Source organism: Pantoea sp. K16, assembly GCF_048452805.1.
Lineage (GTDB): Bacteria > Pseudomonadota > Gammaproteobacteria > Enterobacterales > Enterobacteriaceae > Pantoea > Pantoea agglomerans.
This window is the reverse complement of the sequence record NZ_JBLWNV010000002.1, coordinates 54700-285385: the sequence shown is the minus strand read 5'-3', so window position 1 is coordinate 285385 and position 230686 is coordinate 54700. Positions and strand designations below refer to the sequence as shown.

At 55.0% G+C, this 230686-nt stretch carries 199 protein-coding genes, 3 tRNA genes, 1 other RNA gene, 3 pseudogenes and 1 other annotated feature (2 of these 207 running past the window's edge); of the genes and pseudogenes, 130 read left to right on the top strand and 76 right to left on the bottom strand.

Annotated elements, in window-relative coordinates; genetic code table 11:
- Window positions 1–998: the start of a TonB-dependent siderophore receptor gene (locus ACK13D_RS03995; RefSeq protein ID WP_418795758.1), read on the bottom strand. 1102 nt of this gene lie to the left of the window's left edge; 998 of the gene's 2100 nt are visible here — the first part of the coding sequence; it begins with the start codon at window positions 996–998; its stop codon lies beyond the left edge, outside the window.
- Window positions 999–1189: 191 nt separating this feature from the next.
- Window positions 1190–2875, bottom strand: coding sequence for an alpha,alpha-trehalase TreA (gene treA / locus ACK13D_RS03990; RefSeq protein ID WP_010669886.1), 1686 nt, complete (start codon window positions 2873–2875; stop codon window positions 1190–1192).
- Between the two features lie 210 nt (window positions 2876–3085).
- Here treA and ghrA point away from each other — a divergent pair, with 210 nt between their 5' ends.
- From ghrA to ACK13D_RS03965, 5 genes and pseudogenes are all read left to right on the top strand, one after another.
- Window positions 3086–4027 carry a glyoxylate/hydroxypyruvate reductase GhrA gene (gene ghrA / locus ACK13D_RS03985; RefSeq protein WP_010669887.1) on the top strand — a complete coding sequence of 314 codons (942 nt, stop codon included), beginning with the start codon at window positions 3086–3088 and terminating at the stop codon, window positions 4025–4027.
- 39 nt (window positions 4028–4066) lie between these two features.
- Window positions 4067–4804 carry a phosphatase gene (locus ACK13D_RS03980; RefSeq protein WP_418795756.1) on the top strand — a complete coding sequence of 246 codons (738 nt, stop codon included), beginning with the start codon at window positions 4067–4069 and terminating at the stop codon, window positions 4802–4804.
- Between the two features lie 604 nt (window positions 4805–5408).
- Window positions 5409–6104 carry a hypothetical protein gene (locus ACK13D_RS03975; RefSeq protein ID WP_418795755.1) on the top strand — a complete coding sequence of 232 codons (696 nt, stop codon included), beginning with the start codon at window positions 5409–5411 and terminating at the stop codon, window positions 6102–6104.
- A 465-nt stretch (window positions 6105–6569) separates the two neighbouring features.
- A pseudogene (locus tag ACK13D_RS03970) lies at window positions 6570–6764 on the top strand (phosphatase); the annotation flags it as partial.
- Window positions 6765–6791: 27 nt separating this feature from the next.
- Entirely contained in the window at window positions 6792–7358 is a 567-nt protein-coding gene (locus ACK13D_RS03965; protein ID WP_010246159.1) for a TorD/DmsD family molecular chaperone, read from the top strand.
- Between the two features lie 123 nt (window positions 7359–7481).
- Here the strand turns inward: ACK13D_RS03965 and ACK13D_RS03960 are convergent, their stop codons facing one another.
- The 4 genes from ACK13D_RS03960 to ACK13D_RS03945 form a co-directional block, all read right to left on the bottom strand.
- On the bottom strand, window positions 7482–7847 hold the full coding sequence (locus ACK13D_RS03960) for a helix-turn-helix domain-containing protein (RefSeq protein ID WP_010246157.1): 366 nt from the start codon (window positions 7845–7847) through the stop codon (window positions 7482–7484).
- Window positions 7848–7919: 72 nt separating this feature from the next.
- Window positions 7920–8180 carry a type II toxin-antitoxin system RelE family toxin gene (locus ACK13D_RS03955; protein WP_010246155.1) on the bottom strand — a complete coding sequence of 87 codons (261 nt, stop codon included), beginning with the start codon at window positions 8178–8180 and terminating at the stop codon, window positions 7920–7922.
- Between the two features lie 104 nt (window positions 8181–8284).
- Window positions 8285–9661 carry a CoA transferase gene (locus ACK13D_RS03950; RefSeq protein WP_418795752.1) on the bottom strand — a complete coding sequence of 459 codons (1377 nt, stop codon included), beginning with the start codon at window positions 9659–9661 and terminating at the stop codon, window positions 8285–8287.
- A 46-nt stretch (window positions 9662–9707) separates the two neighbouring features.
- Window positions 9708–10592, bottom strand: coding sequence for a DMT family transporter (locus ACK13D_RS03945; RefSeq protein ID WP_010669895.1), 885 nt, complete (start codon window positions 10590–10592; stop codon window positions 9708–9710).
- Between the two features lie 172 nt (window positions 10593–10764).
- Between ACK13D_RS03945 and ACK13D_RS03940 the strand changes: the two genes are divergently transcribed.
- Complete coding sequence (locus ACK13D_RS03940) at window positions 10765–11490, top strand: glutamine amidotransferase (RefSeq protein ID WP_346454439.1); 726 nt, start codon at window positions 10765–10767, stop codon at window positions 11488–11490.
- Here ACK13D_RS03940 and ACK13D_RS03935 read toward each other — a convergent pair.
- Window positions 11478–12041, bottom strand: a complete 564-nt coding sequence (locus tag ACK13D_RS03935) for a class I SAM-dependent methyltransferase (RefSeq protein WP_033766984.1) — start codon at window positions 12039–12041, stop codon at window positions 11478–11480. The two genes, ACK13D_RS03940 and ACK13D_RS03935, sit on opposite strands and share 13 nt — an antisense overlap.
- 232 nt (window positions 12042–12273) lie before the next feature.
- Between ACK13D_RS03935 and exaC the strand changes: the two genes are divergently transcribed.
- The 43 genes from exaC (at window position 12274) to ACK13D_RS03720 (ending at window position 67018) form a co-directional block, all read left to right on the top strand.
- The gene (gene exaC / locus ACK13D_RS03930; protein ID WP_346454437.1) at window positions 12274–13794 is read left to right on the top strand and encodes an acetaldehyde dehydrogenase ExaC; all 1521 of its coding nucleotides are present in this window, start codon (window positions 12274–12276) and stop codon (window positions 13792–13794) included.
- Between the two features lie 1068 nt (window positions 13795–14862).
- Window positions 14863–15459 carry a hypothetical protein gene (locus tag ACK13D_RS03925; RefSeq protein WP_010246138.1) on the top strand — a complete coding sequence of 199 codons (597 nt, stop codon included), beginning with the start codon at window positions 14863–14865 and terminating at the stop codon, window positions 15457–15459.
- 23 nt (window positions 15460–15482) lie between these two features.
- The gene (gene tssJ / locus ACK13D_RS03920) at window positions 15483–15977 is read left to right on the top strand and encodes a type VI secretion system lipoprotein TssJ (protein ID WP_033779377.1); all 495 of its coding nucleotides are present in this window, start codon (window positions 15483–15485) and stop codon (window positions 15975–15977) included.
- A gap of 5 nt (window positions 15978–15982) precedes the next feature.
- A complete protein-coding gene (gene tssK / locus ACK13D_RS03915; protein WP_010246132.1) occupies window positions 15983–17326 on the top strand; it encodes a type VI secretion system baseplate subunit TssK in 1344 nt (447 codons plus the stop codon).
- A gap of 14 nt (window positions 17327–17340) precedes the next feature.
- Window positions 17341–18579, top strand: coding sequence for a DotU family type VI secretion system protein (locus tag ACK13D_RS03910; RefSeq protein WP_010246128.1), 1239 nt, complete (start codon window positions 17341–17343; stop codon window positions 18577–18579).
- A gap of 3 nt (window positions 18580–18582) precedes the next feature.
- Entirely contained in the window at window positions 18583–22212 is a 3630-nt protein-coding gene (tssM, locus tag ACK13D_RS03905) for a type VI secretion system membrane subunit TssM (protein ID WP_418795750.1), read from the top strand.
- 14 nt (window positions 22213–22226) lie between these two features.
- A complete protein-coding gene (gene tagF / locus ACK13D_RS03900; protein WP_010246121.1) occupies window positions 22227–22943 on the top strand; it encodes a type VI secretion system-associated protein TagF in 717 nt (238 codons plus the stop codon).
- A gap of 16 nt (window positions 22944–22959) precedes the next feature.
- Window positions 22960–23973 carry a type VI secretion system protein TssA gene (gene tssA, locus ACK13D_RS03895; RefSeq protein ID WP_010246117.1) on the top strand — a complete coding sequence of 338 codons (1014 nt, stop codon included), beginning with the start codon at window positions 22960–22962 and terminating at the stop codon, window positions 23971–23973.
- 81 nt (window positions 23974–24054) lie between these two features.
- Window positions 24055–24588: a type VI secretion system contractile sheath small subunit gene (gene tssB / locus ACK13D_RS03890; RefSeq protein WP_010246114.1), complete on the top strand. Its 534-nt coding sequence runs from the start codon at window positions 24055–24057 to the stop codon at window positions 24586–24588.
- Complete coding sequence (gene tssC / locus ACK13D_RS03885; protein ID WP_010246111.1) at window positions 24585–26084, top strand: type VI secretion system contractile sheath large subunit; 1500 nt, start codon at window positions 24585–24587, stop codon at window positions 26082–26084. The genes tssB and tssC overlap by 4 nt, the downstream gene beginning before the upstream one ends.
- A 137-nt stretch (window positions 26085–26221) precedes the next feature.
- Window positions 26222–26434: a hypothetical protein gene (locus tag ACK13D_RS03880; RefSeq protein ID WP_418795747.1), complete on the top strand. Its 213-nt coding sequence runs from the start codon at window positions 26222–26224 to the stop codon at window positions 26432–26434.
- A 240-nt stretch (window positions 26435–26674) separates the two neighbouring features.
- Window positions 26675–27157, top strand: a complete 483-nt coding sequence (locus tag ACK13D_RS03875; RefSeq protein ID WP_033779371.1) for an Hcp family type VI secretion system effector — start codon at window positions 26675–26677, stop codon at window positions 27155–27157.
- Between the two features lie 124 nt (window positions 27158–27281).
- Window positions 27282–28157, top strand: a complete 876-nt coding sequence (locus ACK13D_RS03870) for a peptidoglycan-binding protein (RefSeq protein ID WP_158131778.1) — start codon at window positions 27282–27284, stop codon at window positions 28155–28157.
- A 12-nt stretch (window positions 28158–28169) separates the two neighbouring features.
- On the top strand, window positions 28170–28571 hold the full coding sequence (locus ACK13D_RS03865; protein ID WP_158131777.1) for a lysozyme inhibitor LprI family protein: 402 nt from the start codon (window positions 28170–28172) through the stop codon (window positions 28569–28571).
- A gap of 164 nt (window positions 28572–28735) precedes the next feature.
- The gene (locus ACK13D_RS03860; RefSeq protein WP_228379707.1) at window positions 28736–29116 is read left to right on the top strand and encodes a lysozyme inhibitor LprI family protein; all 381 of its coding nucleotides are present in this window, start codon (window positions 28736–28738) and stop codon (window positions 29114–29116) included.
- A 391-nt stretch (window positions 29117–29507) separates the two neighbouring features.
- The gene (gene tagH, locus ACK13D_RS03855) at window positions 29508–31379 is read left to right on the top strand and encodes a type VI secretion system-associated FHA domain protein TagH (protein ID WP_341575605.1); all 1872 of its coding nucleotides are present in this window, start codon (window positions 29508–29510) and stop codon (window positions 31377–31379) included.
- On the top strand, window positions 31376–32167 hold the full coding sequence (locus ACK13D_RS03850) for a PP2C family protein-serine/threonine phosphatase (RefSeq protein WP_033779365.1): 792 nt from the start codon (window positions 31376–31378) through the stop codon (window positions 32165–32167). The genes tagH (ACK13D_RS03855) and ACK13D_RS03850 overlap by 4 nt, the downstream gene beginning before the upstream one ends.
- Window positions 32168–32177: 10 nt before the next feature.
- Window positions 32178–33152 (top strand): hypothetical protein, encoded by a 975-nt coding sequence (locus ACK13D_RS03845; RefSeq protein ID WP_033779364.1) that lies wholly within the window; start codon window positions 32178–32180, stop codon window positions 33150–33152.
- A 16-nt stretch (window positions 33153–33168) separates the two neighbouring features.
- On the top strand, window positions 33169–33996 hold the full coding sequence (locus ACK13D_RS03840; protein WP_122888990.1) for a type VI secretion system accessory protein TagJ: 828 nt from the start codon (window positions 33169–33171) through the stop codon (window positions 33994–33996).
- Window positions 33986–34561 (top strand): type VI secretion system baseplate subunit TssE, encoded by a 576-nt coding sequence (gene tssE, locus ACK13D_RS03835; protein ID WP_010246069.1) that lies wholly within the window; start codon window positions 33986–33988, stop codon window positions 34559–34561. The genes ACK13D_RS03840 and tssE overlap by 11 nt, the downstream gene beginning before the upstream one ends.
- A 2-nt stretch (window positions 34562–34563) precedes the next feature.
- The gene (gene tssF / locus ACK13D_RS03830) at window positions 34564–36435 is read left to right on the top strand and encodes a type VI secretion system baseplate subunit TssF (RefSeq protein ID WP_033771517.1); all 1872 of its coding nucleotides are present in this window, start codon (window positions 34564–34566) and stop codon (window positions 36433–36435) included.
- Window positions 36432–37478, top strand: a complete 1047-nt coding sequence (gene tssG, locus ACK13D_RS03825; protein ID WP_064691207.1) for a type VI secretion system baseplate subunit TssG — start codon at window positions 36432–36434, stop codon at window positions 37476–37478. The genes tssF and tssG overlap by 4 nt, the downstream gene beginning before the upstream one ends.
- Before the next feature lie 54 nt (window positions 37479–37532).
- Entirely contained in the window at window positions 37533–40142 is a 2610-nt protein-coding gene (gene tssH, locus ACK13D_RS03820) for a type VI secretion system ATPase TssH (protein WP_182499951.1), read from the top strand.
- Between the two features lie 27 nt (window positions 40143–40169).
- A complete protein-coding gene (locus tag ACK13D_RS03815; protein ID WP_341575609.1) occupies window positions 40170–41675 on the top strand; it encodes a serine/threonine protein kinase in 1506 nt (501 codons plus the stop codon).
- Window positions 41676–41691: 16 nt separating this feature from the next.
- The gene (locus ACK13D_RS03810) at window positions 41692–44256 is read left to right on the top strand and encodes a type VI secretion system Vgr family protein (protein ID WP_418795741.1); all 2565 of its coding nucleotides are present in this window, start codon (window positions 41692–41694) and stop codon (window positions 44254–44256) included.
- Entirely contained in the window at window positions 44231–44749 is a 519-nt protein-coding gene (locus tag ACK13D_RS03805; protein ID WP_233273060.1) for a hypothetical protein, read from the top strand. The genes ACK13D_RS03810 and ACK13D_RS03805 overlap by 26 nt, the downstream gene beginning before the upstream one ends.
- A gap of 68 nt (window positions 44750–44817) precedes the next feature.
- A complete protein-coding gene (locus ACK13D_RS03800) occupies window positions 44818–45663 on the top strand; it encodes a hypothetical protein (protein WP_132498476.1) in 846 nt (281 codons plus the stop codon).
- 17 nt (window positions 45664–45680) lie between these two features.
- On the top strand, window positions 45681–46121 hold the full coding sequence (locus tag ACK13D_RS03795) for a DcrB-related protein (RefSeq protein WP_010246011.1): 441 nt from the start codon (window positions 45681–45683) through the stop codon (window positions 46119–46121).
- A gap of 3 nt (window positions 46122–46124) precedes the next feature.
- On the top strand, window positions 46125–50513 hold the full coding sequence (locus ACK13D_RS03790; RefSeq protein ID WP_418795739.1) for an RHS repeat-associated core domain-containing protein: 4389 nt from the start codon (window positions 46125–46127) through the stop codon (window positions 50511–50513).
- Window positions 50510–50980 carry a hypothetical protein gene (locus tag ACK13D_RS03785; protein WP_010245984.1) on the top strand — a complete coding sequence of 157 codons (471 nt, stop codon included), beginning with the start codon at window positions 50510–50512 and terminating at the stop codon, window positions 50978–50980. Before ACK13D_RS03790 ends, ACK13D_RS03785 begins: the two co-directional genes overlap by 4 nt.
- A gap of 453 nt (window positions 50981–51433) precedes the next feature.
- The gene (locus ACK13D_RS03780) at window positions 51434–52396 is read left to right on the top strand and encodes a hypothetical protein (RefSeq protein ID WP_418795737.1); all 963 of its coding nucleotides are present in this window, start codon (window positions 51434–51436) and stop codon (window positions 52394–52396) included.
- Window positions 52396–52977 (top strand): hypothetical protein, encoded by a 582-nt coding sequence (locus tag ACK13D_RS03775; RefSeq protein WP_418795736.1) that lies wholly within the window; start codon window positions 52396–52398, stop codon window positions 52975–52977. Before ACK13D_RS03780 ends, ACK13D_RS03775 begins: the two co-directional genes overlap by 1 nt.
- Window positions 52978–53246: 269 nt before the next feature.
- Window positions 53247–54254 carry an N-acetyltransferase DgcN gene (gene dgcN, locus ACK13D_RS03770; RefSeq protein ID WP_158149382.1) on the top strand — a complete coding sequence of 336 codons (1008 nt, stop codon included), beginning with the start codon at window positions 53247–53249 and terminating at the stop codon, window positions 54252–54254.
- A gap of 1 nt (window position 54255) precedes the next feature.
- Entirely contained in the window at window positions 54256–55221 is a 966-nt protein-coding gene (gene dgcA / locus ACK13D_RS03765) for an N-acetyl-D-Glu racemase DgcA (RefSeq protein WP_418795734.1), read from the top strand.
- A gap of 15 nt (window positions 55222–55236) precedes the next feature.
- Window positions 55237–57102 (top strand): ABC transporter ATP-binding protein, encoded by a 1866-nt coding sequence (locus ACK13D_RS03760; RefSeq protein ID WP_331843132.1) that lies wholly within the window; start codon window positions 55237–55239, stop codon window positions 57100–57102.
- 22 nt (window positions 57103–57124) lie between these two features.
- Complete coding sequence (locus ACK13D_RS03755) at window positions 57125–58666, top strand: glutathione ABC transporter substrate-binding protein (protein ID WP_256844193.1); 1542 nt, start codon at window positions 57125–57127, stop codon at window positions 58664–58666.
- A gap of 82 nt (window positions 58667–58748) precedes the next feature.
- Entirely contained in the window at window positions 58749–59681 is a 933-nt protein-coding gene (locus tag ACK13D_RS03750; protein ID WP_010245963.1) for an ABC transporter permease, read from the top strand.
- Window positions 59678–60562, top strand: a complete 885-nt coding sequence (locus ACK13D_RS03745) for an ABC transporter permease subunit (RefSeq protein WP_010669958.1) — start codon at window positions 59678–59680, stop codon at window positions 60560–60562. Before ACK13D_RS03750 ends, ACK13D_RS03745 begins: the two co-directional genes overlap by 4 nt.
- Window positions 60563–60564: 2 nt before the next feature.
- Window positions 60565–61608 (top strand): DmpA family aminopeptidase, encoded by a 1044-nt coding sequence (locus tag ACK13D_RS03740; protein WP_418795731.1) that lies wholly within the window; start codon window positions 60565–60567, stop codon window positions 61606–61608.
- A complete protein-coding gene (locus ACK13D_RS03735) occupies window positions 61605–62426 on the top strand; it encodes a M55 family metallopeptidase (protein WP_010669960.1) in 822 nt (273 codons plus the stop codon). The genes ACK13D_RS03740 and ACK13D_RS03735 overlap by 4 nt, the downstream gene beginning before the upstream one ends.
- Before the next feature lie 400 nt (window positions 62427–62826).
- Window positions 62827–63735 carry a LysR family transcriptional regulator gene (locus tag ACK13D_RS03730; protein WP_010669961.1) on the top strand — a complete coding sequence of 303 codons (909 nt, stop codon included), beginning with the start codon at window positions 62827–62829 and terminating at the stop codon, window positions 63733–63735.
- A gap of 374 nt (window positions 63736–64109) precedes the next feature.
- On the top strand, window positions 64110–65798 hold the full coding sequence (locus ACK13D_RS03725; protein WP_418795728.1) for a hypothetical protein: 1689 nt from the start codon (window positions 64110–64112) through the stop codon (window positions 65796–65798).
- A gap of 179 nt (window positions 65799–65977) precedes the next feature.
- Complete coding sequence (locus ACK13D_RS03720) at window positions 65978–67018, top strand: transglycosylase SLT domain-containing protein (protein ID WP_418795726.1); 1041 nt, start codon at window positions 65978–65980, stop codon at window positions 67016–67018.
- 55 nt (window positions 67019–67073) lie between these two features.
- Here the strand turns inward: ACK13D_RS03720 and ACK13D_RS03715 are convergent, their stop codons facing one another.
- Both ACK13D_RS03715 and ACK13D_RS03710 read right to left on the bottom strand, forming a co-directional pair.
- A complete protein-coding gene (locus ACK13D_RS03715; RefSeq protein WP_418795725.1) occupies window positions 67074–68144 on the bottom strand; it encodes a hypothetical protein in 1071 nt (356 codons plus the stop codon).
- Between the two features lie 14 nt (window positions 68145–68158).
- Entirely contained in the window at window positions 68159–68830 is a 672-nt protein-coding gene (locus ACK13D_RS03710) for a hypothetical protein (protein ID WP_010669965.1), read from the bottom strand.
- Window positions 68831–69291: 461 nt separating this feature from the next.
- Here ACK13D_RS03710 and ACK13D_RS03705 point away from each other — a divergent pair, with 461 nt between their 5' ends.
- The 9 genes from ACK13D_RS03705 to hrpT all read left to right on the top strand — a co-directional run bounded on the left by ACK13D_RS03705 (window position 69292) and on the right by hrpT (window position 75617).
- A complete protein-coding gene (locus ACK13D_RS03705; RefSeq protein WP_124889899.1) occupies window positions 69292–70284 on the top strand; it encodes a sigma 54-interacting transcriptional regulator in 993 nt (330 codons plus the stop codon).
- A gap of 141 nt (window positions 70285–70425) precedes the next feature.
- Window positions 70426–70665 (top strand): hypothetical protein, encoded by a 240-nt coding sequence (locus ACK13D_RS03700; RefSeq protein ID WP_010245940.1) that lies wholly within the window; start codon window positions 70426–70428, stop codon window positions 70663–70665.
- Between the two features lie 63 nt (window positions 70666–70728).
- Window positions 70729–71097 carry an EscI/YscI/HrpB family type III secretion system inner rod protein gene (locus ACK13D_RS03695; RefSeq protein WP_010669966.1) on the top strand — a complete coding sequence of 123 codons (369 nt, stop codon included), beginning with the start codon at window positions 70729–70731 and terminating at the stop codon, window positions 71095–71097.
- A 5-nt stretch (window positions 71098–71102) separates the two neighbouring features.
- A complete protein-coding gene (sctJ, locus tag ACK13D_RS03690; RefSeq protein WP_010245936.1) occupies window positions 71103–71867 on the top strand; it encodes a type III secretion system inner membrane ring lipoprotein SctJ in 765 nt (254 codons plus the stop codon).
- 6 nt (window positions 71868–71873) lie between these two features.
- Complete coding sequence (locus tag ACK13D_RS03685; protein ID WP_418795798.1) at window positions 71874–72455, top strand: serine kinase; 582 nt, start codon at window positions 71874–71876, stop codon at window positions 72453–72455.
- A complete protein-coding gene (sctL, locus tag ACK13D_RS03680; RefSeq protein WP_418795724.1) occupies window positions 72442–73038 on the top strand; it encodes a type III secretion system stator protein SctL in 597 nt (198 codons plus the stop codon). The genes ACK13D_RS03685 and sctL overlap by 14 nt, the downstream gene beginning before the upstream one ends.
- Window positions 73039–73113: 75 nt before the next feature.
- Window positions 73114–73341, top strand: a complete 228-nt coding sequence (locus ACK13D_RS03675) for a hypothetical protein (RefSeq protein ID WP_010245930.1) — start codon at window positions 73114–73116, stop codon at window positions 73339–73341.
- Window positions 73342–73365: 24 nt separating this feature from the next.
- Window positions 73366–75414, top strand: coding sequence for a type III secretion system outer membrane ring subunit SctC (sctC, locus tag ACK13D_RS03670; protein WP_167432920.1), 2049 nt, complete (start codon window positions 73366–73368; stop codon window positions 75412–75414).
- 17 nt (window positions 75415–75431) lie between these two features.
- Entirely contained in the window at window positions 75432–75617 is a 186-nt protein-coding gene (hrpT, locus tag ACK13D_RS03665) for an HrpT family type III secretion system protein (protein ID WP_010669971.1), read from the top strand.
- A 310-nt stretch (window positions 75618–75927) separates the two neighbouring features.
- On the opposite strand, the gene sctU is transcribed toward hrpT, so the two are convergent.
- Genes sctU through sctW form a run of 11 tightly spaced genes read right to left on the bottom strand, consistent with a single transcriptional unit; the run spans window position 75928 to window position 86273 of the window.
- Complete coding sequence (sctU, locus tag ACK13D_RS03660; RefSeq protein ID WP_010245922.1) at window positions 75928–77013, bottom strand: type III secretion system export apparatus subunit SctU; 1086 nt, start codon at window positions 77011–77013, stop codon at window positions 75928–75930.
- The gene (sctT, locus tag ACK13D_RS03655) at window positions 77010–77825 is read right to left on the bottom strand and encodes a type III secretion system export apparatus subunit SctT (protein WP_010245919.1); all 816 of its coding nucleotides are present in this window, start codon (window positions 77823–77825) and stop codon (window positions 77010–77012) included. The genes sctU and sctT overlap by 4 nt, the downstream gene beginning before the upstream one ends.
- Window positions 77825–78085, bottom strand: coding sequence for a type III secretion system export apparatus subunit SctS (gene sctS, locus ACK13D_RS03650; protein WP_010245915.1), 261 nt, complete (start codon window positions 78083–78085; stop codon window positions 77825–77827). The genes sctT and sctS overlap by 1 nt, the downstream gene beginning before the upstream one ends.
- A gap of 7 nt (window positions 78086–78092) precedes the next feature.
- On the bottom strand, window positions 78093–78746 hold the full coding sequence (sctR, locus tag ACK13D_RS03645; protein WP_010669972.1) for a type III secretion system export apparatus subunit SctR: 654 nt from the start codon (window positions 78744–78746) through the stop codon (window positions 78093–78095).
- A gap of 5 nt (window positions 78747–78751) precedes the next feature.
- Window positions 78752–79795, bottom strand: coding sequence for a FliM/FliN family flagellar motor switch protein (locus ACK13D_RS03640; RefSeq protein ID WP_249654523.1), 1044 nt, complete (start codon window positions 79793–79795; stop codon window positions 78752–78754).
- Window positions 79792–80331, bottom strand: a complete 540-nt coding sequence (locus tag ACK13D_RS03635; RefSeq protein ID WP_061901511.1) for a type III secretion system HrpP C-terminal domain-containing protein — start codon at window positions 80329–80331, stop codon at window positions 79792–79794. The genes ACK13D_RS03640 and ACK13D_RS03635 overlap by 4 nt, the downstream gene beginning before the upstream one ends.
- On the bottom strand, window positions 80328–80792 hold the full coding sequence (locus tag ACK13D_RS03630) for a hypothetical protein (protein ID WP_010245906.1): 465 nt from the start codon (window positions 80790–80792) through the stop codon (window positions 80328–80330). Before ACK13D_RS03630 ends, ACK13D_RS03635 begins: the two co-directional genes overlap by 4 nt.
- Window positions 80770–82128 (bottom strand): type III secretion system ATPase SctN, encoded by a 1359-nt coding sequence (gene sctN, locus ACK13D_RS03625; RefSeq protein WP_010245904.1) that lies wholly within the window; start codon window positions 82126–82128, stop codon window positions 80770–80772. The genes ACK13D_RS03630 and sctN overlap by 23 nt, the downstream gene beginning before the upstream one ends.
- Window positions 82128–82994 carry an FHA domain-containing protein gene (locus tag ACK13D_RS03620; RefSeq protein WP_010245901.1) on the bottom strand — a complete coding sequence of 289 codons (867 nt, stop codon included), beginning with the start codon at window positions 82992–82994 and terminating at the stop codon, window positions 82128–82130. Before ACK13D_RS03620 ends, sctN begins: the two co-directional genes overlap by 1 nt.
- A gap of 2 nt (window positions 82995–82996) precedes the next feature.
- Window positions 82997–85120, bottom strand: coding sequence for a type III secretion system export apparatus subunit SctV (gene sctV / locus ACK13D_RS03615; RefSeq protein ID WP_191924231.1), 2124 nt, complete (start codon window positions 85118–85120; stop codon window positions 82997–82999).
- Window positions 85121–85130: 10 nt separating this feature from the next.
- Window positions 85131–86273 carry a type III secretion system gatekeeper subunit SctW gene (gene sctW, locus ACK13D_RS03610; protein WP_010245896.1) on the bottom strand — a complete coding sequence of 381 codons (1143 nt, stop codon included), beginning with the start codon at window positions 86271–86273 and terminating at the stop codon, window positions 85131–85133.
- 275 nt (window positions 86274–86548) lie between these two features.
- On the opposite strand from sctW, the gene ACK13D_RS03605 reads away from it, so the two are divergent.
- The 10 genes from ACK13D_RS03605 (at window position 86549) to ACK13D_RS03560 (ending at window position 101934) form a co-directional block, all read left to right on the top strand.
- Complete coding sequence (locus tag ACK13D_RS03605; RefSeq protein WP_010245893.1) at window positions 86549–87094, top strand: RNA polymerase sigma factor; 546 nt, start codon at window positions 86549–86551, stop codon at window positions 87092–87094.
- A 66-nt stretch (window positions 87095–87160) separates the two neighbouring features.
- A complete protein-coding gene (locus tag ACK13D_RS03600) occupies window positions 87161–88696 on the top strand; it encodes a PAS domain-containing sensor histidine kinase (RefSeq protein WP_418795720.1) in 1536 nt (511 codons plus the stop codon).
- On the top strand, window positions 88693–89334 hold the full coding sequence (locus tag ACK13D_RS03595) for a response regulator (RefSeq protein WP_010245888.1): 642 nt from the start codon (window positions 88693–88695) through the stop codon (window positions 89332–89334). The genes ACK13D_RS03600 and ACK13D_RS03595 overlap by 4 nt, the downstream gene beginning before the upstream one ends.
- A gap of 516 nt (window positions 89335–89850) precedes the next feature.
- Window positions 89851–91482, top strand: a complete 1632-nt coding sequence (locus tag ACK13D_RS03590) for a type I restriction-modification system subunit M (RefSeq protein ID WP_418795718.1) — start codon at window positions 89851–89853, stop codon at window positions 91480–91482.
- Between the two features lie 8 nt (window positions 91483–91490).
- On the top strand, window positions 91491–92633 hold the full coding sequence (locus ACK13D_RS03585) for a restriction endonuclease subunit S (RefSeq protein WP_418795717.1): 1143 nt from the start codon (window positions 91491–91493) through the stop codon (window positions 92631–92633).
- 16 nt (window positions 92634–92649) lie between these two features.
- Window positions 92650–96111 carry a DEAD/DEAH box helicase family protein gene (locus tag ACK13D_RS03580; protein ID WP_418795715.1) on the top strand — a complete coding sequence of 1154 codons (3462 nt, stop codon included), beginning with the start codon at window positions 92650–92652 and terminating at the stop codon, window positions 96109–96111.
- A 184-nt stretch (window positions 96112–96295) separates the two neighbouring features.
- Complete coding sequence (locus tag ACK13D_RS03575; protein WP_418795714.1) at window positions 96296–97462, top strand: hypothetical protein; 1167 nt, start codon at window positions 96296–96298, stop codon at window positions 97460–97462.
- Window positions 97463–97476: 14 nt separating this feature from the next.
- The gene (locus ACK13D_RS03570) at window positions 97477–98019 is read left to right on the top strand and encodes a hypothetical protein (RefSeq protein WP_418795713.1); all 543 of its coding nucleotides are present in this window, start codon (window positions 97477–97479) and stop codon (window positions 98017–98019) included.
- An 11-nt stretch (window positions 98020–98030) separates the two neighbouring features.
- The gene (locus tag ACK13D_RS03565; RefSeq protein WP_418795712.1) at window positions 98031–98468 is read left to right on the top strand and encodes a hypothetical protein; all 438 of its coding nucleotides are present in this window, start codon (window positions 98031–98033) and stop codon (window positions 98466–98468) included.
- Between the two features lie 16 nt (window positions 98469–98484).
- Entirely contained in the window at window positions 98485–101934 is a 3450-nt protein-coding gene (locus ACK13D_RS03560; protein WP_418795711.1) for a DEAD/DEAH box helicase, read from the top strand.
- Window positions 101935–102128: 194 nt separating this feature from the next.
- Here ACK13D_RS03560 and ACK13D_RS03555 read toward each other — a convergent pair.
- Window positions 102129–103276 (bottom strand): annotated as a pseudogene (locus tag ACK13D_RS03555) (IS3 family transposase).
- 66 nt (window positions 103277–103342) lie between these two features.
- On the opposite strand from ACK13D_RS03555, the gene ACK13D_RS03550 reads away from it, so the two are divergent.
- Window positions 103343–103672 carry a DUF4400 domain-containing protein gene (locus ACK13D_RS03550; protein ID WP_418795709.1) on the top strand — a complete coding sequence of 110 codons (330 nt, stop codon included), beginning with the start codon at window positions 103343–103345 and terminating at the stop codon, window positions 103670–103672.
- 246 nt (window positions 103673–103918) lie between these two features.
- On the opposite strand, the gene ACK13D_RS03545 is transcribed toward ACK13D_RS03550, so the two are convergent.
- Window positions 103919–106447, bottom strand: a complete 2529-nt coding sequence (locus ACK13D_RS03545) for a hypothetical protein (RefSeq protein ID WP_418795707.1) — start codon at window positions 106445–106447, stop codon at window positions 103919–103921.
- Window positions 106444–109089 carry a hypothetical protein gene (locus ACK13D_RS03540; RefSeq protein WP_418795705.1) on the bottom strand — a complete coding sequence of 882 codons (2646 nt, stop codon included), beginning with the start codon at window positions 109087–109089 and terminating at the stop codon, window positions 106444–106446. The genes ACK13D_RS03545 and ACK13D_RS03540 overlap by 4 nt, the downstream gene beginning before the upstream one ends.
- Before the next feature lie 544 nt (window positions 109090–109633).
- Here ACK13D_RS03540 and ACK13D_RS03535 point away from each other — a divergent pair.
- Window positions 109634–110754 (top strand): IS3 family transposase gene (locus ACK13D_RS03535; RefSeq protein WP_418795704.1). Its coding sequence is split into 2 segments (ribosomal slippage): window positions 109634–109892 and window positions 109892–110754, totalling 1122 coding nucleotides; the frame shifts between segments, so codons are not numbered across the junction.
- A gap of 351 nt (window positions 110755–111105) precedes the next feature.
- On the opposite strand, the pseudogene ACK13D_RS03530 reads toward ACK13D_RS03535, so the two are convergent.
- The 3 genes and pseudogenes from ACK13D_RS03530 to pth all read right to left on the bottom strand — a co-directional run bounded on the left by ACK13D_RS03530 (window position 111106) and on the right by pth (window position 114283).
- Window positions 111106–112281, bottom strand: a pseudogene (locus ACK13D_RS03530) (tyrosine-type recombinase/integrase).
- Between the two features lie 214 nt (window positions 112282–112495).
- On the bottom strand, window positions 112496–113587 hold the full coding sequence (gene ychF / locus ACK13D_RS03525; RefSeq protein WP_010245885.1) for a redox-regulated ATPase YchF: 1092 nt from the start codon (window positions 113585–113587) through the stop codon (window positions 112496–112498).
- 108 nt (window positions 113588–113695) lie between these two features.
- Window positions 113696–114283 (bottom strand): aminoacyl-tRNA hydrolase, encoded by a 588-nt coding sequence (gene pth / locus ACK13D_RS03520; protein WP_010245882.1) that lies wholly within the window; start codon window positions 114281–114283, stop codon window positions 113696–113698.
- 255 nt (window positions 114284–114538) lie between these two features.
- Here pth and ychH point away from each other — a divergent pair, with 255 nt between their 5' ends.
- The gene (gene ychH / locus ACK13D_RS03515) at window positions 114539–114814 is read left to right on the top strand and encodes a stress-induced protein YchH (protein ID WP_159226360.1); all 276 of its coding nucleotides are present in this window, start codon (window positions 114539–114541) and stop codon (window positions 114812–114814) included.
- Here ychH and ACK13D_RS03510 read toward each other — a convergent pair.
- The 4 genes from ACK13D_RS03510 to lolB form a co-directional block, all read right to left on the bottom strand.
- Window positions 114811–115962: a GGDEF domain-containing protein gene (locus ACK13D_RS03510; protein ID WP_418795701.1), complete on the bottom strand. Its 1152-nt coding sequence runs from the start codon at window positions 115960–115962 to the stop codon at window positions 114811–114813. The two genes, ychH and ACK13D_RS03510, sit on opposite strands and share 4 nt — an antisense overlap.
- Window positions 115963–116176: 214 nt before the next feature.
- A complete protein-coding gene (gene prs, locus ACK13D_RS03505) occupies window positions 116177–117124 on the bottom strand; it encodes a ribose-phosphate diphosphokinase (RefSeq protein ID WP_010245874.1) in 948 nt (315 codons plus the stop codon).
- A gap of 136 nt (window positions 117125–117260) precedes the next feature.
- Window positions 117261–118118, bottom strand: coding sequence for a 4-(cytidine 5'-diphospho)-2-C-methyl-D-erythritol kinase (ispE, locus tag ACK13D_RS03500; protein WP_033767051.1), 858 nt, complete (start codon window positions 118116–118118; stop codon window positions 117261–117263).
- The gene (gene lolB, locus ACK13D_RS03495; protein ID WP_010669984.1) at window positions 118115–118738 is read right to left on the bottom strand and encodes a lipoprotein insertase outer membrane protein LolB; all 624 of its coding nucleotides are present in this window, start codon (window positions 118736–118738) and stop codon (window positions 118115–118117) included. Before lolB ends, ispE begins: the two co-directional genes overlap by 4 nt.
- A 216-nt stretch (window positions 118739–118954) precedes the next feature.
- Between lolB and hemA the strand changes: the two genes are divergently transcribed.
- Genes hemA through kdsA form a run of 6 tightly spaced genes read left to right on the top strand, consistent with a single transcriptional unit; the run spans window position 118955 to window position 124276 of the window.
- Window positions 118955–120211: a glutamyl-tRNA reductase gene (gene hemA, locus ACK13D_RS03490; protein WP_010669985.1), complete on the top strand. Its 1257-nt coding sequence runs from the start codon at window positions 118955–118957 to the stop codon at window positions 120209–120211.
- A 42-nt stretch (window positions 120212–120253) separates the two neighbouring features.
- Window positions 120254–121336, top strand: a complete 1083-nt coding sequence (gene prfA / locus ACK13D_RS03485; protein ID WP_010245863.1) for a peptide chain release factor 1 — start codon at window positions 120254–120256, stop codon at window positions 121334–121336.
- Window positions 121336–122169 (top strand): peptide chain release factor N(5)-glutamine methyltransferase, encoded by an 834-nt coding sequence (prmC, locus tag ACK13D_RS03480; RefSeq protein WP_010669986.1) that lies wholly within the window; start codon window positions 121336–121338, stop codon window positions 122167–122169. Before prfA ends, prmC begins: the two co-directional genes overlap by 1 nt.
- 23 nt (window positions 122170–122192) lie before the next feature.
- Window positions 122193–122585 (top strand): SirB2 family protein, encoded by a 393-nt coding sequence (locus tag ACK13D_RS03475; RefSeq protein ID WP_022625782.1) that lies wholly within the window; start codon window positions 122193–122195, stop codon window positions 122583–122585.
- 1 nt (window position 122586) lies between these two features.
- Window positions 122587–123396: an invasion regulator SirB1 gene (gene sirB1 / locus ACK13D_RS03470; RefSeq protein WP_010245855.1), complete on the top strand. Its 810-nt coding sequence runs from the start codon at window positions 122587–122589 to the stop codon at window positions 123394–123396.
- 25 nt (window positions 123397–123421) lie between these two features.
- Window positions 123422–124276, top strand: a complete 855-nt coding sequence (kdsA, locus tag ACK13D_RS03465) for a 3-deoxy-8-phosphooctulonate synthase (RefSeq protein WP_010669989.1) — start codon at window positions 123422–123424, stop codon at window positions 124274–124276.
- 289 nt (window positions 124277–124565) lie between these two features.
- On the opposite strand, the gene chaA is transcribed toward kdsA, so the two are convergent.
- Window positions 124566–125657 carry a sodium-potassium/proton antiporter ChaA gene (gene chaA, locus ACK13D_RS03460; protein ID WP_010669990.1) on the bottom strand — a complete coding sequence of 364 codons (1092 nt, stop codon included), beginning with the start codon at window positions 125655–125657 and terminating at the stop codon, window positions 124566–124568.
- Window positions 125658–126030: 373 nt separating this feature from the next.
- On the opposite strand from chaA, the gene chaB reads away from it, so the two are divergent.
- Window positions 126031–126261: a putative cation transport regulator ChaB gene (gene chaB, locus ACK13D_RS03455; protein ID WP_010245846.1), complete on the top strand. Its 231-nt coding sequence runs from the start codon at window positions 126031–126033 to the stop codon at window positions 126259–126261.
- Between the two features lie 226 nt (window positions 126262–126487).
- Window positions 126488–127162 (top strand): gamma-glutamylcyclotransferase, encoded by a 675-nt coding sequence (locus tag ACK13D_RS03450; protein ID WP_164480396.1) that lies wholly within the window; start codon window positions 126488–126490, stop codon window positions 127160–127162.
- A gap of 73 nt (window positions 127163–127235) precedes the next feature.
- Here ACK13D_RS03450 and ACK13D_RS03445 read toward each other — a convergent pair whose 3' ends face one another.
- The 8 genes from ACK13D_RS03445 to ACK13D_RS03410 all read right to left on the bottom strand — a co-directional run bounded on the left by ACK13D_RS03445 (window position 127236) and on the right by ACK13D_RS03410 (window position 136242).
- Window positions 127236–128663: a serine/threonine protein kinase gene (locus ACK13D_RS03445; RefSeq protein ID WP_010245841.1), complete on the bottom strand. Its 1428-nt coding sequence runs from the start codon at window positions 128661–128663 to the stop codon at window positions 127236–127238.
- 44 nt (window positions 128664–128707) lie between these two features.
- Entirely contained in the window at window positions 128708–129661 is a 954-nt protein-coding gene (locus ACK13D_RS03440) for a hypothetical protein (RefSeq protein ID WP_010245838.1), read from the bottom strand.
- A gap of 14 nt (window positions 129662–129675) precedes the next feature.
- Window positions 129676–130452 (bottom strand): PP2C family protein-serine/threonine phosphatase, encoded by a 777-nt coding sequence (locus ACK13D_RS03435; RefSeq protein ID WP_010669994.1) that lies wholly within the window; start codon window positions 130450–130452, stop codon window positions 129676–129678.
- Entirely contained in the window at window positions 130449–131585 is a 1137-nt protein-coding gene (tagH, locus tag ACK13D_RS03430) for a type VI secretion system-associated FHA domain protein TagH (RefSeq protein ID WP_010669995.1), read from the bottom strand. The genes ACK13D_RS03435 and tagH (ACK13D_RS03430) overlap by 4 nt, the downstream gene beginning before the upstream one ends.
- A 36-nt stretch (window positions 131586–131621) precedes the next feature.
- Window positions 131622–132320, bottom strand: coding sequence for a type VI secretion system-associated protein TagF (tagF, locus tag ACK13D_RS03425; protein ID WP_010245828.1), 699 nt, complete (start codon window positions 132318–132320; stop codon window positions 131622–131624).
- 13 nt (window positions 132321–132333) lie between these two features.
- Window positions 132334–134448 carry a type VI secretion system membrane subunit TssM gene (gene tssM / locus ACK13D_RS03420; RefSeq protein WP_033771588.1) on the bottom strand — a complete coding sequence of 705 codons (2115 nt, stop codon included), beginning with the start codon at window positions 134446–134448 and terminating at the stop codon, window positions 132334–132336.
- Window positions 134448–135665, bottom strand: coding sequence for a type IVB secretion system protein IcmH/DotU (icmH, locus tag ACK13D_RS03415; RefSeq protein ID WP_191921214.1), 1218 nt, complete (start codon window positions 135663–135665; stop codon window positions 134448–134450). Before icmH ends, tssM (ACK13D_RS03420) begins: the two co-directional genes overlap by 1 nt.
- A gap of 85 nt (window positions 135666–135750) precedes the next feature.
- Window positions 135751–136242, bottom strand: coding sequence for a hypothetical protein (locus tag ACK13D_RS03410; RefSeq protein WP_010245819.1), 492 nt, complete (start codon window positions 136240–136242; stop codon window positions 135751–135753).
- 488 nt (window positions 136243–136730) lie between these two features.
- Here ACK13D_RS03410 and ACK13D_RS03405 point away from each other — a divergent pair, with 488 nt between their 5' ends.
- From ACK13D_RS03405 to cobA, 7 genes are all read left to right on the top strand, one after another.
- Window positions 136731–137945: a nitrate regulatory protein gene (locus ACK13D_RS03405; RefSeq protein WP_010245817.1), complete on the top strand. Its 1215-nt coding sequence runs from the start codon at window positions 136731–136733 to the stop codon at window positions 137943–137945.
- Window positions 137946–138207: 262 nt separating this feature from the next.
- Window positions 138208–139458, top strand: coding sequence for a CmpA/NrtA family ABC transporter substrate-binding protein (locus ACK13D_RS03400; protein ID WP_010245814.1), 1251 nt, complete (start codon window positions 138208–138210; stop codon window positions 139456–139458).
- 11 nt (window positions 139459–139469) lie between these two features.
- Complete coding sequence (gene ntrB, locus ACK13D_RS03395; protein ID WP_010245811.1) at window positions 139470–140342, top strand: nitrate ABC transporter permease; 873 nt, start codon at window positions 139470–139472, stop codon at window positions 140340–140342.
- Between the two features lie 10 nt (window positions 140343–140352).
- Window positions 140353–141141 carry an ABC transporter ATP-binding protein gene (locus ACK13D_RS03390; RefSeq protein WP_010245808.1) on the top strand — a complete coding sequence of 263 codons (789 nt, stop codon included), beginning with the start codon at window positions 140353–140355 and terminating at the stop codon, window positions 141139–141141.
- A gap of 10 nt (window positions 141142–141151) precedes the next feature.
- Complete coding sequence (gene nirB, locus ACK13D_RS03385; protein ID WP_418795692.1) at window positions 141152–145216, top strand: nitrite reductase large subunit NirB; 4065 nt, start codon at window positions 141152–141154, stop codon at window positions 145214–145216.
- Complete coding sequence (locus tag ACK13D_RS03380; RefSeq protein ID WP_010245802.1) at window positions 145213–147831, top strand: nitrate reductase; 2619 nt, start codon at window positions 145213–145215, stop codon at window positions 147829–147831. The genes nirB and ACK13D_RS03380 overlap by 4 nt, the downstream gene beginning before the upstream one ends.
- Complete coding sequence (gene cobA, locus ACK13D_RS03375) at window positions 147831–148670, top strand: uroporphyrinogen-III C-methyltransferase (RefSeq protein WP_010670001.1); 840 nt, start codon at window positions 147831–147833, stop codon at window positions 148668–148670. The genes ACK13D_RS03380 and cobA overlap by 1 nt, the downstream gene beginning before the upstream one ends.
- A 609-nt stretch (window positions 148671–149279) precedes the next feature.
- On the opposite strand, the gene ACK13D_RS03370 is transcribed toward cobA, so the two are convergent.
- Both ACK13D_RS03370 and ACK13D_RS03365 read right to left on the bottom strand, forming a co-directional pair.
- A complete protein-coding gene (locus ACK13D_RS03370) occupies window positions 149280–149633 on the bottom strand; it encodes a DUF6404 family protein (RefSeq protein WP_072171257.1) in 354 nt (117 codons plus the stop codon).
- A gap of 109 nt (window positions 149634–149742) precedes the next feature.
- Window positions 149743–150555 carry a DeoR/GlpR family DNA-binding transcription regulator gene (locus ACK13D_RS03365; RefSeq protein WP_010245789.1) on the bottom strand — a complete coding sequence of 271 codons (813 nt, stop codon included), beginning with the start codon at window positions 150553–150555 and terminating at the stop codon, window positions 149743–149745.
- 352 nt (window positions 150556–150907) lie between these two features.
- On the opposite strand from ACK13D_RS03365, the gene ACK13D_RS03360 reads away from it, so the two are divergent.
- The 7 genes from ACK13D_RS03360 (at window position 150908) to ACK13D_RS03330 (ending at window position 158607) form a co-directional block, all read left to right on the top strand.
- Window positions 150908–151705, top strand: a complete 798-nt coding sequence (locus ACK13D_RS03360; protein ID WP_010245786.1) for a GolD/DthD family dehydrogenase — start codon at window positions 150908–150910, stop codon at window positions 151703–151705.
- Window positions 151706–151760: 55 nt separating this feature from the next.
- Complete coding sequence (locus ACK13D_RS03355) at window positions 151761–152696, top strand: D-ribose ABC transporter substrate-binding protein (protein WP_010670004.1); 936 nt, start codon at window positions 151761–151763, stop codon at window positions 152694–152696.
- Between the two features lie 45 nt (window positions 152697–152741).
- Window positions 152742–153353, top strand: coding sequence for a DUF2291 family protein (locus tag ACK13D_RS03350; protein WP_010245779.1), 612 nt, complete (start codon window positions 152742–152744; stop codon window positions 153351–153353).
- Window positions 153354–153363: 10 nt separating this feature from the next.
- On the top strand, window positions 153364–154896 hold the full coding sequence (locus ACK13D_RS03345; RefSeq protein ID WP_033757441.1) for a sugar ABC transporter ATP-binding protein: 1533 nt from the start codon (window positions 153364–153366) through the stop codon (window positions 154894–154896).
- Window positions 154897–155123: 227 nt separating this feature from the next.
- The gene (locus ACK13D_RS03340) at window positions 155124–156191 is read left to right on the top strand and encodes an ABC transporter permease (protein ID WP_010245772.1); all 1068 of its coding nucleotides are present in this window, start codon (window positions 155124–155126) and stop codon (window positions 156189–156191) included.
- Window positions 156192–156202: 11 nt separating this feature from the next.
- Entirely contained in the window at window positions 156203–157000 is a 798-nt protein-coding gene (locus tag ACK13D_RS03335; RefSeq protein ID WP_010245769.1) for an SDR family oxidoreductase, read from the top strand.
- Window positions 157001–157173: 173 nt separating this feature from the next.
- Window positions 157174–158607 carry a YchO/YchP family invasin gene (locus ACK13D_RS03330; protein WP_171820329.1) on the top strand — a complete coding sequence of 478 codons (1434 nt, stop codon included), beginning with the start codon at window positions 157174–157176 and terminating at the stop codon, window positions 158605–158607.
- Between the two features lie 271 nt (window positions 158608–158878).
- Here the strand turns inward: ACK13D_RS03330 and ACK13D_RS03325 are convergent, their stop codons facing one another.
- The 3 genes from ACK13D_RS03325 to ACK13D_RS03315 form a co-directional block, all read right to left on the bottom strand.
- Window positions 158879–159079: a hypothetical protein gene (locus tag ACK13D_RS03325; RefSeq protein ID WP_194709459.1), complete on the bottom strand. Its 201-nt coding sequence runs from the start codon at window positions 159077–159079 to the stop codon at window positions 158879–158881.
- 102 nt (window positions 159080–159181) lie between these two features.
- Window positions 159182–159676 carry a MarR family winged helix-turn-helix transcriptional regulator gene (locus tag ACK13D_RS03320; protein ID WP_010245760.1) on the bottom strand — a complete coding sequence of 165 codons (495 nt, stop codon included), beginning with the start codon at window positions 159674–159676 and terminating at the stop codon, window positions 159182–159184.
- A 321-nt stretch (window positions 159677–159997) separates the two neighbouring features.
- Window positions 159998–161542 (bottom strand): methyl-accepting chemotaxis protein, encoded by a 1545-nt coding sequence (locus tag ACK13D_RS03315; protein WP_418795688.1) that lies wholly within the window; start codon window positions 161540–161542, stop codon window positions 159998–160000.
- 552 nt (window positions 161543–162094) lie between these two features.
- On the opposite strand from ACK13D_RS03315, the gene ACK13D_RS03310 reads away from it, so the two are divergent.
- The gene (locus ACK13D_RS03310; RefSeq protein WP_418795687.1) at window positions 162095–163651 is read left to right on the top strand and encodes a putative bifunctional diguanylate cyclase/phosphodiesterase; all 1557 of its coding nucleotides are present in this window, start codon (window positions 162095–162097) and stop codon (window positions 163649–163651) included.
- A gap of 76 nt (window positions 163652–163727) precedes the next feature.
- Here the strand turns inward: ACK13D_RS03310 and ACK13D_RS03305 are convergent, their stop codons facing one another.
- A complete protein-coding gene (locus ACK13D_RS03305) occupies window positions 163728–164801 on the bottom strand; it encodes a porin (RefSeq protein ID WP_022625766.1) in 1074 nt (357 codons plus the stop codon).
- A 929-nt stretch (window positions 164802–165730) separates the two neighbouring features.
- On the opposite strand from ACK13D_RS03305, the gene ACK13D_RS03300 reads away from it, so the two are divergent.
- The 6 genes from ACK13D_RS03300 to spy all read left to right on the top strand — a co-directional run bounded on the left by ACK13D_RS03300 (window position 165731) and on the right by spy (window position 172619).
- Window positions 165731–166951, top strand: a complete 1221-nt coding sequence (locus ACK13D_RS03300) for an aspartate aminotransferase family protein (RefSeq protein WP_418795685.1) — start codon at window positions 165731–165733, stop codon at window positions 166949–166951.
- Window positions 166948–167979 carry an arginine N-succinyltransferase gene (gene astA, locus ACK13D_RS03295; RefSeq protein WP_033757454.1) on the top strand — a complete coding sequence of 344 codons (1032 nt, stop codon included), beginning with the start codon at window positions 166948–166950 and terminating at the stop codon, window positions 167977–167979. The genes ACK13D_RS03300 and astA overlap by 4 nt, the downstream gene beginning before the upstream one ends.
- Window positions 167976–169445, top strand: coding sequence for a succinylglutamate-semialdehyde dehydrogenase (gene astD, locus ACK13D_RS03290; RefSeq protein ID WP_418795683.1), 1470 nt, complete (start codon window positions 167976–167978; stop codon window positions 169443–169445). The genes astA and astD overlap by 4 nt, the downstream gene beginning before the upstream one ends.
- The gene (astB, locus tag ACK13D_RS03285; protein WP_187507636.1) at window positions 169442–170770 is read left to right on the top strand and encodes an N-succinylarginine dihydrolase; all 1329 of its coding nucleotides are present in this window, start codon (window positions 169442–169444) and stop codon (window positions 170768–170770) included. Before astD ends, astB begins: the two co-directional genes overlap by 4 nt.
- Before the next feature lie 50 nt (window positions 170771–170820).
- A complete protein-coding gene (astE, locus tag ACK13D_RS03280; RefSeq protein WP_187493205.1) occupies window positions 170821–171816 on the top strand; it encodes a succinylglutamate desuccinylase in 996 nt (331 codons plus the stop codon).
- Window positions 171817–172124: 308 nt separating this feature from the next.
- Window positions 172125–172619, top strand: coding sequence for an ATP-independent periplasmic protein-refolding chaperone Spy (gene spy / locus ACK13D_RS03275; RefSeq protein ID WP_010245731.1), 495 nt, complete (start codon window positions 172125–172127; stop codon window positions 172617–172619).
- A gap of 73 nt (window positions 172620–172692) precedes the next feature.
- Here the strand turns inward: spy and cho are convergent, their stop codons facing one another.
- The 4 genes from cho to ACK13D_RS03255 all read right to left on the bottom strand — a co-directional run bounded on the left by cho (window position 172693) and on the right by ACK13D_RS03255 (window position 176717).
- On the bottom strand, window positions 172693–173553 hold the full coding sequence (gene cho / locus ACK13D_RS03270) for an excinuclease Cho (RefSeq protein ID WP_010245728.1): 861 nt from the start codon (window positions 173551–173553) through the stop codon (window positions 172693–172695).
- 67 nt (window positions 173554–173620) lie between these two features.
- Window positions 173621–174511 (bottom strand): aromatic amino acid DMT transporter YddG, encoded by an 891-nt coding sequence (gene yddG, locus ACK13D_RS03265; protein ID WP_418795680.1) that lies wholly within the window; start codon window positions 174509–174511, stop codon window positions 173621–173623.
- Between the two features lie 60 nt (window positions 174512–174571).
- Complete coding sequence (gene nadE, locus ACK13D_RS03260) at window positions 174572–175396, bottom strand: ammonia-dependent NAD(+) synthetase (RefSeq protein ID WP_010670018.1); 825 nt, start codon at window positions 175394–175396, stop codon at window positions 174572–174574.
- A 118-nt stretch (window positions 175397–175514) separates the two neighbouring features.
- A complete protein-coding gene (locus ACK13D_RS03255) occupies window positions 175515–176717 on the bottom strand; it encodes a multidrug effflux MFS transporter (protein ID WP_022625759.1) in 1203 nt (400 codons plus the stop codon).
- Window positions 176718–177019: 302 nt separating this feature from the next.
- On the opposite strand from ACK13D_RS03255, the gene osmE reads away from it, so the two are divergent.
- The gene (gene osmE / locus ACK13D_RS03250; RefSeq protein WP_010245718.1) at window positions 177020–177355 is read left to right on the top strand and encodes an osmotically-inducible lipoprotein OsmE; all 336 of its coding nucleotides are present in this window, start codon (window positions 177020–177022) and stop codon (window positions 177353–177355) included.
- A 66-nt stretch (window positions 177356–177421) separates the two neighbouring features.
- Here the strand turns inward: osmE and ACK13D_RS03245 are convergent, their stop codons facing one another.
- From ACK13D_RS03245 to hxpB, 6 genes are all read right to left on the bottom strand, one after another.
- Entirely contained in the window at window positions 177422–177814 is a 393-nt protein-coding gene (locus ACK13D_RS03245; protein ID WP_033757987.1) for a DUF6515 family protein, read from the bottom strand.
- 188 nt (window positions 177815–178002) lie between these two features.
- Window positions 178003–179394, bottom strand: coding sequence for an L-cystine transporter (locus tag ACK13D_RS03240; RefSeq protein WP_010245712.1), 1392 nt, complete (start codon window positions 179392–179394; stop codon window positions 178003–178005).
- A gap of 151 nt (window positions 179395–179545) precedes the next feature.
- On the bottom strand, window positions 179546–180136 hold the full coding sequence (locus tag ACK13D_RS03235; RefSeq protein WP_050679947.1) for a metal-dependent hydrolase: 591 nt from the start codon (window positions 180134–180136) through the stop codon (window positions 179546–179548).
- Window positions 180137–180276: 140 nt separating this feature from the next.
- Window positions 180277–181038, bottom strand: coding sequence for a 2-dehydro-3-deoxy-D-gluconate 5-dehydrogenase KduD (gene kduD, locus ACK13D_RS03230; RefSeq protein WP_010245706.1), 762 nt, complete (start codon window positions 181036–181038; stop codon window positions 180277–180279).
- Between the two features lie 16 nt (window positions 181039–181054).
- The gene (gene kduI, locus ACK13D_RS03225; RefSeq protein ID WP_010245701.1) at window positions 181055–181891 is read right to left on the bottom strand and encodes a 5-dehydro-4-deoxy-D-glucuronate isomerase; all 837 of its coding nucleotides are present in this window, start codon (window positions 181889–181891) and stop codon (window positions 181055–181057) included.
- Between the two features lie 173 nt (window positions 181892–182064).
- Complete coding sequence (gene hxpB, locus ACK13D_RS03220; RefSeq protein WP_010245698.1) at window positions 182065–182733, bottom strand: hexitol phosphatase HxpB; 669 nt, start codon at window positions 182731–182733, stop codon at window positions 182065–182067.
- Between the two features lie 146 nt (window positions 182734–182879).
- On the opposite strand from hxpB, the gene ACK13D_RS03215 reads away from it, so the two are divergent.
- Window positions 182880–183416 (top strand): YniB family protein, encoded by a 537-nt coding sequence (locus ACK13D_RS03215; protein WP_010245694.1) that lies wholly within the window; start codon window positions 182880–182882, stop codon window positions 183414–183416.
- 12 nt (window positions 183417–183428) lie between these two features.
- Here the strand turns inward: ACK13D_RS03215 and ACK13D_RS03210 are convergent, their stop codons facing one another.
- Both ACK13D_RS03210 and ghoS read right to left on the bottom strand, forming a co-directional pair.
- Window positions 183429–184322: a fructosamine kinase family protein gene (locus ACK13D_RS03210; protein ID WP_061704019.1), complete on the bottom strand. Its 894-nt coding sequence runs from the start codon at window positions 184320–184322 to the stop codon at window positions 183429–183431.
- Window positions 184323–184400: 78 nt separating this feature from the next.
- Window positions 184401–184718, bottom strand: coding sequence for a type V toxin-antitoxin system endoribonuclease antitoxin GhoS (gene ghoS / locus ACK13D_RS03205; protein ID WP_010670025.1), 318 nt, complete (start codon window positions 184716–184718; stop codon window positions 184401–184403).
- A gap of 350 nt (window positions 184719–185068) precedes the next feature.
- Between ghoS and ACK13D_RS03200 the strand changes: the two genes are divergently transcribed.
- The 15 genes from ACK13D_RS03200 (at window position 185069) to ACK13D_RS03130 (ending at window position 198873) form a co-directional block, all read left to right on the top strand.
- Window positions 185069–185830: a DUF481 domain-containing protein gene (locus ACK13D_RS03200; RefSeq protein ID WP_010245689.1), complete on the top strand. Its 762-nt coding sequence runs from the start codon at window positions 185069–185071 to the stop codon at window positions 185828–185830.
- A gap of 246 nt (window positions 185831–186076) precedes the next feature.
- On the top strand, window positions 186077–188005 hold the full coding sequence (gene thrS, locus ACK13D_RS03195; protein WP_010245687.1) for a threonine--tRNA ligase: 1929 nt from the start codon (window positions 186077–186079) through the stop codon (window positions 188003–188005).
- Between the two features lie 3 nt (window positions 188006–188008).
- Window positions 188009–188560 carry a translation initiation factor IF-3 gene (gene infC / locus ACK13D_RS03190; RefSeq protein WP_029519030.1) on the top strand — a complete coding sequence of 184 codons (552 nt, stop codon included), beginning with the start codon at window positions 188009–188011 and terminating at the stop codon, window positions 188558–188560.
- A gap of 99 nt (window positions 188561–188659) precedes the next feature.
- Entirely contained in the window at window positions 188660–188857 is a 198-nt protein-coding gene (gene rpmI / locus ACK13D_RS03185) for a 50S ribosomal protein L35 (RefSeq protein WP_010245683.1), read from the top strand.
- A gap of 42 nt (window positions 188858–188899) precedes the next feature.
- Window positions 188900–189256: a 50S ribosomal protein L20 gene (rplT, locus tag ACK13D_RS03180; RefSeq protein ID WP_003853267.1), complete on the top strand. Its 357-nt coding sequence runs from the start codon at window positions 188900–188902 to the stop codon at window positions 189254–189256.
- 117 nt (window positions 189257–189373) lie between these two features.
- Window positions 189374–189499: a sequence feature (Phe leader region), on the top strand.
- Complete coding sequence (gene pheM, locus ACK13D_RS03175) at window positions 189379–189423, top strand: pheST operon leader peptide PheM (RefSeq protein WP_106120997.1); 45 nt, start codon at window positions 189379–189381, stop codon at window positions 189421–189423. Its footprint overlaps the feature before it by 45 nt.
- A gap of 71 nt (window positions 189500–189570) precedes the next feature.
- The gene (pheS, locus tag ACK13D_RS03170; RefSeq protein ID WP_010245680.1) at window positions 189571–190554 is read left to right on the top strand and encodes a phenylalanine--tRNA ligase subunit alpha; all 984 of its coding nucleotides are present in this window, start codon (window positions 189571–189573) and stop codon (window positions 190552–190554) included.
- A 14-nt stretch (window positions 190555–190568) separates the two neighbouring features.
- A complete protein-coding gene (pheT, locus tag ACK13D_RS03165; protein ID WP_191919313.1) occupies window positions 190569–192956 on the top strand; it encodes a phenylalanine--tRNA ligase subunit beta in 2388 nt (795 codons plus the stop codon).
- A 4-nt stretch (window positions 192957–192960) separates the two neighbouring features.
- Window positions 192961–193263, top strand: coding sequence for an integration host factor subunit alpha (ihfA, locus tag ACK13D_RS03160; RefSeq protein ID WP_003853259.1), 303 nt, complete (start codon window positions 192961–192963; stop codon window positions 193261–193263).
- A 179-nt stretch (window positions 193264–193442) separates the two neighbouring features.
- Entirely contained in the window at window positions 193443–194426 is a 984-nt protein-coding gene (gene btuC / locus ACK13D_RS03155) for a vitamin B12 ABC transporter permease BtuC (protein ID WP_010670028.1), read from the top strand.
- A gap of 50 nt (window positions 194427–194476) precedes the next feature.
- Window positions 194477–195022, top strand: coding sequence for a glutathione peroxidase (locus tag ACK13D_RS03150; RefSeq protein WP_010670029.1), 546 nt, complete (start codon window positions 194477–194479; stop codon window positions 195020–195022).
- Complete coding sequence (btuD, locus tag ACK13D_RS03145) at window positions 195023–195772, top strand: vitamin B12 ABC transporter ATP-binding protein BtuD (protein ID WP_418795672.1); 750 nt, start codon at window positions 195023–195025, stop codon at window positions 195770–195772. It begins immediately after the preceding gene.
- 68 nt (window positions 195773–195840) lie between these two features.
- Window positions 195841–196299 carry a C40 family peptidase gene (locus ACK13D_RS03140; protein ID WP_010245666.1) on the top strand — a complete coding sequence of 153 codons (459 nt, stop codon included), beginning with the start codon at window positions 195841–195843 and terminating at the stop codon, window positions 196297–196299.
- 295 nt (window positions 196300–196594) lie between these two features.
- Window positions 196595–197341: an EAL domain-containing protein gene (locus ACK13D_RS03135; protein ID WP_033757480.1), complete on the top strand. Its 747-nt coding sequence runs from the start codon at window positions 196595–196597 to the stop codon at window positions 197339–197341.
- An 80-nt stretch (window positions 197342–197421) separates the two neighbouring features.
- Complete coding sequence (locus ACK13D_RS03130; protein WP_418795669.1) at window positions 197422–198873, top strand: protein adenylyltransferase SelO; 1452 nt, start codon at window positions 197422–197424, stop codon at window positions 198871–198873.
- A 7-nt stretch (window positions 198874–198880) separates the two neighbouring features.
- Here the strand turns inward: ACK13D_RS03130 and ACK13D_RS03125 are convergent, their stop codons facing one another.
- Together ACK13D_RS03125 and ppsR are read right to left on the bottom strand one after the other, a co-directional pair.
- The gene (locus ACK13D_RS03125) at window positions 198881–199927 is read right to left on the bottom strand and encodes a 3-deoxy-7-phosphoheptulonate synthase (protein ID WP_010670032.1); all 1047 of its coding nucleotides are present in this window, start codon (window positions 199925–199927) and stop codon (window positions 198881–198883) included.
- A 151-nt stretch (window positions 199928–200078) separates the two neighbouring features.
- On the bottom strand, window positions 200079–200906 hold the full coding sequence (gene ppsR, locus ACK13D_RS03120) for a posphoenolpyruvate synthetase regulatory kinase/phosphorylase PpsR (protein ID WP_010245652.1): 828 nt from the start codon (window positions 200904–200906) through the stop codon (window positions 200079–200081).
- A 437-nt stretch (window positions 200907–201343) separates the two neighbouring features.
- Between ppsR and ppsA the strand changes: the two genes are divergently transcribed.
- The gene (gene ppsA / locus ACK13D_RS03115; protein WP_418795668.1) at window positions 201344–203728 is read left to right on the top strand and encodes a phosphoenolpyruvate synthase; all 2385 of its coding nucleotides are present in this window, start codon (window positions 201344–201346) and stop codon (window positions 203726–203728) included.
- A gap of 69 nt (window positions 203729–203797) precedes the next feature.
- On the opposite strand, the gene rprA is transcribed toward ppsA, so the two are convergent.
- Both rprA and ydiK read right to left on the bottom strand, forming a co-directional pair.
- An RNA gene (gene rprA, locus ACK13D_RS03110) (antisense sRNA RprA) lies at window positions 203798–203905 on the bottom strand.
- A 292-nt stretch (window positions 203906–204197) separates the two neighbouring features.
- Window positions 204198–205316, bottom strand: a complete 1119-nt coding sequence (ydiK, locus tag ACK13D_RS03105; protein ID WP_010670033.1) for an AI-2E family transporter YdiK — start codon at window positions 205314–205316, stop codon at window positions 204198–204200.
- Between the two features lie 205 nt (window positions 205317–205521).
- Between ydiK and ydiJ the strand changes: the two genes are divergently transcribed.
- Window positions 205522–208575, top strand: a complete 3054-nt coding sequence (gene ydiJ, locus ACK13D_RS03100; protein WP_418795665.1) for a D-2-hydroxyglutarate dehydrogenase YdiJ — start codon at window positions 205522–205524, stop codon at window positions 208573–208575.
- Between the two features lie 33 nt (window positions 208576–208608).
- Here ydiJ and ACK13D_RS03095 read toward each other — a convergent pair whose 3' ends face one another.
- Window positions 208609–209013: a hypothetical protein gene (locus ACK13D_RS03095; protein WP_010670035.1), complete on the bottom strand. Its 405-nt coding sequence runs from the start codon at window positions 209011–209013 to the stop codon at window positions 208609–208611.
- 388 nt (window positions 209014–209401) lie between these two features.
- On the opposite strand from ACK13D_RS03095, the gene sufA reads away from it, so the two are divergent.
- Genes sufA through ACK13D_RS03060 form a run of 7 tightly spaced genes read left to right on the top strand, consistent with a single transcriptional unit; the run spans window position 209402 to window position 216064 of the window.
- Window positions 209402–209776: a Fe-S cluster assembly scaffold SufA gene (gene sufA / locus ACK13D_RS03090; protein WP_010245637.1), complete on the top strand. Its 375-nt coding sequence runs from the start codon at window positions 209402–209404 to the stop codon at window positions 209774–209776.
- 7 nt (window positions 209777–209783) lie between these two features.
- Window positions 209784–211277, top strand: coding sequence for a Fe-S cluster assembly protein SufB (sufB, locus tag ACK13D_RS03085; protein ID WP_010245634.1), 1494 nt, complete (start codon window positions 209784–209786; stop codon window positions 211275–211277).
- 42 nt (window positions 211278–211319) lie between these two features.
- Window positions 211320–212066, top strand: a complete 747-nt coding sequence (gene sufC, locus ACK13D_RS03080) for a Fe-S cluster assembly ATPase SufC (protein ID WP_010245631.1) — start codon at window positions 211320–211322, stop codon at window positions 212064–212066.
- Window positions 212041–213321, top strand: coding sequence for a Fe-S cluster assembly protein SufD (gene sufD, locus ACK13D_RS03075; protein ID WP_052271702.1), 1281 nt, complete (start codon window positions 212041–212043; stop codon window positions 213319–213321). The genes sufC and sufD overlap by 26 nt, the downstream gene beginning before the upstream one ends.
- On the top strand, window positions 213321–214544 hold the full coding sequence (sufS, locus tag ACK13D_RS03070; protein ID WP_158149750.1) for a cysteine desulfurase SufS: 1224 nt from the start codon (window positions 213321–213323) through the stop codon (window positions 214542–214544). Before sufD ends, sufS begins: the two co-directional genes overlap by 1 nt.
- A 21-nt stretch (window positions 214545–214565) precedes the next feature.
- Complete coding sequence (gene sufE, locus ACK13D_RS03065) at window positions 214566–214982, top strand: cysteine desulfuration protein SufE (RefSeq protein WP_010245623.1); 417 nt, start codon at window positions 214566–214568, stop codon at window positions 214980–214982.
- 56 nt (window positions 214983–215038) lie between these two features.
- Complete coding sequence (locus ACK13D_RS03060; RefSeq protein ID WP_010670037.1) at window positions 215039–216064, top strand: L,D-transpeptidase family protein; 1026 nt, start codon at window positions 215039–215041, stop codon at window positions 216062–216064.
- An 81-nt stretch (window positions 216065–216145) separates the two neighbouring features.
- On the opposite strand, the gene ACK13D_RS03055 is transcribed toward ACK13D_RS03060, so the two are convergent.
- The 6 genes from ACK13D_RS03055 to ACK13D_RS03030 form a co-directional block, all read right to left on the bottom strand.
- The gene (locus ACK13D_RS03055) at window positions 216146–216382 is read right to left on the bottom strand and encodes a major outer membrane lipoprotein (protein ID WP_003853216.1); all 237 of its coding nucleotides are present in this window, start codon (window positions 216380–216382) and stop codon (window positions 216146–216148) included.
- Between the two features lie 304 nt (window positions 216383–216686).
- Window positions 216687–218099, bottom strand: coding sequence for a pyruvate kinase PykF (gene pykF / locus ACK13D_RS03050; protein ID WP_010245613.1), 1413 nt, complete (start codon window positions 218097–218099; stop codon window positions 216687–216689).
- 344 nt (window positions 218100–218443) lie between these two features.
- Window positions 218444–218520 (bottom strand) — tRNA-Val (locus ACK13D_RS03045).
- 11 nt (window positions 218521–218531) lie between these two features.
- Window positions 218532–218608 (bottom strand) — tRNA-Val (locus tag ACK13D_RS03040).
- Window positions 218609–218611: 3 nt separating this feature from the next.
- Window positions 218612–218688, bottom strand: a tRNA-Val gene (locus ACK13D_RS03035).
- A 152-nt stretch (window positions 218689–218840) separates the two neighbouring features.
- On the bottom strand, window positions 218841–220214 hold the full coding sequence (locus ACK13D_RS03030) for an MATE family efflux transporter (RefSeq protein WP_022625743.1): 1374 nt from the start codon (window positions 220212–220214) through the stop codon (window positions 218841–218843).
- 202 nt (window positions 220215–220416) lie between these two features.
- Here ACK13D_RS03030 and ACK13D_RS03025 point away from each other — a divergent pair, with 202 nt between their 5' ends.
- Window positions 220417–221076: a riboflavin synthase gene (locus tag ACK13D_RS03025; protein WP_010245607.1), complete on the top strand. Its 660-nt coding sequence runs from the start codon at window positions 220417–220419 to the stop codon at window positions 221074–221076.
- Between the two features lie 336 nt (window positions 221077–221412).
- On the opposite strand, the gene cfa is transcribed toward ACK13D_RS03025, so the two are convergent.
- Together cfa and punC are read right to left on the bottom strand one after the other, a co-directional pair.
- Entirely contained in the window at window positions 221413–222561 is a 1149-nt protein-coding gene (gene cfa, locus ACK13D_RS03020) for a cyclopropane fatty acyl phospholipid synthase (protein ID WP_418795663.1), read from the bottom strand.
- Window positions 222562–222871: 310 nt separating this feature from the next.
- Window positions 222872–224074: a purine nucleoside transporter PunC gene (punC, locus tag ACK13D_RS03015; RefSeq protein ID WP_050680542.1), complete on the bottom strand. Its 1203-nt coding sequence runs from the start codon at window positions 224072–224074 to the stop codon at window positions 222872–222874.
- Window positions 224075–224181: 107 nt separating this feature from the next.
- Between punC and punR the strand changes: the two genes are divergently transcribed.
- Complete coding sequence (punR, locus tag ACK13D_RS03010) at window positions 224182–225087, top strand: DNA-binding transcriptional activator PunR (protein ID WP_010245598.1); 906 nt, start codon at window positions 224182–224184, stop codon at window positions 225085–225087.
- Here the strand turns inward: punR and purR are convergent.
- Entirely contained in the window at window positions 225084–226109 is a 1026-nt protein-coding gene (gene purR, locus ACK13D_RS03005) for an HTH-type transcriptional repressor PurR (protein ID WP_010245595.1), read from the bottom strand. The genes punR and purR overlap by 4 nt on opposite strands.
- Before the next feature lie 281 nt (window positions 226110–226390).
- Here purR and cydH point away from each other — a divergent pair, with 281 nt between their 5' ends.
- A complete protein-coding gene (gene cydH, locus ACK13D_RS03000) occupies window positions 226391–226480 on the top strand; it encodes a cytochrome bd-I oxidase subunit CydH (protein ID WP_010245592.1) in 90 nt (29 codons plus the stop codon).
- Window positions 226481–226525: 45 nt separating this feature from the next.
- Here cydH and ACK13D_RS02995 read toward each other — a convergent pair whose 3' ends face one another.
- Entirely contained in the window at window positions 226526–227323 is a 798-nt protein-coding gene (locus tag ACK13D_RS02995; RefSeq protein ID WP_010245589.1) for a C40 family peptidase, read from the bottom strand.
- 365 nt (window positions 227324–227688) lie between these two features.
- On the opposite strand from ACK13D_RS02995, the gene ACK13D_RS02990 reads away from it, so the two are divergent.
- Window positions 227689–228024 carry a Grx4 family monothiol glutaredoxin gene (locus ACK13D_RS02990; RefSeq protein WP_170933470.1) on the top strand — a complete coding sequence of 112 codons (336 nt, stop codon included), beginning with the start codon at window positions 227689–227691 and terminating at the stop codon, window positions 228022–228024.
- Between the two features lie 43 nt (window positions 228025–228067).
- On the opposite strand, the gene rnt is transcribed toward ACK13D_RS02990, so the two are convergent.
- The 4 genes from rnt to ACK13D_RS02970 all read right to left on the bottom strand — a co-directional run.
- Entirely contained in the window at window positions 228068–228736 is a 669-nt protein-coding gene (gene rnt / locus ACK13D_RS02985; RefSeq protein ID WP_010245582.1) for a ribonuclease T, read from the bottom strand.
- Between the two features lie 120 nt (window positions 228737–228856).
- On the bottom strand, window positions 228857–229264 hold the full coding sequence (gene gloA, locus ACK13D_RS02980) for a lactoylglutathione lyase (protein WP_010245580.1): 408 nt from the start codon (window positions 229262–229264) through the stop codon (window positions 228857–228859).
- Between the two features lie 116 nt (window positions 229265–229380).
- Complete coding sequence (locus tag ACK13D_RS02975) at window positions 229381–230478, bottom strand: alkene reductase (protein ID WP_010245578.1); 1098 nt, start codon at window positions 230476–230478, stop codon at window positions 229381–229383.
- Between the two features lie 50 nt (window positions 230479–230528).
- On the bottom strand, window positions 230529–230686 hold the end of the coding sequence (locus tag ACK13D_RS02970; RefSeq protein ID WP_010245576.1) for a TetR/AcrR family transcriptional regulator. Its footprint extends 439 nt past the window's final position; the window shows 158 of its 597 coding nt (coding positions 440–597); its start codon lies beyond the right edge, outside the window — the gene reads right to left on this strand; its stop codon occupies window positions 230529–230531.

Below are 230686 nucleotides of genomic sequence, written 5' to 3'. Positions count from 1 at the left end.
CCAATCTGATAGACCTGATCGAGATCGACATTCGAGTGGCTGTAGCTGCCGGCCGAGGAGAATGACCAGACGTCGTTAAAGCGATGGGCGAAATCGAAGCTGTAGATCTGCTCGCGACGCTTGAACTGATCGAGATCGCTGTTGCCCTCATAAAAGCCGTTGCTCAGCTTGTAGCCGTTGTGTTCGGTAAGGCTGCCGTCACCCGGTACCGAACCGTGATAGCCGCCCGACGGATCCTTCTGCAGATAGGCTTTCAGGATCAGATGCGTATCTTCATCCGGCTGCCACATCAGCTGCGGCATCAGCGCATATTTCTCTTCGCGGGTGTGATCGTACTGGGTATCGCTGTTGCGGGTTACGCCGGTCAGGCGAAACGCCCACTGATCGTTGATGGCATTGGTGTAGTCAAACATCGTGCCGGTAGTGGCGTTGCTGCCCGCCTGCAACTGGATGTGACCCTCTTCGCTGAACTGAGGACGCTTGGTGACCATGTTCACCAGTCCGCCCGGCACCGTCTGACCATAGAGCGCAGAAGAGGGGCCTTTGATCACGTCGATGCGTTCAAGGAAGGCGTTATCCACCTGCAGGCCGTTGAAACTGCCGCCGTCGCTCATCAGCCGCATGCCGTCGAGGAAGGTGTTATCGACATCGCCGCCATGGAAGCCACGCAGTGCAATAGTGTCGTAACGGGTTGCGGCACCGCCGAAGTTGGTGAAGACGCCGGAACTATAGCCCAGCGCCTGATTCAGGGTCAGCGCGCCCTGATCCTGCATCTGCTGACGGGTAACCACGGAAATCGATTGCGGCGTGGTGATGAGCGGACGATCGCTTTTGGTTGCGCCCTGGCTGGTCGTCGCCAGATAGCCCTGGGTCGGCGAGGTCGAATCTTCCTGCGGTTGCGCGGTTACCACCATATCGGCAGCATAACTCAGAGCAGGCGCGGTCAGCGCCAGGGTGCATAGAGGAACATAACCTTTCAGCGACAATGACAGTTTCATCAAAATTCCTTTCTTGGCAAAGGTTCAGGCAGGTGAATAAAAGCTTTGATAGGCAATCTCATTATCATAATGAGAATTATTACCTTTTGTAAATTGGCTGCAATTTTGCCTGTTGATGAAAGAAGGTCAAGTAAAATTCGCGGAAATGAAGTGGGGATACCCCCGGCAAGGCCAGAGGTATCCAGAGAGGATTAAGGTTGTGAGGCAGACGCCTGCGGAATATCGTGGGCGCTGTTACAGGTTTTATCTTTCGGGCAGTACTTATCCAGCAGTTTCAGCGTGACGCCGTTGGTCCAGCCGAAGCCATCCTGCAGCGGATATTCACCGCCACCGCCGCCGCCGAGATTTTTGCCATCAACGACATATTTCTCCACCAGCTTATGCTCACGGTCATAGGTGTTCTGGACGTTTTGCAGGAAGCGTAATCCCACCTCTTTCGCCAGTTTCGGCTGGTTGTAGTGCTCCAGACCTTCCACGGCAACCCATTGCAGCGGTGCCCAGCCATTGGGTGCATCCCATTGCTGACCGTTGTTCACGGTGGTGGTCACCAGACCGCCAGGTTTCAGCAGCTGTTTTTCTACCGCGCTGGCGGTGCTTTCAGCCTGCTTATCGCTGGCGACCTGCAGATAGAGCGGGAACAGCGCGGCAGCAGTCAGCTGAGGATGGACCTGCTTTTTCTGCCAGTCATAATCGGCGTACCAGTTCTGTTTGCTGTCCCACAGATAGCGGTTGATCGCCGCCTGGCGCTTCTCCGCGCGATCGGCAAACTGCTTCGCCAGATCGCTCTGCTTGTTCATCTGATAGCCTTTCGACAGGGTCTGCTCCAGATGGAACAGCAGGCTGTTGAGGTCAACCGGGGCCAGCTGCGTGGTACGAATTGTCGACAGGTTATGCGCATCGGTAAACCAGCGCGAACTGAAATCCCAGCCCGACGCCGCACCGGAACGCAGCTCACGGTAGAGTTCGGCTTTATTCCTCTGCGGCGCTTTCTGGGCGGTGGCAATGTCATCCATCCAGGATTCTGTACGTGGCACGTCGCGCGCATCCCAGTAGCGGTTGAGCAGGCTGCCGTCCGCCAGCTTAATCACGCGCTTGCTGGCTGCGCCCGCCGCGACTTTATCGCTGTCTGCCATCCAGTAGTCATACTCTTTCTGCAGCTGCGGCAGATAACGGGTATAGGCTTTGCCGTTATCGTGCGTCGCCAGCAGATCGACCATCAGGCTGAAGAACGGCGGCTGTGACCGGCTCAGATAGTAGCTGCGGTTGCCGTTGGGAATGTGGCCATAGCGGTCGAGCAGCGAGGCGAAGTTATCCACCATATCCTGCACTTTATCCCAGTGTCCGCTCTCGGCCAGCCCCAGCATGGTGAAGTAGCTGTCCCAGTAATAGACTTCACGGAAGCGCCCGCCTGGCACCACATAGGGTTTGGGCAACGGCAGCAGCGAGTCATACTGACCGGCGCTGCTGGTGGTACGCGTCAGCACCGGCCACAGGCCATCAATGTGGTCACGCAGGTTTTGTCCGGCTGGTGGCACATATTTGTCACCAGCCGCGGGCAGGGTAAAGTTGGCATCCACAAAGCGCTTAAGATCGAAATTGCGCTGTTTCTTCTGCATCTGCCAGTCGGCAAGAATTGAGGCGGGATCGAATTTCGGCACCGCATCCGCAAAGGTCTTTTGATCGGGATAGAACTTCGCCTGTTGCACGGCATTAAACAGCGGTCCTAAACGAACGTCAGGCGGCTGCGGCTGATTATTCAGCATGCGACTGTTGTCGTCGGCCTGGGCAGTGAAGGCGGGTACGCTCAGCAGCAACGTGAGCAGAAAGGGCGCATAACGCTGACGCCGTGGAGCGGCGTTTACCTCAATTTTTGTCATCGGTTTTTCTCCTTGTCCGAAACGCGGCCGCGCGTAACGCATTGACCACAGGACCAACTTTAGACCTTATCTGACCACTTCACCCTGAAGCGAGCCGGAAATGTGAAGCCACGGGAATTATTTTTATGGAAAAAACCGCTTTATTACGCTGGTTTTTTCTTGCTCTCACCCTACTTTTCCCTGACGCTGAAAGAAAAAAAGGAGAGCAGGATGGAGATCATCTGGTATCACCCGTCGCAGTCTGCAGCGGCCTGGATTAACGGTTTACAACAGCGGCTGCCCCAGGCGCGGGTGCGTGCCTGGCAGCCAGGCGATAATGGTCCGGCTGATTACGCGCTGGTCCGTTCGCCCCCCACAGAAATGCTACAGGGACGCGCCACCCTGCGCGGCGTCTTTGCGCTGGGGGCAGGCGTGGACGAGATTCTGAAACAGCTGCAGCAGAACCCTGAGATGCTGCCCGACAGCGTGCCACTGTACCGGCTGGAAGATACCGGCATGGCGCGGCAGATGCAGGAGTATGCGGTTCACAGCGTACTGAGCTGGTTCCGTCGTTTTGACGACTACCGTCTCCAGCAGCAGCAACAGTGCTGGCAGCCGCTCCCCGCTTACACGCGTGAAAACTTTACTATCGGCATCCTGGGGGCGGGCGTGCTGGGGCAGAGTGTGGCGGAAAGCCTTAAACCCTGGGGATTCCCGTTACGCGTCTGGAGCCGCTCACCCAAAGAAATTGATGGCGTGACCAGCTTTGCCGGTCGCGATGCATTGCCTGCCTTTCTGCAGGAGACGCGGGTGGTGATCAACCTGCTGCCGAGCACGCACGAGACCATTAATCTTATCGACCACCACTTTTTACAGCAGCTGCCGCACGGCGCTTTCTTCCTCAACATCGCGCGTGGCGCGCAGGTGGTGGAAGAAGATCTGCTGGCCGCGCTCAATAGCGGGCAGCTGAAAGCGGCGGCGCTGGATGTCTTTCAGGTTGAACCGCTGCCGGAAGCGCATCCGCTCTGGTCACATCCGCGCGTCACGATCACGCCCCATAATGCGGCGGTAACCTTGATCGACGAAGCTATCGACTACATCGCCCGCGCCATCACCCAGGACCAGGCAGGCGAGCCGCCGCAGGGCAGGGTGGATCGTCAGCGCGGCTATTAATGAACCGGCCCCGTCAGGGGCAATCAGCAGGAGAAGAGGATGTATCCGGTAGATCTGCATATGCACACCATCGCCAGCACCCATGCTTACAGCACGCTGCACGACTACGTGACTCAGGCGAAGCAAACCGGCATGAAACTGTTTGCCATTACCGATCACGGCCCCGACATGGCCGACGCGCCGCACTACTGGCACTTCATTAATATGCGCGTCTGGCCGCGCGTGATCGACGGCATGGGTATTCTGCGCGGTATCGAAGCCAATATTAAAAATCAGCAGGGTGAAATCGACTGTTCCGGCCCGATGCTCGATGCGCTGGATTTGATCGTCGCCGGTTTTCACGAGCCGGTTTATGCGCCGCGCGACCGGAAACATCACACGGATGCGATGATCGCTGCGATGGCGGGCGGGCTGGTCCATATCATCAGTCATCCAGGCAACCCGAAATTCCCGGTCGATATCACGGCTATCGCCGAGGCAGCCGCGCACTACGATGTGGCGCTGGAGCTGAACAACTCCTCCTTTACCCATTCGCGTCCGGGCAGTGAACCGAACTGTCGGGCTATCGCCGCCGCCGTGCGCGATGCCGGTGGACGTCTGGCATTTGGCTCCGATTCCCACACCGCGTTTACGCTCGGAAATTTTGAACATTGCCTGCGCATCGCCCGCGAGGTGGATTTTCCTGAGGATCGGGTGTTAAATGTCACGCCGCGTCGCCTGCTCGACTTTCTGGAGCTGCGCAGCGGCAAACATATTGCTGAACTGGCTGACTTTTAGCGCCATGCCAGGTAAGCAACACGCTCACCATGATGAAAATCCCCGCTTTTATCTGCGGGGATATAATGACTGAGGCGAGTATTTTACCGTAACGTGTTCTCTTATCAGCCCGGAAAGGGCGTGTGGCAAGACCTGAAGCTTAAAGCTGAGAGAGCACTTAATAACTGAAAAATGGTCTCAATCGTTCGGGTTAGCAATGTCAACGGGGCGGTTCGTCCGGGCGGGTAATGGCGTAAACTTTAAGTTCTACTCTGCTCTTTATTGATCGCGTTAGATCAAAGCGTAGAATTACCACGCCTGGTAACGCGCTTTACTAATTTAATAGTTAACCATGCTAATAGCAAAGCTGAAATTATTATTGCTATGAATAATGCATTCGCTGTTGAAGGGAAAATTTGAAATGGATTTACGATTTCACCGAGCTTCATGTAAGCATCTTCCGAAAGGGTTCTGAAGATGATTTCCGGGATCACTATAAGATAAAATAGAGTAAATACGGTGTATAAAGCCAGCCACTTGATCCTTTTCATAAGCCATTCTCTTTGCATACCTTTCACTTCAGTATACAATCGTTGCATAAGGAATTCTACACAAAGGGATGAGTATGAGCATGTCTTATCTTAAGATTAAACTTCAGGCAGAGCGAACCATTGCGCTTAACTTTGAGAAGGCACTTGCTGAGTTACATCAAACAATGCTTGATACAGGAAGGGGGATTGTGTCTGGCGCTCAACGTGCAAGCGGCTATGGTTCATGCTTTTTTGATGACTACAAGGATGTTTGTAATCAACTTAAGCAGGAAGATTTGCGATACCTGAAGCAACTCAGAATGCTGTTTACCCGGCAGGACGTGGTTTTAGAGATGGTAGAAATATACTTCAGACAAAAACTGAGCCGTATTGGTGATACAGGCATTCAGAACATACAGAGACTGTTAGCTGAAAAAGCGTCTGATTATGCTTCTGGTAAATTCTCTAAACTTGCTATAGCACAGTTAATCGCGCTCGTTATTACACAATCCCGGGATTTCAAACAGTCACATATTAATGTAATTAATGCTACAAGTTCGTATGCCGTAACCGCTTTTAAATTTTATGGTAAGTTTGAGATTGCCACAAAAGCAGCAAGAAAATTACGCTTCGATGATGCGGAGTATTACTTCGACTTATATAATGCTAATTTAGAAATGTTCTATTATTTGATTGAGCCGGAAATGTCTAAAATAATCTATTTGAAAAATTCAGGTTCCACTAGCGAAGAGCAGATTTTAAATCTACTAAACAAGATTTTAATAAAATGAAGGCGATCCTTCGCTGGCTATATGCCTGGGTAAGTCAATCCTTCTTTGGACTTATACCACCAGCGGCCGGTCTGGTCGGGGCCATTTTTTTTGTAAGCGTTTTTCCTACATATGGTCTGCTGTTCGCTTTTCTATGGATCCTTTTAATTATTTATTTTTGTGGAAAATATTTTCGCTATTACTAGTGGAGGTAAGCCCCCGTATGAAAAGTGCTTTTTATTTTATTCTATTTTTTTATGAAAATTTACGAGTTTGATTAGCCTGTTATTGCATATCTTCATTCCGCCTGGCTAATAGTTCATCAGAATCAGAAGTTGCTGGATGATGTATTCTGAAGTTTTCTATGCAAAATTAACCAGTTGCTTTAAGATTTTTTCTGAAGTATGAACTCACTTTCTGGCTGAGATAGCCAGGTGTAAGGGTGGATTACTCAGAGTCCCGGTCATCGCCGTTGTTAAGACCGCCGATGCCGGTGGACGGCTGGCATTTGGCTCCGATTCCCATACGGCGTTTACGCTCGGAAATTTTGAACATTGCCTGCGCATCGCCCGCGAGGTGGATTTTCCTGAGGATCGGGTGTTAAATGTCACGCCGCGTCGCCTGCTCGACTTTCTGGAGCTGCGCAGCGGCAAACATATTGCTGAACTGGCTGACTTTTAATTTACTTGCCTCAAGGAAATCTGACTCATGAATGAGTTTTCCATTCTGTGCCGCGTGATCGGCTCACTGTTTAATCGTCAGCCGCAGGACCCGCTGCTGGTGCCGCTGTTTACGCTGCTGCGTGAAGGCAAACTGCAGTCGCAGTGGCCGCTGGAGCAGGATGAGCTGCTGACCCGTCTGCAACAGAACAGCGATCCCCAGGCGCTGGCCGCCGATTACAACGCGCTGTTTGTTGGCAGCGATTGCAACGTGCCGCCGTACGCCTCACAGTGGCCGGAAGGCAAAACGGAGCCAGAAGTGCGTGCATTCCTGACCTCACGCGGAATGCCGCTGAGCGATGCGCCTGCTGATCATTTTGGTGTGCTGATGCTGGCTGCGTCATGGCTGGAAGATCAGTCAGCGGAAGATGAGAGCGCGGCGCAGATGGCGCTGTTTGAAGAGTATCTGCTGCCGTGGTGCGGTGCTTTCCTGGGTAAAGTGGAAGCGCACGCGACCACGGCCTTTTATCGTACTCTTGCCATGCTGAGCCGCGAAGCGATCCAGGCGATGTACAACGAACTGCTGGATAGCAGCGAAGAGACGCCTGACGCCTGATTCACCACGTCGCCGGGTGCGTACCCGGCGCACAGTGCTGAATCATCTTTCTCAATGGGTTCTGGGGGGGATTCTCTGGATACGGCGTGCTTTTTTTCGGGCACCTGAACCCTCTTAATCGGCTTACAGGATTAACTGCCCGGGTCGGCAGCCATACAGTTTTGCGAGACGTTCACGCGTCTTTTTCTGCGGCTTACTTTCAATACGCTCCAGTTGAGAGATCGCACTTTGCGTGGTCCCCAACTGCTGAGCCACATCATGCTGGCTAAGCCCCCGCCAGATGCGCCAGGCTGCCTGAAGACTCACTTCCTGCTCAATCATAATCCCTGCAACGTCGTGCGGGATCGTCTCATCGTCGTGCTCGTCAGCCTCCACAGGAATAGTTTCCCATTCGCCATCGCTGGCCGAGAGCAGCCTTTCATATTCCGCCACCGGCAAGACCACAAACTGGGGTTTGCCTGCTTCATCATAGATGTACTGTTTTGACATAGTTTATCCGGGTAATTGTGTGTCGCAGCAGAGGTCGTGAGTGCGTAAGGCTATGCCGGTATCCAAAAAGCTTTAGTAAGTGACGGATGTTCTTCTTGCTACCTCTGTAATTTCCAGAATCACCGGTTCGCCCCCGGTTAACGTAAAAAGGACCCGGTAGTTGCCAACCCGCAGCCGGTAGTGATTATCGCTGCCCTGCAATTTTTTAATGTCCAGTGTGACGACCGGGAAACAGACTAACTCACCCACCTTCTGGTAAATGATTTTCTGGTAACGTTTGTCGATCTTCATAAGGTGCTTCAATGCCCGCCTGGACCAGTCTACCCTGACCATTCTGCACCCCGTTTCAATGAACTTCGTCCCTGAGCCATGTGTAAATAATAAGATAGCAATCTAATGCCATCAACATTATTTTTCTAATTATCTAATGTTTCGCTTCACCACGTCGCCGGGTGCGTACCCGGCGCGCAGCCTGGCGTCGCACAGAGCTGTGGGGTGCCGGGCAGCCAGGCGGCCGCTCGCAGCCTCACTCCAAACCCCCACGGCGTTAATTCGTAACAGGGCAGGTTATCCTTAACCTGCGGCGCAATGCCGGAGCCTGTGCGCTGATCGGTGGGATGCTGTTGCAACAGCCACGCGGTGCGCGCCAGCGACAGCCGGACCTGGCTGCCGTGGCCCTCAGTAATGCGTCGCCGTAATCCCTCCAGCACCGCCGCCGCCAGCAGATAGCCGCTGGCATGATCCAGCGCCTGCACCGGCAGCGGAACCGGTTTGTCGCTCTGCTGCCACTGCATGCCTCTTTCAGCAATGCCGCACCCCATCTGCACCAGACTGTCAAAACCCCGGCGATTGCGCCACGGACCCTGCCAGCCCCAGGCATTCAGGCCGGCATCAACCAGACCGGGTGAGAGTGACTGAAGGGTCTCCGCGTCAAACCCGAGCCGTTCCAGCGCATCCGCCCGATAGCCATGCACCAGCACGTCCACTTCACGCAGCAGGTGGATAAACTGCTCGCGATCGGCGGTCTGAGTCAGATCCAGCACCGCTCGTCGCTTGCCGCAACTCATCTCTTCATCCAGCGTCGGCTCCTGCCAGCCGGGCGGATCGATGCGCAGCACGCTGGCTCCCAGGCTGGCAAGAAAACGGGTAGCGACCGGCCCGGCAATAATCCGCGTCAGATCCAGTACTTTGATGCCCAGTAAAGGACGAGCTTCGGCCAGCGGCCACGCCGGCGCCGCTGCCTGTTGTGTGGTCTGCCAGCTAAAGAGCGGTTCGCGCTGCACGGCCAGGCCCTGCGGATGCTGCTGCCAGGCGGCGGCGCTGCGCATCTCTGCGGCACAGCCACCCGCATCAATAACGGCCTGCTCCAGTTCGCTGGCCTGCCACTGTTGCACCTGCTGCGCCAGTGCTGCGCGATCGGCGTGCGCGCCCAGCACCCGCTCCATCGCCAGTCGGTGATGCACGGCGTTGGTGTGCAGACGGATCCAGCCATCCCGGCTGCGATAGTCACCGGCAAACGCATCCCACATCGCGGGTGCCGCGCGATTCAGCGGATGAAAGCTCTGCTGAAACCAGCGTGACGCCAGCCGGACGTTAACGGTGACGGGCGGAGAGAGTTCAGGGCGGGATGTGGCGATAAGCGCAGCAGCAGCCTGCGTTGCCAGACCGATGCTGGTGGCCGCCAGTTCACTGACGGCAAAGGCAGAAGAGAAGGTGGCGCGATCAACGAAGGCGGGGAGAAGCCAGGCGGCGTCGCGACCTCGCAATCCCTGCTGCATCTGCTGCCAGAGAGAGGCGGCAAGCGGTGAGTCCATGTTGTGCTTCCTGAGAGAAGTGATTTCTCAAGCATAGCACGCGGGATTAACGCCGCCGCAGGCGCGGGAAGCGGGCATGCATCCGCAGGCTACGCAGGTTGATTACGGCAATAGCGGTACCAAGGATTACCAGCGACGCACCGATAATCTTGAAGCTGTTAAGGCTGTCGCCCAGCACCACAATGCCCATCAGCACGGATAATACCGGCGTCAGCAGCGAGTAGGGCATGATCAGGTTGACGTTATATTTCTTCAGCAGCATATACCACAGTGTATAGGCGACAATTGACGAGGCGATAGCGCTGTAAAGAATGGCAAACCAGCCGTGCCAGCCCGCATTTTGCAGGGCGTAGAGCTGATGTGATTCCATCAACAGACTGGATGCGCCGACGACAGGAATGGCCAGAAACGCAATCCAGCCGGTCATGGTCAGCGGTTTAATCGGCGGTGACTTTTTCACAATCAGGTTGCTGACAGCCCAGCCGGTGGCGCTGCACAACAACAGACAAAGCACCCACCACGACGGAATCGTCGGGCTGCCGGAGAGCACGACGACGCCGCTCAGCGAGATCATAATGCCCATCAGCTGCACCAGCTTCAGCTTCTCTTTCAGCACCACCATCGCCAGCAGCATGGCAATGGGTGTACCGAGCTGAACCACAATCGCGCCGGTGCCGGCATCGGTATAGCGCAGGCCGACAAACAGCAGCGAGAAGTGCATAAAACCGAACGTGAAAGCCAGCAGCAACAGCCAGGGTAGCTGCTGACGGTTAATCCGGCAAAACGGTACCAGTACGATGGCGACGACCACAAAGCGCATAAACGTCAGGAAAAGTGGTGGAAGCTCCAGCAGGCCCCATTTCACCGCAACGTTGTTGAAGGCCCAGATTGAAACCACCATCAGAATCAGAAAAAAATGCCGCACAGCCACGATAATATCCTTTCGATGTTTTTTGCTTAGCCCGCTAATGATGGCACGAACTGCGGCATTGCAGCCAATCGCAGGGAGAAATTTTCTGCGATTGCGGCGCAGCCTGATGAGACTTTCGGGCGCGTTGCTGGCAGACTGATTTGAAACGACTTCTTAAAGGAACTGATTCGGTATGACCTACACGTCCGCCTTACCCCTTGCGTTAATTCAGCTTGAAGTCCCACCTGCAAACGTTGTCTCAGAGATTGGTGAACAGCCGCGCTGGTTCATCGACGCGTTAAACCTGCAACCCGATGAATACCTGATTGTACGGCCCCATCTGGGCGAGGCGCTACCCGCTTTCGACCAGATTTCCGGGGCGATCCTCAGCGGTTCCTGGGCGATGGTCACCGATCACGCTGACTGGAGCGAACGCAGCGCCGTATGGATTCGCGCAGCGATGGATCACAGCTTGCCGCTGCTGGGGGTCTGCTACGGTCACCAGCTGATGGCCTATGCGCTGGGTGGCGAGGTGGCGGACAATCCCAATGGATGGGAACGCGGGCTGTTACCAATCAACTGCATGCCGGAGGCGCAGCGCGATCCGCTACTAAAGAAATTGCCACAGGACTTCAGCGTCTGGCTGTCACATCGCCAGTCGGTGATCAGCGCGCCACAACAGGCGCAGGTGCTGGCCGCCTCTGCGCGCGATGGCTGTCAGATTGTCCGTTATTCGCCGCAGGCGCTATCGGTGCAGTTTCATCCTGAATTTTCACGGCACATCATGAACGTTTGTATGCCCAGGGGCTGTACAGAAGATGGGGCAAACGAGATGGAGGGGAAAGACTGGGCGCGTGAGTTGCTGGTGGCGTTCTGGCAACAAACGCGCCCTGCAATGGCGCAAGCTCAGGGCGCGTAGTGACGCGTGCAGCGATAGACCCAGGCGGGTGGCACGTTTTTCATCACCCGCTGGCGCTCCCAGGTGAAGTAGCGCGACAGGTCTGGCTGAGTCAGCGAGGTATACTGGAACTGTACAAAGACGCCGTTGGGCCCGAGCGCGTTATACACCGCACGCAGAATCGCCTCCCGCAATTCAGTGGGTAATGAGAGCAGCGGCAGGCCAGAGAAGATCACGTCATATTCTCCGCTCAGGTACTCCGCTGAACAGGTGCGCACCGTCATGCGCGGATCGTTCAGCGCATTAAGCTTATCGGCCAGCGTGCTGCTGATCTCAAAGGCATCCAGCGTGGCATCGGGTGACATCTGCGCCAGTATCTGCCGCGTCAGTACACCGTCGCCCGCGCCGAGTTCGGCAATACGTAACTTTTCAGGCCATTCCACCGACGTAATCATGGTGCGGCACAGCGCCTCTGACGAGGGCGTAATGCTGCCCATCTTGCGCGGGTTGCGGATAAACTGATGCACGAAATTGGCTTTAGCGCGCATCAGGGTAAAAGCTGAAGCCAGCATGCTCATCTCCAGAATGAATTCATCCTCACGTTGACCCCTTTGTGCCGCACAAGTTTCTCTCTGACCAGCCTTTTGGGTAAAAGTCGGAATTATCTAAAGACGAAGCGTAAACACCCATTCCTTCGGGGCGGTCACAGTTTCCGGTTAACAGAACTGACAGGCTCTTGATGATGCTTCATGTTAATAACAAGTTTCATCATTGTTACATCAGTCACCTGTCAGGAGAATGATCATGCGTTATGCCGCCCCCGGAGAACAGGGTTCTCTGATTACCCTACAAAAGAATTATGGCAACTTCATTAATGGTGAATTCGTCGCGCCGGTGAACGGCAACTACTTCACCAATACCTCCCCGGTGAACGGCTCTGCGGCCGGTGAGTTTCCGCGCTCAGACGTTGCCGATGTTGATAACGCTGTGGCTGCTGCGGCAGCGGCGGCGGAAGCCTGGGGCAAGACCTCGCCGCAACAACGCTCGCTGCTGTTACTGAAAATCGCCGATCGGCTGGAACAGAATCTGGAGACGATGGCGGTCTATGAAACCTGGGATAACGGTAAACCGGTTCGCGAAACCCTGGCGGCCGATATGCCGCTGGCCGTCGATCACTTCCGCTATTTTGCCGGTTGTGTCCGGGCGCAGGAGGGCAGTGCCGCCGAGATTGATGAGTTTACCGCCGCCTATCATTTCCATGAGCCGCTGGGCGTGGTAGCGCAGATCATTCCATGGAACTTTCCGCTATTAATGGCGGCGTGGAAACTGGCTCCGGCACTGGGCGCGGGTAACTGTGTGGTGCTGAAACCGGCTGAGCAGACCCCGCTGTCGATCACCGTTTTTGTCGATCTGATTAAAGATCTGCTGCCGCCGGGTGTGCTGAATGTGGTGCATGGGTTCGGCAAAGAGGCGGGTGAAGCGCTCGCCTCCCATTCCGGCATCGCCAAGGTAGCCTTCACCGGCTCTACCGCAACCGGCGGTCATATTCTGGAGCTGGCAGCAAAAAGCCTGATCCCCTCGACCGTCGAGCTGGGCGGTAAATCACCTAACATCTTCTTTGAAGACATCATGCAGGCGGAGGAGAGCTTTATAGAGAAAGCCGCCGAAGGCGTCGTGCTGGGCTTCCTGAATCAGGGCGAGGTCTGTACCTGTCCGTCGCGGGCGCTGGTACAGGAGTCGATCTACGAGCCCTTTATGGCGGCCGTGATGAAGCGAGTAAAAACCATCAAACGTGGCGATCCGCTGGATACCGATACCATGGTAGGCGCGCAGGCGTCGCAGCAGCAGTTTGATAAAATTCTCTCTTATCTTGAGGTTGCCCGACAGGAGGGCGCGGAAGTGCTGGTGGGCGGTGGTGTAGAGAAGCTGGATGACTCACTTAACAGCGGCTACTACATTCAGCCGACACTGCTGAAAGGCAACAACAGCATGCGCGTTTTCCAGGAGGAGATCTTTGGCCCGGTCATTGGCATCACCACCTTTAAAGATGAGGCAGAAGCAATCAGTATCGCCAACGACTCCATCTATGGGTTAGGTGCTGGCGTCTGGACCCGCGATATCAACCGTGCTTATCGGGTGGGCAGGGCGATTAAAGCCGGGCGCGTCTGGACCAACTGTTATCACCTCTATCCGGCGCACGCTGCCTTTGGTGGCTATAAGAAGTCGGGTATCGGGCGTGAGACTCACAAAATGATGCTGGATCACTATCAGCAGACTAAAAACCTGCTGGTCAGCTACAGTATCGAGCCGCTGGGCTTCTTCTAGTTCTGGCCCGCAACCTGCCAGGATAACCCTGCACTCTTCCCTAAGAACCACGCTACGGCGTGGTTTTTTTTGCTCAACATAGCCGGGCATGCTGAGAAGCATCAGAAGCGTGGCGATGGCTGCAATGCCGATAAAGAACAATTAATCAGTCCTTTCTTAAAGCGACGCCGGGCCGTTTTGCGCTTCGCTTATCTCGCTTCACGACCACCTTATCTCAGCCCTTTCTGAATCGTCCCGTAATGAAACAAATTATTGATTTGTAAGCATTATCTCACTGTTTTTTACGCTAAAAACTGCCACGTATTACGGTCACCTCGCCGTTAACCTTCATTCCGGCCTGTTGAATCAGAGCCATTTTTTACATGAGATTTTTTAATGCTGACTACAGGGGTGTCTGTTTTCTGTGTAAGAATACTTCATAGTTGCTCATATTGTTAGGAATAATCCTAAGCGAGTGATTAAAAGTAACACATATTTGCACTAAGTAAATTACTTAAACTTTACTTAAGTAAAATCTTATGAAAGTGGCCCGTTGAAATTTTGTCAATCTTCTGTAAACTCGCAGCTTATGTTTACAAAGGAATTGTGATTTCATACCTACGGGCAGGATATACCTGGCTCGTGCGGTAGCTATGAGCTTATACACATCTTGTAACTTACTGAATGTGATCGTAAAAACAGGAAAATCAGTCTATGCGCTGCGCTTTTTTCTTTTGTCAGCGAATAGCGTCACAAGTGTAAATCTGAGTCAATATGTCCGTTTTTCGGCCAGGGATGGCATAAGTAAAGCTTGGGTTTTGCCTGCCTCATCCAATCTGACGGAAAAAAATAGATCATGTTTATGATCATTTATCGCCAGCTCAGATTTCTCCCTGCGCCCGTCCCGGTCGCCAGAGTTGCTTTTTAATAGTTAACGTTAGTTGATCTGTTAACGTGCCACGCCATGGCACTTTAACGCTATTTGCTTAAGGTTTTTCTTTTAGGCTGGCACTAAGTGGCGCTCTCTCAGCACCACATCCCCGATTTTCATTACTGACAACCGGCCTCTGGCCACTCTCCAGGATATGAATGGAACACAACATGAAAAAAATGGTGAAGCTCCGTATTGCGTTAGGCCTGATGTTTGTTTTTTCTGTCGCGGGTTGTAAAACGCCGCCAAAAATGACGGATGACACGCTGGTCACCAGCACCGTGGATGGCGTGGTGATCAGTCACCGTTATGCGGTTAAACCGCCTGCGCAGTTCAGCCCGGTCAATGAAACCTACCGTGCGCTCTATCCCGCTTCAGTGATGAGCCATCCGAGTTTTGGCGGCAAGGTGGTGGAGACGCTGAAAACCGGCGAAAGCTACACCGTGATTGGTCAGGTAGAGAACAACTGGCTGGCGCTGGGTGAACCCGCTCAGGCGTCAGCAGAACCTGAACCGGGTAAAGCCAGCAGTGCCGTTAAAGAGTCAACGCCCTCCGCAGCACCGCAGGCAACTGTTCAGCTGACCGGCTATGTGCCGTTTCGCGCCGTGGTGAAAAGCGAGCTTTACGATCAGACGATTAAGGCTGACCAGCCGAAGCGCCGGGTGCGCAGCAGCAAGAAGAAAACCTGTGTTGCGGTAAACGGTGACAGCACCGCCTGCCAGAACAGCACTAACGGAACCTGGATTATTAACTAATCGCACTAAGCAGGGAGGGCGGGATGATGACAACAACGCAATGGCGAGGGGCGCTGATAGTGCTGCTGACGTGGCTGATGACCGCGTGCAGCAGTACTCCACAGCCCGTTGCCTGGTACAACCTGGACGTTCAGGCGCAAAACCAGGTTAACGGCGGTGCGCCGCTGAAAGTCCGGGTGGTATTACTGACCTCCGATGCGGAATTTATGTCGGCTGACTTCTACTCCCTGCAAAACCAGTCCGCTACCGCGCTGGGTAATGCGCAACTCAATACGCAACAGTTCTTCCTGACTTCCACTCAGCCCCATAAAACGCTGCGGATTAAGAGTCTGCCCGAGGCGCGCTTCATCGGCATCATGGCGGAATATCAGGCGCTGGATGGCAAGGTCTGGCGACTGTCGCTGCCGGTTCCCGAAGGCGAATCACCCTCATTCTGGGCGTTCTGGAAGCGTGACGATGGTGAGCTGAATGCGCGCATCGTGGCGGGGATTAACGGCCTTCGCGTGGAAAAACAGTGATGTCTATGAACAGAGCCGAAAAGGTGGTCTGGACCGAGGGGATGTTTCTGCGTCCTCACCATTTCCAGCAGTCAGAAAATTATCTTCTCAGCACCCTGCGTGAGTGGGGCCAGTCGCAGCGCGCCTATACCTGGGGTTTTTACGATCTGGAGTTCGATGAAGCGCTGCTGCGCCAGGGGAAACTGGCGCTGAGCGCCGCCAGCGGCTGTCTGCCTGACGGCACGTTTTTTGCCTTCAGCCAGCCACAGCACGGTCCGGCCCCGCTTGATCTGCCTGCCTCCGTTGACCGCAGCAAAGTGGTGCTGGCCATTCCGGCACGCCGCAATGGCCGCGAAGCGGTGGCCTTTCAGGAGTCGCAGGATTCTCTGGCGCGCTATCTCGCCTGGGAAGCGGAAGTGGAAGATGACAATGCCCAGGCCGTGGGCAGCGCCACGGTGCAGTTCGGCAAACTGCGTCTGCGGCTGATGCTGGAACAGGATCTGACCGCCGAGTGGACCGCCATGGGCGTGGCTCAGGTGATTGAAAAACGCAGCGACAACCACATCCGGCTCGACAGTGACTACATCCCGCCGATGCTGACGCTTAACAGCAGCCGTCCGCTGCAAAACATGTTCAACGATCTGCACGGGCTGATCCAGCAACGCAGCCAGCAGTTGAGTCAGCGCGCGCCGGGCACCGGTCGTTTTAACAGCGCGGATATGGTCGATTTTATGCTGCTGGCGCTGCTGAATCGTCAGCTTGGCCTGCACACTCATCTGCAACATCTGCCGCTGCTGCATCCTGAAACGCTCTACAGCCACTGGCTGCAACTGGCGGCGGAGCTCAGTACCTGGACGCCAGCCCGCGCGCCCGATGGCCTGCCGCTCTACGATCATGACGATCTGCACAGCTGTTTTAGCCGCCTGTCACTGCTGCTGCGTCAGGGGCTGTCCCAGGTGATGGAAGAGAGCGCGATTCAGCTGCCGCTGATTCAGCGCTCGCACGGTCTTAACGTCGCGACCGTGCCGGAGAGCAGTATGGTGCATGAGTTTGGCTTTGTGCTGGCGGTGAAAGCCAGCGTGCCAGCCGACACCCTCAAAACCCACTTCCCGGCGCAGATGAAAGTCGCCCCGGTCAGCAAAATTCGCGATCTGGTGCAGTTGCAGTTGCCCGGTCTGGCACTTCGGGCGATGCCCGGCGCGCCGCCGCAGATCCCGTGGCATGCCGGATACAGCTATTTCGAACTGGATAAGAACAGCGAGCTATGGAAAGAGATGGAGCGCTCGGGCGCTTTTGCGCTGCATCTTGCCGGTGAGTTTCCAGGTCTGAACATGGAGTTCTGGGCCATTCGTAGTCAGTCAGAATCATAAACTGAGCACGCAGCATGATGCAGGAACAACAAAAATCACACAGCGATCTTGCGCCGGAGGCCAGCCATCAGAATGTGCTGGTCGCGGCGGCCAATCCCCTGATTAACGCCATTCCTCAGATCCGTCACTCGGTATCACATGAAGACCCGGCGCAGCTGCGTCAGCAGCTGATCGATCAGATTCGGCGCTTCGAGCTGAGCTGCCAGCAGTCAGGCCTGGGCTATGAAGTGATCATCGGCGCGCGATACTGTCTCTGTACCGCGCTGGATGAGGCGGCGGCGCTGACGCCGTGGGGCAGCCGCGGCGTCTGGACCAGCAATGGTCTGCTGGTCACCTTTCACAATGAAACCTGGGGCGGCGAAAAGTTTTTCCAGCTGCTGGCTAAGCTGTCGCAGAACCCCAGGCGCCACATTCTGATGCTGGAGTTGATCTACTTCTGCCTGCTGCTGGGGTTCGAAGGACGCTACCGGGTGCTGGACAACGGTCGCTCGCAGCTTGAGACCATCAAACAGCGCCTGCTGCAGATGATCAAAAGCGTGCGTGGCAATTATGCAGCGGCGCTGTCTCCGCATCCCACCGATCAGCCGGTCCTGCGCAAATTGTGGCGGCCAATGATCCCGCTGTGGGCCTGTGCGGCGGTGGCGGGGCTGGCGGCCTGTCTGTTCTACATCGTGCTCAACTGGCGTCTCGGCGATTACACCTCGCCGGTACTGGCCCGTATCTATCAGACGGCGCTGCCGGAAGTGAAGATCGGCAACCCTGCGCCACCACCACCCGCCACGCTGAATCTGCGCGCTTTCCTGAAACCGGAAATTGATGCCGGGCTGGTAGCGGTGCGTGACGAAGCGGACCGCAGCGTGGTGACGCTGAAAGGGGACGGACTGTTTGCCTCGGCGGCCACCGAAGTACGTGGACGTTACACCGACGTAATCCAGCGCATCGCTGCTGCCATGAACAATGTCAGCGGCCAGATTCAGGTGATTGGCTACAGCGATAACGTGCCGATCCGCAGTGCCCGCTTCGCCTCCAACTTTGAGCTTTCGCTGGCGCGTGCCCGGTCAGTACAGACCCTGTTGCAACAGCAGCTGGCGCAGCCGTCACGGGTGAAAGCGGAAGGGCGCGGTGAAAGCAATCCGCTGGTGCCTAATAACAGCGCAGAAAATCGCGCACGTAATCGTCGTGTTGAAATTACCCTGCTGGTGGCACCGGATGCGACGCATGCCGAACTCAACGGCCTGGCGAGAGGGAACTGATCCATGCTGAATATTCTGTTTGCGGTGCTGACCAGCCGCCTCGCGTGGGGCTTTGTCGGCATTACCGCGCTCTCTTTTATCATCTGGGTGATTGGCCCGGTGTTCTCAATCGTCGATTCGCGCCCGCTTGAGCCGGAGCAGAACCGCATTATCAGTATCGCGCTGCTCTATCTGGTGTGGGGCCTGGGCCAGGCGATTCCGCGGCTCTATAACATCTGGCTCAATCGCAAGCTGATGTCGAGCCTTGAAACGGGCAAAAGCGATGCACCGGAAGCCGATCGTCAGCGCCTGACCAGTGAAGAGCAGGTGCTGGCAGGGCGTTTCTCCGAAGCCACTGACATGCTGAAAAAGGCGCACTTCCAGCGCCACAGCAACAAGGGCACGCCGTTCTGGGCACAGCGCTTTGGCCGTCAGTATCTCTATCAGCTGCCGTGGTACATGATCATTGGCGCGCCCGGTGCCGGTAAAACTACCGCGCTGGTCAACTCGGGCCTGCAGTTTCCGCTGGCAGATAAGTTCGGCAAATCGGCGCTGCGCGGCATTGGCGGCACCCGCAACTGCGACTGGTGGTTCACCAATGACGCGGTGCTGCTCGATACCGCCGGGCGCTACAGCACCCAGGAGAGTCAGCAGGAGCGTGATGCCAGCGAATGGCATCATTTTCTCGACCTGCTGCGTAAATATCGCGGACGTCAGCCGATCAACGGCGTCATCGTCACGCTGAGCGTTTCCGATCTGCTGTCGCAGTCGCCCGAGGCGCTGCGTAATCAGGCGCTGGCCCTGCGTCAGCGCCTGATGGAGTTGCACGATCGCCTCGGCATCCGTTTCCCGGTCTATGTGCTGGTCACCAAAGCGGACTTGCTCAAAGGGTTCCGCAGCTACTTTGCCTCGCTGGATAAAGCGCAGCGTGAACAAATCTGGGGATTTACCTTTCCCTGGGCGAAAGCGTCCGCCGCCGATTTCGAACTTAACAACCAGTTCCAGCAGGAGTACTCCCTGCTGCAACAGCGTCTGGATGCCGGACTGGCCGATCGGCTGCTGACGGAAAGCGACGCGCAGGCGCGGGCAGAGAGCTATCTCTTCCCGCAGGAGTTTGCGGCGCTGCGACCGTTGCTGGCAGACGCGCTGGATACGCTGTTTGCCCGATCCGATTTTGAAACCCAGTTCGCACCGCGCGGTATCTACTTTGCCAGCGGCACCCAGGAGGGACTGCCGTTTGACCGGGTGATGGGCGAGCTGAACCGCGCACTGAATCTGCCGGGGCAGCAGGCTGGCGAGTCAGGAAGCTGGGATAAGGTCGATAAAGAGTCGCCTATCCCGCAGAACAAAGGGCAGAGCTTCTTCCTGAAAGGGGTACTGGAAAATGTGATTTTCCAGGAGTCCGGTCTGGCGGGCAGCAACCGCTGGTGGGAGCTGCGCAACCGCGCCGGGCTCTGGTCGGGCTATCTGGCGCTGCTGCTGATATTGCTGGTGGCCGGAGCGCTGTGGCTCACCAGCTACAGTAAAAACAAAGCCTATCTGCAGGAGATGGCCGCCAAAGCGCCGCAGGTTGAACAACTGGGCGATCAGCTTCAGCAGCAGGTCAATGGCGATCTCTTTGCGCTGGTGCCTTATCTCAACACCCTGTTGCACCTGCCGGAGAGCGCCGACTTCTCACTGGAAGCACCGCCGCTGACGCGCCGCATGGGGCTTTATCGCGGCACCGAGGTCAGCGATGCCACCCGCGCACTCTACGACAAGGCACTGAAACAGCTGCTGTTGCCGCAGGTGGCGCAGAACATCACCCGCTGGCTGCGTAATGACAACGGCAGTGATGCTGACTACAGCTATGAAGCGCTGAAGGCGTATCAGATGCTCTATCAGCCAAAGCACTATGATGGCAAATTCCTGCAGGCGTGGCTGATGCTCAACCTGTCACGCGAACTGCCGCAGAACGTCACTCAGCAGCAGGTGAAACAGCTGGCGTGGCACCTGCAACAGTTGCTGGAGACGCAGATTCACTCGTCGCCGTATGCGAAGGATGAAGCGCTGGTAAAGCGCGAGCAGGCGCTGATTAATCAGATGCCGCTGTCACAGCGCGTCTATGGACGGCTGAAGCGCCTGCTGCAACGCGATGACAGCCTGCAGCCGGTGACGCTGGCGGCGCTGGGTGGTCCCCAGAGCGAGCTGGTGTTTTCCCGCAAAAGCGGTAAATCGGTCAATGACGGTGTGGCGGGTCTCTATACGCCGGATGGCTACTGGCAGCACGTGGATAAGCAGATTGCCCCGGTGACCCAGGCGTTGTATCAGGACGATCTCTGGGTGCTGGGCGGCGCGGCGCCGCAGCAGAAAAGTGAGCAGACGGATCTTGCGGTGCGCCAGCTCTACGTGCAGGACTATATCCGGCAGTGGGAGCAGTTTCTCAGTGACATTCAGCTCAACAGCAGCGCCGATCTCTCTCAACGCATCAACACCGCCCGTTTGCTGTCGGGCAACCATTCGCCGCTGCGCCAGCTGGTGATCAACCTCGGTGGTCTGCTGACGCTGAACCGGGCGCAGCCGGATGAGAAAACCGCGCAGGCAGCAAAGCCGTCGGATAACAGCGCCACCCGCACCCTTGAAGCGCTGTTTACCTCGCCCGAGGCCAGTGCCGCGCGCGGACAGGCCGCCACCCAGGCATCACCGGAGCAGGCCGTCGCGCTTCACTTTGCGCCGGTTCTGGAGCTGGCCCAGCCGCTGCAGCAGGGCAGCAAGGTGCTGGCGGTGGATGACTTCCTGCATCAGATTGACGATCTCTATCGCTACCTCACCGCCGTGCAGGATGCGGCGAACAGCGGGATGCCGCCACCGGCCAGCGATGCCATCAGTCGTCTGCAGGCCAGTGCCGGCCGTCTGCCGGGTTCATTGCAGAACATGGTTTCCAGCATGGCGGTGGGTGCCAGCAGCGACGCACAGCGCCGCGATATGGATAACGTCCGCAAACGCATCACCATGGAAGTGGGCAGTTTCTGCCGCCAGGCGATCGCGGGTCGCTATCCGCTGGTTCGCTCTGCGCGCAGTGAGGTCACACCAGACGATCTGGCGCGGATGTTTGCACCCGGCAGCGGCATGATGGACAGCTTCTTCCGCGACAACCTGGCCAGCAAAGTCGACACCACCAACGCGGCGTGGCGCTTTACGCCGGGCATTGACGGTAAAACCCTGCCGGGAGGCGAAGCCCTGCTGCGGCCCTTCCAGCAGGCGCAGTCAATCCGCGATGCCTTCTTTGCCAATGGTGCGACCACGCCCGGCTTCCGCGTCACGCTGCGCACGGTAAAAATGGATAACGACATCCTTAACCTGACGCTGGATGTGGATGGGCAGATTTTACGCTACAGCCACGGACCGCAGGCGGTACAGATGGTCAGCTGGCCCGGCCCCGGCGGCACCAGCCAGGTGCGGATGCAGCTGGGTCTGACCAACGGCACCACCTCCACGCTGGTCACCAGCGGTCCCTGGGCGCTCAATCGCTTCTTTGACCGCGCCCGGCTGACAGCGGCAGGCGGCCTGACCCGCGAAGCGAGTTTCAGCGTGGACGGTCATATGGTCACGCTGTCGTTCACCCCTGGCAGCATTCGTAACCCGTTCCAGCTTCCCGGCTTTAGCTGCCCCTGAAACAGGACCCGACAATGACTCATTACGCTGCACCCTGCTGGTACGGCAAAGTGCCCAGCGCGGGTGACTTTGTGAAGCGCCGCTTCCCGGACGTGCTCTATCGCCAATGGTCCAGCTGGTTTCAGGTGGGCCTGCATCACTGGCAGAGCAGTCAGGAGAGTGATAACGCCCCGTCGCGCCCGTTCCTTAACGCGCCGGTCTGGAATTTTGTGGTGCCGCCGATGCTGGGCAGCCAGCTGATTCAGATGGGCTGCCTGATTGCCGCGCGTGACAGCGTGGGCCGTAACTACCCACTCTGCGCACTGCGCCACTTCACGCCCGCCGAGTGGTCGCCAGCCCTGCTGGCGCGCTCCGGCGAGTGGTATCAGCAGGTGGGCAATACGCTGCTGCGGGTGGTGCAGGGCGGCGGGTCACCGGAACAGCTGGATCAGGCGCTGATCAGCATTCCTCAGCCGCAGCCGCCGCAGGAGTCGGACGAGACGTCAGACATTCTCAACGTCATCGGGCATGGCGATACCCCTTCGACACTGAACTGGACACTGCCGGGCGAGAACTTCGACCCGCAGTTCTACACCAGTTTCTGGTGGACCAATCAAAGCGACGGTTTCCCGCTTTATACCCAGGTTCACAGCGGTAATTTTACCGCCCAGCTCTTTTCATTGCTGTTTGATCCGGCCGGTGGGGCAAAGCCGGGACGAAACGGACTTTATCCCCCGATGTTTGAATCCTGAGGCGACACGCATGACGATGAATACAGAGGCTCTGCTGGCTCCGGTCAGCGAGGACAATCCCGGCGGCGATAACCTGGAGTACCACGCTGATTTTCAGGCGATGGAGCAGGCCAGCGCCGGTAAAGCGGAGCAGCAGTTTGGCAATACTATCATTCCGGCAGAACCGGCCGACTGGAACAGAGTCGAGAAGCTGGCGATAGCGCTGCTGGCGCGCAGCAAAGATTTGCGGGTAATGCTGGCGCTGACCCACGCCTGGACCGAACTGAAAGGGCTGCCGGGCTATGCCCAGGGCCTGAAGCTGATTGAACAGGCGTTGTTGCTCTACTGGGAGCCGCTGTGGCCCCGGCTGGAGGAGTTCGGCGAGCAGGATCCCTTCTACCGCATTAATGCGCTGGCGTTGCTGGGTGACAAAACTGATCTGAGCGGCGCGGTGCGTCAGTGCTGGCTGCTGCGCTATCCCTCTGACGGCATCACGCTGCGCGATGCGGCCGCCCTGTGCGACGGCAGTAAAACCGAAGTCGCGGACTATCCTGGCGGCCTGCCGCGTCTGATCGACGAACTGGCGCGCGGCGACCAGCCTGGTATTGAGGCGGTGCTGCAGATTCATGAGCGGCTGCAGACCATCTGCGAAACCGTGACCGAACGGCTGGGCGAAGCCGCGGTGCCGGAACTCACACAGCTGCGCAGACAGATTGCGTTGATCGCTGAACGTTGCCAGGCCACCGATCTGAATGCGCTGATCCCCACAGCCGCCGTGGAACAGCCCGCAGAAACCACGGCATCGCCTGCACCGGCCAGCCCGCGCGCTGCCGCTGACTGGCGCACGGTGCAGATCAGTTCCCGCGCCGACGCGCAGCTGATGCTGGAGAAAGTGAAGCTCTACTTCACCCAGCATGAGCCGAGTCATCCGGCCCCACTGATGATCGACCGTGTACAGCGCTTAATCGAGCGCGACTTTCTGGAGATCATCCGCGAACTGGCACCCGACGGCGTACATCAGCTGGAAACCATTTTCGGACGTCGCGATTAAGCAGGCGTGACGCACACACACTCAGCGGGACCTGCGCGCCTGCTGTGACACTTTATCCGCGCATCATGTATGGAGAAAACCATGGCAACAAGCAAATCCAGTGGGCAGAAGTTCATTGCCCGCAATCGCGCGCCTCGCGTTCAGATTGAATATGACGTGGAAATTTATGGCGCGGAACGCAAAATCCAGCTCCCGTTTGTAATGGGCGTGCTGGCGGATCTGGTGGGTAAACCGCTGGAGCCGCAGCCAGGCATTGATGACCGTAAATTCATGGAAATCGACATCGACAACTTCGATGAGCGCATGAAAGCACTGAAGCCGCGCGCCGCGTTCCAGGTAGACAATACCCTGAATGGCGAAGGCAAGCTGAACATCGATCTGACCTTTGACAGCATGGATGACTTTTCGCCGGACGCAGTGGCCCGCAACGTGGAGCCGCTGAGCAAGCTGCTGGAAGCGCGTACCCAACTGGCGAACCTGCTGACCTATATGGATGGCAAAAACGGTGCGGAAGAGCTGATTGGTAAGGTGCTGCAGGATCCTACGCTGTTGCAGGCCCTGACCCATCTGCCAAAGCAGGATGAGGCCACTGAAGGTAAGGAGCCGCAGGCATGACGCAGACTTCACAACAACCGCAGTCGCAGGGCGCAGCCAGTTTCAGTCAGGATGAGTTCAGCGCGCTGCTGAATAAAGAGTTCCGGCCAAAAAGCGATCAGGCGCGTGCCGCGGTCGAAAGCGCGGTGAAAACCCTGGCGCAGCAGGCGCTGGAGAACACCGTTACCGTCTCCAGCGATGCCTATCGCACCATTCAGGCGCTGATCGCGGAGATCGACGAAAAACTGTCGCAGCAGGTGAACCAGATTATTCACCATCCGGAGTTTCAGTCGCTGGAAAGCGCCTGGCGCGGCCTGAGCTATCTGGTGAACAACACTGAAACTGACGAGATGCTCAAAATCCGCTTTATGAGCATCTCCAAGCAGGAGCTGGGTCGCACTCTGAAGCGTTACAAGGGTGCCGGCTGGGATCAGAGTCCGTTGTTCAAGAAGATTTATGAGCAGGAGTATGGTCAGTTCGGCGGCGAGCCGTTTGGCTGCCTGGTGGGCGACTACTACTTCGACCACAGCCCGCAGGATGTTGAGCTGCTGGGTGAGATGGCGCGTATCGGCTCAGCCGCGCACTGTCCGTTTATCACCGGCACCGCGCCCGAAGTGATGCAGATGGAGTCCTGGCAGGAGCTGGCGAATCCACGCGATCTCACCAAAATCTTCCAGAACACTGAGTATGCTGCCTGGCGCAGCCTGCGTGAATCGGAAGATGCACGCTATCTGGGCCTGGTGATGCCGCGCTTCCTGGCGCGTCTGCCTTACGGCATCCGTACCAACCCGGTCGACAGCTTTGACTTTGAAGAGCAGACCGATGGTTCCGATCATGGCAACTATACGTGGAGCAATGCGGCTTACGCGATGGCCGCCAACATCAACCGCTCCTTCAAAGAGTATGGCTGGTGCACCGCAATCCGCGGCGTGGAGTCGGGTGGGGCAGTGGAAAATCTGCCGTGCCACACCTTCCCGAGCGATGACGGCGGCGTGGATATGAAGTGCCCGACCGAAATCGCCATCAGCGATCGTCGTGAAGCCGAACTGGCGAAAAATGGCTTTATGCCGCTGGTACATCGCAAAAACTCTGACTTCGCTGCCTTTATTGGTGCGCAGTCACTGCAGAAGCCGATGGAATATCACGACGCTGATGCCACCGCCAATGCCCGTCTGGCCGCGCGTCTTCCTTACCTGTTCGCCTGCTGCCGTTTCGCGCACTACCTGAAGTGCATCGTGCGCGACAAGATCGGCTCTTTCCGGGAGCGTGATGAAATGGAACGCTGGCTGAACGACTGGGTGATGAACTATGTCGATGGCGATCCTGCTAACTCCTCGCAGGAGACCAAGTCACGCAAGCCGCTGGCGGCTGCCGAGGTGAATGTGGAAGAGCAGGAGGATAATCCTGGCTATTACTCCGCGAAATTCTTCCTGCGTCCGCACTACCAGCTGGAAGGGCTGACGGTTTCTCTACGTCTGGTCTCTAAGCTGCCGTCGCTGAAAAATGATAATGCGTAAGGGCTGAAAGGGAGGCGTGATGCCGGGGATGACCTGGCATCATTCATCCTCTGAATTACAGGTTTATCAGGCGCGAAAGGGTTTTGCGCCTGATGGCTGACAGAAGGTTGCTGAGATAAATGTCAGGGAGGAAAAGGATGCTTAAAAAATCAGCTTTGCGCTTGCTGGATTATCTGCTGGTTTTTATTTCTTCTCTTATTTTAATTACCTGTGCAGGTTATTACCTTTTCTTCTGTGACTGGAATGTCACGATGATGGGGAAAATAATTAACGGCATTGTGATTACTATTTCAGTTACTGCATCGTTCGGTTTTTACTGGGCGGCGGATAAGCTAAGAGAAATTTATTAAGTGCTTATCTGCTTCCTGAATGCCTGTCAGAACCTCGATTTCTCATCATGAGAAATGAATAAATAAATTGCCCGGCCCGGTGCCCGGCAACGCAATATCTGAAATATGGTTTATGACGATATTTCAGAAGCAAGGCAAAGGTAAAATATGGACTGTTTTATTCAGCCCCATGCTTTTCTTTTTGCCATATCCTTGCTTTTTTTGAAAGCAATAATCTCAACCAATAAAGAGTGAAAGATAATGGCTATTGATATGTATCTGAAGGTAGACGGCATTACCGGTGAGTCTAAAGATTCAAACCACACGGGATGGATCGATATTGACTCCTTTTCCTGGGGTGCCAGCCAGCCAGGCAACATGAGTGTGGGTGGCGGTGGCGGTGCGGGTAAAGTTAATTTTAACGACCTGCACATCAACGCCAAAATCGATAAGGCTGTCACCGCGCTGCTCAAGAACTGTGCCAGCGGTAAGCACGTCGCTAAAGTTGAAGTGTCCGTTTGCAAAGCGGGCGGCACACAAATTGAATATACCCGCATCACCCTGGAAGATGTGCTGGTCACTAACGTTCAGTTTGTGGGTTCTGAGCACGACGATACCCTGGGCGTAACCTATGCCTTCCAGGCTTCTAAAGTGAAACAGCAGTACTGGGAGCAGAGCTCTTCCGGTGGTAAAGGCGCAGAAACCAGCGCTGGCTGGGATATCAAAGGCAACAAAGAAGCGTAAGAAGCGATACGCCTCCGGACAGGGGGCGTATCTCTCCTGGCCAGAGAAGTCAGCGTCGTCATGCGCATTCTCCAGCCGGTTTACAAGGACTCTCTGAATCAACAATATTGTGCGGAGATAGTAGATGAGTATTACTGGCTCGGTTGGTGTAGGTGGCCGTAATCAATACGGTGACGTGAAGACAGTACAGCAGTTGTTACAGCGCAATGGATATCCTCAGCTTCGTGCCGATGGCCGAATGGGACCAAAAACCATTGAAGCGATCAAACAGTTTCAATCCCGTTTTATGTCTCGCCCGGATGGCGTTGTCGATATCCATGGCAAGACGTGGAATACGCTTTCTAAACTGTCAGATAGTAATAAAATAAACCCTGCGTCTAATCCACCAGAAAATATAAATAACAATTCTGGTCGCCTTACTGTGAGTGCCGGACAGGTCACGTTCGATGCCGAAGGTAATGACAATCCTCACAGTCCTTATTTTAGCAGGCACATACACTGGCCTGGGGGTAAGTCAGGCGTAACCATTGGTCGAGGTTATGATATGGGGGGAAGAAGTTCAGATGAAGTCTACCTTGATCTTATCCGAGTCGGGGTTGAAGAGCAGCAGGCGAGAACGCTATCTTTAGGTGCCAATAAAAAAGAAACTGCAGCGCAAGTATGGGTAAGAAAAAATAAAATAGAGTGTGGTGTAATTACGCGTGAATCGCAGGCCAGGCTTTTTGAAACTATCTATCCTATATATGTAAGCCGGGCAAGGTCAGTTTATTTATCAAAAACTGCAGAGAATGCTGAAAGAACAAACTGGGATCAGTTAAAGCCGCCGATAAAAGATATCGTTGTAGATTTGGTTTATCAGGGCGCTGGTTTTAAGCTTAACATGCAAGCCGCTATGTATAATGATATTGACAAGCTTGCTGATTTTATTGATAGTTCAAGCATTCTTCAAAAGTATGAGAAAGGCCGTAATCGTGCTCGTTATCTTCGAAGCCGGAAATGAAATGGGAGACTTATGAAAAATTTGTTATTTATCTCGATGTTCGCAACAGGTTTTTTTGCGTTACAGCCTGCGTATGCAACAACGGACTGCGCACAAGGTAATAACGATCAGGAAGTTTATACCTGTGCCCAGAAAAACAGAAACGAAACTGAGCTTGACTTAAATAAAGAATATAAACTCGCTAAAACCAGAGTTGAAACGCTTTTTAAAGGTGACGATAAAGAGTTAAGTCAGTATATGGATACGTTGACTGAAGCTCAACGAGCCTGGCTGAAATATCGAGATAATGACTGTAAGCTGGCTTCTTATGCTGCAGATAAGGGAAGTGATTTAAGTAACGCTAATATTAATATGTGTACTTCTGAACTTAACGAGCAAAGAATTAAAAAGCTGAAGTTAATACCCTATCACTGATAGTAAAAGTACTGTTAACAGTGTTGAGGATTTCACTCTGTGAAGCAGAAAGAAAGCGTTATATGATTTCTTAAAGTTATTTATCAGCCCAGATAAATTCGGGGCTGATAAAAATTTTATTTGCATTAAAAGTTGCTGAGAAAAATATGAAGAGACTGCATAAATTGGCTTTAATCACTGTGTCTCTTTGCATCAGCGCTTCAGCGCTCGCTGAAGATACCTGTGCAAAACAGCCTTCAGACGGTGCGCTATTTCAGTGTACTGTTCAGCAAAAGAAGCTGGCGGAAGATGACCTCAACAAAGAATACCAGACGGCTAAAAAACGCATTGTACAGATGTACGGCACGCAGAAAAAACTGGCTGATGACTATGTCGCCACGCTGGTGGATACCCAGCGTAACTGGCTGAAGTATCGTGATGGTCAGTGCAAGCTGGAAGCCTTTGCCGCTGAAGAAGGCAGCAATGCGAATGCGGTTGCCACCAACCTCTGTGTTATCCGCATCGACAAAGAACGCACTGCTATTCTGAAGCAACTGCCTTACTGATTATGTCGTCGTGCTCAGGGTTTACAGGCTGGGCACGATATTCTCTATGAATATCACTCTCTGCATTACGCTTTAATCCCGTTTTTACAATGCCGGTAAATAATTCTGCATAAATGATATTTCAGCAGAGTGGTTTCTGGTGATTGTAATGCAATCATCTTTGCAGCTATTTTAATGTTTACCCTGTATGTTAATTAAAGATAAGCCGTTAACGCAGCTTCATCTTCTTAAATAAATATAATTTTTATCTGTTTAAATAATTGAATTAATCCAGTGGCAGAGTATTTAAAAAACAACTCCCAAAATTAAATCCCCCCGCTCTCTATACCGCGCGCCTTTCCCCGAGAGGTGCGCGGTATAGATGCCGAACCGCTAACCGCAGGAATCCGTTATGCGCTTTACGATAATAACGACTAAACCCGGCCAACAGCCGCCGCAAACTCATTGTGATTTCTTTCCGCCTGGCGGCACCATTGGTCGTGGTGTGGATAATAATCTGGTGCTGCCGGATGACGATCGCACACTCTCCCGCCTGCAGGCGATTGTACACATCACGGCAAATGGCGAATGTCGCCTGACCAACCGTGGCAATGTGACGCGCGTGTTACTCAACGATATTCCGCTGGAACGCGGACGTCAGGTTGAGCTGCAGGATGGAGACATACTGGGCATCGATGATTACCAATTGCTGGTCAGCGATCTCAACAGTACACAGCAGCCGCAGAGTGAAAGGGCTGTTCCGCGTCCTGAGCCGGTGCAGTCCGTAGCACCCGCTCGCGAACCGGCAGCGGAAAAAGCCAGCACCACCGCCGCCATTCCCAGCGAAATCTGGGACAGCCTGGCGAAAGAGTTTTCGATTTCGGACGATCTCTCTAAACGCAAAGCTGCGCCAGAGATGCCTGAGGCCCATCCGCTGACTGCGCCCGCTCGTCCTGATCGTAATCCGGAAGATCCGCTGGCTCAGCTGATTAACGATGCGCCGCTGGATTATGGGCAGCAGCCAAAAAATAGCAGCCTGTTTGATGAAGGCGATGCGCTGTTCGGGCAGCAGAGTATTTTTGACGACCGGACGCCAAGCACGCTGTCTGCTCAGCAAAACACGGCGCCACCGCAGGCTGAAACGCCTGCCGCTGAACTTGATCCGCTGAGCCTGTTTGACGGCGAGAGCAGCACGGATGTGCGCAACCATGATGATCCGCTGGGTCTGATGATGGGCAACGCGGTGCCGCTGGCGCAGCCGGAGCTGACGACGCCGAAACCGGCCACGTTGCATGTGCCACCTCAACCGGTGGCAAAAAATGAGCCGATGGCCGCACATCCATCGGAGCAGGCTCCCGCGAGCCTGACCGACATGGATCATTCACCGCTGTTCAGCTTCGACGAATCACAGCATGAGACTCACAGCCAGCCTCACCCTGAGGCACAGCAGCAGACACCGCTGATTGACGAGGAACTGCCCGGCCAGTCTGACGCGGTAAATCCACAGATCGATTACGGCGGAATTACGCTGCCCACGCCGCAGGCGGTACAGCGTACGCCATCCCCGACGCCGAAAGGGCGGTTGCGCATCGATCCCGTAGCTTCCGGTCGCCACCATGCCGCCGCTGCGCACCCGACGACACCCAGCGAAAGCAGCGGTGATGCTCTCAAGGGCGAACTACTGGATGCGTTGCTGGAGGGAATGGGTCTGCGCGACCTGCAACCGACGCCGCAATTTGACCGTGAGCAGATGCTGCAATTCGGGCAGATGCTGAGCATGTTTTCTCAGGGCACGGTGGCGCTGCTCTCATCGCGTTCGATCCTCAAGCGCGGGGTAAAGGCTGACATGACGGTGATCCTCGACGACGCCAACAACCCGTTCAAGCTACTGCCTTCGGGCAAAACCGTCTTAATGCAGATGTTTGGCAGCCGGATGCCGGGCTTTATGCCGCCGCGTCAGGCTGTGCGTGATGCGCTGATCGATCTGCAGGCGCACCAGCTGGGCATGATCGCCGGTATCCGCGCCATCATCGCCTCAATGCTGCAATCCTTTAACCCGGAGCAACTGGAGGAGGAGGCGCGTCAGGCGGGATCGGTGTCACGTATCGGCCTGCCGGGCAGCCGTAAAGCGGCGCTCTGGGAGCATTTTGTTGAGCGCTACGGCGAGACGGCGGGCGAGATCGAAGACGATTTCCACACCCTGTTCGGCGAAGCGTTCCTGCACGCCTATGACCTGGAAGTTAATCAGTACAAAGACTCACAAACCCACACGGATGACGCATGAATATCACTATTGCCTCGACGTCGAATCAGGGCGATCGCGCCAGTAACCAGGATCAGATCGGTGATGTCATCGGTAAGCGCTCGGCCTGCTTTGTGGTCTGCGACGGTGTGGCCGGATTTCCCGGCGGGGACATCGCGGCATCGATTGCCCGCAGCAGCCTGCTGCAGGCGTTTGATGGCGATGCGCATCTCAATGCGCAGTCGATTCGTAACTACGTCAATCAGGCGAATCACGCCATCCGTCAGCAGCAGAAAGCCAGCAGCGAACACAGCCGGATGGGCACTACGCTGGTCAGCCTGTTCATTGACCGCGACTACCATCTGGCCTGCTGGGCCCATGCAGGCGACAGCCGCCTCTATCTGTTCCGTCGCGGCTATCTCTATCTCGTGACCACCGACCACAGCCTGGTGCAGCAGATGAAAGATGCCGGACATCGCACCGAAGGCATCAACAGCAATCTGCTCTATTTTGCGCTGGGGATGGGCGATGAGCAGCGCGACGCCAGCTACAGCGAGGTGGTCGGGATTGAAGATGGCGACGCCTTTTTACTCTGCACCGATGGTTTCTGGCACGGCGTGACGCTGGAACAGATGCAGCAGTCGCTGCACATGGTGAATACGCCGGAAGAGTGGCTGACGCTGATGCAGCAAATCATCAGGAACGATCAGCCGGATCAGGGGCAGCAGGATAATTTCAGCGCGCTGGCCGTCTGGATTGGATCACCTCAGGACACCACCTTGCTGCACTCGCTCTCTGAAGCGGCGCAGTTCTTCCCTCTGCGAGATTGAGAACGCCAACATGAAATATGGATTACTGGGTCTGGCTGCGCTGCTGCTCAGCACGCATGCTTATGCTGAAAACTATCGCATCGTACAGTCCCCGGCACAGAAACTGGATGTCTGGATTGATGACGTAAAAAACAATCAGCTGTCGAGCTGGTGTAACAGCACCATTAACCTGCGCATCGTAACCCTGGGCGAAAAAAACGCCGCGGTTCTGAAAGATTTTCTGCCGCGCGTTGCCGGACTGATGGCGTCGCAGTGTAAACCGCTGCAACAGTTGCACTGGCAACTGACCGATGCGCAGGGGAGTGAAATCGCTACTGGCAGCGCCGCCCGTGCGCAGCAGTGGAAAACCGTGGTGACGCCGCCCGCGACTCAACCGGTCCAGCCGACGGCTACGGCGGTCCCCGCAGACGTACTGCGCAACGCTGCTCAGGCCGACACGTCGCCGTGGCTGCAATTCAGTCTGCTGGACGGCTGCCATTTCCGCACCTGGTGGCAGCACCCGGCACAGGGCAGCGCGCTGTTTGTTCCGGCAAATCAGGGGCTGATCTGTGGTTCTGATGGCTGGCTAAGTGGACACAGCCGACTGACGCAACAGGGTAACGGCGCACCTGCGGCAGTCGGCGTGACCTTCCTGCAGGGTTTTCCGGTGATGGGGTTGAGCAATCAGTCGCCCACTGCCGAACTGCACATCACCACGGTCAACAGTGAACGCATGGTGCTGAGCAATGAAAAATCCCCGGACAGCTGGCTGATTCTGCCGTTCAGCAACCGCTTTAACGGCTGGCAGGCAACGCGTCAGGTGGTAGTGCAGATGCCCGTCAGCGAAGCGGCCGATCAGAGTGCGCTGCAGGCGCGTCTGCAGGAAGTCCGTAAAGTCTGGTCGCCGTGGATCAGCGGCGATGCCGCGCTGAGCGTGCAGCTGGTGGAAAAACTGCATCCTGAACTGAAAGATCCCGCCGCTGCGGTCTACCGCACCCTTAACTGACGCAAAAGGAGTTTGCATGGAATCCTTACAACACCGCCTGGCCAGCGCCACCCTCGGCGAGACGCTCGCTGACGTGACCCGCCAGATTCAGGCGAATCCGGCGAATGCTGACCTGCGGGCCGCCTTTGTGCAGCTGCTCTGTCTTTCCGGCAACTGGGCGCGTGCGCAGACGCAGCTGCAATCCTGGCTGGCGTTAAGCCCGCAGGCGCAACCGACAGTTAATCTGCTGCAACAGGCGATCGCCGGTGAATTACAGCGTGACGCGGTGCTGCGTGGCGAGGCCGACCCGGTGCTGCCGGGCAGCGCCTGGCACTGGTGCGACACGCTGCTAGCCGCCTTGCAGGCCGAAACGGCGGGTGATGTCGCGCGCGGCAGCACGCTGCGGGCTGAAGCGCTTGAGCTCGCGGCGGCCAATCCCGGCACCGCAACGCAGCAGGCTCAGCCCACCGCATTCAGCTGGCTGATGGATGGCGACAGCCGTTTCGGGCCAGTGTGTGAAGTCATCAGTCAGGGCCGTTATTACTGGATCCCGTTTGCCGCCATTCGTGAGATGCAGTTTCAGGCACCCGCCAGCGTCACCGATCTGGTGTGGCGTCACACGCGTGTGCAGCTGGTTGATGGCAGTGAGCAGGTGTGCCAGATCCCGGCGCGCTATCCGCTGCGGGCTGAATCAGACGAGCGTTTTCTGCGCGCCAGCGTCACTGAATGGCAGCCGCTGGGCAACGATCCGGACCAGTTCATCGGTCAGGGGCAAAAAATGTGGCTCAGCGACAGCGCGGAATTTTCGCTGCTGAGCCTGCAGCAGGTCGCGTTTGACAGCGTTGAGTCCGCCGATGAGCCATGATTCAGGCGCGCAAAACGACGGCTATGCCCAACTGCATGGCGGCTTTCGCGCGCGTAAAAAACGTGATGCGTTAACCGCCCGCGACAAGCTGCAATCCTCGCTGCTGGATCGCCTGACCGACAACGCGCCGGATAAACAGCAGGAAGCGGACAACAGCATGCTGATCACTCACAGCACGCTGCGCCGCCACGTACTGCGCGATCTGCAGTGGCTGTTCAACACCATCAACAACGAAGCCCAGCAGGATCTGAGCGGCTTTGATCAGGTGCAGCGCTCTGTCTGGAACTTCGGTGTGGCACCGCTGGCCGGGCAGAACGTCTCCGATATCGAATGGCAGGATATGCAGCGCAAAATGACCAACGCCATTCTGCACTTCGAGCCGCGCATCCTGCCGCAGGGTTTACAGGTGCGCTGCGTCAGCGATCTCGGCTCGCTCAGCCTGCACAACGTGCTGTCGATTGAGATCAAAGGGCGGCTCTGGTGCGTGCCTTATCCGCTGGCGTTTCTGTTCCGCACTCAGGTTGATCTGGAGAGCGGCCATTTCGAACTACAGGATGCAGGGTAATCATGGACAGCAATCTGCTCGACTATTACAACCGTGAACTGGCCTACCTGCGTGAGATGGGGGCCGAGTTCGCTGCGCGCTACCCTAAAGTGGCAGGACGTCTTGGCATGCGCGGCATTGACGTGGCGGACCCCTATGTCGAGCGGCTGATGGAAGGTTTTGCCTTCCTGACGTCGCGCGTGCAGCTGAAGATGGATGCGGAGTTTCCGCGTTTCTCGCAGCGTCTGCTGGAGATGATTGCGCCATCCTATCTCTCGCCAACGCCGTCAATGGCGATCGCTCAGCTGACGCCGGACAGCCGCAAAGGCGACATCACCCAGGGCTTTCGCGTGCCGCGCGGCACCATGATGGAGAGCCAGAACCTGAAAAAAACCGGCGTGACCTGCAGCTACACCACCGCGCACGATGTGGTACTGCATCCGCTGCGCATCAGTGAAGCCAGTCTCGGCGGCGTGCCCGGCGATCTGCCCTCTGGCGAGCTGAAACTCGGCGGTCTGGGCGCGGTCAGTGCGCTGCGTATCCGCATCAGCTGCGAAGGGATCTCCTCGCTTAGCCAGCTCAGCGTGGACGATCTGATGCTGTTTCTCAGCGGCCCGGATATCCAGGCGCTTAAACTGCTGGAGTTGCTGATGCAGCACCGGGTGGGCATCGTGCTGCAGTCGGTTGAGAAGCGTCCGCAGCGTCAGGTGCTGACGGACGACGCGTTACAGCAGGAGGGCTTTGCGCCGGAGCAGGCGCTGCTGCCGGACGATCTGCGCAACTTTGACGGCTATCGTCTGTTGCAGGAGTATTTCGCCTTTCCGGCGCGCTTCCAGTTTATCAGCCTGAGCCAGCTGGCCCCGTTTCTGCGCCGCTGCGACAACGCCATGGCGTTCGATATCATCATTCTGCTCGACAAAGCGGACAGCGCACTGGAAAGCGTGGTCGATCACAGCCATCTGGCGCTGCACTGCACGCCTGTCATCAATCTGTTTCCGAAAACCGCCGAGCGCCTGAAGGTCAGCGACAGCCAGCATGAATATCACCTGGTGGTAGATAACATCCGGCCGCTGGATTATGAGGTGCACTCGGTACAGCGACTGTTCGCTACGGTAGAGGGCAAGCGGGAAGAGCAGGTTTTCCGTCCGTTCTGGAGCACCTTCAGCGGTGACCAGGGCGATTACGGTGCCTATTTTTCACTGCGCCGCGAACAGCGCACGCTGTCCGAGCAGGCGCAGCGCTACGGCACGCGCACCGGTTACATCGGCTCAGAAGTCTTTCTGTCGCTGGTGGATGAGCATCACGCGCCGTGGCACGACGAGGTGCGCTATCTCTCCGCCGACGTGATGTGCACCAGTCGCGATCTGCCGCTGATGCTGCAGCAGGATCAGGGTAACTTCGTGATGCCGGACTCCATTCCGGTATCGGAGCTGAAGCTGTGCAAAGGGCCGACGCCTCCGCGTCCGGCGCTGGCCGAGGGACTTTCCGCGTGGCGGCTGATCAGCCATCTGCAGATGAACTACCTCAGCCTGATGGACAGCAGCGACGGAGAAGGCGCGGCGGCGCTGCGTCAGCTGCTGAGCCTCTACGCCAACCTGGCGGAAGCGCCGGTCGCCCGTCAGATTGACGGCATCCGCCACTGCACGCTCAGCGCTGTCAACCGCCGCGTGCCGGAGCCGGGCCCGGTGGTATTTGCGCGCGGCGTCAGCATCACGCTGGAAGTGGATGAGCAGGCGTTTTCGGGGGCCAGCCCGTGGCTGTTCGGCAGCGTGCTGGAGCGGGTCTGTGGCCGCCTTGTGGCGCTGAACAGCTTCACGGAGTTCACCCTGAACAGCCAGCAGCGCGGAGAAGTGGGCTACTGGCCGCCGCGCATGGGCCGGAAAGCGCTGATATGAGTGGCGAAAAGGTGATTTCGCTGCCCCGGCTCACCCGTCTGCCGGATGATTTCTGGCAGCGGGTGATGGCCGCGCCGTGGCGCTACGATCTGTTCCAGCTGCTGCGGCGGCTGGATGCGCAGGGCGGTCAGCGCTATCCGCTGGGCCGTGCGCCGCTGCCGAAGTTCGAATCGGTGCGCATCGGTCAGACACCGTCACTGGCGTTTGCGCCCGCCACCGTCGCCAGCGCCACGCCGCGTGACGAGGCGGGACGTCATGAGCTCTCCATCTACAGCTTCGGCCTGTTTGGCCCCAACGGCCCGCTGCCGACCCATCTGACCGAATATGTGCATGAACGTATCGTGCATCATCAGGATCACAGCCTCTCGGCGTTTGCTGACCTGTTTCACCATCGCGCTACGCTGCTTTTTTATCGTGCCTGGGCCGATGCGCAGCCGACCGTGTCGCTGGATCGCCCCGACGACAGTCGCTTCCTGAACTATCTCGCCTGCCTGGCGGGAATCGGTTTACCGGCCCAGCAGCAGGCCAGCTCGCTCAGCCTCCATGCCCGGCTGATGCTGGTGGGCCATCTCAGCCGCCACGGCCACGATGCCGAAGGGCTGGTGCGCATTCTGCGCCACTACTTTGGTGTGCCGGTCAGGCTGACGCAGAACCTGCCGCACTGGCTGACGCTGGACAGCCGCGATCAGGCCCGCCTGGGCGCGGGACGCCATATGCCCCGGCTGGGCGCTTCTGCGTTTCTCGGCGTGGCGGTGCGCGACGTGCAGCACCGTTTTCGCCTGCACCTGGGACCGCTCAGCGCCGCGCAATATGCCCGTTTTCTGCCCGATGCCCCCGGCGCGCGTGAAGTACGCGACTGGGTGCGTCACTACCTCGGCATCGAAATGCAGTGGGATCTCAGCCTGATCCTGGCCGCTGACGAGGTGCAGGGTGTGGCGCTGGGTGGCACTGCCCGACTTGGCTATACCAGCTGGCTGGGGCATGCGCCGCAGCCGCAAGATCGTGAAGATTTTATGTTTGAGGTTGAGGCTGCTTCGCGCTAGCCCAGCCGATTTCCCTGTTACACAGCCTGCGTCTTTCATTGAAGAGAGCCCCCTATGTCAGAAATCAGCCGTGCCGTGCTATTCGGCAAACTGGATACGCTGTTATTTACCTCGCTGGAAAGCGCCACCGCCTTTTGCAAACTGCGCGGCAATCCCTATGTTGAGCTGGTGCACTGGCTGCATCAGCTGATGCAGCAGCAGGATGGCGACTTACAGCAGGTCATCACACATTTTTCACTGGATGAAAAGGCCCTGACTCAGGACATCGTTGCCGCGCTGGATCGCCTGCCACGCGGTGCCAGTGCGGTCTCCGACCTCTCCGAGCATATCGACAGCGCCGTTGAACGGGCGTGGGTTTACGCCTCGCTGAAATATGGCGCGACCCGCATTCGCGGCGGCCATCTGCTGATCGGCATGCTGAAAACCTTCAACCTGGCCAGCGTGCTGAAAGGTATCTCCGGTCAGTTCAGTCGCGTCAACGCCGATGCGCTGCTGGCCGAGTTCGACACGCTGCTCGGCAACAGCAAAGAAGCGCAGCAGGCGCTGAGCGCACCGGCGGATGCTGGCGGCGCACCGCCCGCCGCCAGTGGCAGTACGCTGGCACAATATGCGCAGGACCTGACGGCGCGTGCCCGTGAAGGCCGCATTGATCCGGTAACCGGACGTGACGACGAAATCCGCCAGATGGTCGATATCCTGATGCGTCGCCGCCAGAACAACCCGTTGCTGACCGGCGAAGCGGGCGTCGGCAAAACCGCGGTGGTCGAAGGCCTTGCGCTGCGTATCGCGGCGGGCGATGTGCCTGCGCCGCTGCGCGATGTGCAGCTCTGGCTGCTGGACATCGGCATGCTGCAGGCGGGTGCCGGCATGAAAGGGGAGTTTGAAGCGCGACTGCAGGCGCTGATCAATGAGGTGCAGTCCAGCCCGACGCCGATTGTGCTGTTTGTTGATGAGATCCACACCCTGGTCGGGGCAGGCGGTCAGCAGGGCACCGGTGATGCCGCCAACCTGCTGAAACCGGCGCTGGCACGTGGACAGCTGCGCACCATCGGCGCGACCACCTGGGCGGAATACAAAAAGTACATTGAGAAAGATCCGGCGCTGACCCGTCGCTTCCAGACCGTGCAGGTGCAGGAGCCGGATGAAGCCAAAGCGATTCTGATGCTGCGCAGCACCGTCAGCGCGCTGGAGAAACATCATCGGGTGCTGTTGCTGGATGATGCGGTCAGTGCGGCGGTGAAACTGTCGCATCGCTACATTCCGGCGCGCCAGCTGCCTGACAAAGCGGTGGCGCTGCTGGATACCGCCTGCGCCCGCGTGGCAGTTAGCCAGGGCGCGCAGCCCGCGGCGCTGGAAGATTGTCTTCACCGTCTGGCGGCGCTGGAGATTGAAGCGGAGATCATTGAACGTGAAATCCGGGTGGGCCTGGGCGACGCCACCCGCCAGCAGGCGATTGCAGCGCAGCGCACTGCGCTGGAAGCCGAGCGGGATGCGCTGCAACAGCGCTGGCTGCAGGAGCGCGAACTGGTCGAGACGCTGATTGCGTTGCGCGCCCGCTGTGTGACAGAAGAGGATGCGGCGCTGCGTGAACAGCGTGATGCGACGCAGCAGCAGCTTACTGCGCTGCAGGGCGACACGCCGCTGCTGTTTGCCGCCGTCGATGCAGGCGTGGTGGCTGCCGTGGTCTCTGACTGGACCGGTATTCCGCTGGGCAGAATGGTGAAGAATGAGATCGACGCGGTGCTGAATCTGGCCGACACCCTGAACCAGCGGGTCATCGGCCAGCGTCACGGCCTGGATCTGATCGCCAGACGGGTACGCACCTCGCGCGCGCGCCTTGATAATCCCAACAAGCCGGTCGGTGTGTTTATGCTGTGCGGGCCTTCCGGTGTCGGCAAAACCGAAACCGCGCTGGCGCTGGCCGAGTCGCTGTACGGCGGCGAGCAGAACATCATCACCATCAACATGAGTGAGTTTCAGGAGGCGCACACCGTCTCGACGCTGAAAGGCGCACCGCCGGGCTACGTCGGCTACGGCGAGGGCGGCGTGCTGACCGAAGCCGTTCGCCGTCGTCCCTACAGCGTGGTGCTGCTGGATGAGATTGAGAAAGCCCATCCGGATGTGCATGAGCTCTTCTTCCAGGTGTTTGATAAAGGCTGGATGGAGGATGGCGAAGGCCGGCACATCGATTTCCGCAACACCATCATCATTCTGACCTCCAATGTCGGCACGCAGTTAATCAGCGCGATGTGTGCCGATCCTGAACTGATGCCCGATCCCGACGCCCTGAGCACCGCGCTGCGTAAGCCGCTGCTGGAGGTGTTCCCGCCTGCGCTGCTGGGCCGTCTGCTGGTGGTGCCGTATTACCCGCTCAGCGACGCGATGCTGGCGGAGATTGTGCGGCTGCAGCTGGCGCGCATTGTGCGTCGTCTGGCCGAGAATCACGGCATTGAAGCGCAGATCGACGAGTCGGTGGTGAGCCAGATCGTGCAGCGCTGCACCGAAGTCGAGTCGGGCGGTCGCATGGTGGATGCCATCCTCACCAACACGCTGTTGCCACAGATGAGCCAGATCCTGCTGAGCGCCCACGCCCGTGATGAACGCTATCGCCGCGTCGATGTGCGTTGTGAGCAGGGTGAATTTGTCTGCCAGTTCGCGGTTTAAAGCCTGGCTATCAGAGAGTAATCGAATATGTCGGAACATGATCAACCCCTGAATGTCCCCAACGCCTTGCCGCTGGGTTACCGCTTCAATGAGTTTGAAATCAAAGAGGTCATCGGCGGTGGCGGCTTTGGCATCGTCTATCGCGCCTGGGATCACCAGCTTGAGCGTGATATCGCGATCAAAGAGTTTATGCCCGCCTCACTGGCAGTGCGCAGCGATGATCTGAATCTGGTGCTGCGCAGCGAACGGTTCAGCAAAACCTTCCACGCCGGACTGAACAGCTTTATTCAGGAGGCGCGGCTGCTGGCGCGCTTTAACCATCCCAACCTGCTGCACGTGCTGCGTTTCTGGGTGCAGAACGATACCGCCTATATGGGCACGGTGTTCTACAGCGGCACCACGCTCTCGAACTTCAGCGAACGTAATCCGCAGTCGGTAAATGAGGCCTGGATCCGTCGCATGCTGCCACCGCTGCTGGGCGCGATCAAAACCATCCATGAAGCGGGCTATCTGCACCGCGATATTTCGCTGGATAACGTCCAGATTCAGAGCAGTGGCGAGCCGATCCTGCTGGACTTCGGGTCGGCGCGTAAAACTATCGGCAATCTGTCGGATGAGAGCGAGACCATGCTGCGTCCCGGCTATGCGCCGATTGAGCAGTACAGCGACAACGATGAGAGTGAGCAGGGCGCGTGGACCGATATTTACGCGCTGGGCGCGGTGCTGCATACCCTGATCACCGGTGCGCCACCGCCGGTCAGCGTGGTGCGCAGCATCGAAGATAACTACCAGCCGCTGATGCAGCGTCGTCTGGCAGGCTACTCGTCTGCGCTGCTGAGCGCCGTCGATCGCGCGCTGGCGCTGAAACCGGAAGATCGTCCGCAGAGCATTGATGATTTTGCTGCGCTGATGGCGCTACCGGAACGTGAACCGGAACCGCTGCTTAGCGCAAAAATCAGCGGACCGGGCACCATGCTGGTGCCGATTGAAGAAGAAGAGGAGGTCATCAAACCCGCCTCTAAACTGAAAACGCTGCTGGAATACCGCTTTGCACTGCCAGGCCTGGTTGCCGCTGGCGTGCTGGTCGGCCTGGGTGCCGGTCTGCTGATGTCACGCGGTAACGAACAGACACCGCCGGCTGAGATCACGCAGAACGACGCGCCTGCCGTCACCGTCGCGCCGGTTAACCAGCCGGTTGCCGCGCCTCCGACCCAGGCTGACGCCTCACCGGATACGGTTGCCAGCACTCCGGCTCAGACTGCTGAGCCGGTGCAGACCGCCGCACGTGAACCCGATCCACAACCGGCACCACCGCCCGCTCCGGTCGCCCAGGTCTATATCCGTCTGCAGCAGGGTGAACGCGTTCAGGTGAACGGTCAGCCGCAGGCGCTGGTGCCGGCGGTGAATGGCTTCGCCACGCTGCAGCTGGCGCCGGGCAACTACACCTTCGCCATCAGCGGCCAGAGTGGCACCCGCGAACAAACGCTGAACATCAGTGAAGAAGGTGTCTGGTTGCTCGATCCACACAGTTAATAGTCAGGGATTACTTATGTTCTCACGCATTACTGCACAGCTGCCGGCGGACGGCCTGCTGTTCCATACGCTTAAGGGCACCGAGACGCTGTCCCGTCCGTTTGTGCTCACCGCTGAACTGCTGGCCACCGACGCGCGCATCGACCGCCACGCCCTGCTGGGGAAGCCGGTGACGTTTACGCTGCCGACCGACGGGCTGATGAACGCGCTGAGCCCGCGCTACCTTAACGGCAAAATCACCCGGGTGGCGGTGCGCAGCCAGGAGCTGAGCGGCACCCGCTACGCGGTCTATGAGCTGACGGTCGAGCCGGACCTGTGGCCGATGAAGCGCGACCGCAACCTGCGCATCTTCCAGAGCCAGACGGTGCCGCAGATTGTGCAGACGCTGCTGAAAGAGTACGGGGTCAGTGTGGAGACGCGCCTGGCGGGCAGCTACCGGGTGTGGGAGTACTGCGTGCAGTATCAGGAGAGCAGCCTGGACTTTATCAGCCGCCTGATGGAGCTGGAGGGGATTTACTACTTCTTCCGCCACGAGGCGGACAAACATACGCTGGTGCTGTGCGACGCGCCGGACCAGCATCAGGCGTTTCCGGGCTATGAGACCATTGCCTATCACGTCACCCCGTCGGGCGGCGTGGTCACTGAGGAGGGCATCAGCCAGTGGTCGCTGGCGGAAAGCGTGACGCCGGGCATCTACAGTACCGACGACTACGACTTCCGCAAGCCGAACGCCTGGATGCTGCAGGCCCGGCAGAATCCGGCGTCGCCGGTGCCGGGCTCGGTGGACGTTTACGACTGGCCGGGCCATTTTGTCGACCACAGCCACGGTGAGTCCTATGCGCGCATCCGTCAGGAAGTGTGGCAGGCCGAGCACCACAGCGTCAGCGGGTCGGGCACGGCCACCGGCATCGCGCCGGGCTTTACCTTCTCCATCATCAACGCGCCGCACTTCAGCGACAACGGCGAGTATCTGGTGACCTCGGCGACCTATGACTTTGCCGAAAACAGTTACGCCAGCGGCGACACCGGCGACAGCCGTCACAACATCCACTTCACGGTGCTGCCGTCGTCAGTGACCTACCGCACGCCGCCGGAAACGGCGTGGCCGAAAACGCACGGCCCGCAGACCGCGAAGGTGGTGGGCCCGAAAGGCGAGTCGATCTGGACCGACCGCTACGGCCGGGTAAAGGTGAAGTTTCACTGGGACCGGCTGGCGAAGGGCGACGATACCAGCTCCTGCTGGGTGCGCGTCTCCAGCGCCTGGGCGGGCCAGGGATTTGGCGGGGTGCAGATCCCGCGAGTGAACGACGAAGTGGTGGTGGACTTCATCAACGGCGATCCGGATCGTCCGCTGATCATCGGCCGGGTTTACAACGAGGCAAGCATGCCGCCGTGGGCGCTGCCGGCGGCAGCGACGCAGATGGGCTTTTTGAGCCGGTCGAAGGATGGCACGGCGGACACCGCGAACGCGTTAAGGTTTGAGGATAAATCGGGTGAGGAACATCTGTGGATTCAGGCGCAGAAGAACATGGATACCCATGTTAAAAACGATGAATCACATAGTGTTGGTGGGGAACGAAGCCACTATGTGGCTAAAAATGAGCTCAACAGGGTTGAAGGTAATCAGATTCAGGCCATAAAAGGCGGAACTGAAATCCTCACTGGCCTGAGTAAAGTTGATGCAGTAGTCGAACAGTATGTTCTGGCGTCGGGATCGCAGTTGAGACTTGTTTCTGGTGAAAGTGCCATTGAGCTCAATGCTAATGGCACAATAAATCTTATTGGAAAAGATTTTAACTTCTTTGTTGAGAACGACGGACATATCACCACTGGCGGTAAACTGAATCTGAATACTTCGGGTGCTAAACCTGGTACGTCTGCGCCAGGTGCAGGTCATAAAGGTGATATTGATGCGGCTGTAAAGGAGAAATTTACGCCGGGAAAGGAGAATAAGGCAGGTGCATTAGCAAGCGCGCCTGCCGACGCGTCACAAAATGCCGGCTTAGCTACGAATACTCAGGGTCCTTCTTTTAGTGGCTTTGGCGCAGATGTAGACAATATGGTTGAGAAATCACCGACCATGAAACAGGACATCACGACCCTCAAAAAGCGCGGCTGGGTTTTTAAGGAAGGGGCTGCAGGTAAAGGTACGTTTGCCGATCGTCAGAGCCGGATTATTACTGTTGATAAAAGTCATATGAACGATGCCGCAAAAGTGGTGCAGTCACTGTCACATGAGAGTGGACATGCATTGTATAAGCCTGATATCAATGTAACCACACGTGAAGCCTACCTGAATAGTGCACTTAGTGATGAAGGGGCAGCAACACTTAACAATATTCGCGTACAGCGCGAAATTATTGCAAATCAGGGCAGAGATATTGGTATAGCTGGCAATTCAGCAAATCAGAAAGGGTACAACGGAATCTATGATTCCCTGAGTAAAGGTGACATAAGCGAAAGCGAAGCCAGGACGCAGATTGGTCGTATATTCGGTAAAGGTGAAAAAACCTCAACTACCAATCAACTTTACGAAGATTACTATGGGGGCTGGTATGATAAAAATTATCCGACAAAGTAAGGTATTTATTTTATTAATGGCTGGTTTCATGTTAAGCGGAATAGTGGAAGCGAAGATGCAAAAAGAAGATATATGGGGTTTTGTTACAAAAATGAGTACCTCCATAAAGAATCTATCTGTGGAACGTATTCATCACGTACCACTGGCGTTTACATTAAAAAGTCAAAATGAGTACATTAATTTCTATCAGGCTAATCCTGTAAAACTACAAGATGCTTCGGAGATTACGGATATTGAATTGCGTTTAAGTAAAACATCTGATGGCATGCCCCCTTTCCTTAGCTTTATTCCTCATGGGAAATGCCTCTCGCTCGATGATGTCAAAAAGCACTATCAGAGTGTTAAGTTAACCGATTATCCTCGGGGGCAGTCTGAAAACGAAGTGACCAGCTATACATCATCCCCAGATATTAATGGACAGGTCATCACGTTTTCATTTTCTGCCAAAAACCCTGATTGCCTGAATAAAATTATTATTACTGCCGATGAGTAAAAGAACGTGATGTTGAATCCATTGCCTCATATTTGAGGCCCTTATGCCTTTACTCCGATAAAAACACAATGATTGTAAATCGTTTTTTCACCAGCCTTATATTTGTGTCTGTTCTCATGGTTTTATCCTGCATTGCCAGGGCCGAATCCAGCACGGAATCGTCTGTTCCTGCCCTTAACGAGGGCGATTTTTCCGTTCTGCTAAACGACTATGCTTTCACTCCCGGAGACACATGGAGCAATGAAAGCTTCGTACGGGCTGGTAAGGCTCTGAGTTCAGTTCTGGCCGGAGAAGTGGCTATCAATAACCAGCAGTACAACTACTTCCAGCATAGCTATGACGGCTTTGAGTTGTTCAGCGCGGCGGCGGTGGGAGATGCCAGCCACACGGTTCTGGCTGAGATCCTACTGGAAAATGCCAATGTGCCGACGTCCCGAAATATAAAGGTAGGCGATAGCCTGGAACAGGTTCAGCAAGCCTATGGACCCGGAAAAGAAGATAACAGTGATAATCAGCACTGGCTTGTCTACCCGTCTGGCGGGAAACAGTTGATGTTTCAGATTGACCAGGGAAAGGTCAGTTGCATCATGTTGAAAACAGACATGGGGGCAGAGCAAAGCGAAATCAGCGCTGACCAGGCTATCAGCGCTGCAACCGAAGCAATTCATACCTGGCAACTGACCACCCTTGATGAGAAATGCCTGCGATACGATCTTGACGACAGCAGTGATGAAAGTTTCTTTGTTATTACGGTTCGTGAAGATAATCACGACGCCAGTTGCGGTGGCGATCCTGATATTACGCATCGACTTTTCGACATTAAAGTTGCGCGTGATAATACACAGATACTCACTAATGCCGATAACGTTGATGGCGAATATCATAGCCTTATTCCACCCGCCACAAACAATTAATAAAACGGATACCCAATATGCATTACCAATTCAATGAGGGCGCCTTTGCGCTTTTTCCTGCTGCCTGGCAGGACACCACCATGAATATTCTCCGCGATGAAGCCAGTGGGCTGGCATGGGTTGTGAGCCGTGGTGTTATTTCTGAGGGCAGTGATGCGGAAAAAGAGTTCCAGCGTCAGTGGGACACATTGCGGAGTCAGATGGGCCATATCCAGCAGACTGAATTTGTACGTTTGATGGCAGGTGTGGATAACACATTACACGCGGTTGAAGTTGAAACCGTATTTGACCGTAACGGGCAGGCAGTGTGGCAGAAACAGCTGGCTACACAGGTGCCTGACTCGAACATCTTAATGATTTTTACGCTCTCAGCCATGCGTCCATTCAATGAAGAGGATGGACAGCGCTGGAGTGCATTTAAACAAAGCCTGAGTCTGAACAATCCACGGAAAGCATAACCTATGGATAACCCTGCTGCCCGCGTGGGCGACGAGATCATTCACTCCAGCATTTTCGCTGATATCACGAGCATTGTTGCGGAAGGTGCGGCCTATGCCGTCATTGGTGCCGCAGTGGGTGCTGCTATCGTCTCGGCAGCGCCCCTGCTAGGCACAGGGGCGGCAGCGGCGAGTGTGGCAGCCGTGGGTAACAGTTGCCTGCTCAGCGGTATTCTGGGTGGTGTACTGGCCAATGCCGTTGGTCTGTCACAAGAGATCAGCAAAGCGGCCGATGGGCTGGGAAACATGATATTCCCGCCGTCACCTGCCGGAGTAATCGCCAGTGGATCAGTGAATGTCTACGTTAATGGTCTTTTAGCCGCACGCGCGGCCGGGATGCTCACGCCTGGCGAGACACCGCCACCGGAACCGCAATCGCCGCAGAGCTTCGCGGACTATGGCGGCATGTTGCTCTCTGCGGTCGGCCAGTTTGGCAGTGCAATGTGGCAGCCCACGGTAGCCTCCGCCGATGCGGGCACCTCTCCGCTGGAGCAGGACAAAGTGGCCTGTGAAAAACACAGTGCACCGCAATATCTGGCTCAGGGGTCGAAAAGCGTCTTTATCAATGGCCAGCCTGCGGTGCGCGCAAAGGATAAAACCACCTGTGACGCCACCGTGAGCGACGATGTTTCCCCCAATGTCATCATTGGTGGTCAAACCGTCACGGTCAGAGAGATCAAAAGCGGCAAGGTGCCAGGCCTGGCCGTGATGATGATCGGCCTTTCCCTCATCCGTGGTCGCCCCAGTCAGATCCTGAAAAACATGCCCTGCGCGCTGGCCGGTGCCGTGGGCGGTATGGCGGCGGACATGGCTATCAATGCGGCCTTCTCGTCGCTGTTGCCGGTTCATGCGGCGACCGGCGTCAAAGTCCTTAATGATGATGCCGAGCGTGATTTTTCCCTCCCCGGACGTTTCCCGCTCAGTTTTCAGCGCAGCTATAACAGTCTGACCCAGCGCGCTGGCCTGTTTGGTCAGGGCTGGGCCACGGTGTTTGACAGCTACCTGACGCTGGAAGGGAATCGGGCAACCTGGTTTGATGACAACGGGCGCGAACTGAGTTTTGACGTTCCCGGTGAAAAAGAGGTGCTCTACAGCATCAGCGAAGGGCTGATGGTGCGCCGCAACGAGTCTGGCGATATCGCCATTGCCGATGATGACGGTGCGGTATGGCGTCTTTACAGGCGCACGGCCGCTGATCCGCAGGTGCTGCGCCTGGCTTCACTGAGCGACGAGTACGGTAATGCGCTGGAGATGGGCTGGGATGAACAGGCCCGCCTGGTGCGTATCCATGACGCGCCGCTGGCGATTGACGTCACGCTGCACTACGACGACAAACAGCACGCGCGGCGTCCGACATCAGCCAGCCATTTTGATGGCGATCAGCACTGGCCATTAGCGCGATGGACCTACAATGATCGGGGCCAGCTTACCAGCGTTACTGATGCCGCAGGCGTTGTCTCACGACGCTTCCGTTACAACGACGATGGATTGATGGTTTGGCACCAACTGCCGGGCGGGCTGGAGAGTGAATATCGCTGGCAGAAGCTGGATCACTGGCGCGTTATAGAAAACCGCACCAACAGCGGTGATGGCTGCCACATGCATTACGATCTTGAGGCGGGCATCACGCGTGTGTCGACCTACGACGGTCAGCAGCGCGAACACCACTGGAATGCCGCGGGCCTCATCACCTGTTTTATCGACGAGCGCGGCGAGAAGTGGCGCTACGAGTGGGATGAAAACGAACTCCTGACGCGTCGCATCGATCCGCTGGGCAACGCGGTGAGCTTCACCTATGACGATCTGGGCAACCGTGTTGAAGAGAAGGATGCTGACGGTGGTGTGCAGGCGGTGCAATGGCTGTCACACCGTTCGCTGCCCACGGTTGTTGCCGGAGCAGACGGTTCCACAACGAAATACTATTACGATCCCCATCACGGCCTTGAGCGCGTTGTTGATGCGCTCGGGCAAAACACGCTCTATCAGCGGGATGAGTTCGGACTGGTTGTCGAAGAGACTGACGCAGCAGGTAACAGCTACCGCCGTGAGTTTAACGATGCCGGCCAGGTTATTCGTGAAACCGACTGTTCAGGGCTGACCACGCGCTACCGTTATCATCCCCTGGGCTGGCTCAGCTGTGTCATCGCGCCGGATGGTGAAGAAACCCGTTATCACTATGATGCAGCAGGCCGTCCTCTTCAGCTGGAACGCGCAGAAGGATGGGAAGAGCGGTTGCACTGGAGTGAAAACGGACTGCCGCTGGCCTATGAATCGGCTGATGGCAAGCGCAGTGAATTCCGTTACGACAATGTCGGGCGATTGATCGCCAACCGTAATGCACAGGGTGAGACGGTTCAGCGAAGCTGGGACAGCCGTGGCCGGTTGACGGCGCTGCAAAACGAGAACGGCGAGCAGTATCAGTTCGAGTGGGGCGCAGATTCTCTGTTGCTGGCCCAGGTCGGGCTGGATGGCGTTGCCACACGATATGACTATGATGCGGCGGGCCGCACGGTATCACGCACCTTTGCCGCCGGACATCCTCAGTCCATTACTCATCGCTATCACTGGAGCCGTGCGGGGCAACTGCTGGCGCGAACCACGCCGGAAGGCCAGACGCGCTATCACTACAGTGGCGGCGGCCAACTGGGTAAAGTGTCGCAGCATCTGCCGCTGTCTGACACCGAGTGGAGCCAGCAGGCCGAGCAGGAGATTACCTTTAAGTATGATGTGCTGGGCCGCATCGTTGCTGAGCAGGGGGAGCAGGGCGAACTGGCGTGGGAGTATGACGCGCTGGGCAACTGTACTGCCTTAACCCTGCCGGATGGGCGCAACCTGAAGCAACTTTATTATGGTAGCGGCCATCTGCTGAGCATCGCATTAGACAACCTGCCGGTCACGGAATTTACCCGGGATACACTGCATCGGGAACTCAGCCGGACGCAGGGCGGCCTGACCATGCGCAGTGAATATGACCGGTTAGGCAGACTGCGCCGCCGTGACGTGTTCAGGGGTGACTCACAGCGACCTGCACCGCGCGTCTGGTCCCGCCGGCGCGACTTCGATTACGGCAACAACCTGATCCGTGAAGAGCGTGATGATAATCCGTTCAGCCAGACATTATGGAACTACGATAACGCCGGCCGGCTGTTGTCACAGGACGGTGCGCAGCCGGGTAATGAACAGTGGCGCTGGGATGGCGCAGGCAACCCGCTGGATCGCCATACTGCCGCACATGTCCTGCATAACCGCGTCACCGAACTGAACGGTATCCGCTGGCAGTACGATATCCATGGCCGTACCACTGAGAAAGATGACGGGCATACCCGCTGGCGCTACCGTTACGATGGTGAGCATCGCCTGACGGATGTGATCAGCGAGCCACGTGACCGTAATAGGCCGCGCACTAAGGTGAGTTTCCGCTACGATCCGCTGGGACGCCGCATCAGTAAAACCAGCCAGCAGCTGTTGCAGGGCAGGCCGTCTGGCAATGCCGTCACGACGCGCTTTGTGTGGGAAGGCTACCGCCTGCTGCAGGAAATCCACGACGGCATTCCGCTGACCTACGTTTACAGCGACAGCCAGAGCTATGAGCCGCTGGCGCGTATTGATGGTGTGGAAAGCCCGGAGATTTACTGGTTCCATAATGCGGCCAACGGAATGCCGGAGCTGCTGACTGACGGTGAAGGGCAAAAAGCCTGGGAAGGTATCAACAGCCCGTGGGGCAAGCTGCTGCGCGAGTCGAGCCAGCGTGTTCCTGTGGTGGAGCAGAACCTGCGTATGCAGGGCCAGTACCTGGACCGGGAAACCGGACTGCACTACAATCTGTTTCGTTATTATGACCCGGACAGCGGACGGTTTACCCAGCAGGACCCGATAGGGCTGGCGGGCGGGATCAACCTTTACCAGTATGCGCCGAACGCGCTGGGTTGGGTGGATCCGTGGGGGTTGATGAAGTGTAAAGACCCTGCGAAAGAAGCGACGAAGTGGCAGGGGCCAGGGAATAGAGATTATCCAGGCATCGATGTTTATGAGAATACGGTTATAAAAAAAGGGACGATACTTTATGCTCTTCATCCTAATGGAGATCGGTTACCTGCTTATACTGTAAGCCATCCTACAGTCAGGCAGTATAAAGGTGATCCACTTGGCTATCATAAAGCTTTGCAAGTTATGCTAGACCCAGCATTTACAATGCGTTCAAAGGTGAGAGCTTACTACGTTACCGAAGATATATATGTAGCCAGAGGACGTGCTGAAGCTAATGCTCAGTATGGTCGAGGAGGAGGGCTACAGTTTTATATACCGGAAGAGGCTCGGCTTAAACTGAAACCTGGAAAAGTAATTGATATATGAAAAAAATGATTTTAGAAGAGAATGGCGCTTTGCTTGTAGATGGAAGTAAAATAGAACTTTCTTCTTACGAAAAATTTATTAATTCTTCGTTTTTTAAATCATCTGATGATCTTATAAGTGTAGGGGAATATTATTTTTCTGCAAAAAATGTCATGTGGCACAATGAACCGTTCCATGTGCAATTTAGGCCTGCTATTTTTTCTATTAATAAGAGCGTGTTCCTGATCAGTAAAACTGGTTATTTTTATAAAAACATTAATGATTGGGAAAAAAGAGCAAATTTAAACGTTTTAATTGATGAAGAGAAAAGATTGTATGAGTGGGTGATGGAAAAGTATCCAAATAATTACAAGGGTGAATTAAAAGATCCTCCTTATGGTCATGTTTGGGAATTTTCATGGGGTGAGATAACAGTACAGTCTAATGAAAGATCATTTACGTGTGGGATATATATTGAGTGGAGATGAATTTAAAGTTAATCACGCTGTCAATATATTAATGTGTAGTGCTACTGCAGAAAATTATAATGTAGGGCGTTAAGGTTTAACTATTAATCTTGGTAAGGATTATAAATGCCTGCAGGCACTGCGATATTCAAAGCCAAACGATTGAAAAAGATGAAGGACATACCTGTTAGCGCTATTGCTACTATGGTGACTACCGCTTGAATAATATTATTGTTTATGTCAATTTATTTTAAAAGTTTTTTATGATGGAGTGTGGTTCTGCTATTATATGTCCTTGGTGAAAGGTTAAGTAGAATAACTATTGTTCTTTTGTTTAATTAAGGCATGATGGTTTTTTAGCCTATTGTATGCTTATTGATATGTAATCCTGTTGCGGTAATGACTGGACCTGCATTCCAAATTTCAATTTTTAAGAACTCTCTCTTCATCAGTTTGAGCCTATAAGGAGATAAAATGAACCTGCCAGGAATGAATCCCGAGAATAACTTACCGGGTTATGACATCGCCAGGATGACCGGTTATGGGGCACCTGATTTTGATTTCAAAGCGCTGGGTGCAGCAATGGATTGTACTCGGGAGTTTTATCAGGCTGGCATCATCTATGCAGATGGCGCACAGCGTTATCTTGTTCGGCCTGGTCAGCGTCATCCCAATGGTCAAAGTGGTATCGTTACACATCTGATTGTGACCAAAACGCCTAAGCAAGCCACAGCGTCTAATACGGGCAAGTCACTTAGTGAAGCCGTAAGCGTAACCTCAATGGGAACGGAGATTGCCTCGACCGTGCTTTCCTGTGGTGCAATGATTATCACAGCTGGTGTAGCGGTTATCGGCGCTTCAGCAACGCCTATAACCGCTGGCAGTAGCGGCGTGCTTGTTGCTATTGGTTATGCTGGCGCTGCCGCAACAGGCGTGCAATGTGTCAATGGTATTTACCGGGTTTATGATCTCGTCGAAAACGGTGGTCAAAACGTAGCGTGGCTGGACTCTCAGGATTGGTACGTTGCCACTTCAACGTCCCTTGACCTTATTTCACTAGCCAGTGTGGGCGGTGCGTTAAAAGAAGCCCTGGCAACATGGCGAGCGATGAAATCAGTCTCTTCTTTAAAAGCAACGGAGTGGCTCCGGAACTATCCAAGGCAGGACCGGGCTCGCCTTACTGAATTAATCATTAAGGCACAAAACCCTGGTATAAGTAATAAAGAGCTTAAAGCCGCCATCCGTGCAGGACTTTATCCAAAGCGTTTCCCTGTAGGGTCGGTGCAAAAAGAACTTGTTAAGCAACTCGCGCAGGTCGTTACGAGCGCAGCTGCTGTGGCAGGCAGTGCTGTCAGTGGTATCATTGCTGCTCCAGGTAATGTGCCGCGCTCCGGGCGCTATATTGTGGGAACAATTCAATCACTGGCGGTATTTTAATGCAATTTCTATCATGGCTTGTCGGGCCAAATATCACTGAACTACTGCAACATGGTCGCGAAATAGATCAGGTAATCGCACGGCAGGATGATTCCATACTTGCCCGTTCCACTTCAGAGCTCGAGCGCTATTTTAAACAGCCTTCTGAGGCGCTGCCCCGGCAAAATGGCTTCCCCGTTGCAATCGTGCTGATGCTGTTGCTGGCTGCATTTGCATTTAATTTGCTGACGTTTCTGCACGCTTTACCTCCGCTCAGTCCACAGGTACATGCGTTGAGTTTTTTTGTTCCCTCAATCGTCGTTATTGGCGCGATACTCACGGCCAGTTACCTGCTTGCGCGAGGCCATACAGCCGGTGTGGCGGGGCTGGCTTACGTCTGTGCGATGTTGCTTATATCGACCGTTTTACTCCTGAGCTACAGTGTAGTTATGGGTAGTCACTCGGGCCTGTGGCTGATTCTGGCACTCGCGGCTTTGGTGGGTGCTCGCTGGATACTTAATGGGCAGGCTTTCATCCTGTTTGCCATTTACTGCCGGACACAACGTCTCGCCAGCGTCGCCCGGCAGCGTCGCATGAAATAACCCATACTGGTCTGAAGTGCTGTTATCGCGGAATACCCATTCCGCGACTCTCTTCTATTTTTCTTTCAACACGATCTTTTTCCTATGACCCACTCCTTCTTTTACTCCATCCCCTGTCCCAAACCCCCTGAAAAACCCATCCATCATCACTATTACCTCTGGCTATAACCTGCCGTTATACCCTCCTGCTAAACAAGCATTCGTCACCTTTCAGAGCGCATGAAATAGTGGTTTCAGAACCTGATCTTTTGGCTGAAACGAGAGACAACATGCTAATCCCACAACCCTATTTACTCTTTCTTGGCGATGTTACCGATCCCCTTGCGGCAAAAACGGCGCGCGGTATTCATATCTGGCGGCCGGAGCAGTGCGTTGGCGAAATTAAACTGCCGGGCTGCACGGTCAGTCTGGGTCTGGATGAACTGGATATTCCCGGCGCCAAAGCGCGCGGAGCGAAAACGCTGGTGCTTGGCACTGCCAATGCCGGGGGCTATCTGCCAGCGCACTGGCTTGAAACGATCAAAGGTGCCATTAAAGCAGGCATGAATGTGGCCAGTGGTCTGCACCATCGGCTGGTAGACGAACCGGAACTGGTGACGCTTGCACAGGCTTCTGGCGTTGAGCTTTTTGACCTGCGTCATATGCGTCCAGCGCTCAATGTGGGCAGCGGTAAGAAGCGTTCAGGTAAGCGGATACTGACCGTGGGTACAGACTGCTCAGTGGGCAAGATGTACACCTCACTGGCGCTGGAAGCGGCGATGCGTGCGCGCGGCCTGAAAGCTGATTTTCGTGCCACGGGGCAGACCGGGATTCTGGTCGCAGGGGAGGGCATCGCTGTCGATGCGGTCATCGCTGATTTTATTGCCGGTGCAGCAGAAGCGCTTTCACCGGCGAATGACGAGGACCACTGGGATATCGTTGAAGGCCAGGGCTCACTGTTCCATCCCTCCTATGCGGGCGTGAGTATGGGGCTGATGCACGGTGCGCAACCACACTGGCTGGTTATGTGCCATGAAATGGGACGACCCCACATGCGTCATTTGCCACACCAGCCCATGGTCAGCCTGCAGGCGTGCGTTGAAGCCAATCTGCGTGCCGCGCAGGTGACCAGTGAGTCCGTTCAGCTGGCTGGCTTTGCTATCAATACCTCCAATTACAGCGAAGAAGAGGCGCTCGCTTATTGCGCCGAAATCAGCGCTGAGTTCGGCTTACCGGCAACGGATCCTGTGCGTTTTGGTATTGATGAGATCGCCGCACTGCTTCAGGAGCGTGGCTGAAATGAGAAAGTTGCAGATTGATGTGGTGGAGCTGCCGCTGGCGCGACCCTTTGCTATCGCACGCGGTACCCGTACCGCCGTGACGGTCATCCGTGTCACGCTGGAGCAGGAGGGATTCATCGGGCAGGGCGAATGTACACCAACGGCTCGCTACGATGAGACGCCGGATAGCGTTAAGGCCATGCTCGAAGCGGTACGCACTGACATTGAGTCGGGCCTCAGCCGTCATGATCTGCAACACCGCTTACTCGCCGCTTCAGCGCGCAACGTGCTGGACTGTGCGCTATGGCGACTTGATGCCGCACGGGCTAATCAAACGCTGTGGCAAAAGAGCACCTGCTCTCAGCCAGAGTCGGTCATTACGGCAGAAACCCTTAGCCTCGATACGCAGGAATGTATGGCTCAGGCGGCGGCGGATGCTGTATCACGTGGCGCCCTCCTGCTCAAAATTAAGCTCGACCGTAATGCGATTCTGGAAAAAGTGGCGGCGATTCGCGCGGCGGCACCGCATGCCACGCTCATTATCGATGCCAATGAAGCCTGGTCGAGTCTGGAACTGGAAAGCCTGCTGGTGGCGCTTAAGGCCTTCAACATCGCGATGGTGGAGCAACCCCTTCCCGCCGGACAGGATCATGACCTGAAACGTTTCAAACATCCCATACCGGTCTGTGCCGATGAGAGTTGCCATACGCGGGCGGATATTGCCGGACTACGCGATCGCTACGAGATGATCAATATCAAGCTGGATAAATGCGGTGGCCTGACTGAAGCGCTGGCGATGGTGGATGAAGCCCGGACGCTCAATATGCGCATTATGGTCGGTTGCATGCTGGGCTCGTCACTGGCCATGGAGGCCGCATTACCCGTCGCGGTTAACGCTGAATTCGTCGATCTGGATGGCCCCATCTGGCTTGCCGCCGACAGTTCTCCTTTCCTGAGCTACTCCCAAGGCCGTATCTGGCTATAACTCTGTGAGGCGACGATGACGGACACACAACGTACTTCCCCTGCAACCCGCGCTGCCTCTGCCTCTCCCGTGCTGGCGATTCAGGATCTCAGCGTGTCGTTTCATGGACGCAGCGGTGAAAATCAGGCACTCAAAGGCATCAGTTTTGCCATTCATCCAGGTGAAATCGTCGCCGTCGTGGGTGAAAGCGGCTCAGGCAAATCTGTCACGTCGCTGGCGGTTATGGGCCTGCTGGCAAATAACGGCCGTGTCGATGGCGGCAGCATGCAGTTCCGCGACCGCAGCGGAAAAATGCATGCGTTAGAAAAGCTGGATGACGCTCAGCGCCGCACGTTGCGTGGCCGTGAAATGGCGATGATCTTTCAGGAGCCCATGACCTCGCTGAATCCGGTGCTGCGCATTGATGATCAACTTACCGAGGCATTACGCGATCATCAACAGTGCGACAGAAAGCAGGCCCATGCGCGGGTGCGTGAATTGCTGCGACAGGTGCGTATCGCCGATGTGGATCGCGTCATGAAAAGCTATCCGCACTCGCTGTCAGGCGGCATGCGGCAGCGTGTGATGATTGCCCAGGCCCTTGCCTGTGACCCACAACTCCTGATTGCCGACGAGCCTACCACAGCGCTGGATGTCACCGTACAGGCGCGCATTCTCCATATTCTGCGTGAGCTGCAACGCGAGAAACAAATGGCGGTGCTGTTTATCACTCATGATATGGGTGTGGTAGCGGAAATCGCCGATCGCGTGGTGGTCATGCTGCGTGGCGAAGTGGTAGAGCAGGGAACCGTGTCTGAGATTTTTGCCGCCCCGCAGCATGCTTATACCAAAGCGTTACTGGCGGCAGTACCAAAACTCGGCGATATGCGGGAACACAGGTGGCCACAACGCTTTCCTCTGCCCGGTGCCCGCGAGGCTGTGCAAGGCGAACAGCATACCGCTCGCTATGACGTGGCGCCGCTGCTGGATGTGCGCGGATTAAAAGTCTATTACCCGATTCGCAGCGGCATCTTATCGAGCCTGACGCATCATGTGCATGCGGTTGAGCAGATTGATTTCAGTCTGTGGCCAGGTGAGACCCTGGCCATCGTGGGTGAAAGCGGCTGCGGCAAATCGACAACCGGACGGGCGCTGATGCGCCTTATCAACAGTGAAGCTGAAAGTATTCACTTTGAAGGAAAGGAAATCTCTGACCTGAAAGAGGCAGAATTCCAGCCGCTCCGCCGTGAAATTCAGATGGTGTTTCAGGATCCCTATGCGTCACTGAATCCCCGCCTGACGGTGGGTTTCACCATTGCCGAGCCGTTGCTGTTACATGGCATGGTCTCTTCGCTTGAACAGGCTTCCCCACAGATAGATGCGCTGCTGAAGAGCGTCGGTCTCCTGCCAGAGCACGCGCGTCGTTATCCGCACGAATTTTCTGGCGGTCAGCGTCAGCGTATTGCTATTGCCCGCGCCATGGCGCTGAAACCGAAAGTGATTATTGCTGATGAAGCGGTATCGGCCCTTGATGTCTCGATTCAGGCGCAGGTGGTCAATCTGATGATGGACCTGCAGCAGCAAACGGGCGTGGCATGGATTTTCATCTCTCACGATATGGCGGTCGTCGAGCGTATTGCTAATCGCGTCGCGGTGATGTACCTCGGCCAGATTGTGGAGCTTGGACCGCGCCAGTCGGTATTTAATCAGCCGCAACACCCCTATACCCAACGTCTGCTGGCCTCCGTGCCGGTAGCGGATCCCGAAAATCGTCAGCCCCGTATTTTCGATGACAGCGAAATCCCCTCGCCGTTGCGTAAGGTGGGTGAAACGGTCACTAAAACCCGATATCGGCAGGTTGCCCCCCAGCACTGGGTAGCTGACGGCATTGCATTGCAATAATCCTTAACGACCAGGAGAATTTATGAAAACGCTGTTTCGCCGTACTTCGCTCGCCCTCGCATTGACGACGACGCTGGTCATGACTGCGCAGGCACAGGATCTGCGCATTTCAATGTATGCCGATATCACGGGGCTGGATCCGCACGACACCTCGGATAATGTCAGCTACTCGGTTCAGAGCGGCATCTTTGAGCGCCTGTTCCAGTTTGATTCCCGGATGAAGCTGCAACCCTGGCTGGCGACCGGTTATACCTCTAATGACAGTGCCACCGAATTTACGCTGACGCTGCGCAAAGGCGTTACCTTCCAGGACGGTACCCCTTTTGATGCAGACGCCGTCAAAGCGAACCTTGATCGTCTGGCAGATCAGAAAAAAGGGCTGAAGCGTAACAGCCTCTACAAAATGATTGATAAGGTCACGGTGCTGGCACCCGACCAGGTAAAAATCGATCTGAATCAGTCGTTCGGTGCCTTTATCAACACCCTGGCGCATCCTTCCGCGGTGATGTGGAGCCCGTCAATTCTTAAGCAATATCCGGACGAAGCGCAGTTGCGACTGCATCCGGTGGGAACCGGTCCGTTTACCTTTGTCGACTGGAAACCAGGCAAAGCCGTTACGCTGGCCAGATATGCAGGTTACTGGCAGCAGGGATGGCCTAAAGTCGACCATGTCATCTTCTCTCCAAGTCCCGAAGATGCGACACGGGTGGCAGCGTTGAAGTCGGGTCAGGTGGACGCCATCTGGCCATTGCCTTCAGACCTCATCGCAGCCGTTCAGCAGGACAGCCACCTCTCCATTCAGCGCGATCCGAGCATTTACCTTTATTACATGGCGATCAACACGCAGCACAAGCCGCTGGCCGATGTTCGGGTGCGTCAGGCGATCAACTATGCGATTGACCGTAATCTGTGGCTGAAAGTGGCCTTTGCCGGTCTGGGCAAACCTGCCACATCCGCGATCCCGGAAGGCGTACAGTTCTATCAAAAACAGGGCGATCCTGATTACGGCTATGCGCCGGATAAGGCCAAAGCCTTGCTGAAAGCGGCGGGTTATCCGGAGGGACTGGATCTTAAGCTCTGGGTGACCAACGCCACGGCCAGCGTCCGTGCCGCTCAGGTGCTGAAAGCGCAACTGGCTACGGCAGGCATTCGTGCCACGGTAACACCGATGGATTCCGGCACGCGCAACGCAAAATTGTGGGGCGTACAGGACCCGAAAAAGGCGGAGTTTGACCTCTATTATGGCGGCTGGTCGACCTCTACAGGGGATGCCGACTGGGCGCTGCGTCCGCTGTTTGCCACCGAGTCCTGGGTTCCGACCTCGTATAACGTCTCCTACTTCAGTAACGCTGATGCAGACAAAGCGATTGCTGCCGGGCTGGCGACGGCCGATCCGGCAAAGCGTGGCATCGCCTATGCACAAGCGCAAAAGGTGTTGTGGAAAGAAGCACCGGTGGCGTTCCTTGGCACGCCAGACAATCTGGTCGGCAAACGCAACACGCTGAGCGGCGTTTCGATGCTGCCTGATGGCAATTTACTGTTCACTCAGGCGTCCTTTAAATAAGACGGTCTCTTCTTCCTCGTCCCCTGTCCGGAACGGATGAGGGACGTGAGGAGGCCAGTCGCACCTCATTTCAGGGAATGGCATGTTTGCATACATCATTCGCCGATTGCTGGAGATGATCCCGGTTTTGCTGGTGGTCTCGTTGCTGGTTTTCGGTTTTATCAAGCTCATGCCGGGCGACCCGGCGCGTATTTATGCCGGACCGGATGCGCCAGTTGAGGCGATCGAAGCGGCGCGTCAGCACCTCGGGCTTAACGATCCGCTGCCGCAGCAGTATTTTCACTGGATCGGCAGCCTGTTGCAGGGCGACCTGGGCACCACTTATCGTACCCAGCAACCGGTGCTGGAGGTGATCAAAGAGGGCTTTATGCCGACGCTGTGGCTCGCCTTAGCGGGTTTTACCTGGTCCGTCATTCTCGGTTTGTTATTCGGCGTGATGGCGGCACTGAAACGTGGAAGATGGCAGGACTGGACGCTGATGAGCGTGGCGGTCGGCGGCATTTCGATGCCAGCCTTCTGGCTGGGGCTGTTGCTCATCCAGTTCGTCGCGATGCCTTTTGGGCTGTTCTCGGTCAGCGGCTTTAACAGGGCCAGCGATATAGTCCTGCCCGCCATCACGCTGGGTTCGTCGGTTGCGGCGGTAATGGCGCGTTTTACCCGCTCGGCCTTTCTTGAGGTGGCGCAGGAAGATTACGTGCGTACCGCCAAAGCCAAAGGGCTGCGTAACCGCCTGGTGACGTGGAAACATGTGATGCGCAATGCGCTCATCCCGGTGATTACCATGCTGGGCTTGCAGTTCGGTTTTCTGCTGGGCGGATCCATCGTGGTGGAGAGTGTTTTCAACTGGCCAGGGTTAGGCTGGTTATTGATTGAGTCGATCAAAGCACAGGATCAGCCGGTCATTCAGGCGCTGGTGATGCTGTTCGTGTTTGAATTTATTGTGATTAATCTGCTGGTCGATCTGCTTTACGCGGTGGTTAATCCGGCCATTCGTCTGCGACAGGAGCCAAAATGAGTATTCAATCGCTGACTGAAAATCCGCCTCAGATTATTCGTTCGCCGTGGCGCGATTTCCTGCATGCTCTTGTGCGGAACCCTCTGGCGCTGGTCTCAGGTGGGTTTGTGCTGCTGTTGATTGTGGTGGCGATTTTTGCGCCCTGGCTGGCGCCCTGGGATCCCATGGCTCCGGACTGGATGGCGTTATCGTCGCCGCCAACGGCGGCACACTGGATGGGGACCGACGAACTCGGGCGCGACCTGCTCAGCCGCATTATCTATGGCGCGCGTATCTCGCTCTATATCGGCGTGCTGTCGGTGACGATCGGCATGCTGGTCGGGGTCATGCTGGGCTTACTGGCGGGCTATTACGGCGGTTGGGTCGATATGCTGATCATGCGCGGTGCCGACGTATTATTCGCGTTTCCCGGTATGCTGCTCGCCATTGCGGTGGTGGCGCTGCTGGGGACGGGTCTGAACAATGTCATCATCGCCGTCGCGGTATTCAGCGTGCCGGTATTTGCCCGCATCGTGCGGGCGTCGACGCTTTCTCTGAAGCAGGCTGCCTATGTTGAAGCCGTGCGCTGTGCCGGTGCACCAGACAGAGTCATTATCCTGCGGCATATTCTGCCCGGCACGCTTTCCAGCGTGATTGTCTATTTCACTATGCGCATTGGCACCAGTATTCTGACCGCCGCGGGCCTGAGTTTTATCGGACTGGGTCCGGAGCCTGACGTGCCTGAATGGGGCAATATTCTGGCGATGAGCCGAAGCATGATGATGGCCGGATCGTGGCACATGAGCGTATTTCCGGGGCTGGCGATCTTTATTACCGTGCTGGCTTTCAATCTGCTTGGGGATGCGCTGCGCGACACGCTCGATCCAAAACTCAAGGGCTGACTATGGATTTCCAACAATTGCAGCGCGATTTGCTACTGAAACGCTGGCGTGATCTGCGTCAGCTCGGACAGCCGCGAAGCGCCTGCGGACCTACTAATCGAATCAGCGATGTTGCGGGCGTGCGTGTCGGACATTGCACGCTGAATGAAGGCGGAAAGCAGACTGGCGTAACCGCTATCGTACCGCCGGGCGACAATCTGTTTCTCACGCCGCTGCCGTGTGGGGTTGAGGTCCTGAACGGCTTTGCGAAACCCGTCGGACTGGTTCAGATAGAGGAGCTTGGCGTGCTTCAGACGCCGATTCTGCTCAGTAACACGCTGGCGGTCGGCACGCTGTTTACCACGCTGGTGCGGGATGCCATCAGTCGTAACCCGGAACTGGGACGAACACTGCCCACGGTCAATCCGCTGGTGCTGGAGTGCAACGATGGCTGGCTGAATGATATCCAGGCGCTGGCCATCACTGAAGCGATGGCGCATGAGGCGCTGCAGACGGCCTCAGCGGACTTCGCGCGCGGCAGCGTCGGCGCGGGGCGCGGGATGAGCTGTTTCAGCCTGAAAGGGGGAATCGGAACCGCCTCGCGGGTGATTCCCTCGCTCAACGCCACGCTTGGTGTGCTGGTGCTGGCCAATTTCGGCGCACTGGAGGCATTAACGCTCGATGGCGTTCGGGCTGGCGAGATGATTGCGCCGCTGCTGGCCGGGGAGACGCCGCAGCTGGATGCCGGTTCTGTCATCATCATCATGGCGACGGATGCACCGCTGGACGCACGTCAGTTAAAGCGCATCGCGAAGCGAGCCGGCGCCGGCCTGGGACGGCTGGGCAGTTACTGGGGCCACGGCTCGGGCGATATTGCGGTGGCGTTTTCAACGCAACCTCTGCCGCAACCGCCACAGGACGACACGCTGGAGCCGCTGCTTGCTGCAGCGGCAGATGCAACTGAACAGGCTGTACTGGATGCTTTGCTGAGCGCTGAGGCTGTTACCGGCTTTCGCGGTCATCATCGCCCCTCACTGACGCAGATTCTGGATAGATTAACGACATGAAAATTTTTATCTCGGCCGACATTGAAGGCATCGCGGGTGTCATGCGCCCGGAGCAATGTACACCCGGTCACCCGGAGCATCAGCTGGCCCGTGGTCTGATGGAGCAGGAAGTGAATGCTGCGATTGAGGGGGCTTTTGCAGGCGGGGCAACGGAAGTGGTGGTGGCAGACAGCCATGCGCAGATGACCAATTTGCGTGCGGAAAATATTGATCCCCGCGCCCGGCTGGTGCAGGGGAAACCCCGTGTCCTGTCGATGGTGGAAGGGATAGAGCAGCAGACGTTCGATGGGCTGTTTCTGGTGGGATTTCACAGCGCAGCAGGTGAACCGGGCGTACTGGCGCATACCATCAACGGCCGGGCATTCTGGCGTATCCATATCAATGGTCTGGTGATGGGCGAAACCGATATTTATGCGGCCGCCGCTGCTGAGCACGGCACGCCATTGCTGCTGGTCACCGGCGACGATCAGTTACAGAGCTGGATAGCGGAACACTACTCAGCAGTCAATTACGTCTGTGTAAAACGCGCCATTTCTCATACCTGCGCGGAATCAATCAGCCCACAAGCGGCACAGCGTGCGATCGCTGCCGCAGCAAGCGCCGCACTGCAACATCCCCCTCAGGTGAGCACGAGCCGCCTGACGGCACCTTACGCTATGCGCCTTCAGGCCACTAAACCGGTGCTGGCCGATCTGTTCAGCCTGATCCCCGGCGTCACGCGTCTGGATGCCGTTACTGTGGCGTATCAGGCCGAGAATATGGAGACGTTAATCAGCTTACTCAGTGCATTCTCTTATCTGGCGAGCACACAGTCGTAGCGAAATTATCCCGGGCTGCATGCAACATCAGCCCGTTAAGCCCGCCGTTCCGGTTCTGCTGAAACCGCGCTGCCAGGCACACGCCTGTAGTGCGGGCTGTGCATGCGCATCTTCCCTCTGACGAGTCAGAATCGTTGCTGGCTTAAATCCGCGCAACCCGTGCTGCTGACCAGCGCTCCTTTTACTGCACCACGGCAGCACGAACCCCGCTCCCTGCAGAGACTTCAGTCAGGCCTGCCGGGTACGGACGGGGGCGAGACAGGCAGCTGAGCCTGCACCGGTTTTGCGGTACAGTTTTTGCAATAGGATAATGATTGCTTTCTCACCCTCCGCCCGGACCTGATCGTACAGCCTGTCGGAGAGGCCTTCGTTTTCGGTATTCCATCCAGGGTAAATAGTCATGCGGCTCCGCCATATAGAGGTCTTTCAGGCCATCGTACAGACCGGCAGCATCAGCGCGGCGGCGCGCTTGCTCAATGTCTCGCAGCCCAATATCAGCCGTGTGCTGAATCATGCTGAACAGCAATTGGGATTTGCGCTGTTTGAGCGACGTATACAGGGAATGAGTGTGACGGCAGAAGGACGACGTCTGCTGCCTGAAATAGACGATCTCTGCCAGCGCCTGCAATCTATCACCCAGCTTACCGAACAGCTGCGGCGGGGCGAAGGGCAATTAGTTCGCGTCGGCGCGGCTCACGCTTTTGGTCAGATGGTGCTGGCGCCCGCATTGGTCACCTGGCGGCAGCAGATGGCCTCGGTCAGTGTCGAACTGGTCACCGAGCACTTTAGTACCTTATGCCAGATGATTCTGGATAATCAGCTCGATTTCGCGCTGGTTTTTGGTCAGCAGGTCGATGCGGATCTTCTGGCTGAACCTCTGTTTCAGTCTTCGATGGTCGCGTTGTTACCGCTCAATCATCCCCGTAATGAACCCGTTACGCTTGCGTGGTTATGCAACAATAATCTACTGATGATGCAGGCTCAGGATCCGCTTGGACGCGTACTTCACCGAGCGCTGCGCGATAAAAAACTGAATCCCGCCGTGTCGTTGTCGATTAAAACCTATTCGGTCATTGCGGATATGGTGCTGGCAGGCGGCGGCACGGGCGTCGTGGATCTCTTCACCGCCTGTCGCTATGCTGAACAGCTAAAGCTGCTACCCATAGCGCAACCCCTGCCGTTTGAAGTGATGCTGATCAGCCGCCGTGACCAGCCACAGTCGCAGTCCACTCTGCAACTTAAGCAGGTGATCCGTAACAGACTGTGGGAGATCGCCCGGCAGTGCGAAGCGCAGTTTATTCGGGGCTGAATAAGTGCCGTGCTTCACCGCTACCCATCCGGCTATTTTGTGAGATGCATCACAAAATTTTTAGAATTTCTTCCTGATTTGAAACCAGGCTCGCTCGCGCATCACTCAACCCTGACGCTGCGGGGTGAGTTGCTCATTTCGCAAGTTATCAACTGACCGGTTAGTGATAACCGGCACAACCTGGCGGAGTGAGAATTATGGATGGAATTAGACGCACACCTTCCCCTGTACATCACGAAACGATTGAAATGCCCACGCGCGGTGGGCCATCAACAACTGAAGTCACTGCTACAACCCCTGCTGCGAGGGCTCGTTCTGCAGAGATTAGCCGTATTACAGCTACTCTGCATAACGCGTGTAAAGGCGGAGAAAACGTGCGTGATTACCTGGCAGGAATCGCTGTCACCCTGCACGATGAATTGCACCAGACGGACGATCAGGTAAAAGATGTCATCAAACTGGCTCACAGCTGCGACACGATGATCATGGCCAAGGCAAAGGGGGCGATTGGAATGACCTATGCCCTTTCCGGTGTACCTGGCGATCTGGTCGGCAAGGGGATAGCTAGCGCAATGAAGCTGGAGCCGGGCACGCCCATGCACAATTTTGTCGCTGGCGTAGCGGGGGGGATGACTGCAGTGGCTTTTAAAGCGGTGCTCACTCGGGTTATCGGTAGCAGCATCCAGGATTCGAGATGGATGCAGGCAGATATGGATGCACTGGAGCCTCTTATGAAAGATGAGGCAGAAAAACGCGAGACATTTGGGCATAAATTAAAAATGACGGCGCTGGGCGGGACGGGCTTTAACGTCCGCAACCCGGTGACGGGTGGAATTTCCAGTGCAACCCAGCTATTACCCGAAAATAAGCCGCGGCCAGAGCCATTGGGGATTATACAGGGTGCGCTCAAGCCGGGTTATGCCATCAACCAGATTGCAGGTTTTGGCCTGACTTCCGCTGCCGGTGCATTGAGTGGAGTTGTGGAAAACTACTACGACAACCTGCATGGCGCGGAGTTTTTATTTGGCCGTAACGACTGGAAGGATCGTTATATGTCGCTGTCCAGCGGGCACACGAATAGTGGCGAGGGGAGCCACTTCGATGCGGTGTGGGAACACGCCAAAGCGCCAAAACGTTGGGTTGAAGGCGTTACAACGCTGAGTGCATTAAGTGCGGTAGCCTCTGAGACGATGGAAGCGCTCGGTTTGGGCATCGGAGCGGGGGCGGCACGTGTGACCAAAGGTGGTGCAGAGAAGCTTTTCACCTCCGGCAAGACAAGTGCGGCAGAGACCGCTTTGGATCTGGCGAACAAATCCGGCTTCCGCGTTTCCCGCGAAAGCATTGGCAATGCGGCGGCCCTGGTGCCAAACGCCTATTCTTACCTGCAACAGGGGGTGTTCGGTCTTCTTTATCAGGAGGCTGAGCGAGCAGTGGCAAACAAGCTGCACCCGAAGCCCGCCGACGCGACAGAAGAGGAAGCCCCGGTGAGTTCAGGGGCGAGAACACCTGAAGGCGCGCCAGCACCCAGCGTGGGTACTGAGGCGAGAACGCCGGAAGGCACGCCAGCACCGAGTGTAGGTACTGAGGCGAGAACCCCGGAAGGCACGCCAGCACCGAGTGTCGGTACCGAGGCGAGAACGCCTGCCGGTACGCCAGCACCCAGCACCGGTACCCGGGCGAAAGGGCCGTCAGAAGAAGGCGAATCGGACAGCGATAGCGTACGTTCGCATAACTCCGGGCCATTACGTAATACCCCGCCTGAGCGTTCATCAGAAATGCGCGCTGCGGGTGATACCTCTGCATGGTGGCACTCGTTCCCGGACCTGGCGAATATCAAAAGCCCACAGCCTGAGAAGTTAACCCAGGCTGACTATGAGGCCATCATCGCCGTCCTTGAAGCTGAAGCAGAGAAGATGAGCGAGCGCATTGCCGAGATGATACCGCTGCCGGACTCCTTACCGACATCATCAGCATCATCAGTGACATCCGGGTCATCTGCGTCATCAGAAGCTGCAGGGCCTGCAGGATCGCCAGAACCTGAAGAAACGAAAAAAGCCTCCTGATACCACACCTTAAAAGCCGCAGCGATGCGGCTTTTTTTTTACGCCGAATTTGCGCTGTCTCACGCGCTGCCCGGAACTCCCGCCTCGCGCTTTCCACTCAATCGTACCCCGGTCATAGCGGGAGAAAGGCGCCAGTCTGGCTGGCGCTAACGATGATGCTTTGTTGAGAGGAGAGAAGAATGAATATCTCGTCAGGTTCGGCTTTCGGGCCGATACAGCCGCAACTGCCTGATTTTAGCGCGCTCGATGAAAAAAATTTAGCCTCGTTTACTCCGCCAGATTCTGGCGCCAGTGGCCAGGCGATTAACTTTGGCAATGATGCCATGAGCGGCACGGATTTCAGTAGTCTCACCGCCACGCCCGACAGTGTGAGCAACCGGGATCCGATGCAGATGCAGGGGCTGATGCAGCAACTGGGGCCGCAAATAGAGGCATTGCTGCAACTGCTATTAATGCTGCAACAGCTCTTCGCTGGTCAGCAGCAAAATAACAGCGCCGGAGCCGGGCGTGGCGGCGGTGCCGATATGCCGGACACCTCAGCAGAAGAGGGGGCTTCGCTCACCGCACCGTTTAATGCCGCGATGCAGCAGCCTGTTAACCCGGCTGAATCCACTTCTGCACAGCAACCGCTAACGGCCAGTACAATGCCACAGCCAGGTACGGCTTCTGATGCTGCACTAAATACGCCTGCCCGGCAGACGCCAGCATCCGGCGGCGTCCCGCTGATAAAAGGCGAGTCGGGGTTACATTTACCTGCCCCGTTACTGGATCATGAGCAGGCGATAATGCGTGCCGCCAAAGAGACTAGCCAGGGGCCTGAAGTGCTGGCAGCGCAAATCTGGCAGGAGTCGCGCGGAAAAACAGAGGCGACCACCGTGAACGGCGGTAATGGCCTTTCCGACAGCGGCCTGATGCAGGTTAATTCCAACACCTTCGCCGATCTGCAAAGCAGATACCCGCATCTGCTGGGGCCAGATGCCAGCCCGTCCAGCCCTGAAGACAGCATCATGGCTGGCGCGCTCTATCTGAAAGAGCAGCGGGAGGCTTTTGGGGGCGATTCCGGTGCCGGGTTGCGAGCTTATAACTCAGGGCCAGGGAATGTGAATGTCAACGATCTGACGGATATCTCGAAAACCGGAACCGGCGATCCGACTTATGTTGGAAAAGTGCTCAACTTTGCCGACATTATCTCCAGCGGCAAAGGCACGTTACCTGCATAACGCGCAAAAAAAGTCCCTGTACCGGGTACAGGGACAAACATGAGCAGCCTCAAAATCAGGCAAACGGCGGCGGTTCGTTCTTGCCTTTCCCCCCGCTATTTTCCACCGCAATCTGTACGGTATCGGTCGCTGCCGTGATGCCCCAGCCAATCGGCCCACGCGCCGCGCTCATTCCACCCTCGGCCAGTCCTTTCAGGCCACCGGTAAAGACTTCGCCCACATTGCGGGCTTCGCCAATATTGTTAAAGAAAGGCGCGGCAACAGATTTGAGAATCGGGATGTTCGACAATATTTTGCCGAACTCACCCATGCCCCACTGGAAGTTGTCTTTATTGGTACCATCCATACGAACGTGCGAATCATTCGTCTCCGGCAACTGTTTATTCTCCGGCAGCATCTTCAGACCCTGTTCGGCGATATCCTTCAGTACACCCGCCTCGGTACCGTGGCGCGCGTCACCATCTTTGGTGATGCCCTCTATTTTGTCGTTAGCTGAGATCTCCTTCCGCTCGCTGCCATCACGCGCATTCAGGCCTTTTATGCTGTTTAACACGCAGGCCATGTTATACGCCGCATCAGCACGACTCTTCGGATCTTTATTGGCATCCGTCCAGTCGCCGAAGCGCTCTTTTAGCTCTGCCTGCTTGATATCTTTCTGGTTGCCAAGGTTTTTCAGCACCGGGTTTTCATCAATGATCTGTTCGGCGCTGCGGTTATCACCCGGTGGACGACCCTTCAGATTCTCCTCCGTCGGCCTGACGCGGATGTCCTTCTCACTGGTTCGCATGCCATCGCCCGGTGCCTGTGGAATATCTTCACCGGATGTTTCGCTGGCAAATAACGCCGTGGGCACCGTCCCTTCTTCAGCGGCTGCCGGATCGACAAGCGCCCCCAATCCAGCCTGCGTTAAAAGCTGATCAAGCTCCCGGATCGGATCGGACAGGCCCGCCAGCGGCGTTCCGCTCCCACCGGAGTAGCTGATGGGGAGATCGCTGCCCGGGACCGGGACCGGGACCGGGAACGCGGAGCCGGGCAGGGGAGTGGATAATGGCAGGTTACCCGGCAGTGGCCTGCCGGGTGAAAAAGCGGGGGTTATTCCCCCCCCGCCAGGTATTGGCATAACCATACAAGCCCCCTGAGTTAGCTTTGCGGATTTTTCTGGGAAGATTGCCCCTCACCGCCGCCCAAAAGCCCCTGCAACAATGAAGAAAGCCCTAACAGGGACAGCAGGTTTTGCATCATTCCGCCCTGTTGCCCCCCATTGTCAGTTGCTCCCTGAGCCGGTGCCTGTGGTGCATTACCGCCAGATTCTCCGCTGTCTGCCCCTTTACCTTTATCTATCCCCATCATCTGCTGGAGCAGTTGCTGAAGCATCTGCATCAGCTGCTCAAGCGGATTGCCGCTGTGATTCGTGCCCTGTGAAGGTGCAGGCGTGCCCGGTTGCTCCGGCTGCTGCGCCTTATTACCGCCGCCCAACAGCTGTTGCAGGCCTGTCAGCATCATAATCTGCTGTAGTAAGCCGCCGCCCGACGGGGCGTCAGGCGAGTTTGCACCGTTTGCCTGGCCGTTTTTCTGACTTCCGCCTGAACCGGTCAGCGAAGCCAGTGTGCTCAGGCCGTCAAAGGCATTACTGGCAAAATTGAGCGGGCCTGTTTTCGCATTATTGAGAAAAGGTAACGACGATTTTCCGGGCTGATCGGGTAAGTCAGGTTTACCTGACGGACTGCCCCCCGTCTTGCCTGGCATATTTGCCGGAGGCATATCGATTTTGTTCGCGTTTGTAGCCCCACCACCAAATCCTGGAATCTTCATGAATTTATTCCTCAGAGTTAATAAGTCAGCGATTGATTGGGCAGCAACAGCGGTAACATTTTGCAATCCTGATTACTGCCGATTGCACAATTTTACCGTTCAGGCTGATGCTACCTCGCACTGTGAGTGGTAGTTGTCCCGTGATGGTTCCACTAAAAATGTTCCCTTTGTGATGCGGGTTCAGATTTATAAAAATCCAGCGGCACCGCCATTAAGAAATTATCATTCTGTTTTTGAAGGTTTTTCTGTGAGTCCTGTAGGGTAATCCTTACCGGTTGAGCGTCTATCCCTACAAGATAATAATCCTGGACTGATAGCGGGGATGACCTGATTGGGTGAGAGTGAGGCCGCGGTAAATTTGTAATTCTTTGCATCAGGCTCTGCTTCCAGAACATCCACAAGTGCTGAACGAGCAGCGCGCCTCATGTAAGGCGCGCTTATGCGAAGCTAATGGAGAATGTATGGTTCGTCTTTACAGGACACAGTCAGGCCACGGGACTGTCGATGAGGAGAGTGAGGATAACGTCTTACGCCAGGTTGATTCCCGCCCGGATGCGGCGGCGGGTTACCCGGAGCCCGTAACCGATATCCATACTCATCTGTATAAGATTTTAAATACGATTGCACCGTTAAACATAGATGTCTTAATCGAGGGAGAAACGGGTACAGGGAAAGATGCACTGGCCCAGCGGCTGTATCAACTTTCCGGCTGTCGTGGCCCGATGGTGCCGGTCAACTGTGCGGCCATCCCGGAGACACTTGCCGAAAGCGAGCTGTTTGGGGTCATGGCCGGGGCGTTCACCGGCGCAAGCAGTTCCCGTGCCGGGTATATTGAGAGTGCTAATCACGGCGTGCTGTTTCTGGATGAAATAGACAGTATGCCGCTCACGATGCAGGCTAAGCTGCTGCGTGTACTGGAAAATCGCGCGGTAGAGCGACTGGGCAGCACCAAAAGTATCGGGCTGGATCTGCGGGTGGTCGTCGCCTCGCAAATTCCACTGGCGCAGCTGGTGGCTCAGGGCCGTTTTCGTCGGGATCTCTTCTTTCGCCTCGACACAATTAAAATTGCCACGCCAACCGTGCGATCACGGCCGGAACTGATTTTGCCCATGTTTCGCCAGTTTACGCAGGAGGCGGCGCTGCGTCTGAATCAGCCTCTGCCGGCAGGATCGCTCGCGCTTGATGAGACCCTGCTGCTGCATAGCTGGCCGGGAAATATCCGCGAGCTGAAAGCGGCGGCAGAACGCTTTGTGCTGGGCTTACCGCCGCTGTGCTGTGAGATAAAGCAGGAAGGGCGCGTGTTATTAAAAGACAGAATGCGGCGCATTGAGCGCAGCCTGATCCACGACTGCCTGAACCGGCACGACAATCGTATCGATGATGTCATTCTTGAGTTAGGAATTCCCAGGCGCACCCTTTATCACCGCCTGAAGCTGTTAAAACTTACCGCCTGACATATCACCCACCTCTCTTGCCGTGGGCCAGCAGGCTTAATCTGCATAAATATTTTCTTTGCGATGGAACCGGATAGCTTCATTGATTACTTAATGAATGCAACACCCAACTACAACCTATCATCAACGCGAGGAATGACTATGTCAGGTGCTAGCTTACTTTCCAACGGGATCACCAACGCAGCTTCTGCTTACACTCAGGTTGCCGGTGCTTACAACGGTGCGAAATATATGGTCCGTTCGCAACAGGCGATGGACAAGATGCAGGAAAACCAGGCCGATAAAATGGATCGCGATGTAGAGTTCCAGCGCATTAACGGCATCGCCGAAAGTAATGCGCAGGCCGCGTCAGCCGCAGCCCAGGTCAAAATTCAGTACTAATCGACTCCGGCAGGGAGGTGTTTTTTTGTCTCCCTGCTCTCTAATCCCACAGGAGTTTTACTGATGAAAGTCTCTCAATCTTCCTTGCTCACTTCAGAACCGGTTCCGTCAGTCGAAATGTACCAGGAAGCACCGTCGGCGGAAGATATTCAATGGTTTAATGCAAAGCTTAATGGCCCTGCGCCTGACAGCAGCCAGATGAGCTCTTCAGAGCCTGGCGTGGTCGGCAATATTCTGCAATCGCTGAGCGGCAACCAGCGTGCGCAAAAAGAAGCCTTTAACGATCTCAGAGTCGCTTCGCGGTCATCCAGTGCGGAAGATTTCTCCCGCGCCAATGCGCAGCTCTCTGATTACTATATCGAGAGTCTGATGAACGCCAAAGTGATTGCCAAAACCGTTCAGTCAGTCGATAAACTCAGCAACCTGCAGTGAATCTTATGAATGGCGCTGTCATTAAATGCTTCTGTGCTCTGTGCCTGGCGCTGCTGCTTACCGGCTGCGGTGATCAGACTCAGTTGCACAGCGGACTGTCAGAAAACGATGCCAACGATGTGGTGGCAGAACTGAGCCGCTTTAAGATTGAGGCGGAAAAACAGGTTTCTAAAGAGGGGGTTAGCGTTAGCGTCGCGCGCAGTGACATTGAGCGGGCGGTGAATATCCTCAATGCCGCCGGACTGCCTCATCAGGCGCGAACCAGCCTTGGCGCGGTTTTTCAGAAAAGTGGTGTTATCTCCAGTCCGCTGGAGGAGCGCGCCCGCTATATCTATGCGCTGTCACAGGAGGTAGAAGCGACACTGTCACAAATTGATGGCGTCGTGGTGGCGCGTGTGCATGTCGTATTGCCCGAGCGTATCGCCCCCGGCGAGCCGGTTCAGCCCGCTTCCGCCTCGGTATTTATCAAATATCATGAAAACCTCGATCCGGACAGTATCGAACCGCGCATTCGCCGGCTGGTGGCAACCAGCATTCCGGGGCTGGGCGGGCGCGATGACCGCGATCTGGCGATTGTCTTTGTCCCGGCGAAAGCCTGGCAGGATAAAATTGAAATGGTGCAGCTGGGGCCGTTTCAGCTTAGCCCGGAACGCTACGGGATGGTTAAGATAGTTACAACATGCCTGGGAGTGCTGCTGCTGTTACTGGTGGCAAATGCATTCATCCGTCAGGCTCTGAGTCGTAAGCGCCTGGCTGCACAGGCGAAGTGATTGATTATGCTCAACGTTGCGCCTGATGAGGAAATTACCCTGCGCTGGTTACGCTGGTGGCACGCTGACTTTTGGTTACAGGCTGATGAAAGCTGGTGCACCCAGCCACTGGCCCGTTTATCTGCGCCTTTGCAGAGGCACTATCTCCGCCAGCATGCCTCGTGCTGGCACCACACACTGGGTGTACCAGGCGAACTGGTCGCGCCGGAGCCGATGGTGCTGGCCATCAGCGACTTAAGCTGCGAACAGCGCGCGCAACTGTTGATTTTAGTCGCGGAAATTTGCGCCGGAGCCATGCCGCTACCCGCAGAGCTAAAGATCTGGTTGCGGCGTCTGGCGAAAGGAATGCGCATTGAGTGCTGGCTGCCCGCCGGGCTTTTCACTACTGGCGGCAGCGCCGACAGCCTCTGTCTGCTGCAGGCGTTATTTCCGGCTATCTGGCCGCGCCTGCGGCTACTCTTCCCTGTAAGCGACGCGCCGGTAAACCCGGCACTTTCACTGCCTGGCCATCGTTTGCGTCCTTTATGGGAAACGGCGCTCTGGCAGGTACAACAACATTCGGGAGAGACGCGCGATGTGGAAACTTAAAAGCCTGCATCTGCAGGGCGGCAGCGCCCCACCGGGTAATGTGCTGCGCCGCGAGGAAATTGCGCTCAGGCTTGAAGCGGCTTCCATTATCGAGCTGGCCCATAAACAGGCGCAAACGATCCGCGAGCAGGCACGCGCCGAGGCACAGGCCGAAATGGCGGCCAGCCAGCGCGAAGGGGAAGCCCGGTTCTGGCAGCAGGCGCAGACGCTCTTTGCGGAGTGGCAGGAACAGCGTGCAGCCGAAGAGACGCAGCTGGTGTTGCTCGCTGGAAAGGTTCTGAACGAGGCACTGCAACACCTGCTCGATGAGGTGGATGATGAGCGCCGTTTTCACGCGTTGCTCAGACAGTTGTTGCGTCACTATCCGCGTCAGCAGCAGGCGACGCTGTATTGCGCCAGTGGGCAGGAGCAGGAGATTAACGGCTGGCTGGTCGCGCAGCCGCAGCTTCGCTGGACGCTGTGCGCCGACCCGGCGCTTGAGCCAGATCGCTTGCGGCTTATTACCGACGCAGGCGAGCTGATGGTTAACTGGCGGACGCTGTACCAGCAGCTCGCGCCAGCGCTGGCAGAAGAGAATGCATAAAAAAAGCAAAAACAGTGGAACTGCTTCGCTTGTCGCGCCACTTAACAGGGGTGTCCAACAAGAGGAGTCAACATCATGAGTTCCAGCGATCTGTTACAGCGTCAGTTATCTTCCAACTCAAACCGCAAACATCATGAAGCCTATCAGTTTGCCCGCGATGTTTCGGGCGAATCGTTCAGCATTGCGGATATGTATGCTTTCCAGAATCGCCTGCAGGATATGTCCAACGCCAGCTGGGCAAGTTCGCAATACACCCAGTTCAGGTTTGGCATCCGTAAAGCGATCATCGACGCTGTTAACTAAGCCCCTGTCATCAAGGAGTCAGGCGTGTTTACGTTTTCTTTTCCGGGCCGCCTGCTGGCGGCCATTACCCTGCTGCTACTGAGTATGGGCATCACAAACGCTCGTGTACCGGATGAGTGGAAGAATGGTGCGTATGCCTATTCGGCAGATAATACCCCGCTTAATATTATTCTTGACGATTTTGCCAGCAGCTTTGGTGTTGAGGTCAATCTTGGCACGCTGGGCGACAGCAATGTCACCGGTAAACTGCGCGCAGACAGCCCGGAAGCGTTCCTTAATCGCCTGGCGCTTGAGTATCGCTTTCAGTGGTTTGTCTACAACAACACGCTCTACGTCAGCCCGCAGGCAGCGCAAACTTCCCAGCGTATTGAGATTTCCCCGGAAGCCGCGCCGGATCTGAAAGAGGCGCTGCGCGGTGTCGGCCTGCTGGAACCCCGCTTCGGCTGGGGCGAACTGCCGGATGAAGGCGTGGTATTGGTGACCGGTCCGCCGGAGTATGTGCGCCAGATAACGGAATTTGCCCGTAAATCGGAAAGCAAACCTGAAGCCGGGGCCAATAAAGATATGATGGCATTCCCGCTGCGTTATGCGGCCGTGGCGGATCGCACCATTCGCTATCGCGATCAGGAGCTGCTGGTGCCGGGGGTGGCCACCATTCTGAATGAACTGCTGGGTCAGTCCAGCAACGCCTCTTCCGGAAAAGTGTCATCAGGCCAGGGAGAGGATGAACAGGTATCACGTGAACAGTCGCAAAGTGTTTTAAACGAGCTGATTAATCGCAATATGCCGGCCTCCGGACGTAAAAAGGCGCCTGTCAGCAGTCTGGCGGGTAAAGTATCAGCGGATGTGCGTAACAACCTGCTGCTGGTGCGTGACGATCCGAAAACCCGGGACGCTTATCAGGCATTAATTAACGCCATTGATGTTCCGCAAAAGCTGATCGAAATTGATGCAGTGATTGTCGATATCGACCGCAGCGCGCTGAAACGCTTCTCCAGCAACCTGGCCGGTCAGTTTGGCAGTGTCGCCAGCGGCGCCAATATGCTCTCCGGTGCCAGTACACTGTTTGTGACCGATTTCCAGCGATTTTTTGCCAGTATCGAAGCGATGGAGGGGGAAGGGACGGCATCCATTATCGCTAACCCCACTATCCTCACGCTGGAGAATCAGCCCGCGGTGATTGATTTCAGCGATACTGCCTTTATACGCGCCATTGGCGAGAGGGTGGCGGATATTCAGTCTGTCACCGCAGGCACCAGCCTGCGGGTGACGCCACGCGCAATCACCACTTCACAAAAATCGGCTATCCAGCTCATTGTTGATGTGGAAGATGGCAAGCTCAATAAAGATGATGAGGGCGATGCGCAGGGAACCCATAACGCAGCGGTCAGCACCCAGGCGCTGGTGGAGGCGCGACGCTCGCTGGTTCTGGGCGGGTTCCATTCCAAAGAGACGGGCGACCGTGAGCGACGCATCCCGATCCTCGGCAGTATTCCGCTGATCGGCAAGCTCTTTACCTCAACGCGCTATGAGACCTCCCAGCGTGAGCGGCTGTTTATTATTACGCCGCATTTAATTGGTGACCAGGTCGATCCGACCCGGTATATCGCTGCCGAGTCGCGCGAACAGCTGAATAGCGCGATGGATGAGGTGACTAATCGTCATAAGTACACCGACGTCAAAGGGATGGTGGAAGGCGCGATGCGCGACCTGGCGCTGAACCGCGTGCCAGCGGGGATGACCAGCGGTGGCACGGGCCAGACGCTTTCCTCCCTGTGCCGCATTTCGGGCGCTTTCGGGAGCGATTTCCGTCGCCATCAGTGGTACGGCAATAGCAGCGTACAAATAACCGTTGGGGTGATCACCAACAACACCCAGCAGACGCAGCGTTTTGATGAGAGTCTGTGCCGCAGCGACCGCACGCTGGCGGTAGCGGTCTGGCCGCGTGGAGAACTGCGTCCGGGTGAATCGGCGGAGGTATTCGTCGCATTTGATAGCAATGCTCCGTCACGTCCTTCTCGCGCTTCGCTGCTCTCTTCAGCAGGCGGTGCACCGGCCAAAAACCTCTACTGAGCTGATAAGGAAAAAGCATGTTAGTGAGAATAATTGTGCTTACCGCCGCCGCGCTGGTGCTGAGTGCCTGCGCGCGGCCGCAGGGCGGATGTAATGACGTGGGCTGTCGCCCCTCTTCAGACCTGCATAACCTGACCATCTGGTGGCAACCACAACTGCGTAATGGCCCGAACGACTACACGCGGATAACGGTAGATAACTAATCACGTTTCGGCAGTCCCAGGCCCCGGCTGATCGACGGGGCCATATTTTAATGAGAATCGACCATAGCTATTCACCTTCCGTTTCCGGGAAGCCTGCGTGCGGCGCACTCTTTGCCCGCATGCCAGTGCTGGTAATGCTATTCCATTACGTCAGTTTTCCTGCAGCAGACCGCAGGCGGCTCTGTTATCAGCAACCGCTTGCCGGTTTCACCCCGGCGACTTTTAGCGCTTTAATACTGGCTTTTATTCAGCAGGCACGTGAGATGCAGATGTGACTGCCTGATAATATAGTGCGGAGTTACCCTCCGCACTATTCTTCCCGAATCTCAATCACCTCATCCAGATAGTGATCCTCCAGCTCCCGCAGCAGACGATAGACGTGCGCGACGGCATTTAACGTTTCGCGTGGAACATAAGCCCCTTCGCGCGTGGTGCGCCACAGAGTGCGGGTCAGCCAGATAAAGCGGATAACCGGTCTCTTTTTACGCTGCGCCTCTTCAATTAATGCCCGCGCCTCTTCATCGCAAGCCTTGAACAGCAGACGCGGCAGCGGCGTTTCATCCGGGCGATAATAGAGACCGACGGCAAAATGGGTGGGATTAACCAGCAACACATCCGCGTCTTCCACGTTAATCTCACGGGCAGGCAGCGGCTCTTCATTCAGGATCTCCTGAGCCAGCTGACGGCGGTGGCCTTTCATATGCGGATCGCCTTCGCTCTGCTTAAATTCGTTTTTGATATCTTCATGACTCATACGCTGCTGTTTGAGGAAGAAATAGCGCTGAATACCAAAATCGAACAGGCTGATTATTAGCATCACCATCAGCACCCGACGTGACACCTTCATAAACAGCGCCATCACCCCCTGCCAGAAACCGTTGAGATCGCCAAGCGCCAGCTGAGCAAGGCCACCGAGGTCCGGCATGATCGCCTGCCATACCACCAGGCCTATCACCACCGCTTTAAAGATGCTGGTCAAAAGCTGGGTAAACTGGCGGGCGGAAAACATATTCTTCAGATGATTAAACGGGTTAAGCGCATCCGGTTTCGGTGCCAGCGCTTCGGTGGAGAAGAGTGGGCCGAACTGCACCCAGCCGCCCACCACCCGCAGCAGCATGGCAATGGCGCACGCGATGCCCACCAGTACCAGCATTACGGTGACGCTATCACTTATTACTTCCTCCATCGCGTGATCGAATGGGTCGCGCAGACGCGTTAACGGCAGCAGCATCATCGCCTGCAACCGCTGCATCCCGGTATCCACCATAGCAAACAGGGTCTCAAGGATACCGATTGAGATAAGCAGCTTAGGGATATCCTGGCTCTGGCTGACCTGGCCTTTTTTGCGCGACTCTCTGAGTTTTTGCGGTGTAGCGTCTTCGGTTTTTTCGCTCATGGCGCGCTCCCGGCTGAAGGGGCAAATATCTGCGACAGGACAGGGATAAGATCGCGCAGTTCATACAACCGCGCATTACCCAGATGGTCCAGCAGTGGCAGATAGAGGATAAAAAACAACATGCCGAGCAGGCATTTCAACGGAATTGTCAGGGCAGTCGCCTGTAGCTGTGGGCTATAGAGACTCATCACACCGATGGCAAAATCGAGCAGCAGCATCAGCGCCACCGGCGGCCCGGCATAAAGAACCATATCGCTGAAGATTTTCCCCAAAAGCGTAAGCCAGACGTGAAAACCCGCCTCTGCGGGGAAAGGTATCCACTGGGTGGCGGACCAAAGATGATAGCTGTCCCAGATCACCTGGGTGATGGTCGATAATCCCAGCCCTGTGACCAGCAGCAATATCAGCACCTGCTGCATTAACTTACCCAGAGGCGTCACATCCGGCCCCAGCTGGGGGTTAATTTGTCCACCCATTAAGGCACCCCGCTGGTTATCGAATAACGCACCAACAGACTCATACAGCCAGAAAGGCAACGCCAGCAACAATCCGAGCAGGGTGCCTATCATCAACTCTTTGAGTACCAGCCCTGCCAGCGCCATCATTGTCGGCTCAAGCACATCAATTTGTTCTTTGATGCCTGGGGCGATAAACAGCGCCAGCGCCACAGCAATGGCGGTTCGCAGCAGCCCTTTTATGACGCTAAAAGAGAATATCGGTGTCAGTAACAGGCAGGGAAAGATGCGCGCCATGCCAAGTCCCAGCGCGAGGATTGCATGAAACGTATCGGTGAGTGGGTAACCTGTCAGCATCAGGAACTGACCGTTGACATCATCGCAAACGCCGCCTGCGCCAGCTCCATCAGTTCAACACCGACCCAGCGCCCGGTAAGCGCCAGCGTCAGGCCGACCGCGATAAGTTTGATGCAGAACGGCAGGGTCTGATCCTGCAACTGCATCGCGGCCTGTACCAGTGAAATAATTACCCCGGAGATCACTGCCACCAGCAGCGGCGGCGCGGAGAGGATAACCACCAGCAATAACCCCTGGCGAAACAGCGTCAGAATATCCATGATGACCTCATAAATAGCTGTAGAACAGGCCGTCGAGCAGCCGCGTCCAGCCGCTGATGAGCACAAACAGCAGGATCTTCAGTGGCAGCGAAACGGTCATCGGCGACACCATCTGCATCCCGAGCGCCAGCAGGATATTCGAGACGATCAGGTCAACGACAATAAAAGGAATAAAGATCAGAAAGCCGATTTTGAAACCGTTCTGCAGCTCCGATAGCACGAAGGCCGGGATAATGAGCAGCATATTTTCGGGGGTGACCGAATCTGCCATTTTCTTTGGCCACATACGCTGGGCATTTTCCTGCAGATGGATGACGATGTCCGGATCGGTATTTTTATGCATAAACGTTTTCAGCGGTTCGATACCATTAGCGGCGGTATATTCGAGCCGCTCCATACTGCTGAAATCGACAGGGATCGCTTTCAGCCTGTCGGTCATATCGCTAAATACCGGCGCCATAATAAATAGCGTTGCCGCCAGCGCAATGCCGTTGAGCGCCATCGTTGGCGGCACCTGCTGCACGCCCATCGCGTTGCGCGTCAATTGCAGCACCATCGTAATTTTCAAAAAGCTGGTACAGATAATGAGCATCATCGGCAGCAGTGCCAGTGCGCCGAGAAACAGCGCCAGCATAATCGGGTTGAGTGGCCCCATCTCCATCGGAATCACCTGTTCACATCCCCGACGCTCGCCACGCCCGGCAGCATGTGAGTAATCTGCAACCCCAGACGTCCTTCGACATCGACCAGTTCGCCTTTCGCCAGCGGAAACTCGCCGTGACATAGCAGTGCTTCACCGGGCACGACGTTTTCGACCGTGACCGTCGAGCCGACATCCAGACGATTTAACTCACCCAGGGTAAGTCTGAGATGGCCGCAGCGCACGGTCAGGGCCAGCGGCAGCGCATCAAAAGGTGATGCCACAGGCGCCGTTGTTTCAGTCAGGCCTTCATCCGCTTGAGGTGTATCGGCAGGCAGATTATCTTCGGGGGTCACATTCATGTAACTATTCTCCAGACGGGTAATAAGAAAACGGGCAGGATGCCCCTCCCCGAACAGCAATTCGCCCTTAAGGTGCAATTGCGCAAGGCGAAGCTCGCCGCGACCGGTCGGGAAAAAATACGAGGTAGCAGGGAAAATCACATCACCGGGGCGAAGTGTGCGTAACTGCGAGGGAGCAAACGACACCGCACCCAGTTCTATCGGCAGCGATAACGGCAGGGCGCTGCAAAGCGGTGCAGGGAGCGGAGCCCAGCCAGGCTGGTTTAACAACGCCGCCAATGTGGCAGGCGCAAGATATAACTGACTTTGCGCCTGCGCCTCACCGATCGTGACGCTAATCGCAAGCCACATCCCCTCAACCGGTGCGCAGAGCGAGTCCTGCGGCGTCAGGTCGCCAAATAGCGCGCGCAATGCCGGGCTGAGATGCTGGTTAAAGAGCGGCCAGTACCAGTCAGCGCACGCCCCGGGTTCTGGCAGCAGCGGGCAAGTGGAAAACAGACTCAGCAGCGCTTCGCTCTCCGCCAGAGATAACCCTCCCGCCTTGCATGAGAAGCTCTGCGTCGGTGGCCGCTCGCCGGGGGGGGCGAGCCGCAGCTGAAGCTCACCCGCTTCGCCCGCAAGGGTAAAAGGATAGCCAAGGCCGTGGCCGATACGCTGGCGCAGGCTGGCTTCTTCGCGCGGCAGAGTGCGCAGGGATAAGGGTTTCATTCCCGGCCTCCGCGCTGCTCAAAACGCAGGCGCACAGCGCAGGCCATCCGGCGGCGCAGGGACTCCCTGCAGCGTTCCTGATGGGCGGCCATCATCGTCATGGCAGGTGGCGCAAAACGCAGGCTGATATCCCAGCCCGCGGCAAAAGGACTCAGGCGGGCATCCACTTCGCCTAAAAGGGGCAGCAGTAGCGTCATCGATATCGGGCCAGCAGGCTGCTTTTCTGCCATGGCGCACAGGGAGGGCTCCAGTTGTTGCCAGGCCCTGGCCGGAGAAGCGGGAGTCACATGCTCATGGGATAACTGTGACCCAAAAGAGGGGGAGCCTTCCCAGGGTATGATAAGCGGTTGCGGCAGTTCGCTGGGGGTGAGCAACAGCGCGTCGAACAGCGAACCCTCTTCGCGAAACGGCTCGGCGCGGGATTTACGCTCGGATGTCGCGACGTCTGAAGGTCCGGTCTGCGGCGAACGGCGCTGCACCTCCGGCCGTGCAGGCGGCGCTGGATTATTTTGCGGGGGGTGGGGTAAGGCTGTCATCGTAATGCCTCGCTGTGCGCCATCAGATATTCCAGTTTTTCCACATCGCGCAGACGCGCCTGTGTTTGCTGCTGTGTGTGCTGCACCTGTTGTTGTTGCATAACCTGCTGTGCGCGGCACTGTTGCAGCTGATTACGCTGTCCACTCACCGCGTCGCTGGCCTGGCGCTCCCGGGCCAATCCCCCGACCAGATGCTCCTGTTTTTGCAGCCCCGACTGGTGGTGTCCGGCAAAGCTATCGCGCAGCTGCTGATAATGCTGTTGTGCGGCTTCAAGCTGGTGTTCCGCCTCGGCTGACTGACGTTGCGTTTCGCACAGCGCCTGCTCCGCTTGCCGTTGCAACCGTTCGCAGCGGCGTAAGCGCTGGCGGCGAATTGGCAGCAGCAGAGAGAAGGCCTGCTGCAATTCAGCGCTGCCCTCATCAGTCGTGATGTCGTGATCAGGTAGCGGATGACGGCGCATGCTGGCTTACCTCCGCTAAGTAATGCAGTGTGTCGTCATATCCGCAGGGCGCGTGCATCGCCTGTTGCAGATAGCCATTTATCGCCTCCTGAGCCGATACTGCCGCATCGGTCATGGCATCATGTCCCGGCTGGTATTCTCCCAGGCGGATTAACATTTCTACCTGCTGCCAGGCGGACATCATGCGACGCAGCTGCGTGGCGTCGCGGCTATGCTCGCGAGTCGCAACGTTGCTCATAGTACGGCTCAGGCTCGCCAGCACATCAATAGCCGGGTAGTGTCCGCGCTCCGCCAGACGACGGGTCAGCACAATGTGGCCATCAATCAGGGATCTCACTTCGTCCGCGACCGGATCGTTCATTGAATCGGCTTCAATCAGCACGGAATAGAGGGCGGTGATGGCCCCCCGTGAGGTCTGTCCTGCGCGCTCCAGCAGGGTGGGCAATAAGGTATAAACCGAAGGCGGCAGCCCGCCGCGACCCGGTGGCTCGCCCAGCGCAAGGCCGATTTCACGCTGGGCGCGGGCAAAGCGGGTCAGTGAGTCGAGGATTAACAGCACGTTCTTACCCTTATCGCGCCAGGCTTCGGCGATGGCAGTGGCAGTAAAAGCGGCCCTGGCGCGTTCCATACTGCTGCGATCGGAGGTGGCGCAGACGAGCACCGTACGGCTGCGCAGCGCCTCATCCAGTTCGTGGTCAAGAAACTCGCGCAATTCGCGCCCACGCTCGCCAATCAAACCAAAGACAATGACATCGCAGGGCGTATTACGGGCAATCTCCGCCAGCAGGGTGGTTTTCCCGCAGCCCGCGCCGGCGAAGATCCCCACCCGCTGTCCCACGCCCAGGGTCAGCGGGCCATCAATGGCGCGAATGCCGGTCGGTAGCGGCGTATCGATGCGCGGACGATCGGTGGGTGCCGGGGCATCGCCCAGTACGCCTACCGCATCGTCCACCGTACCGGGCAGGGCGAACGCGCCAGGCTGGCCTGCATCCAGTGGACGGCCAAAGCCGTCAAGTACGCTGCCGAGCAGGGCGTCGGACACCACAATACTGTGTGGCAGGCGCAGCGGAACCACGCGTGCCCCACGCGCTATGCCGTCGAGCTGGCCGAGGGCGGAGAGCAGTGTGTGCTGCGGGTTAAAGCCGACCACCTCTGCCAGCACGCTTTGCCCGTCATCCCGGGCGATCTGGCAGAGATCGCCAATCCGCGCCTCGGGCAGGCTGCTTTCGAGCAATATCCCGCTGATCCCGGTAATGCGACCAAAGCTTTCGACCGGCGAAAAGCATGTCAGCCGCCGCTGCTGCTGCTGATACCACTGCTCCAGTGTCATCGTCATTACCAGCTCACCTTAATGTTATCGCGCCCGTTGAACTCGATCTGGTTACTGGTAATCGCCACCAGCCGCAGGTTGTCGACTTCATCGCCAATAAACAGACGCTGCCCATCATCAGTGACGATATTGGCGCGGCTACCGGTGGTGATTTGCACAATGCGAAACGGCAGTCTGACCTTCAGCAGCCTGACCTGGTTATCCAGCGGGATATCGCTGGTGTACGTTGCGTTAAAGCGCTCCAGCATTCGTTTATAGATTTGCATCTGTGGCTTACTGAGGCGGCCTGTAAGACGCACTCGCTGATTATGCATGTCCACTTTCACGAGGCTTGCCAGATCGCGTTCGCGCAACATTTTCTGTAACGGAGCCTGCAATTCTGCGGGAGTACTCAGTGGCCGGGAGGAGGTGACCTGAGTCTGGGCTACGGTGGGCTGCAAAACCCAGCTCATTACTGTCAGGGTGAGCAGCAACATCAGGCTCCAGACCAGCGTGCGGATGCTGCGGGTGAATATCCCTTTACGGGCAGCGACCGGGGGTATGGCCTCATTCGGCGTTTCAGCAGATTCTTCGGGCACAGAAGGATTGGCAGGCGGCATACAGGCGGCCCACGGCGTGTCGATACGCGCGACGCAGAGCCAGACGTCAGCGACCTGAAAAGGTTCTTCACTATTAATGGCATAGGCTTCCCCGCCGTGCGGTTGTGCCAGCCACCGGGTCTCTTCCCGGCGCAGCTCGCACTGGCGGGCAGCAACGCGAGCATCGCTAAGCATCAGATCGGCCTCATCGGCGTGGCCAATCAGCCATTTATCACCGAAGAGGGGTAACGCGGCGCCTAAATGCAGGCCAGACAGCACGCGCAGTTCGAACATGGTTAACTCTCCCACGTGGTAAGTGAGTAAGCGGCCGGATCGAGCTCTATACGCCCCAGCACATTTACTGCGAGATTGGGTTGCAGCTCTGCAAACGAGAGCACCGGCACATAGTGGAACTCTTCCTGAATAAGCCCGCGCATCGGGCTGCGCAAATCCTGGGCGACCAGCAGCACCGCGCTTTCCGGGGTGTCAACCGGGAATGCGTTGGCGATGAGCGGGAGAATGGCGCTGATCTGCTCATGGGTTAGCGCAAAGAACAGATCGTTTTGAGTCTGACGAAGCGAGTCACGCAACTGTTCTTCCAGTTCCGGTGTCAGCAGCCAGACATGCAGGCCGTCCGGACGGGCATACTGGTAACAGAGATGATTTTTTAACGAGATGCGCACCTGGTCGGTCAGCAGCCAGATGTCGCGCTCATGCTGCCCATGCTCGATCAGCGCTTCGGCAATTGCCCGAACCGATCGCAGCGGAATACGTTCTGAAACCAGTTTTTGCAGGACGCTGGAGAAACGTGAGAGGGGCATCACGCGCTGTAACTCCTGCGACAGCTCCGGCTGCTCTGATTCCAGCCAGCTCACCAGCGCGCGGGTTTCCTGCAGACCAATAAAATGCGGGCTGCTGGCGTGAATAGCGTTCTCCATGCGCTTTACCAGGATTTCGCGCGCCGTCCAGCGCTCGACCTCTTCGTTTTGCAGCAGCGGATGATCCGCCGCCAGCCAGATAAGATCGCCTTCCTGACGCTGCTCGTCGCCCTCTGCCACGCTTTCCCTGTCGGTTGACGCGATCTCGTCCAGCCAGCGGCGTTTCACCGCCCGATGCGACACGTTAAATGTCCCTTTTACTTTCGGGATTTCATAAACCGAGAAGCGAAACTCATCTTCCGTCTGCTGGTCGAGAAACTCGATATCGAACGCTGGCAGGGTAAAGCCGAAGTGGTAAACGATACGGTTACGCAGCCGGCGAATATCCTGCACCAGCTCCAGCATCTCCGGATGGCCGCGCCATGAGGACGAGAAATTGATCAGATAAGGTCGTGTTGGGTTGAACTGACGTAAATCCTCCTTGCCGTTCAGCTCAGGGGGAATGACCTCATTTTCCATTTGCGGCTGCGCAAGGCTCAGGGTCTTTCTGACACGCCAGATCTGAAAACCGCCGCTAATCATCGTCAGCGCGGCCAGCAGCAGAAAAATTGCCGTTGGCATACCTGGCAGCAGGGCAAAGCCCACCATCCCCATTGAGGAGAGCAGCCAGGCTTTCGGCTGGCTGGTTAACTGCTCGGCAATCTCGCGGCCGATATTATTGTCAGCCGTCTGCTCATTGTCGGACGAGACGCGGGTAATCAGCATCCCGGCGGTCAGCGAGATCAGCAGCGCAGGGATCTGTGCAATCAGTCCGTCACCGATGGTCAGAATCGAGTAGATATGCATCGCTTCGCCAGCAGGCATGCCCAGCTGCAGCACGCCAATACTGATGCCGCCAATCAGGTTAATCACGACAATCACCAGCCCGGCGATAGCGTCACCTTTAACAAACTTCATCGCGCCATCCATCGCCCCGAATAACTGACTCTCTTTTGCCAGTTCATTACGCCGGTTTCTGGCCTGTACCCCATCAATCAGTCCGGCGCGCAGATCGCTGTCGATGGACATCTGCTTACCTGGCATTGCATCAAGGGTAAAACGCGCAGCCACTTCGGCTACCCTTTCGGAGCCTTTGGTAATGACCAGGAAGTTCACCACGGTCAGGATCAGGAACATCACCATCCCTACCGCAAGGTTGCCGCCCACCACAAAGTTACCGAAAGCCGCCACCACATGGCCCGCATCCTGCTGAATTAAGATCTGGCGGGTGGTGGAGATAGAGAGTGCCAGGCGGAACATGGTGGTGAGCAGCAGCACGGCGGGAAAGGTTGAGAACGCCAGCGGCTTAGGCAGATACATGGCCAGCACGACCAGCAGAGATGACAGGCAGATATTCACCGCTATCAGCGCATCAATTAATGGCAGCGGTAAGGGAATAATAAGCATAAACACCAGCGCCATGGCAAAAGCCGCACCGACCACTTCGGAGCGTTGCATGGCGCTGATCGCGATTCGATTCAATATGTGAAACAGGGTATTCATCTTTGTTGCCTCACGACGCAGCGTTCCGGTTGCGGCGTTGCTGTTGCTGCTCAGTTTTAGTGACGTCCGTAATCATGCCGCGCAGCAGTTTTAACGCGTTGTCACGATTTTCCTGAGCGGGCCACAGCGAGGCTGGCACGCCGTGCAGGAGCGGAAAAAGCGAACTAAAAAAGAGCGGCAGATGTTGCCTGTTCTGGCCGACAATCTCGTCTGCCAGCCCGGTAAAATCACTCTGATAAGCGCCGTTATGGCTGATTTGCAACATCCGGCGTGCCAGAGTCAGGCTGTTCATGGCAACACTGGGCAGTTTGCTGCGCATACGCTGCAAAAAGGCAGTGCTGTCGCTCAGCGTCTGGCTTATCCCGGCAGCATCGCGCAGTCCGCGGTGGATACGTCCGAGGGTAATAACGCTGATTGAGGGGGCAAGTGCGGCGATATCATCCGCCAGCGCGCGCTGCAGAGTACGCAGCGTCGGGATCAGATTACGCGAGCCGATCAGCTCCAGCAGCATATCCAGCATCCTGGTTGCGGACTGCTGGTGGACGATGCCGTCGTAATAGAGGTTGCGCAACGACTGTTTACGCTGCGGATCGCGGGTATACCCGGCGATGGCTGACGCCGTGTTGTTGCCTGCACGAATGGTCTGGCCGTGGGTCTGCTGTAGCTTATCCAGTTGGGCCCCGGCCAGCCCGGCCAGTTCCCCGTCGCCTTTATCCTGTGCCTGTTCGCCGATCACACGCAGTAGCAGGGCGGTGCGCGCCGGATCGCCGCCGGTCTTTTCCAGAAGTGTGTCGCTATCCGGCGGCGGATTCTGGCGCAGGGCGGCACGTAGCCACGCCATCTGCTCCAGCGTTTGTTGTTCATCGCCGCCGTCGAGTAGGGAAAATAGTGCATTCAACTCTCCGACTTTGCTGAGCGCATGCTTGCCACGCTGCTGGTTCCGTGACGCATTACGGCGGTCCTGAGCCTTTTGCCTGCGTTCCATCTTTTCACTGAACGCGGCGCCCATTTCTTCCATCGCGTCATTCAGTGAGGTTTCACGCGCGCGGACATTATCCGGCACGTCGTTTTTACCTGCTGTCTGTGGCGTGTTTTTATGCAGAGCTTTTAGCGAGTGCGCCAGCGCCGGTATCGCATGTTGTATTTTGAGCATCGCCAGCCATCCTCAATGGTTATTACTCTCTTTCTGTGTCAAATAACGCTTACCGGTTCCGAAAAAAGCGGTAAAAAAAAGTGGAAATAATTTCATCCGGAAATCAGTGCAATTTTTTGCATTATTCATCGATAAGGAAGGGTAAAAACTGTCTCAGATAATTCTGTATGGAGAATTAATTGTTTTCATAAACAGCAGCTTATTTGTTGAGCAGCAGATGGCATATCTCTTGCTATGTAACGAAATCAATTGCTACTAATGAGAGAGATAAGAAAATGATTAATTCAACGCTCGTATCCGCTGTCGCAGAGTCACCCTTAGCAATTAACGTAAACTGGGATGAGATCTTCGTTACGCATAATAAGAAGCTGTTAAATTTCATTCGAAAACGTATTGCCAGCCATGAAGATGCTGATGACATCCTGCAAATGACCTGTCTGGAAGTGTTGTGTAATCGCCATAAGTTTCGCGGCGCATCCCGTCCGGAAACGTGGGTATTTGGCATCGCAGTTAATTTGATTCGCAACTACTACAAATCAAAACAGATCCACTATCTGTTTGATAATCTTAATGATGAAGTTATCGCCGATCTGCTGCTGGATAATGATCCCAGCGATCTGACGGAAAACAGGCAATTACTGAGTCATACGCTGGCATCCCTCGAAATTTTACCGAAAGACGTCAGGGTGATGCTGTCTATCCTTGTGGAGGAGGAGGGCAGCTATCAGGATATCGCTCAGCAGTTAGAAATCCCGGTAGGCACCGTGCGCTCTCGGCTCTCACGCGCGCGGGAAACATTAAAGGGGAGAATTTACGCCTGAATATGGGCCTGCGAAAAATGGCAATTTAACTGCTAAGCTTATCAGCTCGTTAATATTTAGCGGGTTATGACTATCATGCCGTCGGAACGTTATTCTCTGCGGCTTGATAAATCCGTGGAGGGAATAATGCTTTTACAGGGTGTATCTGACCAGAATGACAATCACAAAACTACTATCACCGGTTTATCAAATATTGCCTTAAACAAAATTCATGATGCGATATATTTGATAGACAGCCAGCTGCATATCAAATATGTCAATGAAAAGGCCTGCCAGTTGACGGGATATTCCCGCGAGGCATTTTCGCAGCTCAGCTTTGACATCATTGATAAAGAACTGCGCGACAATGATGTTTTTGCCCTGTGGTGGAAACTCAGTACCCGCCCTGAAGGGATACAATTCACTTCACATCATACCGGCCGGCATGACGTTTTTCCCGTAGAAGTGAGTTGTAGCGGATATCACCAGGATGGTGAGCTGCATATCTTATGCATTGTGCGCGATATGCATGAAATTCGCCGGCAAAAAGAGCAGCAGCAACTTCGGGAAAAACAGCTGTATCAGGTAGTGGAAAATTCTCCCGACCTCATTTTACGGTTTGATTTGCAGACCCGCTGCCTCTATGCCAACCTGGCGGTCCGCAGCTGGTTTAATCTTAGCGAAAACGATATCAGTCGGGTGCCGCTGACTGAAAGCGTGCAGCGCGGGGGGATTGGACTGAGCCTGTTTAAGCTGGTCTCACGCACGATGGTTGATGAGAAAGTGGCCGAAGATGAGCTGGTGGTAAAGTATCAGGGTGATAAACGCACCCTGCATGTGCGCTGCGTGCCGGAATATGATTTACAGGGCGAGCTGGTTAGCGTGCTGGCGGTTGGGCGCGATATCACTGCAATCCGCAAGACCGAAGAGGAGTTGCGGCAGTTAACTCATAATCTCGAGCGGGCGCGGGAAGCGGAAAAAAAACAGCTGGCGCGTGATATTCATGACGAGCTGGGCCAGCATTTAACCGCTCTGCGTACAGGGTTGTCGCTGCTGGCGATGCGTAAAGATCAGCCTGTCGATGCGCAGCAGGCAAAAATTCAGCAGCTGATGGTGCATCTGGACAGCACGATTCAGGTGGTACGGGATGTCTCGACCCGCCTGCGGCCTAACGTTCTCAATCTTGGTTTAATTCCGGCGCTGGAATGGTTGCGCGATCAGTTTATAAAAAACAATGGAATCCGCTGCATTTTACTGGCACCTGATGAACATACCGTGGTGCTGGATGAAGCGACGCTGACGGCGGCGTTTCGCGTGGTACAGGAGTCTCTCACCAATGTCGTCCGCCATGCCAGAGCCAGCAATGTTTATATCTTCGTCAAACTCACGCCGGATGCGCTGCTCATCGAAGTTGTCGATAACGGTAAAGGGTTTCATCTGAATCGAGTGAAGAAAGGGACGTGTGGGCTGCACGGCATCAGGGAGCGAGGACGCATGCTAAATGGAGAAGCGACCATCGATAGTACACCTGGTAAAGGGACCCGGGTTAAACTGAAATTCCCCCTCTCTGTAAGCGCTAAATCAGTCGCATCCTGTCCGAAAACCGGGAGTATTAACCGATGAGTAAATGCATACGTCTGATGATTGCCGACGATCATGCCATTATGCGCGAGGGCCTGAAGCAAATTTTTGCTCTTGATGACAATATCGACGTGGTATGCGAAGCATCGGATAGCGGCCAGGTGCTGGAGCGCCTGCGTCAACACGAAGTCGATCTGCTGCTGCTCGATATTTCGATGCCTGGCATGAGCGGAGAAGATCTGATTACCCGCCTGATGCCTCTCTATCCCCGGCTGCGCATTCTGGTATTGAGTATGTACAACGAACCGCAAATTACCCGGCGGGTGTTAAATAATGGTGCGCTGGGCTATATCACCAAAGACAAGTCGCCGGATGTTTTACTCAAAGCGATTCGTACCGTGGCGCAGGGATCACGCTATATCGATCACGATCTGGCACAGGAGATTATCTTCTCCGACTACCAGAGCAATAATCGTGCGCCTCATGAGAGCCTGACGATGCGCGAACGGCAAATCATGATCATGCTGGCCCACGGGGAGTCGATTAATGCGATAGCCGATGCGCTCTCCATCAGTAATAAAACCGTCAGCACCTATAAATCACGCATGATGAAGCGAATGAAATTTACCAATAATGCCCATATCGTGAAATATTCCCTGCAGCATAACCTGGTGCAATAATGTCTTAAGGCTCCGCCTGATAAGCCTCGGGCGGGGTCGATCTGAAAGTGTTTTGCAGCACGGCTAACGGGAAGGACGTGTCCGCCTGAATTTTACCCCGACCGCATAATAAAAATCCACGCCATGGCGTGGATTTTAGGGAGTCTGTCAGACTTCATGGTTTTGATGAAACCCCATGAGACAACAATATTTAATCAGACGTTGAACCGTGACTTTCGATTTAACCTTTTGATATGTGTGGTTAATTTTAATTTATTTTTATTTTGTACTCACAGTCGTACTCATTTGTCGTGATGCTTCATTATTACTGTGCAACTACCGTACAAATACGTGACACGGAGTCTCTTAGCACCTGAGTAGTTCAGTTTTTCATCTTTCCTGATGCTCTTACGGGAAAAAAGCGCCAAATAAGCATCTTTCATTGGTACAATACGCCAACTTGTCTCTGGCTTTGGCCAAACTCCATTTGTTATCTCTGATCTTCATATCAGGGACGTAAAAGTTATCAGGAATCATATGTTAACAGGTAAGCTACGCAACCAAGTTGATGAGATCTGGACCACCTTTTGGACCGGCGGTATCGCTAATCCCACTTCGGTCATCGAACAGTTCACCTATCTGCTGTTTATCCGCCGTCTGGATGAGCTTGAAATGCAGCGTGAAAATCAGGCGTTGTTGCATAGCGGCAGCCTTCAAAACGCGCTTTTCCCGCCTGACAAACAGCACTATCGCTGGAACAAATTCAAGAACATTGACCCTGAAGACATGTTTGAGCTGGTAAAGGACAAAGTTTTCCCGTTTATCAAGACTATCCACGGCCAGCAAAGCACTTTCGCTCACCACATGAAGGACGCCATCTTCATGATCCCGAGCGCCCCAATGCTGGATAAAGTGGTTAACTTGATCGACAAGCTGGAAATGGATGATCGTGATACCAAAGGCGATCTCTACGAATACATGTTGAGCAAGTTGGGATCGGCAGGGACCAACGGCCAGTTCCGTACCCCGCGTCATATCATCAAAATGATGGTGAATATGACCGAGCCAAAACTTGGTGGTGACAGCAGCGATGTGATTTGTGACCCGGCTTCCGGCACCTGTGGCTTCCTGATGGCGGCGGAAGAATATGTGCGCACACATCATAAAACCGCATTAATGAAGCCAGAAAATAGTGCTCATTTCCATAACGTGATGTTCAATGCTTACGATTTTGATCAGTCGATGCTGCGTATTGGCGCCATGAACATGATGCAGCATGGCGTGGATAACCCTGTTGTGGAATATCGCGACAGCCTGATGGATTACGGTGAAGAGAACATTAAAGACAAATTCACTCTGATCCTGGCTAACCCGCCGTTTAAGGGCAGCGTGGCCTACGATGAACTGTCGCCAGATTTGTTGACCGCACTGGGCAAATCGCCGAAAAAAGCCGAAAAGAAAGTCGTTAAGACAGAAGACGGCGAAGAGAAGAAGAAAAAAGACCCAACCGAGAAAACTGAACTGCTGTTCCTGGCGTTGATCCTGCGCATGCTGCAGCCGGGTGGTCGTGCAGCCGTGATTGTGCCGGACGGTGTATTGTTTGGTTCGACAAAATCGCACCGTGAAATTCGTAAGACCTTGGTAGAAAAGCATAAGCTGGATGCGGTGGTTTCCCTGCCTTCTGGTGTGTTTAAACCTTACGCAGGTGTTTCCACCGCAATTCTGTTCTTCACCAAAACCAACAGTGGCGGGACGGATGATGTGTGGTTTTATGATATGCAAGCTGACGGTTTCTCGCTGGATGATAAACGCACACCGCTGATTAAAGACCAGCCGCTAACCACTGAAGCAGATACAGTTGATGAAGAGGCTGCGGAAGGTGTTCAGGCTCCTTCAGAATTACCTAACCACAAACTGAGCAATATCCCCGATGTGTTGTGGCGTTGGCAAAATGCGCATAAAGAGATCAACCGCAAGCGTACCGATCAAAGCTTCTTTGTACCGAAAAGTGAGATTGTGGAGAAAGAGTACGATCTCAGCATCAACCGTTATAAAGAGACGGTGTATGAGGAAGTTAAGTACGAATCTCCAGCGGTGATTTTGCAGCGAATTAAAGAACTGCAAAAAGCGATGGAGCAGGGTATTGCTGATTTGGAGAAGATGCTGTGAGTTGGCCGATGGTGAAGCTTGCTGAGGTTTGCGATATTCAAATGGGCTCAGCACCGAAAGGTTCGTCTTATACGGAATTGAGTGAAGGTATACCACTGGTGGCTGGTGCATCTGATTACGGTGAACTCTACCCCTTACCTAAGAAAGCAACCACTGAACCAACACAAGTTTGCCAGACAGGGGATCTGATCATTTGTGTTCGGGCAACAATTGGTGATCTGAACTGGGCGGACAAACCGTATTGTCTGGGACGCGGTGTTGCTGGTCTTAGGAGCAAAGCACAGCTTGATAGTAATTATCTTTTTTATTTTATTCGCGCTAATGAGCATGTCCTTTATGACAATTCGACAGGATCGACATTTCCTCAAATAAATAAAAAAACCATTGAGAATTTGTTAGTCCCTCTACCTCCAGTTGCCGTACAAAAAAGTATTGCTGAGAAATTAAAAAAAGCTGAGATGTTAGTTAAGTCTTCTTTGCAAATGGAGTCTGAACTCAACATATTGGCGCAAGCTGTGTTTTTGGAGATGTTTGGTGATCCTTTGATTAACTCTAAAGGCTGGAATACAAAAAAACTGAGAGATCTTGGTGAACTCAACCGTGGCAAGTCTAAGCATAGACCTCGTAATGATCCAATTTTGCTTGGAGGCCCGTATCCTTTGATTCAAACTGGAGATATAGCCAGAGCGGACAATTATATTGTAAACTATAAATCGACATATTCAGCGTTCGGGTTAAAACAAAGCAAACTGTGGCCTAAAGGTACATTATGTATTACCATTGCTGCGAATATTGCAGATACCGCTATCTTGTCATTTGAAGCATGTTTCCCGGACTCCGTTGTTGGATTTAATGCTGATGTAAATCTGACCTCAAATGAGTTTATTCATTATTGGCTGAAATTCTATCAATCAACACTTGAACAATTAGCACCAGAGTCGGCCCAGAAGAATATTAATCTAAAAATATTAGAAGAAATAGATGTTTTTGTTCCACCACTAACGCATCAACTACAGTTTGTCGCGATCTTGAATGCAGTTGAGAAAAGAAAAAAAGAAGTTCGTAGGCAGAATGAATATCTACATGAATGTTTTGATGCTCTCATGCAACGTGCCTTCTTCGGAAAACTGGACCTCAAAAAAGTGGCCTGATAAGTAAGGATACCCGATGTCGAATTTTGCTTTTTTAAGCGAGTGGTCAGAAATTCAGTTAAATGCACAGCAGGCGGAGAAAATGCTGAACAGCGACCCGCGAACCTGTTGCTTTTACAGCCGCTATACTCTGGAACGTGCCGTTCACTGGATGTATGAGTTCGACAGAGGGCTACTCAAGCCCAGGTATGACACCAGCCTTAACACACTGATTAACCAGCCTGATTTTCGCGATCTGGTAGGTCCGAGGGTTTTCCCTAAGATTAAAGCGGTCCAGAAATCAGGTAATAATGCAGTGCACAGTTCTGCGAAAGTGAGTACCGCTGTCGCCACGCAAACCCTGAAAGAGTTGCACCATGTGCTTTACTGGCTCTATCGTACCTATACCGCACATCAACCTGTCAGCAATGAGATTTTTGACCTTAAAAATGTTCCGCAAACGGTCCATGTTGATGCCGGGCTGATTACCCGCAGCGCACAAAAGCTCAAAGAGTTACAACAGCAGCTTGAAGAGCGCGATAGTCAGCAGGAGCGTGAAGAGGAAAAACGTGAGAGGGAAAACGCAACGCTTCGTCAGGAGCTGGAGCAGCTCAAAGCGCGGGTTGCTGAACGTAAGCTGCAAAACGTTGAAGTTAAGGACAGTCATAATTACAACGAAGCTGAAACCCGTCACTTTATTATCGACCAATACCTAAAAGAGATGGGGTGGCTACTGGAGGACAGCCGCGACCGTGAATATCCGGTTACGGGAATGCCTCTTTCCAGCCAGAATCCGCAGGGAAATGGTTTTGTTGATTATGTTCTCTGGGGAGAAGACGGCAAGCCGCTGGCGGTCGTTGAGGCTAAACGTACTACAGTGGATGTGCAGCAGGGGAAACGCCAGGCTGAACTTTATGCTGATTGCCTGCAGCAGGTCTCCCGGTTTGAGGGCCGCCGCCCGTTAATCTATTTCACCAATGGCTATGAGATCTTCTTTTGGGACGATCTGAACTATGTGCCGCGAAAAGTGCAGGGTTTTTTATCCAGAGATGAAATGCAGCGTCTGATCGATCGTCGCGAGTTGGCACAAAATCTGAATAATGTCGAGATCGACACGAGTATTGCTGGCCATAAACGCCCCTATCAACAGCAGGCTATTCGGGCTGTATGTGAACAATTTGACCAGCAGCGTCGGCGCAAAGCGCTGTTAGTGATGGCTACTGGGACAGGGAAAACCCGAACGATTATCGGCCTGCTAGACCTCTTAATGCGCGCAGGTTGGGTAAAGAACGCATTATTTCTCGCTGATCGTAATGCACTGGTGACACAGGCTAAAAAAGAATTCTCAAAGCTGTTGCCGAAATGCTCACCGGAGATTCTGAGTGGGGCAACAAGTACGCTGAAAGGGCGGTTGTACCTGTCGACTTATCCCACCATGATGAACTTGCTTAGTGCGCCGCCGGACAGTCGGTTATTCAGCGTAGGGCATTTTGATTTAGTGATTGTCGATGAAGCACACCGCTCGGTTTATAAGAAATACGGCTATATCTTCGACTATTTTGATTCCCTGCTGGTGGGCCTGACCGCGACGCCTAAAGCCGATCTCGATAAAAACACTTACGACGTATTTCAGTTGCCTGACGATGACCCGACCTTTGCCTATGAGCTTCAGGAGGCGATTGATGACGGCTATCTTGTTCCTCCCCGTGACGTTCGTGTTGAACTGGGATTTGTTCGCCAGGGGATCAAATACAGTGAATTAAGCAAAGATGAGCAGGAAGAGTGGGAAAGTAGTCAAGAGCTGGCTGAGCGGGATGAGGTGCTGCCTTCGGAAATTAACGAATTTTTGTTTAATAAACCCACTGTCACGGCGGCACTCAAAACCCTGATGGAAAGAGGGATTAAAGTTGCAGGTGGCGATAGATTGGCTAAGACGATTATTTTTGCAGCAAATAATCGTCATGCGCAATTTATCAATGAGGTGTTCGATGACAATTTCCCAAAATTTAAAGGGAAATTTGCTCGCACGGTAACTTATAAAGAAAAATATGCCGAAAGCCTTATTGAAGAATTTAAAGGCGAGCGTGACCCAGTTGATCCCAATACGCCAATGACGCTGGCTATTTCTGTCGATATGCTTGATACCGGTGTGGACGTTCCTGAAGTAGCCAACTTGGTGTTCTTTAAGGTCGTCAAATCTAAAGTGAAGTTCATGCAAATGCTGGGGCGTGGTACCCGACTGTGCGAGAAATTATTCGGCCCCGTGACCCCGGATGATGACAAAACAGAATTTAAAGTCTTCGATATCTGCCAGAATTTTGAGTATTTCGAAATGAATCCACAGGGAGCCTCAGATTCTGCGGGTAAGTCGCTATCACAGTCGTTATTTGAGAATCGTCTGAAGCTGACTCAGGTGCTAAAAGATCACGAGGAAAGCGGTGATTATGGCGGGGCCCTCAGGCAATATTTGCTGACAATGCTTCACCATCGTGTGGCTGGTATGAGCCTGGATAATTTTATTGTCCGCCCTAACCGTAAGCTGGTTGAGAAGTATCAGAAAGCCTTAATTTGGCAGGATTTGACGGATGAACACCTTGGCGAACTGATTAGTCAAATATCTCGGCTACCAAGTTCAGCGGAACCGTTTGATGAACAAGAGCAGGAAGAAGAGTTGGCGTTGCGTTTCGATCAGTTAATTTTGACGATGCAACTGGCCTTACTTGAGCGTAGAGGCGTTAGCGATACTCAGCAGGACAGATTGCTACAGATTGCACATAAGTTGAAAAGTAAGGCCAGCATTCCACTGGTTGAAGTGCAAATCGAATGGATCGAGTATGTGCTGAGTAAACAGTTCTGGCAGGAACTTTTACTTGAAGATCTTGAGAAGACTCGTCTGCGTTTGCGTTTGTTGCTCCGGTTTATCGATAAAGATAGCACAGGTGTGGTGTATACCAATTTTCAGGATGAGGTCCTCTCTGTGTATGAGAATGAATCGTCCTATACCTTTACATATGGCGATGCACTGATACTTTACAGGAAACGTGTTGAGTCCTGGGTGAGGGAAAACCAGCATGACCTCACCATCCAGAGACTACGTCGTGGGCAACACATCACCAAACTCGATCTTGAGCTACTAGATCAAAAGCTGTTTGAAGCGAGCGGAATCGAGAATACTGAGACTTACCAACAATCCATTCATCCCGATAAGCCTTTGGGTATTTTTATTCGTGAACTAGTTGGGCTTGATCGTCATGCTGCCAAAGCCGCATTTGCCGATTATCTTGATGAAACTCGTTTTGATAGCCAACAGATTCATTTCGTCAACACCATCATAGAATGGTTGACGGAAAACGGTACGATGAGTCCGGAACGACTGGCCCAGCCTCCATTCACCGATGAGCATTTTAAGGGAGTGTTTGGAATATTTGATGTTCCAACAGCTATGGTGTTACGCGACAGACTCATCAGCATTGAGCAGAGTGCAGTTGGCCAAATTTAGTAAACTACTGCAAAGCTTGTTCACGGCACTGGTGTTATTTGTTTGTTGTCCGATCAGCGTTAGCGATTAGGTTGCCTGTCCTGCCTGTTTCTGGTTATTCTTTTATTAAGAGTGTACAGACACATAAGGACTAAAAGCGTCATGGTGAATTATCACTGGAACTGCGAAGTGCATAAGAGGGAATATGTTTGGCAATCTCTTTAGAAATATGTCTTTTGGCGAAATGCCCTCCGAAAAGCTCCATACAATAAAGCCCTGTACCAAAATTACCACATTTGACGATGCCCACTCTGAATGCGTCACAATCGAAGCCGCGTCAACGGTATGCCCTGACAACAACACATTACCTGCGGATCTGATCGCCTTTCTCCCCCTCAGAAAATACACATTTACCCTAAAGCATCAACTGCTTTCGGGGCTGGGAAAAGTGTCAATATTTGTACTTAAGGCACTATCCAGGGAAGGATTCGGGCTGGAGGATATTGAGTGTATTACAGGTCTGACGGAAGAACATTTGTCGCCAATTTTGAGTCGATTGGCCGGTTTGGGCTGGTACGAACCCGCGCGCAGGGAATTAACTCCTCAGGGATATGAAATGGCAAAGGCGGCCGGATTGACCGGGCGTCGTTTCTCCCTGTGGATCGATGGACTGGATAACAGAAACTCCCCCTTAATCCTCATTTCCGCTAACCAGATTGTACAACCGGAGGATGACAGACACGGGATTCGATTACCTGAATTTGAACGTGACTGGAATATCCTTGAAGTTCTACAGCAGCAGAGGTTATCGCGGAGACTGAGCGCTTATAAGGACAACGAAGGGGATCTCATGCCGCTACTGTTGCTGCTTTGTGATGAAGGAGAACATGCTGCGCTGCAGCAGCAGAAGCTGGCCTGGGATTTCGAGCTGGAACTTGATCGCGAGTTATCCCAGCCGAGCTATATCGAACTCATGCTTGCGCAGGGGCTTGATACCGGTAATGACAGCGGTAAGCAACTGGTCTTCTACGCCCCCGTTTTACATTACAGTGCGACCTACAGTGTACCACCGTTGTTGATGGATGAGATCGCTCATCCTGCGCCTCAGTTATTTAGTTATTGCTTACTGTCTGGCGTATCCTTGCAGACAGAAACCCTTTATGAACAGGTCAGCTCATGGCCGGAGAGCTTAAATATTCCCCTAGCCACGCTGATGGAAAAACTGACGATGGATATGCCCACTGACAGTGCGTTTCTGAGTAAAGAGGTTGTTGTGACCAAGGCAAGTAGAAAAATAGCGCTGAGTTATTCGGTGCTTTCGCAGTTGGTTGCTAAAAATATAGAGACACCGCTGCCACAAGGAATGACGTAATGAGGACAGTCCCGTTGTTCGATTCAGTGGTTGAGTCGTTTTTCTCTGATCGGCAGGTGCGAACTTTTCGTTCTGGAAAGGTGTTGTATCAACTGTTTCGGTTCGCGGGGAAGGGCGTAAATCCAGCCGCAGTCTGGTTGGATGCCGGCGTTGCGGTGATAGATTGTATTAATGCATTTCTTCGACACCGACAGGCCCAGGAGATTACCGAGCAACTGCTAGCGCAAAAGCATGCGCTGGAAGTACAGATCCAAAATCTTAATAAGAAATTTGAGGTAGAGCAGGAGTTGATGAATATCGATCAGCAACACCGCATACAGCTGCTCGATAATCTTCTCAAAAATGATCAACAGGCAACAATACGGTTATTAAAAGTGATACGCGCCAACAGGCAAAACCTGGATGCGCTTCTTGTGCAACTAAACACGCTACGTAAGCAACCCACATACCGGCCACCAGAGTTTAGCGCGCTAGTAAAGGCCACGGATACGTTTATGCAAGCCCAGCTTGCCTGCCTGGTCGCCGCCTTTGATGGGCCGAATGACCGATTATCGTGAGAACAGATAAAATGAAAACCCCCTCTAAAGTTTCGAAAAGCCCGTCAACTAGCAAAGGTCCAAAAGAGTCAGGATTGACCGGCGCCCAGTATGTCGCGGTGGCGAAATCTACCGCACAGTTAGGGTCATCTATCGCGGATTACGCTGCTGAGGCTGAGCGAACCGAGCAGGTTAAAGCACAAAGTTTACGTGATATGCATGTGTCAAATAATGACGTTCAAATCGCGCATTACAAATTGACGGAACGTAAAGACGAACTGAGCGTAGAGCGGATGAAGCAGGAAAATGCGCGACAGGCTGCGGATGACAGTCATCAGAGATGGATGACAAGCCATGAAGCGCGAGAAGAGACGGCAAAGATCCTGCGAGAAAAACTCAAGCAAGGCATCATTACGGAACAAGAACTGCTAATACTGCAGAATCTTTATGCACCAGCCAGTGATAAGTAACAGTGGGACAGACTGAGTGAATCCATTATTTATCGTTGCTGGCATTGCCATTGCCGCAGGCACAGCGGCTTGGCTATTCGATAGTGCCACGGAAGACGAAGAGCGTAGACATGAGCAGCTTCGGGAGCAAATTAACGATCTTAATGCGCAGTTAGGTGAGTTCGATATAAAGCTTGAGACTCTGCAACAAGAGCACCTGAAAAAAGCCCTTAGCGAACTGCTGGCGAAACTTTCCCGGCATCACCGTACGCTTTACAATAAAATCGATCCGATCGAAAATGAGCTCAAAACATTACCGAAAAATATTCATACAGAATTAGAAAACGAAACGCTTAGCCCTTACAGAAGACGCGCGTTGCAGCAAAATTTCTGCAAAGTGGAAGATGCGCAAGCGCGTCTTGAAGCTTACAAAGCATATTTGTTCTGGTACGAACAGCGATTATCTGATTATGGGCAGAAAACCACTGGTCACCTTTCTGCCGAACAACTCAGTGCCATTCTCAGTGAATTACAGCCGCCTTCACCAACCCTTCCCGCCGAATGGCTTTACCCTGGAAAGGTTGTTTTGGTTGAGCACCATGAAATCGACAGGGATCTAACATTTAATAGTCGCCTTCATTTGACCAGTAATTTTGGTTTACAAGGACGCAGTAATAATTTCCAAAAAAGTCTATTTTTCAATTATCACAATCAAGAAGCGATACCACTGCAGATTGTTCATGAGAGCGTGGGCAAACGCGGTCATCGCATTTATTACGGCTGCGTGGCCCGTGGTATCGCATATGTCGACGGTATTCTTTCCTCGGCACCGCTTGAATTTGAAATTGAGTGGGGTAATCGGCTGGGATATTTCGCGCATTCGATGGGGAAAACAATAAAGGCATTTCTGCCTCGTCAGTTGACGACAAATCCACTTATTAATCTGGTGCCGGGGCAAAAAATCGAGGCCTGGGCGGATTTATTTAACCTAAAACTGGATGCGACACCTGGTACTCAGACGCAAAAGAAAGCTATTCAAATCAGTATGCTCGGCAATACATCGCCGGGTTCAGTAGAAGAACGTCAGCTTTATCTATATTTCCAGCCAAACCAATTTGAAGCGAAGTGGGGCGAATCACTCTACGCGAATGATCCTACGCCTTGGCATCTGGTGGATACGGGCGATTTAAGCCTGTCCATTGCGCGTCATAATATTTGCTGCCGCTGTGATATTGATATTGAAAATGCCTGCCTGCGCGTCACACAAATCCGCGATTACACCGATCTTGCAGAAGGTTATGTCCTTCCTTTTACGTTGATACCCGCTGATGCGCGTCTTGAGGCGCAATCATTACGTAGCCCCGATGCTCTGGACGCACTGATTAGCTTTGTTAATCATATTGCCAGCAGCGCCGCAAATCTGTCTGCACGGCTCGCGCAAAGCCAACTGCTTCACCAGTGGGGTGATGTCCTACGTTACCAGCAACAACAAAATGAATTCCATATCAAGGGTAAGCTGGGCGATTTCGCGACCGAAGGCCATGAAGTGGTTATGGCTTACAATGTGGCAGCGAAAGAGCCAGGTTTTTTGGACTTTATGGATAAATTTAAAGAGATACAACGCTCAGGGTTTATTCCTAATTGTCGGCTGACTTACTGGGGGGACAAAGGCGAGGGAGAATTTGGTTGGATTGAACCTATACCGCTTAATCAGCGAAAACGTCTTAACGTTCAGGAGGAAAACCAGCAGTTAACCCTTCGCTTACCGATATTGAATGCGAAAGCGATGCTTGCAGCCTGTGAGGATGCGCCTGAAAATACGCCGCTGTGTTTGAGTCTCTATGTCTACGATGATTCGCTCAAGCGGCAAAGTGATGCACTTGAAGCTTTTCGTTACGACGCGCTTGTTGAATCCCGTCTTAAAGATATTTTACTGGCCCCGTCTTTATATCGTTCGGAGCAGGATCCTTGGTGGGTCGCCCGTTTCAATTCAGGAATTGAGTGGCAAAACCCGCTTCTCACATCAGCGCAGCAAGATGTGATTAAAAAATTGCTTTGCGAGAAGTATCTCTCGTTGGTTCAGGGCCCTCCGGGCACGGCCAAAACCACCTGTATTGTTGAGCTGCTTCATCAAATCTTCTCTTACCGCGCGGATACTCGTGTGCTTTTAGTTTCGCAACAGCATGTCGCGGTGGACAATGCGCTTGAGCGATTTGTTGCTTCACATGCAAGGGAGCTGGCAGATCGTGATGTGCGCTTATTGCGTATTGGTCCAGAAAACAAAATTGATGGCAAACTGCGTGAATTTACACTGCAACAGCAACAGATTGAATTCGTAAAAAAAAGCCGTGTTGTCGCGACACAGGCCGCCTGTAGTGCCGATAAGGACGAGGCGGCGCTGGCCAGTCAATGGCTTTATGACGTACTCGGCCCTGAACAGAGCGAAGGGAATACAAAATATGATCAAGAGCTGATCTGGATGCTACTTTCCAGTAATAACCTGGTTGGTGCAACGTGTGTAGGTCTGGCCTCACGCAAACAGAGTATTGACCAATTACGTTTTGATGTGGTGATCATCGATGAAGCGGGGCGTTCAACCGTACCCGAACTGCTTATCCCTATATTAAGGGCAAAAAAAGTGGTGCTCATTGGCGATCATTTTCAGTTGCCACCAAGCATTGCACCTTTACTCCAGACCGATGAGGCGAATGAAGAATTGCCTTTCCTGGAAGCCTGTTTTCTGGAAACTAGCTTTTTTGAAACCCTTTACAATAAACTCCCGCCGGAATCAAAATGTTTTTTAAGCGAGCAGTTCCGAATGCCGGGGCCAATAGGCGACCTTGTTGCGACGTTGTTCTACAGCCCTGATGGCAAAAGAATGCTCTATAACGGGCGTCATATCGAACCGACTCATTTTATCCATCCAGTTTCCTTGATGTGGAAAGATATCCAGGGTCATGAAGTACAAGAAGGCACGAGTAAAAAAAATGTCCAGGAAGCAAAATCTATCGTCACTTTCCTGGTTAATCTTGCCGGGCAAATACAATGTGTTAGTAAAGAGGTCGCGGTCATTACGCCTTATGGCGCACAAAAGCGTTTGTTGAGAAGATTAATTGCAGAACATTGCTCGGAGCCGAATGGAGATTATCAACTAGGTAACTTAAAAATTCGAATTAATACGGTAGATAGCTTCCAGGGAAGCGAAGCGGATATTGTCCTATATTCCGTGGTGCGCACTCGTGGAAATTTACGCTTCATTCTCGACTGGAAACGTTTGAATGTCGCCTGCTCACGTGCAAGGGAGAATCTGATTTTTTTCGGTGATTTAAATTTCTTAAAGTCGAAAAAAAGAAATACCAACGAGCGAAACCTTTTTGCCGAGGTGATAGAGCAGATTCCACCCGGGGGAATCGTATTGGCTCCACGTGGTGCTAAATCAGCCAGTAAAGAGAGCGCTATCAGATCTATTTCAGGTAAGCTTGTATGACGAAGGTTTTGGAATGCTTTAGTAAGGGGGTTAAGTATAGGAAATTGAAACCATTTCTGCAGCGGAATGATCTGGCCAAAAGTTAAATATTTTTAATTCGTAGCTTCAGGTACAGGTAGCGCCCCCGCAATATGATGAAATTTTGTGAGTTTTGGGCGTATTTCGGGCTATCAGAGTGAATCGCCACGGATAATCTAGACACTTCCGAGCCGTTGATAATACTGGTTTTCATATTCTGTCGGTGGCATCTGATCGCTAGAACCATGCCGACGCTTACTGTTATAAAACATTTCGATGTAATCAAAAATATCGCTGCGGGCTTCTTCCCGCGTTCCGTAGATCTTTTTCTTTATCCGTTCGCGTTTCAACAACTGGAAAAAGCTTTCTGCAACCGCATTATCATGGCAGTTACCGCGACGGCTCATGCTGCCCTCCAGGCCGTGTGATTTCAGGAACGACTGCCACTCATGGCTTGTGTACTGACTGCCCTGATCCGAATGAACCAACACCTGTTTTTGGGGATTACGCCGCCATACAGCCATCAGCAGTGCGTTCAGGACAATGTCCTTTGTCATCCGGGATTGCATGGACCAGCCGATAATTTTGCGTGAGAACAGATCAACAACCACGGCAAGATACAGCCAGCCTTCGTGGGTCCTGATGTAGGTTATGTCCGTTACCCAACGCTCATCCGGAGCATCCGGATTGAACTGTCGCTGGAGCCTGTTGGGCGACACGATACTGGCCTCGCCTTAACGTGCCCGCGGGCTCCGGTATCCGACCTGAGCCTTTATCCCGACACGTTTCATCAGTCGCCAGACTCTGTTCACTCCGCACTGTTGCCCGCTGTCCCGCAGATCCAAATGGATTTTGCGATAACCATAGACGCATCCCGATTCCAGCCAGAACTGTTTAATCTGTCCTGTCAGTCTTAGGTCTGCCTGATGGCGTTGTGAATGCGGCTGCTGAAGCCAGGCGTAAAAACCACTGGGATGAACATCCAGCACCCGACAGAGCAGGCGAACAGGCCAGCAACAGATGTTGTCACGGATAAAGGCGTACCTCAGTCGGACAGCTTTGCGAAGTACGCCGCGGCTTTTTTTAATATGTCCCGTTCGTCGGTAACCCGCTTCAGCTCTTTCTGGAGACGGCGGATCTCGGCCTGAACATCTGACTCTTCTTTATTAGTGGAAGAATCTGGACCGTACTTCTTTATCCAGGCGTAAAGGCTGTGGGTGGTGATATCGAGACGTGTTGCAACGCTGGCAACAGAATAACCGCGATCAACAACCTGTTTGACTGCTTCAATTTTAAACTCTTCGGGATAACGCTTACCGCTCATGGACACCTCTCTTTAAGCCATCTTAAATGACTCTGAGGTGTCTGTTAAACCCGTGGCGATTCAAATATGGATTTTAGGGGTACTTACACTTTCATTGGTGGTCTGGGTTTAAGAGGGATCGAGAATGCTGCCAGTCCGTTGTTTGCCATGGTGATGGGGGCTGTTGTAGAAGGATCGTTGGGTAGGGGGAACCTGCGCCAGTTTGGCGCAGGCTATGAGTCGTCGTGCTTATATCATCGGGCGAAAAACATTATTAAAACCCCAGTGTATCTGCCGGTGGTGATTTACCTGTACTGGTCTTGGGCGGTTTACCCTAACCTTGTACTACTGCCTGTAGCAGATTCGCTGGGGGTAGTGGTTGCTGGGACGATTGGAGTGTTTAAGAAGTATTTATAATATAAGGCTGAATCGATAACTCATTTATTATAAGATAAATTATACCTATCAACTAAATGTCTTGATAAAACATGGGTTTCCTGTTAATCACTATGCTTTTCAAGAAAATTTATAATGCAAACCTTCATGTAATACTATAAAAGTATCAATGATAAAGGACAGATGCCGTTAGCGGCCTTATCCCTTACTTAAATAAAGATAGTGATTTAATTTTGAGGTTTAACAGAAAGACTGATGCAATATGAATCATCCAATCCTAAAGTCATGGAAACGATACTCCCTACCTCTCTCATTTATTTCAGAAATAAGCTTAAGGGATTTTTTGTCATTTAACCCCAAACTTTGCATGACCGCATATAACTGATAAAACTCGGTTGATATATCACCTGAAAAAATTCCTGGATCATCAGAGCCAAGTGTAACCATTATTTGTGGGTCATCGGGATAAGAGTAGCCGGGCAACCCCATCCACCTAAACACATGATGCTCATCAAAACTCTCATAATAGCTTATTCTTACATTGCTTGATGGTAATGTTTCAATGAGAATTTTTCTATTTTTTATAACATGCATTAGCGATTGCTGTAATTTAATATACTCAGACGTTTGTAAGTAGTCTGTATTAACGAAAATTAACTGGCTACCTCGAGAACGGATATCAGGGTCACTAACCCATCGCCATAAAAGTTTACATTCACCTGGATTGGTTTTTAAATAATGATCAACTTTTTTCGCTTCAGCCATCTCTGAGTTATTTAACGGCGTGACTATTTCAGAAGCCTTTAGTTTTATAGATCCTCCCACATCTTCATTTGCGTTAGAATATGCTTTTGCAAGATATTCAATGCTAATTCCTCTAAGAGCCATTACGCGCTCCAGAACAATGCTGCTTATATTTTCACCAAATAAAGTGCTGCCAATTTCGGTTACCTCTGATTCTAATTTGTAAGCTAAACCCGTTTCGCCTATCATTTTCATAAGGCGCCAAGTTGAAATTAAATCCAATAACCACTCATCCTTGCGTACATACACTCCTTTAGGCATTCTTTTTAACCATAGTTCAGGTGATATACCCATTGCTGTACCATGTCCTATTCTATCCCCTTCACAAAGGTCAAGTAGCTCTATAGCATCTAACATAACTCTGATGCCTGAAAGTATATGATGAAAATCTTCTCCGGCATGATAAGTCCGATGGGTTATCCCTTCACTACGGCACATTCGGTAGACGCTAGCAAAAACTTCAGGTGGTGCGTCAAGTTCATTTGCTGCTGCGTCTATGCCTTTAAGCCATATCTTTAAAGATGGATAATTATTTATAGTATTTTTAAGTGCATGAAATTGAGCTGAAAGCTTCTTACGTAAAGTATAATATCTGTAGGGTATATCTGCTTCAGTCTCCTGTTGTTTCACAAAATGCGCAACCAGTGTCAGTTTAATGTACCTGCCTTTTTTTTCATCAGGTGTTACTATCTTTTTTTCGAATGCTCTAAGTAAATCTGTCAGATTTTTATCTGGTTTTTTTTTGTATAAATATTCCCAATATCCGCATAGAATGTTGTAAAGAATGGAAGCGTTTTTTGCTTCAGAATCTTTAGGTGCAAATCGACCTTCTAAATAGGAAACTTTACTGTGATTAGGCAAAGGGCCATGCATTTGTAGAAATCTGTTAAGATAATCTTTTTCTATGGGTTCTCTCAAATCCGTCCACGTTATTTTTTGAAACTGATCAAAGCCATACTGTTCCTCATTTTGAACAAGCAATCTGTAATAAAGATTCTGTAGGATAAAATAACAATGAAGCATGTTTGTTAAAGAAACTGATGGTTTGGAATCAAGTCTTTTTAGTAAAATAAATATCCAATACTTTTCTGTAAAAAGGTTGATTTTATCAAATGAAATGAATTTATTATACTCTGAGTTATTCTGTGTAATGGATGGAATTTCATATTTTAATGATGATTCATATAAATCTTCACAGTTTTTAGGGATTATTGCATCATCAGTAATAAAACCGAAGGCTGCATTGATTAAGTATACTCTTAGTTTTTTTGCGGTATATATTTGCTTTCTGAAAAGAGAAGTTGAGAATTCAGGCTGTATACTTCTTGCTAATTCTCTTAAAGAAAGAGAGTTTCTACTTACTTCATTATATTTACTGCAAAATTGTGTAGTTTCAGTCTCTGGTTCTTCTAATGCACGAAGCCAACATAGTTCAGCATGTGTACTACCATTTAAATGTAAATGAGTTTCGTTTAATCCTTCCCGAATGAAGTATTCTTCAACTAGCGGGTCGAATGGCATAAGTAAAGAACTTAGCTTATCGTTGCTTGAAATATCGGATATCTGATCGGGAAGCTCCATTTCTCTTAGATAAAATTCATTCTGAGGCCAAAGATATGCTGCTGCTTGAAACGGTATTCCACTTACCCGACTTAATAAACTCTGCTGCCAGACCCCAAACATTTGAATCTTAATTCTCAACAGACCATGTCGGGATGTTATGAATTCTTTGACAATAAAACGAAGAGCAGATTGTAGTGGGGAGCTATCTGTTGCTTCTCGGTATATGCTTAAAGCATCTAAAGCTCTGCTGAAAATATGATCTGCTTGTCTGGCTGCCCATGGTTGATGAGTTAGGTATAACTCTTCTGCAATCGAGTTCATATCTAAGGGGGTACCAAATGAATTTTTCTCAATTATCTTAAGTACACGATAACTTGAAATTAAATCGCAAGATAATTTCGCGGAAGTTGATAACGATTTAATAGTCATCCTTCATCCCCTGAATCCCCAACACTGTCTTTTACTCTTGTTTTTTCAATTGGCTTTGTAGTTCTGCTGGTTGTTTTTACCGATTCTGTTTTACGCCATCGGCCAGTTATAAATGCTTTGGAAGGTAGTTGTGCATCAGGTATGTTAGTTATGTCGTCATGGAGTGATAAAGCCGCTTTGATAATTCCTCTAGATTCCTTTTTAAGAAGACCGAGAATAATAGGGCAACTCGATATCAAAGTTGTTAGAGGAAGAGTTTCTTTGTTTTTCTCAAAGAAGTCTTTTTTCTTTTTAAATATATCAATTGCTGATGTTTGAGGATTGGTTCGGTCAAGTGAGGATGTGTAATCTAATAGATTATGGTCAGCCTCTTCAATAAGAAAAGCATTTATTATACATGCTGCATTTATTTCCATAATATCTTCAATGTTTTTTCCTGAACTTGCAGAGCCAGAGCGATTTGTATCTGATGCCTTTTCAAGGCTAAAGTATATTCGTATCCATATTTTACCAAGTAAGACCGAGGAAGGAGAAAAAAAGTTAAATGAATTTTCATTCATTTTTTTCCACGCAGATATAGCCTTAATTAACGATGATTCGGACTCTGAGCTCATGATAGCTTCAATAGCATCTTCTGATGAAGTATGTGAGGTTTCCTCTAAAGGTAATGAATCAAAACTACCACCCCAGTCTGGGCTGCTAATGCTAAGCTGCGGGTAAGTGCTCTTCAGTCGTCGTAAAATCTCTTGCTCAGATTGAGCTTCAAAGAGACGTTCAACCAAACCAAGTATATTATATATGGAAGAGTAGCAACGACTGCTTTGGCTTGAAATATCTAACAGACTGTATGCAATAGTCGGGTAAGGACCATCTAAAGAATTTAGTATATTAAATATTGTGTTGAAATTATCGCGTGCACCTCTTGCTTCATCAGGTTCTCTCTTGTTAAGGCCAATTATTCCAAAATCTACTACAGAGAATTTGGGTTGGTGAGGATGCCTTGCTGCTAAAACTGCAGTTGCACGTCTTGCCCAGTCAAGAGCATCTTCATTTCTACCCACAGCCATATATTGGCTAAATTGTTTGTAGAGTAACTCGAGGTCAATGCTACCTGACATACGGCGTTTTTCTTTGCCCCATAATGTAACATTGCCGGGGCCAGATAACATATATTTTAATGATGCAGATGCAGACTCAGCACATTGCCCAGCAACTTCTGCAGCTAGGGATAGGTAACAATTATTCAAATCATCATTGCTTGCTTGTGGTCTTAAATAGGCAGCTGTGTCTATATCTCCATCTTGACAACATATGTCGAAAACTGCCTTGGATAATGTTGGGAGATAATTAGCAGTTAATTCATCAACCATTATGCCTTGTTTATATAAACTTCCTTGAGCCATTGCTCTTAGCGAGGATCTTAATGCATCAGATAGTGAGCGACTCCATTCATTTTTTATATGACTGTCTGATTTAGAAAGATGAGGTATGCAGTTCTGTAATACTTGCAGTATAGATCTTAGTGGTTGTTTTAGTAGGTGGGTTCTAAAAAGATATATATCCGACTGAGAAGCTATACGCATTCCCCGAGTGATTATTTCATCTAGGACTTTAAAAGGATCTCGCAAGTCTTGCCAGTATGGAGAACTCATCTTATAGTTAGCAGTGTCATTTTTATCGTAATCTTTATCCAGAATCTTATATAGGGTTTTTAAATGTTGACGTCGTGATAATGGAAATAGCTTCAAAACATATTGATCTTCTAAGTGATCAAGCATTCTGGCCCGCTGTATTTCTCTGCCTTGATTTCTTTCATCTTTAATGATTGGGAGTCTTTTAGAAAATTCATCCCTAACTAATAGGGAGTATAATTCCATGTCCCCTGTGACTAAAACAAGAAGTTGTGGGCTATCTAAGTAGTTCCTTATGCATTCCAGTAACGGAAAAGCATGTTGGGCGTTAGTGTCTGCATCATCAAATGCCAACATTAATGCATCTATATTTAAAATTTTACAAGCAGATTCCACAGCTTTATGAAAGTACGCTCTTAATGAACGACTATCTTCTGCTCTTGTTAGCCCTCTGTCAAAAAATAGTTCAGGATCTAGGTGGTTAAGCTGGTTGTGGTCATCACGAAAAAGGCTTAATCCCCCAGCCAATTTTTTAAAGTATTGACGAAATTCCCCTTTTGAAATTTCATTATCAACCGATGTATGGCTATTTTCTATAATAACTTTAAGGCCTCTCAAAACATATAGTAACAAATTTTCACATTTCTCAAGGCGAGTTGGGTCAATGTAGTCAAGTTTTTCAACTCTAACTATATTGTTGCTTTCATCAGGTTTTGCTAACTGGTCAGAGAGGCTTTCATAAAGGGTGCGTAAAAAAGTTGTTTTACCAGCCCCTCTGGAACCATCAATGAAATATACTAACCCACTTCCGGGTGCAGAGCTTGAATTATTAGATGGGGATGTTTTCTTATCACTATTTAAAGCTCTATCCTTGATGGTTAGGAGAGTGGATTTAATACTTTTTCTAAGGGAGTCATAAGCATCTTGATGTATTAGTTCATCTGGGTTTATTTCAAAATACCCATTACTATCATCTATTTTTATTACCACTTCCTGGTTTTTGTTTGTCATTTTATCTCCGTTCAAATAACTGTATGCATACATAAAACAATATGTGGCTTGCTGCCGATAAATGCTACTATGGGCGATCTTAAATATTAAATGGCGTGGCTTATCTATTTCGTAATATATATTTACTGAAAGGTGAGGGAGTCATGAATTCAAGCTACCGCCCTCACTTCAACACCACGAAGCGATCATCCATGATTACCTTACCCTGCGCTGGACAGTAAATATCTGGAATGGGTTCCAGATATTTACTGTGAGCAGGCAAGACGCCGGGCCGTGAGGCAGGTCATCCCCGCACCAGAATCAACAATATCACTTAATTTTTATTTTCCAGCAAGAGTTAATAGCTGAACTATTACCGTAGATTGCCCAATCTACCGCACCCAACATCTCTGAAGGTGCTGACCTGCTCCCTGTTAACCAAAACTAAGTGCTTTTCAGCACACTCTTGAAAGCTGTATTGATTCCAGTCATCCTGACCTGCTCCCCGTTGATTAATACACCGCGATGTTAGTAATGTCTTCATAAGCCACATGAGGACATCCCCATGAAGAAGCGTTTTTCCGACGAACAGATCATTAGTATCCTCCGCGAAGCTGAAGCCGGGGTTTCTGCCCGTGAACTCTGCCGCAAGCACGCCATTTCCGATGCCACCTTTTATACCTGGCGTAAGAAGTATGGTGGTATGGAGGTGCCCGAGGTTAAGCGCCTGAAGTCGCTTGAAGAAGAGAACGCCAGACTCAAGAAGCTGCTTGCCGAAGCCATGCTGGATAAGGAGGCACTCCAGGTGGCTCTGGGGCGAAAGTGCTGACGACAGACCAGAAGCGGGAAGCCGTTGAGTTTATGTGTGATGCGACCGGTCTGTCGCAACGTCGTGCCTGCAGGCTGACAGGTTTGTCCCTGTCGACCTGCCGCTACGAGGCTCAGCGCCCGGCGGCTGATGCGCATTTATCAGAGCGCATCACTAAGCTGCCACTAGAGCGCAGGCGTTTTGGCTACCGCCGCATCTGGCAGTTACTGCGCCGTGAAGGCCTTCATGTTAATCACAAGCGCGTGTACCGCCTTTACCATCTGAGAGGGCTGGGCGTAAAACGCAGACGGCGTCGTAAAGGGCTGGCAACAGAACGTCTGCCGCTGCTCCGCCCGGCGGCGCCCAACCTGACCTGGTCGATGGATTTTGTCATGGACGCGCTCGCCACCGGTCGCAGGCTCAAGTGCCTGACCTGTGTGGACGACTTCACGAAGGAATGCCTGACGGTCACTGTTGACTTTGGGATTTCAGGCGTGCAGGTGACACACATTCTGGACAGCATTGCGCTGTTTCGAGGCTATCCGGCGACAATAAGAACCGATCAGGGCCCGGAATTTACCTGCCGCGCACTCGACCAATGGGCCTTTGAGCATGGTGTGGAACTACGGCTTATCCAGCCGGGCAAGCCAACGCAGAACGGATTTATTGAGAGCTTTAACGGACGATTTCGCGATGAATGTCTGAATGAGCACTGGTTCAGCGATATCGTTCACGCTAGGAAAGTCATTAATGACTGGCGGCAGGATTATAACGAGTGTCGTCCACATTCAGCACTGAATTATCAGACGCCATCAGAGTTTGCAGCACGATGGCGGAATGGAAAATATGAAGGTAAACAAACCGACATTACTAACTGATGGTTGTATCTAATACTGGGGGCAGGTCAATCCGTTGCGTCAATTTTGGCCAGAACTCCTTCGCTGAGCGCATGTTTAGCAATACGGATTGCCTTACGCAATTGTTCAGGTTGACGGATAACGTATTTAACACATAAATCCAGGCACTGATCGCAACTCATTAAAAGGCCTACATGATGATGATTTGTTGACTTGATTTATTTTAAAAACTCACCGCGTTAAACCAATCAAATTGTTCACCAATTATTCTATGGTAAGCTTCTGGATTGATGTTAGCTATGCCTGCTTCTGGAACAAAGTGGAACTTGAGGAATGAGTTCAATCCTCGTGGTTCACTATGTTCAATAATTTCTACTCGGATCCTGCTACCCATTTCTCCAACACATTAGCCCATTCCTGCATCATCACTTTACGTTCAACAAGATAGGTCGCATGGTTATATATGCGGCGGACATTGTTAGTATCAGCATGTGCAAGTTGAGCTTCAATAGCATCAGGTCGATAGCCCATCTCGTTTAAACGTGTACTGCCTGTAGTTCTGGTAGCATGTGGGCTATAAGTACCACTCCAGCCGAGGCTTTTAAGTAGCTGACGCAGTGAGTGCGATGTCATTGGCCCTAGCGGATTATCTCTGCCTGGAAATAGATGCTGACGATGCCCGGTTAATCCCTGCAGCGTTTTGAGCATTTTGACTGCTTGGGAGGGAAGGGGAATAACATGTTCCTTACGAGCTTTCATGCGCGTTGCCGGAATGATCCACAGGGCGTTATCAAGATCGAATTCTGTCTATTCAGCTTCGGTGGCTTCGGCTGGATGCGCTAGCGTCCACCACATTAACCACATGCAATAATTAACCTGGTATGAGCCGCGACTGTTGTTAAAACAGCTTAATAACTTCCAGATTTGCTGCGGAGACAATGCCTGTTTGTGCTGCGTTTTATTTGCCGGAATCGCCTTACGCACTGGCCAGACAGGATCTCTATCTGCTCTGAGCGTCGCTACTGCTAGTTCAAAAACCGATGAAATGGTGCGGCGGGCTTCAGCGGCAACGGACGGAGCACCGCGTTTAGCCGTTTCCTGAAGAATTTTTAGAATGTGGTGCGGGGTTATTTCCCTGACAGGTAGCTTACCTATTGCGGGGAAAACCACACGTTTAAGTATATGTAGTCGCCGCGTTTTGGTGATTTCGGCCCAGTCTTTCATCTGCAACCACTCTTTAGCGACTAGCTCAAAGGTGTTGGATGCGTCATTGACCTTGCGGATTTTATCTAACTGGCGAGCCTGAGTAGGGCTAACTCCATTGGCGACTTGTTTGCGCACTTGCTCACATCTCTCGCGAGCTTCGGCAAGTTTAACCGTAGGGTACTCACCCAGCGCAAACATGCTGGATTTACCGTTAAGTTTAAACCGATAGCGCCACGCCTTTTTGCCATTAGGTTTAACTTCAAGGTATAAGCCATTGAAATCGTTGAGACGATAGAGCTTTTCTTTCGCTTTTGCTGTGCGGCATTGAGTATCAGTGAGCATAACGATTACTTGTATATTTATTATACCGCCATTGTACTCACTAAAAATAAAGATGGAAGTTTGTTGTACTCACCTACGTACTCATTTTTAACTGCGCTTCTACGAAATCATTTGAGACGCTATGAAATGAAAAATCCACGCAAGTGCGTGGATTTAGTGGTTTTATGTAAGCGCCATGAGATCTAGTGAAACCCCATGAGACAACACATTTTATTTAGACGTTAAACAGGAAGTTCATCACATCGCCATCTTTAACGATGTACTCTTTACCTTCTGAACGCATCTTGCCGGCTTCTTTAGCACCTTGCTCGCCTTTATAAGCGATGAAATCTTCAAACGCGATGGTCTGGGCGCGGATAAAGCCTTTCTCGAAGTCGGTGTGGATTTTACCGGCTGCCTGTGGAGCTGTCGCGCCAACCGGGATGGTCCAGGCACGTACTTCTTTCACGCCAGCGGTGAAGTAGGTCTGCAGGTTCAGCAGGGAGTAACCAGCGCGGATAACGCGGTTCAGGCCTGGCTCTTCCAGTCCCAGCTCTGCCATGAACTCGTCACGGTCTTCATCTTCCAGCTCGGCGATATCCGACTCAACGGCGGCGCACACTGGCACCACGACTGAACCTTCCGCTTCGGCGATAGCGCGCACCTGATCCAGGTACGGGTTATTCTCGAAACCATCTTCATTGACGTTAGCAATGTACATAGTGGGTTTCAGGGTCAGGAAGCTCAGATAGCGGATTGCCGCTTTGTCGTCCTCATCCAGATTCAGTGAACGCAGCATGCCCGCTTCAGAAAGATGCGGCAGGCACTTCTCCAGCGCAGCCAGCTCGGCTTTGGCATCTTTGTCGCCGCCTTTGGCTTTCTTCTGCACACGCTGAATCGCACGTTCACAGGTTTCAAGATCGGACAGCGCCAGCTCAGTGTTGATCACGTCAATATCTTCAGCCGGGTTAACTTTGCCCGCCACGTGGATGATGTTGTCGTTTTCAAAGCAGCGCACTACGTGACCAATCGCTTCGGTTTCGCGGATGTTGGTCAGGAACTGGTTGCCCAGACCTTCACCTTTTGACGCGCCTTTTACCAGACCGGCGATATCGACGAATTCCATGGTAGTCGGCACCACGCGCTGCGGCTTAACAATCTCAGAAAGCTGGTCGAGACGCAGGTCAGGCATCGGCACCACGCCCGTGTTTGGCTCAATGGTGCAGAAGGGGAAGTTAGCCGCTTCGATGCCCGCTTTAGTCAGCGCGTTAAACAGAGTGGATTTACCGACGTTCGGCAGGCCCACGATACCGCATTTGAATCCCATGGTTTGATACCCTTTATAACTGGATGGACAGTGCGCCAGAAGGCGGACTGTCGGAGACGAATTGAAAAATTTCGCGCATTATACACGGAATCACGACGATTCGGGCGTTTAAGCAGGCTTGAAGGCGTGCAGCCGGTTCATCGCCTTGATACGATCCTCTTTCAGCCACAGTTCGGTGCAGCGCGCCGCCTCATCAATGGCATCATCAATCAGCTTCTGCTCACTGGCGGGCGGCTTGCCCAGCACAAATCCGGTCACCTTGTTGCGATCGCCGGGATGTCCGATACCGATGCGCAGCCGATGGAAATTGTTGTTGTTGCCCAGTTTGCTGATGATATCTTTCAGACCGTTATGGCCGCCATGCCCGCCGCCCTGCTTGAACTTCGCCACGCCGGGTGGCAGATCGAGTTCATCATGCGCTACCAGGATCTCTTCTGGCGCGATGCGATAAAAAGTCGCCATCGCCGCCACGGCTTTCCCGCTCAGGTTCATAAAGGTGGTCGGCACCAGCAGGCGCACATCCTCTCCGGCTATCGCCAGGCGCGCGGTATAGCCATAGAATTTGCCTTCCTCTTTCAGTGACTGATTGTGGCGCTCAGCCAGTAAATCCAGATACCAGGCACCCGCATTGTGGCGCGTGGCGGCATATTCAGCGCCTGGATTGGCAAGGCCCACAATCAGTTTAATGCTGCTCACAATGATTATCCTGCTGTTATCGCGAAAGGGCGTTAGTTTACTTCGCCACGGGCGAGATGACAAAGTACAAGCAGCGAAATGGTTCATGACGGTGATTAATCATTTTCCATCGAAATCAACAGGCTGCAATCAGGGCCAGTTAATTATTTATGGCTGATGTGTGATCCACTCCGCAACCTTATCTTCACCCATTGCCTAAGCTTATGGCACTTAACATTGTGTGCGGTTATTGACTCATATGGATGGAGGTGCAGCATGAAACATCAACACTGCCGCGTAGCGGGTAACAGCTTGATGGTACTGGGATTAGTCACAATGGTGCTGGGCGTGGGTTTCTCAATTATGAACCAGCTTCCCGCGCTTGATCTGCCAGATGCGCTGGCGCAGGGCGCAATCTTAGGCATCTTTGTTGGTGCAATGATGTGGCTGGTCGGGGCGGGTTTGAGTGGTCGTGAAAAGGTTGAAGATCGTTATTACTGGCATCGTCACTATGACAAACGTTGTCGCCGGTCGCACAATTCTCACCATTAACTGATGCCAGCAGTGACCGGATGCTGCGCTATGCGGTTCCGGCCGCTGGCCTTGGCGTGATAGAGCGCTTTATCCGCCAGTGCGAGTAAATCGTCAAAACCCTGCTGCTGATGTGTGACCGTGGCAAACCCAATGCTGACCGAATAGGCAATTGAATTGGGTTGTGACGCACAGACCTCCCGCCGAATCGTCTCGCACCAGACTTCTGCATCTTTTGCCGCCACGGGAATTATCGCCGCAAACTCCTCTCCGCCCAGTCGCGCAAAACGCCCCTCAGCCGGTATCAATCCTCTGACAATGTCGCAAAAGTGAATCAATATCTGGTCGCCCTGTTGATGGCCATACCGATCGTTAATGCTCTTAAAATGATCCAGATCGAACAGTATCGCGCTAAAAGGTCGGTTCTGACGGCGGCATTGCGCCACAATCTTCTCTGCTTCATTAAATAAAGCCCGACGATTCCAGACGCTGGTCAGAGGATCGTGCATTGAGGCATGTTTTAAGACTGACTGCATCCGTTCATTCACCATGGCCAGGATAGTAAATGTCAGACCGATGACAAACAGAATCGATTCCAGGATGACGTAAATCGAGAAGTTTGATCCGCCAATGGCGCCAGGCAGCGTGCTGGGAATCGCGCTGTCCAGAAACAGGCGAGCCAGGTGAAACAGCAGATGGATCCACAGCAGCAACTGTGCAGGCCAGAAGGTCACCTTTAGCGTGGCACGCGCCAGCCAGACCAGCTGGATCAGTGCCGCGGTATAGACGATGCAGGCGATGCAGAGCACCAGCACCCGTTTGGGTAAGCTGTAATAGAATGCCGGGAAACAGCAGAGGAGTGCCCAGAGCAGGGCGCCCAGCAGCCAGTGAGTGCCGATGGGCTTGCCGCAGAAGCGCCGGAACGCATTTAACAATCCGCCGTAAGCCAGCATCACTAAAACGTTACCCACTGCAACGGGCAGGAAATGCAGGCCACTGCTGCGCAGGCTACTTAAGAATACCGCAATCAGGGTAAAAACCAGCGACAGGCAGGTGAAGCCGAGAACGCGATCATACTGCGATCCGATCCAGGCAAAAAACATGATGATGCTCAGAAACCCCAGCACATAAAGCTCGCAGACAAATAACGTATAGATATCGAGGCTCATGGCGGTCAGGGTTCTTATGAAAAGTGCGCTGCAAATTACCACTTAACGGCACAGGGCAGAAGCGGGGAACGCGGCGTTTTATCAAAAGAGTGGGTGGCGTTGAAAATAGGCGATTTTGGGGAAATTTATCGCGAAAATATCAGAAAAAGAAGCGCGTTAATCGGGCGCCCGGCAGGCATAAAAAAACCGGGCACAGGGCCCGGTTCCGCGAAGATTAATGCTCGAACATTGCCGAGATTGATTCTTCGTTACTGATGCGGCGAATGGCTTCGGCCAGCATGCCAGATAAGGTCAGCGTGCGCACATTCGGCAGTGACTTAATCTCCTGAGAGAGTGGAATGGTATCGCAGACGATTACCTGGTCGAGCACAGATTTACGCAGGTTTTCAACCGCATTGCCGGAGAAGATCGGGTGGGTCGCGTAAGCAAAGACGCGTTTAGCACCACGCTCTTTCAGCGCTTCAGCCGCTTTGCACAGCGTGCCGCCGGTGTCGATCATGTCGTCGACCAGCACGCAGTCGCGGCCAGCAACGTCACCAATGATGTGCATCACCTGAGAAACGTTCGCGCGAGGGCGGCGTTTATCAATGATGGCCATATCGGTGTCGTTCAGCAGTTTAGCGATAGCACGGGCACGTACTACGCCACCAATATCGGGAGAAACAACAATCGGGTTTTCCAGACCGATCTGCATCATATCTTCCAGCAGGATCGGACTGCCAAATACGTTATCAACCGGGACGTCGAAGAAGCCCTGGATCTGCTCGGCGTGCAGGTCAACCGTCAGAACACGGTCAACACCGACGCTGGAAAGGAAGTCTGCCACTACTTTAGCGGTGATAGGCACACGCGCGGAACGCACGCGGCGATCCTGACGGGCATAACCAAAGTAGGGGATGACTGCGGTAATACGACCAGCAGAAGCACGACGCAGCGCGTCGACCATCACAACCAGTTCCATCAGATTATCGTTGGTGGGGGCACAGGTGGACTGGATGATGAAAATATCACCACCGCGTACATTTTCGTTGATCTGTACGCTCACTTCACCATCACTGAAACGTCCTACAGCGGCGTCTCCCAGGCTGGTGTAAAGGCGGTTGGCAATACGTTGTGCTAGTTCCGGGGTGGCGTTACCAGCAAATAGCTTCATATCAGGCACGAGAAGAACCTCAGGCTTTGCGTCCAGAGAATGAACGGCATGACTGTAACCGGCGCGTACGGTCATGTGCGTTCACACGGGTGTGTTGATGCGAAACGTGCAGTGTCCGGAACGTGGTGACACTGTCACGCATTCGCTAATCGCCTCGCAGGGTACGCTGTAGCGGCGAAACATTTACGCCCCGGGCTACAAATGCGCGTACCCCATTCGGGGCAAGCTCCAGCACCTGGCGGGCAGCAGACTCGGTGTCGAATTCAGCAAACACACAAGCGCCCGTGCCAGTCAGGCGTGACGGCGCGTATTCTAGCAGCCAGGAAACAAGCTCATCAACCTCACGAAAACGTTTTCTTACCACTGCTTCACAATCATTGGTGAAGGGTGATGCTAAAAGCGTCGATAAACTGCGCGATGGAGTATCTCGCGTCAGTTCGGGGTCGTTGAATACTACTGGGGTGCTGATATTCACGCCGGGATGGGCGACAAGATACCACTTTTCTTCCGGCTCTGCGGGATGAAGTTGTTCACCCACCCCCTGGGCGAAGGCCGCGAAGCCCTGGACAAACACCGGCACATCCGCGCCCAGCTTCACACCCATCGACGCCAGCTCATCCGGCGTGAAGCCGGTTTGCCACAGATGATTCAGCGCCACCAGTACGGTTGCCGCATCAGAGGAGCCGCCACCGAGACCGCCACCCATGGGCAGGTTTTTCTCAACGGCAATCTGCGCGCCCGCGTGAGCGGACAGGCGATGGTTATCCTGCGCCGCCTGTTTCAGCATGTTTGCGGCGCGGACAATCAGGTTATCCGCATCCGCAACGCCTGCCACGGGCGTTAACAGAGTAATCGAGCCGCTTTGATCGACAGTAATCTGCAGCTGGTCACCGTAATCAAGAAACTGAAACAGCGTCTGCAGGTTGTGATAGCCGTCGGGACGACGGCCGGTGATGTAGAGAAAAAGATTCAGTTTTGCCGGGGCAGGCCAGTGGGTGATCATTGAACGGTCCAGCCGTCCATACGCAGTTTAATCCGCTGGTCACCCTCTTTCAGCTCCAGGCTCGAAGGCAGCGGCGGGGTGACTTTGCTGTCGTAGCCCGCAATAGAGACCTGCCAGTTCTGACCGTCGCGGCTGTAGTTCAGGCTGCTCAGCTGATAGCTCTCATTGAGCTGATAGTCGGTGGCATCGCCTGGCAGACCCATCATCCACTGGCGCAGATTCGCCAGCGGAATGTTCATGCCGGTCAGCTGCGAAATCATTTTCTGCGCATCGTTGCTGACGTAACGCTTGCCTTTGTTATCGACGATCTGTACCACCGAGCCCTGCGCATCCAGCTGCAGTTCAGTGCTGCCCAGCGGATTGGTCAGCAGCAGGCGATAGCGATCGGGTGCGGTCTGCTGCCAGTTAAAGCGGGCATAGACTTTCTGCTTGTCAGAAAGATAGGCAAAGGCGCCGCGGGTCTGATAGTGCGTGACCTTTGAGACCGCCTGCTGATGCTGTTGCCACTGTGGCGCGGTAACGCTGGGGCCCGGGCCTTGCGGTTTGTTGACGCTACAGGCTGCCAGCAGCACGCTGGCAAGGGGCAAAAGGCGCAACAGATTGCGTGGTGAATTAAGCATCAAGTGGTCATCTCCTCGGACACATTTATTATTCGTAACGGATAACGCTAACCGTCCCGGTTTTAACCGTCAATGCTGTTATGCAGCAAATTGAGCACGATCGGGTTAATCTTATTACAGTCATAGCCTTTGTATGGCTTTTCTTGATCTGCCGCATCTTGTAGAATGCGCCTCACAAAACCCTGACATTATTGGGACATCCCAACCAAAACCGCTATGACGCTGCTCGCTCTCGGAATCAATCACAAGACAGCCCCCATTGCTCTGCGCGAACGCGTCTCGTTCGGGCCGGAGACGCTTGAGCAGGCGTTAAACAGCCTGTTATCACAGCCAATGGTGCAGAGCGGCGTGGTGTTGTCCACCTGTAATCGGACTGAACTCTACCTGAGTGTAGAGCAGCAGGCCGATTTACAGGCGCGTCTGGTGAGCTGGTTATGCAATTATCATCAGCTGGATGAAGAGGATGTGCGAAACAGCCTCTACTGGCATCAGGATAACGAGGCGGTCAGCCATCTGATGCGCGTCGCCAGCGGACTCGACTCACTGGTGCTGGGCGAACCGCAGATCCTCGGTCAGGTGAAAAAAGCCTTTGCCGACTCCTCACGCGGTCAGGCGCTGAGCAGTGAACTGGAACGCATGTTCCAGAAAACCTTCTCGGTTGCCAAACGCGTACGTACGGAAACCGATATCGGCGCCAACGCGGTGTCGGTGGCGTTTGCCGCCTGTACGCTGGCCCGTCAGATCTTCGAATCGCTCTCCTCCGTCAATGTCTTGCTGGTTGGCGCAGGTGAGACCATTGAGCTGGTGGCGCGTCATCTGCGTGAACATCAGGTCAAAAATCTGATCATCGCCAACCGTACCCGCGAACGCGCCGAAACGCTGGCGTCGGAAGTGGGTGCAGAGGTGATCACCCTGGCGGAGATCGACGCCCGTCTGGCAGAAGCCGACATTATTATCTCGTCAACCTCCAGTCCGCTACCGATTATCGGTAAGGGGATGATGGAGCGCGCGCTGAAAGCGCGACGTAACAAGCCAATGCTGCTGGTCGATATTGCGGTTCCGCGCGACGTAGAGCCGGAAGTGGGCGACCTGCCTAACGCCTATCTCTACAGCGTGGATGACCTGCAGGCGATCATCGAGCAGAACCTGGCGCAGCGCAAAGCGGCCGCGGTTCAGGCCGAAAGCATCGTGGTTCAGGAAAGCAGCGAATTCATGGCGTGGCTGCGCTCACAGGGCGCGGTGAATACGATCCGTGAATATCGTTCTCAGGCGGAAGAGATCCGCGCTGAGCTGGAAGGCCGTGCGCTGCAGGCGCTGCAGCAGGGTGCCGATCCGCAGAAAGTCATGCAGGAACTGGCGCACAAGCTGACCAACCGTTTAATACACGCTCCAACCAAATCACTTCAGCAGGCCGCCCGCGACGGCGATAATGAACGCCTGCAGATTTTACGCGACAGCCTGGGTCTCGATTAGGCACACCGCTGTCGCCACCTGTTACGGGAATCCCACATTTAAATGAAAACCTCTATAGTTGCCAAACTGGAAGCCCTGCAGGAGCGCCACGAAGAAGTGGAAGCGATGCTGGGCGATGCAGGCGTGATCGCCGATCAGGAGCGTTTCCGTGCGCTGTCACGCGAATATGCTCAGCTGACCGATGTGACCCGTTGCTTCCGCGACTGGCAGCAGGTGCAGGAAGATATCGAAACCGCGCAGCAGATGCTCGACGATCCTGAAATGCGTGACATGGCGCAGGAAGAGTTGCAGGAAGCGCGAGAGAAGAGTGACGTGCTGGAGCAGCAGTTGCAGGTTCTGTTGTTGCCGAAAGATCCCGACGATGAGCGCGCCTGTTTTATCGAAGTGCGCGCCGGAACCGGCGGCGATGAAGCGGCGATTTTCGCCGGCGATCTCTTTCGCATGTACAGCCGCTATGCCGAAGCGCGTCGCTGGCGCGTGGAGATCATCAGCGCCAACGAAGGCGAGCATGGCGGTTACAAAGAAGTGATCGCCCGCGTGACCGGCGAAGGTGCCTATGGACGCCTGAAGTTTGAGTCAGGCGGCCATCGCGTGCAGCGCGTCCCGGAGACCGAATCCCAGGGCCGCATTCACACCTCAGCCTGTACCGTTGCCGTGATGCCGGAAATCCCGGAAGCGGAACTGCCGGAAATCAATGCGGGCGATCTGAAGATCGATACTTTCCGCTCATCCGGCGCAGGCGGTCAGCACGTTAACACCACCGACTCCGCTATTCGTATTACCCACCTGCCAACCGGTATCGTGGTGGAGTGTCAGGACGAACGTTCACAGCATAAAAACAAAGCCAAAGCGCTGGCGGTGCTGGGCTCGCGTATTCACGCTGCAGAGATGGCCCGCCGTCACGCCGCCGAAGCCAGTACCCGACGCAACCTGCTGGGCAGCGGCGATCGTTCTGACCGTAACCGCACCTACAACTTCCCGCAGGGCCGCGTGACCGATCACCGGATCAACCTGACCATCTACCGTCTGGATGAAGTGATGGAAGGGAAACTCGACAGCCTGATTGAGCCGATTGTTCAGGAGTACCAGGCCGATCAGCTGGCGGCGCTGGCTGGTCAGGATTAATGGATATTCGTCACTGGCTGAAACAGGCGGTCGCCACGCTGTGCGGTGGTGACAGTCCGAAGCGTGACGCAGAGATCCTGTTAGGTTTTGTGACCGGCAAATCACGTAGCTGGTTAATCGCCTTTGATGAAACGGTGCTCAGCGATGAGCAGCTGACGCAACTGGATAGCCTGCTGGCGCGTCGCGCCCGCGGTGAGCCGGTGGCGCATCTGGTGGGCGAGCGCGAGTTCTGGTCGCTGCCATTGCGCGTCAATGACGCCACGCTGATCCCGCGCCCGGATACCGAACTGCTGGTTGAACAGGCGCTGGCGCATCTGCCCGCGACACCGGCAACCATTCTGGACATGGGCACCGGCACCGGAGCGATTGCGCTGGCGCTGGCCAGCGAGCGTCCCGATTGTCAGGTCACCGGCGTGGATCGCATTGAAGCCGCCGTTGAGCTGGCGAACAGTAATGCGCAGCAGCTCAGCCTCACCAACACCACCTTTCTGCTCAGTCACTGGTTCCAGGCGCTGACGCCACAGCGCTTTACCCTCATTGTCAGTAACCCACCCTACATAGATGCCAGCGATGTTCATCTGGAGCAGGGTGACGTGCGCTTTGAACCGCGCAGCGCGCTGGTGGCGGATGAAGCGGGACTGGCGGATCTGCGCACGCTGATCGAGCAGGCACCCACATGGCTGCTGCCGGGTGGCTGGCTGCTGCTGGAACATGGCTGGCAGCAGGGCGAGGCGGTGGCCACGCTGATGCGGCAAAAAGGCTATCACGCCGTGGAAACCGTCGATGATTACGGTGGCAATCCGCGTGTGACCTTAGGCCAGTTCCCTTCATAAAAGCGCTTTGAAAAGGATTCATGATGTTCGCCTTTTATCCCCTGATTAAAAATCTGCACATCTTAACGGTGGTGCTTACCGTGACGCTGTTCCTGCTGCGGTTTTACTGGCTGCGCCGTGGATCGGCAATGATGACGAAACGCTGGGTGCGCATCCTGCCGCACGCTAACGACACCCTGTTACTGGTGACCGGCGTCTCGCTGGTGATGATTACCCACTTCTATCCCTTCACACCGCAAGGAAGCTGGCTGACGGAGAAGCTTTTAGCGGTTATCATCTACATCGCCTTAGGATTTGTGGCATTGAGTCGCCGTCCACGCACTGATCGCACCCGCTGGATCGCTTTTCTGGTAGCGTTAATCGCCCTGGTGGCCATCATTAAGCTGGCGCTGACCAAAATGCCGTTATGGGGATAGCATGACCTCGACCGAACAATTAGATTTCAGCCAGACACCGCTGTGTGAAGCGGTGATTGGTGCCACGCTTGCCATCCGCGCCGATTTCCCGGCGTTGTCGGTGGAAGCACAACTTGCGGCGTTAGTCGCCGAAGCACGTGACTATGTCAGCCATACTGAAGATGCTGACATGCAGCTCGAAAAGCTGCTGGAACTGTTCTATCGCCAGTGGGGATTTTGCGGTGCCAGTGGCGTCTACAATCTTTCTGATGCCCTCTGGATCGACAATGTGCTGAAGACCCGCCGGGGCACGGCGGTGTCACTGGGCGTTATCCTGCTGCACATCGCCGCCGAGCTGGAACTGCCGCTGATGCCGGTGATCTTCCCGACGCAGCTGATTCTGCGCGCCGACTGGATTGATGGCGATAAGTGGATGATCAACCCGTTTAATGGGGAAACGCTTGACCGGCACACGCTGGAAGTGTGGCTCAAAGGCAATATCAGCCCGACAGCGCGTCTGTATGACGACGATCTCGACGAAGCCAAAACCGTCACCGTGATGCGCAAGATGCTCGACACGCTGAAAGCGGCGTTGATGGAAGAGAAGAAGATGGAGCTGGCGCTGAACGTCAGTCAGGTGCTGTTACGTATCGATCCTGACGATCCCTACGAAATTCGCGATCGCGGTTTGATCTACGCGCAGCTGGAGTGCGACCATATCGCCCTGAATGATTTAACCTACTTCGTTGAGCAGTGTCCTGAAGACCCGGTCAGCGAAATGATCAAAGTTCAGATTCACGCAATCGAACAAAAACAGGTCACGCTGCACTAAGCGGACCCACTGAAAAGGAAAGGGCATGACACAGAAAGTCGTGAGTATTGGCGATATCAAAGTTGCAAACGATCTGCCATTTGTGCTGTTTGGCGGGATGAACGTACTGGAGTCGCGCGACCTGGCGATGCGCATCTGCGAACACTACGTTACCGTCACCAGTAAGCTTGGTATTCCTTACGTATTCAAAGCGTCATTTGATAAAGCGAACCGCTCCTCTATTCACTCCTATCGTGGCCCAGGCCTGGAAGAGGGAATGAAGATTTTCCAGGAGCTGAAGCAGGCTTTCGGCGTCAAAATTATCACTGATGTGCATGAAGCGTCCCAGGCGCAGCCGGTCTCTGAAGTGGTTGATGTGATCCAGCTGCCCGCGTTCCTGGCGCGTCAGACTGACCTGGTGGAAGCGATGGCGAAAACCGGCGCGGTGATCAACGTCAAGAAACCCCAGTTCGTCAGCCCGGGTCAGATGGGCAACATCGTTGATAAGTTCGCTGAAGGTGGCAACGAGCAGGTCATCCTGTGCGATCGCGGCAGCAATTTCGGCTACGACAATCTGGTTGTCGACATGCTCGGCTTTAACGTGATGAAGAAAGTCACCAAAAACAGCCCGGTGATTTTCGATGTGACCCATGCGCTGCAGACGCGCGATCCGTTTGGCGCAGCATCAGGCGGTCGTCGTGCTCAGGTGGCTGAGCTGGCGCGTGCCGGTATGGCGGTAGGCATTGCCGGTCTGTTTATCGAAGCGCACCCGGATCCTGAACACGCACTGTGTGACGGCCCATCCGCGTTGCCGCTGGATAAGCTGGAGCCATTCCTGGTGCAGATGAAAGCGATTGACGATCTGGTGAAAAGCTTCCCGGAACTCGATACCAGCAAATAAGTTTGCAGTAAAAAAGAGCACTGAGTCGCTTAATAAGATGGTGGGAAAGTGCTGCTGGATTCGCTGTGAAATCGAGCCAGTTCAGAGAACAGGGGCAGATCGAAAAGACGCTAAAGCCATCCATGGCCGCTCGGCCCGCGCCGTCCCTGGCGCGGGACGCTTTTCTCCTCTGCCCCTGTTCCCTTCACGTCGAGTTCATCTGTTGCTGCCAGATGTATTCTGACCTGGGTTTTCAACGACAAAAAAAGAGCGATTAATCGCTCTTTTTTTCGCCTGAAGACGAGTGACGTTACAGCATGATGGTCATCAGATAACCGATAAACAACGCCAGATGCGCGGCTCCATTCAGTACGTTTGTGCGTCCGGTCGAGAAGGAGAGCTGACAGAGAATCAGCGACGCCATCATAATCACCATCTGTGGCGGCTCCAGACCAAATATCAGCTCCTGTCCGGTCAGGGTGGCGATAATGGTTACCGCCGGTACCGTGAGTGAGATGGTCGCCAGCACTGAACCAAAGAAGAGGTTCATGGCGCGCTGCACCTGATTCATCAGCACGGCCCTGATCGCCCCCAGGCCTTCCGGTGAGAGGATCAGCAGGGCCACCAGGAAACCGGTAAACTGTGCCGGTGCATTCAGATCCGTCAGCAGGCTTTCCAGCGTATTAGCATTCATCTTGGTCACGGCAATGACCGCAATCAGATGCACGATCAGCCAGCTGGTATGCCAGAAGCTGCTGTGGGCAGACGGTTTGCCATGATGCGGGTCGCCATCATCGCTCTCATCTTCATGCTCATAGACAAACAGGCTCTGGTGGGTTTTGGTCTGAATCAGCAGGAACACGCCATACATCGCCGCTGAAATCGCCGCGATCAGCAGTGCCTGAGTGACAGAGAAATTACCGCCCGGCAGTGCGTTGGGAAACACCAGTACCAGAATCGCCAGGGGAAAGATAGCGATCAGATATTGCTTCACGCCCGCCAGATTCACGTATTGCGTCGCAAACTTATTACCGCCCAGCAGCAGCGCAAAGCCAACCAGTCCACCGGTTACAATCATCACGATCGAATAGAGCGTATCGCGCATCAGCCCGGGTGCGGCATCGCCGGTCGCCATCAGCGCCGAGATCAGGCTCACTTCCAGAATCACCACGGACAGACTCAGGATCAGAGAGCCATAGGGCTCGCCCAGCCGGTGCGCCAGCACGTCGGCATGTCGTACAACGCTAAAGGCGCTGCTCAGAATGGCAACCAGCGCCACTAAGTTGATACCGACTACAATCGGAAATGATGTGGTTGCACCAAAAAAATAGAGTATACCCAGCGTGATAAGGGGAAGTATCAGCGAGAATTCCTTGTGACGTGTTTTTTCATGTGAAGGCATTCACCATCCTCTCTGGTTAATGATTATCCGGACACAGCGAGTGCTGCTGTTAGAAATATAATCAGTTTTAGGGCAGGGCGCAGTTTATCTTTTCACCGGTCCGAACGGGAAAAATTTACTGCTTTTTACTTAAATGCAATAAATGGTCGAAGCGGTATTAACCTGAAGTTATCTCAAATATTGCAATATTAATCAGGCCACAACAATTTCTCTTTAACCATCTATCTGACCGCCAAATGCAGGAAAATCTGCTTATCATTGTAACTTGTGTGGCCTGTTTCTGGTTTTTAATTTGAAGGGGAGATAAGTGGCTGTTTGTATTTTTGTTCTGTTGCGCCAGGCTTAACAGGAATCCATAAACTGAGGAGCCGTTATGCCTTACTCTAAACGAACCGACTTACCTGACAACGTAAAACACGTGCTTCCCGCGCATGCGCAGGATATCTATCAGCAGGCATTTAACAGCGCGTGGGAAGAATATAAAGAGGCTAAGGATCGACGGGGCGATGATTCGCGGGAAGAGGTGGCGCACAAAGTCGCCTGGGCAGCCGTGAAGAAAGAGTATGAGAAAGGTGATGACGATAAGTGGCATCCTAAACGTTAATGCCGTCGCTAGCCTGTTCACGCCAAAGGGCCAGGATTATCTGGCCCTTTTTTTCATCTTCGCTATAAGGTTTATCTGGTTTTTTTTAACCTGCGACCGGAATCACGCTTGTAACCCCGCGCGGAAATAGATTAATGTCAATTTGATGAACGAAACGCAGCGCCGTTTTGGAGATCATGTTACAGGAGCCATTCTGCAGGACGCCGTTGATGTTGAGGAGGTCGCATTGCTTACCCGGGAATTTCTATTAAAAGCGGATTGTAAAACGTCGTTCGGGGATATCGAAGAGGCGTTGCTCTGGAGTTGCGAGCAGCGCGCGGCCTCGCTGGCAGCCACCCTGGCCTGTCGTCCCGATCACAGCCCGGTATGGATCTTTGGTTACGGCTCGCTGATGTGGAACCCGATTTTTGAGGCGGATGAAGTGGCGTCCGGTTCGCTGGAGGGCTGGCACCGTGCTTTCTGCCTGCGGCTGATTGCCGGACGTGGCACCGCCACGCATCCCGGCCGCATGCTGGCGCTGAAGCAGGGTGGCAGAACCACGGGTCTGGCGTTTCGTCTGCCGGAAGAACGGCTGCATGAAGAGCTGGCGCTGCTGTGGAAGCGTGAGATGATCACTGGCTGCTATCTTCCAACCTGGTGTGAATTACAGCTGGAGGATGGTCGCAGCGTCACTGCGCTGACCTTTATTATGGATCCGCGTCATCCGCTGTATGAATCGGACTCCTGCCCGGAGGCGATTGCGCCATTAATTGCTGCGGCCAGCGGCCCGCTGGGCTCGAATGCGCAATATCTGTTTGCTCTGGAAGAGGAGCTGACCCGGCGCGGCATGGAGGAGGAAAGTCTGAGCCGGCTGGCCCATCAGGTGCGGACATTGCAGCAAGCCTGCCTGAAGCAGGCCTGAACCGGGGCTTAACCAGAGTAAAAGGGCGCGACACTGTCGCGCCCTTTTACGATCCGGCTGCGGGTTACCGGGCTTAGTTACCCGGATTAATCAGCCAGGTACCGGGCTTATCGATGGTCAGGGATTGTGTGTGCGTCTCACTGCCATTCTTAACGTCAATTTTGTACTGTCCCGCCGCCAGATTCAGCGCGGCAAATCCGCTGCTGCCCGGTTTTACCTCGACCGGCTGTCCGTTAAGCACCACGCTTTCACCGCTCTCCAGCTTAAGATAAACGGTTGCCAGCGCGGCCGGAACGGCAGCGGCTGACGGAATCGATGCGGGCGCCTGCGTCATGGCTGAACTGTTGTTAACCACCTCTGGTGTGGCACTGTGGCGATTCGCCAGCCAGATGGCGACAACCACGGCCAGAATGGCCACGGCAGCCAGGCCCAGCAATCCAGGCGACAGTTTACGCACCGTGCGCGGCGTCACCGGCTCGGCGGAGGCGGCGGCATGATTCATCGCCATCACCACCGGCGCAGCAGCCTCCACCGGCTCCTCGACCGGCAGAGCAGGCGACTCGCCCGGCACCGGGAAGCTGTTTACCACCGCTTCCACATCACTGACCGGCAGATCAATCAACGCGGCAAAGGCATCAATCGTTTGTGGGCGGTCGCCTGGTTTCATTGCCAGCGCGCAGTCAATGGCATGCAGCAGCGGCAGTGAGTAGCCTTCTGGCTGGCGTTCCACCAGCGGCTGATAATTATCTTCAATGCAGCGCACCACGCTGACCGGCGGGGGATTACCGGTAATCAGGTTATGCAGCACCGCGCCCAGGGCGTAGATATCGGTCCACGGCCCCTGTTCAACTTCACCCTCTTCGCTGTATTGCTCAATTGGCGCAAAGCCAGGTTTAAGCATGATTTCCGTTTCGTCAGAGAGGTTGCCAATCTCTTTACGCGCTGAGCCAAAATCGAGCAGAACCGGCAGCTGGTTCTCCTGAATCTGAATATTGTCGAGCGAGATATCGCGATGCAGATAGCCGGCCTGATGGATGGTGCTGATGGCACCCAACAGCGGCGGCAGCAGGCGGCGGATCCAGGCTTCAGTGATCGACGCCGGGCTGGTTACCTGCCACTCTTTCAGCGTCATACCGCTGTAGTAGAGCGTGCCCATATAGGCTGTGCCGTTCTGCTCCCAGAAGCGCAGCACGTGCAGCAGTCCCGGATGATTAAAGCGGGCCAGCAGACGCGCTTCCTGAATAAAGCTGGTGAGCCCGGCATTAAACAGCTTCTGGAAACGCTCACCGCGCAGCTCCAGCGTTAAATCGGCGGCACGGACTGCCAGCGACACCGGCATGTACTCTTTGATTGCAATGGTGCGTTCAAGCTGGTGATCCCACGCGCGATAGACGATGCCGAAGCCGCCGCCTCCGATCACTTCCTTGATCTCAAACTCATTGAAACGGTATCCGTCAGGCAGGGCATTCGGAACGGTTTTCGGATTATCATTTGCCGACATAGTGAACTCTCTGTACACGGCCTGCTCGCCAGGCTGCGCGGTAATTAATTGATGTTACGCCAGGCACCAATGGCAGGATCAACCAGATCCGCGTGCAGGGTGTCGATGAGTAACACATTCACTTTTTGCTGTGGCATGAAATAGGGCGCCCAGTGGCTGCGCAACGTATCAACTCGCGATTTCACAGCGTCAGCATCCTGCTGCGCAGCATTCTTATCCATCTTTATCAACAGGGCACCATTGAAGCGCCAGACATGTTGTTTGGCATCAAAGGGCAGCACCAGCCAGCTATCATTCGCATCCGGGCGTGTCACAATCATGCGCTGATTGTTCGCGGCGATAACCTCCAGCTTGCTGTCCGGGATCGTCAGATTGGCGATGGGATAGCCCTGATAAAAGGTGACTGCCACCGGCGTTGGGTGGTCAGGGGTCGCCAGCATCAGCTCACTTTTGCCTTCTGCCCAGCCATCCGGTGAGCACTGCTGCTTGCTGACATCCGGGATAAACAGGGTCTGGGCATTTTCATCCCAGGCGGTGCGAAAATGGCAGCCGCTGGGGAGATCAAAATGTTGCAGCGGCGTGCTGTTGGCGGGCCGAGACAGGTCGAGCGGTGCAGCATTACTCTCACTGGCGCTGGCGGTGGCATCTGCCATCACGATAGGACGCCAGTTCTGCAGCTTACTGGCGCTGCCGCTGGCCAGTACGCCACCCTCTTTACTGGTCATCTGCCAGGGCAGCTCGTCCAGTAATCCGCACTGATTAGCGAGCAGGGTGCCGACGCGCGGTAAAAAGGTGGTCAGCACCGCCGAATCCTTACTTTTGCCGGAGACGATGCGCAGTGGCAGCGTCTCTTTGCACCAGTCGTCAGGCGCTTTACTCACCACATTATCGATATAGACCTCCAGCGCCAGGCTGGGGGAGTAAACAACCCGATAATTTTCAGCCTGGGCGTGAAAGGCAATCAGCAGGGTGATGATGCCGGGCAACCACAGTTTCATAAGGATCCTTGGAATCAAAAACGAGGCGGCAGAAAGCGCGCCGAATCAGCCAGTGAATAGAGCAGCGTTGCCTCCTCCGGCTCACCAATCCAGACCGCCAGTGCGCTGAGATTATCTTTCTTAACGTTGCGGCTCACCGCCTGTTCCATCAGAGCCAGCCACTCTTCGCAGGCATTCACCATGCGCAGCGCCTGTTCCATTTCATGACTGGCCAGATTCAGCCAGAAGCCATCGGTGCAGACCAGAAACGCGTCGCCATCCTCCAGCGCAATCTCCTGCGAAAAGCTCACTAAGCGAGGCGGTTCAGCGCCGAGCGCATTATAGAGTAAATTACTGTTAATGCCGGTATTTTCATAGCCCGCTTCTTTCAGCTGCTGGGCCAGACTGTGATCGCGAGTGACCTCATGAAGCACGCCGCGGCGGAAGTGGTAAACCCGGCTGTCACCGGCATGCGCCCACCATGCGCGCTGTTTTTCACGGTCAATAAACAGGGCCGCCAGCGTGGTGCTCATGCGTGAATATTTCGGATTTTTACCCTGTGCCTCATGCAGCGCTAAGCGGCACTGTTCAATCGCCTGATGGGTTATCTCCGGCGTCAGGTCGGCGTGCGCCTGTAACTGGCTCAGCAGGGTGTCACGCACCAGCTGTGCCGCCATCTCGCCGCCGGGCAGACCGGCCACGCCATCGCAGACCACAAAGCAGGCTTTACGCTCATCCAGCTCTGCGCCGGTGCGATCCTGATTCTCATCGCGTAGCCCCTGCTGGCAGCGGCTGGCAAAAACGATTTTCATGGTTCATCTACCCGCGTCTGAGAGTCCTTATACTGATTCACCTCCATGTCATAGGCATGGAGAAAGGCCTCGCCAAACAGCGTATGGAAATCATCTTCGATCTCTCCGGCCGTACGCTGATAATTACGGGTGAAGTAGTCCCACAGCGCCGCCTTCTTCATGGCGGAAAAGGGCATTTTTGACACCACGCCATCGGCACGCGCCTGCTCCTCCAGCCGCTGCGGATTAAAGGATTGCAGCATCGCCGCAATAATGGCGCGGATACCGGCAATCATCCCCAGCTGGTGGGCCTGCAAATCGACCAGGGCATCGCGTACCGCCTGTTCCGGCGGCATAAACCCGGGCATCTGGCTCTGGTACATCTGCATCAGCACGGTTTTGCCGGAAGGCAGGATCTTGAACGGATTGTTGGCCTCATTCAGGATCATCGTCATGTCCGCTTTGACACCACGCTTGAGAATGGATCGCGAAGAGAGCAGCGCGACGGTGCCCTGGGAAAAGAGGCTCAGCATCCGGCCAGTAATGCGCATCTGCTCTTCATCCACCGGCGTGGCGTGACCGTTGCTCAGCCCCATCCCCTCCAGCAGTGCGGCGATTAGCCGATCCTGATCCACCGGCTGCGCCGTCAGCGCCCGACGCGGCTCGCTGGCCTGGGGATCGATAGCCAGTCGCGCATCGTTGTGGCGCTCGTGGCGTGAGGGCGTTGCCTCACTGACCAGCAGCCGGTCCTCAACCTCATGATGTTCGTGGATGCCCAGCGGATTCGCGGGCTGAGCGCTGTCGCCAGCAAACAGCGCCAGCGGATCGCTCTGCGTGTCGTGGCAGGCGGGGTCTCGTACTTCCAGCGCATAGTCACCGATGCGCAGCGCATCGCCATGCTTCAGCACGACCTGCATGCCGCGACCCAGGGTAATGCCGTTATGCTCCACCGGGGTCACGCTGCCCTGGTTCGTCAGACGGCACTCTCCGTCATGCGACAGGTGAACCAGCGCCTGCAGACGCGAAATGGCCCGAGTCTCATCTGGCAGCACCAGATCGTTGTCCTGACTGCGGCCAATGGTGCCGCCAGGCGGTTGAAACGCGACGCTTCTGACCGGAACATCCGTAGTGCATTGCACAATGGTAAATTGCATGAGTTATCCCAGATTGAACGGCAAACGCTTCCGGCCTCACTCGAACATGGGAGGATAGAGGCCATTACGTCCCGGCTGTGAACCTGCCGCCGGGTTAAACAGTAACGAAAACAGTTGCGCGGTGAGGTTGCCGCTGTGCTTGTGGGTCGCGTGGGCAAAACCATCACTGCGGTTACTCCACCAGTAGCTCATATGCTGCTGAGGGTCGAAACGTTCAGCCACTTCACGCCAGCTCAGCGTGCAGGGCAGATCCTGAAAACCGATCACATCCATGATTTCAGAGGGCTTCCTGGCCGGCACCAGCAGCGGTGGCAAAGCCTGTATCTGCTGCTCTAACTGCTCGCCGTTCAGCGGTGTCTGAACCGCCCGTAACAGTGTCGCGCCCAGATCCTGAAACCAGTCGCCGGAAATGGTCAGCTGAGCAGGATGCCACTGAGCCAGCGTGAAGCTGTGCAGGGCCAGCAGCGGCCAGGCGCGTCCGACGCGGTCACAGGAGGGCAGCAGACAGCCCATCTGTATCTGCGGCCGGGTCGCGGTAACCGGCAGCACAAAGTTCCACACCGGCGCATGGAGAAAGTCCGCGCTGTAGGAATACGCCTGCTGATGCCAGTGCATTAATCCCTGCTGGAACCAGTGATTCCACGGGCTAATCTGTTGCTCGCTCAGTCGATGGTGCAGAAAGTCACCGGTCGACGGCAGCTTGCCATACCAGCCGGGGGCCGTGTAAGCAGCCATGTTCACCTCACCATTACTCGCTATGCGAGTTTGATTGCGGGGCCGGGTGCCGCGGCGCTACCGCCAGCATGCCGCCCGCCTGGTCCGCAATTTTCAGATTCTCTGCAAGCTTGCGCATCATCAGTGCATTATCACGTGCATAAGGCGACGACTGAATCTGCTGATCCAGCAGCTGGCTCAGGTGCCAGTCAAGCTGCTGCAGGTCACGGGCGCTTACCGTATCGGGCAGTGAGCGCTGTAAATTTTGCAGCAGCCAGGCCCGTAAAAATTCGCCATCATAATTACGCGGTTGATAGAGCATCTGATAGGCGCGCAGCGCATTGCGGCTGTAGGCGTTATCATCACCCGGGTCGTTGCGCAGGATATTCGTGATCTGCTGCGCCACACGCGGCAGCAACAAAGACTTAAGCGCATTTTGATAAAGCACCCAGGCGGCATCGCTAATCTGATTACCCCGGTATAAGCCCGCCCGCATAGTAAGCGGCGGATTATCGAGGGAAAAGCGCGCCGAGAGCGGCAACTTCACCAGGTTATTCAGAAAGGGTAGCAGATCAAAAATATTATCAGCAGGCTGATGAATCACCTGCTGACTTTGCTCACGGATAAGTGGTACCCGTGCGGCAACCTGCTGCAGATACTGTTGATTCTGGTAGTAACTGATGCCCCACAGGCTGGAGGCGATCAGCAGGGCGCCTGCCAGCACGCCGTAGCCAATCCAGTGGAACAGCTGATTACGGTACTCCCAACGGCGATTACTGCCGGCCAGGCCGCTCTCTTTGAATATCAGATCGCTGAGCAGGTCACGAATAAAGAAGCTCTGGCCTTTGTTGCCGGGAATCGGACTGTTGCGATTAACGCTGTCCCAGGCCGCGATCGAGTGATCGCCCGCCTGACGCAACTGCAGTTTGCGGCTCAGTTCACCCATTACGCGATCAAACGGCAGGCCTTCCTGCGTTCCGCTGGTGAAGAAGAGGCCGCGCGGGCTCCAGGCGACCGCATCCTGATGGTCAGAAAAAACGATATCCAGATATTCGTTCAGCAGTGGACGCAGCGAGGCGAACTCCTGCGGGAAGAGGAAGCACTCAGCGCGCTCGTTCAGGTCGCGCTCATGGGTCATCTGCTCCGCCAGTTGTTGCTGGAGCTGCTGTTCCAGCCGCTGAAACTGCTGGCCAAAATGGCGATGCCAGTCATCTTTGTGCGGCTTGCCCAGCTCCCAGTTGAACGTGAAGCCCCAGATAGCATCACGCCGCGCTTTATCAATCGAGCCGAAGTAGCTCATAAAGCCTTTCAGCAGATCGGTTTTGGTGACCATCACATAAACCGGGAAGTGAATACCGGTCTGCTGATGCAGTTCTGCCATGCGCTCTCGCAGCGCGCTGGCCTGGGCGAAACGCGCTTCGGCTGAATCACTCAGCAGATCGGCGACGCTGATGGTCATGATCACACCGTTAATCGGCTGGCGGGTGCGATAGCGTTTCAGCAGATTGATAAAACTGTGCCATTCCGCGGCATCTCGCACGCGCTGGCTCTCCTGCAACGCATAACGACCGGCGGTATCAATCAGCACCGCGCTGTCAGTAAACCACCAGTCACAGTTGCGGGTGCCCCCGACGCCGCGAACCGCATTTTTGCCCAGCGTATCGGTCAGCGGGAAATCGAGGCCGGCATTAAACAGTGCGGTGGTTTTACCAGCGCCGGGCGCACCCATGACCAGGTACCAGGGCAGCTGATAGAGATAATTAGCGTTAAAGCGTGAGAGCAGGTTCCCGCTGTGACGACGGCCAAACTGAGTGCGTTTCAGCTGCATCGCAGCTTCGCTGAAGCGCTGGTTGAGCCGCTCTTCGGTCATCTGACGTTCCGCCGGGTCGTCGTTGCCCGACAGCTGAAGCTGGGTCAGTAAGCGGCTGTTGAACCAGGCACGATAGAGCGACGGGATCAGCTGGAACAGGATCCAGAGAAAATAGAGGGCGCTCACGGTGAGCTGGCGAGGCAGCACGGGTTCCAGTGGGCGCGATTCGCCCCATGACCAGAACGGTCCCAGCATCCAGACCAGACAGCTCAGCGCCGTGACGCCAATAAAGCTCCACAGCAGGCGATGCGTTAGCAGCAGGCGAAGGGAGGCGCGCATTATTGTGCTCCTTGATGATTACTGAGCGTTTCAGGCGCGGCAAACAGGGTGATTTCAACGCGGCGGTTGCGGGTCCGGTTTTCGCTGCTGTCGTTGGGCAGCAGCGGATCGCTGTCGCCGCGGCCTTCAGAGCGAACCGTATGACCGTCAGCCAGTTGCAGTTGTAACAACTGGGTGATGGCGCGGGCGCGGGCAAATGAGAACTCATAGCTGGAGGCAAAGCGGCTGTTATCCACCGGATGATCATCGGTAAACACCGACACCAGAATGGTCCCTTTGACATCTTTCATCGCGGTTGAGACGCGGGCCAGCAGGGCGCGCCCCACCGGATTGATCACCGTGCCCTGTTCGGCGAACAGTTTGTCTGCGGGGATGATCACTTTGCTGCCAAAGGCACCATCGCTGACCTCGAGCTGCCCGGCTGCAATCACATCATTCAGGCGCTGACGCAGATCGAGCAGCGCCTGCGGGGAAGAGGGACGACGGCCCGCGGTAATCTGCGGCAGCGGCGTCTGATAGATGGTACGCAGCAGCGGTTCGGCGGCATTGCCGAGACGCCAGTTCAGGCCGCTGTAGATCAGGCAGCCGACCAGCGCGATCAGCATGGCACAGGCCCAGAGCGGCACCATCGGACGGGCGAGGGTGCTCACCAGCGGATGCACTTCAACCAGTGGCGGTTGCGCTGTCTGGCGCTGGGCACGCGTTTCGTCAATAAGGGTTTTCAGGCGTTTACGGATACCATCGCACTGGGCGCGACCATTTTCACTGCCGCGATAGCGGCCTTCATAGCCCAGCAGCAGACAGTATTGCACCACTTCCAGCAGCCAGAGGTGTTGTTGCGGACTTTGTGAAATGCGCGACAGCAGTTGAAAGAATTTTTCGCCGCCCCAGCTTTCATTATGGAAGGTCACCAGCATGCCGTTGCCAGACCAGACGCCGCGCGTGCCCCAGGGGGTTTGCGCCGCCGCTTCATCGAGCGCGCTGCAGATGCAGTAACGCGCGCCGATAATCATCTCAAACGGCAGCCCTGCCTGTTTACAGCGTTGTTCAAACTGGCGGATTTCATCGATCAGAGACTGGCGCAGACCCGCAGGGTCATCGTGGGTGGCTGCCTGACGAATTTGCACCACCGCGTTCAGCAGTGGCGCCGCAGCCTGAAGTAAGAGATTCTCATTGCCTGAGGGGGTCGCCTCACGCGCAGGGGATTCCACAGTCATTAATTCGTGATCTTCCAGCCAATGGCAAATCCCTGTACCCGCAGCCCGGGACGGTTCTGCGGGCAATATGCGCCGGATTTCATATTCAGTCTAAGATCCAGGTCGCGGTATCGTTAGTCCGGCAGGCTTTGCTGGCGCCGCCGACGGCCACACAGACCTGTTTCGTTTTGCGGGGACGGGGACGATCGCTCTGCACGGTGGCATCGTAACGGCTGCTCTCTACACCCGCTTTTAACGGCACATAACCGATCAGCGGGCCGTCAGCCTGGTCAGCAATCGCCAGCCAGCTGTGTTCCACATTACCTAATACTTCGAACGGTTTACCCGTTTCGAGATAGCGAACCACTTTGCCGCCGTAATCAGGCGAGGTCATGACGGATGCGCCATAAAGCGCCCGCCAGGTCTGATTGACCGGCTCAAATTCAGTCGGTGCCGCGACAGCGTGTCGATGGACCAGTTTGACGCCGTTAATTTCGCTGGTGACCAGCGTATCGTCAGTGACGGGCGGCGGCGGGGCCTTACAGCCTGCCAGGGTAAGAACCGCCAGCAGCGTTAACGCAAGACTCTTTTTCACCATGTTCCTCGTGATCTCATCAAAGTATCTGCATATTGCCAGGCCCGATGCCATGGGGCGATCTTTATCGCGCCGCATCGTGCCGAAATTCTGTTTTTAAAAAAAGGGTCAGATTACATCGGGATAGTAACGCATTCAGTTTACCTAAGACTTTTGAGAATTCAAACCATTGCACCCGCTGCTGATGCGTGATAGCAGGCGCTTTACGGGCGGGTTTCGGTATAAGAAAAGCGCCAGGTAATGTGATAGTTAAAGCGAACTGAATTATCGCAGAGACAAACTGGTTGAGAACAGTGCCGCGCATTCTGACATGCAATGAATCCGATTGGAAACTATTAAGATTTACTAATAACTTGTTGCCGAAAAAATTTATCAGTTTGCGTTAAGAAACTTATCAAAATCAGATTTTACGCCCCTGCTCAGACCCTCTTTTTTCAGGAAAGCGGCACGCCTTTTGCTTCTGAAAGGTTTTAACCGCACTGAGGTGAGCAATGAGGGACGCCCTGACCTGGCTGCAGGCATCACGCGCGAGCGATATCGCCAGCCTGCAACGTCTTCTGGAAACCGGCGAGCTGATGGCTGCCGTCAGTGAACTGGTCCATCGGTTGCAGCGGGAACGTGGCGCAAACAATCTCTGGATCTGCTCTGACGGAGCGCTGTTCAGCGCCGAACGTCATGCCCGCCAGCAGGAGGTCAGCGCCGGCCTGGAGCATTTTTATCAGGCGCTGCCGGCCGCCATAGCGCAGCCCGGCTACAGCCGCTTCTGCAACCTGATTGCCGCTGCCCTGCAGGCGCTGGCCGGACTGCCTGCGCTGCGCCAGCAAATCAGCCAGCGTGAGCTTGATCAGGCCGCGGCGATGGCCGCCTTTAACCAGGTTATCCGTACTTTACTCAATCTGGTGTTTGAGGCGGCCGACACCGCCAGCTATCCCGGCATCTCCCGTGCACTGATCGCCCTGTTCAGTTTTATGCAGGGCAAAGAACTGGCCGGGCAGGAGCGGGCCATCGGCTCAGCCGGCTTTGCGGCGCGTCAGTTCACCCCCGACCAGCGCAGCCAGATGGTCGCCCTGATTGCGGCACAGGAGCAGAGCTTTATCACCTTCCGGGAGTTTGCTGACAGCGCCGCGTGTGAATCCTGGCAGCCGCTGGCTCAGGCCAGCCGCGACATCGAACGCCTTCGTCGCATCGCCTGCACCGGCGGCCGTTGTGATGAGACCGGCGCGCTGCACTGGTTTTCCCTGCTCTCTGAGCGGCTGGATCAGATGAAAATGCTGGAGGATGCCCTGACGGCGACATTGATGCAGCGCTGCCGGGCTGCCATTGATCAGGCACAACAGCAGGCGGCAGGAACAGTGGTGCAGGGCGACAGCAATTTTTCGCTTTACGTCTCCGGGGCGGACTGGCTGCCTGGCGCGGCGGCGCTCGACAGCGACGGTCTGGCCCCGCAGCTGGGGCGCTCGGTGCTATCGCTGATTGGCGAACAGTCGCAGCGTTTGCAGCAGCAGGCGGATGAACTGGCGGCGATGCGCGCCTCACTGGACGAGCGGCGCGTGATCGATCAGGCCAAACACTGGCTGATGCAGCAGCAGGGTTTCACAGAAGAGGCCGCCTGGCAGGCATTACGCAAAAGTGCGATGAATCAGAATAAGCGGGTACTGGAGATCGCGCAGGCGGTACTGGCGGTAGCGAAGACCCTGAGCAACTAACCCGGATGAGGTAGCTGCACAACCTTTGTGCGTGATCTGCGTCAGAAATGTGCAAAAACGGTTAATTTTTCAACAGTGCGTCACCGCAGATCGGCATTAAGGCTGTTTCGGCGATCTGGCACATCCTTTGCTTAATCCCTATAGAGAGTACGCATTGCTCCCGCCAATGGCGGTGGGGTCAGTGCTTTGGATAAAGGCGTCCATCCGCAGGCTTCGGCTTGTCGGAGGACGCCTTTTTTTATTTCTGTTCAGGGGCAACAAGATGAGCAAAACGCCATTTTCACTGACACGACGTCAGGCGCTGATCTCCGGCGCCGCGCTGGGTGCGGCCTGGATCGTTCCGGGATTACGAAATGCGGTCTGGGCAGCGGGATCAGATGCGCCAGAAAAAGCGCAGGTGCGGGTCGGCTTTATCCCGCTCACTGACTGCGCGCCGGTGGTGATGGCCTCTGTGAAAGGCTTCGACAAAAAGTATGGTCTCACATTGCAGGTCAGCAAAGAGGCGAGCTGGGCGGCGGTGCGCGACAAACTGACCTCCGGTGAGCTGGATGCGGCGCATGTGCTCTACGGCATGATCTACGCCCTGCAACTGGGCGTAGCGGGTCCGCAGCACGACATGGCGAACCTGATGACGCTCAACCATAACGGCCAGGCGATCACCCTGTCGAACCAGCTGAAAGCCAGTGGGGTCACCGATGCGGCCAGCCTGAAAAAGGCCATTGATGGCAGCGCCAAAGGCAGCTTTACCTTCGCCCATACCTTTCCGACCAGCACCCATGCCATGTGGCTCTATTACTGGCTCGCCAATGCGGGCATCCACCCGTTTGATGACGTGCGCACCGTGGTCGTGCCGCCGCCGCAGATGGTGATGAACATGAAAATTGGCAACATGAGCGGCTTCTGCGTTGGTGAGCCGTGGAACCAGCGCGCCATCAGCGACAACATCGGTTTTACCGCCGCCACCAGCCAGCAGATCTGGCCGGAGCATCCGGAAAAAGTGCTCGGCACCCGCGCAGAGTGGGTGAAAGAGAACCCCAACACGGCCCGTGCACTCACCGCCGCTGTGCTGGAGGCCGCGCGCTGGATTGATGCCTCGGACGACAACCGCCGTGAAACCGCGCAGGTGTTAGCCGGCCGCGCCTGGATCAATACCAAAGTGGAGACGTTACAGGGTCGGATGCTCGGTCAGTATCAGAACGGCCTGGGGCAGTCGTGGCAGGACGCTCACCCGATGCGCTTCTTTGACAACGGCAACGTCAGTTTTCCCTGGCTCTCAGACGGCATGTGGTTCCTGACCCAGATGAAACGCTGGGGCCTGCTTGCCAGCGATCCCGACTACCTCGCGGTGGCGCGCCAGATCAACCGCATCGACATCTACAAACAGGCCGCCAGCGCAGTCGGACAGGTTGCACTGCCCGCCAGTGAAATGCGCAGCAGTACCTTCATCGACGGCAAGGTCTGGGATGGCAGTGATCCTGCCGCCTATGCCGCCAGTTTCGCTATCAAACGTTAAGAGAGGTTGCTATGAAAACTGACGCGCGCGCCCTGGCGCAGCCGGTGCAGAGTCACAACAGTGCCACCGTTATTCCGTTACAGGTCACCCCGAAAGCCGCAGCCCGTCCGGCGCGTCTGCGTCCGCTGTTGCAGCGCGCCATTCCCGCCACCGGTGGCCTGTTATTAATGCTGCTGGTGTGGCAGATCGCGGCGCTGTCGCAACCGGGTTTCCCTTCGCCTTACGCCACCTGGCAGGCCGCTCAGGTCCTGTTCGCTGACCCGTTCTACAGCAACGGCCCCAACGATCAGGGCATCGGCTGGAACGTGCTGGCGTCGCTGCAACGCGTCGGCATTGGATTCGGCCTGGCCGCGCTGGTCGGCATTCCGGCGGGCTTTTTAATCGGTCGCTTTAGCTTTATGGCGCAGATGTTCAATCCCGTCATCGCCCTGCTGCGGCCGGTGAGTCCGCTGGCCTGGCTGCCGATTGGCCTGCTGCTGTTTCAGCGCGCCGAGCCTGCCGCCAGCTGGACCATTTTTATCTGTTCGATCTGGCCAATGATCATTAACACCGCCGAAGGGGTACAGCGTATTCCGCAGGATTACCTCAACGTGGCGCGGGTGTTACAGCTTTCTGAGTGGACGGTGATGCGCCGGATCCTGCTGCCCGCCGTGCTGCCCGCGGTGCTGACCGGGGTCCGTCTCTCTATCGGCATCGCCTGGCTGGTGATCGTCGCCGCCGAAATGCTGACCGGCGGACTGGGCATCGGCTTCTGGATCTGGAATGAGTGGAACAACCTCAACGTGGAAAATATTCTGGTCGCCATTCTGGTCATCGGCGTAATCGGGCTGCTGCTGGAACAGGGGCTGATGCTGCTGGTCCGTCGTTTTAGCTGGGATAAATAAGGAGAGCACGGTGCAACAGATCATTCGCGTCCAGCAGGTCAGCCAGCGTTTTGCCACCGCCAGCGGCGAGTTTCTGGCGCTGGACAATGTCAGTTTTGATATTCACGAAGGGGAAACCCTGAGCCTGATCGGCCACTCCGGCTGCGGCAAATCGACGCTGCTGAACCTGATTGCCGGTTTAACCCGGCCCAGCAGCGGCGTGCTGCTGTGTGATAACCGCGAAATCACTGGCCCCGGTCCGGAGCGCGCGGTGGTGTTTCAGAACCATTCGCTGCTGCCGTGGCTGACGGCATTTCAGAATGTCGAGCTGGCGGTGCAACAGGTGTTTAAAGGGCGCTTCAGCAAAGCGGAGATGCGTGACTGGATCGAGCACAACCTTAACCGGGTGCAGATGAGCCATGCCATGCACAAGCGGCCCGGCGAAATATCCGGCGGTATGAAGCAACGCGTCGGTATTGCGCGGGCGCTGGCGATGAAGCCACGCGTGCTGCTGCTGGATGAGCCGTTTGGCGCGCTGGACGCCTTAACCCGCGCTCATCTGCAGGACAGCGTGATGCGCATTCAGCAGGAGCTGAACACCACCATCGTGCTGATTACCCATGACGTGGATGAAGCCGTGCTGCTGTCAGACCGGGTGCTGATGATGACTAACGGCCCGGCGGCGCAGGTTGGCGAGATCCTCACTGTCGATCTGCCACGTCCGCGTTCACGGGTGGCGCTGGCGGATGAGCCGCGCTACCACCAGTTGCGACAGAAAGTGCTGCATTTCCTCTATGAAAAACAGACCACTGCGGCGTAAGGAACAGACCATGAAGCAACGGTTGCTGGTGATAGGTAATGGCATGGCGGGAATGCAGATGGTGGAGAGCCTGCTGCAACGTGCACCGCAGCGCTTCGCCATCACGGTCATTGGCCGCGAGCCGCACGGCAATTACAACCGTGTGCTGCTCTCGCCGGTGCTGGCGGGTGAAACGCCGTTCAGTGAAACGCTGATCCACGATCGCGACTGGTATGAGCGGCACGGCGTCACGCTGCTATCCGGCGAAACCGTGCTGCAGGTCGATCTGGCGGCACGTACAGTGCAGACCGATTATCGCCAGCTGGGCTGGGATCGGCTGGTGTTTGCCACCGGTTCACAGCCCCGTTTGCCCGCCATTCCCGGCATCAACGCGGATTGCGTACTGGGTTTTCGCAGTATCGCCGACGTCCGGCAACTCCTGGCGTGCCAGGGACCGGTGGTGGTGTTGGGCGGTGGTTTTCTCGGCATTGAAGCGGCGGCGGCACTCTGTGTCCGTGGGCGTGAGGTTACGCTGGTTCATCACAAACCCTGGCTGCTGGATCGCCAGCTGGATGCAAAGGCGGGCGAGCTGTTGCTGACGGCACTCCAGCAGCGCGGTATCCGCTGCGTGCTGAACAGCGGACTCACGGCGATTGACGAGGCGGGTGTGACGCTGACCAGCGGGCGTCACTGCGCCGCCACGCAGGTGGTGATTGCCATCGGCGTTCAGCCAGAGATAACGCTGGCGCAGGCGGCGGGTCTGCCGTGTCAGCGCGGCATTCTGGTCGATGGGCAGTTACGCACAGCGGTCCCGTCGGTGTACGCCGTAGGCGAGTGCTGCGAAATTGCCGGCGAAAGCTTTGGCCTGGTCGCACCCTGCCTGACGCAGGCGCAGATTCTGGCCGCACAGCTGGCGGGGTCGCCACTGGCGGACTTTGTCAGCCAGCCGCAGGCGACGCGGCTCAAAGTCAGTGGCATTTCGCTGTTCAGCGCCGGGGATGTCAGTGAGGCACCCTCCATCAGCAGTTTTGATCCGATCTCCGGCGACTACCGCCGTCTGTTTCTTCGTCAGGGCCGCCTCTGTGGCGTATTGCTCTCTGGCGACACCCGGCAGGGTCCCGCGCTGCTGGCGCGTCTGCTGCACACCGAAGCTGTCACGCTCGAAGCCCTGTTCGATTCCCGTCAACCTGAACCGCAGCCGCAGGCTGCAGAGAGTCCTGAGATGAGTAAACCGGTATTAGCCGTGGTGGGTCACGGCATGGTCAGTCACCACTTTCTTGAACAGCTGGTTGCCCGCGAACTGCATCAGCACTACCACATCGTGGTTTACGGCGAGGAGCGTCAGCAGGCTTACGATCGGGTGCATCTGTCGGACTATTTCAACGGCAAAACGGCCGACGATCTGTCGCTGGTCAGCGCGGACTTTTTTACCCTGCACGGCATCGAACTGCGCAGCGGCTGCGCAGTCGTAGCGATCGATCGTCAGCAGCGCAGTCTGCGTGACAGCGCGGGCAATGAGCTGGCGTGGGATAAGCTGGTGCTGGCCACCGGCTCGCGTGCTTTTGTACCGCCGGTACCGGGCCACGACGACGAACGCTGCTTTGTCTACCGCACGCTGGACGACCTTGATGCCATTGCCGCCTGCGCCCGCAATAGCCAGCGCGGCATTGTGATTGGCGGCGGCCTGCTGGGTCTGGAGGCGGCAAATGCGCTGCGGCAGCTCGGGCTGGAAACGCATGTGGTGGAGTTTGCGCCACGCCTGATGGCAGTGCAGCTCGATGAGGGCGGTGCGCTGATGCTGCGCCAGAAGATCGATGCGCTGGGCGTCACGGTTCACACCTCAAAACAGACCGAACTGATTGAGCGTCAGACCAACGGTAGCGTGGTGCTGCGCTTTGCTGACGGCAGCAGTTTACACGGCGATCTGGTGCTGTTCTCCGCCGGTATCCGGCCGCGCGATGAGCTGGCACGTGAAGCGGGCCTGACGCTGGGACCGCGCGGCGGCATTGAGATCAACGATCGCTGCCAGACCAGCGATGAAGAGGTGTTTGCCATTGGTGAATGCGCACTGTGGAACGGTCAGATCTTTGGTCTGGTCGCGCCAGGCTATCAGATGGCACGCGTGCTGGCCGGGCATCTGGCGGCTGAATCCACCGCCTTCAGCGGCGCGGACATGAGTACCAGACTGAAACTGCTGGGGGTGGAGGTGGCGTCGTTTGGTGACGCGCATGGCCGCACGCCGGGCAGTCAGCACTATCACTGGACCGACGGGCCAAAAGGCATCTACAAGAAAATCGTGGTTTCTGCCGACAGCACCCGGCTGCTGGGCGGCGTGCTGGTCGGTGACAGCAGCGACTACGCCACGCTGCTGCAGATGATGCTCAATGAGTTACCGCTGCCTGCCGCGCCAGAAAGCCTTATCCTGCCTGCGCTGTCGGGGGCGCCGAAAGCGCCAGGCGTCGCGGCGTTGCCTGACAGCGCCCAGGTCTGCTCCTGTCACAACGTCAGCAAGGGCGAAATCTGCGCGGCGGTGAAAGGCGGATGCGGTGAGATGAGCAGCATCAAAAGCTGCACCAAAGCGGCTACGGGCTGCGGCGGCTGTGCGGCACTGGTAAAACAGGTGATGGAGTTTGAGCTGGAAAACCTCGGTGTCGAGGTAAAAAAAGATATCTGTGAACATTTCAGCTATTCGCGCCAGGAACTTTATCACCTGGTGCGGGCCGGTGAGTTCAGAACCTTTGATGCGCTGCTGACGTCACATGGTCGGGGGCAGGGTTGTGAAGTGTGCAAACCGCTGGTGGCGTCACTGCTCGCCTCATGCTGGAACGACTATCTGCTAAAACCGACGCATCTGCCGTTGCAGGACACCAACGACCGCTATTTCGCCAATATCCAGAAAGATGGCACCTATTCGGTGGTGCCGCGCGTCCCGGCGGGCGAAATCACGCCGCAGGGGTTGATCGCGATTGGCGAGGTGGCGGCGCGTTACGATCTTTACACCAAAATCACCGGCGGTCAGCGTATCGACCTGTTTGGCGCGCGGCTCGATCAACTGCCTGATATCTGGCAGACGCTACTGGCGGCGGGTTTTGAAACCGGTCACGCCTACGGCAAGTCGCTGCGCACTGTGAAGTCCTGTGTGGGGTCGACCTGGTGCCGCTACGGCGTGCAGGATTCAACCGCTTTCGCCATTGCGCTGGAGAACCGCTACAAGGGGCTGCGCGCCCCACACAAGATCAAGATGGCGGTATCGGGCTGTACCCGCGAATGTGCGGAAGCGCAGAGCAAAGATATCGGGGTGATCGCCACGGAAAAGGGCTGGAATCTCTATGTGTGTGGCAATGGCGGCATGAAGCCGCGCCACGCCGACCTGTTCGCCAGCGATCTCGATGATGCCACGCTGCTGCGTTATGTCGACCGCCTGCTGATGTTCTATATCCGCACCGCAGACAGGCTGCAGCGCACCAGCGTCTGGATGGACAATCTGGAAGGCGGCCTGGACTATCTGCGTCAGGTGGTGATTGAGGATAGCCTCGGTCTGGGCGAGACGCTGGAGCAGGAGATGCAGCGGGTGGTGGACGCGTATCAGTGCGAGTGGCAGACCACGCTGGCGGATCCTTCACGACTTGCGCTGTTTACCCCTACGGTCAACAGCGATCGCCCGGATGAGACGCTGCACTACAGCCGGGTGCGCGGTCAGCGTCAGCCGGAGGCCGTTACCGATCGTCCGCTGTTACCGCCGCCAGCCGAGCCGTGGAGCGCGGTGTGTACACTGGAGGCGATTCCTCAGCAGGCGGGGATCGGGGCGCGACTGGGTAGCGAACGTGTTGCGCTGTTCCGCTTTGGCGATGCGCTTTTTGCGCTGGAAGACCGCGAACCCGGCAGCGACGCCAGCGTGCTCTCACGTGGGATCCTTGGCGATGTGGGCGGCGAGCCGGTGGTGATCTCCCCGCTCTATAAGCAGCGGATACGGTTGCGTGACGGACAGAGCCTGGATAACCCGCAGCATCAGCTGCGCTGCTGGCCGGTGAAGTTGGAAGCGGGTCAGATCTGGCTGGCAAATCGTCCGCTGGATCAGCTGGCGCAGGCATCATGAACAGTACCTGTCCCTATTGCGGCGTCGGCTGTGGCGTCTGCGTCACCCCGCAGGGGGCGCATCAGGCAACCGTGATCGGCGATCCGCACCATCCCGCGAATGCAGGTCGGTTGTGCGTAAAAGGCGCAGCGCTGGGCCAGACCCTGACGCCGCAAGGGCGTTTGCTGAACGCCGAGGTTAACGGGCAGCGCGTCAGCCTGGACGCTGCGCTGGATGCGGCGGCGGCGGGATTGCGGGCGGTTATCGATCAGTATGGCCCGCAGGCGGTGGCGTTTTACGGCTCCGGCCAGCTGTTGACCGAGGATTACTACGTCGCCAATAAGCTGATGAAGGGCTACATCGGTGCAGCCAACATCGATACGAATTCGCGGCTCTGCATGGCGTCGGCGGTGGTCGGTTATAAGCGGGCGCTGGGGGCCGATGCGGTGCCCTGCTGCTATGAGGATCTGGAGCAGGCCGACCTGGTGCTGCTGGTGGGGTCTAATGCTGCCTGGGCGCATCCGGTGGTGTGGCAGCGGCTGATGCAGGCGAAGCTGCAACGTCCGGCGATGTGTATTGTCGTTATCGATCCGCGGCGTACGGCGAGTTGCGATCAGGCCGATCTCCACCTGCCGTTGCGGCCCGGCAGCGATACGGCGTTGTTTTCCGGTCTGCTGCACTGGCTGGCGCAGCAGGATGGCATTGATGCCAGCATGTTGCCGCACCTGAATGGTGTGGACGAGACGCTGACCGCCGCAGCGCAGTGGGGTGTGGCGCGAGTGGCAGAGGCATGTGACTTAACCGTGCAGCAGGTCGCGCACTTTTTCCAGCTTTTCAGCCAGCACGATCGGGTGCTGACGCTATGGTGCATGGGGATTAATCAGTCCGCCACCGGCAGCGACAATAACCAGGCGATTCTTAATCTGCATCTGCTGACGGGCAAAATAGGCCGCGCGGGCTGTGGTCCTTTTTCGCTGACCGGACAGCCAAATGCCATGGGCGGACGGGAGGTGGGTGGCCTGGCGAATCAGCTGGCGGCGCATATGAATTTTACTGAAGCGGATTGCGAACGGGTGCAGCGTTTCTGGCGCAGTCCGGCCATTGCCCGGGAACCGGGACTGACTGCACTGGATCTTTTCCGGGCACTGGCGGATGGCACGGTGAAAGCAGTGTGGATTATGGGCACCAATCCGGCGGTGTCGATGCCTGAGGGCAACCGCGTCGCGCAGGCGCTGGCGGCCTGTCCGCTGGTGATTGTATCAGATGTGATGGCGCAGACCGATACCAGCGCCTTTGCCAATATTCTGCTGCCCGCCCAGGGGTGGGGCGAGAAAAACGGCACGGTGACCAATTCCGAGCGGCGTATTTCACGTCAGCGCGCTTTTGCCGCCGCACCCGGTGACGCCCGGCCTGACTGGTGGTTGCTGTCGCAGGTGGCCAGGCGTTTAGGGTTTGATGAAGGCTTTAACTGGCAGCATCCGGCAGAGATTTTCCGTGAGCATGCGGCGTTGTCAGGTTTCGAGAACCGGGGCGCCAGGGCATTTGATATCAGCGGCCTGGCGCAATTGAGTAATGCTGACTGGGATGCGCTGCGTCCGGTGCAGTGGCCGGTTAACGCGGCCTGTCCGCAGGGCTGCGCCCGGCTGTTTGGCAATCGTCGGTTTTTTCATCCGGATGGTAAGGCCCGGTTGCGGGTGCCGGCCACGCCGGTTGTCGCCCCGCGCGAACCGGCGTATCCGTTGTTGATGAATACCGGACGGGTGCGCGATCAGTGGCACACCATGACGCGTACCGGGCTGGTGCCGCGTCTGATGCAGCATTGCGATGAACCGTTTGTCGCGCTGCATCCGGCGGATGCGGCAACGTATGGCGTGACGGCGGGCGGACTGGCGCGGGTGCAGTCTGTTCAGGGCTGGATTAGCGTGCGGGTGCGTGTCGATGCCGGGATGCGGCGCGGCGAGCTGTTTGTGCCGATGCACTGGAACCGGCAGTTCAGTCAGCAGAGTCACGTCGATTTACTGGTGGCCGCCCGCGCCTGTCCGTTTTCGGGGCAGCCCGCGCTGAAGCAGACGTCGGTGCGGATTCTGCCGTTGAGGGTGAGCTGGCAGGGCTGGCTATGGCAGCGCGAGATAGCGCAGCCCACAGGGTTGCGTTACTGGGCGCGTACCCCCTATCCGGCGGTGCAGCGTTATGCGGTGGCGGGCGAGGGCTCGCCGCAGGTCTGGCTGGACGGGCAGGTTGTTCTTTCAGGCTGTCACAGGCAGGTTGCGACCGGCAGCGGCAATGATTACCGGTTGCTGGCATGGCGTGACGGCGAGTTGCAGCTGGCGTTTTATGCCGGCTCCGTGTTGCCGTCGATTGATAGTGCGTGGGTCGCCGAGGCCTTTAGTCATGCGCCGCAGGATGCGGCAGGGCGGCACAGTGTACTGGCAGGACAGCCCGCGCAGGGCGCGGCCACGGGACGGATTATTTGCAGTTGTATGGCGGTGGGTGAGCAGACGATTTTACAGGCGGTGGCGCAGGGGTGTCGTACAACTCAGGCGTTGGGCGAAAAGCTAAAGTGCGGCACGCAGTGCGGCTCCTGTATTCCGGAGCTGAAGCAGTTGTTGCTGTCCGAAGTGATGTCGGAGGAATGATGACACGAGCAATTGATTCTCTGGATAAGTTACTGGCCCCGGTGGATGCCGTGTCGCAACAGGGCGCGGTGTGGCTGGTGGGTGCGGGCCCTGGCGATGTGGAACTGCTGACCGTTAAGGCGTTGCGGTTGCTGCAGCGTGCTGAGGTGGTGGTATATGACCGGCTGGTGAGTGACGCGGTGATGGCGGAGGTGCCGGAGCAGGCGTTGTGTATTGATGTGGGTAAGCAGCCGGGGCAGCATGGTCTGAAGCAGGCGCAGATTAATCAGTTGCTGGTGGAACTGGCGCGCAGTGGACGCAATGTAATCCGGCTGAAGGGGGGCGATCCGTTTGTTTTTGGTCGCGGAGGCGAGGAGATGGTGAGCGTGCAGCAGGCCGGGATTCGCTGTGAGGTCGTGCCAGGGATTACGGCGGCTGTGGGCTGTGCGGCAGCCAGCGGAATTCCGTTGACGCATCGGGATTGCGCGCAGTCTTTGCGGTTGATTACCGGGCATGGGCGGAACGGCGAGCCGCAGCTGGAGGCGGCTGCGCTGACGGCGGTGAATCAGACGCTGGTGTTTTATATGGGGTTGAGCTGGAGTGCGTCGATCAGTGCGCAGTTGCAGGCGCAGGGACGTGATGCGGAGACGCCGGTGGCGATTATTGAGAATGGGACCCGGCCCGATCAGCGGGTGTTGATTACCACGCTGGGGGGATTAGCGGAGACGGTGGCGCGGGATAAGCCGGTGTCTCCGTCGTTGCTGATGGTGGGTGAAGTGGTGCGGTTTTATCGGGCGGATTTGCAGGTGCGGGGTGGGGAGACGGTGAGCCGGTGCGTCGTGCAGGAAAGACCTGCCTGATCGCAAAGGGATCCCGCATCCCTGCGGACTGAGCTCGCCATCCCTGGCTCGCACACTTTGCTCTTCAGGCAGGGCTTACCTGCACTGTTGGCATTGGTGCGGGGTTTTGCGGGATCAGGTCTGGATTGAGTGGGCGTATGTCTTGGTGGTAAGGCCGGAACGGTGCGGCAAGACGGTGCGGCGTGCAGGAAAGGCCTGCCTGATCGCAAAGGGATCACGCATCCCTGCAGACTGGGCTCGCCATCCCTGGCTCGCACACTTTGCTCTTCAGGCAGGCCCTTCCTGCCCGGCTGGCGGCGGTGCGGTTTTTTTTGGGATCAGATCTGGATTGAGTGCGGTTGATGAGAGTGGAAGTGCCCGAGCAGGACGAAAAGAGCAGTCCAGTGTGGGAAGGCAGGTGAGGGTTGGTAAGACGGTGCGTCGTGCAGGAAAGGCCTGCCTGATCGCAAAGGGATCCCGCATCCCTGCGGACTGGGCTCGCCATCCCTGGCTCGCACACTTTGCTCTTCAGGCAGGCCTTACCTGCACGATTAGCGATAGTGCGTGCTTACAGTGGAGGCACCATCGTGCAGGTGCACTGTATAAAAGACGATGGAGCTTTAGCTGGCTTTAAAGCTCCTCCCACACAGGCAGGTTGTGAACCTTTTTTCGATATGCGTGAAACAGTGCCATTGTCGTACCGAAGAACAGACCTGCGATCAGATTGGGTATCAGCGAATAGTTGTCGTCAGACACGCCCGGAAGAGAAGGCAATAAGAGCAGCAGTGGCATCATAAGCGTGTACATGCTGGCAAACACCACAAGATTGAGCCAGAAAGGAGTGAAACTCGGGGGTGGAAGATGGATATTCATTTTCCATAACAAACGATGTAATGGCGGAGAAGAGTTACTCGGCCATATTTTCTTCGCTGCCATCAGGGCTAAAGCCCGCGCTTTCCTGCGCTCGAAAATCTCGTTTTTCATCGTTTTATCATCCGTTACATCCCTGCTTAGCATTCGCTCTGGAGCGTAACTTAATCCTGTGGCTGTCTGATGACAGCGAGTGGCTGAATCGATGTTGTTTCAACAAGCATTACATCGCCCGCTTCAGCGGCAGCGGGGCCACCAGCACTTTCACGCCTAGCGCTTCAAACGCTTTGACCTGCGCAGTGCTGATGCCGCTGTCGGTGATCAGGTAGTGAATATTGCTCCAGTCACAGGGCAGCGCGAACATCGAAACCTTGTCGATTTTGCTGGAGTCAGCGACCACGTAAACCGTGCTGGCGGATTTGATCATCGCCAGCTTTACCTTGATGTCGGTTTCACTGGGGAAGCTCAGGCCCAGACGCGGTGAGATGCAGGCGGTCGCCAGGAAGAGTTTACCGGCCAGCACGTTTTCGAAGAAGCTGGCCGCCTTTTCGCCGGAGGTAGAGAGCGTCGGAAATTTAAAGGTACCGCCGGTCAGCAGGATGTTGATCCCCGGCTCGCCGCCCAGTTTCAGGGCGATATTCACCGCGGTTGTCACGACCGACAGGCGGCGGATGTGGCTGATGGCATCGGTGATCGCGGTGGTCGTGGTGCCGGAATCGAAAATCACCGTGTCGCCATTTTCGATATGCTGCGCCGCCAGTCGGCCAATCGCCTCTTTCTCTTCCAGATGTGTCTGCCGCTCCAGCAGCATCGCCCCGGTATTCTGTTTGCCCGTCATCAGCGTCGCGCCACCATGGTAGCGCTGCACAAAACCCTGTTTTTGCAGCATGCGAAGGTCGCTGCGTAAGGTGGCTTCGGTCAGTCCAAAGGTCTCCGTCAAAGCTTTAACCGTGACCGTGCCATCCTCACGGATCATCTCCAGAATTTTCTCGCGGCGTTGCTGCATGTCAGCGAACTGCTCACTTTTGCTTTTCAATCGAAATGCTCCCTTTTCCAATAACCTGAGAAGTCGGGCGAACAAGGTCTTTGTGGCTGAGTTTAACGCGCCATTTTTATGAATGCGAGATAGCCTGATCTGCCTTTGGTTTTCGAACGAAAATATAAAATGTGCAGGTTATTGAATCTCTCACGCTTTCCGGATTGCAACCAGCTGCCTTTATTTCGGGACTGGAAGCCAGATCACGTCTTTTCAATCAGATAAGCCGCTTTGCAGGGCAGATGGTCGAAATTTGATCTGCTCCACACAACATTTCTTTTCGATAGCTTATATTTTTGTTCGAAAATGAGTGAGTCAACGGCATCGGCAAAAATCTGAGGGGAAGAGTGGGATGAGTGGTGAATATGACGTAAACCTGCGCTACGGCGTGGATACCGCAATGAATCTGGCCGGCAAAGTGGCCGTCGTGACCGGCGGGCTGGGCGGTATCGCGATGGCGACCAATGGCATGTTGCTGGAGAAGGGCGCGAGTCTGGCACTACTCTATCCGCCGTTTGAAGCAGAGAAGGTGGCCAGCCTGAGGGCAGATTTCCCCGTCGAGCGGGTGCAGTTTGTCTGCTGTGACGTTACCGATCCCGCGTCGGTTGAACAGGCTTTTGACGATGTGGTTTCCCACTATGGCCGGATCGATATCCTGGTGAACTGCGCAGGCTACGTGATGCTGCAGCCGGTGATCGAGACCGATTTTGCCGAGTGGCAGAAGCAGATTGCGGTGAATCTCACCGGGCCTTTTCTCTGCTCACAGGCCGCCGCACGGCTGATGATCCGTGCCGGTGCGGGCGGCAAAATTATTAATATCGCCTCCCAGGCGGCATCCATCGCTATCGACAACCATGTCGCCTACACCTCAGCCAAAGCGGGCCTGCTGGGCATGACCAAAGTGATGGCCAAAGAGTTTGCCCCGCATCGGATTAACGTTAACACCCTGTCGCCCACCGTGGTGCTGACGCCGATGGGCGAAAAGGCCTGGCGCGGCGAGAAGGGTGAGCAGATGAAGAAGCTGATTCCGCTCGGTCGCTTTGCCTATACCGATGAGATCGCCGCTGCGGTGCTGTTTTTCGCCAGCAACGGCAGCGACATGATCACCGGCGCCGACTTGATGATCGATGGGGGCTTTACCATCTGGTAAGGCCAATCCTGCACCCGGGAATTCATACCCTGCCATAACGATAAGAGAGAACATCATGAAAAACCGTACCTTGCTGTGCACTGCCGTGGCTGCCTGTCTGGTTTCGCAGGCGGCGTTTGCCGCCGAAAAGGGCACCATTATGATTCTGGTTAACTCACTCGATAATCCCTACTACGCCTCCGAAGCCAAAGGCGCCAATCTCAAAGCACAGGAGCTGGGTTACAAAACGACGGTGCTGTCGCACGGCGAAGATGTGAAGAAACAGAGCGAACTGATCGACGCCGCTATCGGTAAAAAAGTGCAGGGTATCGTGCTGGATAACGCCGACTCCACCGCCAGCGTGGCGGCGATTAAAAAAGCCAAAGATGCCGGGATCCCGGTGGTGCTGATCAACCGCGAAATCCCGGTGGATGATGTGGCGCTGGCACAGATCACCCACAACAACTTCCAGGCGGGTTCAGACGTTGCCAACGTCTTTGTTGAAAAGATGGGCGAAAAGGGCAAATACGCCGAACTCGCCTGTAACCTGGCGGACAACAACTGCGTGACACGCTCGAAATCGTTCCATCAGGTGCTGGATCAGTATCCTGATATGCAGAGCGTGGCGCGTCAGGATGCCAAAGGCACGCTGATCGACGGCAAGCGCATTATGGACAGCATCCTGCAGGCGCATCCGGATGTGAAAGGGGTGATCTGCGGTAACGGCCCGGTGGCGCTGGGCGCCATAGCCGCGCTGAAGGCGGCCGGTCGCAACGATGTCATCGTGGTGGGGATTGATGGCAGCAACGACGAACGCGATGCGGTGAAGGCGGGCACGCTGAAAGCCACGGTCATGTTGCAGGCGCAGGCGATTGCCGCTGAAGGGGTGACCGATCTCGATAACTTCATTCAGAAGGGCGTGAAGCCGGAAAAACAGCGGGTGATGTTCCGCGGCATTCTGATTACCCCGGAAAACGCTAAAGGTGTACAGGACTTTAACTACAAGTCGTAATTAAACGCTGTCGCGCCTGCGAAAGCGGGCGCCAGGGAGAAGATGATGTCCCGAAGAGTCTGGCTGACGCTGGTGGTCTTGCTGTTAAGCGGTTGCAAAATTGTGTCGCAGCAGGAGCTGGCTGCCCTGAAAAATCCCCCCAATCCGAAAATGGCGAACATCGACCAGCTCTGGCAGCAGAAACTGGTGCCACAGGTTCAGGCAGAGGCTAAACCGCTGGCGACGCTGATGAAGTCGCTGCAGTCTGCCAAAGACTTCGACAGTGCCTGTCAGAGCTACGGCTATCGCAGTCAGGCTGAGAATCCCTGTGTGTTCAGCGTCTCGGTTAGCGGCGAGGTGACCGCCGTAAATACCACGTCACGCAGCGGGAAGATGACCGTGAAAGATGAATCAGGTGACAGTGTCACAATCCAGGTAGGGCCAATCATTCGTGGCACCGCTTTGCGGGATGTCTACAAAGGCGTGAGCTATCAGGACTTCAATGACCAGGTGCTGTTTGGTGATTACGGCAAGGCGATTAACCAGCACGCCTCCACTCTGATGCAGCAGTTTGCGCCGAAGGTGGGCGATAAAGTGAGGGTTTCCGGCGTGTTTAGCAGCTGGGACATTCCGCAGCAGCTGCCGGATATCACTCCGGCTGCGATCACCCGGCAATAAGGAGCGGCAGATGCAAAATCCTCAACCGCAACAGTCCGGCGACGTGATTATCGAAACGCGCAACGTGTCGCGTCTTTATCCCGGCGTGACCGCGCTCGATCAGGTCAGTTATCGGGTCTACCGCAATAAAGTTAACGTGCTGATCGGTGAGAACGGCGCCGGAAAGTCCACCATGATGAAGATGCTGGCGGGTGTAGAGACGCCGTCGTCGGGCGAGATTCTGCTGGATGGCAAGGTGGTGTCGCTGAACTCCACGCATCAGGCGGAGAAGCAGGGGATCAGCATCATTTTTCAGGAGCTGAATCTGTTTCCCAACATGAACGTGATGGACAACATCTTTATCGCCAATGAGTATTTCCAGCGCGGGGTGATCAATGAAAAGTATCAGTACGCGCTGGCAAAGTCGCTGCTGGAGCGGCTGCAGCTGGATGTCGATCCTTACGCGCCGCTGGGTGAGCTGGGTATTGGTCATCAGCAGCTGGTGGAGATCGCCCGGGCGCTGTCGAAGGATACCCGGGTGCTGATCATGGATGAACCGACCAGCGCCCTGAGCCAGTCTGAAGTGAAAGTGCTGTTTAACGTCATCGATCAGCTTAAGCGGCGTGGGGTCACCATTATCTACATTTCTCACCGGCTGGAAGAGCTGATGGAGATTGGCGATCACATCACCATTTTCCGCGATGGCCGTTTTATCAGTGAGCGCGAGGTACGGGACGCCAGCGTGCCGTGGATTATCGCCCAGATGGTGGGTGACAAGAAAAAGCAGTTCGACTATCAGCCTGCGCCACAGGGGGAAACGGTGCTGGAGGTAGAGGGCCTGACTGCGCTGCATCAGAACGGCGGTTACAAGCTTAATGACGTCAGTTTTACGCTGCGCAAAGGCGAGGTGATCGGCATTTATGGTCTGCTGGGTGCCGGACGCACCGAGCTGTTCAAGGGGCTGATTGGCCTGATGCCCTGTCAGTCGGGCCGGGTACGTTTAGCGGGCAGGGATCTGGCGAAGCGCAGCTTCCAGCAGCGGCTGAAAAGTGGCATAGCGCTGGTGCCCGAAGATCGCAAAGGCGAAGGGGTGATTGAACTGATGTCGGTCACCGCCAACATGACGCTCTCTGACTTCAGCCTGCGCGGTTTTCGACGTGCGCTGGGGCTGTTGAATCCTGCCAGGGAGCAGCAGCGGGTCAGTGAGATGATCGGCCATCTGGCGATTAAAGTCAGCGATCCCGACCTGCCGGTTACGGCGCTGAGCGGCGGTAATCAGCAGAAAGTGGTGCTGGGTAAAGCGCTGATGACCGGGCCACAGGTGGTGCTGCTGGATGAGCCAACGCGCGGTATCGACGTGGGTGCCAAAACCGACGTCTATCACCTGATTGGCAGTCTGGCACAGCAGGGGCTGGCAGTGATGTTCTCCTCGTCTGAACTGGATGAGGTGATGGCGCTGGCGGACCGCATTTTAGTGATGGCCGATGGCCGGATTACTGCCGATCTGCCGCGCGCAGCGGCGACGCGAGAACATCTGATTGCGGCATCAACCCCGCAGGATTAAGAGCCTGACCCATCAGGCTATTTTATTTGTCCGTCTGAACCTGGGCAGTGGTCACACAGGCTGCTTTAGCAACCTGAACGCCCGTCAGGGCGGCCCTGAAGGGGCGAGCACAGCGAGTAATCTTCACGTACTGCGTGTACGTGCCGGTTGTTCCGCGCTGTCCGTGTCCAGACTGCCTGAAACCATTACGCCTGGCGGGCCAGGCTCTAAGCTGGCCGGAGAATTTCATGAACCAAAAATATCTGCTCTATATGTACCTGCTCAAGGCCCGCACCTTTATTGCGTTGCTGATTGTGGTCGGCTTTTTCAGCGTGATGGTGCCGAACTTTCTTACCCCCTCTAACCTGCTGATCATGACGCAGCACGTGGCGATTACCGGCCTGCTGGCCATTGGTATGACGCTGGTGATCCTGACCGGCGGTATCGATCTCTCGGTGGGTGCGGTCGCCGGGATCTGCGGCATGGTGGCGGGCGCACTGCTCACCAATGGTATCCCATTGTGGGGCGGCAATACGCTGTTTCTCAACGTGCCTGAAGTGATTCTGGTGGTGGCCATCTTTGGCGTGCTGGTAGGACTGATTAACGGCACGGTGATCACCCGACTGGGCGTCGCACCCTTTATCTGCACCCTGGGCATGATGTATGTGGCGCGCGGTGCGGCGTTGCTGTTCAACGACGGCGGCACCTACGCCAACCTGGTGGGAGTGCCCGCGCTGGGCAACACCGGCTTTTCGCTGCTCGGCTCCGGCACCGTACTGGGCGTTTATCTGCCAATCTGGCTGATGCTCGGCTTTTTACTGCTCGGCCTCTACCTGACACGCAAAACCCCGCTGGGTCGTTACATCTACGCCATTGGCGGCAATGAGTCCGCCGCGCGACTGGCGGGTGTGCCGATTATCAAGGTGAAAGTCTTTGTCTACGCCTTTTCCGGCCTTTGCGCGGGACTCGTCGGGTTGGTGGTGGCCTCTCAGTTGCAGACCGCGCACCCGATGACCGGCAACATGTTTGAGATGGATGCCATTGGTGCCACCGTGCTGGGCGGCACTGCGCTGGCGGGCGGACGTGGCCGGGTTTCCGGCTCGATTATTGGCGCTTTCGTTATCGTCTTCCTGGCGGATGGCATGGTGATGATGGGCGTCAGCGATTTCTGGCAGATGGTGATCAAAGGTCTGGTGATTGTGACTGCGGTAGTCATCGACCAGTTCCAGCAACGTCTGCAAAGCAAAGTGGTGCTGCTGCGTCGCCATGAAAAAAAGCAGCAGGCAGCCCCCCTTACTGATGTTCGTCACAGTTAACAGGAGCGATTATGAGCCGCGAACAACGTGGAAAAACAGTGGTGATAACCGGTGCCTGTCGTGGCATCGGGGCCGGGATCGCGGCGCGTTTCGCCCGCGACGGGGCCAGGCTGGTGATGGTGTCGAATGCTGACCGGGTGTTCGCTACAGCCGACCAGCTTCAGCAGCAGTATGGCAGTGAGATTCTGGCGCTGCAGGTCGATATCACGGATGAAGCTGCGGTTCAGCAGCTCTATCAGCAGGCCTTTGAACGCTTTGGTCAGATCGACGTCTCGATACAGAATGCGGGTGTGATCACCATCGACCGCTTCGACACCATGCCGAAAAGCGACTTTGAGCGGATTCTGGCGGTTAACACCACCGGCGTCTGGCTTTGCTGCCGTGAAGCGGCGAAATATATGGTGCAGCAGCGCAGTGGCAGCCTGATCAACACCTCATCGGGGCAGGGACGACAGGGCTTTATTTACACGCCGCACTACGCCGCCAGCAAAATGGGGGTGATAGGCATTACCCAGAGTCTGGCGCTGGAGCTGGCGCCGTGGAACATTACGGTCAACGCTTTTTGCCCTGGCATCATTGAGAGTGAGATGTGGGATTACAACGATCGCGTCTGGGGCGAGATCCTCAGCAGCGAGGAGAAAACCTACGGTAAAGGGGAGCTGATGGCAGAGTGGGTGAAAAACATTCCGCTGAAGCGTGCCGGTCAGCCGGAAGATGTCGCCGGACTGGTGGCCTTTCTGGCATCAGAGGATGCGCGCTACATCACCGGGCAGACCATCAATGTGGATGGCGGGTTGATCTTCTCCTGATGCGGTGAGAGATCGCAGGCCTGCTGTAAACGCAGGCCTTTTTCTGACCCGGACTTTTCTGTTATATGCACAATTCGCCGCTGCTGTCCTGCATCGCCGTCACAATATGTTAAGGTAATAGCTGATGATTTTTGTTTAATTGCAGCTACGAACTAATCAATGTGCCGGGTGACATGATACGGAAAACAGGGGTTCTCTCTTTGATTGCGCTGTCGCTGACTGCCACGCAGAGCGCCCGCGCCTTCCAGACTGAAACAGCGGTGTCAGAGACGCCATTCGACAATCCTGCGCGCTACAGTCAGTCGCTGCCGACGCTCGGCGGTGCCAGCGATCAGGATGAAGAGTGGAGCAAAAAGCTGGCGGCCGTGGCCAAAAGTATCGGTGAAGCGAGTAACAACAGCGACAGCAATGTCACGTTTGGTCAGCAGGCGGGCGTCTGGGCGTTCAATCATCTGCGCGATGAAGTGGCCGATCGGGTTGAGAGCGAAGGGCAGTCACTGCTTTCCCCTTACGGCACCGCGCAGCTGGATCTGAAAGTCGACATGAACGGAAACTTTACCGGCACCGGCGGCGATCTCTTCAGCGCACTGGCCGACGAAAACAGCCGGCTCACCTTCAGCCAGCTTGGTCTGCACGATACCGGCGATGGCCTGGTTGGCAATGCGGGACTGGGGCAACGCTGGGATGCCGGTGACTGGCTGCTGGGTTACAACGGCTTTGTTGACCGCGTGTTCAGCAGCGGCCTGCAACGCGCCTCTGTGGGCACGGAAGCGTGGAGCGATTCAATGCGCTTTTCGGCCAACTACTATCAGCCGCTTTCCGGCTGGAAAAATCTGGGCGATTCGCAGCAGCAGCGCATGGCGCGCGGCTACGATATTACCAGCCAGAGCTATCTGCCCTTTTATCGTCAGCTGGGCGTTTCGGTGAGCTATCAGCAATATCTGGGTGAGAATGTCGATCTGTTTAACAGCGGCAACCGCTATCACAATCCCTCCGCCATGTCGTTTGGCCTCTCTTACACTCCCGTGCCGCTGGTGACGCTGTCCGCTACCCATAAAACCAGCAGCGCTGGTGAGAGTCAGGATCAGCTGGGGCTGAAACTCAACTATCGCTTTGGCGTGGCGCTGCGACGTCAGCTCGATGCCGGAAACGTCGCTGAGGCGCACTCCCTGCGCGGCAGCCGTTACGATACCGTCACCCGCAGCGATACGCCGGTGCTCGCCTTCCGTCAGCGCAAAACGCTGTCCGTGTTTCTGGCAACCCCGCCCTGGCAGTTAAGCAGTGGCGAGAGTCTGCCGCTGAAGCTGCAGGTGCGCGCCAGCAATGCTATCAAGGCGGTAAGCTGGCAGGGTGATACGCAGGCGCTGAGCCTGACACCTCCGGCCAATAACGCCGATCCGCAGGGCTGGAGTGTGATCTTACCGCAGTGGGATCCGTCGCCAGACGCCAGCAACGAATATCGCCTGTCGGTAACGCTGGAGGATAGCAAGCAGCAGCGTGTGACCTCTAACTGGATCACCCTGAAAATTCAGCCACCGATGACCGTGGACGAGGCCCCGCAGAACGATCGTTATGATTTGATGGCACCCGGTGGCACCACACTTTAGCAGGAATGCTTTACTGCACAGAAAGGATAGAGGGGAGTTAATAGCGGCGGTGGTGTGCAGACGGCGTTGTTAACGTCTGCAGGCCCGACAGCGGTTACTGGCAGAGATAAGTTGTCGGGATGACGAAGGCGCGGCAGAGTGACATCACTATTGATCCTGAAATGAGAGCGGGAACCACTGGGTGAAAGCAGGAACGACGCTGCGCAGCGGGCAGGGTATTTATATTAAGAAGGCGCGGGCAGCGCCGCTGTTTAGCACAGCGGCCCGGTTATCAGTTAACCATGCTCATCACAATACGCACCGCTCTGGCGTAGACCTCTCGCTGACCGTTTACCGACCGTGCCTGCTGATGCTGCAGGAATGCAATTATGTCCTGTAAGCCTGCCGTCTTGCCTGACTTCAGCAGGCTCGACACGGCCTGCCCTACAACGGCATGGACGTCAGCCATATCTGCCGGTTTATCGGTACTCAATTGAAACTCCAGCGCAACCGTTCTGTTGAATAGCACCTGAAGAGGTAACACTCAGGCGATTCAGCTTTATCAGCCTGGTCACAGGTTTTTTATAAGCCAGCATCATGGCAGGGCCTTAAGCAGCTTTTCACGCAGCGTTGCCACCTGGGTTGTCAGCTCACCGAGTTCACTACAGGCGGTATCCATCACCGAGATCATATCAGCCGGGACGCCAGCCGCCGCGACTTTAAGCTGGTGGCCCTGTTCTGTCAGGGAGATCAGCACCCGGCGCTCATCATTTCCCGTGTCACGCTGGCGGCAGATAATGCCCGCGCTTTCAAGCCGCTTCAGAAGCTGGCTGAGCGTGCCGGAATCAAGCCGGACGCGTGCACCAATATCAGAGACGGTCAGGCGATCTTTCTCCCACAGCACCAGCAGCACCAGATATTGCGGATAGGTCAGACCCAGCGGTTTTAACCGCGACTGATAGAGCTTTGTCATGGCAAGTGAGGCGGAATAGAGCGCAAAGCAGAGAAACTGGTCGATGGTTTCAGGCGCTGCACTGGCGGGAGGCGTATCGGAGATCCCCGCGGGTTCGTCATTCATATCTTTACTCATTCTGAGTCCGGGGTGGGACAGCCAGACCGCAGGCTGTTGGTCAGCCGTGAAGTCTCGCGAATAGTATCTCGGGGAGATGTTGATTTCGGCAGCATCTCTTTCTGGTGTAAGACACCAGACTTTTAAGCGCTATCGCAGCGGGAGAAAAAGCCTTTAGCTGCGCCGCCGATTGAAAGTCGGCACAGTATTGAGTCAAATTAAATTGAAGTCAACATAACCGGTCGCAACCCTTGCGCACAACGTGCGCCGGGTGCAACGCAGCTAAGATCGGCAGGACAATTTCAGCATTTAACCCAGGCTGAAGCCGCCCGCCGATACGGCTTATACGGTGAAGGTCTCTACCATACCGCGCAGGTCGCGCGCCTGGGCCAGCAGTGACTGCGATGCAGAAGAGGACTCTTCCACCAGCGCGGCGTTATTCTGCGTGACGCCATCCATCTGACTCACCGCAATACTGACCTGGGAGATGCCCTGCATCTGTTCACCGGAGGAGAGGGAGAGGTTGTCCATAGCATCGGCCAGTTCACCGACGCGGCTGACAATCTTCAGGATGCGCTCACCCGTTCCGGCCGCTACGGTTACGCCATCCTCGACCTGCGTCACGGCCTGCTCAATCAGCTGCTTAATGTCGCGTGCTGCGGTGGCGCTGCGCTGGGCCAGTGAGCGGACTTCACCCGCGACCACGGCAAATCCGCGGCCCTCTTCACCCGCGCGCGCCGCTTCGACGGCGGCGTTGAGCGCCAGAATATTGGTCTGGAAAGCGATGCCTTCAATCACCGACGTAATATCGCGTACCCGAACGGCACTCAGCGAAATGTCATGCATGGTTTCTGACAGGCGCTGGACATCTGCTTCGCCCGCCTGGGCCAGGGTGGCGGCCTCGCGCGCTGAACCGGCAGTCTGCTGCGCGCCCGCGGCGTTGCTTTTTACCGTGGCGGTGAGCTGCTCCATGCTGGCGGCCGTTTCCTGCAGCGCAGCAGCCTGCTGCTCGGTACGGGATGAAAGCTCGGTATTGCCCTGCGAAATCTCATCGGCCGCCAGCGCCACTGAGGCGGATGCCCCTTTGATCTGCGTAACCAGTTCGCGCAGGTTGGTCTGCATGCCGCTGAGCGACGCAAGCAGGCTGGTGCTGTCGCCACGGCGCAGGGTGACCGGCGAGGTGAGATCACCGGCGGCTATCGCAGCAGCCAGCGTCTGAGCCTGCACCGGTTCGCCGCCCAGCTGGCGCATCAGTATCCGCACAATAAACGCGCAGGTGACGACGGCAGCCAGCACGGAGAGCACCGCCAGGATGATCAGTATCCAGGTGGTGCGGGCGATGGCGATGCCGTTATCCACTACCGCATCCCGGCTGCTGCGCATCTCAAGCTCGGTCAGATCGTTTATCGCCTTCAGCAGGCTCTGCTGAGCCGGACGCGCCACCTTTAACAGATAGTCGGTGACCTCCTGCTGACGATTTTCCATCCCCAGTTTCCCGGCGGTCATCAGCGTGGAGAGAGCGGCCTCTTCAGTGGACTCGATTCTGCTCATCGCCTCCCGTCCTGCCTGTCCGAGGTCGGTCTGCATCATGCCTGAGAGTACTTCGCGGTTGCTGATATAAAGCGCGCGCTGTTTTTGCAGACGTTCCCATTCTGGCTTCATGGCAACGGGATCGGTCAGCAGAGCAAGGTTACGCACCGCGATTGCCATATCCCGCACGCCACCGCGCATATCCAGCACCGTCTGGTACTTTTTCAAACGGACATTAACCACCTCGTCCATACCATCGCGAGCGCTATCCAGCGCGTGAATCGCGGTGCCGGTACAGATAATAAACAGCAGAATAAGCAAGCCAAAACCTGCGCTAAGGCGCGTTGAAATTTTCATCTCTCGTTCCGAAAGAGTTCATTGGGTAAACCGGTATCGGCAGGCGAGAGAACTTCTGGAGAGTTACGTTTAACTAAATTGTTCGCTATTTAATTTAACGAAATTAAAAACTGCACGTATACCCACCCCGTTATGCCACAAAAATCGTAACGGGAGTGATAACAAAATTCCGGCCAATATCCTGATAAATCGCTTTTTATCGCCTGACGAATGTGCGCCTTTTCGCGCGGTGCAGCCGCGCGATACGCCAGCGTCATAACCGGTTAAAAACACCGGAATGCACAAATTTAACCGGACGGGCCTGTTAATCTGGCCGCTGCTGCCGATAGAACACTATTCGACATTGATGACGTAACCGACACGCATCGGGCTCCGCAGAACGTCTGCCTCACTGCCGTAAGGCGGGTGAGAACGTGCGAATGCGATGAGTAAAAATAGCGGAGGGGTGATAATTGTCGGCAGCTTAGCAGACATTGTATGAGAAGTACGCCCCGGTTTTTTACTGAAAATTAAAACAAAACTCTGACACTTTCCATCACCGGGAACTAACGCATGCGCCTGAAACTTTTCTGGCTCGCAATGCTGAATATTGCGACCATCATTTTACTCTCCACGCTGTGGGAATTCGGGCTCGAGGCGTGGATCTCCAGCCTGCTGGGCCTGAGCTATGATCCCGATTTTGAAACCAGCGAGCGGCTGCGGTTTATCCTGACCTCCACCTCGTTTGCCGGACTGGCAATGATTATTCCGGCGCTGCTTATCGCGGGTCTGATCCGCAACACGCTGCGTGCGGAAAAAAATGCGCTCAGGCTGGCCGGAACTGATGCGCTGACGGGAATCATGAACCGCCGATCGTTCACTGCACACATTGCTGCGCTTGATGCCGACGGGACGCCCTACACCCTGACGCTGCTCGACATCAATGACTTTAAGAATATCAATGACCTGAACGGTCATCGTCAGGGCGACGCCACGCTGGTCGCGCTGGCCAATCTGCTGATCGCTTCGGCGGATACCGGGAGTCAGGTGTTTCGCATCGGCGGGGATGAATTTGCCATTGTTGCCCAGGCTTCACAGGCAGATCAGGCGCTGGCCGCCGCCGAAAGCTTCTGCCAGCATGCGGCATCCATCCGGACCGGTCCGCACACCTTCCTGAGCCTTTCAGCAGGCATTGCCAGCTCAGCCTGCACGGGTCAGGCTGATGTGGTGCGGGCGGCGGATCTGGCGTTGTACGAGGCGAAGCAGGATAAGTGCGCCTGTCTGGCACGATTCTCCCCGGACATGGAGCTGCGCTTTCGCCAGCGGGAAAGGCTGGAGCAGGAGGTTGTTGCCGCCGTTAGCGGACATGCCATCGTTCCCTTTCTGCAGCCGCTGGTTTCACTGCGCACCGGTAACATTACCGGCTTTGAGATACTGGCGCGCTGGATCACTGCATCTGGTCAGACGGTTTCACCTGCAGAGTTTCTGCCAGTGGTGGAGCGGCTGGGGTTGATGGACAGCATGACCGTGGCGCTGCTGCAGGATGCTGTCAGTGCAACCCGGGCATGGCCAGCCGGGCTCTGCCTGTCGCTGAACATTACCCCGGAGCAGTTGCTGAGACCGTCGCTGACCAGCTGTTTGTCCAGCATTATGCAGCATGCCGGGCCGGTAATGCTGGAACTTGAAATCACCGAACAGAATGTCATGGCCATTTCTGACGATGCCCGCCAGGCGATCCGTCTGCTGAAAGAGGCCGGTATCGGAGTGGTGCTGGATGATTTTGGCACCGGCTACTCCAACCTGTCGGTTTTGCTGGGGCTGGGTATTACCAAAATCAAAATTGACCAGACCTTTATCGCCGGAATCGTGACCGGATCTGAGCAGCGAAAAGTGGTGGAAACGCTGCTGGCACTCTGTCAGGGGCTTAATGTGATCATTACTGCTGAGGGCATTGAGGATGTCGCCACGCTGAGGTGGCTGAGAAAGCGCGGCTGTGATTATGGTCAGGGATATCTCTTCAGCCGTCCGGTTCCTGCCGGGCAGGCCACCACGTTGCTGGCGTCCGCTAACGTGGAGGAATTGATGCAGGAAGAGGCGATGGCCGTTAGCTTAGTCAGGTCGCTGGGCTGAAAGCGCGTAACACTCTCTGTGGCCGGGATTAAAACAAAAAACAGGCCCGGCGGTCAGAGCCGGGCCCGCTGTCACATCAGAACTGGTAAATCAGACCCAGGGCTGTGATGTCGTCGGTCGCCAGGCGAAGCGGATTGTTATCTTTCAACAGGTTGATGCGGTATTCACCATAGACCGACATGTTCTTGTTGAAGTAGTAAGTGGCACCCACGGCGGTGTATTTAATGATGTCGGCATCGCCGATATTCTCAATTTCCTTGCCTTTGGACGAGACGTAACCCACGGACGGACGGAAGCCGTTCAGGAACTGATACTGCGCCACGGCTTCAAAGTTCTGCGCTTTGTTAGCGAAACCGCCAGTAATTGGCGTGGCGTTCAGCGTTTCACCGTACATGGCAGCCAGATAGACCTGGTTCGCATCATATTTCACCGAGGTCGCCCAGTGCTGGGCTTTTTCGCCTTCTCCGCGTGCGGCAGCGTTCTGCGCTGTGGTGCGATCCAGGCTGGCAAACGCGCCGGCAAAACTCAGGCCGAAATCGAAGTCATAGGAAGCGGAGAGGGCGAAGCCGTCGCCGTTGGAACGACGCACGCCGTCAATGTTACTGCTGCGATCGTTTTTGCCCTGATACTGCGCGGCAAGGTTTAAGCCGTCGACCAGACCAAAGAAATTGCTGTTACGCCAGGTCAGCACACCGGTTGAGCGGCCAGAGAGAAAGGCGTCGGTATAACCGGAGTCGCCGCCGAAGAACGGCAGCATATCGGTATAACTCAGCACGTCATAGACCAGGCCGTAGTTACGTCCGTAATCCAGCGAACCTGCCTCGCCAAACTTCAGGCCAGCATAGCCCAGACGGGTACGGTTGGTGGCCTGTGCGTCACTGCCCTCGGAGTTATGCAGACTGTACTGATACTGCCAGAAACCGTAGCCGGTAAGCTGGTCAGTAATCTTTGTCTCGCCTTTGAAGCCAAAGCGGGCATAAGAGGAGGTATCACCATCGTTGTTGTTATCGTCAGAAAAGAGGTGTGACACGTTAATCTTGCCGACCAGATCCAGCTTATTGCCATCCTTGTTATAAACTTCTGCGGCCTGCGCGGAGGAGAGACCGATCAGTAACGGCATGACAGCCGCCAGTAAAGTGCGCTTCATCATTTAATTATTACCCTGTATTCATTAATTATTATTCCCCTGATATGGGGTGAAAAGAAAATGACACAAAAAGGTAAAACTACAAAGTGCAATAAAAGTAACAAAATGTGATGTCTATATTCAGCTGATGGATAACAGCGAGGAACAGAAGATTTAATTGTAAAGTAATAAGATTTTCTTCTAATAAGTAATCATGAGTTATCTGATTTTATATCTCTATTTATCAATGTATTATGTTTGTATGTAGTGGTCTTAAAGGGGCTTTTTTTGTACACTTTTAAATCAATATAACCCCTGATTTAATTATGGGTGATTATCCGATAAGAATAGCCTTATAAGGCTTTTATCCTAACCATTAGCCTGCGTATTAATATTTGTTCATCTTTATAGAATATTCTTTCTGGCCCGATAATCACCTCCGGAATAATAGTCAGAGTTGCTGATTAAATATTGATCGGCCTGTTTATAAAATAGCCTGAAAAAGATACGCGGATTAATGTGTCTGCAGGGGGAAATGAAAAACTTTTTTTAAATAAAGCCAGGGTGTTCTGACATTTCCGGGCGAGTTCCTAGCGTAATCGCTGCACCAGCGCGAGGCAAACTGCGCTAAAACAGGGCAGTGGAGGGGCTTTTCTGGAGAGATAATTTATCAGCGATCACAAAAGCGATATTTCATCCCGTGAATGCATAATTCTGCTGTTTAAAACCCGGTTCTGGCGCTGCAATCAGACAGTTATTCACTATATATGCAAATTAAGTGAATATTGTCAGCATGTAACTCATTGATATTACGTCGTGAAGACCATTTTATGCATTAATTCTCTGGCTGGCACGTTAACTGCACTCTACAGTAGGGCTGCACTACAACATCTTTTAACAATTTTAAAACATAAGCTTTACCCGGCCGGTAAAGTAAAGCAGGAGAGTGGGTTATGGCACTGCACGTTTCACGTCACGATTTCGATCAATGGATGATGCCGGTTTATGCGCCTGCGACTTTTATACCGGTTCGCGCGGTAGGCTCCACCGTCTGGGATCAAAACGGCAAAGATTATATCGACTTCGCCGGTGGCATCGCCGTCAATGCGTTAGGGCATGCGCATCCGGCATTACAACAGGCGCTGCAGGAACAGGCCGCACGTTTATGGCACACCGGTAATGGCTACACCAACGAACCGATCCTGCGGCTGGCGAAGCAGTTGATCGATGCCACCTTCGCTGACCGGGTGTTCTTCTGTAACTCCGGGGCGGAGGCGAACGAAGCGGCGCTGAAACTGGCGCGCAAGGTGGCACATGATCGTGTGGGTCCGCATAAAAGTGGCATCGTGGCGTTTAAGAATGCATTTCATGGCCGCACCCTGTTTACGGTAACAGCCGGGGGTCAGCCCGCTTACTCAAAAGATTTTGCGCCGCTGCCGCCAGAGATCCAGCATGCCCCGTTTAACGATCTGGCGGCGGCGGCTGAACTGATTAATGACCATACCTGCGCAGTCATTGTTGAACCGATTCAGGGTGAAGGTGGCGTGCTGCCTGCCGATCCGGCGTTTCTGCGTGGATTGCGTGAGCTCTGTGATAAACATCAGGCTTTGCTGATTTTTGATGAAGTGCAGAGTGGCGTTGGCCGTACCGGTTCGCTTTATGCCTACATGCATTATGGCGTCACGCCGGATGTGCTCACCAGCGCCAAAGCGCTGGGCGGCGGCTTCCCGATTGGTGCGATGCTGACGCGCGAAGATCTGGCGCTGGTGATGGGCGTTGGCACCCACGGCACCACCTATGGCGGCAATCCGCTGGCGGGCGCAGTGGCAGGTAAAGTCATGGAGCTGATCAATCAGCCTGAACTGATGGCGGGTGTAACAGAACGTCACCAGTGGATTGTGGCGGCACTGGATGAGATCAACCAGCGTCTGCACCTGTTCAAAGAAGTGCGCGGTCTTGGCCTGCTGATTGGCGCGGTGCTCAGCGACGATTTTGCTGGTAAAGCCAAAGCGATCAACCTTGCCGCCGCGGAAATGGGCGTCATGGTGCTGATTGCGGGTGCCAATGTGGTGCGTTTTGCCCCGGCGCTGAATATCAGTGAGCAGGAAGTGAAGCTGGGCATGGCCCGCTTTGCCGAAGTGTGCGAAAGCCTGGTGCGAGGGTCAACATCATGATGGTAATCCGTCCGGTTGAACGCGATGACTTAAGCCAGTTGATGGCGCTGGCGGGCAAAACCGGTGGCGGGCTGACCTCGTTGCCGGTTGATAGCGCGACGCTTCAGGCGCGTATCGATCGATCGCTGCAGACCTGGGAGGATTCTCTGCCACGTGCCGAACAGGGCTATGTCTTTGTGCTGGCCGACAGCGAAGATAACCGCGCCGTCGGCATCTGCGCCATTGAGGTGGCGGTGGGGCTGCAGGATCCCTGGTACAACTTTCGCGTCGGTACCCAGGTGCACGCCTCAAAAGAGCTGAATGTTTATGCCGCGCTGCCTACCCTGTCGCTGAGTAATGACCATACCGGCAGCAGTGAGCTCTGCACGCTGTTTCTCGATCCCGATTACCGTGATGGCAAAAACGGCTATCTGCTGTCGAAGTCACGCTTCCTGTTTATGGCCAGTTTCCGTGAACGTTTCACCAACCGGGTGGTGGCCGAGATGCGTGGCGTCAGCGATGAGCAGGGCCATTCGCCGTTCTGGGAGAGCGTCGGCAGCCGCTTCTTCTCTATGGAATTCAGCAAAGCGGACTTCCTTAGTGGCACCGGACAGAAATCGTTTATCGCTGAACTGATGCCGAAACATCCGCTCTACATCGACTACCTGACACCGGAAGCGCAGGCGGTGATTGGACAGGTCCATCCGCAAACCGCGCCTGCGCGGGCGGTGCTTGAAGCAGAGGGCTTCCGCTACCTCAATTATGTCGACATTTTTGATGGCGGCCCGACGCTGGAGTGCGATATCGATCATATCCGTGCCGTGCGTAAAAGCCGTCTGCGCAGCGCAGAACGGGGCGAAAACCCGGCTGATGGCCCGCTCTGTCTGGTTGCCAATAGCGATTATCGCCAGTTCCGTGTAGCGCTGATTCCGGCAAAGGCTGACAGCGACAGCGTGCAACTCACGGATGAACAGATGCAGGCGCTCCATTGCCAGCCGGGCGACAGCCTGCGCGTGGTGACGCTCTGCAAAGAGGAGAAAACAGCATGACACATCTGATAAATGGACAATGGCTGGACGGTGAAGCTGAGATTCTGACGAAAGCGGATCCGGTCAGCGGCGAGACGTTATGGCAGGGCCAAGCGGCCTCAGCCGCTCAGGTCACCGCAGCCTGTGAGGCGGCGCGCGACGCATTTCCAGCCTGGGCCAGACGCCCGCTGGCGGAACGGCAGGCGATCGTTGAGAAATTTGCCGCCGGGCTTGAGGCGCATAAAACGGCGCTGGCGGAAACTATCGCCCGTGAAACCGGCAAGCCGCGCTGGGAAGCGCTGACCGAAGTGGGCGCGATGATCAACAAAATCGGCTTTTCGGTGAAGGCATACCATAGCCGCACCGGTGAACAGCATGAAGGCGAAAGCTCGCTGCGCCACCGCCCGCATGGGGTACTGGCGGTGTTTGGTCCCTATAACTTCCCGGGACATCTGCCAAACGGCCATATCGTTCCGGCGCTGCTGGCGGGCAACTGCGTGGTATTTAAACCCAGCGAACTGACGCCGCTGACCGCCGAAAAAACCGTTGAGCTCTGGCTGGCTGCGGGCCTGCCTGCCGGCGTGCTGGCACTGTTACAGGGCGGACGTGAGACTGGTCAGGCGCTGGCCAACTGTCAGCAGATTGATGGCCTGCTGTTTACCGGCAGCGCCCATACCGGCTATCAGCTGCATCGCCAGTTTGCCGGTCAGCCTGAAAAGATGCTGGCGCTGGAGATGGGCGGTAACAATGCCCTGATTGTTGAAGATCCGGCGGACACTGATGCGGCTGTCAACATCACGTTGCAGTCAGCCTTTATAACCGCCGGTCAGCGCTGCACCTGCGCGCGGCGTCTGCTGGTCAGACGCGGCGATGCAGGGGATGCGTTTCTGCGGCGGCTGGTGGAGGTGGCGGGGCGACTGCAACCCGCCGCCTGGAATGCTGAACCGCAGCCGTTTATGGGCAGCGTGATCTCCACCGGCGCAGCAGAGAAAATTATGAGTGAGTGGCAACGGCGGGTTGAGGCGGGCGGCGAGGTGCTGCTGGAAATGCGCTGGCCGGATCGCCACAGTGCCATCCTGACGCCAGGTATTATCGATTTAACCGGCGTGCAGGGCATTCCGGATGAAGAGGTCTTTGGTCCGCTGTTAGGCGTAGTCCGCTATGAGACATTTGAAGAGGCGATAGCGCTGGCGAACCAGACCCGTTACGGCCTGTCGTGTGGATTGATCTCACCGTCACGTCAGCAGTTTGATCAGCTGCTGCTTGAAGCACGTGCCGGTATCGTTAACTGGAACAAACCGCTGACCGGCGCAGCCAGTACCGCGCCGTTTGGCGGCATTGGTGCCTCGGGCAACCACCGCGCCAGCGCCTGGTATGCGGCGGATTACTGCGCATGGCCAATGGCCTCGCTGGAGACGCCTGACCTGACGCTGCCCGCCACGCTGTCGCCGGGCCTCGATTTCTCCACCCAGGAGACGACGTCATGAAGGCAACCGAGGCCAACTTTGATGGGCTGGTGGGGTTAACACACCACTATGCCGGGCTGTCGTTTGGCAACGAAGCCTCGACCCGCAATCAGCTGCAGCCGTCGAATCCCCGTCTGGCGGCAAAGCAGGGGTTGCTCAAGATGAAAGCGCTGGCCGATATGGGCTACGTGCAGGGGGTGATCCCGCCGCATGAGCGGCCCAATATTGCGGCGCTGCGCCAGCTCGGCTTTGGTGGGAGCGATGAGCAGGTGCTGGCTGCGGCCGGGAAAACTGCGCCGGGATTACTCTCCGCCGTCAGTTCAGCCTCGGCGATGTGGGTCGCCAATGCTGCCACGGTCTCGCCGTCAGCGGACAGCCTTGATGGCCGGGTTCACCTGACGGTGGCGAACCTTAACAACAAATTCCACCGTGCGATAGAAGCGCCGGAAACGGCCTGGCTGCTGCGTTCCATCTTCCGCGACGATCGCCATTTTGCGGTGCATGATGCTTTGCCGCAGGTGGCGATGTTTGGCGATGAAGGGGCGGCGAACCATAACCGACTGGGCGGCGCCTATGGTGAGCGCGGCGTGCAGCTGTTTGTCTATGGCCGCGACAGCAGCCATGAGGGCAAAGCCCCGCAGCGCTATCCGGCACGTCAGACCCGGGAAGCCAGCGAGGCTGTCGCCCGTCTGCATCAGCTCTCACCGGAAAGCGTGCTGTATGCGCAGCAGAATCCTGCGGTGATCGATCAGGGCGTGTTCCATAACGATGTGATTGCGGTAAGTAACCAGCAGATGCTCTTCTGTCACCAGCACGCCTTTGTTAATCAGCCTGAACTGCTGGCGCAGCTTCGGTCGCGCGTCCCCGGTTTTGTTGCGCTGGAAGTGCCGGAAAATCGGGTGTCAGTGAAAGATGCGGTAGAGACCTATCTGTTTAACAGTCAGTTGCTGAGCCGTCCCGACGGCACCATGATGCTGGTGCTGCCGGAGGAGTCACGTCAGCATCCGGGTGTCTGGCGCTACTTGTGTGAACAGGTTGAGGCTGACACGCCACTCAAAGCCCTGAAGGTGTTTGATCTGCGCGAAAGCATGTATAACGGGGGTGGTCCAGCCTGCCTGCGTTTGCGGGTGGTGCTGACACCACAGGAGCAGCAGGCAGTGAATCCGGCGGTGCTGATGAACGATCGGCTCTTCAGCACGCTGAATAACTGGGTTGACCGTCATTACCGCGATCGCCTGACCCAGGCCGATCTGGTCGACCCAGAATTGCTGCGTGAGGGACGCGACGCGCTGGATGAACTGACGAAGCTGCTAGACTTAGGAAATGTATATGCATTTCAGCAGTGAAGGAGGGGGCAGCACAGTCTGCCGCCTGCTCAGGGCGAAAAGGAGGAACGATGCAGGACTTTTTACAGCAAACGCTCTCCGGCGAGGTGCCGCGTAAGCGTAGTGGTGAAACGGCGCATCTTCGCTGGCAATGGTTGTATCACGGCATACTGTTGATGGAGCCGACGGTGCCGGTTAAACAGGCGCTGGTGCTCTCTGCCGGGATCCACGGCAATGAAACGGCCCCGGTAGAAATGGTGAACCAGCTGGTTAATCCGCTGCTGCGGGGCGAAAAGCCGTTACAGCAGCGCATGCTGGTGATTCTGGGTAATCCCTCAGCGCTACGCGCCGGTAAGCGCTATGTGCGTTATGACATTAACCGGCTGTTTGGCGGACGCTGGCAGCAGATTGATGATGGTGATGAGGCCCGCCGCGTGCTGCGGCTGGAGCAGACGCTGGAGACCTTCTGGCAGCTGGGCGAGTGCGATGAAACGCGCTGGCATCTCGACATGCACACGGCTATTCGTGGCTCTTATCATCCTCAGTTCGGCGTAATGCCGCACAATGAACGCCCCTGGCCGCCCGCGTTTCTTGACTGGCTGGCCGCTGCCGGGCTGGAAGCGCTGGTGTTCCATCGCTCGCCGGGCGGCACCTTTACCCACTTCAGCTGCGAGCACTTCGGTGCGGCCAGCTGTACCCTGGAGCTGGGCAAAGCGCTGCCGTTTGGCGAAAACGATCTCAGTCAGTTCAGTGCGGCACAGCAGGCGCTGGCGTCTTTACTCTATGGCGAAGCGCTGCCTGTGGCGGCGGTTAGACCGCGTCACTATCGGGTCGCGCAGCAGATCACCCGACTGAGTGAGCACTTTACGCTGCATATGTCGCCGGAAACGCTGAACTTTACCGCGTTTCCACAGGGGACGTTGCTGGCGGAAGATGGTAGCACCCGCTATTACGTGCAGCAGGCGCGGGAATATGTGCTGTTCCCTAACCCCAACGTGGCCGCCGGGCTGCGTGCCGGACTGATGCTGATTGAAGAGAGCGAACAGACTCAGGCGCTGCCGGTCTGATAGCGGTTGTTAACAGCGCAGACCCTCGGCGCTAAAAAACCGACAGGAAAAGTGGAAGATCGGCTTCCGCTTTCCTGTCGTAACCCTTACACTCCTCCATGATTTCTGCCAAATTCGCTTTAAATTCATAAACATTTTCAATTCCTCACGCCTTTCTTCTTATTCTCTTCATGATTGCCCGATTTTTATCTTTTATGCTTTCACGGCTTTACTCAGGCTCTGAGTAGTTGACGTTCAGCGTCGTATGCTTGTTTCCGAAGACGCGACAGAGTGCTGTCGTCATTATCATGAATTATAAGGACACTATTATGCGCAAACTGACTTCCCTTTTACTGGCTTCTTCGCTGGCGTTTGGTGCAGCCAGCGCCGTCCATGCAGCCGCTGACAACCTGACTCCACCGCCAGCAGGTAGCGAAAAAGCGATGCACAAGCCGCCAATGCGCCACGGCATGGAGATGATGTTTAAAGGTCTGAACCTGACCGACGCGCAGAAAACTCAGATGCGCGACATCATGAAAGAGAGCCACAAAGATATGAAACGCCCGTCACTGGACGAGCGTCGTGCGGCCCACAGCATTATTGCCTCTGACAGCTTCGACCAGAGCAAAGCAGAAGCACAGGCAGAGAAGATGTCCGCCAATGCCAAAGAGCATGCGCTGAAGATGCTGGAAACCCAGAACAAGCTCTATAACGTGCTGACGCCGGAGCAGAAAAAACAGTACAACGCTAACTTTGAAAAGCGTCTGACTGAGAAAGGCCCGCACGAGGGCAAAATGGCACCGCCAGCAGAACCGGCTGAATAACACTCGTTAAGCGAACGGTCTGAGACCGCCGGCGCTGTCCACTGAAGGTGAGTGGGCAGCGTCGGCGGTTTTTTTATAGCGGCAGAATAGGGTAGGCACCTGACAGAATCGGGCGGCAGAGGATTTTGTAGCCGTCATGATCAAAACCGCCTTTGGGCCGCTGCAGTTTTCTGGCCTCATCCATGCTGCTGACCGAACCGAGATAGAACCAGTGGTCGATAACGTGGATCTGCGTCATCTCTTTGCCTTCCTCCACCAGCCCCACGGCACCCTGCCATGGCCAGCAGAACACCCGCACGTTTTCCAGCGCCTCCAGCAGTCGATCCTGATGATCGCTGACCGGCTCTTTTCCACAGCAGGCCCCGGCGCAACGGCGCAGTGCCGAGCGGAAGCAGCCTCGCCCCGCACTCAGCGCTTCCAGACCCAGCAGGCCATGACAGAGCTGATACTCATCCGCGAGCTGCTTGAGCCGTTCCAGCGCGGCGAAGCGACTGCGATAGAGCCCAAACAGGTTGGGGGACTGGCTGAAATCGAGGTCTTTTGCATAGACCACATTCGGTTTGCCGTCGGTAATCTGCAATGAACAGAGCTGCCGGTTTTTGCGCAGTCGCTTATTGAACAGCGGCTGCTGGGTTTTGATCATCTGCGCTTCCAGCAGCAGCGCACCGAGGTCGCCCGCGGTAGGGATCCAGCTTACACGCCGCGACTGGCGCAGCATTTTCGCCTCATCCGGGGTGCGGAAATGGGACATCACCCGCGAACGCAGATTCACACTTTTACCGATATAGAGCGGCAGCGACTCACTTTCGCCATGAAAGGTATAGACGCCAGGATGATTTGGCAGGCCTTCCAGCCACTCACGCAGGTGTTCGGGATATTGATAAATTGCATTCGCGTCGGGTTCGGGGCGAAGTATGGCAGAACGTCTGACCAAGATGGACTCCATTTACTGGTTGTCCATACAGCATAACAGGCAGGTGAAATGATCGCCAGCCGTCTGGTTACAGAGACCGTGTTGCCCGCCAGCAGATCAGCGAGCCGAGCGTGATCATCGCCACGCCCTGCCAGAAGGCCAGCGGCGGCGTCAGGCCGAGCCACAGCGATCCCATCAGGGCCGACAGCACCGGCGTAAAGTAGGAGGCGGTGGCCAGCAGCGTCAGATTGCCCTGCTGAATCCCGTGATTCCAGGCGGAATAGGCGATGGCGGTGGAGAGCCCGACAAACAGCACCTCCAGCAGCGGCACCAGCGTAAAGGCCATCGGCACAGTGTGATCGCTGAAGGCATATTTCAGCCACAGCGCCAGTGCAGTCAGGATAAAAAACAGCGTGACGCCATTGGAACCACGGGCAAAGCGGCGGGTGAGATTATTGTAGAGCGCCCAGGTCAGGGCGGCGATAAAGGCCAGTGCATAGGCGACCGGGTTGCGCAGCATATTCTGCCACAACAGCGCCGGCGATCCGTTGCCGCTGCCTTTCATTACCCAGACGATCCCCAGCAGCGACAGCAGCAGTCCTGGCCACAGCCAGACACGGAAACGCTGCTGATTAAACGGGATCGCCAGCACGATGGTCAGACAGGGCCAGAGATAGTTAATCATCCCCAGCTCCAGCGACTGGCTGCGATCGCTGGCCAGCCCGATGGCCAGCGCCAGACAGATTTCATAGCCGACAAAGAGTACGCCCCCCAGCCACAGGTAGATGGCGGGCATTGCGCCAGGTCTGGGCAGGCCCCGGGTCAGGCAGAGCAGACACGCCGTGGTGGTGTAGATCAGCGCCGCACCACCGGTGGCGCCAAAGGCTTCACTGACGCTGCGCAGCATGCCAACGGTCGTACTCCAGAGCAGAATGGCGACAAGCCCGACGAGGGTCGCGCGCGAAACGGTGGCAGGCATGCAGCGATCAACAAAGTCAGTGAGAGAAGCCTCCCTTGCCGCGGCAAGGGAGGGGCAGGATTACTTCCAGAAATCGTCGAATACCGTGATCGGCGGACGACGTTTGTGCTCGGTTTTCTGATACCAGCCTTCGATGATACGGGCGCTGTCAGGATTGATGCTTTTGCCTTCCAGGTAGTCATCAATCATCTCATAGGTGACGCCCAGCGCCACTTCATCCTGCAGGCCTGGACGATCATCTTCCAGATCGGCAGTCGGTTTCTTCAGATAGAGATGCTCCGGGCAGCCAAGGTGTTTCAGCAACTGCTTGCCCTGACGCTTGTTCAGGCGGAACAGGGGATTGATGTCAGTGCCGCCATCGCCATACTTGGTGAAGAAACCGGTCACGGCTTCAGCCGCGTGATCGGTGCCGACCACCACGCCTTTGGTCATGCCGGCGATGCTGTATTGCGCTTTCATCCGCTCACGGGCTTTTTCATTGCCGCGGACAAAATCGGAAAGCGTAATACCCGCCTCTTTCAGCGCGCGCTCACTGGCCAGCACCGACTCTTTGATGTTTACCACCAGCGAACGGTCGGGTTTGATAAAGGCCAGCGCGTCCTGACAATCCTGCTCATCCGCCTGCACACCATAGGGCAGACGCACGGCAATAAAGGTGTAGTCGTTATCACCGCTCTCCTGACGCAGTTCGGTGATCGCCCGCTGCGCCAGCGCGCCCGCCAGGGTTGAATCCTGACCGCCGCTGATCCCCAGCACCAGCGTTTTCAGGCCGCTGTGGCGTTTCAGGTAGGCTTTGAGAAAATCGATGCTGACGCGCACTTCCTGGTCGGCGTCGATAGTGGGCTTCACACCCAGGGCTTCAATAATTTCCTGCTGCAGTGACATGAACTTCTCCTCAGGTCAGTGGCCTGTCGGCTCGATGCGAACGTTTTATTAAAGCTAACGTGCCTTTGCGAAAACAACAAGCCAAAGCGGTAACTCATTACCATGAAACGTTGCGAAATCAGTGAGTTTTTACCTGCGGCAGCGGTTTTTTCGCCAGCACGCTAAACATCAGAATCGCCGTCATAAAGCAGCCAAAAATGGTGGCGCACATGCTCAGCACCGAGGTACCACCGATGCCGGTAATCGGCACGGTAATCGCACCCAGCGTAAACATCGTGACGCCAATCACCGCGGAGGCGCTACCAGCGCGATGGCCCTGACTCTGCATCGCCAGGGACGAGGCGGTGGTAGCGATAACGCCGTTGCTGGCAATGGTAAAGAACAGTGCCACCAGCAGCAGCGCTAGGGGAGCATGCAGCAGCGCGGCCAGCAGCAGCAGGCTGGAGGCGACAAAGGCCAGCGTCAGTCCGCCTTTCAGCACCCGATATTCGCCCCACAATGGACAGAGGCGGGCGCTGGTCTGTGAAGCAATCACCAGGCCAAACCCGTTGGCCGCAAAGCAGAAGCTAAAGGCCTGGGGCGAAAGACCATAGAGTTGCTGCAGCACGAACGGCGAGGCACCGATGTAGGCGAACATGCCGGACATCATAAATCCCTGGGTCAGGCAGAAGCCCATGAAGGGGCGATGGGTAATCACCTGACCCAATGCCGCGTAGGCGGAGAATATTGATCCTTTACTGCGGCGTGCTTCAGGCAGGGTTTCATGCAGCTTCCAGCGCGCCAGCAGGATCAGCAAAATGGCAATGCCGCCCAGCACCATGAAGATGCCGCGCCAGTTTAAAATCGTCATCAGCACGCCGCCTAATACCGGTGCGCCGATCGGTGCCAGACCGTTGACCAGCATCAGCAGAGCGAAGAATCGCGTCAGCTCATGGCCGCTGTACATATCGCGTGCAATTGCCCGTGACAGCACCGCACCGCCCGCACCTGCTAACCCTTCGAACAGCCGCGCCAGCAGCAGCTGGTTAATATCCTGCGCCAGCGCACAGCCCATCGAGGCGATAAACAGCAACACCAGTGACAGGGTCAGCGGGCGCAGGCGGCCGAACTTATCGCTCATCGGGCCAAAGAGCAGCTGGCCAAAGCCGAGACCTAACAGGCCAGCGGTCAGACTCAGCTGCGCGGTAGCGGTTTCGGTGTGCAGGTCCTGGGCCATTTGTGGTAGTGCAGGCAGATAGAGGTCGATGCAGAGCGGGCCCAGCGCGGCCAGCAGGCCCAGCGTAATGGCATAAACCAGGCGATTGGAGTGTACAGGGGTCATTTATCCTCGGGATTGTCAGCGATGGGGTAAACAGAAAGCGGGTAAGGCTGCGAAAAACAGCGTCCGGTAACGCGACATTCACGCCGATCTGCGTCTGCGCGGATGACGGTGCGGTCTCTGAAAACGGGGCGCTATCGGGTGCCTGTTTTGCCGGGCAGTATACGTCTGCGTTGACAGCAAAACAGCCTTCTTTACGAAATCCTGACATTTGACAGGCCACTAATTGTTCGTCATAAACTTGATAAATCAGCATTTATGTTCCAGGCTTGTTTCCACATGGACAATAAATGAGGAACAACAAGATGAATAAAGTGATGGGATGTATCGCTGCGGCGCTGACGCTGGCTGCACTGTCTGGTTGTACGACTTACGATCGTGCGGAAAGCTACGTGACTAAGCCAGTGGTAAAGGATGTTAAAAAGGGTATGACCCGTGATCAGGTTCGTCAGATCGCCGGTACGCCTTCGACTGAAATCACCATGGTTCACGCGCGCGGCACCTGCCAGACTTATGTACTGGGTCAGCGCGACGGTAAAGCTCAGACTTACTTCGTGAGCTATAACGACACCGGCCGTGTCATGAACTACGGCTTCCAGAGCTGTGCGGAATATGACACCGATCCGCAGGTTCAGCAGTAACTCTTAGCACCCCTGAATAGTAAACGGCCCGTCATCGTGACGGGCCGTTTTTCGTTGTGGCACTGACTACAAACCTGCCGGGCGCGGCACCTCAACATAATCGCCATCTATCTGCCGCTGGTAGAAGTGGCCAGCCTGCACATAGAAGCGTTTGCCGTTAAAGTCGAGTACCCGCATTTCACTGCTGACCCGCGACTCTGCAGGCGGCTCTGCCACCACATACTCATCGCCGTGGCGCTGATAATAATTGCCATTGAGCAGATAGTAGGTCAGTCCGCCTATCAGCACCGCGGTTGCGGCTTCAGGCAAAAAGCGCACCGGCCCGGGTCCGCCCCAGTGTGGCCCGTGGCCGCCATGGCGATCCCATCCACCCGGCGGGCCCCAGTCGCCAGGATGAGCGAAAGCCAGAGCGGGTGTCAAAAGCGTCAGCGTCAGAAGCGAGGCGATTATCTTTTTCATCAGGTGTTCTCCTCATAAGACTGGATGCAGAATTCGCTTTTTACCCGGCAAAGACAAGCACTAAAGCGGCGATTTTTCGCCTGTTTACCATGCTTAACGCTTTCTTAACGGCGTTGCCATTAATGGGGGAGATTATGGAGAAGAAGAGCGGGAATAACCTGGCGCGGGCGCGCCAGGTTCAAAGCAGATTAGCGGTGCGCCAGTTCGGCGTTGTCGTCGCTTTCCAGGACGCGCTTATCGGTCATACCTAACCAGCGACTGGTGAGAGAACCGGCGGTCATGGAACCGTTGACGTTCAGGGCTGTACGACCCATATCGATCAGCGGCTCAATGGAGATCAGCAGCGCCACCAGGGTGACCGGCAGGCCCATCGCAGGCAGGACAATCAGCGCCGCGAAGGTTGCACCACCGCCGACACCGGCAACGCCTGCTGAGCTCAGCGTCACGATCCCGACCAGCGTCGCAATCCACAGTGGGTCAAACGGGTTGATCCCGACGGTTGGCGCAACCATCACTGCCAGCATAGTTGGATAGAGACCGGCACAGCCGTTCTGGCCGATAGTGGCACCAAAAGAGGCCGCGAAGCTGGCAATCGACTCAGGCACGCCAAGACGACGGGTCTGGGTTTCCACGCTCAGCGGAATGCTGGCTGCGCTGGAGCGGCTGGTAAAGGCGAAGGTAATAACCGGCCACACTTTACGGAAGAAGCGCATCGGGTTGATACCATTTACCGACAGCAGCAGGGCGTGGACACCAAACATGATGGCCAGACCGAGGTAAGAGGCGACCACAAAGCTGCCCAGCTTAATGATGTCCTGCAGGTTAGAACCGGCAACCACTTTGGTCATCAGCGCCAGCACACCATAAGGTGTCAGCTTCATCACTAAACGCACCAGCTTCATGACCCACGACTGCAGCGTATCGATCGCGACCAGCACGCGCTGACCTTTAACTTCATCATCTTTCAGCAACTGCAGTGCAGCCACGCCCAGGAAGGCGGCGAAGATGACGACGCTGATAATCGAGGTCGGACTGGCTCCGGTCAAATCGGCAAACGGGTTTTTCGGGATAAAGGAGAGCACCAGTTGCGGCACGGTCAGGTCAGCCACTTTGCCGACATAGTTGCTCTGAATCGCACTGAGACGCGCAGTCTCCTGCACGCCCTGAACCAGACCTTCTGCGCTCAGGCCAAACAGGCCGGTCACGAAGACGCCGACCAGCGCCGAGATCGCGGTGGTAAACAGCAGTACGCCAATCGTCAGTACGCTGATTTTTCCCAGCGACGAGGCGTTATGCAGACGGGCGACCGCACTCAGAATGGAAACGAACACCAGCGGCATTACGACCATCTGCAGCAACTGGACATAGCCATTACCGACGATATTAAACCAGCTGATAGACTCTTTGACCACTGCGCTGTTTTCGCCGTAGATCAACTGCAAAACCAGGCCGAACAGTACGCCGATTACCAGACCGGTCAGCACTTTTTTCGACAGGCTCCAGTTCTGACGGCTGAAGCGAGAAAGCAATACCAGCAGCACCACAAAGGCTACGATATTAAGCGTAAGAGGAAGGTCCATACTGAAACTCCAGAGTAATGCGGCCTTTCGCTCTGGAAAGGCCGCATAATGTTAATCACGAATTAAGACAGCAGGAATGGTAACAGCAGGCGAAGAGGGTGCCTTATATCCAAATGGCATGGTTTATAACTTAAAAGCGTTTTGTGCTGATTTATTGCGCACTATGACTGGAAATCAACCGTCCGACGCCATTTTGTAGCGTATCGAACAGCTGTGACGGCCAGCCGTTTGCACCAAAAGATGGCATGCCCACCGGAAACCAGAGCGCATATCCCACCAGTCCCAGGCACAATGCCCGCTCAAGCTGGTTGCCTTTCTGGCTGCGCAGAATCGGCAGCCGGAAGCGCCAGCGGCAGGGCCACAGCAGCGGAACCCCGGCAGGCGTCAGCATATCGGCCACAATATGGCTAAGGTAGCCCAGCGTCAGACCCTGCAGGACATCAGGCGGTATCGGCGACGACTGGGGCAGGTTTATCTGAAAAAGCCATAAACCGGCGGCTATCGCCAGCAAACTGTGGGTAAAGCCGCGATGGCCGAACGCGCGCGCAATAGGATGAGAGAGCCAGCGCAGTCGCTGTCCCAGCAGAGATTTAGGGTGATCGATATCGGGCAACAGACATGTCAGCAGCGCTGAGGGAACAAGATGCCACCAGTCGGCCTGCGCCAGCACTGGTGTCAGCTCAGCACGCTTCGCAAAGATAGCGCTGGCAATGGCAAAAATGATGTGGCCTTCGCCCGTCATGATAGAACCTGGTTGCAAAGAAAACTGTCGATGCATCCAGTATAGGGATTTATCCAGTAAATGAGAACATGTGACGCTGTAACGAAGCATGAATATTATTAACAAGGCGGACAGCGATGAAACCCTGTCCGCCAGTAAGGTTAACGCGCCAGCCAGCCGCCATCCACCGCCAGGGTGTAGCCATTCACGTAGTCAGACGCGGAAGAGGCCAGGAAGACTACCGGGCCCATCATGTCATCCGGCACGCCCCAGCGGCCTGCCGGAATACGCCCCAGAATCTCTTCACTGCGCGACTCATCATTACGAAGCTGTTCCGTATTGTTGGTGGCCATGTAACCGGGAGCGATGGCATTGACGTTAATGCCATGTTTTGCCCACTCGTTCGCCATCAGACGGGTCAGTCCCATCACGGCACTTTTCGACGCCGTATAAGAGGGCACGCGGATACCGCCCTGGAAGGAGAGCATGGAGGCGATATTGATGATCTTGCCGCCATTACCCTGCGCGATAAACTGACGGGCAACCTGCTGCGACAGGAAAAACAGGCTCTTGCTGTTAAGATTCATCACGTCATCCCAGTCCTGCTCGCTGAAATTCAGTGCGTCCTCACGGCGGATAATGCCGGCATTGTTGACCAGAATGTCAATTTTACCGGCAGCGGCCAGCGCCTGTTCAACCACTGAGGCCACCACGCTGGTCTGCATCAGATCGGCCTGCACCGGCCAGAACCGGCGACCCAGCGCCTCCACTTTACTTTGGGTATCATCCGGGCCATCACGGTTAACGCCGACGATATCACAACCCGCCTGGGCCAGACCCAGCGCCATACCTTGCCCTAAACCGGTGTTACAGCCGGTCACCAGCGCGACTTTACCTTCCAGGTTAAACGTACTCAGTACCATGGTATTTCTCCTCTGCTCAGCGCAGTTCACTGATTTTGACGTGGTCCATGTCATCAAAGACCTGATTCTCACCCACCATGCCCCAGATAAAGGTGTAACGCTGGGTGCCGACACCGGCGTGAATTGACCAGCTGGGTGAGATCACCGCCTGCTCGTTGTGTACCAGCAGATGGCGGGTTTGCTGCGGTTGCCCCATCATGTGGAAGACGGCGCACTCTTCGCTCATATCGAAGTAGAAATAGACTTCCATGCGGCGTTCGTGGGTGTGGCAGGGCATGGTATTCCACAGGCTGCCTTCATCCAGTTTGGTTAAGCCCATGGTGAGCTGGCAGGTGGGCAACACATCCGGCACGATAAATTTGTTAATGGTGCGGCGATTGGAGGTCGCGGCATCACCCAGCGTCGCGGTGGCCGCTTCCTGCAGCGTGATCTTCTTGTCCGGGAAGGTGCTGTGTGCTGGCGCACTGTTGTAATAGAATTTGGCCGGCTGTGCCGGGTTCAGGCTGCGGAACAGCAGGTTGCGCGCACCTTTGCCGATGTAAAGTGCCTCTTCGTGACCGATTTCCCACGCTTTACCGTCAACTTCTACCAGACCCGGGCCGCCAATATTGATCATACCCAGCTCGCGGCGTTCAAGAAAATAAGCGACGCCCAGCTGTTTTCCCATCTCATCACCGATAGTGACCGGATTATTCACCGGCATGACGCCGCCAATAATGATGCGGTCGATATGGCTGTAGGTCAGGGTGTAATCATCGGCAGTAAATATCTTCTCAATCAGGAACTCGCGGCGCAGTGCTTCAGTATCGAGTTGCTTAGCGTGATCGCTGTGAATGCTTTGACGAACGTCCATCTCAGGCCTCTCTGCAGGTCAGGTTATTCATGCCCCAAACGGGGACGCTTTTGGCATCTTAGGCAGAGCGGGATGGGAATTCAATAAAAATGAAACGTTGTTTTATTTTTTGCGGGTCAGATCAAGTGGCAGGTGCAACAGGCAATAAAAAGCCCGCCATAAGCGGGCTGTTATTATCCCTGCAGATGCTGCAGGCTAAGCTGGGTCAGATTGTCCAGCCGGACATCCGCCAGCGCCCAGCGGGGATCGTCACGGTGTTCAGCGGCGGGCACCACAATCGATCGCATACGCGCTGCTTTGGTGGCGATCATGCCGTTAAACGAATCTTCCAGCGTGACGCAGTTGAGCGGATCGATCGCAAGGCTGGCGGCGGCATTGAGATAGACCTGCGGATGGGGCTTGCTGTAGGGCAGCGCTTCTGCTGAAGCCAGCACATCGAAATAAGGGCGCAGATTGAAGATCTCCAGCACCTGTTCCAGCATCTTTAGCGGTGATGCGGAGGCAAGGCCGATTTTCAGCCCCTGTTCCCGGCACAGTTGCAGCGCCGTTTCCACGCCCGGCAGCAGTGGCCGCGTCTGATCCACCAGCGTCATGGCGCGCGTAATAATCCGCTCAGTGACCTCCTGCTGAGAGGGGCCATGCCAGGGCAGTGTTTCGTACCACATCCGTACAGTCTGATCGATGCGCAGACCCAGGGTATCGGGCATTTCACTGCGACGTGACAGGTCAACATCCAGCGTTGAAAAGATATCCAGCTCAGCCTGATCCCACAGAGGCTCAGAATCGATCAGTAAGCCATCCATATCAAACAGGGCAGCAAGGACAGGGCGGTGATAAGGCATCAGGGGGTCTCCTTTTAAAGTCAGCTTTACCTTACCATCATTCTTTGCTGGCGCACGCTCTGCCCGACAGGCCACGCTTTATTTGGGAAATTTCACCGTTGGCAGGTAAACTGACGGCAAATTGGATTCCGGGTTCAGGAGATATTATGACCTATCAACAGGCTGGCCGTATCGCCATCCTCAAGCGAGTGGCAGGCTGGGTGCTCTTTTTAGTGGCGCTGCTGTCGACCATTATTTCTGTATTGAGCTTTATGTTTAAGCACAGCGAAAAGCAGCCAGGCATTGATGCCGTCATGCTCGATTTCGTCCACGTCATCGTCGATATGCTGCGCTTTAACACGCCATTCCTGAATGTCTTCTGGCATAACTCGCCGGTACCGGAATTTAACGGTCAGATGAACCTGGGTTTCTGGCTAATCTACATTCTGATTTTTGTCGGGCTGGCGCTGGAGTCGTCAGGCGCGCGGATGGGACGTCAGGCGCGTCACGTCAAAGAAGGCATTGAGGATCAGATGATTCTGGAGCAGGCAAAAGGCAGTGAAGGGCGTAGCCGTCAGCAACTGGAAGAGAAGGTGCGCGTACCTCGCCACACCATCTTCCTGCAGATCTTCCCGCTCTATGTCCTGCCGGTGGTGATTGCGATAGCCGGTTATTTTGCGCTGTCGCTGCTGGGCTTTATCTGACCGCGAGCTTTGTCAGGCCGGTCTGGCCTGACTGGCGCCCAGCGCATCCTCATCCAGCAACTGGCCAATGGCGAACTGTGCATCGCCTGGCCAGTGCCCGCCAAAGACGTTAGCCCGGTTGAGCAGATAGTAGAGCTGGTAGACCGGCAGACGCTGCGAAAAACCATCCGGTAACGGCCACACCGCCTGATAACCGTCGTAAATCTGGCGAGGCAGGTCAGGGTACCAGCTCAGCATAGCTAAATCGCACTCACGGTCGCCCCAGTAACAGGCAGGATCGAACAGCCAGGGGCCACTCTCACTGCTGGCGCAGTTAGCCGGCCAGAGATCGCCATGCAGCAGCGACGGCTGCGGATGATGTGACGCGAGCACCCGCTGCACGCAGGCAACGATCAGCTCTGTATCCCCGTACTGAATTCCCTTTTCTGCCGCCAGCTGCAGCTGCCAGCCAATGCGCTGTTCAGCAAAAAAAACCGACCAGCGTCGCAGCCAGCTATTGGGTTGGGGCGTCGTGGTGATGTTATTGTCGAAATCGAGGCCGAACTGCGTCTGCTCGCTCCACTGATGCAGATGCGCCAGTTGCTGACCGAGCTGATATGCACTCTGCTCATCAAGCGGCTGTGGCCTGATATATTCCAGCAGCAGAAAGCTCTCCTCGCGATGATGACCCACACCATAGACTTTAGGCACCCGAACCGTGCCGGTGCGCGCCAGCAAATCAAGCTGGTCTGCTTCCCAGGTAAAGAGCGACAGCATATCGCGGCTGTTACTTTTGACGAAGACGTCGTGATCACCGTAGCGGATCTGCCAGGTGGGATGGATATCACCCCCCGCGAGGGCGTGACGGTGAGTGATTTCGGCGTTGCCTAACTGCTCGCTTAACAGACGACTAATGGCTGACCACATTGGGCTATCCTCGTTATTCGCTGCGTAAGTTCGATTGTATTGCGTAAATATTCACCAAAAACCGCGCAATTGCACCCTTTATTCTGGCGCTGAGGTGGCAGGGCGATGATCGGCAGCATCGCGCAGATACTCTTCGAAGGTCGTGACGGTCACCTCGGGTTCCTGACCCAGCGCGCTTTCACCGGCCGTAGTGACCTGTTGCCGCAGATCCTCAGCCTCCAGCGTGCTGACGATGCCATAGCTGTTCGTACCGAGTTCATGCGGATGGCCGTCGTCATCTGTCATCGTGGTCGTGAAACCTGCGGCGGTCATTGCGCTGGTCAGCTCCAGGATGTCACTTAAACCCGACTCCTGATAGTGAAAGGTCACGATATAGCGGGTTAAGGTGTTGCTCATGAGGCACCTCCGGGGAAGGGAAACTGAACTGAGCGTAGACCATGGTGAAAAATCAGGCGAATTATGAAGGAGATGCTGCGCGTGTGACGTGATGCATAGCGTAAATTCGTGTCAGGAGCCAGCAGCATAACGTAAAAATCTTCTGCCGTTGCGTCTGGCTTTTCATTTGGGCAGCACTATAATGCGCCACGTTAATAAGATGAGTCCCAATTAACAGGGGTTGTCAGGGCGATTCCAGGCATTTTGTGTAAGTTAATAATTTTTTACAAAACTTACCGTAAATTGCATTGAATGCCCGGCAAAACGCTTCAGACTCTCCGTTTTTTAAACAGTCGCACGGATCACATTTAATGAAAGCCTATAACAAGCTGTCTGCTGTTCTTTTGCTCTCCGCCGGAGCTTTTTGTCACCAGGCAATGGCCGATAACGCCGTATTTACGTCAATGGATGACCCTTCAACAGCTAAAAAGCCGTTTGAAGGTTCTGCTGCTGCGGGATATCTGGCCCAAACCGGTAACACCACCAGTTCATCAATGACGGCTCAGACCAATATGACCTGGTATCAGTCATCTATGGCTTACAGCTTGTGGGGTAACGCAGCCAACACCTCGTCAAACGATGAGCGCTCTTCTGAAACTTACAACATCGGTGGTCGTTCACGTTACAACCTCAACTCGTATGACTACCTGTTTGGACAGGCGAGCTGGTTAAGCGATCGTTTCAATGGTTACGATTCACGCGACGTGCTGACAGCCGGTTACGGTCGTCAGATTCTGAATGGTCCGGTGCACTCGCTGCGTGCGGAATTGGGTCCGGGTGTACGTTATGACGATTATCACGCGGGTGGTCATCAGACCAAAGCGCTGGGCTATGGCGCAGTCAGCTATCAGTGGCAGCTGACCGACACCACTAAATTTATTCAGGGCGTGTCAGTGCTGAGCAGCTTCGGAGAAGACACCACGGTGAACTCCGAAACTGGTCTGCAGGTGGCTATCAACAGCCACTTCGCGCTGAAGCTGGCTTACAACGTCAGCTGGAACAACAATCCGGCGGAATCTGCGCCTGATCGCACCGATACCAAAACCTCAATCATGCTCTCTTACGCTATGTAAGCGCATTTTTGCAGCAGCATTCACAGCGGCCTGACAGTGTGTCAGGCCGCTTTTTTTTGATTTCTCCAGGGCTTAGCGAAAAAGGCATGGGTTTTTCTCGCCAGGGAAAACTGCTATCATCGGCCCCGCACTGAAATCCTGGCGACATTCCGACAATGTGGGTCTGATATCACGCCGGGTCACTAATTTTACATTACGTTGCATGTAGGCTTTCGTGTGGCTTACCACTGCAAATAAGGATATGAAATGCCTGTAATTACGCTTCCTGATGGCAGCCAGCGCGTGTTTGACCGCCCTGTCAGTGTGATGGATATTGCGCTGGACATCGGTCCTGGTCTGGCGAAAGCCTGTATCGCTGGCCGTGTTAACGGTGAACTGGTTGATGCTGTTGATCCCATCACTGAAGATGCCGCCGTAGCGATCATTACCGCTAAAGATGAAGCGGGTCTGGAAATCATCCGTCACTCCTGTGCGCACCTGTTAGGGCATGCGATTAAACAGCTGTGGCCGGATACCAAAATGGCGATTGGCCCGGTCATTGATAACGGCTTCTATTATGATGTCGACATCGATCGTACCCTGACCCAGGAAGATATCGACCTGCTGGAAAAACGCATGCATCAGTTGGCTGAAACCAACTACGATGTGGTGAAAAAGAAGGTCAGCTGGCAGGAAGCTCGCGACGTCTTTGCGGCGCGCGGCGAAATTTACAAGACCACCATTCTTGATGAAAACATCAGCCATGACGATAAGCCTGGCCTGTATCATCACGAAGAATATGTCGACATGTGCCGCGGTCCGCACGTGCCGAACATGCGGTTCTGCCATCATTTTAAACTGCAGAAGATCTCCGGTGCCTACTGGCGCGGCGACAGCAACAACAAAATGCTGCAGCGTATTTATGGCACCGCATGGGCAGACAAAAAGCAGCTGGCAGCCTATCTGCAGCGTCTGGAAGAGGCGGCGAAGCGTGACCATCGTAAGATTGGTAAGCAGCTGGATCTCTATCACATGCAGGAAGAAGCACCAGGCATGGTCTTCTGGCATAATGACGGCTGGACCATCTTCCGCGAGCTGGAAGTGTTTGTCCGCAGCAAGTTAAAAGAGTACCAGTACCAGGAAGTTAAAGGTCCATTCATGATGGATCGCGTCCTGTGGGAAAAAACCGGGCACTGGGAAAACTATAAAGAAGCAATGTTCACCACCTCATCTGAGAACCGTGAATATTGCATCAAACCGATGAACTGTCCTGGGCATGTTCAGATCTTTAATCAGGGTCTGAAATCCTACCGTGACCTGCCGCTGCGTATGGCAGAGTTCGGCAGCTGTCACCGTAATGAACCCTCAGGCGCACTGCACGGCCTGATGCGTGTTCGTGGCTTTACCCAGGATGATGCACACGTCTTCTGTACTGAAGAGCAGGTGCGTGACGAAGTGAACAGCTGTATCCGCATGGTTTATGACATGTACAGCACCTTCGGTTTTGAAAAGATTGTGGTGAAGTTATCCACCCGTCCTGAGAAGCGCATCGGTACGGATGAGATGTGGGATCGTGCCGAGGAAGATCTGGCTGCGGCGCTGAACGAAAACAATATTGAGTTTGAGTTCCAGCCAGGCGAAGGCGCGTTCTACGGTCCTAAAATTGAGTTTACTTTGTACGATTGTCTTGATCGCGCCTGGCAGTGCGGAACAGTTCAGCTAGACTTCTCCCTGCCAAAACGCCTTGAAGCAACCTACGTGGGTGAAAACAATGATCGTCAGACGCCAGTGATGATTCACCGTGCGATTCTGGGGTCAATGGAGCGTTTCATCGGTATTCTGACCGAAGAATTCGCCGGTTTCTTCCCAACCTGGCTGGCACCGCTGCAAGTCGTGGTAATGAATATTACCGACGGACAAGCAGAATATGTTGAGTCTTTGACGCGTAAGCTGCAGAATGCTGGCATTCGTGTGAAGGCAGACTTGAGAAATGAGAAGATAGGCTTTAAAATCCGCGAGCACACATTACGTCGCGTCCCTTATATGTTGGTCTGCGGTGATAAAGAGGTGGAATCTGGCAAAGTTGCCGTTCGCACCCGCCGTGGTAAAGACCTTGGGTCGATGGATGTCGATGTGTTTGTTGAGAAACTTCAACAAGAGATTCGCAGCCGAAATCTTCAACAATTGGAGGAATAAAGTATTAAAGGCGGAAAACGAGTACTACCGACGCGTCCGAACAAAATCAACAGTGAAATCCGCGCAACTGAAGTGCGCTTAACAGGCATGGATGGCGAGCCGATTGGCATTGTCACATTACGCGAAGCTTTGGAAAAAGCCGAGGAAGCGGGCGGCGACTTAGTCGAAATCAGCCCGAATGCCGAACCGCCGGTCTGCCGCATCATGGATTACGGCAAGTTCCTCTATGAAAAAAGCAAATCTTCTAAGGAACAGAAGAAGAAGCAAAAAGTTATTCAGGTTAAGGAAATCAAATTCCGTCCTGGAACCGATGATGGCGACTATCAGGTCAAACTACGCAACCTGATTCGCTTTCTGGAAGAAGGCGATAAAGCCAAAATCACGCTGCGTTTCCGCGGTCGTGAGATGGCGCACCAGCAGATCGGTATGGAAGTGCTTAACCGCGTCCGTAAAGACCTGTGTGAAGATCTGGATTTGGCCATTGTCGAATCCTTCCCTTCGAAGATCGAAGGCCGCCAGATGATCATGGTGCTCGCTCCTAAGAAGAAACAGTAGGCTTTCAAGTAACACTAACCGCGCAGCGTTCGCGCTGTGCGGTTAACTGTTCGCCTGTCTGGGTCATGTTATTAACAATGCGAAGTGGATATTTTTAAAATGCCAAAGATTAAAACTGTACGTGGTGCGGCTAAGCGTTTCCGCAAGACCGCTTCTGGCGGCTTCAAGCGTAAACACGCAAACCTGCGTCATATTCTGACCAAAAAATCTACTAAGCGTAAACGTCACCTGCGCCCTAAAGGCATGGTGTCAAAAGGCGATCTGGGTCTGGTAATTGCCTGCCTGCCGTACGCATAAGTAATTTTTTCATTAAATCAGAATATTAAACAGGAGAGCTAAATGGCTCGTGTAAAACGTGGTGTAGTTGCTCGCGCACGTCACAAAAAAATCTTAAAACAAGCTAAAGGCTATTACGGTGCACGTTCACGTGTTTACCGCGTTGCCTTCCAGGCTGTTATCAAAGCTGGTCAGTATGCTTACCGTGACCGTCGTCAACGTAAGCGTCAGTTCCGTCAGCTGTGGATCGCGCGTATCAACGCAGCGGCTCGTCAGAACGGCATGTCTTACAGCCGTTTCATCAATGGTCTGAAAAAAGCAGCCATTGAGATTGACCGTAAGATCCTGGCCGACATCGCGGTATTCGATAAAGTGGCATTCTCTGCACTGGTCGAAAAAGCGAAATCAGCCCTGGCGTAAGTCAGATGGAAAAGGGAGCTTGCTCCCTTTTTTATTGCCTGTAACTTACGCAAAAGATTGACATTTCCGGCGCTGAGCATTTCAATAGACCCCCTGTATCGCATGACAAGGTAACCGCAAGCATGAACGCTGCTATTTTCCGTTTCTTTTTTTACTTTAGCGCCTGACATCCAGGGGCTTTTGCGCATAAGAAAAGAAACGAAAAATCGCGCTAAAAGCCTCCCTCGTGGAGGCTTTTTTGTTTCTGGCGCTAGCATATTGGACCGGCAGGTCCCAACGAGAACTGACCAGCCTGACTGGAAAAAGAGGAAACTATGTCCCAACTCGCAGAACTGGTGGCCAGCGCCACGGCGGCCATCGACGGGGCGACGGATATCGCCGCCCTTGACGCGGTGCGCGTCGAATACCTGGGTAAGAAAGGACATCTGACACTGCAGATGACTACGTTACGCGAGCTGCCAGCCGAAGAGCGCCCGGCAGCGGGTGCGGTAATCAATGAAGCGAAGCAGCAGGTGACTGAGCGTCTGAATGCGCGCAAAGATGCCCTGGAAGCTGCGGTGCTGAATGCCCGTCTGGCTGAAGAGACCATTGATGTCTCTCTGCCAGGTCGTCGCATTGAGAATGGCGGCCTGCATCCGGTAACCCGCACCATGGATCGCATTGAGACCTTCTTTGGTGAGTTAGGCTTTGGCGTCGTAACCGGTCCAGAAATTGAAGATGATTACCATAACTTCGATGCGCTGAATATTCCTGCCCATCACCCGGCCCGTGCCGATCATGACACCTTCTGGTTTGACGCCACGCGCCTGCTGCGTACCCAGACGTCCGGCGTGCAGATCCGTACCATGAAGGCTCAGCAGCCGCCGATTCGCATTATTGCGCCGGGCCGCGTTTACCGTAACGATTACGATCAGACCCATACCCCGATGTTCCATCAGATGGAAGGGCTGATTGTGGATAAAAACATCAGCTTTACCAACCTGAAAGGCACGCTGCACGATTTCCTGAACAACTTCTTCGAAGAAGATCTGCAGATTCGTTTCCGTCCCTCCTATTTCCCGTTTACTGAGCCATCAGCAGAAGTTGACGTCATGGGTAAAAACGGCAAGTGGCTGGAAGTGCTGGGTTGCGGCATGGTTCACCCTAACGTGCTGCGCAATGTCGGCATCGATCCGGAAGTCTACTCCGGTTTCGCCTTTGGTATGGGCATGGAGCGTCTGACCATGTTGCGCTACGGCGTGACCGATCTGCGTGCCTTCTTTGAAAATGATTTACGTTTCCTCAAACAATTTAAGTAAGGGCAGGATATCCAATGAAATTCAGTGAACTCTGGTTACGCGAATGGGTAAATCCAGCCCTGGACAGCGCTGCGCTGTCTGAACAAATCACTATGGCCGGTCTGGAAGTCGACGGCGTTGATCCGGTTGCCGGTGCGTTCCACGGCGTCGTGGTCGGGGAAGTGGTGGAGTGCGGCCAGCACCCGAATGCAGACAAGCTGCGTGTGACCAAAATCAATGTGGGCGGCGATCGCCTGCTGGATATCGTCTGTGGCGCGCCGAACTGCCGTCAGGGACTGAAAGTCGCCGTCGCCACCGTCGGAGCCGTGCTGCCAGGTGATTTCAAAATCAAAGCGGCCAAACTGCGTGGCGAGCCGTCTGAAGGCATGCTCTGCTCTTTCTCCGAGCTGGGGATTTCCGACGACCACAACGGCATCATCGAACTGCCAGCCGATGCGCCGATTGGCACCGACATCCGCGCCTACCTGCAGCTTGATGACAACACCATCGAAATCAGCGTCACGCCTAACCGCGCTGACTGTCTGGGTCTTATCGGTATCGCCCGTGATGTCGCCGTCCTCAATGGTTTGCCACTGAACGTGCCGGAGATGCAGCCGGTCGCTGCGACGCTGAACGACACTTTCCCGATTCAGGTTGACGCGACAGAAGCCTGTCCACGCTATCTGGGCCGTGTAGTAAAAGGGATTAACGTAAAGGCGTCAACGCCATTGTGGATGAAAGAGAAGCTGCGTCGTTGTGGTATTCGTTCTATCGATCCGGTGGTGGATATCACTAACTACGTTCTGCTGGAGCTGGGTCAGCCGATGCACGCCTTCGATCTCGACCGCATCGACGGCGGTATCGTGGTGCGTATGGCGAAAGAAGGCGAAAAGCTGACGCTGCTGGATGGCACTGAAGCCAGCCTGCAGAGTGATACCTTAGTGATCGCCGATCATCAGAAAGCGCTGGCGATGGCTGGTATCTTTGGTGGCGAACATTCGGGCGTGAACGGCGAAACGCAGAATATCCTGTTCGAGTGTGCTTACTTTGATCCGCTCTCTATTACCGGCCGCGCCCGTCGTCATGGTCTGCATACCGACGCGTCACATCGCTACGAGCGTGGTGTTGATCCGGCGCTGCAACACACCGCACTGGAGCGTGCTACCCAGCTGCTGCTGTCAATCTGCGGCGGTGAAGCGGGCCCGATCATCGATCAGACTCATCAGGCAGCCCTGCCTGTGCCAGCGACGATCACGCTGCGTCGTGAAAAGCTGGACCGTCTGATTGGCCACGTGATCGCAGATGTGCAGGTGACTGACATTCTGACGCGCCTCGGCTGTGAAGTGACCGTGGGTGAAGGGCAGTGGCAGGCCGTCGCCCCGAGCTGGCGCTTCGATATGGCGATTGAAGAAGATCTGGTTGAAGAAGTGGCCCGTATTTACGGCTACAACAACATTCCGGATGTGCCGGTACAGGCGGGTCTGGTGATGACTCAGCATCGCGAAGCGAATCTGTCGCTGAAGCGCGCGAAAAACCTGCTGGTGGACAAGGGCTATCAGGAAGCGATTACCTATAGCTTCGTCGATCCGAAAATTCAGCAGCTGCTGCACCCGGGTGAAGAGGCGCTGTTGCTGCCGAGCCCAATCTCCAGCGATATGTCGACCATGCGTCTCTCACTCTGGACCGGCCTGCTTAGCGCGGTAGTCTACAACCAGAACCGTCAGCAGAGCCGCGTGCGCCTGTTTGAGAGCGGCTTACGTTTTGTGCCGGATACCCAGGCAGATTTGGGCATCCGTCAGGATCTTATGCTGGCTGGCGTCATCAGCGGTAACCGCGTTGAAGAGCACTGGGATCTGGCGCGTCAGACAGTTGACTTCTATGATTTGAAAGGCGATTTAGAATCGCTGCTCGATTTAACCGGCAAACTGGATGACATCAGCTTCCGTGCTGAAGCGAATCCGGCGTTGCATCCAGGACAGAGCGCGGCGATTTATTTGCATGATGAACATATCGGATTTATCGGCGTGGTTCATCCTGAGCTGGAACGTAAGCTTGATCTCAATGGCCGCACCTTAGTCTTTGAACTGCTTTGGAATAAGGTCGCAGACCGCGTCCTGCCTGACGCGCGCGAGATTTCTCGCTTCCCGGCGAACCGTCGTGATATTGCCGTTGTGGTGGCTGAAAACGTCCCCGCAGCAGATATCATCGCGGAGTGTAAGAAAGTTGGCGTAAATCAGGTAGTTGGCGTAAACTTGTTTGACGTGTACCGCGGTAAGGGCGTTTCTGAGGGCTACAAGAGCCTCGCAATCAGCCTGATTTTGCAGGATACCAGCCGGACACTCGAAGAAGAGGAGATTGCCGCGACCGTTGGCAAATGCGTTGCGGCATTAAAAGAGCGATTCCAGGCAACCTTGAGGGATTGAACCTATGGCGCTTACAAAAGCTGAGATGTCAGAGTACCTGTTTGAGAAACTCGGGCTGAGCAAACGCGATGCCAAAGAGTTAGTAGAGCTGTTTTTCGAAGAGGTACGTCGCGCTTTGGAGAATGGAGAACAGGTAAAACTGTCTGGGTTTGGTAATTTTGACCTGCGTGACAAAAACCAGCGTCCTGGCAGAAACCCGAAAACGGGTGAAGATATTCCGATTACTGCGCGTCGCGTAGTAACGTTCCGCCCAGGACAGAAGCTGAAAAGCCGCGTAGAGAACGCTACACCCAAAGAGACTGACTGAATTTCAGCGTTTCAAAAAGGCCGCGCAAGCGGCCTTTTTTCATGGTTTCAGTACGCAGTAATCCCGCTTCCCGCGCCCGTTAATCTCCCTGACGGCAAAGAGCAAACCGCCTCATCTGCCTTTCTTTTTTCTGCAATCCCTCTACAATCAAATCTCTGTTTTCTCAGCTAATCCCGCTTATGTCTCTGCTCGACCAGCTCGCGCGCCAGGCCGACCAGCGCGGCCAGAAATGGCTTATTGTGTTAGCACTTATGCTCTCTGCACTGCTCTGTCTCAGCCTGTGTGCCGGTGACAGCTGGATCGCGCCCTCAGACTGGTTCACGGAAAGCGGCAGGCTCTTTGTCTGGCAGTTGCGGCTGCCCCGTAGTCTGGCGGTGGTGCTGGTCGGGGCATCGCTGGCGGTATGCGGTGTGGTGATGCAGGCGCTGTTTACGAATCCGCTGGCGGAGCCCGGCCTGCTCGGCGTCTCAAATGGTGCCGGTATTGGCCTGGTGCTCGGCGTGCTGCTGGGCAGCGGCTCGCTGTGGAGCCTTGGGCTGGCGGCGATGGCCGGTGCGCTGATTATTACGCTCATCCTGCTGCATTTTGCCCATCGTCAGCTCTCGGTCACCCGACTGTTGCTTACCGGCGTGGCGCTGGGGATTATCTGTAGTGCCATCATGACCTGGGCGGTCTACTTCAGCACCAGCCTCGATCTGCGTCAGTTGATGTACTGGATGATGGGCGGATTCAGCGGGATTGACTGGCGCTATGGCTGGATGATGCTGGCGCTGCTGCCGGTGATGCTGGCCCTGGGGGCGACCGGGCAGATTCTTAATCTGCTGGCGCTGGGCGAGACATCTGCCCGCCAGCTCGGACTGTCTCTCTTCTACTGGCGTAACCTGCTGGTGCTCGCCATGGGCTGGCTGGTCGGCATCAGCGTCGCGATGGCCGGTGCTATTGGCTTTGTCGGACTGGTGATCCCGCATCTGCTGCGTATGAGCGGCATCAGCGATCACCGTTATCTGCTGCCGGCATCGGCGCTGGCTGGCGCCGGTGTATTACTGGCAGCCGATATTGTGGCTCGTCTGGCGCTGACGTCGGCGGAATTACCGATAGGCGTCGTGACGGCGACACTGGGCGCGCCGCTGTTTATTATTTTACTGGTGAAATCTTCACGCTAGCTTCGGCTGGCGACTCTGCATCCACAACAGCATCCACAACAGGAAACAGCATGAACATTTATCAAACTGAACTGGTTACGCTCGATGGGGAAAAAACCACGCTGTCACAATGGCAGGGCAAGGTACTGCTGGTGGTCAATGTTGCCTCGAAATGTGGTCTGACGCCGCAATATGAAGAGCTGGAGAACCTGCAGAAAGCCTGGCAGGATCAGGGCTTCAGCGTACTCGGTTTTCCCTGCAACCAGTTTCTGGAGCAGGAGCCGGGCAGCAGTGAGGAGATTAAAACCTTCTGCAGCACCACGTATGGCGTCACGTTCCCGATGTTTGCCAAAACCGAGGTGAATGGCGCAGGCCGTCATCCGCTCTATGCTCAGCTGATCGCTGCCCGACCTGACGCGGTGCGCCCGGAAGGCAGCGGCTTTTACGAGCGTATGGAGAGCAAAGGACGCGCGCCGAAAGAGCAGGGCGACATTCTGTGGAACTTCGAAAAATTCCTTATTGGCCGTGACGGCAGCGTGATCCAGCGTTTTGCACCTGACATGACGCCGGAAGATCCGATCATTCTGGAAACCATTAAGCAGGCGCTGGCAAAATAGATGCTGTTGCGCCTGCAACAGGCCGCCGTCCCCGGACGGCTGCTGCCACTGACCGGTGAGCTTGCCGCCGGTCAGCTGCTGCACGTGGCAGGCCCGAACGGTGCAGGCAAAAGCACATTACTCAGTGTGATTGCGGGACTGCAGCCCGCCTCCGGCACGGTGCTGCTGGACGAACAGCCGCTGAGTGACTGGAATGGCGCAGCGATGGCCCGGGTTCGCGGCTGGCTGCCTCAGCTGCAGGCACCGCTAAGCCAGATGCCGGTCTGGCACTATTTGCGTCTGCATCTGAAACAGGCGGCGGGGCAGACAGACGATCGCCTCAGCACGCTGCTGAAACGGCTTCAGCTGCAGGATAAGTTATCGCGTTCACTGACCCGGCTCTCCGGTGGTGAATGGCAGCGCGTCAGGCTGGCGGCGGTCTTTATGCAGATTGATCCTCACATCAATCCACACGGGCGGCTGCTGATCCTTGATGAGCCCATGACCGCGCTGGATATCGCCCAGCAAAAAGCGGTGGACGATCTGATTGCCGACCTGTGCGCGGCGGGCATCAGCGTTATCGCCAGCAGTCACGACCTCAACCACAGCCTGCAACAGGCGGATCGGGTCTGGCTGATGGATAAGGGAGCGTTGATTGCGCAGGGTGAACCGGCTGAGGTTCTGACGCCGCAGCGCCTGACACCGATTTACCAGATTGCTTTCCGGCAGCTTGAACTTGAAGGACGCACGCTGCTGACCGTATTGCCCTGACACTTGCTACCCGGCGGGCTTTACCGCTACATTAAGCCGGTTGCAACTTCTGATAAGGACATTTGGCGATGCGCCTGGGTTTGCTGATTTTAGTTCTGCTGCTGACGGGATGCAGTCATCACGCTCCGCCGATTAATGGCCGTCTTTCCGATTCGATCACCGTGATTGCGGAACTGAACGATCAGCTCGGTAACTGGCGTGGGACGCCTTATCGCTATGGCGGCATGAGTCGTAACGGGGTTGACTGCTCCGGCTTTGTCTATCTGACTTTCCGCGATAAATTTGCGCTGCAACTGCCGCGCACCACCTCAGCTCAAAGCGATATCGGCACCCGAATCAGCAAAGACGAGCTGCTGCCAGGCGATCTGGTCTTCTTCAAAACCGGTCGCGGGGAGAATGGCCTGCATGTGGGCATTTATGACACCGATAACGCCTTTATTCATGCCTCAACCAGCCAGGGCGTCATCCGCTCCTCGCTCGACAATGTCTACTGGCGAAAAGTGTTCTGGCAGGCCCGTCGTATTTAAACGCAGGTCCGGGGAATCAGACTTAAGTCCAATTTTAAATAGAGTTAAAACAGAGAGTAAAAGGTTTATTTTAAATGACAGTTATTGAGCGTGGGTTTTAATAAACATAATAAACGCTTATTTAATTCCACTAATAACCGCTGTTTTATCGCTACTATTTGGCTTAAGGGTGATCGCCTGCTGCCAAACGGCAATGGAAGAGTAAAGAAGTTCGTCTCTTCAATGATTTGGCACTATTGCCTGCGCCTGACCATTACTATACGATATCCCCATCGCCGCATATTCTGGCATTAAAATGAAAATTCATCTTTCGGCCGACTATCAGTCGGAAATCTGGTTTTATCCTGTCTGTGATGTTAATGGGCGACTGACCGCTGTCGAGCTGGTCACGCAGTTTGTGCATGAAAGTGCCCCCATCACCCTGCCGCAGGATCTGTTGCTGCCGCAGCTCGATGAGTCGCAGCAGCTGCGCCTGCTGCAAAGTCAGATTGGATTGCTGGAGCAGAATCGCGGCTTTTTTGAAGCGCATTCCGTGTCAGCATTTATACGTATTGATGAAGGCATGGCCCGGACGCTGCTGGCCAGCGAATTAGTGATGCGCAAAATAAAGCAGTTGCCATTCATTCTGTTGAATATCACTGAAACGTTTCCGCAACTAAAACTGGGAAAAAATAATCCCCTGCTGGCAAGCCTGCATGCTGAGTTTAATTTAGCGATTTCTCATTTCGGCGCGGGTAAGACCCCCTCTAATGCGGTCTACGATAATTTATTCAGCTGCATCTGCCTGGACAAAGAGTTTATTCATTCGCTGGCAAAGCGCGCTTCATTCGTGCCATTTATTCAGAGCATTATCGATAATTTCCGCGCCCATTGTGACCGGCTCATTATTTGTGGCATTGATGACGACGTGCTGCTGGATAAAGTCAGCCAGCTGAGCGGTGCCGAGTTTCAGGGTGCGCTCTTCCCGGTGGTAAAATCTGACGCGCTGCATTCACTGATCTGCGCCGACGATCGTGTGCCATCCGCGCAGCATCCCGGCTGATACTTCCTGTTAATCCCCGCTATCAGCGTTACACTAGAGGACTAACCTTAAGTAACGCTGAGCATCGCATGGGAGAAACAATGTCCTCAGGCAAGGCCTCTTTCGACAACACCTGGTTCCGTGAACTTACCGGGTGTTACACCGCGCTGAACCCCACGCCACTGGCAGGCGGACGCCTGCTGTATCATAACGCACCGCTTGCAGCCTCAATGGGGCTGGATAGCGCGCTCTTTGCCGATAAGGGTCATGCCGTCTGGCACGGTGCCGCACTGCTGCCCGGCATGCAGCCGCTGGCGCAGGTCTACAGCGGCCATCAGTTTGGCGTCTGGGCGGGCCAGCTTGGCGACGGGCGCGGCATTCTGCTGGGTGAGCAGCGTCTGGAGGATGGCAGCAAGCTGGACTGGCATCTCAAGGGCGCAGGCCTGACGCCTTATTCCCGCATGGGGGATGGTCGTGCCGTGATCCGTTCCAGCGTGCGTGAGTTTCTCGCCTCGGAAGCGCTGCATCATCTGGGCATTCCCACCACGCGTGCGCTGACCCTGTCGATAGGTGATGAACCGGTCTACCGCGAAACAACAGAGCGTGGCGCGATGCTGATGCGCATTTCACCGAGTCATCTGCGTTTCGGTCATTTCGAGCATTTCTTTTACAGCCAGCAGCAGGAGAAAGTGCAGCAACTGGCCGACTACGCCATTCGCCATCACTGGCCGCATCTGGACGCTGAAGCAGACCGCTATCAACAGTGGTTTACCGACATTGTGTTACGCACTGCGAGTCTGATTGCGCTGTGGCAGAGCGTGGGCTTTGCTCATGGAGTGATGAACACGGACAACATGTCGATTCTGGGTCTGACCATCGACTATGGCCCCTTTGGTTTTCTGGATGATTATCAGCCTGACTTCATCTGTAATCACAGCGACTATCAGGGGCGCTACAGCTTTGAAAATCAGCCAATGATCGGTATGTGGAATCTTAACCGGCTGGCACATGCGCTGTCGGGTCTGCTGACCACCGAGCAGTTGCGGACGGCACTGAGCGCCTACGAACCTGAACTGATGCGGGTCTGGGGCGAACGGATGCGGGCGAAACTCGGTCTGCTGACGCAGCAGAGCAGCGATAATGAGATTCTGACCGATCTGCTGGCACTGATGACGCAGGAGCATAGCGATTACACCCTGACGTTCCGCCTGCTTAGTGAGACGCAACAGGCTGACAGCCGTTCACCGCTGCGGGATGAGTTTATCGATCGTGAGGCGTTTGATAGCTGGTATCAGCGCTACCGCAGCCGTCTGATGGATGAGCAGGTCAGCGATGCAGAACGTCAGGCCGTGATGAAGGCGGCCAATCCGGCGGTGATTCTGCGCAACTATCTGGCGCAGCAGGCGATTGAAGAGGCGGAGCGGGGAGAGCAGGGGGCGCTGGCACGTCTGCATCAGGCGTTACAGCAACCCTTTAGCGATCAGACAGCCGCTGAATATCGTCAGCGGCCGCCAGACTGGGGCAAAACCCTGGAAGTGAGCTGCTCCAGCTGATGCAGACTCAGAGGCGGTGAGAAACCGCCTCGGCCAGCAGGGCGAGCACCTTTTCGCTCTCCTGCCAGCCGAGGCAGGGATCGGTAATCGACTTGCCATAGACCAGCGGTTCGCCGCTGACGACTTTCTGATTGCCCTCTTCCAGGAAGCTTTCAATCATCACACCAGCAACGGCCTGCGATCCCGCTTTAATCTGTTCTGCCACCTCTGCCGCGACATCCATCTGACGACGATGCTGCTTCAGGCAGTTACCGTGACTGAAGTCGATCACCAGCTGCTGTGGCAGATTAAATGCCGACAGACTTTCGGCTGCGGCGGCGACATCACTGGCATGATAGTTAGGCTGTTTGCCGCCACGCAGGATCACATGACCATGCGGGTTGCCGCTGGTCTGATAGATAGTCATCTGGCCCAGCTTATCGGGCGAAAGGAACATGTGGCTGGCGCGCGCGGCGCGAATCGCATCCACGGCAATCTGTACGTTACCATCGGTGCCGTTTTTAAAGCCGACCGGGCAGGAGAGGGCCGATGCCATTTCGCGGTGGATCTGGCTTTCGGTGGTGCGTGCGCCAATCGCGCCCCAGCTAATCAGATCGGCAATAAACTGGCCGATCACCATATCCAGGAATTCCGTGGCGGTAGGCAGGCCCAGCGCGTTGATATCAATCAGCAGCTGGCGGGCGATGCCTATGCCGCGGTTCACATCGTAGCTCCCATCCAGATCCGGATCGGAGATTAAGCCTTTCCAGCCCACTACGGTGCGCGGCTTTTCAAAGTAGGCACGCATCACAATCTCCAGCCGATCTTCATAGCGGCGGCGTAACGCGTTCAGACGCTCAGCATATTCCAGTGCCGCTTTCGGGTCGTGCAGCGAGCAGGGGCCAATCACCACCAGCAGGCGGGGATCTTCACCAGTCAGAATACGGGCAATACGTTTACGGGCAGCGGTGACATTGTCGGCAATTGCCGGAGAGACAGGATGCTCAGCCGCCAGGCTGGCGGGGGTAATCAGACTACCAATGCGTGCGGTACGCAGTTCGTCGGTTTTGTTCATGGGTTTCTCGAAAACGGTTCTTCGCAGCGGTGAAATACCGGGAAGTGATGGTGGTCACAATAAACCATTAGTCTGCGAATTCAACCCGGAATTTAATAATGAAATCAAAAGCGACGGCAGCGCCGCTTTACAGTTCAGCGCCGGTTACCCATCAGTACATGCGGCGAGTCAGGCCCATAATGTCGAGAATTTTGGTCGCAATCTCCTCCACGGAGTAGTTGGTGCTGTTGAGATAGCGGATCTGATGAGTGCGAAACAGCGCTTCCACTTCGCCCACCTCCAGCCGGCACTGACGCATCGAGGCGTAACGGGTATTTTCCGCCCGCTCCTGACGTATCGCAGCCAGCCGTTCCGGGTCGATGGTCAGCCCGAACAGTTTATTCTGATGCGCGCGCAGCGCGGGCGGGAGTTTAAGGTTATCCATATCGTCGGCAATGAATGGATAGTTGGCGGCGCGAATACCAAACTGCATTGCCAGATAGAGGCTGGTGGGGGTTTTGCCACAGCGTGAGACGCCTAACAGAATCACCTGCGCATCTTCCAGTCCGCGCAGCGAGATGCCGTCATCATGCGCCAGGGTGTAATCGATGGCCGCGATACGTGCGTCATATTTACCCAGGTTACTGGCATCCAGTCCATGGGTACGGTGTGCCACCGGCGCGGGCGATAACCCCAGCTCCTGCTGAAGCGGGGCGACCAGCGCCTGGACGATATCCTGACAAAAGCCGTCACTCTGTACGATGATGTCGCGCACTTCCGGCGTCACGATGGAGAAAAAGACCAGCGGCCGGACACCGCTCTGCTGATAGAGCGCGTTAATCTGGGCTTTAACCGCCAGCGCCCGCTGAACATTTTCCACAAACGGCAGCGTCAGGCTGGTGATATTGACCGGAAACTGCGACAGCACCGCATGACCCAGCACCTCAGCCGTAATGGCCGTACCATCGGAGATATAAAAAACGCTTCTGTCAGTTGTCATAACGAAATCAGCCTCAGACAAGAGTGAGCATTCAGCATGGGCCATGCGATTAAATAAATCATCTCTGATTTTAATTTCTGGAATGTCTGTCCGGATTATTTGTCTGTCGTTTCATCACGATACTAAAAATGAAAGGGTGGCTCGTTGAGCCAGCATTCTTTTTAATCCGTCGTTAAGCCGCAAATAGCCACGCAGTTGTTGCGCAACAAAAATGAATGCTTAAGTGGCTGAAAATCTGCCATTTCCTGTGGCATCAATCATTTAGAGAAAAAAGGCGACTTTGCGCAACAGCAAAATAATGCGCTCACAATTCCGAAACTGTGGCTGAAATTCTGCTTTAACGATTCAACAGATCGTTATTGAGAGGGTGATATGCCAGGCTGAAGACAGATTACTCCCTGTGTCCATTCATTGATAATTGATAAAGGATAAGCTCAATGTCCAGTAAAGGCGAACAGCCACTCGTGCTCTGGTATAACCAGCTTGGCATGCATGATGTTGAACGGGTGGGGGGCAAAAATGCCTCTCTGGGTGAAATGATTACTAATCTGTCGTCGCTGGGCGTTTCCGTGCCCAACGGTTTCGCGACCACATCCTACGCCTTTAACCTGTTCCTCGATCAAAGCGGGCTGAATCAGCGTATTTATGCGCTGCTGGATGAGACCGATATTGATGACGTTGATGCGCTGGCAAAAGCGGGTAAGCAGATTCGTCAGTGGGTCGTGGAGACACCGTTCCTGCCCGAGCTGGAGTCCGCCATTCTGGACGCCTATAAGCAGCTTTCTGCTGATGATGATGCCGCGTCGTTTGCCGTGCGCTCCTCTGCAACCGCAGAAGATATGCCTGACGCCTCTTTTGCCGGCCAGCAGGAAACCTTCCTGAATGTACAGGGCATCGACGCCGTCATGGTGGCGGTAAAGCATGTCTTCGCCTCGCTGTTTAATGACCGCGCTATCTCCTACCGTGTGCATCAGGGCTATGACCATCGTGGTGTTGCGCTCTCAGCGGGAATACAGCGCATGGTGCGTTCAGACCTGGCCGCCTCGGGTGTGATGTTCACCATTGATACCGAGTCCGGCTTTGATCAGGTGGTCTTTATCACCGCTGCACTGGGGCTGGGGGAAATGGTGGTGCAGGGTGCCGTTAACCCCGATGAGTTCTATGTGCACAAGCCAACCCTGGCAGCCGATCGTCCGTCGATTGTGCGCCGCAATATGGGCTCGAAAAAGGTTCGCATGGTCTATGCCGATTCCCAGGCGCATGGCGAGCAGGTGCGGATCGAAGATGTGCCTGAGGCCGAACGCGACCGTTTCTGCCTGAGCGATGAGGAAGTGCAGGCGCTGGCGAAGCAGGCGGTGCTGATTGAACAGCACTATCAGCGCCCGATGGATATTGAGTGGGCCAAAGATGGGCACACCGGCAAACTGTTTATTGTTCAGGCGCGCCCTGAAACCGTACGCTCAAATGGTCAGGTAATGGAGCGTTACACGCTGCAGGGGCAGGGCAGCGTCGTCGTGGAAGGTCGTGCTATCGGTCATCGTATTGGCGCAGGCGTGGTGAAGGTCATCCACGATATCAGCGAAATGAATCGCATTGAAAAAGGCGATGTGCTGGTGACCGACATGACCGACCCGGACTGGGAACCGATCATGAAAAAAGCATCAGCGATTGTGACTAACCGCGGCGGACGGACCTGTCATGCTGCGATCATCGCGCGTGAGCTGGGCATTCCGGCAGTGGTGGGCTGTGGTGACGCCACCGACCGGCTGAAAGAGGGGCATAACGTCACGGTCTCATGTGCCGAAGGTGATACCGGCTACGTCTATGATCAACTGCTCGACTTCGACGTCACCAGTTCGCAGGTCGATTCACTGCCTGAACTGCCGCTGAAGATCATGATGAACGTGGGCAACCCCGATCGCGCCTTTGATTTCGCCTGTCTGCCTAACGAAGGCGTGGGTCTGGCGCGGCTGGAATTTATCATTAACCGTATGATCGGCGTCCACCCTAAAGCGCTGCTGGAGTTTGACCAACAGACGCCGGAGCTGCAGCAGCAGATCCGTAAAATGATGAAAGGATTTGATGATCCGGTGGAGTTTTACATCGCTCGCCTGACTGAAGGAATTGCCACGCTTGGCGCCGCTTTTGCGCCGAAACGCGTAATTGTCCGACTTTCTGACTTTAAAACCAATGAATATGCCAACCTGGTGGGTGGAGAACGCTACGAGCCGGAAGAGGAAAACCCGATGCTGGGATTCCGGGGTGCGGGTCGCTATGTCGCTGACAGCTTCCGGGACTGCTTTGCACTGGAGTGCGAAGCGGTGAAACGTGTTCGCAACGAGATGGGCCTGACAAACGTCGAGATTATGGTTCCGTTTGTGCGCACCGTTGAGCAGGCGAAGGCTGTGGTGGAAGAGCTGGGGCGTCAGGGACTGAAGCGCGGCGAGAACGGGCTGAAGATCATTATGATGTGCGAGATCCCGTCCAATGCCCTGCTGGCGGATCAGTTCCTGGAGCACTTCGATGGCTTCTCTATTGGCTCAAACGACATGACTCAGCTGACGCTGGGGCTGGACCGCGACTCTGGCGTCGTCTCCGCGCTGTTTGACGAGCGTAACGAGGCCGTGAAGATGCTGCTTTCAATGGCCATAAGGGCCGCGAAGCAGAAGGGGAAATATGTCGGAATCTGCGGGCAGGGACCGTCAGACCATCAGGATTTCGCCGCATGGCTGATGGAAGAGGGCATCGACAGTCTGTCACTGAACCCGGACACGGTGGTGGAGACCTGGGTGAGTCTGGCGCAGTTAAATAAAACAGCCTGATACGGGTTGTTAGCACTCTTCAGGGCCCGCTATGCGGGCCTTTTCTGTTTATATCTGGTCAGATTCAGGCAAAAAAAAAGCCCATCACAGGGGATGGGCAAAGACTACACACAGCAATTCTTTACTCTACTCAGGGGAATGGGATTGTCTGAAAATCATCAGGTTGATTTCGAACATAGGAAACATGTTATTCATACGGCTGGCTGTCGTCTTTAAGAATCCTCTTATTAGTTTAAAGCCAATAATCTTTTGTGACCTTTACTTCGCCATTTGGCTTAAGAAACAGTGCAGAAAGTAATCTTTTTTGGCCCGAAAAGGTCACTTTCAGGCCAAAGGTGGCTTTTTTCTTAAAAATCGCTAATGGAAAACAGAATTTATCTGATCTGAGAGAAGGGGTGCGGTTAATCATCATTAACCGCACTAATCAATGCTTATGGGGGCTAGCGGCGCAGCGGGTTGTTGCATCTCATCATACAGCAGGCGGGGTATCATCGTGATCCGCCAGGGCATCAGCCACGGCCAGTTGGTCACTATCCGGGGCAGGCGCTTCATGAACCCAGACGGAAACCAGACGGTAGGAGACCGCCAGAACCACCGGCCCGATAAACAGACCAATCATCCCGAACGCAAACAGTCCACCAATAACACCAGAAAGAATCAGGATCATTGGCAGATCGGCACCCATACGGATCAGCATCGGGCGCAGCACGTTATCCATCGTGCCGACCACACAGCTCCAGACCAGCAGCACCGTTCCCCATGTTGTATCTCCGCTCCAGTAGAGGTAGATAATGGCGGGAACCAGCACCAGTAGCGGGCCGAGCTGTACCAGACAGCAGAGGATCATCAGTACCGTCAACAGCGTGGCGTAAGGAATGCCGGAGATCGCCAGACCGATACCGCCCAGCACGCCCTGTACCAGCGCCGTCACTACTACGCCAAGCGCCACGGCACGAATGGACTGCGCCGCCAGCAGTACGGCGGCATCACCGCGCCGTCCCGCCATGCGGAAAGCAAAGTGACGAATGCCCTGGGCAGCCTGTTCGCCACGCCAGTAAAGCAGCACGCTGAACAGTAACATCACGCCCAGATGGATCATAAAGCGTCCGAAATGACCGGCCTGCGCGACAAAAAAGCCGGTGGTACGGCCGATATAGGGCTGTATTTTCGCCATGACGCCGGCACCGCCGCTCGCCACCAGCGTGTCATAACTGACATAAAGCTTCTTGCCGACCATCGGGACATCGTTGAGCCATAACAGTCGCGGCATCATATGCCCCTGGGTAACCCAGGCAATCACCGGCGCGCTGTTATCAATCAGGCTGCTGACCAGCAGGGCGATAGGGATAATAAACAGCAGCAGCAGCAGCAGTGTCATCACGATCACCGCCAGGGAACGGCGTCCCCATAACAGTCGCTGGAATTTCAGCATCAATGGCCAGGTGGCAATCACCACCATGCTGGCCCAGGCAAAGCCCAGAATAAACGGCTGCACGACCCATAAACAGGCGACAATCAGCAGCAGAATGAACATCAGGGTGAAGAGTATTTGCGGTAAATCCATATCCCGGTACTGGCTTTTCATCATTGACTCATAACCTCGTCTTAATCCTTCATTTTCAGGCATTCGGATGCCCGTTTTTATCATGATCTATTTGCTGAGGTTTAAACAGAGTTGCGGAGAAAGGTTTTTGCCTTTTCTGAAAAAAGGGCAGGCGCAGGAAAAATATGATAAAACGAGAAATCGCTAATCTATAAACGCAAACGTTTACAACACCTTCGGTCAGACAATCATGATCCCACAGATTTCGCAGGCACCGGGCCTCGTTCAACTGGTGCTGACGTTCCTTGAGTCGTTGAAAGAGCAGGGTTTTACCGGTGACATGGCAACCAGCTATGCCGACCGTCTCTCACTCTCCACCGATAACAGCATCTATCAATTGCTACCCGACGCGGCGCTCTTTCCGCGCTCGACTGCGGATGTTGCGCTGCTCGCTCGCGTGGCCGGAGAAGCGCGCTTTGCCAGTCTGGTATTTACCCCGCGCGGCGGCGGTACCGGCACCAACGGTCAGTCGCTGAATCAGGGGATTGTGGTGGATATGTCGCGCTACATGAACCGTATCCTGGAGATCAATACCGATGAGGGCTGGGTGCGGGTTGAAGCGGGGGTGATCAAAGATCAGCTTAACGCCTGGCTGAAGCCATTCGGCTTTTTCTTCTCGCCGGAGTTATCCACCAGTAACCGTGCCACGCTGGGCGGCATGATTAATACCGATGCGTCCGGCCAGGGCTCACTGGTCTATGGCAAAACCTCGGACCATGTGCTGGGCCTGCGCGCCGTGCTGATGGGCGGCGATATCCTTGATACGCGTCCAATGGCCACCGCGCTGGCTGAAACCCTGGCGCAGACGGCGACGCCCGAAGGCCGGCTCTATCAGCAGGTGCTGACGCGCTGCCGCGAGCATCGTGCGCTGATACTGGAAAAGTTTCCAAAGCTGAATCGGTTCCTGACCGGATATGACCTGCGCCATGTCTTCAGCGACGATATGCAAACCTTTGACCTGACGCGCCTGCTGTGTGGTGCAGAGGGCACGCTGGCCTTTGTCACGGAAGCGCGGCTTGATATCACGCCGCTGCCTAAAGTGCGCCGACTGGTGAATATCAAATATGACTCCTTTGACTCCGCCCTGCGCAATGCGCCTTTTATGGTGGAAGCGCAGGCGCTCTCGGTAGAGACCGTTGACTCTAAGGTGCTGAACCTGGCGCGTGAAGACATTGTCTGGCACTCAGTGCGCGAATTGATCGCCGATGTACCCGACAAAGAGATGCTGGGTCTGAATATTGTTGAGTTTGCCGGCGACAACGCCGCACTGATCGATCAGCAGATTGAACAGCTTTGTGGCCGCCTTGACGCACTGATGGCGCAGCAGCAGGGCGGCGTGATTGGCTATCAGTTCTGTAACGACCTGGATGGCATTGAACGCATCTATAACATGCGTAAAAAAGCGGTGGGTCTGTTGGGAAATGCCAAAGGCCGGGCTAAACCGATTCCCTTTGTGGAAGATACCGCGGTCCCGCCGGAAAAACTGGCGGACTACATCGTCGAGTTTCGCGCGCTGCTCGACAGCCACGGGCTGAGCTACGGCATGTTTGGTCACGTCGATGCAGGTGTACTGCATGTGCGTCCGGCGCTGGATATGTGCGATCCGCAGCAGGAGATGATGATGAAACAGATCTCCGACGAAGTCGTAGCGCTGACAGCGCGCTACGGCGGCCTGCTGTGGGGTGAACATGGCAAAGGGTTTCGAGCCCAGTACAGTCCGGCATTCTTCGGTGAGACGCTGTTTAACGAATTGCGCCGCATCAAAGCGGCCTTTGATCCGCTCAATCGCCTGAACCCGGGCAAGATCTGTACGCCATACAACAGTAATGATGAAATGATGCAGGTCGATGCGGTGAAGCGCGGAACCTATGATCGTCAGATCCCGTTAACGGTCCGGGATGAATGGCGAGGCGCGATGGAGTGTAACGGCAACGGGTTATGTTTTAACTTTGATGCCCGCAGCCCGATGTGTCCCTCCATGAAGATCACCCGCAACCGCATTCACTCGCCCAAAGGGCGGGCAACACTGACGCGGGAGTGGCTGCGGCTGCTGGCCGGGCAGGGCGTCGATCCGCTCACCCTGGAAAAGCAGCTGCCTGAAAATCGGCTGTCGCTTCGCACCCTGATTGCCCGTACCCGCAATAGCTGGCACGCCAGCAAAGGGGAGTATGACTTCTCGCACGAGGTGAAAGAGGCGATGTCGGGCTGTCTGGCCTGCAAAGCCTGCTCCACCCAGTGTCCGATTAAAATTGACGTGCCCGCTTTCCGCTCGCGCTTCTTACAGCTCTACCACACCCGGTATCTGCGTCCGGTCAGCGATCACCTGGTGGCAGCAGTAGAGGGCTATGCGCCGCTGATGGCGAAAGCACCGAAAGTATTTAACTTCTTCCTGCGCCAGCCGTGGCTGAAAGAGATAAGTAAAACCCATATTGGTATGGTCGATCTGCCGCTGCTTTCGGCCCCTAATCTGAAACAGCAGCTCAGTGGTCATCCCGCCATGAACATGACGCTGGAGCAGCTGGAAGGGCTGTCAGCCGCTGAACGCGCAAACTGTGTGCTGGTGGTGCAGGATCCTTTTACCAGCTTCTATGAGGCGCAGCTGGTTAACGATTTTGTCAGGCTGATTGAGAAACTGGGCTACCGGCCCGTGCTCCTGCCATTCTCGCCAAATGGCAAAGCGCAACATGTGAAAGGTTTCCTGCACCGTTTCGCCCGCACGGCATCCCGCACCGCCGATTTCCTGAATCGGGTGGCAAAACTGGGGTTGCCCATGGTCGGCGTCGATCCGGCCACGGTGCTCTGCTATCGCGATGAGTATCGTCAGACGCTGGGCGAATCACGCGGCGACTTTAACGTCCTGCTGGTACATGAGTGGTTAGAGCGTGCACTGGCAGAGCGTGACGTGCAGGCCACGGGCGGAGAATCCTGGTATCTGTTTGCACACTGCACCGAGGTGACCGCGCTGCCCTCCACACCGAATCAGTGGCAGGCGATCTTCTCCCGTTTTGGCGCGAAGCTGGAGAACATCAATGTTGGCTGCTGCGGTATGGCAGGCACCTACGGTCACGAAAGTAAGAACCTTGAAAACTCGCTGGGGATCTACGCGCTCTCCTGGCATCCCCAGCTTCAGCGACTGCCACGCCAGCGCTGCCTGGCCACCGGCTATTCGTGCCGCAGTCAGGTCAAGCGTGTAGAGGGCAACGGAATGCGTCATCCGCTTCAGGCACTGTTAGAGCTAATGTAAAAAAATTGTGCGCGACGTCACGCCCTGGCTGGATTAGAATATCCAGCCTGCGTGACGCATGAAGTCACTTTGCAGCGCAGTGGCCTGGTTCCACTCCCCGACCATTGCCAGTTGATGGCAGAGGCGGGTCAGGGACAATCGCGCCAGTTGATAAGCCTGAAGGCGAAACAGGCGATCGCGATCGCTGTTTCCCATCTCCTGCACCAGTCGGTGATGCAGTTTACCCATGGCATGCAGGTAACTCTGGTCGTCACCGTTCAACTGGCAGATTTCTGCCATATCCTGACAGGCATCGTTAAACTGACGTAGCTGATGAATCGTGCAGTCGGCCCGGTCGAGCTTTGCCTGCGCCATATAAAAGTCGACGGTGATATCACGCACCGCAAACTGATATTCGTCGATTTTGTGCTGCAGCCAGGCTGAGACAGAAAGCGTCATAACGCCATCCTGAATGTGAATGATAATAATTATCATATTCAATTGAGCTGTGATTGCAATTGGCGGGCAGAAAAATTTATCGATTTATCCTGCCTGTCGGTATAATCGGAAATAACAATCTGTTTACATCGCAGAAAGGCGTAACCTATCAATAAGCATTTTTATCAAAAATGGTTATTTAAAAAAGATTGATTTATTAATAGGTTAACACTGGCTTATTTATGCTGACGCGCTCACCACAAGGTGAGCTGAAGAGGCTATGCTTAATAATTAAGCAAATAAAACCGCACAAGATGATTATCCCTGCAAAACAAGAGGTTGAAGTGATTGGTCAGATCACTACCATAGGGGGATAGCCTGAAAAGGTCCGGACTCAAGAGGTATCAACATGGCATCCGTTAATACAGACTCTTTCTCACCCGACGATTTTGTCTGGAAAGGGCTGACGCTGACTGAAACCGCAGCGCAACAAATTCTCAATCTGGCGGCTCAGGACCCCGATGTCAAGGGTCTGCGGCTCGGCGTAAAACAATCCGGCTGCGCCGGGTTTGGTTACGTCATGGATCTGGTGAAAGAGCCAGTCGAGGATGATTTGCAGTTCTCATTCCATGGCGCAACGCTGTTTGTGCCGCTACAGGCGATGCCATTCGTTGATGGCACCGAACTGGACTACGTTCGTGAAGGCCTGAATCAGATTTTTAAATTCAATAACCCTAAAGCTCAGCACGCCTGCGGGTGCGGTGAGAGCTTTGGCGTCGAGTAAGTGAAATATGTCACGACACAGCGAAACATCTGACGATGTACAAATCTGGGAAGGCAAGCTCAACTACAAAGAGGGCTTCTTTACCCAACTGCAAACCGAAGAATTTGCCAACGGCATCAATGAAGATGTGGTGCGGGCGATCTCGGCCAAGCGTAACGAGCCAGAGTGGATGCTGGAGTTTCGTCTTAAAGCGTTTCGTGCCTGGCTTGAAATGGAAGAGCCACACTGGCTGAAAGCGCACTACGAAAAACTCGACTACCAGGATTACAGCTACTACTCCGCGCCTTCCTGCGGCAACTGTGATGACAGCTGCGCATCAGAACCCGGTGCACTGCAGGCTTCAGGCAGCGCGCCAGCCAGCGATTATCTGACACAGGAAGTGGAAAACGCCTTTAATCAGCTGGGTGTCCCGGTGCGTGAAGGCCGTGAAGTGGCGGTTGACGCCATTTTTGACTCCGTTTCGGTGGCGACCACCTATCGCGGCAAGCTGGCGGAGCAGGGGATTATCTTCTGTTCCTTTGGCGAAGCGATCCAGGAGCACCCGGAGCTGGTGAAGCAGTATCTCGGCACGGTTGTTCCGGCGAACGATAACTTCTTTGCGGCGCTGAACTCGGCAGTCGCCTCTGACGGCACCTTCGTTTATATCCCGAAAGGGGTGCGTTGCCCGATGGAGTTGTCGACCTATTTCCGCATCAATGCAGCGAAAACCGGTCAGTTCGAACGCACCATCCTGATTGCCGATGAAGACAGCTACGTCAGCTACATCGAAGGCTGCTCAGCGCCAGTGCGTGACACCTATCAGCTGCACGCGGCCGTGGTGGAAGTCATCATCCACAAAAATGCCGAAGTGAAATATTCGACGGTTCAGAACTGGTTCCCGGGCGGCGAAGGTGAGGGGGGTATCCTGAACTTCGTGACCAAGCGCGCGCTGTGTGAAGGCGACCACAGCAAGATGTCCTGGACACAGTCTGAAACCGGCTCTGCTATCACCTGGAAATACCCAAGCTGCATTCTGCGCGGGGACTATTCAGTGGGTGAATTCTACTCAGTGGCACTGACCAGCGGTCGTCAGCAGGCCGATACCGGCACCAAGATGATCCACATTGGTAAAAACACCAAATCGACCATCATCTCCAAAGGGATTTCGGCCGGTAAAAGTCAGAACACCTATCGCGGGCTGGTGAAAATCATGCCAACCGCGACCAATGCCCGTAACTTTACGCAGTGTGACTCGATGCTGATCGGTCCTGATTGCGGCGCACATACTTTCCCGTATGTGGAGACCCGCAACAATACCGCTCAGCTTGAGCATGAAGCCACGACATCACGTATCGGCGAAGATCAGATGTTCTACTGTCTGCAACGCGGTATCAGTGAAGAAGACGCCATCTCGATGATCGTGAACGGCTTCTGTAAAGACGTATTCTCGGAGTTGCCACTGGAATTTGCTGTGGAAGCCCAGAAATTGTTAGCCATCAGCCTTGAGCACAGTGTGGGCTGATGCCGTCACACGCGTTGCCGAAAGCAATGTGAAGGAATAAGTATGTTAAGCATTAAAGATTTGCAGGTCAGTGTTGAAGATAAAGCCATTCTGCGTGGCCTGAATCTAGAAATTAAACCCGGCGAAGTGCATGCCATCATGGGCCCGAACGGCTCAGGTAAAAGTACCCTGTCAGCGACGCTGGCAGGCCGTGAAGATTATGAAGTAACCGGCGGTTCGGTCAGCTTCAAAGGTAAAGATCTGCTGGAACTGGCCCCTGAAGAGCGCGCCGGTGAAGGCATCTTTATGGCATTCCAGTATCCGGTAGAAATTCCGGGCGTCAGCAACCAGTTCTTTTTACAGACCTCGGTCAATGCGGTACGCAAATATCGTCAGCAGGAAGAGCTGGATCGCTTCGATTTCCAGGACTTCATTGAAGAGAAAATTGAGCTGCTGAAGATGCCGGCAGATCTGCTGACCCGCTCAGTCAACGTTGGCTTCTCCGGCGGTGAGAAGAAGCGTAACGACATCCTGCAGATGGCGGCACTGGAGCCAGAACTCTGCATCCTGGATGAGACCGACTCAGGCCTGGATATCGATGCGCTGAAAATCGTGGCGAATGGCGTAAACAGCCTGCGCGACGAGAAGCGTGCCTTTATCATCGTGACCCACTACCAGCGTATTCTGGATTACATCAAGCCAGACTTCGTTCATGTTCTGTATCAGGGCAAAATCGTGAAATCTGGCGACTTCTCGCTGGTGAAACAGCTGGAGGAGCAAGGTTATGGCTGGCTTACCGACGAAGAGTGATTCTGCGCTGCAACAGTGGCATCACCTGTTTGAGTCGCGTGGCGACGTGCGTTCTCTGCAGGCACAGCAGCACTGGCAGCAACTGATGCGCGTTGGCCTGCCAACCCGCAAGCACGAAAACTGGAAGTACACGCCGCTGGACACCTTACTGTCTCAGCAGTTTGTACTGCCTGACGCGCCGCAGACTCTGAGCGCTGAACAGGTTGATGCACTGGCGCTGCCGCTGGATGCGATCCGTCTGGTCTATGTTGACGGTCAGTTCCAGCCAGCCTTCAGCAGTCGCGACTGCGAACTGTTTGAGGTTCAGCACAGCGTGGCCGCCGAGCGCCGTCCGCTGCCTGCTGCGGTTCAGCCTGAAGTCTTCCTGCATCTGACAGAAAGTCTGGCAGAAGAGGTGACGACCCTGCGTCTGGCACGCGGTAAATCCGCTGCGCGTCCGGTCTATCTGCTGCATATCACCAGCGGTCAGCAGACGGGTATGAACACGGTTCACTATCGTCATCACCTGCAGCTGGAAGAGAGTGCCGAAGCAGAAGTGATTGAGCACTACGTTTCACTGGATGAGCGCGCCCATTTCACCGGCACGCGCTTTACCTTTGCGGTAGGCGACAATGCAAAACTGACGCACACGAAGCTGGCCTTTGAAAGCAGCGCCAGCTATCACTTTGCGCATAACGATCTGGTCATTGGCAATGATGGCCAGGTCAGCAGCACCAGCTTCCTGCTGGGTGCCGGACTGTCGCGTCACAACACCAGTACCCAGCTGAACGGCGAAAACACCACGCTGGCGATCAACAGCCTGGTGCTGCCGGTGAAACAGGAAGTGGCGGATACCCGTACTTACCTGGAGCACAACAAGGGCCACTGCGTCAGCCGCCAGATGCATAAAACCATCGTGCGCGACAAAGGCCGTGCGGTGTTTAACGGCCACATTAAAGTGGCACAGCATGCGCTGAAGACCGACGGGCAGATGACCAACAACAACCTGTTGCTGGGCAAGCTCTCAGAAGTCGATACCAAACCGCAGCTGGAAATTTATGCGGATGACGTCAAGTGCAGCCACGGTGCCACCATCGGTCGTATTGATGATGAGCAGATGTTCTACCTGCGTTCGCGCGGTATTGAGCAGGATGCTGCACAGACCATGATTATTCATGCGTTTGCCGCAGAACTGACCGAAACACTGGAAAATGAGGTGATGCGTCAGGCCGTGCTGCAGCGTATCGCGCAACGTTTTCCCGGAGGCGACATATGATGAACTTCGATCTCGAACGCGTCAGGGCTGATTTTCCTATCCTGAAGCGTGAGGTCAACGGTCATCCGCTGGCCTATCTTGACAGTGCGGCCAGCGCACAGCGTCCACTCTCGGTAATTAACGCCGAGAGTCATTTCTATCAGCACGGCTATGCGGCCGTGCATCGTGGTATCCATACGCTGAGCCAGCAGGCGACCAGCGACATGGAGAACGTGCGCGATCAGGCTGCCCGTTTTATCAATGCGCAGTCACAGGAAGAGATTGTCTTCGTCAAAGGCACCACCGAAGGCATCAATCTGGTGGCGAACACCTGGGGCAGCAGTAACCTCCAGCCTGGCGATAACCTGATCATTACTGAGATGGAGCATCACGCCAATATCGTTCCATGGCAGATGCTGGCCCAGCGCACCGGCGCAGAAGTGCGCGTCCTGCCATTAAATGACAACGGTGAGCTGGCGCTGGAGCAACTGGCGGGGCTGATCGACAGCCGTACGCGGTTGCTGGCGGTGACGCATGTTTCAAATGTGCTCGGCACGGTTAACCCGGTTAAAGCGATCGTTGCTCAGGCAAAAGCGGCTGGCGTCATCACGCTGGTGGATGGTGCCCAGGCGGTGATGCATGACAAGGTTGATGTGCAGGATATCGGCTGCGACTTCTACGCCTTCTCCAGCCATAAACTCTATGGACCGAACGGCGTGGGTATTCTCTACGGCCGCAAAGCGCTGCTGGATGAGATGCCACCATGGGAAGGGGGCGGTTCAATGATTGAGCGCGTCATGCTGCCTACCGGCACCACCTGGAACAGTGCGCCGTGGCGCTTTGAAGCGGGTACGCCGAATACCGGCGGCATTATCGGCTTTGGTGCGGCGATGGCCTATGTGCAGGCGCTGGGACTGGATACGATTCATCAGCGCGAGACGGCACTGATGAACTATGCGCTCGATAAGCTGGGCACCGTTCCGGATATCCAGATCTACGGTCCGCAGTCACGAGCTGGCGTTATCGCCTTCAATCTCGGTAAACATCACGCCTACGATGTCGGCAGCTTCCTGGATCAATATGGCATTGCCATCCGCACCGGACATCACTGCGCGATGCCGCTGATGCAGCATTACAATGTACCGGCGATGTGCCGTGCCTCCTTCACGTTCTATAACAGTGAAGAGGAAGTGGATCGTCTGGCTGCCGGTTTGACGCGCATTCATCGTCTGCTGGGCGGCTGAACAGTTTTAACGGAGTCACTGATGGCGAATTTGCCTGAAAAAGAGAAACTGGTTCGCAACTTCAACCGTTGCGCTAACTGGGAAGAGAAGTACCTCTACATTATTGAGCTGGGTTCAAAGCTTCCGGAATCTTCTGAAACCTTGCACCAGCCGGAGAACGTGATTTCGGGTTGTCAGAGTCAGGTGTGGATCAGAATGACCCCGCAGGCGGATGGTTCCATTGCGTTTGAAGGCGACAGCGATGCCGCTATTGTTAAAGGTTTGATTGCTATCGTATTTAGCCTCTATCAGAACCTGCCGCCCGCCGATATCCTGGCGCTGGATGTGCGCCACTGGTTTGGTGAACTGGCACTGATGCAGCACCTGACGCCCACCCGGTCGCAGGGGCTGGAGGCGATGATTCGGTCTATTCGCCATACCGCTCAGAACCTCAGCTAAGTTACACTCCACAGACGCCATCCGGCGTCTGTTTTTTTATCTGACGAGAAAATTGCATGAAACCTGCTTTACGTTTAGCCGGTGCATTGCTGCTGACCTGCTTTGGGCTCTCTGCACCCGCGTTCGCCACCGAATATCCGCTGCCACCACCTGACAGTCGCCTGATTGGCGAAAACGTCCTGACTCAGGTTCCTGACAATAAACAACCTCTGGAAGCAATTGCGGCGCGCTACCAGGTCGGCCTGCTGAGCATGCTGGAGGCAAATCCCGGTACCGATCCCTGGCTGCCCAAAGCGGGCACCCAGCTGACGGTGCCGCTGCAGATGATCCTGCCCGATACGCCGCGCGAAGGGATTGTGGTGAATCTGGCCGAGCTTCGTCTCTATTACTATCCCAAAGGGGAGGATAAGGTCATTGTCTATCCCATCGGCATTGGCCAGCTGGGTGCGGCCACGCCAGTGATGGTGACGCAGATCAGCCAGAAGATCCCTAATCCCACCTGGACGCCCACGGCGAACATCCGCAAACGCTACGCCAAAGAGGGCATTACGCTGCCTGGCGTGGTCCCCGCCGGACCGGATAACCCGATGGGGCAGTTTGCCATGCGTCTGGCGCGCGGCACCGGCCAGTATCTGATCCATGGCACTAATGCGAAATTCGGCATCGGCATGCGCGTCAGTTCAGGCTGTATACGTCTGCGTTCAGAAGATATCGAAGCGCTGTTTAACTCAGCCCCGAAAGGGACGCGGGTACAGATCATCAATCAGCCGGTGAAGTACGCTGTAGAACCGGATGGGAAACGCTACGTGGAAGTGCATCAGCCGCTGTCACGCAACGACAAAGACGATCCGCAGACCATGCCGATTGCACTCACTGCCGGAGTGAAGCAGTTTATGAAAAGTGAGAAGAGTGATAGTGCGCTGATTAAAGCCAGCTTAGCGCGACGCTCAGGCATGCCTGTGCTGGTCAGCAGTGGGGAGCCGGTGCAGAGTGATACCGTGCCGCCTGCGGGGCTGGAGAGCGCATCTGTGGGGGCTGATAGCCCGGTGACACAGGCTGAGGGCAACGCGGTTCAGCCCTGACCGGATAAGTGCCTGTGAAGGGCACTGAATTCGGAGCAAAAAAAATGGCGCCATAAAGGCGCCATTTTTAAACCAGAACTCTTACTTACGGTAAGAGTGAGCCTGGTTGTCCAGACGCTGGTTAGCGCGTGCTGCGTCATCTTTAGCAGCCTGAACGTCTGAACGCACTGCGTTCACGTCGTTGCTCAGCTGGTCAACTTTAGCGTTCAGAGTCTGAACGTCTGAAGACAGCTGGTCGATTTTAGCGTTGCTTGAGCAACCAGCCAGCATAGTTGAAGCCAGAACTACCGCGCCCAGTACCAGTTTAGTACGATTCATTATTTATACCCTCTAGATTGAGTTAATCTCCATGTAGCGTTACAAGTATTACACAAAGCTTTTTAAGTTGAGAATAAATTTTTGATGAGAAGATGCTTAAATTTGATCGTTCGCTCAAAGAAGCAGCGAATCACAGAATATGATAAAAAAATTTAGCGAAAACAGAGAGATTTAATCGGATTAACCTTAATATTAAGAGTATTTGAATAGTTATTTTCGATTGGAATTTTCTGACATTTGGTTTAAGTAGAAATAAAAAAAAGCGCCCGATAAAGGCGCTTCAAAATAATGGTCAGAGAGAGTTTTACAGAACGTGTACAGAAGCGGTGTTGGTAGTTCCGCTTGGTACTAATGCGCCTGACACCAGTACCACGACATCGCCTTTCTGGCCATAGCCACTTTCCAGCGCCGCTTCTTTACCCAGACGATAGAAATCGTCGGTTGAAGCGATCTCAGTCACCAGACGTGTCTCAATCCCTTTGCTCAGGATCAGCTGACGGGCAGTCATCGGATTGGTGGTCAGCGCCAGAATGGTCGCGTTCGGGAAATATTTACGTACGGCTTTAGCAGATTTACCCCCTTCGGTAGCAACCACAATCAGTGGCGCTTCCAGCTTCTCAGCGGTCTCTACAGCACCACGGCAGACGGCTTCTGTGATACGCATTTTGCGGTTATCACTCTGGCTGTCGATGCGGGACTTCATCACGCGATCGGTACGCTCACAGATGGTCGCCATGATGGTGACCGACTCCAGCGGATAACGGCCTTTGGCGCTCTCACCTGACAGCATGACAGCATCGGTACCGTCAAGAATGGCATTTGCCACGTCACCGGCTTCTGCGCGGGTAGGGCGCGGGTTCTTGATCATGGAATCGAGCATCTGGGTAGCCGTGATGACCACTTTGCGTGCTTTATTACATTTTTTGATCATCATCTTCTGCGCGAAGATCACTTCTTCAACCGGGATCTCAACGCCCAGATCGCCACGCGCAACCATGATGCCGTCTGACGCTTCGAGGATTTCGTCGAAGTTGTTCAGGCCTTCCTGGTTTTCGATTTTGGAGATGATCTGGATATGCTCGCCGCCGTTCTGTTTCAGGTGCTCGCGAATTTCCAGCACGTCTGAACGTTTACGGATGAAAGAGGCGGCGACAAAGTCTACGCCCTGCTCACAACCAAAAATCAGGTCGCGCTTATCTTTTTCGGCAAGTGCTGGCAGCTGGATAGAGACGCCTGGCAGGTTAACGCCTTTGTTTTCGCCCAGATCGCCATTGTTCAGGACTTTACACACCACGGTATTTTCAGTGACTTCGGTCACTTCCATACCAATCAGGCCATCATCGACCAGCACCGTGTTGCCGATTTTCAGGTCAGCAGTAAAACCCGGGTAGGTCACCGCAACGCGCTCGCTGTTGCCAATCACGCTCTGGTCTGTAGTAAAGGTAAAGGTCTGACCCGCTTTCAGAGCCGCATCGTTGCCGCCTTCCAGTTTCATGGTGCGGATTTCAGGGCCTTTGGTATCCAGCAGGATAGCGGCCTGACGGCCGGTTTTCTGCATAACGGCACGCATGTTGGTGATGCGTTGGCCATGCTCAGCGTAGTCGCCGTGAGAGAAGTTAAGACGCATAACATTCATGCCAGCTTCAAGCAGCTGAGTCAGCATCTCTTCGGATTCGGTTTTCGGGCCGATTGTACAAACGATTTTAGTCTTTTTCATGACGGATTTTCTGTAAGTTGTGATGGATGAATAAGGGCGGAATCCGATGGCAGCGCATCGAAGTGAAATTTCTGATTGAGACTGAAATGGGCAGTACTGAGTAAGAATAGGTGACGAAGGCCAGGCGTGCAGGGAAGTTGTGCGGTTACGGTTGGTAACCACCACGCTGTTGTTGCGCAAATCATTTGAGTTATCGCAGTAAGCACGTGATCGCTGAAACCTTTCAAGTAAGCAACGCGGGACAGTATAGACGCTAAGTATGCGAAAACCAATCAAAAAGCAGAAGGGGGAAGCGATGCAGATCAATAAAAGTGGAGTTGCGCAAGCTGAAGGAATTCTGAAAGTGGTGCGCTCTAATGGACTCGAACCATCGACCCCCACCATGTCAAGGTGGTGCTCTAACCAACTGAGCTAAGAGCGCATACTGAATATTGGTGCGTCCGAGTGGACTCGAACCACCGACCCCCACCATGTCAAGGTGGTGCTCTAACCAACTGAGCTACGGACGCACTTGGTGCGCTCTAATGGACTCGAACCATCGACCCCCACCATGTCAAGGTGGTGCTCTAACCAACTGAGCTAAGAGCGCAACATGCTGTCAGGGCGACAGCGGGGACGAATATTAACGGCAGCGTGTGAGGCTGGCAAGGGGAAAATAGTTTTTTCGCCATGACTGCACAGCAACTGTGCTAACCGTCGTTTTTTTCGTCATTGCGGGCCATGAATGACCCGCCTCGAACGTTATCGCGCTGCACGCGTCAGGATAATCTCCGCCGGAGATTGCTGTAAGCGTCTGATGCGCCAGATCATCATCACCGCAGCCGAGGTCAGGCCGATAATAAAGCCGCACCAGAAGCCCGCAGGTCCCATGCGCGGCACCACCCAGTCGGTCAGCGCCAGCAGATAACCGGCGGGCAGCCCCAGCAGCCAGTAAGCGATAAAGGTAATAAAAAAAATCGACCGCGTATCTTTATAACCGCGCAGGATCCCGCTGCCAATCACCTGTATCGAGTCTGAGAACTGATAAATTGCCGCCAGCAGCATCAGCTGTGCCGCCAGCGTCACCACTTCAGGGTTGTCGTTATAGAGCAGGGCAATCTGATGACGGAACGTCACGGTAAAAATGGCGGTTAGCGCCGCCATGCTGATGCCTACACCCTGTGCGGTCCAGGCCGCGACCCGTGCCTGCTCGGTGGAGCCCTGGCCCAGACGATAACCGACGCGGATGGTGGTCGCGACACCCAGCGACAGCGGCAATACAAACATCAGTGAACTGAAATTGAGCGCAATCTGGTGGCCGGCCACGTTAACGATGCCCAGTGGCGAAACCAGCAGGGCGACCACGGCGAACAACGTGACCTCAAAGAAGAGTGCCAGCGCCACCGGCAATCCCAGCGTCATCAGGCGGCTCAGAATCGGACGGGAAGGGGGTGACCAGCGGCTCTCCATACGGATATCGCGCATGCTACCCATCCGGCGCACCCAGAAGCGCATGCAGATAAACATCACCCAGTAGACCGAGGCGGTCGCCACGCCGCAGCCGACACCGCCCAGGGCAGGCATGCCGAAGTGGCCATAGATAAAGACATAGTTGAGCGGGATGTTGAACATCAGGCCTAAAAAGCCCAGCACCATGCCGGGTTTGGTTTTCGACAGCCCCTCGCACTGATTGCGCAGCACCTGGAAGAAGAGGTAGCCAGGCGCGCCGAACAGCAGGGCATGCAGATAGCCTTCTGCCTTCAGCGCCAGCACTGGATCGATGTCATGCATCGCCCGGATAAGATAACCGGCATGCCACAACAGCACCATAATCAGCAGGGAGACGAAAAAGGCGAGCCAGTATCCCTGGCGGATCTGTTCACCGATGCGTTCGCGGCGGCCAGAACCATTGAGTTGCGCAACGGTGGGCGTCAATGCAAGCAGAAGACCATGACCAAACAGGATGGCCGGTAGCCAGACAGAGGTGCCGACAGCAACGGCGGCCATATCCGTGGCGCTGACTGCGCCGGCCATAATGGTATCCACAAATCCCATTGCGGTTTGAGCCACCTGAGCAAGGATGACCGGAATCGCAAGGGCCAGCAATTGACGCGCTTCTGTTAAATACTTCTGCACGTTAACACCTGACTTATTGAATGAATTAAAAGGGGCAGGAAGCCCGGGGAATTTCGCGAGTTAGTGTAACTGGCGTAACAGAATTCGCCAATCTTTGTCACACAATGCGATTTGCTCCGCTATAAAGCGGCGGTGCGGGCTGAAATCTAACAGCCGACCTGAGCTGTGATAAACTAGCGTAAACTTCGCAGAGGCAAAGACTATGTTTACCGGTATTGTGCAGGGCACCGCAGAAATCGTGTCCATTGAAGAGAAAGAACTGTTTCGCACCCACACTGTCCGCCTGCCGGAAGAGCTCTTACCGGGTCTGGCGCTGGGCGCATCCGTAGCCCATAACGGTTGCTGTTTAACCGTAACGGCAATTGAAGGCGACCGCGTCAGTTTTGATTTAATTAAAGAGACATTGCGGGTGACTAACCTTGGCGATTTACGTCAGGGCGATGTGGTCAATATTGAGCGTGCAGCGAAATTCAGCGATGAAATAGGCGGACATCTGATGTCTGGTCATATTATGACCACCGCTGAAATCTGCAAGATTATCCAGTCAGAACATAACCGCGAGGTCTGGTTTAAAATCCAGGATGCGGCGCAGATGAAATATATTCTGCATAAAGGGTTTGTCGGCATCGACGGTATCAGCCTGACGGTAGGCGATGTGACTAAGACTAAGTTCTGCGTCTATCTGATCCCGGAAACGCTGGAGCGTACCACGCTGGGGGCGAAGACCTTTGGCGATCGGGTGAATATTGAAATCGATCCGCACACGCAGGCAATCGTGGAGACCGTTGAGCGGGTGTTAGCACAGCGCGATGCCGCGGCGGCGATGAGCATGCTGACCGGCCAGTCAAAGACAGAGAGTTAATAAAAGGCGCGTAAGCACCGCTGACAGCCCAATCGGTTTTACTCTGTCAGCATTATAAAAGCGCAGGGCACCGGCTCAGAAGAGGAAAGCGTCCCGCCGCCCGGATAAAAACGCCGGGAGCGTTTTTGAACAACGCAAAGCGTTGGCCCGGCAACGGGCGTACCTCAGGGATGAGGTGCGTAATCGCGTGGGCCGGGCGTGTCAGGGATGACGGGTTTTGCGACTTTCCGATCTGACCCCGTTCCTTGCGCAACGCTCCCTGTTAAAGCAAAACAGGCCCTTCTTTTCAAGTGTTCAGCCGGGGCAGCGCCTTCTTAATTGCCCGCTTTTTAACCCCTACCGCGCCACCCGTAATCCCCCCTCAACACCGCGACTGAACACGATCTGCCACAGCTGAATATCACGCGCCCGGAAGGCACCGGCACAGGCATTCAGATAATAGGAGAACATCCGTTTAAAGCGTTCGCCATATTTATCGGCCAGCTCTGGCCAGGCCTGCAAAAAGCGTTCATGCCAGGCCATCAGTGTTTTATCGTAGTCTGCGCCGAAGTTGTGCCAGTCTTCCAGAATAAAATGGGGTTCGCTGGCATCGGCCACATGGCGCACCGAAGGCAGGCAGCCGTTGGGGAAGATATATTTATCGATCCAGGGATCGACACTCATATCGGTTTTAATCGCGCCGATGGTGTGAAGCAGGAAAATACCGTCAGGCTTTAAATTACGATCGACCACGTCAAAATAGGTCGCGTAATTTTTCGGTCCGACATGTTCAAACATACCCACCGACACAATACGATCAAACTGCTCATTCAGATCGCGATAATCCTGCAACAGAATCGTGACGTCTAATCCGCTGCAGCGCTGCTGCGCCAGTTTCTGTTGTTCGGCGGAAATCGTCACGCCATGCACTTTAACGCCATAATAACGTGCGGCAAATTCCGCGAGTCCGCCCCAGCCACAGCCGATATCCAGCAGTGACATTCCGGGTTCCAGCGCTAATTTACGGCAGATCATATCCAGCTTGGCTTCCTGCGCCGTCGCCAGTGTCGTCGCCTCTTTCCAGTAGCCACAGGAGTATTGCATATAGGGATCGAGCATCAGTGAAAAGAGGTCGTTGCCCAGGTCGTAATGCTCTTTACCGACAATCCACGCCCGTCTTTTTGACTGCAGATTGGTTAAGCGTGCGGCGGCAATGCGCAGCGTATCTTTGAAGTGATGAGGCAGCTGCTGATCGAGTTTATGTTTAAGTACCTGGTGGAAGAAAATATCCAGCCGGTCACACTCCCACCATCCATCCATATAGCTCTCACCGAGCCCAAGAGAGCCCTCCTGCAGAACACGTTTAAAAAAACCAGGATGATTAATATGAATATCCCAGGGACGTGAACCATTAATTTCGATATCCGCTTTTTCCAGCAGTTCATGAACGATGCGATACCAATGGTTTTCTTCGAGGCTCACTTCTTCTGCATAAGATGAACTCATAGATTTTCCACCACCTGTCCAATCTGAACCTGAACAAAGAGTAGCCAATTTATTCAGGCAATGAGAAACGATGCGGATGGCTCCGCAAACCGGTTATCTGTGTGATACAGAGGACTGGAACAGCCTGCAGCAGGTCGGGTAAGGTGAGAATAACGCGCGCGAATACCATCCCGGCAGCAGGGTGCCAATCAGATTATTACGTTATTATATTGTTGATTTATTACAGATTTGTTGACCCGGATGAGTATATTCTCACGCGGGTCAATATTCAATAACTTATTGTTAGGGCGCTAACTAAAAAGTCAGTGTGTCACTGATTATCCTGGCAGGCAGTTTGCGCAGAGGCAACAACAGTTTGTGCGCTTGCGGCTCGCTGCATGGCGTAACCCATCAGCGCCAGCACAATTGTCACCGTCATCATCAGTGTGGTGGTAAATAGCGCCTGAGTTAAGCCGGCCGACACCGCCAAACTGGCAGCGAAACAGAGTCCTAACTGCAGTGTATTCTGCAACGCGGCGGCTTTACCGGTAGCGGTCGGAAAGGGCATCAGCGCACTGGACACCACAATCGGATAGATCGCGCCGTTAGCCAGCGCCATACCGCAGAACGGTACCATCAGACTCACCAGCGTGCTGCTGCCAGCAAGCGCAACAGCAAACAGCGCCAGAATGCTCAGGCTGTAGACGGCCAGCAGCCAGGGCAGCAATTGTGCGCCGTTAAAGCGGTTGAGCAGGGTGCGACAGCCGAAGCCGCCAATTAAAAAGGCGAGCGTCTGGGGCACATAACTCAGACCGATATCGGCGGGCGACAGACCTAGATCCGCCAGAATAAAGGGCGATCCGGTCAGCCAGGCAAAGAAGCTGGCGGAGCAGGCGGAGTAGATCAGCACGTTGCCGCTGTAGACCCGGGATTTAAGCAGCGTGAAAAAGCCCGGCTGCGCACCTTTTTCTCCCGCGGCCTTGCGCACGGTGGGCAGACGCAGCGTGGCCAGAATCAACGCCACCGCAATCAGCGTCAGCACCAGGAAAATCGAACGCCAGTGGAAGTGGCCGATCAGCCAGGCACCCAGCAGCGGAGCCAGCGCCGGAGAGAGCGCAACCAGCGGCATAATGGTGGCAAAGACTTTGTTAGCGCGCGCTGCAGGATAGCGATCCACCACCAGCGCCTGCCAGCTTACGGCAGCGGCACAGACGCCAATCGCCTGGACAAAACGCAGCGCCAGCATCAGATAGATATCATTCACCCACAGCATGCCTGCGCAGCCAGCGCCAAACATGGCCAGTCCGGACAGCAGCACCGGTTTACGACCGATGCGATCGGAAAGCGGTCCCCAGAAGAGCTGACCCACGGCGAAGCCGCCCAGGAAGAGACTCATACTGGCGCTGATCAGACCGGGTGAAGTGTTAAAGGTTTGCTGCATCGCACCAAAGGCGGGCAGGTACATATCAGTGGCTAAAAAGCCCAGCATGCTCAGCAGGGCAAGGTAGGGCATAAACCCTTTATTCGACAGCATCTGATTCTCATTTTTGCAGGATAAACGCGGCAGAGTGTAAAAGGTGCGTTTGCTGCTGTGAAACGGTAATATTTGCCGATTGCTGTTAAAATTTTTGAAGGCAGATTATGTGGTCAGAATATGCATTAGAAGTGGTTGACGCTGTCGCCCGTGGGGGGAGCTTCAGCGCCGCCGCGCAGGAGTTACATCGGGTGCCCTCTGCCATCAGCTATACGGTGCGTCAGCTGGAAAACTGGCTGGCGGTACCGCTATTTGAACGGCAGCATCGCGAAGTGGTTCTGACCCCGGCGGGTGAGCATTTTGTCCGGGAAGGGCGCAGCGTCATCAAAAAAATGCTTGCCACCCGGCGACAGTGTCAGCAGCTGGCTAACGGCTGGCGCGGCCAGCTAAGCATTGCCGTTGACCGTATCGCTAAACCTCAGCGCACCCGGCAGCTGGTCAAAGATTTCTATCGCCACTTTCCTGATATGGAGCTGATCATCAGCTATGAAGTCTTTAACGGCGTCTGGGATGCGCTGGCCGATGGCCGGGTGGAGGTAGCGATTGGTGCCACTCAGGCGATACCGGTGGGCGGACGTTTTGCTTTTCGCGATATGGGCACGCTTAACTGGCGCTGCGTGGTTGCGCCCGACCATCCTCTGACGCAGGCGAGCCAGATAGATGATGACACGCTGCGGAGCTGGCCATCCCTGGTGCTGGAAGATACTTCTCGCGCACTGCCGCGTCGTATGACATGGACGCTGGATAACCAGCGCCGGCTGGTGGTGCCGGAGTGGCAAACCGGGCTGGAGTGCGTGCAGGCGGGATTGTGTGTGGCGATGGTGCCCGGTCACCTGGCCAGGCCGCTGCTCGACAGTGGCGAGCTGGTTGAACTGACGCTGCCGGTGGCGTTTCCGGACAGCCCATGTTGCGTCAGCTGGGCAGAGGATCGCGCATCACCGGCGACAGGCTGGTTGCTCAGCTATCTGGGTGATGCGCAAACGCTTAATCAGGAGTGGTTAAGCGAGCATTAACGGCGATAGTCGCGGAACGGGCCATCGGCCACGGAACGGCGCTCAATCAGCGTGGGATGGACCTCAATCGTTTGTGACACTTCGCGCTTACTGGTAATGCGGTCCAGCAGCATTTCCAGCGCTTTCTCACCCAGCTGGGCTTTAGGCTGATGCACCGTGGTCAGGGCCGGTGCAAAATAGCGGGCGTTGCGCACATTGTCATAGCCGATCACCGAAATATCCTGGGGGACGCGTAAACCCATCTCGTCGGCGGCGCAAATCGCGCCCATCGCCATGATGTCACCGCCACAGAACACCGCCGTCGGACGCTGCTTCTGCGACAGGATCTGCTGCATCGCCTGATAGCCCGACTCCGGCTCAAAGTCACCCTGCACAATCCACTCGGCGCGTGGCTGAATACCCGCTTCTTCCATCGCCTTCAGGAAACCGGCATGACGTCCGCCACCGGTGTTACGCTCCATCTGACCGGGGATAGCACCAATATCCCGGTGTCCGCGTTCAATCAGATAGCGTCCCGCCAGATAGCCGCCCTGGAAAGCATTATCCAGTACCGTGTCGGTGAAGTCGGCGCGCGACTCGCCCCAGTCCATCACCACCATCGGGATATTGCGGTTCTCTTCCAGCATCTGCAGCAGATCGTCCGGATATTCAGAGCACATCACCAGCAGCCCATCGACGCGTTTCTGCGCCATCATGCTGAGATAGGCGCGCTGTTTTTGCAGATCGTTATGCGCATTACCCAGAATCAGCGTATAGCCTTTGTCAAAGCAGTGATTTTCAACCGCTTCGATAATTTCAGCGAAATAGGGCGCTTCGCTGGAGGTGGCAAGCAGGCCCAGCGTTTTGGTGTGGTTCACTTTCAGGCTGCGCGCCACGGCGCTCGGCGAGTAGTGCAGTTCTTTAATCGCCTGCCAGACCGCGTTGCGCGTCTCTTCAGCCACAAAGCGGGTTTTATTGATGACGTGCGAAACGGTGGTCGTTGAGACGCCAGCGCGTTTCGCCACATCTTTAATTGTTGCCATGAAAATCGGACTCCAGTGCTTATCTAACTCTATGATAAGCGTAGTGTTAAACGTTTGCGTCTGCTCAGGGTTTTTTCCGCAAAAATGCAGCATTCATGGCCAGGAAACAGGCCGCTGGCGGCGTAAAAGCGCCTGAAAACGTGCGCAAACGGAATCAGGGTTGCGCGCGTTGCGCAACAAAGGCGGGATTCTAACAAGGCTGAACGGATAAAACGAGATTTTTACCGGGCCCTGTGGGAAAATGCGATACCCCTACTGATTGTGTGACTAAGGAGCAAGCAATGAGTACCGATCTTAAACTGGCATTAATGACCACCGCGGGCTGTCTGCTGATGATTGTGGCCTTTAGTTTTACCGCTATTCTGCACTAAAAAAAAGCCGGGATTATCCCGGCTCTCTTCTGGTTGTTCTGCTGCTCAGCGTATGGTTTTTGGCGTCATCACCCGACGTGCACCAATATAGTGGCGCTGCCAGTAATCTTCTCCTAACGCGCTGATCTGAATATCTTTGCCGGTGCGTGGCGACTGGATAAACTTACCATCACCCAGGTAAACGCCGACATGGTCCGCAGTACCGCGTCCATTGATACGGAAGAAGACCAGATCGCCTTTCTCCAGCGACTCACGCTTGATCGGGGCGGCGTCACGCAGGTGGTACATCTCGTTAGCGGTACGTGGGATCTTAAACTTCACCAGATCTTTATAGGCGTACCAGACCAGGCCGCTGCAATCGAAACCGGTATGGGGAGAGGTGCCGCCCCACTGATAGGGTTTACCCAACTGACCCATCAGCTTGGTCATCGCGGTTTCGCGGGCCTTCTGATAGCGCTGACGGTGAGATTTGCTCATCTTAATCGTGCCGGTCTCGCTGGTGGTGACCTCAGCGGTTTTCAGCAGGCGCTGATGACCATAGCGTTTCTTCTCTTTGTTCTTACTGAGACGGGCGGTTTTTAGCGAGGTCTTTTTAGCAGGCGTCTGTTTTGCGGTGAGTTCGACTTTTTTCAGTTTTTTTGTTTTTAGTTTTTGAACCGGGCTGAGGCGAGTCTTTTTCGTCACCGTTTTGACCGGGCGACGCTTGCGACGCTCATCGTCGCGCGCACTCTTTTTCTCTGCTTTATGCGTACTGACGTTCACCGGCGCGTGAGGCGACGCAGCGGCGATGTTGAAAAACAGTTGCGCAAAGGCCAGCATGAAAAACGTAATGATTAAACGCATAGTCCGTTGATTAGTTAAGTTGTCAGGGCCACTACGCACCGCGACAAAGTTGAGATTAATCTGATCCAGGATCAGCGCCCAGGCCATTCTAGTCCAGTTCTTTTAAAAACTGTAATGCCTTTTAATATTAATCTTTGCAACCCACGCAATTGCGCTGAAAATGAACATTTTCAGCGTCTTATATCAACGAAATTATTACGAATTATTAATCTGTTACCTGCTGTTAATAATCAGGAATTCAGGTGTCCCGGAGCAGGACTTAACAATGATGGCGATTTAATCGGGCAGCGATCAAAATCTCGTTTTCAGTCACGCTGCGAAGTCGCTACAATAAACAAACACGATGTGACGAATTAAGGAAGGCAATTATGAGTACTGTAGAAAAAATTCAGCGCCAGATCGCAGAAAACCCGATCCTGCTGTACATGAAAGGTTCCCCGAAACTGCCAAGCTGCGGTTTCTCTGCACAGGCGGTGCAGGCGCTGTCAGCCTGCGGTGAGCGTTTTGCTTACGTGGATATTCTGCAGAACCCGGACATTCGTGCCGAGATGCCGAAATTCGCTAACTGGCCAACTTTCCCGCAGCTGTGGGTTGATGGCGAGCTGGTCGGTGGATGCGACATCATCGTTGAAATGTTACAACGTGGTGAACTGCAGACGCTGATCAAAGAGACTGCAGAAAAATTTAAAGAAGCAGAATAAAAAAAGGCCGACATCACGTCGGCCTTTTTCATTGCGGCATCCCTTATGCGGATGTCGTGGCTTCTGCATCGCCTTCCGCGAAGGGCAGTGGCCAGCCGCCTAACCGTTTCCAGCGGTTCACCAGCTCGCAGAACAGCGTTGCCGTCTGCTGAGTGTCATAGAGCGCAGAATGCGCCTGCGTACTGTCAAACTCCATGCCCGCCGCAATACAGGCCTTCGCCAGCACCGTCTGCCCTAAAACCAGCCCGCTCAGGGCCGCGGTGTCAAAGGTGGCAAACGGGTGAAACGGATTGCGCTTCAGGCTGGCTCGTTCCGCCGCCGCTGACATAAAGTTCAGGTCGAAGGTGGCATTGTGCGCCACCATAATGGCGCGATTGCAGCCGCTGTCTTTAATGCCCTTGCGCACCATTTTGAAAATGGCGTGCAGCGCCTCATATTCACTGACTGCGCCGCGCAGCGGATTGCTGGGATCGATGCCGGTAAAGGCCAGGGCTTCGGGATGCAGCAGCGACCCGACAAAAGGTTCGACGTTGAAATGCAGCGTCTGGTCAATCTGAATCCATCCCTCTTCATCCATTTTCAGCGTGATAGCGGCAATCTCCAGTAACGCATCGGTTTGCGCATTGAAACCCGCGGTTTCAACGTCGATCACCACCGGATAGAAGCCACGGAAACGTTGATTGAGTGCATTAGGGGAATTCGATTCAGACATCAGGATCTCGTTGCAGAAAAAGGGCAGCGCGTATTATGGCAAAAAACGGGGCCGGGTGCAGCAGATGAAGCGCAGAGAAGGGGATTCAGCCCACCCGATCGGGCAGGCTGACAGGCAGGTTTAGTTGCCGAGGCCGTTACCGGCATCTTTGTTTTCGATCAGCTCGATTTTGTAACCATCGGGATCTTCAACAAAGGCAATAATGGTGGAGCCGCCTTTAACCGGGCCAGCTTCACGCGTCACGTTGCCGCCATCTTTGCGGATACGTTCGCAGGCCGCTGCTGCGTCATCAACGCCCAGCGCAATATGACCATAGGCATCACCGAGGTCATACTTATCGACGCCCCAGTTGTAGGTCAGTTCGATCACCGCACCTTCGCTCTCGTCGGTGTAGCCCACAAATGCCAGGGTATATTTGTATTCGGTGTTTTCGCTCTGACGCAACACGCGCATGCCCAGCACACGGGTGTAGAAATCGATTGAACGTTGCAGATCGCCAACGCGCAGCATGGTATGAAGTAAACGCATAACATCCTCTTTTAAATAAAACGCCATCGCCCGATGACTCAGGCGCTAAGTATAGCGATGAAAATCGCTATTGAATAATGGCTGCCGTCATCATCCCGGACGGCAGCCCGAACCGGTTACAGCGTTGGGTAGTCGATATAACCTTCCGCGCCGCCGCCGTAGAAGCTTTCCGGACGCTGTGGATTGAGTGGGGCGTCCTGCTGCAGACGCTCAACCAGATCCGGGTTAGCAATGTAATCGCGACCAAACGCAACCGCATCGATCAGGCCGCGACCAATCAGGTCATCCGCTTTCTCAACGGTATAGGCACCGGCACCAATGATGGCACCCGGGAAGAGATCACGCACTTTCTGACGGAAAGCGTCGGTGTAAGGCTGACCGCCGGCCCAGTCTGGCTCAGAGAGGTGCAGATAGGCGATGTTGCGTTTTGCCAGCTCGCCGATGTACCACAGCGCCGCTTCCTCTTCATCCGGGCCATTGTCCAGATTCTGGAAGCTGCCGATAGGTGAGACGCGAATACCAATGCGATCGGCTGACCAGTTAGCGATCACCGCATCAACCACTTCCAGCGCAAAGCGACCGCGTTTTTCGATGCTGCCGCCATATTCATCAGTACGCTGGTTTGAGCCAGGAGCCAGGAACTGGTGCATCAGGTAACCGTGCGCCGAGTGCAGCTCAAGCAGGTCAAAGTCCGCTTCACGCGCGTTGGCCGCAGCCTGGCCAAAATCTGCCACGATCTGCTTAATCTCTGGCACTGTCAGCTCACGCGGCGTTGAGGTATCTTCGCGATAGACGCTGCCATCTTCAGCACGCAGTGAGGTACGGGTGCCAGCGGCAATCGCCGATGGCGCAACCGGTGCTTTGCCTTCCGGCTGCACGCTGTTATGTGAGATACGACCGGTGTGCCATAACTGTACTGCGGTGTGACCGCCAGCCTGATGCACGCCTTCGTTAATCGCTTTCCACGCTGCAATCTGTGGCTGAGTATGTAAGCCTGGCGCACCGGCATAGCCTTTCGCCTGGAAAGAGATCTGGGTCGCTTCGGTGATGATCAAACCGGCGCTGGCGCGCTGGCGATAATATTCAGCCATCATCGGGGTAGGGATGTCGCCTGGCTCAATGCTGCGCAGACGGGTCAGCGGTGCCATAAATACGCGGTTTGGGACGGTAATTGCACCGACTTTTAGCGGACGAAACAGCTGGGTACTCGCCATAATAGCTCCTGATTAGTAGACCAGTCGTCTACAAACATGTTTTTTAAAAATCAGCGGCGTTCAAGCCACTGTTCGATGGTACTCAATGCCAGACGCAGTGGCTGCGCCTCGCGGGAAATTTTGCTCTGCAGACTGGCACCCAGCCACAGCAGCGACAGCAATTCCGCCATCTGCGCGGGGGGCTGCGGCAGGCTCAGCGACTCCTGCT

Bases quoted from the DNA above. Each gene is read 5' to 3' on its own strand.
- treA (WP_010669886.1), bottom strand. From the start codon at position 2,875: ATGACAAAAATTGAGGTAAACGCCGCTCCACGGCGTCAGCGTTATGCG.
- ghrA (WP_010669887.1), top strand. From the start codon at position 3,086: ATGGAGATCATCTGGTATCACCCGTCGCAGTCTGCAGCGGCCTGGATT.
- ACK13D_RS03980 (WP_418795756.1), top strand. From the start codon at position 4,067: ATGTATCCGGTAGATCTGCATATGCACACCATCGCCAGCACCCATGCT.
- ACK13D_RS03975 (WP_418795755.1), top strand. From the start codon at position 5,409: ATGAGCATGTCTTATCTTAAGATTAAACTTCAGGCAGAGCGAACCATT.
- ACK13D_RS03965 (WP_010246159.1), top strand. From the start codon at position 6,792: ATGAATGAGTTTTCCATTCTGTGCCGCGTGATCGGCTCACTGTTTAAT.
- ACK13D_RS03960 (WP_010246157.1), bottom strand. From the start codon at position 7,847: ATGTCAAAACAGTACATCTATGATGAAGCAGGCAAACCCCAGTTTGTG.
- ACK13D_RS03955 (WP_010246155.1), bottom strand. From the start codon at position 8,180: ATGGTCAGGGTAGACTGGTCCAGGCGGGCATTGAAGCACCTTATGAAG.
- ACK13D_RS03950 (WP_418795752.1), bottom strand. From the start codon at position 9,661: ATGGACTCACCGCTTGCCGCCTCTCTCTGGCAGCAGATGCAGCAGGGA.
- ACK13D_RS03940 (WP_346454439.1), top strand. From the start codon at position 10,765: ATGACCTACACGTCCGCCTTACCCCTTGCGTTAATTCAGCTTGAAGTC.
- ACK13D_RS03935 (WP_033766984.1), bottom strand. From the start codon at position 12,041: ATGCTGGCTTCAGCTTTTACCCTGATGCGCGCTAAAGCCAATTTCGTG.
- exaC (WP_346454437.1), top strand. From the start codon at position 12,274: ATGCGTTATGCCGCCCCCGGAGAACAGGGTTCTCTGATTACCCTACAA.
- ACK13D_RS03925 (WP_010246138.1), top strand. From the start codon at position 14,863: ATGGAACACAACATGAAAAAAATGGTGAAGCTCCGTATTGCGTTAGGC.
- tssJ (WP_033779377.1), top strand. From the start codon at position 15,483: ATGATGACAACAACGCAATGGCGAGGGGCGCTGATAGTGCTGCTGACG.
- tssK (WP_010246132.1), top strand. From the start codon at position 15,983: ATGAACAGAGCCGAAAAGGTGGTCTGGACCGAGGGGATGTTTCTGCGT.
- ACK13D_RS03910 (WP_010246128.1), top strand. From the start codon at position 17,341: ATGATGCAGGAACAACAAAAATCACACAGCGATCTTGCGCCGGAGGCC.
- tssM (WP_418795750.1), top strand. From the start codon at position 18,583: ATGCTGAATATTCTGTTTGCGGTGCTGACCAGCCGCCTCGCGTGGGGC.
- tagF (WP_010246121.1), top strand. From the start codon at position 22,227: ATGACTCATTACGCTGCACCCTGCTGGTACGGCAAAGTGCCCAGCGCG.
- tssA (WP_010246117.1), top strand. From the start codon at position 22,960: ATGAATACAGAGGCTCTGCTGGCTCCGGTCAGCGAGGACAATCCCGGC.
- tssB (WP_010246114.1), top strand. From the start codon at position 24,055: ATGGCAACAAGCAAATCCAGTGGGCAGAAGTTCATTGCCCGCAATCGC.
- tssC (WP_010246111.1), top strand. From the start codon at position 24,585: ATGACGCAGACTTCACAACAACCGCAGTCGCAGGGCGCAGCCAGTTTC.
- ACK13D_RS03880 (WP_418795747.1), top strand. From the start codon at position 26,222: ATGCTTAAAAAATCAGCTTTGCGCTTGCTGGATTATCTGCTGGTTTTT.
- ACK13D_RS03875 (WP_033779371.1), top strand. From the start codon at position 26,675: ATGGCTATTGATATGTATCTGAAGGTAGACGGCATTACCGGTGAGTCT.
- ACK13D_RS03870 (WP_158131778.1), top strand. From the start codon at position 27,282: ATGAGTATTACTGGCTCGGTTGGTGTAGGTGGCCGTAATCAATACGGT.
- ACK13D_RS03865 (WP_158131777.1), top strand. From the start codon at position 28,170: ATGAAAAATTTGTTATTTATCTCGATGTTCGCAACAGGTTTTTTTGCG.
- tagH (WP_341575605.1), top strand. From the start codon at position 29,508: ATGCGCTTTACGATAATAACGACTAAACCCGGCCAACAGCCGCCGCAA.
- ACK13D_RS03850 (WP_033779365.1), top strand. From the start codon at position 31,376: ATGAATATCACTATTGCCTCGACGTCGAATCAGGGCGATCGCGCCAGT.
- ACK13D_RS03845 (WP_033779364.1), top strand. From the start codon at position 32,178: ATGAAATATGGATTACTGGGTCTGGCTGCGCTGCTGCTCAGCACGCAT.
- ACK13D_RS03840 (WP_122888990.1), top strand. From the start codon at position 33,169: ATGGAATCCTTACAACACCGCCTGGCCAGCGCCACCCTCGGCGAGACG.
- tssE (WP_010246069.1), top strand. From the start codon at position 33,986: ATGAGCCATGATTCAGGCGCGCAAAACGACGGCTATGCCCAACTGCAT.
- tssF (WP_033771517.1), top strand. From the start codon at position 34,564: ATGGACAGCAATCTGCTCGACTATTACAACCGTGAACTGGCCTACCTG.
- tssG (WP_064691207.1), top strand. From the start codon at position 36,432: ATGAGTGGCGAAAAGGTGATTTCGCTGCCCCGGCTCACCCGTCTGCCG.
- tssH (WP_182499951.1), top strand. From the start codon at position 37,533: ATGTCAGAAATCAGCCGTGCCGTGCTATTCGGCAAACTGGATACGCTG.
- ACK13D_RS03815 (WP_341575609.1), top strand. From the start codon at position 40,170: ATGTCGGAACATGATCAACCCCTGAATGTCCCCAACGCCTTGCCGCTG.
- ACK13D_RS03810 (WP_418795741.1), top strand. From the start codon at position 41,692: ATGTTCTCACGCATTACTGCACAGCTGCCGGCGGACGGCCTGCTGTTC.
- ACK13D_RS03805 (WP_233273060.1), top strand. From the start codon at position 44,231: ATGATAAAAATTATCCGACAAAGTAAGGTATTTATTTTATTAATGGCT.
- ACK13D_RS03800 (WP_132498476.1), top strand. From the start codon at position 44,818: ATGATTGTAAATCGTTTTTTCACCAGCCTTATATTTGTGTCTGTTCTC.
- ACK13D_RS03795 (WP_010246011.1), top strand. From the start codon at position 45,681: ATGCATTACCAATTCAATGAGGGCGCCTTTGCGCTTTTTCCTGCTGCC.
- ACK13D_RS03790 (WP_418795739.1), top strand. From the start codon at position 46,125: ATGGATAACCCTGCTGCCCGCGTGGGCGACGAGATCATTCACTCCAGC.
- ACK13D_RS03785 (WP_010245984.1), top strand. From the start codon at position 50,510: ATGAAAAAAATGATTTTAGAAGAGAATGGCGCTTTGCTTGTAGATGGA.
- ACK13D_RS03780 (WP_418795737.1), top strand. From the start codon at position 51,434: ATGAACCTGCCAGGAATGAATCCCGAGAATAACTTACCGGGTTATGAC.
- ACK13D_RS03775 (WP_418795736.1), top strand. From the start codon at position 52,396: ATGCAATTTCTATCATGGCTTGTCGGGCCAAATATCACTGAACTACTG.
- dgcN (WP_158149382.1), top strand. From the start codon at position 53,247: ATGCTAATCCCACAACCCTATTTACTCTTTCTTGGCGATGTTACCGAT.
- dgcA (WP_418795734.1), top strand. From the start codon at position 54,256: ATGAGAAAGTTGCAGATTGATGTGGTGGAGCTGCCGCTGGCGCGACCC.
- ACK13D_RS03760 (WP_331843132.1), top strand. From the start codon at position 55,237: ATGACGGACACACAACGTACTTCCCCTGCAACCCGCGCTGCCTCTGCC.
- ACK13D_RS03755 (WP_256844193.1), top strand. From the start codon at position 57,125: ATGAAAACGCTGTTTCGCCGTACTTCGCTCGCCCTCGCATTGACGACG.
- ACK13D_RS03750 (WP_010245963.1), top strand. From the start codon at position 58,749: ATGTTTGCATACATCATTCGCCGATTGCTGGAGATGATCCCGGTTTTG.
- ACK13D_RS03745 (WP_010669958.1), top strand. From the start codon at position 59,678: ATGAGTATTCAATCGCTGACTGAAAATCCGCCTCAGATTATTCGTTCG.
- ACK13D_RS03740 (WP_418795731.1), top strand. From the start codon at position 60,565: ATGGATTTCCAACAATTGCAGCGCGATTTGCTACTGAAACGCTGGCGT.
- ACK13D_RS03735 (WP_010669960.1), top strand. From the start codon at position 61,605: ATGAAAATTTTTATCTCGGCCGACATTGAAGGCATCGCGGGTGTCATG.
- ACK13D_RS03730 (WP_010669961.1), top strand. From the start codon at position 62,827: ATGCGGCTCCGCCATATAGAGGTCTTTCAGGCCATCGTACAGACCGGC.
- ACK13D_RS03720 (WP_418795726.1), top strand. From the start codon at position 65,978: ATGAATATCTCGTCAGGTTCGGCTTTCGGGCCGATACAGCCGCAACTG.
- ACK13D_RS03715 (WP_418795725.1), bottom strand. From the start codon at position 68,144: ATGGTTATGCCAATACCTGGCGGGGGGGGAATAACCCCCGCTTTTTCA.
- ACK13D_RS03710 (WP_010669965.1), bottom strand. From the start codon at position 68,830: ATGAAGATTCCAGGATTTGGTGGTGGGGCTACAAACGCGAACAAAATC.
- ACK13D_RS03705 (WP_124889899.1), top strand. From the start codon at position 69,292: ATGGTTCGTCTTTACAGGACACAGTCAGGCCACGGGACTGTCGATGAG.
- ACK13D_RS03700 (WP_010245940.1), top strand. From the start codon at position 70,426: ATGTCAGGTGCTAGCTTACTTTCCAACGGGATCACCAACGCAGCTTCT.
- ACK13D_RS03695 (WP_010669966.1), top strand. From the start codon at position 70,729: ATGAAAGTCTCTCAATCTTCCTTGCTCACTTCAGAACCGGTTCCGTCA.
- sctJ (WP_010245936.1), top strand. From the start codon at position 71,103: ATGAATGGCGCTGTCATTAAATGCTTCTGTGCTCTGTGCCTGGCGCTG.
- ACK13D_RS03685 (WP_418795798.1), top strand. From the start codon at position 71,874: ATGCTCAACGTTGCGCCTGATGAGGAAATTACCCTGCGCTGGTTACGC.
- sctL (WP_418795724.1), top strand. From the start codon at position 72,442: ATGTGGAAACTTAAAAGCCTGCATCTGCAGGGCGGCAGCGCCCCACCG.
- ACK13D_RS03675 (WP_010245930.1), top strand. From the start codon at position 73,114: ATGAGTTCCAGCGATCTGTTACAGCGTCAGTTATCTTCCAACTCAAAC.
- hrpT (WP_010669971.1), top strand. From the start codon at position 75,432: ATGTTAGTGAGAATAATTGTGCTTACCGCCGCCGCGCTGGTGCTGAGT.
- sctU (WP_010245922.1), bottom strand. From the start codon at position 77,013: ATGAGCGAAAAAACCGAAGACGCTACACCGCAAAAACTCAGAGAGTCG.
- sctT (WP_010245919.1), bottom strand. From the start codon at position 77,825: ATGCTGACAGGTTACCCACTCACCGATACGTTTCATGCAATCCTCGCG.
- sctS (WP_010245915.1), bottom strand. From the start codon at position 78,085: ATGGATATTCTGACGCTGTTTCGCCAGGGGTTATTGCTGGTGGTTATC.
- sctR (WP_010669972.1), bottom strand. From the start codon at position 78,746: ATGGAGATGGGGCCACTCAACCCGATTATGCTGGCGCTGTTTCTCGGC.
- ACK13D_RS03640 (WP_249654523.1), bottom strand. From the start codon at position 79,795: ATGAAACCCTTATCCCTGCGCACTCTGCCGCGCGAAGAAGCCAGCCTG.
- ACK13D_RS03635 (WP_061901511.1), bottom strand. From the start codon at position 80,331: ATGACAGCCTTACCCCACCCCCCGCAAAATAATCCAGCGCCGCCTGCA.
- ACK13D_RS03630 (WP_010245906.1), bottom strand. From the start codon at position 80,792: ATGCGCCGTCATCCGCTACCTGATCACGACATCACGACTGATGAGGGC.
- sctN (WP_010245904.1), bottom strand. From the start codon at position 82,128: ATGACGATGACACTGGAGCAGTGGTATCAGCAGCAGCAGCGGCGGCTG.
- ACK13D_RS03620 (WP_010245901.1), bottom strand. From the start codon at position 82,994: ATGTTCGAACTGCGCGTGCTGTCTGGCCTGCATTTAGGCGCCGCGTTA.
- sctV (WP_191924231.1), bottom strand. From the start codon at position 85,120: ATGAATACCCTGTTTCACATATTGAATCGAATCGCGATCAGCGCCATG.
- sctW (WP_010245896.1), bottom strand. From the start codon at position 86,273: ATGCTCAAAATACAACATGCGATACCGGCGCTGGCGCACTCGCTAAAA.
- ACK13D_RS03605 (WP_010245893.1), top strand. From the start codon at position 86,549: ATGATTAATTCAACGCTCGTATCCGCTGTCGCAGAGTCACCCTTAGCA.
- ACK13D_RS03600 (WP_418795720.1), top strand. From the start codon at position 87,161: ATGACTATCATGCCGTCGGAACGTTATTCTCTGCGGCTTGATAAATCC.
- ACK13D_RS03595 (WP_010245888.1), top strand. From the start codon at position 88,693: ATGAGTAAATGCATACGTCTGATGATTGCCGACGATCATGCCATTATG.
- ACK13D_RS03590 (WP_418795718.1), top strand. From the start codon at position 89,851: ATGTTAACAGGTAAGCTACGCAACCAAGTTGATGAGATCTGGACCACC.
- ACK13D_RS03585 (WP_418795717.1), top strand. From the start codon at position 91,491: ATGGTGAAGCTTGCTGAGGTTTGCGATATTCAAATGGGCTCAGCACCG.
- ACK13D_RS03580 (WP_418795715.1), top strand. From the start codon at position 92,650: ATGTCGAATTTTGCTTTTTTAAGCGAGTGGTCAGAAATTCAGTTAAAT.
- ACK13D_RS03575 (WP_418795714.1), top strand. From the start codon at position 96,296: ATGTTTGGCAATCTCTTTAGAAATATGTCTTTTGGCGAAATGCCCTCC.
- ACK13D_RS03565 (WP_418795712.1), top strand. From the start codon at position 98,031: ATGAAAACCCCCTCTAAAGTTTCGAAAAGCCCGTCAACTAGCAAAGGT.
- ACK13D_RS03550 (WP_418795709.1), top strand. From the start codon at position 103,343: ATGGATTTTAGGGGTACTTACACTTTCATTGGTGGTCTGGGTTTAAGA.
- ACK13D_RS03545 (WP_418795707.1), bottom strand. From the start codon at position 106,447: ATGACTATTAAATCGTTATCAACTTCCGCGAAATTATCTTGCGATTTA.
- ACK13D_RS03540 (WP_418795705.1), bottom strand. From the start codon at position 109,089: ATGACAAACAAAAACCAGGAAGTGGTAATAAAAATAGATGATAGTAAT.
- ychF (WP_010245885.1), bottom strand. From the start codon at position 113,587: ATGGGATTCAAATGCGGTATCGTGGGCCTGCCGAACGTCGGTAAATCC.
- ychH (WP_159226360.1), top strand. From the start codon at position 114,539: ATGAAACATCAACACTGCCGCGTAGCGGGTAACAGCTTGATGGTACTG.
- ACK13D_RS03510 (WP_418795701.1), bottom strand. From the start codon at position 115,962: ATGAGCCTCGATATCTATACGTTATTTGTCTGCGAGCTTTATGTGCTG.
- ispE (WP_033767051.1), bottom strand. From the start codon at position 118,118: ATGATCACCCACTGGCCTGCCCCGGCAAAACTGAATCTTTTTCTCTAC.
- lolB (WP_010669984.1), bottom strand. From the start codon at position 118,738: ATGCTTAATTCACCACGCAATCTGTTGCGCCTTTTGCCCCTTGCCAGC.
- hemA (WP_010669985.1), top strand. From the start codon at position 118,955: ATGACGCTGCTCGCTCTCGGAATCAATCACAAGACAGCCCCCATTGCT.
- prfA (WP_010245863.1), top strand. From the start codon at position 120,254: ATGAAAACCTCTATAGTTGCCAAACTGGAAGCCCTGCAGGAGCGCCAC.
- prmC (WP_010669986.1), top strand. From the start codon at position 121,336: ATGGATATTCGTCACTGGCTGAAACAGGCGGTCGCCACGCTGTGCGGT.
- ACK13D_RS03475 (WP_022625782.1), top strand. From the start codon at position 122,193: ATGTTCGCCTTTTATCCCCTGATTAAAAATCTGCACATCTTAACGGTG.
- sirB1 (WP_010245855.1), top strand. From the start codon at position 122,587: ATGACCTCGACCGAACAATTAGATTTCAGCCAGACACCGCTGTGTGAA.
- kdsA (WP_010669989.1), top strand. From the start codon at position 123,422: ATGACACAGAAAGTCGTGAGTATTGGCGATATCAAAGTTGCAAACGAT.
- chaA (WP_010669990.1), bottom strand. From the start codon at position 125,657: ATGCCTTCACATGAAAAAACACGTCACAAGGAATTCTCGCTGATACTT.
- chaB (WP_010245846.1), top strand. From the start codon at position 126,031: ATGCCTTACTCTAAACGAACCGACTTACCTGACAACGTAAAACACGTG.
- ACK13D_RS03445 (WP_010245841.1), bottom strand. From the start codon at position 128,663: ATGTCGGCAAATGATAATCCGAAAACCGTTCCGAATGCCCTGCCTGAC.
- ACK13D_RS03440 (WP_010245838.1), bottom strand. From the start codon at position 129,661: ATGAAACTGTGGTTGCCCGGCATCATCACCCTGCTGATTGCCTTTCAC.
- ACK13D_RS03435 (WP_010669994.1), bottom strand. From the start codon at position 130,452: ATGAAAATCGTTTTTGCCAGCCGCTGCCAGCAGGGGCTACGCGATGAG.
- tagH (WP_010669995.1), bottom strand. From the start codon at position 131,585: ATGCAATTTACCATTGTGCAATGCACTACGGATGTTCCGGTCAGAAGC.
- tagF (WP_010245828.1), bottom strand. From the start codon at position 132,320: ATGGCTGCTTACACGGCCCCCGGCTGGTATGGCAAGCTGCCGTCGACC.
- tssM (WP_033771588.1), bottom strand. From the start codon at position 134,448: ATGCGCGCCTCCCTTCGCCTGCTGCTAACGCATCGCCTGCTGTGGAGC.
- icmH (WP_191921214.1), bottom strand. From the start codon at position 135,665: ATGACTGTGGAATCCCCTGCGCGTGAGGCGACCCCCTCAGGCAATGAG.
- ACK13D_RS03410 (WP_010245819.1), bottom strand. From the start codon at position 136,242: ATGGTGAAAAAGAGTCTTGCGTTAACGCTGCTGGCGGTTCTTACCCTG.
- ACK13D_RS03405 (WP_010245817.1), top strand. From the start codon at position 136,731: ATGAGGGACGCCCTGACCTGGCTGCAGGCATCACGCGCGAGCGATATC.
- ACK13D_RS03400 (WP_010245814.1), top strand. From the start codon at position 138,208: ATGAGCAAAACGCCATTTTCACTGACACGACGTCAGGCGCTGATCTCC.
- ntrB (WP_010245811.1), top strand. From the start codon at position 139,470: ATGAAAACTGACGCGCGCGCCCTGGCGCAGCCGGTGCAGAGTCACAAC.
- nirB (WP_418795692.1), top strand. From the start codon at position 141,152: ATGAAGCAACGGTTGCTGGTGATAGGTAATGGCATGGCGGGAATGCAG.
- ACK13D_RS03380 (WP_010245802.1), top strand. From the start codon at position 145,213: ATGAACAGTACCTGTCCCTATTGCGGCGTCGGCTGTGGCGTCTGCGTC.
- cobA (WP_010670001.1), top strand. From the start codon at position 147,831: ATGACACGAGCAATTGATTCTCTGGATAAGTTACTGGCCCCGGTGGAT.
- ACK13D_RS03370 (WP_072171257.1), bottom strand. From the start codon at position 149,633: ATGAAAAACGAGATTTTCGAGCGCAGGAAAGCGCGGGCTTTAGCCCTG.
- ACK13D_RS03360 (WP_010245786.1), top strand. From the start codon at position 150,908: ATGAGTGGTGAATATGACGTAAACCTGCGCTACGGCGTGGATACCGCA.
- ACK13D_RS03355 (WP_010670004.1), top strand. From the start codon at position 151,761: ATGAAAAACCGTACCTTGCTGTGCACTGCCGTGGCTGCCTGTCTGGTT.
- ACK13D_RS03350 (WP_010245779.1), top strand. From the start codon at position 152,742: ATGTCCCGAAGAGTCTGGCTGACGCTGGTGGTCTTGCTGTTAAGCGGT.
- ACK13D_RS03345 (WP_033757441.1), top strand. From the start codon at position 153,364: ATGCAAAATCCTCAACCGCAACAGTCCGGCGACGTGATTATCGAAACG.
- ACK13D_RS03340 (WP_010245772.1), top strand. From the start codon at position 155,124: ATGAACCAAAAATATCTGCTCTATATGTACCTGCTCAAGGCCCGCACC.
- ACK13D_RS03335 (WP_010245769.1), top strand. From the start codon at position 156,203: ATGAGCCGCGAACAACGTGGAAAAACAGTGGTGATAACCGGTGCCTGT.
- ACK13D_RS03330 (WP_171820329.1), top strand. From the start codon at position 157,174: ATGATACGGAAAACAGGGGTTCTCTCTTTGATTGCGCTGTCGCTGACT.
- ACK13D_RS03320 (WP_010245760.1), bottom strand. From the start codon at position 159,676: ATGAGTAAAGATATGAATGACGAACCCGCGGGGATCTCCGATACGCCT.
- ACK13D_RS03315 (WP_418795688.1), bottom strand. From the start codon at position 161,542: ATGAAAATTTCAACGCGCCTTAGCGCAGGTTTTGGCTTGCTTATTCTG.
- ACK13D_RS03310 (WP_418795687.1), top strand. From the start codon at position 162,095: ATGCGCCTGAAACTTTTCTGGCTCGCAATGCTGAATATTGCGACCATC.
- ACK13D_RS03305 (WP_022625766.1), bottom strand. From the start codon at position 164,801: ATGATGAAGCGCACTTTACTGGCGGCTGTCATGCCGTTACTGATCGGT.
- ACK13D_RS03300 (WP_418795685.1), top strand. From the start codon at position 165,731: ATGGCACTGCACGTTTCACGTCACGATTTCGATCAATGGATGATGCCG.
- astA (WP_033757454.1), top strand. From the start codon at position 166,948: ATGATGGTAATCCGTCCGGTTGAACGCGATGACTTAAGCCAGTTGATG.
- astD (WP_418795683.1), top strand. From the start codon at position 167,976: ATGACACATCTGATAAATGGACAATGGCTGGACGGTGAAGCTGAGATT.
- astB (WP_187507636.1), top strand. From the start codon at position 169,442: ATGAAGGCAACCGAGGCCAACTTTGATGGGCTGGTGGGGTTAACACAC.
- astE (WP_187493205.1), top strand. From the start codon at position 170,821: ATGCAGGACTTTTTACAGCAAACGCTCTCCGGCGAGGTGCCGCGTAAG.
- spy (WP_010245731.1), top strand. From the start codon at position 172,125: ATGCGCAAACTGACTTCCCTTTTACTGGCTTCTTCGCTGGCGTTTGGT.
- yddG (WP_418795680.1), bottom strand. From the start codon at position 174,511: ATGCCTGCCACCGTTTCGCGCGCGACCCTCGTCGGGCTTGTCGCCATT.
- nadE (WP_010670018.1), bottom strand. From the start codon at position 175,396: ATGTCACTGCAGCAGGAAATTATTGAAGCCCTGGGTGTGAAGCCCACT.
- ACK13D_RS03255 (WP_022625759.1), bottom strand. From the start codon at position 176,717: ATGACCCCTGTACACTCCAATCGCCTGGTTTATGCCATTACGCTGGGC.
- osmE (WP_010245718.1), top strand. From the start codon at position 177,020: ATGAATAAAGTGATGGGATGTATCGCTGCGGCGCTGACGCTGGCTGCA.
- ACK13D_RS03245 (WP_033757987.1), bottom strand. From the start codon at position 177,814: ATGAAAAAGATAATCGCCTCGCTTCTGACGCTGACGCTTTTGACACCC.
- ACK13D_RS03240 (WP_010245712.1), bottom strand. From the start codon at position 179,394: ATGGACCTTCCTCTTACGCTTAATATCGTAGCCTTTGTGGTGCTGCTG.
- ACK13D_RS03235 (WP_050679947.1), bottom strand. From the start codon at position 180,136: ATGACGGGCGAAGGCCACATCATTTTTGCCATTGCCAGCGCTATCTTT.
- kduD (WP_010245706.1), bottom strand. From the start codon at position 181,038: ATGGTACTGAGTACGTTTAACCTGGAAGGTAAAGTCGCGCTGGTGACC.
- kduI (WP_010245701.1), bottom strand. From the start codon at position 181,891: ATGGACGTTCGTCAAAGCATTCACAGCGATCACGCTAAGCAACTCGAT.
- hxpB (WP_010245698.1), bottom strand. From the start codon at position 182,733: ATGCCTTATCACCGCCCTGTCCTTGCTGCCCTGTTTGATATGGATGGC.
- ACK13D_RS03215 (WP_010245694.1), top strand. From the start codon at position 182,880: ATGACCTATCAACAGGCTGGCCGTATCGCCATCCTCAAGCGAGTGGCA.
- ACK13D_RS03210 (WP_061704019.1), bottom strand. From the start codon at position 184,322: ATGTGGTCAGCCATTAGTCGTCTGTTAAGCGAGCAGTTAGGCAACGCC.
- ghoS (WP_010670025.1), bottom strand. From the start codon at position 184,718: ATGAGCAACACCTTAACCCGCTATATCGTGACCTTTCACTATCAGGAG.
- ACK13D_RS03200 (WP_010245689.1), top strand. From the start codon at position 185,069: ATGAAAGCCTATAACAAGCTGTCTGCTGTTCTTTTGCTCTCCGCCGGA.
- thrS (WP_010245687.1), top strand. From the start codon at position 186,077: ATGCCTGTAATTACGCTTCCTGATGGCAGCCAGCGCGTGTTTGACCGC.
- rpmI (WP_010245683.1), top strand. From the start codon at position 188,660: ATGCCAAAGATTAAAACTGTACGTGGTGCGGCTAAGCGTTTCCGCAAG.
- rplT (WP_003853267.1), top strand. From the start codon at position 188,900: ATGGCTCGTGTAAAACGTGGTGTAGTTGCTCGCGCACGTCACAAAAAA.
- pheS (WP_010245680.1), top strand. From the start codon at position 189,571: ATGTCCCAACTCGCAGAACTGGTGGCCAGCGCCACGGCGGCCATCGAC.
- pheT (WP_191919313.1), top strand. From the start codon at position 190,569: ATGAAATTCAGTGAACTCTGGTTACGCGAATGGGTAAATCCAGCCCTG.
- ihfA (WP_003853259.1), top strand. From the start codon at position 192,961: ATGGCGCTTACAAAAGCTGAGATGTCAGAGTACCTGTTTGAGAAACTC.
- btuC (WP_010670028.1), top strand. From the start codon at position 193,443: ATGTCTCTGCTCGACCAGCTCGCGCGCCAGGCCGACCAGCGCGGCCAG.
- ACK13D_RS03150 (WP_010670029.1), top strand. From the start codon at position 194,477: ATGAACATTTATCAAACTGAACTGGTTACGCTCGATGGGGAAAAAACC.
- btuD (WP_418795672.1), top strand. From the start codon at position 195,023: ATGCTGTTGCGCCTGCAACAGGCCGCCGTCCCCGGACGGCTGCTGCCA.
- ACK13D_RS03140 (WP_010245666.1), top strand. From the start codon at position 195,841: ATGCGCCTGGGTTTGCTGATTTTAGTTCTGCTGCTGACGGGATGCAGT.
- ACK13D_RS03135 (WP_033757480.1), top strand. From the start codon at position 196,595: ATGAAAATTCATCTTTCGGCCGACTATCAGTCGGAAATCTGGTTTTAT.
- ACK13D_RS03130 (WP_418795669.1), top strand. From the start codon at position 197,422: ATGTCCTCAGGCAAGGCCTCTTTCGACAACACCTGGTTCCGTGAACTT.
- ACK13D_RS03125 (WP_010670032.1), bottom strand. From the start codon at position 199,927: ATGAACAAAACCGACGAACTGCGTACCGCACGCATTGGTAGTCTGATT.
- ppsR (WP_010245652.1), bottom strand. From the start codon at position 200,906: ATGACAACTGACAGAAGCGTTTTTTATATCTCCGATGGTACGGCCATT.
- ppsA (WP_418795668.1), top strand. From the start codon at position 201,344: ATGTCCAGTAAAGGCGAACAGCCACTCGTGCTCTGGTATAACCAGCTT.
- ydiK (WP_010670033.1), bottom strand. From the start codon at position 205,316: ATGATGAAAAGCCAGTACCGGGATATGGATTTACCGCAAATACTCTTC.
- ydiJ (WP_418795665.1), top strand. From the start codon at position 205,522: ATGATCCCACAGATTTCGCAGGCACCGGGCCTCGTTCAACTGGTGCTG.
- ACK13D_RS03095 (WP_010670035.1), bottom strand. From the start codon at position 209,013: ATGACGCTTTCTGTCTCAGCCTGGCTGCAGCACAAAATCGACGAATAT.
- sufA (WP_010245637.1), top strand. From the start codon at position 209,402: ATGGCATCCGTTAATACAGACTCTTTCTCACCCGACGATTTTGTCTGG.
- sufB (WP_010245634.1), top strand. From the start codon at position 209,784: ATGTCACGACACAGCGAAACATCTGACGATGTACAAATCTGGGAAGGC.
- sufC (WP_010245631.1), top strand. From the start codon at position 211,320: ATGTTAAGCATTAAAGATTTGCAGGTCAGTGTTGAAGATAAAGCCATT.
- sufD (WP_052271702.1), top strand. From the start codon at position 212,041: ATGGCTGGCTTACCGACGAAGAGTGATTCTGCGCTGCAACAGTGGCAT.
- sufS (WP_158149750.1), top strand. From the start codon at position 213,321: ATGAACTTCGATCTCGAACGCGTCAGGGCTGATTTTCCTATCCTGAAG.
- sufE (WP_010245623.1), top strand. From the start codon at position 214,566: ATGGCGAATTTGCCTGAAAAAGAGAAACTGGTTCGCAACTTCAACCGT.
- ACK13D_RS03060 (WP_010670037.1), top strand. From the start codon at position 215,039: ATGAAACCTGCTTTACGTTTAGCCGGTGCATTGCTGCTGACCTGCTTT.
- ACK13D_RS03055 (WP_003853216.1), bottom strand. From the start codon at position 216,382: ATGAATCGTACTAAACTGGTACTGGGCGCGGTAGTTCTGGCTTCAACT.
- pykF (WP_010245613.1), bottom strand. From the start codon at position 218,099: ATGAAAAAGACTAAAATCGTTTGTACAATCGGCCCGAAAACCGAATCC.
- ACK13D_RS03025 (WP_010245607.1), top strand. From the start codon at position 220,417: ATGTTTACCGGTATTGTGCAGGGCACCGCAGAAATCGTGTCCATTGAA.
- cfa (WP_418795663.1), bottom strand. From the start codon at position 222,561: ATGAGTTCATCTTATGCAGAAGAAGTGAGCCTCGAAGAAAACCATTGG.
- punC (WP_050680542.1), bottom strand. From the start codon at position 224,074: ATGCTGTCGAATAAAGGGTTTATGCCCTACCTTGCCCTGCTGAGCATG.
- punR (WP_010245598.1), top strand. From the start codon at position 224,182: ATGTGGTCAGAATATGCATTAGAAGTGGTTGACGCTGTCGCCCGTGGG.
- purR (WP_010245595.1), bottom strand. From the start codon at position 226,109: ATGGCAACAATTAAAGATGTGGCGAAACGCGCTGGCGTCTCAACGACC.
- cydH (WP_010245592.1), top strand. From the start codon at position 226,391: ATGAGTACCGATCTTAAACTGGCATTAATGACCACCGCGGGCTGTCTG.
- ACK13D_RS02995 (WP_010245589.1), bottom strand. From the start codon at position 227,323: ATGCGTTTAATCATTACGTTTTTCATGCTGGCCTTTGCGCAACTGTTT.
- rnt (WP_010245582.1), bottom strand. From the start codon at position 228,736: ATGTCTGAATCGAATTCCCCTAATGCACTCAATCAACGTTTCCGTGGC.
- gloA (WP_010245580.1), bottom strand. From the start codon at position 229,264: ATGCGTTTACTTCATACCATGCTGCGCGTTGGCGATCTGCAACGTTCA.
- ACK13D_RS02975 (WP_010245578.1), bottom strand. From the start codon at position 230,478: ATGGCGAGTACCCAGCTGTTTCGTCCGCTAAAAGTCGGTGCAATTACC.